General features: G+C 66.6%; 229 protein-coding genes, 3 tRNA genes and 2 pseudogenes (2 of these 234 running past the window's edge). 113 read left to right on the top strand and 121 right to left on the bottom strand.

Annotated features, from left to right (window positions below; translation table 11 throughout):
• A protein-coding gene (locus P9A17_RS15680) for an arylsulfatase (RefSeq protein WP_278039552.1) crosses the window boundary here: on the bottom strand, window positions 1–229 show its 5' end (the start). The gene continues 2132 nt to the left of window position 1, outside the view; only the first 229 of its 2361 coding nucleotides appear in the window; the start codon lies at window positions 227–229; the stop codon falls past the left edge of the window.
• A gap of 48 nt (window positions 230–277) precedes the next feature.
• Window positions 278–2623, bottom strand: coding sequence for a bifunctional diguanylate cyclase/phosphodiesterase (locus tag P9A17_RS15675; protein ID WP_278039551.1), 2346 nt, complete (start codon window positions 2621–2623; stop codon window positions 278–280).
• Window positions 2624–2777: 154 nt separating this feature from the next.
• Between P9A17_RS15675 and P9A17_RS15670 the strand changes: the two genes are divergently transcribed.
• Complete coding sequence (locus tag P9A17_RS15670) at window positions 2778–3224, top strand: dihydrofolate reductase family protein (RefSeq protein WP_278039550.1); 447 nt, start codon at window positions 2778–2780, stop codon at window positions 3222–3224.
• Window positions 3225–3238: 14 nt separating this feature from the next.
• On the opposite strand, the gene P9A17_RS15665 is transcribed toward P9A17_RS15670, so the two are convergent.
• Window positions 3239–3703 (bottom strand): SRPBCC family protein, encoded by a 465-nt coding sequence (locus tag P9A17_RS15665; RefSeq protein WP_278039549.1) that lies wholly within the window; start codon window positions 3701–3703, stop codon window positions 3239–3241.
• An 89-nt stretch (window positions 3704–3792) separates the two neighbouring features.
• On the opposite strand from P9A17_RS15665, the gene P9A17_RS15660 reads away from it, so the two are divergent.
• Genes P9A17_RS15660 through P9A17_RS15650 form a run of 3 tightly spaced genes read left to right on the top strand, consistent with a single transcriptional unit; the run spans window position 3793 to window position 6625 of the window.
• Window positions 3793–4563 (top strand): SDR family oxidoreductase, encoded by a 771-nt coding sequence (locus P9A17_RS15660; RefSeq protein ID WP_278039548.1) that lies wholly within the window; start codon window positions 3793–3795, stop codon window positions 4561–4563.
• Window positions 4560–5375 carry an SDR family NAD(P)-dependent oxidoreductase gene (locus tag P9A17_RS15655; RefSeq protein ID WP_278039547.1) on the top strand — a complete coding sequence of 272 codons (816 nt, stop codon included), beginning with the start codon at window positions 4560–4562 and terminating at the stop codon, window positions 5373–5375. The genes P9A17_RS15660 and P9A17_RS15655 overlap by 4 nt, the downstream gene beginning before the upstream one ends.
• A 29-nt stretch (window positions 5376–5404) precedes the next feature.
• Complete coding sequence (locus tag P9A17_RS15650) at window positions 5405–6625, top strand: AI-2E family transporter (protein ID WP_278039546.1); 1221 nt, start codon at window positions 5405–5407, stop codon at window positions 6623–6625.
• On the opposite strand, the gene P9A17_RS15645 is transcribed toward P9A17_RS15650, so the two are convergent.
• Entirely contained in the window at window positions 6626–7453 is an 828-nt protein-coding gene (locus P9A17_RS15645) for a dienelactone hydrolase family protein (RefSeq protein WP_278039545.1), read from the bottom strand. It lies immediately after the preceding gene.
• Between the two features lie 9 nt (window positions 7454–7462).
• Window positions 7463–8200 (bottom strand): DUF4245 domain-containing protein, encoded by a 738-nt coding sequence (locus P9A17_RS15640; RefSeq protein WP_278039544.1) that lies wholly within the window; start codon window positions 8198–8200, stop codon window positions 7463–7465.
• Window positions 8201–8255: 55 nt separating this feature from the next.
• Here P9A17_RS15640 and glpX point away from each other — a divergent pair, with 55 nt between their 5' ends.
• The 3 genes from glpX (at window position 8256) to P9A17_RS15625 (ending at window position 11054) form a co-directional block, all read left to right on the top strand.
• Window positions 8256–9284, top strand: a complete 1029-nt coding sequence (gene glpX, locus P9A17_RS15635) for a class II fructose-bisphosphatase (RefSeq protein ID WP_278039543.1) — start codon at window positions 8256–8258, stop codon at window positions 9282–9284.
• A gap of 31 nt (window positions 9285–9315) precedes the next feature.
• A complete protein-coding gene (locus P9A17_RS15630; protein ID WP_278039542.1) occupies window positions 9316–10725 on the top strand; it encodes a class II fumarate hydratase in 1410 nt (469 codons plus the stop codon).
• A 116-nt stretch (window positions 10726–10841) separates the two neighbouring features.
• Window positions 10842–11054 (top strand): hypothetical protein, encoded by a 213-nt coding sequence (locus P9A17_RS15625; RefSeq protein ID WP_278039541.1) that lies wholly within the window; start codon window positions 10842–10844, stop codon window positions 11052–11054.
• 4 nt (window positions 11055–11058) lie between these two features.
• Here the strand turns inward: P9A17_RS15625 and P9A17_RS15620 are convergent, their stop codons facing one another.
• The 5 genes from P9A17_RS15620 to P9A17_RS15600 form a co-directional block, all read right to left on the bottom strand.
• On the bottom strand, window positions 11059–11793 hold the full coding sequence (locus P9A17_RS15620; protein ID WP_278039540.1) for a polysaccharide deacetylase family protein: 735 nt from the start codon (window positions 11791–11793) through the stop codon (window positions 11059–11061).
• Entirely contained in the window at window positions 11790–13100 is a 1311-nt protein-coding gene (locus tag P9A17_RS15615; RefSeq protein WP_278039539.1) for a PhoH family protein, read from the bottom strand. Before P9A17_RS15615 ends, P9A17_RS15620 begins: the two co-directional genes overlap by 4 nt.
• A gap of 203 nt (window positions 13101–13303) precedes the next feature.
• On the bottom strand, window positions 13304–14131 hold the full coding sequence (locus P9A17_RS15610) for an acyl-ACP desaturase (protein ID WP_278039538.1): 828 nt from the start codon (window positions 14129–14131) through the stop codon (window positions 13304–13306).
• 65 nt (window positions 14132–14196) lie between these two features.
• Window positions 14197–15660, bottom strand: a complete 1464-nt coding sequence (locus tag P9A17_RS15605) for a glycine hydroxymethyltransferase (protein WP_278039537.1) — start codon at window positions 15658–15660, stop codon at window positions 14197–14199.
• Between the two features lie 18 nt (window positions 15661–15678).
• Entirely contained in the window at window positions 15679–16875 is a 1197-nt protein-coding gene (locus P9A17_RS15600) for a DUF885 domain-containing protein (protein WP_278039536.1), read from the bottom strand.
• Window positions 16876–16905: 30 nt separating this feature from the next.
• Between P9A17_RS15600 and coaA the strand changes: the two genes are divergently transcribed.
• On the top strand, window positions 16906–17856 hold the full coding sequence (coaA, locus tag P9A17_RS15595) for a type I pantothenate kinase (RefSeq protein ID WP_278039535.1): 951 nt from the start codon (window positions 16906–16908) through the stop codon (window positions 17854–17856).
• A 66-nt stretch (window positions 17857–17922) separates the two neighbouring features.
• On the opposite strand, the gene P9A17_RS15590 is transcribed toward coaA, so the two are convergent.
• The 4 genes from P9A17_RS15590 to P9A17_RS15575 all read right to left on the bottom strand — a co-directional run bounded on the left by P9A17_RS15590 (window position 17923) and on the right by P9A17_RS15575 (window position 21043).
• Window positions 17923–18324 carry a hypothetical protein gene (locus P9A17_RS15590; RefSeq protein ID WP_278039534.1) on the bottom strand — a complete coding sequence of 134 codons (402 nt, stop codon included), beginning with the start codon at window positions 18322–18324 and terminating at the stop codon, window positions 17923–17925.
• 84 nt (window positions 18325–18408) lie between these two features.
• The gene (locus tag P9A17_RS15585) at window positions 18409–18825 is read right to left on the bottom strand and encodes a hypothetical protein (RefSeq protein ID WP_278039533.1); all 417 of its coding nucleotides are present in this window, start codon (window positions 18823–18825) and stop codon (window positions 18409–18411) included.
• A gap of 69 nt (window positions 18826–18894) precedes the next feature.
• Window positions 18895–20244 (bottom strand): hypothetical protein, encoded by a 1350-nt coding sequence (locus P9A17_RS15580; protein WP_278039532.1) that lies wholly within the window; start codon window positions 20242–20244, stop codon window positions 18895–18897.
• Between the two features lies 1 nt (window position 20245).
• The gene (locus P9A17_RS15575; protein ID WP_278039531.1) at window positions 20246–21043 is read right to left on the bottom strand and encodes a (2Z,6E)-farnesyl diphosphate synthase; all 798 of its coding nucleotides are present in this window, start codon (window positions 21041–21043) and stop codon (window positions 20246–20248) included.
• Window positions 21044–21099: 56 nt separating this feature from the next.
• On the opposite strand from P9A17_RS15575, the gene P9A17_RS15570 reads away from it, so the two are divergent.
• Window positions 21100–21840 (top strand): hemolysin III family protein, encoded by a 741-nt coding sequence (locus P9A17_RS15570; RefSeq protein ID WP_278039530.1) that lies wholly within the window; start codon window positions 21100–21102, stop codon window positions 21838–21840.
• A gap of 51 nt (window positions 21841–21891) precedes the next feature.
• Here P9A17_RS15570 and P9A17_RS15565 read toward each other — a convergent pair whose 3' ends face one another.
• Genes P9A17_RS15565 through mca form a run of 4 tightly spaced genes read right to left on the bottom strand, consistent with a single transcriptional unit; the run spans window position 21892 to window position 25411 of the window.
• Window positions 21892–22260, bottom strand: coding sequence for a nuclear transport factor 2 family protein (locus P9A17_RS15565; RefSeq protein ID WP_278039529.1), 369 nt, complete (start codon window positions 22258–22260; stop codon window positions 21892–21894).
• 10 nt (window positions 22261–22270) lie between these two features.
• Complete coding sequence (locus tag P9A17_RS15560) at window positions 22271–24268, bottom strand: thioredoxin domain-containing protein (protein ID WP_278039528.1); 1998 nt, start codon at window positions 24266–24268, stop codon at window positions 22271–22273.
• Window positions 24255–24542 (bottom strand): hypothetical protein, encoded by a 288-nt coding sequence (locus P9A17_RS15555; protein WP_278039527.1) that lies wholly within the window; start codon window positions 24540–24542, stop codon window positions 24255–24257. Before P9A17_RS15555 ends, P9A17_RS15560 begins: the two co-directional genes overlap by 14 nt.
• Window positions 24539–25411 carry a mycothiol conjugate amidase Mca gene (gene mca / locus P9A17_RS15550; protein ID WP_278039526.1) on the bottom strand — a complete coding sequence of 291 codons (873 nt, stop codon included), beginning with the start codon at window positions 25409–25411 and terminating at the stop codon, window positions 24539–24541. The genes P9A17_RS15555 and mca overlap by 4 nt, the downstream gene beginning before the upstream one ends.
• A gap of 117 nt (window positions 25412–25528) precedes the next feature.
• Between mca and P9A17_RS15545 the strand changes: the two genes are divergently transcribed.
• The 3 genes from P9A17_RS15545 (at window position 25529) to P9A17_RS15535 (ending at window position 27383) form a co-directional block, all read left to right on the top strand.
• Window positions 25529–25951, top strand: coding sequence for a DUF4307 domain-containing protein (locus P9A17_RS15545; RefSeq protein WP_278039525.1), 423 nt, complete (start codon window positions 25529–25531; stop codon window positions 25949–25951).
• Window positions 25952–26178: 227 nt separating this feature from the next.
• Window positions 26179–26673, top strand: coding sequence for a transcription elongation factor GreA (gene greA, locus P9A17_RS15540; protein ID WP_278039524.1), 495 nt, complete (start codon window positions 26179–26181; stop codon window positions 26671–26673).
• Window positions 26674–26711: 38 nt separating this feature from the next.
• Window positions 26712–27383 carry a GPP34 family phosphoprotein gene (locus tag P9A17_RS15535; RefSeq protein WP_278039523.1) on the top strand — a complete coding sequence of 224 codons (672 nt, stop codon included), beginning with the start codon at window positions 26712–26714 and terminating at the stop codon, window positions 27381–27383.
• On the opposite strand, the gene P9A17_RS15530 is transcribed toward P9A17_RS15535, so the two are convergent.
• A complete protein-coding gene (locus P9A17_RS15530; protein ID WP_278039522.1) occupies window positions 27380–28558 on the bottom strand; it encodes a cystathionine gamma-synthase in 1179 nt (392 codons plus the stop codon). The genes P9A17_RS15535 and P9A17_RS15530 overlap by 4 nt on opposite strands.
• A 31-nt stretch (window positions 28559–28589) precedes the next feature.
• Between P9A17_RS15530 and P9A17_RS15525 the strand changes: the two genes are divergently transcribed.
• On the top strand, window positions 28590–29768 hold the full coding sequence (locus P9A17_RS15525; RefSeq protein ID WP_278039521.1) for an acyl-CoA dehydrogenase family protein: 1179 nt from the start codon (window positions 28590–28592) through the stop codon (window positions 29766–29768).
• On the opposite strand, the gene P9A17_RS15520 is transcribed toward P9A17_RS15525, so the two are convergent.
• The 5 genes from P9A17_RS15520 to P9A17_RS15500 form a co-directional block, all read right to left on the bottom strand.
• Window positions 29765–30208 (bottom strand): RDD family protein, encoded by a 444-nt coding sequence (locus P9A17_RS15520; RefSeq protein ID WP_278039520.1) that lies wholly within the window; start codon window positions 30206–30208, stop codon window positions 29765–29767. The two genes, P9A17_RS15525 and P9A17_RS15520, sit on opposite strands and share 4 nt — an antisense overlap.
• Before the next feature lie 105 nt (window positions 30209–30313).
• Window positions 30314–31285, bottom strand: coding sequence for a hypothetical protein (locus P9A17_RS15515; protein WP_278039519.1), 972 nt, complete (start codon window positions 31283–31285; stop codon window positions 30314–30316).
• A gap of 25 nt (window positions 31286–31310) precedes the next feature.
• Window positions 31311–31886, bottom strand: a complete 576-nt coding sequence (locus tag P9A17_RS15510) for an RDD family protein (protein ID WP_278039518.1) — start codon at window positions 31884–31886, stop codon at window positions 31311–31313.
• 110 nt (window positions 31887–31996) lie between these two features.
• Window positions 31997–33391 (bottom strand): cystathionine beta-synthase, encoded by a 1395-nt coding sequence (locus tag P9A17_RS15505; protein ID WP_278039517.1) that lies wholly within the window; start codon window positions 33389–33391, stop codon window positions 31997–31999.
• Between the two features lie 29 nt (window positions 33392–33420).
• Entirely contained in the window at window positions 33421–34491 is a 1071-nt protein-coding gene (locus tag P9A17_RS15500) for an alpha/beta hydrolase (protein WP_278039516.1), read from the bottom strand.
• A 194-nt stretch (window positions 34492–34685) separates the two neighbouring features.
• Here P9A17_RS15500 and P9A17_RS15495 point away from each other — a divergent pair, with 194 nt between their 5' ends.
• Genes P9A17_RS15495 through purT form a run of 3 tightly spaced genes read left to right on the top strand, consistent with a single transcriptional unit; the run spans window position 34686 to window position 38135 of the window.
• Entirely contained in the window at window positions 34686–35648 is a 963-nt protein-coding gene (locus tag P9A17_RS15495; protein ID WP_278039515.1) for an SGNH/GDSL hydrolase family protein, read from the top strand.
• 51 nt (window positions 35649–35699) lie between these two features.
• Window positions 35700–36917, top strand: coding sequence for an acetyl-CoA C-acetyltransferase (locus P9A17_RS15490; protein WP_278039514.1), 1218 nt, complete (start codon window positions 35700–35702; stop codon window positions 36915–36917).
• A gap of 18 nt (window positions 36918–36935) precedes the next feature.
• Window positions 36936–38135, top strand: a complete 1200-nt coding sequence (purT, locus tag P9A17_RS15485; protein ID WP_278039513.1) for a formate-dependent phosphoribosylglycinamide formyltransferase — start codon at window positions 36936–36938, stop codon at window positions 38133–38135.
• Here purT and P9A17_RS15480 read toward each other — a convergent pair.
• Together P9A17_RS15480 and P9A17_RS15475 are read right to left on the bottom strand one after the other, a co-directional pair.
• Window positions 38116–39027 carry a hypothetical protein gene (locus P9A17_RS15480; protein ID WP_278039512.1) on the bottom strand — a complete coding sequence of 304 codons (912 nt, stop codon included), beginning with the start codon at window positions 39025–39027 and terminating at the stop codon, window positions 38116–38118. The genes purT and P9A17_RS15480 overlap by 20 nt on opposite strands.
• Before the next feature lie 188 nt (window positions 39028–39215).
• Complete coding sequence (locus P9A17_RS15475; RefSeq protein WP_278039511.1) at window positions 39216–40058, bottom strand: Bax inhibitor-1/YccA family protein; 843 nt, start codon at window positions 40056–40058, stop codon at window positions 39216–39218.
• A gap of 173 nt (window positions 40059–40231) precedes the next feature.
• On the opposite strand from P9A17_RS15475, the gene P9A17_RS15470 reads away from it, so the two are divergent.
• From P9A17_RS15470 to P9A17_RS15460, 3 genes are read left to right on the top strand one after another with little or no spacing between them, the layout of a single operon-like run.
• Complete coding sequence (locus P9A17_RS15470) at window positions 40232–41278, top strand: enoyl-CoA hydratase/isomerase family protein (RefSeq protein WP_278039510.1); 1047 nt, start codon at window positions 40232–40234, stop codon at window positions 41276–41278.
• Entirely contained in the window at window positions 41275–42048 is a 774-nt protein-coding gene (locus P9A17_RS15465) for an enoyl-CoA hydratase (RefSeq protein WP_278039509.1), read from the top strand. The genes P9A17_RS15470 and P9A17_RS15465 overlap by 4 nt, the downstream gene beginning before the upstream one ends.
• A 9-nt stretch (window positions 42049–42057) precedes the next feature.
• Entirely contained in the window at window positions 42058–43776 is a 1719-nt protein-coding gene (locus P9A17_RS15460) for an alpha/beta-hydrolase family protein (RefSeq protein ID WP_278039508.1), read from the top strand.
• Here P9A17_RS15460 and P9A17_RS15455 read toward each other — a convergent pair.
• Together P9A17_RS15455 and P9A17_RS15450 are read right to left on the bottom strand one after the other, a co-directional pair.
• Complete coding sequence (locus P9A17_RS15455; protein WP_278039507.1) at window positions 43773–44141, bottom strand: rhodanese-like domain-containing protein; 369 nt, start codon at window positions 44139–44141, stop codon at window positions 43773–43775. The genes P9A17_RS15460 and P9A17_RS15455 overlap by 4 nt on opposite strands.
• The gene (locus P9A17_RS15450) at window positions 44141–44665 is read right to left on the bottom strand and encodes a cysteine dioxygenase family protein (RefSeq protein ID WP_278039506.1); all 525 of its coding nucleotides are present in this window, start codon (window positions 44663–44665) and stop codon (window positions 44141–44143) included. Before P9A17_RS15450 ends, P9A17_RS15455 begins: the two co-directional genes overlap by 1 nt.
• 304 nt (window positions 44666–44969) lie before the next feature.
• Between P9A17_RS15450 and P9A17_RS15445 the strand changes: the two genes are divergently transcribed.
• Window positions 44970–45401 (top strand): lipoprotein LpqV, encoded by a 432-nt coding sequence (locus tag P9A17_RS15445; protein ID WP_278039505.1) that lies wholly within the window; start codon window positions 44970–44972, stop codon window positions 45399–45401.
• A 6-nt stretch (window positions 45402–45407) separates the two neighbouring features.
• Here the strand turns inward: P9A17_RS15445 and P9A17_RS15440 are convergent, their stop codons facing one another.
• On the bottom strand, window positions 45408–45776 hold the full coding sequence (locus P9A17_RS15440) for a VOC family protein (RefSeq protein ID WP_278039504.1): 369 nt from the start codon (window positions 45774–45776) through the stop codon (window positions 45408–45410).
• 51 nt (window positions 45777–45827) lie between these two features.
• Here P9A17_RS15440 and P9A17_RS15435 point away from each other — a divergent pair, with 51 nt between their 5' ends.
• Window positions 45828–46811: a patatin-like phospholipase family protein gene (locus P9A17_RS15435; protein WP_278039503.1), complete on the top strand. Its 984-nt coding sequence runs from the start codon at window positions 45828–45830 to the stop codon at window positions 46809–46811.
• Here the strand turns inward: P9A17_RS15435 and P9A17_RS15430 are convergent.
• From P9A17_RS15430 to P9A17_RS15420, 3 genes are read right to left on the bottom strand one after another with little or no spacing between them, the layout of a single operon-like run.
• The gene (locus P9A17_RS15430) at window positions 46800–47660 is read right to left on the bottom strand and encodes a patatin-like phospholipase family protein (protein WP_278039502.1); all 861 of its coding nucleotides are present in this window, start codon (window positions 47658–47660) and stop codon (window positions 46800–46802) included. The genes P9A17_RS15435 and P9A17_RS15430 overlap by 12 nt on opposite strands.
• 15 nt (window positions 47661–47675) lie before the next feature.
• Window positions 47676–48533 (bottom strand): class II glutamine amidotransferase, encoded by an 858-nt coding sequence (locus P9A17_RS15425; RefSeq protein ID WP_278039501.1) that lies wholly within the window; start codon window positions 48531–48533, stop codon window positions 47676–47678.
• A gap of 13 nt (window positions 48534–48546) precedes the next feature.
• Window positions 48547–49596: a dihydrodipicolinate reductase gene (locus P9A17_RS15420; RefSeq protein ID WP_278039500.1), complete on the bottom strand. Its 1050-nt coding sequence runs from the start codon at window positions 49594–49596 to the stop codon at window positions 48547–48549.
• Between the two features lie 166 nt (window positions 49597–49762).
• Here P9A17_RS15420 and P9A17_RS15415 point away from each other — a divergent pair, with 166 nt between their 5' ends.
• The 4 genes from P9A17_RS15415 to P9A17_RS15400 all read left to right on the top strand — a co-directional run bounded on the left by P9A17_RS15415 (window position 49763) and on the right by P9A17_RS15400 (window position 53540).
• Window positions 49763–51553 carry a serine/threonine-protein kinase gene (locus P9A17_RS15415; protein WP_278039499.1) on the top strand — a complete coding sequence of 597 codons (1791 nt, stop codon included), beginning with the start codon at window positions 49763–49765 and terminating at the stop codon, window positions 51551–51553.
• A gap of 76 nt (window positions 51554–51629) precedes the next feature.
• Complete coding sequence (locus P9A17_RS15410) at window positions 51630–52817, top strand: lipid-transfer protein (RefSeq protein WP_278039498.1); 1188 nt, start codon at window positions 51630–51632, stop codon at window positions 52815–52817.
• 10 nt (window positions 52818–52827) lie between these two features.
• A complete protein-coding gene (locus P9A17_RS15405) occupies window positions 52828–53139 on the top strand; it encodes a hypothetical protein (protein ID WP_278039497.1) in 312 nt (103 codons plus the stop codon).
• 86 nt (window positions 53140–53225) lie between these two features.
• Entirely contained in the window at window positions 53226–53540 is a 315-nt protein-coding gene (locus P9A17_RS15400) for a hypothetical protein (RefSeq protein WP_278039872.1), read from the top strand.
• A 69-nt stretch (window positions 53541–53609) separates the two neighbouring features.
• Here P9A17_RS15400 and P9A17_RS15395 read toward each other — a convergent pair whose 3' ends face one another.
• A complete protein-coding gene (locus P9A17_RS15395) occupies window positions 53610–55001 on the bottom strand; it encodes a cation:dicarboxylase symporter family transporter (RefSeq protein ID WP_278039496.1) in 1392 nt (463 codons plus the stop codon).
• 112 nt (window positions 55002–55113) lie between these two features.
• Between P9A17_RS15395 and P9A17_RS15390 the strand changes: the two genes are divergently transcribed.
• Together P9A17_RS15390 and P9A17_RS15385 are read left to right on the top strand one after the other, a co-directional pair.
• Window positions 55114–56670: a sensor histidine kinase gene (locus tag P9A17_RS15390; RefSeq protein ID WP_278039495.1), complete on the top strand. Its 1557-nt coding sequence runs from the start codon at window positions 55114–55116 to the stop codon at window positions 56668–56670.
• Complete coding sequence (locus P9A17_RS15385) at window positions 56667–57356, top strand: response regulator (RefSeq protein WP_278039494.1); 690 nt, start codon at window positions 56667–56669, stop codon at window positions 57354–57356. The genes P9A17_RS15390 and P9A17_RS15385 overlap by 4 nt, the downstream gene beginning before the upstream one ends.
• A gap of 29 nt (window positions 57357–57385) precedes the next feature.
• On the opposite strand, the gene P9A17_RS15380 is transcribed toward P9A17_RS15385, so the two are convergent.
• From P9A17_RS15380 to P9A17_RS15370, 3 genes are all read right to left on the bottom strand, one after another.
• Window positions 57386–58408, bottom strand: coding sequence for a YncE family protein (locus P9A17_RS15380; protein ID WP_347403843.1), 1023 nt, complete (start codon window positions 58406–58408; stop codon window positions 57386–57388).
• A gap of 509 nt (window positions 58409–58917) precedes the next feature.
• Window positions 58918–59325, bottom strand: a complete 408-nt coding sequence (locus P9A17_RS15375) for an STAS domain-containing protein (protein WP_278039492.1) — start codon at window positions 59323–59325, stop codon at window positions 58918–58920.
• 85 nt (window positions 59326–59410) lie between these two features.
• A complete protein-coding gene (locus P9A17_RS15370) occupies window positions 59411–59749 on the bottom strand; it encodes an STAS domain-containing protein (RefSeq protein WP_278039491.1) in 339 nt (112 codons plus the stop codon).
• 300 nt (window positions 59750–60049) lie between these two features.
• Between P9A17_RS15370 and P9A17_RS15365 the strand changes: the two genes are divergently transcribed.
• The 5 genes from P9A17_RS15365 (at window position 60050) to P9A17_RS15345 (ending at window position 63125) form a co-directional block, all read left to right on the top strand.
• Window positions 60050–60394, top strand: a complete 345-nt coding sequence (locus P9A17_RS15365) for a DUF732 domain-containing protein (protein ID WP_278039490.1) — start codon at window positions 60050–60052, stop codon at window positions 60392–60394.
• A 194-nt stretch (window positions 60395–60588) separates the two neighbouring features.
• Window positions 60589–60879, top strand: coding sequence for a hypothetical protein (locus P9A17_RS15360; RefSeq protein ID WP_278039489.1), 291 nt, complete (start codon window positions 60589–60591; stop codon window positions 60877–60879).
• Between the two features lie 82 nt (window positions 60880–60961).
• Complete coding sequence (locus P9A17_RS15355) at window positions 60962–62293, top strand: MFS transporter (protein ID WP_278039871.1); 1332 nt, start codon at window positions 60962–60964, stop codon at window positions 62291–62293.
• Between the two features lie 165 nt (window positions 62294–62458).
• On the top strand, window positions 62459–62761 hold the full coding sequence (locus P9A17_RS15350) for a hypothetical protein (RefSeq protein ID WP_278039488.1): 303 nt from the start codon (window positions 62459–62461) through the stop codon (window positions 62759–62761).
• Between the two features lie 124 nt (window positions 62762–62885).
• Entirely contained in the window at window positions 62886–63125 is a 240-nt protein-coding gene (locus tag P9A17_RS15345) for a hypothetical protein (RefSeq protein WP_278039870.1), read from the top strand.
• 6 nt (window positions 63126–63131) lie between these two features.
• Here the strand turns inward: P9A17_RS15345 and P9A17_RS15340 are convergent, their stop codons facing one another.
• Window positions 63132–63902, bottom strand: coding sequence for a TMEM165/GDT1 family protein (locus P9A17_RS15340; protein WP_278039487.1), 771 nt, complete (start codon window positions 63900–63902; stop codon window positions 63132–63134).
• Between the two features lie 395 nt (window positions 63903–64297).
• Here P9A17_RS15340 and P9A17_RS15335 point away from each other — a divergent pair.
• Window positions 64298–64787, top strand: a pseudogene (locus P9A17_RS15335) (ATPase).
• A 3-nt stretch (window positions 64788–64790) separates the two neighbouring features.
• Here P9A17_RS15335 and P9A17_RS15330 read toward each other — a convergent pair.
• A complete protein-coding gene (locus P9A17_RS15330; protein ID WP_278039869.1) occupies window positions 64791–65147 on the bottom strand; it encodes a DoxX family protein in 357 nt (118 codons plus the stop codon).
• Window positions 65148–65261: 114 nt separating this feature from the next.
• Here P9A17_RS15330 and P9A17_RS15325 point away from each other — a divergent pair, with 114 nt between their 5' ends.
• Complete coding sequence (locus P9A17_RS15325; RefSeq protein WP_278039486.1) at window positions 65262–66143, top strand: sigma-70 family RNA polymerase sigma factor; 882 nt, start codon at window positions 65262–65264, stop codon at window positions 66141–66143.
• Here the strand turns inward: P9A17_RS15325 and P9A17_RS15320 are convergent.
• Window positions 66116–67480: an acetamidase/formamidase family protein gene (locus P9A17_RS15320; RefSeq protein ID WP_278039485.1), complete on the bottom strand. Its 1365-nt coding sequence runs from the start codon at window positions 67478–67480 to the stop codon at window positions 66116–66118. The two genes, P9A17_RS15325 and P9A17_RS15320, sit on opposite strands and share 28 nt — an antisense overlap.
• A gap of 241 nt (window positions 67481–67721) precedes the next feature.
• Here P9A17_RS15320 and P9A17_RS15315 point away from each other — a divergent pair, with 241 nt between their 5' ends.
• Window positions 67722–68135: a hypothetical protein gene (locus P9A17_RS15315; RefSeq protein ID WP_278039484.1), complete on the top strand. Its 414-nt coding sequence runs from the start codon at window positions 67722–67724 to the stop codon at window positions 68133–68135.
• A 15-nt stretch (window positions 68136–68150) separates the two neighbouring features.
• On the opposite strand, the gene P9A17_RS15310 is transcribed toward P9A17_RS15315, so the two are convergent.
• Window positions 68151–68990: a GNAT family N-acetyltransferase gene (locus P9A17_RS15310; protein ID WP_278039483.1), complete on the bottom strand. Its 840-nt coding sequence runs from the start codon at window positions 68988–68990 to the stop codon at window positions 68151–68153.
• An 80-nt stretch (window positions 68991–69070) separates the two neighbouring features.
• On the opposite strand from P9A17_RS15310, the gene P9A17_RS15305 reads away from it, so the two are divergent.
• Together P9A17_RS15305 and P9A17_RS15300 are read left to right on the top strand one after the other, a co-directional pair.
• Window positions 69071–69226 carry a hypothetical protein gene (locus tag P9A17_RS15305; protein WP_278039482.1) on the top strand — a complete coding sequence of 52 codons (156 nt, stop codon included), beginning with the start codon at window positions 69071–69073 and terminating at the stop codon, window positions 69224–69226.
• 550 nt (window positions 69227–69776) lie between these two features.
• The gene (locus tag P9A17_RS15300) at window positions 69777–70073 is read left to right on the top strand and encodes a DUF732 domain-containing protein (protein ID WP_278039481.1); all 297 of its coding nucleotides are present in this window, start codon (window positions 69777–69779) and stop codon (window positions 70071–70073) included.
• A gap of 122 nt (window positions 70074–70195) precedes the next feature.
• Here P9A17_RS15300 and P9A17_RS15295 read toward each other — a convergent pair whose 3' ends face one another.
• From P9A17_RS15295 to P9A17_RS15285, 3 genes are all read right to left on the bottom strand, one after another.
• Window positions 70196–70618 carry a DUF2752 domain-containing protein gene (locus P9A17_RS15295; protein WP_278039480.1) on the bottom strand — a complete coding sequence of 141 codons (423 nt, stop codon included), beginning with the start codon at window positions 70616–70618 and terminating at the stop codon, window positions 70196–70198.
• Between the two features lie 6 nt (window positions 70619–70624).
• A complete protein-coding gene (locus tag P9A17_RS15290) occupies window positions 70625–70972 on the bottom strand; it encodes a CD225/dispanin family protein (RefSeq protein WP_278039479.1) in 348 nt (115 codons plus the stop codon).
• A 196-nt stretch (window positions 70973–71168) separates the two neighbouring features.
• Entirely contained in the window at window positions 71169–72485 is a 1317-nt protein-coding gene (locus P9A17_RS15285) for a ClC family H(+)/Cl(-) exchange transporter (protein WP_278039478.1), read from the bottom strand.
• Between the two features lie 130 nt (window positions 72486–72615).
• On the opposite strand from P9A17_RS15285, the gene P9A17_RS15280 reads away from it, so the two are divergent.
• The gene (locus P9A17_RS15280; RefSeq protein WP_278039868.1) at window positions 72616–73359 is read left to right on the top strand and encodes a DUF427 domain-containing protein; all 744 of its coding nucleotides are present in this window, start codon (window positions 72616–72618) and stop codon (window positions 73357–73359) included.
• Here the strand turns inward: P9A17_RS15280 and P9A17_RS15275 are convergent.
• The 9 genes from P9A17_RS15275 to P9A17_RS15235 all read right to left on the bottom strand — a co-directional run bounded on the left by P9A17_RS15275 (window position 73356) and on the right by P9A17_RS15235 (window position 79811).
• Window positions 73356–73667, bottom strand: coding sequence for a GNAT family N-acetyltransferase (locus P9A17_RS15275; protein ID WP_278039477.1), 312 nt, complete (start codon window positions 73665–73667; stop codon window positions 73356–73358). The genes P9A17_RS15280 and P9A17_RS15275 overlap by 4 nt on opposite strands.
• Window positions 73664–74137: a GNAT family N-acetyltransferase gene (locus P9A17_RS15270; protein ID WP_278039476.1), complete on the bottom strand. Its 474-nt coding sequence runs from the start codon at window positions 74135–74137 to the stop codon at window positions 73664–73666. Before P9A17_RS15270 ends, P9A17_RS15275 begins: the two co-directional genes overlap by 4 nt.
• A gap of 103 nt (window positions 74138–74240) precedes the next feature.
• Entirely contained in the window at window positions 74241–75098 is an 858-nt protein-coding gene (locus tag P9A17_RS15265) for a DUF4436 domain-containing protein (protein WP_278039475.1), read from the bottom strand.
• Window positions 75099–75159: 61 nt separating this feature from the next.
• Complete coding sequence (locus P9A17_RS15260; RefSeq protein WP_278039474.1) at window positions 75160–76020, bottom strand: hypothetical protein; 861 nt, start codon at window positions 76018–76020, stop codon at window positions 75160–75162.
• Window positions 76021–76131: 111 nt separating this feature from the next.
• Entirely contained in the window at window positions 76132–76515 is a 384-nt protein-coding gene (locus P9A17_RS15255; protein ID WP_278039473.1) for a hypothetical protein, read from the bottom strand.
• The gene (locus P9A17_RS15250) at window positions 76512–77231 is read right to left on the bottom strand and encodes a hypothetical protein (RefSeq protein ID WP_278039472.1); all 720 of its coding nucleotides are present in this window, start codon (window positions 77229–77231) and stop codon (window positions 76512–76514) included. The genes P9A17_RS15255 and P9A17_RS15250 overlap by 4 nt, the downstream gene beginning before the upstream one ends.
• Window positions 77232–77414: 183 nt before the next feature.
• Window positions 77415–78290, bottom strand: a complete 876-nt coding sequence (locus tag P9A17_RS15245) for an HTTM domain-containing protein (RefSeq protein WP_278039471.1) — start codon at window positions 78288–78290, stop codon at window positions 77415–77417.
• Between the two features lie 28 nt (window positions 78291–78318).
• Window positions 78319–78858, bottom strand: a complete 540-nt coding sequence (locus P9A17_RS15240; protein ID WP_278039470.1) for a hypothetical protein — start codon at window positions 78856–78858, stop codon at window positions 78319–78321.
• Window positions 78855–79811, bottom strand: a complete 957-nt coding sequence (locus P9A17_RS15235) for a hypothetical protein (RefSeq protein WP_278039469.1) — start codon at window positions 79809–79811, stop codon at window positions 78855–78857. The genes P9A17_RS15240 and P9A17_RS15235 overlap by 4 nt, the downstream gene beginning before the upstream one ends.
• Before the next feature lie 249 nt (window positions 79812–80060).
• Between P9A17_RS15235 and P9A17_RS15230 the strand changes: the two genes are divergently transcribed.
• The 3 genes from P9A17_RS15230 to cynS all read left to right on the top strand — a co-directional run bounded on the left by P9A17_RS15230 (window position 80061) and on the right by cynS (window position 83133).
• Window positions 80061–81701, top strand: a complete 1641-nt coding sequence (locus P9A17_RS15230) for an acyl-CoA synthetase (protein ID WP_278039468.1) — start codon at window positions 80061–80063, stop codon at window positions 81699–81701.
• A gap of 122 nt (window positions 81702–81823) precedes the next feature.
• Window positions 81824–82687: a formate/nitrite transporter family protein gene (locus P9A17_RS15225; RefSeq protein ID WP_278039467.1), complete on the top strand. Its 864-nt coding sequence runs from the start codon at window positions 81824–81826 to the stop codon at window positions 82685–82687.
• Entirely contained in the window at window positions 82684–83133 is a 450-nt protein-coding gene (gene cynS, locus P9A17_RS15220) for a cyanase (RefSeq protein WP_278039466.1), read from the top strand. The genes P9A17_RS15225 and cynS overlap by 4 nt, the downstream gene beginning before the upstream one ends.
• A 12-nt stretch (window positions 83134–83145) precedes the next feature.
• On the opposite strand, the gene P9A17_RS15215 is transcribed toward cynS, so the two are convergent.
• Both P9A17_RS15215 and P9A17_RS15210 read right to left on the bottom strand, forming a co-directional pair.
• Window positions 83146–84135, bottom strand: a complete 990-nt coding sequence (locus P9A17_RS15215; protein WP_278039465.1) for an MOSC N-terminal beta barrel domain-containing protein — start codon at window positions 84133–84135, stop codon at window positions 83146–83148.
• A gap of 56 nt (window positions 84136–84191) precedes the next feature.
• The gene (locus P9A17_RS15210) at window positions 84192–84614 is read right to left on the bottom strand and encodes a nitroreductase family deazaflavin-dependent oxidoreductase (RefSeq protein ID WP_278039464.1); all 423 of its coding nucleotides are present in this window, start codon (window positions 84612–84614) and stop codon (window positions 84192–84194) included.
• Window positions 84615–84747: 133 nt separating this feature from the next.
• Between P9A17_RS15210 and P9A17_RS15205 the strand changes: the two genes are divergently transcribed.
• From P9A17_RS15205 to P9A17_RS15175, 7 genes are all read left to right on the top strand, one after another.
• Entirely contained in the window at window positions 84748–85380 is a 633-nt protein-coding gene (locus tag P9A17_RS15205) for an SDR family NAD(P)-dependent oxidoreductase (protein ID WP_278039463.1), read from the top strand.
• 57 nt (window positions 85381–85437) lie between these two features.
• Window positions 85438–86664, top strand: coding sequence for an RtcB family protein (locus P9A17_RS15200; RefSeq protein ID WP_278039462.1), 1227 nt, complete (start codon window positions 85438–85440; stop codon window positions 86662–86664).
• A 65-nt stretch (window positions 86665–86729) separates the two neighbouring features.
• The gene (locus P9A17_RS15195) at window positions 86730–87095 is read left to right on the top strand and encodes a hypothetical protein (protein WP_278039461.1); all 366 of its coding nucleotides are present in this window, start codon (window positions 86730–86732) and stop codon (window positions 87093–87095) included.
• A 445-nt stretch (window positions 87096–87540) separates the two neighbouring features.
• Window positions 87541–89136: a PecA family PE domain-processing aspartic protease gene (locus P9A17_RS15190; RefSeq protein ID WP_278039459.1), complete on the top strand. Its 1596-nt coding sequence runs from the start codon at window positions 87541–87543 to the stop codon at window positions 89134–89136.
• A 552-nt stretch (window positions 89137–89688) separates the two neighbouring features.
• Entirely contained in the window at window positions 89689–91056 is a 1368-nt protein-coding gene (locus tag P9A17_RS15185; protein ID WP_278039867.1) for an amino acid ABC transporter substrate-binding protein/permease, read from the top strand.
• Window positions 91053–91826 (top strand): amino acid ABC transporter ATP-binding protein, encoded by a 774-nt coding sequence (locus P9A17_RS15180; protein WP_278039458.1) that lies wholly within the window; start codon window positions 91053–91055, stop codon window positions 91824–91826. Before P9A17_RS15185 ends, P9A17_RS15180 begins: the two co-directional genes overlap by 4 nt.
• 3 nt (window positions 91827–91829) lie before the next feature.
• Window positions 91830–92756, top strand: a complete 927-nt coding sequence (locus tag P9A17_RS15175; RefSeq protein ID WP_278039457.1) for an FAD-dependent oxidoreductase — start codon at window positions 91830–91832, stop codon at window positions 92754–92756.
• Window position 92757: 1 nt separating this feature from the next.
• Here P9A17_RS15175 and P9A17_RS15170 read toward each other — a convergent pair whose 3' ends face one another.
• Window positions 92758–93615, bottom strand: coding sequence for an oxygenase MpaB family protein (locus P9A17_RS15170; RefSeq protein ID WP_278039456.1), 858 nt, complete (start codon window positions 93613–93615; stop codon window positions 92758–92760).
• A 243-nt stretch (window positions 93616–93858) separates the two neighbouring features.
• Here P9A17_RS15170 and P9A17_RS15165 point away from each other — a divergent pair, with 243 nt between their 5' ends.
• Complete coding sequence (locus P9A17_RS15165; RefSeq protein WP_278039454.1) at window positions 93859–94653, top strand: SDR family oxidoreductase; 795 nt, start codon at window positions 93859–93861, stop codon at window positions 94651–94653.
• Window positions 94654–94809: 156 nt separating this feature from the next.
• On the opposite strand, the gene P9A17_RS15160 is transcribed toward P9A17_RS15165, so the two are convergent.
• The gene (locus tag P9A17_RS15160) at window positions 94810–94941 is read right to left on the bottom strand and encodes a hypothetical protein (protein ID WP_278039453.1); all 132 of its coding nucleotides are present in this window, start codon (window positions 94939–94941) and stop codon (window positions 94810–94812) included.
• A gap of 158 nt (window positions 94942–95099) precedes the next feature.
• Here P9A17_RS15160 and P9A17_RS15155 point away from each other — a divergent pair, with 158 nt between their 5' ends.
• Entirely contained in the window at window positions 95100–95804 is a 705-nt protein-coding gene (locus tag P9A17_RS15155; protein ID WP_278039452.1) for an alpha/beta fold hydrolase, read from the top strand.
• Between the two features lie 40 nt (window positions 95805–95844).
• Here the strand turns inward: P9A17_RS15155 and P9A17_RS15150 are convergent.
• The 3 genes from P9A17_RS15150 to P9A17_RS15140 all read right to left on the bottom strand — a co-directional run bounded on the left by P9A17_RS15150 (window position 95845) and on the right by P9A17_RS15140 (window position 96917).
• Window positions 95845–95918 (bottom strand) — tRNA-Leu (locus tag P9A17_RS15150).
• Window positions 95919–95970: 52 nt separating this feature from the next.
• Window positions 95971–96282, bottom strand: a complete 312-nt coding sequence (locus tag P9A17_RS15145; RefSeq protein WP_278039451.1) for a hypothetical protein — start codon at window positions 96280–96282, stop codon at window positions 95971–95973.
• 26 nt (window positions 96283–96308) lie between these two features.
• Window positions 96309–96917: an NAD(P)H-dependent oxidoreductase gene (locus P9A17_RS15140; protein WP_278039450.1), complete on the bottom strand. Its 609-nt coding sequence runs from the start codon at window positions 96915–96917 to the stop codon at window positions 96309–96311.
• A 90-nt stretch (window positions 96918–97007) separates the two neighbouring features.
• Here P9A17_RS15140 and P9A17_RS15135 point away from each other — a divergent pair, with 90 nt between their 5' ends.
• The gene (locus tag P9A17_RS15135) at window positions 97008–97190 is read left to right on the top strand and encodes a hypothetical protein (RefSeq protein WP_278039449.1); all 183 of its coding nucleotides are present in this window, start codon (window positions 97008–97010) and stop codon (window positions 97188–97190) included.
• On the opposite strand, the gene P9A17_RS15130 is transcribed toward P9A17_RS15135, so the two are convergent.
• The 5 genes from P9A17_RS15130 to P9A17_RS15110 form a co-directional block, all read right to left on the bottom strand.
• Window positions 97191–97562 (bottom strand): hypothetical protein, encoded by a 372-nt coding sequence (locus P9A17_RS15130; protein WP_278039448.1) that lies wholly within the window; start codon window positions 97560–97562, stop codon window positions 97191–97193.
• A gap of 5 nt (window positions 97563–97567) precedes the next feature.
• The gene (locus P9A17_RS15125) at window positions 97568–97825 is read right to left on the bottom strand and encodes a Rho termination factor N-terminal domain-containing protein (RefSeq protein ID WP_278039447.1); all 258 of its coding nucleotides are present in this window, start codon (window positions 97823–97825) and stop codon (window positions 97568–97570) included.
• A 63-nt stretch (window positions 97826–97888) separates the two neighbouring features.
• A complete protein-coding gene (locus P9A17_RS15120) occupies window positions 97889–98911 on the bottom strand; it encodes a DNA topoisomerase IB (RefSeq protein ID WP_278039446.1) in 1023 nt (340 codons plus the stop codon).
• Window positions 98912–98959: 48 nt separating this feature from the next.
• On the bottom strand, window positions 98960–100141 hold the full coding sequence (locus tag P9A17_RS15115; RefSeq protein ID WP_278039445.1) for a zinc-dependent alcohol dehydrogenase: 1182 nt from the start codon (window positions 100139–100141) through the stop codon (window positions 98960–98962).
• 57 nt (window positions 100142–100198) lie between these two features.
• Window positions 100199–100714 (bottom strand): DUF6328 family protein, encoded by a 516-nt coding sequence (locus P9A17_RS15110; protein ID WP_278039444.1) that lies wholly within the window; start codon window positions 100712–100714, stop codon window positions 100199–100201.
• A 96-nt stretch (window positions 100715–100810) separates the two neighbouring features.
• On the opposite strand from P9A17_RS15110, the gene P9A17_RS15105 reads away from it, so the two are divergent.
• Window positions 100811–101086, top strand: a complete 276-nt coding sequence (locus P9A17_RS15105; protein ID WP_278039443.1) for a DUF4235 domain-containing protein — start codon at window positions 100811–100813, stop codon at window positions 101084–101086.
• Between the two features lie 78 nt (window positions 101087–101164).
• Complete coding sequence (locus P9A17_RS15100) at window positions 101165–101425, top strand: hypothetical protein (protein ID WP_278039442.1); 261 nt, start codon at window positions 101165–101167, stop codon at window positions 101423–101425.
• 73 nt (window positions 101426–101498) lie between these two features.
• Here the strand turns inward: P9A17_RS15100 and P9A17_RS15095 are convergent, their stop codons facing one another.
• Window positions 101499–102170 (bottom strand): hypothetical protein, encoded by a 672-nt coding sequence (locus tag P9A17_RS15095; protein ID WP_278039440.1) that lies wholly within the window; start codon window positions 102168–102170, stop codon window positions 101499–101501.
• A 405-nt stretch (window positions 102171–102575) separates the two neighbouring features.
• On the opposite strand from P9A17_RS15095, the gene kdpA reads away from it, so the two are divergent.
• The 5 genes from kdpA to P9A17_RS15070 are packed head-to-tail and all read left to right on the top strand — an operon-like array spanning window position 102576 to window position 110454.
• Window positions 102576–104249: a potassium-transporting ATPase subunit KdpA gene (gene kdpA, locus P9A17_RS15090; protein ID WP_278039439.1), complete on the top strand. Its 1674-nt coding sequence runs from the start codon at window positions 102576–102578 to the stop codon at window positions 104247–104249.
• The gene (gene kdpB / locus P9A17_RS15085; RefSeq protein WP_278039438.1) at window positions 104246–106375 is read left to right on the top strand and encodes a potassium-transporting ATPase subunit KdpB; all 2130 of its coding nucleotides are present in this window, start codon (window positions 104246–104248) and stop codon (window positions 106373–106375) included. Before kdpA ends, kdpB begins: the two co-directional genes overlap by 4 nt.
• Window position 106376: 1 nt before the next feature.
• Window positions 106377–107237, top strand: a complete 861-nt coding sequence (locus P9A17_RS15080) for a potassium-transporting ATPase subunit C (RefSeq protein ID WP_278039437.1) — start codon at window positions 106377–106379, stop codon at window positions 107235–107237.
• A complete protein-coding gene (locus tag P9A17_RS15075) occupies window positions 107234–109762 on the top strand; it encodes a sensor histidine kinase KdpD (RefSeq protein ID WP_278039866.1) in 2529 nt (842 codons plus the stop codon). Before P9A17_RS15080 ends, P9A17_RS15075 begins: the two co-directional genes overlap by 4 nt.
• The gene (locus tag P9A17_RS15070) at window positions 109759–110454 is read left to right on the top strand and encodes a response regulator (RefSeq protein ID WP_278039436.1); all 696 of its coding nucleotides are present in this window, start codon (window positions 109759–109761) and stop codon (window positions 110452–110454) included. The genes P9A17_RS15075 and P9A17_RS15070 overlap by 4 nt, the downstream gene beginning before the upstream one ends.
• Before the next feature lie 7 nt (window positions 110455–110461).
• Here P9A17_RS15070 and P9A17_RS15065 read toward each other — a convergent pair whose 3' ends face one another.
• Window positions 110462–111334, bottom strand: a complete 873-nt coding sequence (locus tag P9A17_RS15065) for an alpha/beta hydrolase (RefSeq protein WP_278039435.1) — start codon at window positions 111332–111334, stop codon at window positions 110462–110464.
• A gap of 37 nt (window positions 111335–111371) precedes the next feature.
• On the opposite strand from P9A17_RS15065, the gene P9A17_RS15060 reads away from it, so the two are divergent.
• Both P9A17_RS15060 and P9A17_RS15055 read left to right on the top strand, forming a co-directional pair.
• Complete coding sequence (locus P9A17_RS15060; RefSeq protein WP_278039434.1) at window positions 111372–113243, top strand: propionyl-CoA synthetase; 1872 nt, start codon at window positions 111372–111374, stop codon at window positions 113241–113243.
• An 82-nt stretch (window positions 113244–113325) separates the two neighbouring features.
• Window positions 113326–113793, top strand: coding sequence for a DUF4383 domain-containing protein (locus P9A17_RS15055; RefSeq protein ID WP_278039433.1), 468 nt, complete (start codon window positions 113326–113328; stop codon window positions 113791–113793).
• A gap of 9 nt (window positions 113794–113802) precedes the next feature.
• Here P9A17_RS15055 and P9A17_RS15050 read toward each other — a convergent pair whose 3' ends face one another.
• The 5 genes from P9A17_RS15050 to P9A17_RS15030 all read right to left on the bottom strand — a co-directional run bounded on the left by P9A17_RS15050 (window position 113803) and on the right by P9A17_RS15030 (window position 118056).
• Window positions 113803–114738, bottom strand: a complete 936-nt coding sequence (locus P9A17_RS15050; protein ID WP_278039432.1) for a Ppx/GppA phosphatase family protein — start codon at window positions 114736–114738, stop codon at window positions 113803–113805.
• The gene (locus P9A17_RS15045; RefSeq protein WP_278039431.1) at window positions 114735–115226 is read right to left on the bottom strand and encodes a DUF501 domain-containing protein; all 492 of its coding nucleotides are present in this window, start codon (window positions 115224–115226) and stop codon (window positions 114735–114737) included. The genes P9A17_RS15050 and P9A17_RS15045 overlap by 4 nt, the downstream gene beginning before the upstream one ends.
• Window positions 115219–115941 carry a septum formation initiator family protein gene (locus tag P9A17_RS15040; RefSeq protein WP_278039430.1) on the bottom strand — a complete coding sequence of 241 codons (723 nt, stop codon included), beginning with the start codon at window positions 115939–115941 and terminating at the stop codon, window positions 115219–115221. Before P9A17_RS15040 ends, P9A17_RS15045 begins: the two co-directional genes overlap by 8 nt.
• 3 nt (window positions 115942–115944) lie before the next feature.
• Complete coding sequence (eno, locus tag P9A17_RS15035) at window positions 115945–117234, bottom strand: phosphopyruvate hydratase (protein WP_278039429.1); 1290 nt, start codon at window positions 117232–117234, stop codon at window positions 115945–115947.
• 72 nt (window positions 117235–117306) lie between these two features.
• The gene (locus P9A17_RS15030) at window positions 117307–118056 is read right to left on the bottom strand and encodes a lytic murein transglycosylase (RefSeq protein ID WP_278039428.1); all 750 of its coding nucleotides are present in this window, start codon (window positions 118054–118056) and stop codon (window positions 117307–117309) included.
• 179 nt (window positions 118057–118235) lie between these two features.
• On the opposite strand from P9A17_RS15030, the gene efeU reads away from it, so the two are divergent.
• From efeU to efeB, 3 genes are read left to right on the top strand one after another with little or no spacing between them, the layout of a single operon-like run.
• Entirely contained in the window at window positions 118236–119159 is a 924-nt protein-coding gene (gene efeU / locus P9A17_RS15025) for an iron uptake transporter permease EfeU (protein WP_278039427.1), read from the top strand.
• Window positions 119156–120316: an iron uptake system protein EfeO gene (gene efeO, locus P9A17_RS15020; RefSeq protein ID WP_278039426.1), complete on the top strand. Its 1161-nt coding sequence runs from the start codon at window positions 119156–119158 to the stop codon at window positions 120314–120316. The genes efeU and efeO overlap by 4 nt, the downstream gene beginning before the upstream one ends.
• Window positions 120297–121613, top strand: coding sequence for an iron uptake transporter deferrochelatase/peroxidase subunit (gene efeB / locus P9A17_RS15015; RefSeq protein ID WP_278039425.1), 1317 nt, complete (start codon window positions 120297–120299; stop codon window positions 121611–121613). Before efeO ends, efeB begins: the two co-directional genes overlap by 20 nt.
• 42 nt (window positions 121614–121655) lie before the next feature.
• On the opposite strand, the gene P9A17_RS15010 is transcribed toward efeB, so the two are convergent.
• Window positions 121656–122624 carry a nucleoside triphosphate pyrophosphohydrolase gene (locus tag P9A17_RS15010; RefSeq protein WP_278039424.1) on the bottom strand — a complete coding sequence of 323 codons (969 nt, stop codon included), beginning with the start codon at window positions 122622–122624 and terminating at the stop codon, window positions 121656–121658.
• A 54-nt stretch (window positions 122625–122678) separates the two neighbouring features.
• Window positions 122679–126287, bottom strand: a complete 3609-nt coding sequence (gene mfd / locus P9A17_RS15005; RefSeq protein ID WP_278039423.1) for a transcription-repair coupling factor — start codon at window positions 126285–126287, stop codon at window positions 122679–122681.
• Between the two features lie 174 nt (window positions 126288–126461).
• On the opposite strand from mfd, the gene P9A17_RS15000 reads away from it, so the two are divergent.
• Window positions 126462–127700 (top strand): C2 family cysteine protease, encoded by a 1239-nt coding sequence (locus P9A17_RS15000; protein ID WP_278039422.1) that lies wholly within the window; start codon window positions 126462–126464, stop codon window positions 127698–127700.
• A complete protein-coding gene (locus tag P9A17_RS14995) occupies window positions 127701–128219 on the top strand; it encodes a hypothetical protein (RefSeq protein WP_278039421.1) in 519 nt (172 codons plus the stop codon). It abuts the gene before it with no gap.
• Between the two features lie 4 nt (window positions 128220–128223).
• Here the strand turns inward: P9A17_RS14995 and P9A17_RS14990 are convergent, their stop codons facing one another.
• Entirely contained in the window at window positions 128224–128817 is a 594-nt protein-coding gene (locus P9A17_RS14990; protein ID WP_278039865.1) for a TetR/AcrR family transcriptional regulator, read from the bottom strand.
• Window positions 128818–128912: 95 nt separating this feature from the next.
• On the opposite strand from P9A17_RS14990, the gene P9A17_RS14985 reads away from it, so the two are divergent.
• The 8 genes from P9A17_RS14985 (at window position 128913) to pth (ending at window position 134996) form a co-directional block, all read left to right on the top strand.
• Window positions 128913–128984 (top strand) — tRNA-Gln (locus tag P9A17_RS14985).
• A gap of 96 nt (window positions 128985–129080) precedes the next feature.
• Window positions 129081–130535, top strand: a complete 1455-nt coding sequence (gene glmU, locus P9A17_RS14980; protein ID WP_278039420.1) for a bifunctional UDP-N-acetylglucosamine diphosphorylase/glucosamine-1-phosphate N-acetyltransferase GlmU — start codon at window positions 129081–129083, stop codon at window positions 130533–130535.
• A 113-nt stretch (window positions 130536–130648) separates the two neighbouring features.
• Entirely contained in the window at window positions 130649–131629 is a 981-nt protein-coding gene (locus P9A17_RS14975; protein WP_278039419.1) for a ribose-phosphate diphosphokinase, read from the top strand.
• Window position 131630: 1 nt separating this feature from the next.
• The gene (gene arsC, locus P9A17_RS14970; protein WP_278039418.1) at window positions 131631–131969 is read left to right on the top strand and encodes an arsenate reductase (glutaredoxin); all 339 of its coding nucleotides are present in this window, start codon (window positions 131631–131633) and stop codon (window positions 131967–131969) included.
• Entirely contained in the window at window positions 131966–132619 is a 654-nt protein-coding gene (locus P9A17_RS14965) for an LpqN/LpqT family lipoprotein (protein ID WP_278039417.1), read from the top strand. The genes arsC and P9A17_RS14965 overlap by 4 nt, the downstream gene beginning before the upstream one ends.
• Before the next feature lie 67 nt (window positions 132620–132686).
• Window positions 132687–133568: an oxidoreductase gene (locus P9A17_RS14960; protein WP_278039416.1), complete on the top strand. Its 882-nt coding sequence runs from the start codon at window positions 132687–132689 to the stop codon at window positions 133566–133568.
• 159 nt (window positions 133569–133727) lie between these two features.
• A complete protein-coding gene (locus tag P9A17_RS14955) occupies window positions 133728–134405 on the top strand; it encodes a 50S ribosomal protein L25/general stress protein Ctc (RefSeq protein WP_278039415.1) in 678 nt (225 codons plus the stop codon).
• A gap of 12 nt (window positions 134406–134417) precedes the next feature.
• Window positions 134418–134996, top strand: coding sequence for an aminoacyl-tRNA hydrolase (gene pth, locus P9A17_RS14950; RefSeq protein WP_278039414.1), 579 nt, complete (start codon window positions 134418–134420; stop codon window positions 134994–134996).
• 18 nt (window positions 134997–135014) lie between these two features.
• Here pth and P9A17_RS14945 read toward each other — a convergent pair whose 3' ends face one another.
• The 5 genes and pseudogenes from P9A17_RS14945 to P9A17_RS14925 form a co-directional block, all read right to left on the bottom strand.
• Window positions 135015–136043 carry a 4Fe-4S binding protein gene (locus P9A17_RS14945; protein WP_278039413.1) on the bottom strand — a complete coding sequence of 343 codons (1029 nt, stop codon included), beginning with the start codon at window positions 136041–136043 and terminating at the stop codon, window positions 135015–135017.
• Window positions 136044–136108: 65 nt separating this feature from the next.
• On the bottom strand, window positions 136109–136963 hold the full coding sequence (locus P9A17_RS14940) for an ABC transporter permease (RefSeq protein ID WP_278039412.1): 855 nt from the start codon (window positions 136961–136963) through the stop codon (window positions 136109–136111).
• Window positions 136960–137923 (bottom strand): annotated as a pseudogene (locus tag P9A17_RS14935) (ATP-binding cassette domain-containing protein). Before P9A17_RS14935 ends, P9A17_RS14940 begins: the two are co-directional and overlap by 4 nt.
• 130 nt (window positions 137924–138053) lie before the next feature.
• Window positions 138054–139688, bottom strand: a complete 1635-nt coding sequence (locus P9A17_RS14930) for a fatty acyl-AMP ligase (protein ID WP_278039411.1) — start codon at window positions 139686–139688, stop codon at window positions 138054–138056.
• 317 nt (window positions 139689–140005) lie between these two features.
• Window positions 140006–140974, bottom strand: coding sequence for a 4-(cytidine 5'-diphospho)-2-C-methyl-D-erythritol kinase (locus P9A17_RS14925; RefSeq protein ID WP_278039410.1), 969 nt, complete (start codon window positions 140972–140974; stop codon window positions 140006–140008).
• 51 nt (window positions 140975–141025) lie between these two features.
• Here P9A17_RS14925 and P9A17_RS14920 point away from each other — a divergent pair, with 51 nt between their 5' ends.
• Both P9A17_RS14920 and P9A17_RS14915 read left to right on the top strand, forming a co-directional pair.
• Entirely contained in the window at window positions 141026–141817 is a 792-nt protein-coding gene (locus tag P9A17_RS14920) for a serine/threonine-protein kinase (RefSeq protein WP_278039409.1), read from the top strand.
• Window positions 141818–141904: 87 nt separating this feature from the next.
• Window positions 141905–143395, top strand: coding sequence for an amino acid permease (locus tag P9A17_RS14915; RefSeq protein WP_278039408.1), 1491 nt, complete (start codon window positions 141905–141907; stop codon window positions 143393–143395).
• 91 nt (window positions 143396–143486) lie between these two features.
• Here P9A17_RS14915 and rsmA read toward each other — a convergent pair whose 3' ends face one another.
• The 3 genes from rsmA to P9A17_RS14900 all read right to left on the bottom strand — a co-directional run bounded on the left by rsmA (window position 143487) and on the right by P9A17_RS14900 (window position 146478).
• Window positions 143487–144416 (bottom strand): 16S rRNA (adenine(1518)-N(6)/adenine(1519)-N(6))-dimethyltransferase RsmA, encoded by a 930-nt coding sequence (gene rsmA / locus P9A17_RS14910; protein ID WP_278039407.1) that lies wholly within the window; start codon window positions 144414–144416, stop codon window positions 143487–143489.
• Window positions 144413–145540, bottom strand: a complete 1128-nt coding sequence (locus P9A17_RS14905; protein WP_278039405.1) for a resuscitation-promoting factor — start codon at window positions 145538–145540, stop codon at window positions 144413–144415. The genes rsmA and P9A17_RS14905 overlap by 4 nt, the downstream gene beginning before the upstream one ends.
• A 95-nt stretch (window positions 145541–145635) precedes the next feature.
• Window positions 145636–146478, bottom strand: coding sequence for a TatD family hydrolase (locus P9A17_RS14900; protein WP_278039404.1), 843 nt, complete (start codon window positions 146476–146478; stop codon window positions 145636–145638).
• A gap of 37 nt (window positions 146479–146515) precedes the next feature.
• On the opposite strand from P9A17_RS14900, the gene metG reads away from it, so the two are divergent.
• From metG to P9A17_RS14880, 4 genes are all read left to right on the top strand, one after another.
• Entirely contained in the window at window positions 146516–148051 is a 1536-nt protein-coding gene (gene metG, locus P9A17_RS14895; RefSeq protein WP_278039402.1) for a methionine--tRNA ligase, read from the top strand.
• A 116-nt stretch (window positions 148052–148167) separates the two neighbouring features.
• Window positions 148168–149340, top strand: coding sequence for an FAD-dependent oxidoreductase (locus P9A17_RS14890; protein WP_278039401.1), 1173 nt, complete (start codon window positions 148168–148170; stop codon window positions 149338–149340).
• Window positions 149337–150233, top strand: a complete 897-nt coding sequence (locus tag P9A17_RS14885) for an RNA polymerase sigma-70 factor (protein ID WP_278039400.1) — start codon at window positions 149337–149339, stop codon at window positions 150231–150233. The genes P9A17_RS14890 and P9A17_RS14885 overlap by 4 nt, the downstream gene beginning before the upstream one ends.
• Before the next feature lie 7 nt (window positions 150234–150240).
• Window positions 150241–151497, top strand: coding sequence for an aminodeoxychorismate synthase component I (locus P9A17_RS14880; RefSeq protein ID WP_278039399.1), 1257 nt, complete (start codon window positions 150241–150243; stop codon window positions 151495–151497).
• A 96-nt stretch (window positions 151498–151593) separates the two neighbouring features.
• Here the strand turns inward: P9A17_RS14880 and P9A17_RS14875 are convergent, their stop codons facing one another.
• On the bottom strand, window positions 151594–152331 hold the full coding sequence (locus P9A17_RS14875) for an alpha/beta hydrolase (protein ID WP_278039398.1): 738 nt from the start codon (window positions 152329–152331) through the stop codon (window positions 151594–151596).
• Window positions 152332–152342: 11 nt separating this feature from the next.
• A complete protein-coding gene (gene rsmI / locus P9A17_RS14870) occupies window positions 152343–153182 on the bottom strand; it encodes a 16S rRNA (cytidine(1402)-2'-O)-methyltransferase (RefSeq protein WP_278039397.1) in 840 nt (279 codons plus the stop codon).
• A 24-nt stretch (window positions 153183–153206) separates the two neighbouring features.
• Here rsmI and P9A17_RS14865 point away from each other — a divergent pair, with 24 nt between their 5' ends.
• The gene (locus P9A17_RS14865) at window positions 153207–154757 is read left to right on the top strand and encodes a phospholipid carrier-dependent glycosyltransferase (RefSeq protein ID WP_278039396.1); all 1551 of its coding nucleotides are present in this window, start codon (window positions 153207–153209) and stop codon (window positions 154755–154757) included.
• Between the two features lie 741 nt (window positions 154758–155498).
• Window positions 155499–155894, top strand: a complete 396-nt coding sequence (locus P9A17_RS14860; protein ID WP_278039395.1) for a hypothetical protein — start codon at window positions 155499–155501, stop codon at window positions 155892–155894.
• Here P9A17_RS14860 and arcA read toward each other — a convergent pair.
• Window positions 155891–157099 carry an arginine deiminase gene (arcA, locus tag P9A17_RS14855; protein ID WP_278039394.1) on the bottom strand — a complete coding sequence of 403 codons (1209 nt, stop codon included), beginning with the start codon at window positions 157097–157099 and terminating at the stop codon, window positions 155891–155893. The two genes, P9A17_RS14860 and arcA, sit on opposite strands and share 4 nt — an antisense overlap.
• A gap of 46 nt (window positions 157100–157145) precedes the next feature.
• On the opposite strand from arcA, the gene soxR reads away from it, so the two are divergent.
• A complete protein-coding gene (soxR, locus tag P9A17_RS14850; protein ID WP_278039393.1) occupies window positions 157146–157580 on the top strand; it encodes a redox-sensitive transcriptional activator SoxR in 435 nt (144 codons plus the stop codon).
• 60 nt (window positions 157581–157640) lie between these two features.
• On the top strand, window positions 157641–158252 hold the full coding sequence (locus P9A17_RS14845) for an alpha-ketoglutarate-dependent dioxygenase AlkB (RefSeq protein ID WP_278039392.1): 612 nt from the start codon (window positions 157641–157643) through the stop codon (window positions 158250–158252).
• On the opposite strand, the gene P9A17_RS14840 is transcribed toward P9A17_RS14845, so the two are convergent.
• Genes P9A17_RS14840 through P9A17_RS14830 form a run of 3 tightly spaced genes read right to left on the bottom strand, consistent with a single transcriptional unit; the run spans window position 158249 to window position 161068 of the window.
• Window positions 158249–158923, bottom strand: a complete 675-nt coding sequence (locus P9A17_RS14840; protein ID WP_278039391.1) for a DUF5642 family protein — start codon at window positions 158921–158923, stop codon at window positions 158249–158251. The genes P9A17_RS14845 and P9A17_RS14840 overlap by 4 nt on opposite strands.
• Before the next feature lie 28 nt (window positions 158924–158951).
• Window positions 158952–159608 carry a DUF5642 family protein gene (locus P9A17_RS14835; protein WP_278039390.1) on the bottom strand — a complete coding sequence of 219 codons (657 nt, stop codon included), beginning with the start codon at window positions 159606–159608 and terminating at the stop codon, window positions 158952–158954.
• A 35-nt stretch (window positions 159609–159643) separates the two neighbouring features.
• Window positions 159644–161068, bottom strand: a complete 1425-nt coding sequence (locus P9A17_RS14830) for a PE-PPE domain-containing protein (RefSeq protein WP_278039389.1) — start codon at window positions 161066–161068, stop codon at window positions 159644–159646.
• Between the two features lie 159 nt (window positions 161069–161227).
• On the opposite strand from P9A17_RS14830, the gene P9A17_RS14825 reads away from it, so the two are divergent.
• Window positions 161228–161941, top strand: coding sequence for an LpqN/LpqT family lipoprotein (locus P9A17_RS14825; protein ID WP_278039388.1), 714 nt, complete (start codon window positions 161228–161230; stop codon window positions 161939–161941).
• Window positions 161942–161943: 2 nt separating this feature from the next.
• Here the strand turns inward: P9A17_RS14825 and P9A17_RS14820 are convergent, their stop codons facing one another.
• Window positions 161944–162762 (bottom strand): shikimate 5-dehydrogenase, encoded by an 819-nt coding sequence (locus tag P9A17_RS14820; protein WP_278039387.1) that lies wholly within the window; start codon window positions 162760–162762, stop codon window positions 161944–161946.
• The gene (locus P9A17_RS14815; RefSeq protein ID WP_278039386.1) at window positions 162762–163760 is read right to left on the bottom strand and encodes a GNAT family N-acetyltransferase; all 999 of its coding nucleotides are present in this window, start codon (window positions 163758–163760) and stop codon (window positions 162762–162764) included. The genes P9A17_RS14820 and P9A17_RS14815 overlap by 1 nt, the downstream gene beginning before the upstream one ends.
• A gap of 129 nt (window positions 163761–163889) precedes the next feature.
• On the opposite strand from P9A17_RS14815, the gene P9A17_RS14810 reads away from it, so the two are divergent.
• Genes P9A17_RS14810 through P9A17_RS14775 form a run of 8 tightly spaced genes read left to right on the top strand, consistent with a single transcriptional unit; the run spans window position 163890 to window position 169288 of the window.
• Window positions 163890–164969, top strand: coding sequence for a GGDEF domain-containing protein (locus P9A17_RS14810; RefSeq protein WP_278039385.1), 1080 nt, complete (start codon window positions 163890–163892; stop codon window positions 164967–164969).
• A gap of 28 nt (window positions 164970–164997) precedes the next feature.
• Window positions 164998–165423, top strand: a complete 426-nt coding sequence (locus P9A17_RS14805) for an AraC family ligand binding domain-containing protein (RefSeq protein WP_278039384.1) — start codon at window positions 164998–165000, stop codon at window positions 165421–165423.
• Window positions 165420–165800, top strand: a complete 381-nt coding sequence (locus P9A17_RS14800; protein ID WP_278039383.1) for a carboxymuconolactone decarboxylase family protein — start codon at window positions 165420–165422, stop codon at window positions 165798–165800. Before P9A17_RS14805 ends, P9A17_RS14800 begins: the two co-directional genes overlap by 4 nt.
• 3 nt (window positions 165801–165803) lie before the next feature.
• Window positions 165804–166688, top strand: a complete 885-nt coding sequence (locus P9A17_RS14795; protein ID WP_278039382.1) for an NAD(P)-dependent oxidoreductase — start codon at window positions 165804–165806, stop codon at window positions 166686–166688.
• A 47-nt stretch (window positions 166689–166735) separates the two neighbouring features.
• The gene (locus P9A17_RS14790) at window positions 166736–167251 is read left to right on the top strand and encodes a MarR family transcriptional regulator (RefSeq protein ID WP_278039381.1); all 516 of its coding nucleotides are present in this window, start codon (window positions 166736–166738) and stop codon (window positions 167249–167251) included.
• Window positions 167248–167682 (top strand): DUF5313 domain-containing protein, encoded by a 435-nt coding sequence (locus P9A17_RS14785; RefSeq protein ID WP_278039380.1) that lies wholly within the window; start codon window positions 167248–167250, stop codon window positions 167680–167682. The genes P9A17_RS14790 and P9A17_RS14785 overlap by 4 nt, the downstream gene beginning before the upstream one ends.
• A gap of 35 nt (window positions 167683–167717) precedes the next feature.
• On the top strand, window positions 167718–168968 hold the full coding sequence (locus P9A17_RS14780) for a cytochrome P450 (RefSeq protein ID WP_278039379.1): 1251 nt from the start codon (window positions 167718–167720) through the stop codon (window positions 168966–168968).
• Window positions 168965–169288, top strand: a complete 324-nt coding sequence (locus P9A17_RS14775; RefSeq protein WP_278039378.1) for a nuclear transport factor 2 family protein — start codon at window positions 168965–168967, stop codon at window positions 169286–169288. Before P9A17_RS14780 ends, P9A17_RS14775 begins: the two co-directional genes overlap by 4 nt.
• Window positions 169289–169326: 38 nt before the next feature.
• On the opposite strand, the gene P9A17_RS14770 is transcribed toward P9A17_RS14775, so the two are convergent.
• From P9A17_RS14770 to P9A17_RS14745, 6 genes are all read right to left on the bottom strand, one after another.
• On the bottom strand, window positions 169327–171270 hold the full coding sequence (locus P9A17_RS14770; protein ID WP_278039376.1) for an Ig-like domain-containing protein: 1944 nt from the start codon (window positions 171268–171270) through the stop codon (window positions 169327–169329).
• Window positions 171271–171677: 407 nt separating this feature from the next.
• A tRNA-Ala gene (locus P9A17_RS14765) sits at window positions 171678–171750 on the bottom strand.
• Between the two features lie 53 nt (window positions 171751–171803).
• On the bottom strand, window positions 171804–172826 hold the full coding sequence (gene glpR / locus P9A17_RS14760) for a gephyrin-like molybdotransferase receptor GlpR (protein WP_278039375.1): 1023 nt from the start codon (window positions 172824–172826) through the stop codon (window positions 171804–171806).
• Window positions 172827–172978: 152 nt separating this feature from the next.
• A complete protein-coding gene (locus P9A17_RS14755) occupies window positions 172979–173632 on the bottom strand; it encodes a GNAT family protein (RefSeq protein ID WP_278039374.1) in 654 nt (217 codons plus the stop codon).
• A gap of 20 nt (window positions 173633–173652) precedes the next feature.
• The gene (glp, locus tag P9A17_RS14750; RefSeq protein WP_278039373.1) at window positions 173653–174942 is read right to left on the bottom strand and encodes a gephyrin-like molybdotransferase Glp; all 1290 of its coding nucleotides are present in this window, start codon (window positions 174940–174942) and stop codon (window positions 173653–173655) included.
• A gap of 63 nt (window positions 174943–175005) precedes the next feature.
• Window positions 175006–175929, bottom strand: coding sequence for a UTP--glucose-1-phosphate uridylyltransferase (locus tag P9A17_RS14745; RefSeq protein WP_278039372.1), 924 nt, complete (start codon window positions 175927–175929; stop codon window positions 175006–175008).
• A gap of 65 nt (window positions 175930–175994) precedes the next feature.
• Here P9A17_RS14745 and P9A17_RS14740 point away from each other — a divergent pair, with 65 nt between their 5' ends.
• The 3 genes from P9A17_RS14740 (at window position 175995) to P9A17_RS14730 (ending at window position 177876) form a co-directional block, all read left to right on the top strand.
• A complete protein-coding gene (locus P9A17_RS14740; RefSeq protein ID WP_278039371.1) occupies window positions 175995–176594 on the top strand; it encodes a 5-formyltetrahydrofolate cyclo-ligase in 600 nt (199 codons plus the stop codon).
• A 204-nt stretch (window positions 176595–176798) separates the two neighbouring features.
• Window positions 176799–177152 carry an FmdB family zinc ribbon protein gene (locus tag P9A17_RS14735; protein ID WP_278039370.1) on the top strand — a complete coding sequence of 118 codons (354 nt, stop codon included), beginning with the start codon at window positions 176799–176801 and terminating at the stop codon, window positions 177150–177152.
• Between the two features lie 70 nt (window positions 177153–177222).
• Window positions 177223–177876: an SAF domain-containing protein gene (locus P9A17_RS14730; RefSeq protein ID WP_278039369.1), complete on the top strand. Its 654-nt coding sequence runs from the start codon at window positions 177223–177225 to the stop codon at window positions 177874–177876.
• Between the two features lie 57 nt (window positions 177877–177933).
• On the opposite strand, the gene P9A17_RS14725 is transcribed toward P9A17_RS14730, so the two are convergent.
• Window positions 177934–178299 carry a hypothetical protein gene (locus P9A17_RS14725; protein ID WP_278039368.1) on the bottom strand — a complete coding sequence of 122 codons (366 nt, stop codon included), beginning with the start codon at window positions 178297–178299 and terminating at the stop codon, window positions 177934–177936.
• A gap of 308 nt (window positions 178300–178607) precedes the next feature.
• Here P9A17_RS14725 and mscL point away from each other — a divergent pair, with 308 nt between their 5' ends.
• On the top strand, window positions 178608–179042 hold the full coding sequence (mscL, locus tag P9A17_RS14720; protein ID WP_278039367.1) for a large-conductance mechanosensitive channel protein MscL: 435 nt from the start codon (window positions 178608–178610) through the stop codon (window positions 179040–179042).
• A 63-nt stretch (window positions 179043–179105) separates the two neighbouring features.
• On the opposite strand, the gene P9A17_RS14715 is transcribed toward mscL, so the two are convergent.
• The 8 genes from P9A17_RS14715 to rpmF form a co-directional block, all read right to left on the bottom strand.
• Window positions 179106–179756 (bottom strand): MspA family porin, encoded by a 651-nt coding sequence (locus P9A17_RS14715; RefSeq protein ID WP_278039366.1) that lies wholly within the window; start codon window positions 179754–179756, stop codon window positions 179106–179108.
• Between the two features lie 695 nt (window positions 179757–180451).
• Entirely contained in the window at window positions 180452–181102 is a 651-nt protein-coding gene (locus P9A17_RS14710; RefSeq protein WP_278039365.1) for an MspA family porin, read from the bottom strand.
• A gap of 389 nt (window positions 181103–181491) precedes the next feature.
• On the bottom strand, window positions 181492–181650 hold the full coding sequence (locus tag P9A17_RS14705; RefSeq protein ID WP_278039900.1) for a hypothetical protein: 159 nt from the start codon (window positions 181648–181650) through the stop codon (window positions 181492–181494).
• A 172-nt stretch (window positions 181651–181822) separates the two neighbouring features.
• The gene (locus P9A17_RS14700; protein ID WP_278039364.1) at window positions 181823–182401 is read right to left on the bottom strand and encodes a MogA/MoaB family molybdenum cofactor biosynthesis protein; all 579 of its coding nucleotides are present in this window, start codon (window positions 182399–182401) and stop codon (window positions 181823–181825) included.
• Window positions 182398–183783, bottom strand: a complete 1386-nt coding sequence (locus tag P9A17_RS14695) for a trypsin-like peptidase domain-containing protein (RefSeq protein ID WP_278039363.1) — start codon at window positions 183781–183783, stop codon at window positions 182398–182400. The genes P9A17_RS14700 and P9A17_RS14695 overlap by 4 nt, the downstream gene beginning before the upstream one ends.
• A 204-nt stretch (window positions 183784–183987) precedes the next feature.
• Window positions 183988–185430 (bottom strand): HAMP domain-containing sensor histidine kinase, encoded by a 1443-nt coding sequence (locus P9A17_RS14690; RefSeq protein WP_278039362.1) that lies wholly within the window; start codon window positions 185428–185430, stop codon window positions 183988–183990.
• The gene (locus tag P9A17_RS14685) at window positions 185430–186119 is read right to left on the bottom strand and encodes a response regulator transcription factor (protein WP_278039361.1); all 690 of its coding nucleotides are present in this window, start codon (window positions 186117–186119) and stop codon (window positions 185430–185432) included. Before P9A17_RS14685 ends, P9A17_RS14690 begins: the two co-directional genes overlap by 1 nt.
• A gap of 73 nt (window positions 186120–186192) precedes the next feature.
• Window positions 186193–186366 carry a 50S ribosomal protein L32 gene (gene rpmF / locus P9A17_RS14680; protein ID WP_115328210.1) on the bottom strand — a complete coding sequence of 58 codons (174 nt, stop codon included), beginning with the start codon at window positions 186364–186366 and terminating at the stop codon, window positions 186193–186195.
• A gap of 336 nt (window positions 186367–186702) precedes the next feature.
• Here rpmF and P9A17_RS14675 point away from each other — a divergent pair, with 336 nt between their 5' ends.
• The 7 genes from P9A17_RS14675 (at window position 186703) to P9A17_RS14645 (ending at window position 195730) form a co-directional block, all read left to right on the top strand.
• Window positions 186703–188400, top strand: a complete 1698-nt coding sequence (locus tag P9A17_RS14675; protein WP_278039864.1) for an acyclic terpene utilization AtuA family protein — start codon at window positions 186703–186705, stop codon at window positions 188398–188400.
• On the top strand, window positions 188397–189545 hold the full coding sequence (locus tag P9A17_RS14670) for an acyl-CoA dehydrogenase family protein (RefSeq protein WP_278039360.1): 1149 nt from the start codon (window positions 188397–188399) through the stop codon (window positions 189543–189545). The genes P9A17_RS14675 and P9A17_RS14670 overlap by 4 nt, the downstream gene beginning before the upstream one ends.
• On the top strand, window positions 189542–191134 hold the full coding sequence (locus tag P9A17_RS14665) for a carboxyl transferase domain-containing protein (RefSeq protein WP_278039359.1): 1593 nt from the start codon (window positions 189542–189544) through the stop codon (window positions 191132–191134). The genes P9A17_RS14670 and P9A17_RS14665 overlap by 4 nt, the downstream gene beginning before the upstream one ends.
• A gap of 17 nt (window positions 191135–191151) precedes the next feature.
• A complete protein-coding gene (locus P9A17_RS14660; RefSeq protein ID WP_278039358.1) occupies window positions 191152–193107 on the top strand; it encodes a biotin carboxylase N-terminal domain-containing protein in 1956 nt (651 codons plus the stop codon).
• Window positions 193108–194277, top strand: coding sequence for an acyl-CoA dehydrogenase family protein (locus P9A17_RS14655; protein WP_278039356.1), 1170 nt, complete (start codon window positions 193108–193110; stop codon window positions 194275–194277). It begins immediately after the preceding gene.
• Window positions 194277–195056, top strand: coding sequence for an enoyl-CoA hydratase family protein (locus P9A17_RS14650; RefSeq protein ID WP_278039355.1), 780 nt, complete (start codon window positions 194277–194279; stop codon window positions 195054–195056). Before P9A17_RS14655 ends, P9A17_RS14650 begins: the two co-directional genes overlap by 1 nt.
• A gap of 92 nt (window positions 195057–195148) precedes the next feature.
• Complete coding sequence (locus P9A17_RS14645; protein WP_278039354.1) at window positions 195149–195730, top strand: DUF1707 domain-containing protein; 582 nt, start codon at window positions 195149–195151, stop codon at window positions 195728–195730.
• 20 nt (window positions 195731–195750) lie between these two features.
• Here the strand turns inward: P9A17_RS14645 and P9A17_RS14640 are convergent, their stop codons facing one another.
• The 10 genes from P9A17_RS14640 to P9A17_RS14595 form a co-directional block, all read right to left on the bottom strand.
• The gene (locus P9A17_RS14640) at window positions 195751–197724 is read right to left on the bottom strand and encodes a VWA domain-containing protein (RefSeq protein WP_278039353.1); all 1974 of its coding nucleotides are present in this window, start codon (window positions 197722–197724) and stop codon (window positions 195751–195753) included.
• Entirely contained in the window at window positions 197717–199108 is a 1392-nt protein-coding gene (locus P9A17_RS14635; RefSeq protein ID WP_278039352.1) for an ATP-binding protein, read from the bottom strand. Before P9A17_RS14635 ends, P9A17_RS14640 begins: the two co-directional genes overlap by 8 nt.
• Window positions 199109–199165: 57 nt before the next feature.
• On the bottom strand, window positions 199166–199831 hold the full coding sequence (locus P9A17_RS14630; protein WP_278039351.1) for an LpqN/LpqT family lipoprotein: 666 nt from the start codon (window positions 199829–199831) through the stop codon (window positions 199166–199168).
• A 15-nt stretch (window positions 199832–199846) separates the two neighbouring features.
• Window positions 199847–201424: a bifunctional phosphoribosylaminoimidazolecarboxamide formyltransferase/IMP cyclohydrolase gene (purH, locus tag P9A17_RS14625; protein WP_278039350.1), complete on the bottom strand. Its 1578-nt coding sequence runs from the start codon at window positions 201422–201424 to the stop codon at window positions 199847–199849.
• Window positions 201421–202050 (bottom strand): phosphoribosylglycinamide formyltransferase, encoded by a 630-nt coding sequence (gene purN / locus P9A17_RS14620; protein ID WP_278039349.1) that lies wholly within the window; start codon window positions 202048–202050, stop codon window positions 201421–201423. The genes purH and purN overlap by 4 nt, the downstream gene beginning before the upstream one ends.
• Before the next feature lie 9 nt (window positions 202051–202059).
• Window positions 202060–203502: a DUF6350 family protein gene (locus P9A17_RS14615; protein WP_278039348.1), complete on the bottom strand. Its 1443-nt coding sequence runs from the start codon at window positions 203500–203502 to the stop codon at window positions 202060–202062.
• Between the two features lie 60 nt (window positions 203503–203562).
• Complete coding sequence (locus P9A17_RS14610; RefSeq protein ID WP_278039347.1) at window positions 203563–204396, bottom strand: DUF5336 domain-containing protein; 834 nt, start codon at window positions 204394–204396, stop codon at window positions 203563–203565.
• A 220-nt stretch (window positions 204397–204616) separates the two neighbouring features.
• Window positions 204617–205747 carry a dimethylsulfone monooxygenase SfnG gene (gene sfnG, locus P9A17_RS14605; protein ID WP_278039345.1) on the bottom strand — a complete coding sequence of 377 codons (1131 nt, stop codon included), beginning with the start codon at window positions 205745–205747 and terminating at the stop codon, window positions 204617–204619.
• Window positions 205748–205823: 76 nt separating this feature from the next.
• Window positions 205824–206978, bottom strand: a complete 1155-nt coding sequence (locus P9A17_RS14600) for a type III PLP-dependent enzyme (RefSeq protein WP_278039344.1) — start codon at window positions 206976–206978, stop codon at window positions 205824–205826.
• Window positions 206947–207495, bottom strand: coding sequence for a hypothetical protein (locus P9A17_RS14595; RefSeq protein ID WP_278039343.1), 549 nt, complete (start codon window positions 207493–207495; stop codon window positions 206947–206949). Before P9A17_RS14595 ends, P9A17_RS14600 begins: the two co-directional genes overlap by 32 nt.
• Window positions 207496–207628: 133 nt before the next feature.
• Between P9A17_RS14595 and P9A17_RS14590 the strand changes: the two genes are divergently transcribed.
• The 4 genes from P9A17_RS14590 (at window position 207629) to P9A17_RS14575 (ending at window position 211136) form a co-directional block, all read left to right on the top strand.
• A complete protein-coding gene (locus P9A17_RS14590) occupies window positions 207629–208477 on the top strand; it encodes an LLM class F420-dependent oxidoreductase (RefSeq protein WP_278039342.1) in 849 nt (282 codons plus the stop codon).
• Window positions 208478–208547: 70 nt separating this feature from the next.
• Window positions 208548–210059: a DUF4185 domain-containing protein gene (locus P9A17_RS14585; RefSeq protein WP_278039341.1), complete on the top strand. Its 1512-nt coding sequence runs from the start codon at window positions 208548–208550 to the stop codon at window positions 210057–210059.
• Window positions 210060–210127: 68 nt separating this feature from the next.
• Window positions 210128–210592, top strand: a complete 465-nt coding sequence (locus P9A17_RS14580; protein WP_278039340.1) for a hypothetical protein — start codon at window positions 210128–210130, stop codon at window positions 210590–210592.
• 229 nt (window positions 210593–210821) lie between these two features.
• On the top strand, window positions 210822–211136 hold the full coding sequence (locus P9A17_RS14575) for a hypothetical protein (RefSeq protein WP_278039339.1): 315 nt from the start codon (window positions 210822–210824) through the stop codon (window positions 211134–211136).
• Here P9A17_RS14575 and P9A17_RS14570 read toward each other — a convergent pair.
• Window positions 211133–212659, bottom strand: coding sequence for an acetyl-CoA acetyltransferase (locus P9A17_RS14570; RefSeq protein ID WP_278039338.1), 1527 nt, complete (start codon window positions 212657–212659; stop codon window positions 211133–211135). The two genes, P9A17_RS14575 and P9A17_RS14570, sit on opposite strands and share 4 nt — an antisense overlap.
• A 151-nt stretch (window positions 212660–212810) precedes the next feature.
• On the opposite strand from P9A17_RS14570, the gene P9A17_RS14565 reads away from it, so the two are divergent.
• The 3 genes from P9A17_RS14565 to P9A17_RS14555 all read left to right on the top strand — a co-directional run bounded on the left by P9A17_RS14565 (window position 212811) and on the right by P9A17_RS14555 (window position 216974).
• The gene (locus P9A17_RS14565; protein ID WP_278039863.1) at window positions 212811–213941 is read left to right on the top strand and encodes an ATP-binding protein; all 1131 of its coding nucleotides are present in this window, start codon (window positions 212811–212813) and stop codon (window positions 213939–213941) included.
• Window positions 213938–215029, top strand: a complete 1092-nt coding sequence (locus P9A17_RS14560) for a MarR family transcriptional regulator (protein WP_278039337.1) — start codon at window positions 213938–213940, stop codon at window positions 215027–215029. Before P9A17_RS14565 ends, P9A17_RS14560 begins: the two co-directional genes overlap by 4 nt.
• Before the next feature lie 79 nt (window positions 215030–215108).
• On the top strand, window positions 215109–216974 hold the full coding sequence (locus P9A17_RS14555) for a S9 family peptidase (RefSeq protein ID WP_278039336.1): 1866 nt from the start codon (window positions 215109–215111) through the stop codon (window positions 216972–216974).
• 60 nt (window positions 216975–217034) lie between these two features.
• On the opposite strand, the gene sucD is transcribed toward P9A17_RS14555, so the two are convergent.
• Both sucD and sucC read right to left on the bottom strand, forming a co-directional pair.
• Window positions 217035–217937, bottom strand: coding sequence for a succinate--CoA ligase subunit alpha (gene sucD, locus P9A17_RS14550; protein WP_278039335.1), 903 nt, complete (start codon window positions 217935–217937; stop codon window positions 217035–217037).
• 14 nt (window positions 217938–217951) lie between these two features.
• Window positions 217952–219115, bottom strand: a complete 1164-nt coding sequence (sucC, locus tag P9A17_RS14545; RefSeq protein WP_278039334.1) for an ADP-forming succinate--CoA ligase subunit beta — start codon at window positions 219113–219115, stop codon at window positions 217952–217954.
• A gap of 255 nt (window positions 219116–219370) precedes the next feature.
• Between sucC and P9A17_RS14540 the strand changes: the two genes are divergently transcribed.
• Both P9A17_RS14540 and P9A17_RS14535 read left to right on the top strand, forming a co-directional pair.
• Window positions 219371–220417, top strand: coding sequence for a M23 family metallopeptidase (locus tag P9A17_RS14540; protein WP_278039332.1), 1047 nt, complete (start codon window positions 219371–219373; stop codon window positions 220415–220417).
• Window positions 220418–220495: 78 nt separating this feature from the next.
• On the top strand, window positions 220496–221050 hold the full coding sequence (locus P9A17_RS14535) for a hypothetical protein (protein WP_278039862.1): 555 nt from the start codon (window positions 220496–220498) through the stop codon (window positions 221048–221050).
• A gap of 1 nt (window position 221051) precedes the next feature.
• On the opposite strand, the gene pcrA is transcribed toward P9A17_RS14535, so the two are convergent.
• Together pcrA and P9A17_RS14525 are read right to left on the bottom strand one after the other, a co-directional pair.
• Window positions 221052–223403, bottom strand: a complete 2352-nt coding sequence (pcrA, locus tag P9A17_RS14530; RefSeq protein ID WP_278039331.1) for a DNA helicase PcrA — start codon at window positions 223401–223403, stop codon at window positions 221052–221054.
• 125 nt (window positions 223404–223528) lie between these two features.
• Window positions 223529–225004, bottom strand: coding sequence for a hypothetical protein (locus tag P9A17_RS14525; RefSeq protein WP_278039330.1), 1476 nt, complete (start codon window positions 225002–225004; stop codon window positions 223529–223531).
• Window positions 225005–225856: 852 nt separating this feature from the next.
• On the opposite strand from P9A17_RS14525, the gene P9A17_RS14520 reads away from it, so the two are divergent.
• Entirely contained in the window at window positions 225857–226201 is a 345-nt protein-coding gene (locus P9A17_RS14520) for a chorismate mutase (RefSeq protein WP_278039329.1), read from the top strand.
• 15 nt (window positions 226202–226216) lie between these two features.
• On the opposite strand, the gene P9A17_RS14515 is transcribed toward P9A17_RS14520, so the two are convergent.
• Window positions 226217–227128, bottom strand: partial view of an acyltransferase family protein gene (locus P9A17_RS14515; protein ID WP_278039328.1) — the end only. It continues 1107 nt past the right edge of the window; only the last 912 of its 2019 coding nucleotides appear in the window; the start codon falls outside the window, past its right edge; its stop codon occupies window positions 226217–226219.

The following is a 227128-nucleotide window of genomic DNA, read 5'->3' as shown; positions in this document are numbered from 1 at the left end:
GCATGCGCACCAACCCGCCGTTGACGCTGGGCCAACCGAATCCGACGTCGTCCAGAAGCACCAGGAGGATATTCGGTGAACCTGCGGGCGTCTCCCGCACCGGTGGAAAATCAGGCCGGGAATCCTGTGCATACAGGTTGATCTCGGCACCCGGGAATGTCCATTCGGGCTGAGGTAGGTGATAGCGGTCCAGGTGCAATGGGAACTCGGGGCTCGCGTCTGTGGCCATCACCGAAGTCTTCTCCGCCGAAACGCAATTGACCAGAGGCGAGGCGATTCAGGAGCGGCCCATCGGCTCGGTCAGTGTGGTGGACTTCTGCACCAAGGCTGGCACGCCGGACGCTTCCATGGGCCTGCCGAAGAAGTATCCCTGGCCGATATCGCATCCCTTGTCGCGCAACCAGGTTGCCGTCGCTTCTTCCTCGACACCCTCGGCGACGACGGTGATCTGCAGTTCGTGCGCCAGGTCGATGACGGCCCGCACCACTGCTGCGGCGCGATGGTCACGGTGCACGGGTGCGATGAAGAAGCGGTCCAACTTGATCTCGTCGATCGGCAGGTCCCGCAGGTACGACAGCGCCGAGAAGCCGGTGCCGAAATCGTCGATTGCCACCCGCATTCCGCGCTCCCGCAACTCGCGAAGCACCTCCGTCACCGCACCGAGGTCGTTGAGAACAAGATCCTCGGTGATCTCCACGGTCAGGATGTCGGCCGGAAGGCCGCGCCGAGCCAGCGCCCGATCCAGGTTGTCGGGCAGTTGCGTCTCTCGGAAGAACGGCGCGAAAAGGTTGACCGCGACGGGGACTCGCACTCCGGAGCCGATCCACGTCACAGCATCTGCGAGCACCTTGTCGAGCACCACGTTGGTGACGGGACGCATCAGCCCGTGCTGGCGCACCAGCGACATGAACGAGTCCGGCGACAGCAGTCCGAGCCGCGGATGCGGCCATCGCAGAAGGGCTTCGACGCCGACGATGCGCCCCGTCGCCAGAGACACCTTCGGCTGGTAGGCCATCGTCAGGTCGGCTTTGTCGATGGCGTGGCGCAATTCGCCGAGCAGTTGCACCTTGGCCGCGCCCACGGCCCGATTCGATTGGTCCGCGTCGCCGGTGAGCTCGGCGGTGCCGTGCGCACCCGTCGCCATATCGGCGTCGTAGGTGTGTACGCGCGACGAGCGCGACCTCTTCGCGGTCAGCATCGCGAGGTCGGCACGATTGATCAACGTCTGCGGCCCGATGTCGGGCTCATCGGAAGGAGCCACTGCTACACCGATACTCGGCCGCATCAGGATCTCGTGGCCGTCGACGACGAACGGTTCGTTGAATGCGTCGACCACGCGTTGGGCGATGAGATTCGAATCGTCGACCTCGAGGTCGAGCAGCAGTGCGAACTCGTCACCGCCGAAACGGGCTACCGTGTCGCCGGCCCGGACACAGTCGAGGATCCGGCGTCCCGCCTCCACCAGGAGGCTGTCAGCGGCCGGATGCCCCAGGCTGTCGTTGACCAGTTTGAAATCGTCGAGGTCGAGCGACACCACGGCGACGCAACGATCGTCGCGCGATCGCAGCATCAAGGCGCGAGCCAACCGGTCCCGGAAGAGCGTCTGATTTGCCAAGCCGGTCAACGGATCCCGTAGCGCCTGATTGGCCGCACGCGACAGCAGGCGACGGTTCTCCCAAGCAGCCACCGACTGCCGAAGACACACGGCGATCACGATGAACGGCACCACGACGCGCTCGAACCCGGTCATTACCACCAGCGGTCCCACCGTGCCCGCCAACAGCAGCGGTAGGTAGGGCATCCACAGCGACGCGTTGGTCGGCATCATGACAGACCAATGGCGCGACAGTGGATCCGAGCGGCTCAACTGGGCCGCGACCCCGAAAGCGACGAGTGAGACCGCATAACCGATATCGATGAAGTTGCCGCTGGTGGCGGCTCCGGTCGCCGCCGCATGCGCGAAGGCGGTGTCGGCGATCAGCGCCAGGCCGAACGCGAGAACCAACACGGAGAGGACCGGACGCTGCCTGATCCCCGACCGCGCGAGGACCGCCACCGACACCGCGAGTGCCACGATGTCGGCAATCGGATACACCATCGTCGGCACCATGGCGGATGGGTCGCTGCGGTGCGCCTCGTAGACGTCGCGCAACGCGAACATCCACGCTAATAGGAACGAGCACAGCGCGATCGTCACGCCGTCGAGTGCGGTGCGCAGTCGCGAATGTCGCGAAGTCCCGACGCCATGATGAGCCATCGTCATCACGGCCGAAACGGCGAGCACGGTGAACAGCAGGTAGAACACGTCGGCCGGCGACGGGAACCGCGGTGCGCGCAGCACGAACTCACGCACCAGTCCGACGATGTCGCCGAGGACCCATGCGGCTAAGGCCGCCGCCATGACGGCCCACGCGGTGCGGACCCGGCCCCCGTTCGCACGGGCAGCCGATACCGCGCCGCCGGTCGCAAAGGCACCGACGAGAACGATGATCACGGTCGACACGAGCCGTACCACCGGACCACCGCTGCGGTCGACGGCGAGGATCACCGCCAGCGCGACCGTCAGCCCCGTCGGCACCGCGATCGACGGCCTCGCCAGAATTCGAATACCGCCATTACCCACGGTGCTCCCATGCCCCGCCTCTGCGTGTGCACCATGACGCTACGGCAATAGCCCAGCCGTGACCTCGTGTTTGCTCATCCCGCAGGATCGCGGCGATGAGTTTTCGTTGCGGGCATGGTCGATACGGCGAATGCACCCACGGTAAGGAGCCCGGATGAAGAAGATCACCGCCAGTCTGTTCACATCGCTGGACGGCGTTGTCGGGGACCCGGAATGGCACCTGCCGTACTTCAGCGAGGAGATGGGTGACGCTGTGGGCGCGCTTCTGGCCTTCGCGGACACGTTGCTGCTCGGCCGCTTCACCTATGACAGTTTCGCCGGGGCCTGGCCCGGCCGCGAAGCCGAGGGTGGTGAGGACGCCGAGTTCGCCAAGACCATCGGCGATGCCCGCAAGATCGTGGTCTCCAACCAGGATCTGCAGTTCTCGTGGCGCAATTCCGAGCAGCTCGCGGGCGACCTCGTCGACGCCGTCACTGCGCTCAAGAGTGAGCCCGGCGACCGGGACATCGCGATCAACGGCTCCGTGTCGATCATCCGGCAGTTGCTCGCCGCCGGGCTGATCGACGAACTGCATCTCGAGCACGGCGCTCGGGAGCGCTGATCGAGCTGTGGCGGTCAGGCGGCTTCGGCCGCTTTCTTGATCGCGGCCAGCGTGGCCGGGATGCCGGTGCGCGCCAGCTCACTGCGCTTGGCGATCTCGTCTTCCGCGGCGTCTCCGAAGCGCTCGTGGAATCCCTCGATGCCCTTGGGGAGGTGCTCCCACGACTCCGTGAGCAGGGTGCCGTCCCCGTCGGGCTGCAACGAGTACCCCCAGCGGACCCAGCCGTTGTTGACCTCCCAGGCGAACTCACGTCCGGACTCGGCAGCGACGACCTGGCTGCGTGTCTCCCAGGTGCGCTCCGGGAGCTCGTTGCGGCCGGTGAACCATGCGCCCACCTCGGGCCCGGCGCCCTCGTCCCACCAGCACGCTTTGCAGACCGGACTCCATTCGCCCGTCCGCGTCACGTCCGACACCATGGCGTACAGCTGGTCCGGAGGCACCGCCACGAAAATGGACTCGGATCTCTTGCGTTCGGTCACCGGGCCGAGTCTGCCACCAGCTATTGCACTTTCGGCCGTCGGGTGTGACTTTAGAACGCGTTCTACTTCACCGTCGAAGGGCCAACTGGATGAGCAACAGTAGCGAGCGCGTCGCCGTCATCATCGGCGGTGCGTCCGGCATCGGTTGGGCGACCGCCCAGGCGCTGTCGGCCGAAGGCTGCCGCGTCACGATCGCCGACATGAACGGCGACGGTGCGCGCGACCGCGCGTCGGAGCTGGGTGCCGCACACGCGGTCGTCGACGTCACCGACGAAGACTCGGTCGAGCGGCTGTTCGACGGCGTGGGCCCGCTCGACATCGCGGTCAACTGCGCGGGATTCAGCAATGTCGGCCTCATCACCGACATGCCCGCCGCGGACTTCCGCGCCGTCATCGACGTCTGCCTCAACGGTGCGTTCATCGTCGCCAAGCATGCCGGCAGGCATCTGCGCGAAGGGGGTTCACTGATCCAGATCAGCTCGCTCAACGGCAGGCAGCCCGCCGCGGGCATGAGCGCGTACTGCGCCGCCAAGGCGGGACTGTCGATGCTGACACAGGTCGCCGCACTCGAGCTGGGCCCGCGCGGTATCCGGGTCAACGCCGTCGCGCCCGGCTTCGTCCACACGCCGCTGACGGCCGCCGCCGCATCGGTGCCCGGCGTTGTCGAGGACTACGTCGACAACACCGCGCTCGGCCGCGCCGGCACCCCGGAGGACATCGCCAATGCCGTTGTCTACCTGAGCTCTCCGGGGTCCTCGTGGCTGACGGGAGAGGTACTCGACATCAACGGCGGCGCGCATCTCAAGCGCTACCCCGACGTGATGGGTCACGTCATGCGCCTGGCGGAGCAGTACTCGTGAGCTTCGCGGGTAGACAAGCACTCATAACGGGCGGCGGCTCCGGGATCGGCGCCGCGCTGTGCCGGGCCCTCGACCTCGCCGGCGCCGACGTCGTCTGCACCGACGTCGATGCGGCCGCAGCGGAAGCCGTCGTGTCGACGCTGAGTTCTCGCGCCAGGGCAGCCCGCCTCGACGTCACCGACGCGGCGGCGGTGCAGGCCGTGGTCGACGACGTCGTCGACCGCGCCGGACATCTCGACCTGATGTTCAACAACGCCGGGATCGTCTGGGGTGGTGAAACCGAGCTTCTGACGCTCGATCAGTGGAACGCGATCATCGACATCAACCTCCGCGGCGTCGTCCACGGCGTTGCGGCGGCCTACCCGCAGATGCTGCGTCAGGGCCGCGGCCACATCATCAACACCGCGTCGATGGCGGGGCTCGCCGCGGCAGGCCACCTCACCAGCTATGTGGCGACCAAGCATGCGGTCGTCGGGTTGTCGATGGCACTGCGGTCCGAAGCGGTACCTCGCGGTGTCGGCGTCCTCGTGGTGTGTCCCGCAGCGGTCGAGACCCCGATCCTGGACAAGGGTGCCGTCGGATCCTTCGGTGGTCGCGACTTCTTCCTGAAAGCCCAGGGCGGCAAGGCCTACGACGCGGACCGGCTCGCCAGGGACGTCTTGGCGGCGATCGAAGACAACAAGGCCATCCTCGTCAAACCCCGTGTGGCGCAAGTGCAGTGGCTGCTCACCCGAATCGCCCCCGTCATGTTGAACCGGCTGTCGATGAAGTTCTTGGCCGCACAGCAGCCTAGGACCCTCAGCTCGGGATAGTGTTGCGGCGGCCGTGACAGGAGGGCGCCATGAAGGACGACTTCAGTCCCACACAGAAGCGTGCCCTTGCCGTACTGACGGTGATCGCCCTCGGATTCGGCGCCTATTTCCTGCGCGGCTACATCCTGCTGATCGCCGTCGCCGCGGTGCTGGCCTATCTGTTCAGGCCGCTCTACCAACGGCTGCGGACGAAGATGGGTGTCGGCCTCTCCGCGACGCTGACGTTGCTGGCCGCGACCGCGACGGTGGCGCTGCCCTTGGCCGGCGTGATCTTCCTGGCCTTCCTGCAGGTGACCGAGGCGGTCTCCAGCGTCAGCCACTGGGTCGAGCAGACCGACTTCACCGCACTGGCGCAACAGTTGCTCGACTCGGCGAATCAACTGCTCTCCCGCATTCCGTTCATGAACATCACACTGACGCAGGATTCGGTGCGCGAGGCCGCCACCAAGCTCGGGCAGAACGCCGGCGAGATCGCCCTCGATGTCGCTCGCGATTCCGTCGGCGGCCTCGCCGCGACCGTCACGGCTCTGGTGATCTTCCTCTACGTCTTCATCGCGCTGATCACCAACGGCGACAAGGTCGTCGAGCTCTTTCGCGACCTGAATCCGTTGGGAGAAAAGGTTTCCGACATCTACCTCGCCAAGGTGGGGGCGATGGTGTCGGCAACCGTCAAGGGCCAATTCATCATCGCCGTCTGCCAGGGCACCCTCGGTGCGATCTCGATCTACATCGCCGGCTTCCACGACGGCTTCTTCATGTTCCTGATCTTCCTGACCGCGCTGTCGTTCATCCCGCTGGGCAGCGGCATCATCACCATCCCCGTCGGCATCGCGATGGCGATCTTCGGCAACGTCGCGGGCGGCATCTTCGTCGTGGCGTTCCACGTCATCGTCGTCACGAGCGTCGACAATCTCCTTCGCCCGTTCCTGGTGCCCAAGAGCGCGCACCTGCACCCCGCACTGATGCTGCTGGCGGTGTTTGCGGGCCTTCAGATGTTCGGGTTCTGGGGCATCGTGCTCGGCCCCGTCCTGATGATCGTCATCGTGACGACCATCAGCGTGTATCTCGTGGTCTACAAGGACGCATCGACGGATTCACTGACCGGGACCAGCGCCGACCCGGCCGACGACGAAGCGGACCGTCAGACGCCGTGGTGGCGCCGAATTCTGCCGGGAAAGCCGAAAACCCAATCCAAGCCGGAACCTGAGGCCGACGACAAGGAAGGCAGCGCGGAGCCCGCGCCGGCGTGATCAGACCAGACGCTTCTTGAGGAATTCGACGACGCGCTTGCGGGCCTCGTAGGCGGGGTGCCCGTCGACCTCGCGGACCTCCAGGGTCAGCACCGAGTGCGCCATCTTGCCGAACCCGTGCTCGTTGCCTTTCTTCGAGTTGATCTCGATCACCTCGAAGGCATCGCCGAGCCGGTTCTTCAGCGTCTTGAACCTCGCGCCCGGTGACAGCGGGTCTTCACTGAAGCGCAGACCGAGTGCGCACAATCCCTCCTCGGCGGCGCGGCGCTCGACGATCTTCAACTCCGCCTCCGACAGGCCCGGGTCGGCGCGCTGCTTGGCGGTCAGGCCGATCGGCAGCGACGGCTGGCTCAGCACAGGGGCGAGCACACTGTCGTCCACCGCTGCCGCCAACGCGAAGCCGCCGCTCCAGCATTCACCGATCACCCCGACACCCTTGCCGGGTGTGCGCTCGTTCAGGTCACGCGCCAGCGCGCGCAGATAGTGCGCGATCGGCCGGTCGGCGTTGGTGGCGAACGCTGCGAATTCCTTTGCGACACAGCCACGTACCATCACCGGAACCGCGCCGGGACGCACTCCCGGCGCGCCCGGAGTGCCGTACAGCGACGGCGAGGCCACCGTGAAACCGTTGTCCACCAGATGGTTTCCGAGCGCAAGCACGCCGGGATGCAGGCCTGGCATCTCCGGAATGAGGACGACGCCGGGGCCCTCACCCTTGCGGTAGACGTCGTAGGTGAATCCGGCCGCGGTGAACGGTTCGGCGGTCCACCCCGTGAGGTCGGCTTTCGGAGCCGCTCCGGCGGCGACATCAGATGGGCCAGAGGTCATCGCGCGCTCCTAGCTGATGGTCAGCGGCGGCTGCGATTGCGTCGCCGCCGCCAGCGTACGGTACTCGTCCGTACCCCCGGCGCCTGTCACGGCAAGTTGCGCCGATCCCGTCGGGCCGCGGACCTCCGCCGTCCACACCGGCTCATTGGGTTTGTCGTCGGTCTCGCCGCCCTCGTAGACCACCCAGCTGACACCGTCGACGTCCTGCGTGCCCGTCGGGACCAGGTCCGGACTGAACGACGCGATCAGCTTGTCCTCGTCGGCATTGCTCTGCGTGATGCTCAGGTACATCCCGCTCGGCGTCAGGTAGCCGACGACCGCCCCGACCGCCCGCGCCGGCTGACCGGTCACCGGGTCGCGTCGGCCGCCCTCGATTCCCTTGCGGCTCCCCGAATTGGCCGCCCAGCCCTGCGGCAGCTGCGGCACCCGGATCGGGATCTTCAGAGCATTGGCATCGGCCTGCAGCGCGGCGGGCGCGTCGTAATCCGGCGCAGGCCCGGGGCCCGGTCCCGTCGGCGCGAACGAACACATCCCGAGCACCCCGGCCAGCACCACGCACGCCACAATCAGCGGCGCCATCGACCAGAACATGTCGCGCCCGTCCTGCAGCAGCCGCGATTTCGCCTGCCTGGCAGCGGGCACCGCATACCCCCCGACAGGGGCCTCCGAACCGGGGTGATCTGCGGTGTCAGCGTCACGGCCCGGGTCACCGGCGGCCTTGGGGCCCGGCTCGGGCGGCGTCGTCATGCCAGCCAGTATCCCAGCTCCCGATTGCGGAACCGCTAATGGGAGAATCTGGCGCATGAGCGCCTCGCGACGTGAAGCCCCGGACCGAAATCTCGCCCTCGAGCTTGTGCGGGTGACCGAGGCGGGAGCCATGGCGGCGGGGCGTTGGGTCGGCCGCGGCGACAAAGAGGGCGGCGACGGCGCGGCTGTCGACGCGATGCGCGAGCTCGTGAACTCCGTGTCGATGCGCGGCGTCGTCGTCATCGGCGAGGGTGAGAAGGACAACGCGCCGATGCTCTACAACGGCGAAGAGGTCGGCAACGGAGACGGGCCGGACTGCGACTTCGCCGTCGACCCCGTCGATGGAACCACGCTGATGAGCAAGGGCATGCCGAACGCCATCTCGGTGCTCGCAGTGGCCGAGCGCGGAGCGATGTTCGACCCGTCAGCGGTGTTCTACATGCACAAGATCGCCGTCGGCCCGGACGCCGCCGACGTCATCGACATCGAGGCGCCGATCGCGGAGAACATCAAGGCCGTCGCCGCCGTGAAGAAGTCCAGCGTCCGCGACCTCACCGTCTGCATCCTTGACCGCCCGCGCCACACGCAGCTGATGGCCGAGGTCCGCGAGGCCGGCGCCCGCATCCGGCTGATCTCCGACGGCGACGTCGCGGGCGCCATCGCCGCGTGCCGTCCCGGTTCCGGAACCGACATGCTCGTCGGAATCGGCGGCACCCCCGAGGGCATCATCGCCGCCGCGGCGATCCGCTGTATGGGCGGCGCCATCCAGGCCAAGCTCGCCCCCACCGACGACGACGAACGCCAGAAGGCCATCGACCGCGGCTACGACCTGGACCGGGTGCTCACCACCGAAGACCTGGTCTCCGGCGAGAACGTCTTCTTCTCGGCCACCGGCGTCACCGACGGCGACCTGCTCAAGGGCGTCCAGTACTCGGGCGGCGGGGCCACCACCCAGTCGATCGTCATGCGGTCGAAGTCGGGCACGGTCCGCATGATCGAGGCCTACCACCGGCTCGCCAAGCTCAACGAGTACTCCGCCGTCGATTTCACCGGCGACTCCAGCGCTGCGTACCCCTTGCCGTAAAAAACACCCGCCATCTAAGACAGGGAGCCAAGTGGCCGACAAAGAGGTCGAATACCGCATCGAGCACGACACCATGGGCGAGGTCCGGGTGCCGAAGGACGCACTCTGGCGCGCCCAGACACAACGTGCGGTGGAGAACTTCCCCATCTCGTTCCGCCCGCTGGAGCGCACCCAGATCCGCGCGATGGGTCTACTCAAGGGTGCCTGCGCTCAGGTGAACAAGGATCTCGGCCTGCTGGCGCCGGAGAAGGCGGACGCCATCATCGCCGCCGCCGCCGAGATCGCCGACGGCCTGCACGACGACCAGTTCCCGATCGACGTCTTCCAGACCGGGTCGGGCACCAGCTCCAACATGAACGCCAACGAGGTCATCGCGTCGATCGCCGCGGCCAACGGCGTCACGATCCACCCCAACGACGACGTGAACATGTCGCAGAGCTCCAACGACACGTTCCCGACGGCCACCCACATCGCCGCCACCGAAGCAGCTGTGCGCCACCTGATCCCGGCGCTCGAGGTGCTCCACGAATCTCTCGCGGGCAAGGCCCGCCAGTGGCGGACCACGGTGAAGTCCGGCCGCACACACCTGATGGACGCCGTGCCGGTCACCCTCGGCCAGGAGTTCGGCGGCTACGCCCGCCAGGTCCAGGCCGGCATCGAACGCGTGAAGGCGACGCTCCCCCGCCTCGGTGAGCTCGCGATCGGCGGTACCGCCGTCGGCACCGGGCTCAATGCGCCGGACGGGTTCGGTGCGAAGGTCGTCGACGTCCTCGTCGACCAGACCGGCATCGCCGAATTGCGCACCGCCACGGATTCTTTCGAAGCTCAGGCCGCTCGCGACGGATTGGTCGAGGCATCGGGCGCGCTGAAGACGATCGCGGTATCGCTGACGAAGATCGCCAACGATATCCGTTGGATGGGTTCGGGCCCGCTGACCGGTCTGGGCGAGCTTCAGCTGCCCGACCTGCAGCCAGGCAGCTCGATCATGCCGGGCAAGGTCAACCCCGTCCTTCCCGAGGCGGTCACGCAGGTCGCCGCGCAGGTCATCGGCAACGACGCGGCCGTCACCGTCGGTGGCCTGTCGGGCGCGTTCGAGCTCAACGTCTACATCCCGATGATGGCGCGCAACGTGCTGGAGTCGTTCACGCTGCTGTCCAACGTGTCGAAGCTGTTCGCCGCCAAGTGCATCGACGGCCTGGTCGCCAACGAAGAGCATCTGCGTGAGCTGGCCGAGTCGTCCCCGTCGATCGTGACGCCGCTGAACTCGGCGATCGGCTACGAGGAAGCGGCCAAGGTCGCCAAGCAGGCCCTCAAGGAGAAGAAGACGATCCGGCAGACGGTCATCGACCGTGGTCTGATCGGCGACAAGCTCTCCGAGGAGGAACTCGACAAGCGCCTCGACGTGCTGGCGATGGCGAAGGTGAAGCCGGGCGACCAATAGCCGCGCACTGAGTCCGATTTCGTATCGGGAGATCTGCCAATCGCCTGACGAATCGTCAAGACAGGCAGAAGATTAGGGCAACCTTCTAATTCTCAGGTACAAAAACAGGAGTTGCGGTGACCGCTACCCTTGAGCCTTCGTCGGCTGCTGCCCTCGTCACGACAGCCACCAGTGCGCCGGCCCTGAAAACCGGTTTTGTCATGCTGGGACTGGCGTCCTTGGTGGACCTTTCGAAAGCGAGACATGGCTGGGGCGCCGACCGGGTGCTCGCGGCTTCGGGCGCGGCGGCCGCGGGGTGGTTCTTCGTCGAGGGCTGCCGCCGCCACTAGCCCGTCACGCCCGTTCGCGGCTGCCGTAGAGGCTGCCGGGAGCGCGCGGGCCGAGGAGTTGCGAGACGGTCACCAGGTGGTAGCCGTCCGCCTCGAGTTCGGGGACGACGCGGCTCATCAGGTCGACGGTCGACGCGAAGATGTCGTGCAGCAGCACCACGGTGTGCGGCCGGATCTGCGTCATCAGGGCGTCCCGGGTGGCGGCGGTGTTCGTCTCGTTCCGGTAGTCGAACGGGTTGATGTCCCAACTGATCCCCGCGAGACCCTGTCGGTCGGCCTCGGCCAGGATCGCGTCGTCGATCGCCCCGAACGGGGCACGCATCAGCGTCGGCCGCCGACCCGTCGCCGCCTGGATCGCGTCGGTCGCCCGACTCCATTGCGTCGCGACCTCGGACGGAGGCAGCGTCGTCAGGTCGGGGTGCGACCACGTGTGGTTGCCGATCTCCATGCCCGCCTGGGCAATCCGCCGCGCGGCCGCCGGATCGGCCGCCACCTTGTCGCCGCGCAGGAAGAACGTGGCGGCTGCGCCGTTGGCCTGCAGTATCTGCAGCAGCCGGTCGGTGTCGGGTGCGGGCCCGTCGTCGAACGTCAACGCCACGCACTTGACCCGCGAGCAGTCGACGAGGTCAGCGCCGGCAACCGGCACCGGCACACCCAACACCAACGCAAGGACCACGAGCGATTTCGGCGTGCGCAGTCGCGCTGACCGCGACCGAGCACGCCGAAATCGCTTCGTCATGGCAGGGCGTTCGGGCTGATCTCCTCGAGCATCTCGGTGACCAGAGCCGCGATCGGCGACCGCTCACTGCGCAGCAGCGTGATGTGCGCGAACAGCGGATGGCCCTTCAGCTTCTCGATCACCGCGGCAACACCGTCATGGCGACCGACACGGAGGTTGTCCCGTTGCGCCACATCGTGGGTCAGCACGACACGCGAGCCGGCGCCGAGCCGCGACAACACCGTCAGCAGCACGTTGCGCTCCAGCGACTGGGCCTCGTCGACGATCACGAACGAGTCGTGCAGGGACCGGCCGCGGATGTGGGTCAGCGGCAGCACTTCGAGCATGCCGCGCGAGAGCACCTCTTCCAGGACGGCCGGGCTGGCCAGACCTTCCAGGGTGTCGAACACGGCCTGAGCCCACGGGCCCATCTTCTCGCTCTCGCTGCCGGGCAGGTAGCCGAGATCCTGGCCGCCGACGGCGTAGAGCGGACGGAAGACGACGACCTTGCGCTGCGTGCGACGCTCCAGAACGGCTTCCAGACCGGCGCACAGGGCGAGCGCCGATTTGCCGGTGCCCGCCTTGCCGCCGAGCGACACGATGCCGACCGATTCGTCGAGCAGCAGATCGAGGGCGACGCGTTGTTCGGCTGACCTTCCCCGGAGGCCGAACACTTCGCGGTCACCGCGGACCAGCTGCACCTTCTTGTCGGGGTTGACGCGGCCCAGAGCGTGAGAGTTGCTGCCCAGCAAGCGAACTCCGGTGTGGCACGGGAGATCGCGGGCGGACTCGAGGTCGATCTCGCCTTCGGCGAACAGCGTGTCGATGTCCTCGCTGGGCACCTCGACCTCGGCCATGCCGGTCCAGCCGGACGTCACGACATCCTGGGCGTGGTACTCGTCGGCATGCAAGCCGACGGCACCGGCCTTGACGCGCAGCGGGATGTCCTTGGAAACCAGCGTGACGTGTTTGCCCTCTGCGGCGAGGTTGGCAGCGACGGTGAGGATGCGGGCGTCGTTGCTGTCGTTGCGGAACCCGGCGGGCAGCACCGTGGGGTCGCTGTGGTTGAGCTCGACGGTAAGCGTGCCGCCTTGTGTCCCAACAGGAATCGGCTGATCCAGTCGTCCGTGTTCCAGGCGTAGATCATCGAACATCCGCAGAGACTGGCGGGCGAACCAACCCAACTCATGGTGGTGGCGTTTAGCCTCCAGTTCGCTGATGACCACCAGTGGAACCACGACTTCGTGTTCGGCGAACCGCGTGATCGCCCAGGGATCGGACAACAACACGGAGGTATCGAGCACGTAGGTCCGAAGCGAATCAGTCACGTAGCGCTCCTTGAGGCTGCGCGTGTTCGTGCGGCCCCACACGAGCTACTCGGTGGACACACAAGCGGTCTCAGGACCGGGGCCGGTCCTTTCGAAACTGGACCGCCCGGACAGCAGAGCATGTCGCTAGCCATCGGGAATGACGCTACTCCCGGTGCAGCAATCGCGCCTTCTCGGCGCGCCGTGTCCGAAAGACGCGTGCGTTACGAGCCGGTGAACTGTGCCAGACGGGGCTCGTCCGCGAGACCCCACGCGGCGATCCGGTCGGCGATGACTTTGCTCAGCTGATCGCGGTCGAAGATGCCCGCGGCGGCGACGTTGGCCACCCTGTCCTGGTAGGCGTCGATGTCCCCGCCGACGACGTCGAGACCGGCGGCACGGCTCGCGATGGCGTCGATGGTCTCGTCGCGCGCATAGGTCAGGCAGTGGCCGACGAGGTTGGCGAAGAACTCCTCGTGACGCTCCTCGTCGTTGGCGATCCGTCCGATCAGGCCCTTGAGCACCGGCTCGGAGATCTGCGCTTCGAGGTTGCGGCAGAAGACCGCGTGCGCCCGCTCCCACATCGCCATGAAGGCCAGCGTCTCGATCTGGCTGTAACTGTCGGCGCGGTAGCCCTTCATCACGTGTTCGACGCGGACGTCCTCGTTCGCGGACGGGTCGACCTCACGAGTGACCACGAGGTAGTTGCGCAACGCGACCGCGTGCAGATGCTCTTCGGCGGTCCAGCGTCCCATCCAACGGCCCCACTTGGCTTCGAGGAGGAAGTGCTCGACGAACTCGCGGTGGAATCCGGCGAGGTTGTCCTTCGTGATCAGCAAGATCTCGAGCGCGTCGGTGACGTGCCTGGGCAGGGTCACCTGCGATGCGTCCCAGTCGCGGCCCCCGAGGAACGCGAAGTTCTCACCCTGGTCGAACGGCACGTAGTCGTGGGCGAACCAGATCTCCTCGGTGTCGAGGTGGCGCCGGAGTTCCTCCTGCACGACGGGCTCGAGTTCGAGGGTCAACGCATTAGCGACAGGTTTCTGTGCCATGCGGTTACAGTAACCCAATTCTGTGGGAATCGTAAAATTCCGATTCCGACACGCCGCGGCCTCGGCTAGAGCGTCAGCCCTGGATACAGCGGGTTCGCGTCGAGCAACTCCGAAGCCGCCGCATGCACCCGAGCAGCCACCCCGTCGGCGATCGCGTACTTGGCCTTCGACGGCCCGTTCGGCCCCGCCGTCGGCTGCGTGTTCGACAGCACCTCGACGACCAGCTCGGCGACGCGGTCGAAATCGTCGGCGCCGAAGCCGCGGGTGGTCAGCGCGGGCGAGCCGAAACGGATGCCGCTGGTGTACCAGGCGCCGTTGGGGTCGGCGGGGATCGCGTTGCGGTTGGTGACGATGCCGGCGTCCAGCAGCGCCGATTCGGCCTGACGGCCGGTCAGCCCGAACGACGTCACATCCAGAAGCACGAGATGGTTGTCGGTGCCACCGGTGACCAGCCCGGCATCACGCTTGACGAAGCCGTCCGCCAACGATTGCGCATTGTCGGCGACCGCCTGGGCGTACTGCTGGAACGCGGGCTGGCGGGCCTCGGCCAGCGCGACGGCCTTGGCGGCCATCACGTGCGACAGCGGACCGCCGAGCACCATCGGGCACCCCTTGTCGACCGCGGGTGCGTACTCCTCGGTGGCCAGGATCAGGCCACCGCGCGGGCCTCGCAGCGACTTGTGGGTCGTCGTCGTCGTGACGTGCGCGTGCGGCACCGGATCCTCGTCGCCGGTGAACACCTTGCCGGCCACCAGACCGGCGAAGTGCGCCATGTCGACCATCAGCGTCGCGCCGACCTCATCGGCGATCTCGCGCATCTTCGCGAAGTTCACCCGCCGCGGATACGCCGAGTAGCCCGCGACGAGCACCAGCGGCTTGAACTCGCGCGCCGCGGCGGCGACGGCGTCGTAGTCGATGAAGCCCGTGGTCGGGTCCGTTCCGTACTGGCGCTGGTGGAACATCTTGCCCGAGATGTTGGGCCGGAAGCCGTGCGTCAGGTGCCCGCCGGTGTCCAGCGACATGCCCAGCAGGCGCTGGTTGCCGAGCTTGGCGCGCAGGCTCTCCCAGTCGGCTTCGGAGAGGTCGTTGACGTGCTTAGCGCCCAGTTCGGCCAGGCCCGGAGCCTCCACCTTGGTGGCCAGGATCGCCCAGTACGCGACCAGGTTCGCGTCGATTCCCGAGTGCGGCTGTGCGTAGGCGTAGGGCGCCCCGAACAGTTCCCGGGCATGCTCGGCGGCGAGCGCTTCGACGGTGTCGACGTTCTGGCAGGCCGCGTAGAACCGGTGCCCGACGGTGCCTTCGGCGTACTTGTCGGAGAACCAGGTGCCCATCGTCAGCAGGACGGCAGGTGACGCGTAATTCTCGCTGGCGATCAGCTTCAGCGAATCCCGTTGATCGGCAAGCTCTTTGCGCGTGGCGTCGGCGATGCGTGGCTCGACGGACTCGATCACCCGCAGCGCGGCCTGGTAGGCCTCGCTCGCGGTGGCGGCGTACTCGGCACCGTGGCCGGAGGCAGACGTTGCAGTCATGCCTGCGAGCCTAAACGTTCAGGCGGCACGCAGTGACGACGGGATCAGCGGCTCGTCGAGGAGCGTCCCGAACCGTTGCGTCAATGTCACACCGTCGGGCCGGGCGTCCAGCCAGCCGCGCAGCAGGCGGTACCCCTCCACATAGGTGCTCGTGTAGGCCCGCCACAACGGCGACGACAAGAACCGCAGCGATTGGCGCGCCCGCTCGTCGCTGGTGAGCAGCCACGTCTTCAGGAAGTCGGCGACGTCGTCGGCGCTGCGGTGCTCATCGTGCAGCATCAGCGCCGCATCCTGGCGGACGTCGGCCAACGCTGCCGTCGCCTCCGAGATCGCCTCGGCGCGTTCGCCGTCGAAGCGCAGCCCGAGGTCGGCGTAGATGTCGGAGGCCCAACTCCCCCACCCCGGACCCACCGCCGCATACAGCGCCAGATCGGCCAGCCCCTCGGCCATCAGGCACTGCGGGGTGTTGACGAGGAAGATCGTCTGCTCGCCGTGGCCCTTGCCCTCGACGAGACCGGCCTCTTTCCGGCAGTGCTCGGTGTGGTGGCCGGGATAGGACTCGTGGGCGACCAGCCGGGGCAGGTTCGACATCTGCTGCTTGAGATCGGCGTTGACGGCGACCGTCGACTGGTAGTCGCCCTTGTAGTAGTTGAAGCCCGACCACGGCTTGTCGGTGACGACCTCGTAGGTGATGGTCTCGCGCTCGGGCAGCGGAAACGTGGCACGTACCTTGTCGCGCAGCGCGCTGGAGAACGCGTGGATGGCCTCTTCCAGCCGGGCGGGCGGGATTTCCTCGGCGGTGCGGTGGGCTTGGATCCGCTCGGCCAGCGGACCCGTCCCGCCGAGCGCAGCGTCGAGCTTGGCGTGCGCCTCCCGGTAACGCTCCGGGTCGCCCTTGCTGATCCGGACGTCGAAGTAGGCCTCGACCTCGTCGACGAAACCCACCTCCTCGCCGGCGAACTTGCGGCCCGCGCAGGCGAGCGCGCGCAGGTGGGAGCCGACGAACGCCGCGCGCGGCTCCTCCAGCCCGGCGGGCAGCTCGGAGAGCAGACGCTCGGCCTGACGCACCAGATCGGCGGGGTCGGGCTGAGGTTCGGCGGCCACCTCGCGCTTGAGTGCAGGGTCACCGGTGAACGAATCGACGTAGCCTTCCTCGACCCTGTCGAAGCGCAAGCCGAGCAACAGGTATTCACGGATCAGGGTGCCGGGCTCCATATGTAACAAGCTAACTGCAAGACTGTGCCCATGGCGCGGCTGAGCGAACCCAGCCCCTACGTGGAGTTCGACCGGGCTCAGTGGCGGGCTCTGCGGATGTCGACGCCGCTGAAACTCACCGAGGACGAGCTCGTCCGGCTGCGGGGCCTCGGCGAGAAGATCGATCTTCTCGAGGTCGAAGAGGTCTACCTGCCGCTGGCGCGGCTGATCCACCTCCAGGTGGCGGCGCGTCAGGCGCTGTTCGCGACGACCGCGCACTTCCTGGGCGACTCCAGCGGCGAACCGAGCCAGAACCCTGATCGCCCTGTGCCGTTCGTCATCGGCGTGGCGGGCAGCGTGGCCGTGGGCAAGTCGACGACGGCCCGCGTGCTGCAGGCGCTGCTGGCCCGCTGGGAACACCACCCGCGCGTCGACCTCGTCACCACCGACGGCTTCCTGTATTCGAACTCGGAGCTGAGCCGTCGGAACTTGATGCACCGCAAGGGTTTTCCCGAGAGTTATGACCGCAGGGGGTTGATGCGGTTCGTCACGGCGGTGAAGTCGGGTGCCGACGTGGCGTGCGCGCCGGTGTACTCACATCTGCTCTACGACATCGTTCCGGGCGAGAAGCAGATCATCGAGCACCCCGACATCCTGATCCTCGAAGGCCTCAACGTGCTGCAGACGGGTCCGGCGCTGATGGTGTCGGACCTGTTCGACTTCTCCGTCTACGTCGACGCGCGCATCGAGGACATCGAGAACTGGTACATCTCCCGCTTCCTGTCGATGCGCGCGGGCGCGTTCGCCGATCCGGCGTCGCACTTCCACCACTACTCGACGCTGACCGACGAGCAGGCGGTCTTCGCCGCACGCGACATCTGGCATTCGATCAACCGGCCCAACCTGATCGACAACATCCTGCCGACCCGGCCGCGCGCAACGCTGGTGCTGCGCAAGGACTCCGACCACTCCATCAACCGGCTGCGCCTGCGCAAGCTCTGACGACGACCGTCGACTTGTTGCGCGGATTTCGGTGAAATCGCGACAACAAGTCGACGGTGTCGGGCGCTAGATGCGGCGCAGCCCGATGTACTGCACGGTGCCGATCACCGCGGTGTAGAGCGCCCCTCCGAGGAACAGGGCGATGCCCCACGTCGTCAGCGGCCAGATGCCCGACGCTTCGGCAGCCACGAAGCCGACGGTGAACAGCGCGTTCATGGCAATGGTGGCGATACCGCCGGGCTTGACGTGGTCGCGGCCGGCGAGCCAGTAGACGACGACGCCGTAGACGAGGAAGAACACGCCGAGCCCGTATTCGACAGCCACCGGAGCACCGGTCACCGACGACAGCCAGTCGGCGGCGGCGACGAACGGGATGCCGGTGATGCCGACGAGCACGGCGTCGAGGCGCATCGCGTAACGAAGCAATCCACTCCTGGCATCGGTGGCGGGTGCGGTAATTGCGGTCATCGTGCGTTCCTTTCGGGGGGTGATGGGTTTCGACCGGTGCCGGAGTCGGCGCCCCGGCCTCTCAGGACGACGACTCCGGACCAGTCATGCGGGGGTGCGGCGCACCCCGAGGTACTGCAGGTAGGCGAAGCCCACCGTGACGGCGGTGAACGCGACGGTCGCCGCGACACCGAAGGGGGTCAGAGGAAGCCAACCTGCCGCGAGGACACCAGCGACGGCCGCGGTGAAGGCCACATTCCCGGCGAGCACGGCCAACCCGACGCGACGGATGTCACGAAGCCGGGCGGCGCAGTAGAGCAGCGCACCGTAGGCGACGAGCGCGGCACCGGCGATCCACTCGGCCGTCGCGGTCAGGCCGGACAACCGTGCCAGAGGGTCGGCAGCCATTGCGACGAACAACCCGAGACCTGCGCACAGCGTGGCGTCGGCGCGCATCGCGAAGCGCAGCAGCTGCGTGTCGCTGTGTGTTGCCGGTCGGTGCCGGGTGGTGATGGCGGTCATGTCACCTACGGTCCGCAGCGGGCACTGCCAGATCCACACCGGACACTGCCAGTTACTGCCAGGCGCAGGTCAGAGCACTGTGACGAGGTTGCTTCGAAGGTCGATGGCGATGACGCGTGCAGCGGCGTTCTGCCAGTTGTGCAAGGACCGCTGCGGCACCTCGGTGACGAACCACTGCCACGCCTGCCGGGCCAGCGGGTCGAGTCCGGCGGCCGTCGCGTTCTGCGCGTAGGCGCGCACGCCGACGACGTACGGGAAGTACAGCGAGTTGTAGTGACGCCACTGCTCGGTGGTCCCGAAGTCGGCACCGTCGCGGGGCTTGAGACCGGCGATGCGTTCGGCCAGCAGCGCACGCAGCTCGTTGGCGCGTTCTGTCGGCTGGTCCGGAGCGCCACGCAGCGCCAGACGGTCGTCGATGACAGGCAGCGCGGTCAGCGGGCTCGCGACGAGCTTGGACAGATCGCCGTAGTGGCCGAGTGCCCGGCGGGTGACCCGCACGAACGTGTCTTCGTCCATCCCGTCGAGCGGGCTCGCCGAACGCAGAGGCAGTGCTGCCTCCGTGCTGCGCAGCGCGGCGCGGTCGGCGCGCAGATCAGGCGACCGCGAGAACGCGAGGCGGTCGAGCAGCCCGGCCAGCGGATCGGCGAGCACGTTGATCGCGATCGCGATGCCCAGGCTGGTGAACAGCAGGACGGCCAGGGTGGTGGTCTGCCCGGCCACGGCGAGCGCGATGAGCAGCTGCCCGCCGAACAGGACGGCGACGACCGACGTGCCGATGAACGAGCGCAGCATGTCGTTGCGCAGCGCCTGGCCTTCGTCGAACGCGTCACCGATCGCGACTGCGATACCGAGCAGCGCGACGTCGAAGCCGGTCGACGCCAGCGCCAGCCAGCTGGGCACCAGGCCGAGCGGGATGATGAGGATGGCGTTGCCGAGTGCGAAGAACAGCGTGGCGATCACGATGAAACGCACCACCGGACGCGGCTGGGATCGCCGGACCGCCGCGTGGATCATCGCCCCGAGCGACGGCACCGACACCGCCGCGAGCATCACCCAGTGCCCGAGCCGCAACGGACCCTCGACATCACCGGCCATCGCCGCGCCGAGGAACGCGACGACCGCCACGCACGCCACCAGGCCGGCTTCGCCGGCGCGGCTGCGCCACGTGTCGCGGGGCCGGGACAACTCCAACAGCACCGCGAACCACGCGATACCCGGCACGGCGACCAGGTAGATCTCGAACTGGCTCAGCATTTCCGACCCACTGATCAGCCGCACCGCGTCCAGTGCGACGACCATCGCGAAGCTCGTCAGCCCGGTCGCCGCGAAGACGAGGACGAGCTTGCGGGGATCGCGGGCGAGCAGATACAGCCCCAGCCACCAGCTCAGTGCGAACACCAGCGCGGACAGGGCGACCATGTCAGCGACCGTAGCGTCGGTGCCTGGCGCTGTAGTCGCGAAGCGCTCGCAGGAAGTCCACACGCCGGAACTCCGGCCAGTAGGCCTCGGTGAACCACATCTCCGAATACGCGCTCTGCCACAGCAGGAAGCCCGAGAGCCGCTGCTCCCCCGACGTGCGGATCACCAGATCCGGGTCGGGCTGGCCGGAGGTGTACAGGTTCTCCGAGATCGCCTCGGCGGTGACGGCTTCGATCAGCTTGTCGCCGCTGACACCGTTGGCGAGCTCCTTGCCGAGCAGGGCGCGGACCGCGTCGACGATCTCCTGGCGTCCGCCGTATCCGACGGCGACGTTGACATGAAACGCACCTGCAGGAGCCACGGAACCCGTCGAGCTCACCGCGTTGCGCAGTCGGCGGGCGGGTTCCTCGCCGATCAGCTCCAGGTCGCCGACGGTGCGCACACTCCACTGGTTGGCCGGTGCGCAGATCTCCTCGACGACGTCGGTGATGATGTCGATCAGTGAGCTGAGTTCGTCCGGATCGCGCTGGAGGTTCTCGGTGGACAGCAGGTACACCGTCGCCATCTCGATGCCGGCTTCCTGGCACCAGCGCAGCATCTCGGCGATCTTGCTGGCACCGACGCGGTACCCGTAGGCGACGTCGTCGTGGCCTGTCTCCCGAGCCCAGCGCCGGTTGCCGTCACACAGCACGGCGATGTGTCGCGGGAGGTCGGAGCGTGCAGGAATGAGCCCCTGGCGCAGCCGCATCTCGTAGAGCCGGTACATCGGCTCCTTGAGTCGCCGCGGAATGAGGTCCACGATATTCAAGACTACTGTGGCGCGAGGAAGCCCAAAGGCCAGTCAGCGGAGGTGAAATGCCGACATCGCTCGAACCTTGGTACACAGCCGATTCGCCGGGGAAGCCTCGGCCGGCGGAAGACCTTCCCGAGGCGGTCGCCGAAGGTGTTGCCCAGTTCCTGGGTAAGCCGCGATTGCGCGGCTGGATCCACGTGTATTCGGCGGTCATCGCCGTCATCGCGGGGGCTGCGCTGGTTGCCGTGTCGTGGTCGGTGGAGTCGCTGCGGGCCGGCATCGCCACGTTGATCTACACGTTCACGATTGTGGCGATGTTCACCGTGAGCGGGGTCTATCACCGGGTGAACTGGACATCGGTGAACGCGCGCAAATGGATGAAACGCGCCGACCACTCGATGATCTTCGTGTTCATCGCGGGCAGCTATACGCCGTTCGCGCTGCTGGCGGTGCCCGGCGATGACGGCATGATGCTGTTCTGGATCGTCTGGGGCGGAGCGCTCGCAGGTGTGGCGCTCAAGATGCTGTGGCCGTCATCGCCCCGCTGGCTCGGCGTCCCGCTCTACATCCTGCTGGGCTGGGTGGCGGTGTGGTTCATCGGCCCGATCATGCAGGGCGCCGGCGTGGCGGCCGTGGTTCTGCTGGTCGTCGGCGGTGCCCTGTATTCGATCGGCGGCGTGCTGTACGCGCTGAAGTGGCCGAACCCGTGGCCGACGACGTTCGGGCATCACGAGTTCTTCCACGCGTGCACCGCGGTCGCGGCGATCTGCCACTACATCGCGATGTGGTTCGCCGTCTTCTAGGGATTTCGGCGTGGCTGGTCGCGCTGAGCGCAACTGCGCACGCCGAAACCGCTACAGCTGGGTGATGTTCTGCGGGCCCCAGTAGGCCTTCATCGACGTGATCTGGCTGTCGGCGTTGAACGTCATGACCTCGATCGGCTCGATGCGCATCGCGCCACCGACGGTGATGGCAAAGACGAACGCCGCCTCGGTGCCGCCCGCCCGGAAGTTCAGCAGCTCGGTCTTGATCTCGCCGCCCTCCATCACCTTGTAGAAGCCGGCAATGGCTTGGCGGCCGATGTGCACCTCGCCACCACCGACCGGATCCTCGAGGGTGGCGTCCTCGGCGTAGAGCGCGGCGACGGCTTCGGCGCTGCCGCCGGCAACCGTGTCGAGATAGCGCTGGACGAAACCTTGCAGGACGTCGGGCTCGAAGCTCATGCGCCGCACGCTACACGGATGGCCCCAGGGCGTCAGCGAGTTCCTCGGCCGTCGTGACGGGCAGGTCGCACACCCGCCCGCGGCAGACGTAGGCGGCGTCGAGACCCCGCACCCGAGGCCGGTCGCGAAGGAGTTCCGACGAGTCCATCGCCCCGCCCACGACGACGGCTCCTCCCGGAGCCATCGCGCGGGCGGCGGCCAGCAGTGGGGAATCCGGGCCCTCGCACGCGACGGCGATCTGGATGGGTCCGCGCACAGCCGCCTCGGCGACCGCCAGCCAATGCCCCGCCGAGCGGGGCGCCCGCGCGAGAAGCATTGTGACGCTTGAGAGCGTCGCGTCGGCGCCGGTCGCGTACCGGTTCGCTTCGGGGGCGAGATGAGCCGCCAGCTGCAACGCCTCGGCGATCAGCGATGCGCCGGACGGCGTCGCGCCGTCGGTCGGGTCGGCCGGTCGCAGCACCAGCTGCTCGGCGTCGTCGGCGACGTCAAACCATCGGCCGGGCTCGGCGGGATCGGTGAAATGGTCGAGCGCCAGATCCAGCAATGGGATGGCCGCGTCGAGCCAGCCCGGCGCACCCGTGGCCTGATGCAGAGTCAGCAGCGCCGTCGCCACCGCGGCATGGTCTTCGAGGATCGCCACGCTGTCGCCCACCACGCCGCCGAGGCTGGACCGCCGCAGCCTCCCGTCGACCATGTGCAGGTCGAGCAGAGAATGTGCGCATTCTGTTGCCGCACTGAGATATTCGGGGCGATTCAGAGTGAAGGCCGCTTCGGTCAGCGCGGTGATCGCAAGCCCGTTCCACGCCGCGATCACCTTGTCGTCGCGCGGGGGCTGCGGCCGGTCCCGGCGGGCGGCCCGCAACCCCGACCGCACCCGCTCGTACCGATCCGCGTCGCCCGGGTCGGCCCGCAGCTGGAGCACCGACATCCCGTGCTCGAACGTCCCGCCTGCGGTGACACCCAAAACTGTTGCTGCCCAACGCCCGTCGTCCTTACCGAGCACGTCGACAAGCTGCGCCGGCGTCCAGACGTAGGTCAGCCCTTCGACACCTGTGGTGTCGGCGTCCAGCGATGAGACGAACATCCCGTCGCGGCGAAGATCGTCGAGGAGGAACCGCGCCGTTTCATCGGCGATCCGCAGCGCCAACGGATCTCCGGTGCGACGCGCCCAATGCGCGTAGACCCGCAGCAGCTGCGCGTTGTCGTACAGCATCTTCTCGAAATGCGGTACCACCCACGAGGAGTCGACACTGTAGCGGGCGAAGCCGCCGGCCAGCTGATCGTAGATGCCGCCGCGGGCCATCGCGTCGAGGGCGCGGGCCGCGGTCGCCAGGGACGCCGGCGACCCGGTCCGTTCGTGATGGCGCAGCAACGCCTCGAGAAGAGCGGACGGCGGAAACTTGGGCGCACCGCCAAAGCCGCCGTTGGCGGTGTCCTCATCGCGTAACACGGCTGCCACGGCGTCGTCGCACAGCTCGGGCTGCACCGGGGGGCCGCCGCCGGGCAGACCCGATGCCATCGAGCGCAACTCGCCGGCGATGTTGTCCGACGTCTCCTCCACTTCGGCACGGCGCGTTCGCCACGTCTCGGTGACCGCGGCCAGAAGCTGGAGGAAGCGCGGTTTGGGGTAGTACGTACCGCAGAAGAACGGGCGGCCGTCCGGAGTCAGGAAGCACGTCATCGGCCAGCCACCCTGGCCGGTCATCGCCACGGTGGCGTTCATGTAGACCGCGTCGAGGTCGGGACGCTCCTCGCGGTCGACCTTGATGCACACGAAGTTCTCGTTCGCGACGGCGGCGACTTCGGCATCCTCGAACGACTCGTGGGCCATCACGTGACACCAGTGGCAGGCCGCATACCCGATCGACAACAGGATCGGCACGTCGCGTTGCGCGGCGTGCGCCAGCGCGTCGGAAGACCACTGCTGCCAGTGCACCGGGTTGTCGGCGTGCTGCCTCAGATACGGGCTGGTGGCATCGGCCAGCGCATTGCCGTCAGGGCGACTCACGTTTCGTCCCGTCGGCCGGGTTCTCGGTGGTCACCTCGGGATCGACGTCCGGAGCGCCGTCGGCGGTCGCCTCATCCTTCGCGAACGACTTGGGCAACCGCTTGAGGTGCTTGTTCATCGACCACACCAGCAGGAAGACGGCGATCAGCAGCAGCACGATGATGATGAGCCCGACCGGGCTGGCCTTGCCGAAGTCGGGACCGGTCTGGCGTGGCTCGTCCTGCGCCAGCAGACCCGTCATGAACTCCAGGCCCAGCATCATCGTTTCGTTCACTCGCGTCCTTCTATCCCGGCGAAAAGGTCGGTCTCGGGCAGCTCCACCGGCACGCGCGACCGGGCCAGTTCGAACTCTTCGGTCGGCCAGAGCCGTTGCTGCCATTCCATCGGTGTCGTGAAGAAGAAGCTCTTCGGATCGATCTGTGTGGCGTGTGCCAGCAGAGCCTCGTCACGCTGAGCGAAGTACTTGGAGCACTCGATCCGCGTCGTCACCCGCTTGTCGAGGACGTCGTCCTCGGGGTCCCACTTCTCCAGCCACTTCGCGAACGGTCCCTCTTCGCCGTGCTTGGCGAACTCGTCCTGCAGCACCTGCATCCGCTGCCGCAGGAAGCCGTGGTTGTAGTACAGCTTGTGCACACTCCACGGCTGCCCCGCATCGGGATAGAGAAAATGATCGGCCGCGGCCTCGTAGGCGGCGACCGACACCTGATGACACTTGATGTGGTCGGGGTGCGGATAACCGCCGTTTTCGTCGTAGGTCGTCATGACGTGCGGTTTGAAGTCGCGAATCACCTTGACGAGCGCCTCGGTCGGCTTCTCCAGCGGTTCCAGCGCAAAACAGCCCTCGGGCAGCGGCGGCAGCGGATCACCTTCGGGCAGTCCGGAATCGACGAACCCGAGCCAGTGGTGCTCGACGCCGAGGATCTCGGCGGCGCGGGCCATCTCGTCGATCCGGATCTCGTGGATCCGGCCGTGCACCTCGGGCAGATCCATGGCGGGGTTGAGGATGTCCCCGCGCTCCCCGCCCGTCAGCGTCACGACCATCACCCGAACGCCCTCGTCGACGTAGCGCGCCATCGCCGCGGCACCCTTGCTGGACTCGTCGTCCGGGTGCGCGTGTACGGCCATCAACCGCAGTTCGCTCAAGCTGGTCCTTCTTAGCTGGTCATCTGCTTCGGCACTCACGCATCAGTTCAACCACGTGGGTGGCTTTATAGTTCCAGGTCTAGTAGACCCATCCGACCGACGGGCATGCAAAACGAGATGATCGAGCGTCCCACCGCCCGCTACGGGCGCCAGCGAATGAGCCGGCGCACCGGCCGCCGGATTGCGATCGGGCTGACCGCACTGGTGGTCGTGCTCGGCGTCGTCATCGCCGCCGTCGCATTCAGCCGTCTGGGCTCCAACCCCGTCGAGGGCGAGATGGCCGGCTACAAGCTCATCGACACGAACACCGTCGACGTCACCATCAGCGTGACGCGCGACGATCCGTCGCTGCCGGTGGTGTGCATCGTGCGGGCGAAGTCTCTCGACGGCGACGAATCCGGGCGGCGCGAGGTTCTGGTGCCCCCGTCGGACGCCGTGACGGTGCAGGTCACGACCACCGTGAAGTCGAGTAAACCCGCGGTGATGGGCGACGTCTACGGATGCGGAACCGACGTGCCCGGCTATCTCGTGGAGTCCTAGCGGGCGTCAGCGCAACAAACGCTTGCCTGCGAAATCGTGAAGTTCCGGTGGCCCGCCGGTGGTATGGTGGACCGATACACGGTTCCTGCTGGGGCCGTGTATTGCTGCATTTTGGAGCTCAGAAACGAAGCTCGAGTGCGGCAATACACGCTTGGCAGCGCCCGGCGCCGTGTTTACCGAAACTTCCACACCGTAATGCGCGGAAGCAACGACGACAGGAGCGCGACATGACCGACACCCAGGTCACCTGGCTTACCGAAGATTCCTACGACAGGCTGAATGCCGAACTCGGCCAGCTGATCGCCAACCGCCCCGTCATCGCCGCCGAGATCAACGATCGACGCGAAGAGGGCGACCTGCGCGAGAACGGCGGCTACCACGCCGCCCGCGAGCAGCAGGGCCAGGAAGAAGCCCGCATCCGCCAGCTGCAGGAGCTGCTGAACAACGCCAAGGTCGGCGAGGCCCCCAAGCAGTCGGGTATCGCACTGCCCGGATCGGTCGTCAAGGTCTACTACGACGACGACGAGAAGGACAGCGAGACGTTCCTGATCGGCACCCGTGAGCAGGGCGTCAGCGACGGCAAGCTCGAGGTCTACTCCCCCAATTCACCGCTCGGTGGCGCCCTGATCGACGCCAAGGTCGGCGAGTCGCGGTCCTACACCGTGCCCAGCGGCAGCACCGTCAAGGTGACGCTGGTCAGCGCCGAGCCCTACCACAACTGATTCGGCAGGCCCGGTGACGCCGGGCTAGTCTCTGCCGCATGGCCCAGATCGCAGAGGACCTGTTTCTGCTGCTCCTGGACAACGCTTCTGCCGAGCCTGCTCTCGACAGCGCGCGCCGCGACCACGTGCTGGCCGCAGCATCGCTGCTCGATCTGGCGCTGGCATGCCGCGTCCGTCCCGCCGTCGACGGTGAGCCGGTCCAGCCCGGCCGCCTGGTCGCGCTCGACGCGGCAGGACCCGTCGATCCGGTGGTGGCTCCGGCGTTCGAGCTGCTGCAGACCAAGCCGCTGCGTCCGGACGCCGCGATCAAGAGACTGGCCAGGGACACCCAGGACCGGCTCGTCGCACACCTGGAACAGTCCGGTGAGATCCGCTCGACCACCAAGCGGGCCAAGCTGTTGCGCCGGACCCGCGCGTTTCCGCTGACCGATCGTGAGCGCGTCGCCTCGGCCCGTGCCGCGTTGATGGCGGCGCTGTTCGACCGCAAGCCGCCCGCACCGGCGACGGCCGCGATCATCACCGTGCTGCACGCCGTCGACGGTCTCGGTGCGCTACTGAGCCTCAACGACCGCGGCTGGCGCTGGGTCCATGCTCGTGCCGGCGAAATCGCCAGTGGCAGTTGGGTTGACGAATCACCGACAGCACTGCCAGAGGTGAATCTAGCGGTCACCGCGTCCGCGGTCCGGCAGGCGCTGACGCAGCTGTCCTAGCGGGCGCCGAGCGCCTGTTCGACGTCGCCGAGAAGGTCCGCGACGTCCTCGATGCCGACAGACAGCCGCACCAGGTCGTCGGGCACCTCCAGCTGCGAACCCGCCGTCGACGCGTGCGTCATCGCACCGGGGTACTCGATCAGCGACTCGACCCCGCCGAGTGACTCCGCGAGGATGAAAATGTCTGTGCGGGCACAGAAGTCACGGGCCGCCTGAGGCCCACCCTTGAGCCGCACCGACACCATCCCGCCGAAACCACTCATCTGTTTGGCGGCGACCTCGTGCCCCGGATGCGACGGCAGCCCGGGGTACAGCACGGAGGCGACGGCGGGATGGCCATCGAGGAATTGCGCTATCGCGGCGGCATTTTCACTGTGTCGCTGCATCCGCAGCGGCAACGTCTTGAGGCCGCGGATCGTCAGGTAGGCATCGAAGGGCCCCGGCACCGCGCCCGCGCCGTTCTGCAGGAACGCGAAGGCCTCGTCGAGGGCCTCGTCGTTGGTGAGCAGAGCTCCCCCGACGACGTCGGAGTGCCCGCCGATGTACTTCGTCGTCGAATGCAGCACGATGTCGGCACCCAGCGACAGCGGCTGCTGCAGTGCCGGCGAGGCAAACGTGTTGTCCACCAACACCTTCGCGTTCTTTTCGACACCGATGGCGGAGATCTCCGCGATGTCGGCGATGGACAGCAGCGGGTTGGTCGGCGTCTCGATCCAGATGAGTTTGGTGAGATGGGTGACGGCCGCGCGCACATGATCGAGGTTCGACAGCGCGACGGCCGTGTAGCTGATTCCCCACTGGCTGAAGACCTTGTCGATGAGCCGGAATGTGCCGCCGTAGGCGTCGTCGGGGATCACGACATGGTCGCCGGGACGCAGCACCGCCCGCAGTACGCAGTCGGTGGCCGCCATGCCGGAGCTGAACGCACGGCCGTAAGACGCTCCCTCGACCGCGGCGAGCGACGATTCCAGGACTGCCCGCGTGGGGTTTCCGGTGCGTGCGTACTCGAATCCTCCGCGCAGCCCGCCGACACCGTCCTGGGCGAACGTCGAGCTCGCATAGATGGGGGCGTTGACGGCGCCGGTGGCAGGGTCAGGCCGGAAGCCTGCATGAATGGCCTTGGTGGCGTGACCGTAGGCGCGGTAGTGGTCGGCTGCGCTGCGCTTCTCACTCATACAACCAAGGCTAGCGGTGTAGAACTTGGTCATGTCTACCGCTGCGACCACATCGATCGAAACCCTTCTCGACCTCGACTCCCTGCTGAGTGAGGAGGACCGCGACCTGCGCACGATGGTCCGCGAGTTCGGCGAGCAGCGGCTGCGTCCGCACATCGCCGAGTGGTTCGAGTCCGGGGAGGTCCCTGTCCGCGAGCTCGCCGTCGAGATCGGCAAGCTCGGGTTGCTCGGCATGCACCTGACGGGCTACGGCTGCGGCGGGTCGACAGCGACGGCCTACGGCCTGGTGTGCCAGGAGCTGGAGGCCGTCGACAGCGGGCTGCGCAGCCTGGTGTCGGTGCAGGGCTCGCTGGCCATGTTCGCCATCCACCACTGGGGCAGCGAGGAGCAGCGGGAGCAGTGGCTACCCGGCATGGCGGCGGGTGAACTGATCGGCTGCTTCGGCCTGACCGAACCCGACTTCGGATCGAATCCGGGCGGGATGCGGACCACGGCGCGCCGCGACGGCTCGGACTGGATCCTCAACGGCTCCAAGATGTGGATCACGAACGCGTCGGTCGCCGATGTCGCGATCGTGTGGGCGCGCGCCGACGAGGGTGTCGTTGGGTTCGCGGTACCGACGTCGACGCCGGGATTCTCGGCCAGGGCGATGACCCACAAGATGTCGTTGCGGGCATCGGTGACATCGGAGTTCAGCCTTGACGACGTGCGGTTGCCCGACGACGCGAAACTTCCCGGCGCGCGCGGTCTTTCCGGCCCGCTGGCCTGTCTGTCGGAGGCGCGGTTCGGGATCGTGTTCGGGGCCGTCGGCGCGGCGCGAGACTGCCTGGAGGCGACGCTGGACTACGTCGGCACCCGCGAAGTGTTCGACAAGCCGCTGGCGGGATACCAACTCACACAGGCGAAGATCGCCGACATGGCGGTCGAACTGGGCAAAGCGCAGCTGCTCGCACTACATCTGGGCCGGCTCAAGGACGGCGGACGTATCCGCCCCGAGCAGGTCAGCGTCGGCAAGCTCAACAATGTCCGCGAGGCCATCAAGATCGCCCGCCAGTGCCGAACCCTGTTGGGCGCCAACGGGATCACCCTCGAGTATCCGGTGCTGCGGCACGCCAACAATCTGGAGTCGGTGCTCACGTACGAGGGCACGTCCGAGGTACATCAGTTGGTGATCGGCGAGGCCTTGACCGGGGTGAGCGCGTTCCGCTAGCGCACCGGCACGCACACCGTGCCCATCAACTTGTCCGCCAGCGTCTGTCGTTTCGCGTCCCACAGCGGGAAGAGGAAGCCGATGCCGCAGCACACCGCGTCGACGAGGTGAACGACCTGACGCAGCACCGACGCCCCGAATCCGACGGGTTGCCAGGTCCTTTCGCTGACCACCCGGAAACCCATCACCGACTTGCCGAAGCTTGAGCCGGTGCGCCCCTGGCGGTAGCCGAAGTTCCACGCGACATAGGACACGGTGAACAGGACCACCAGGACCGCTGCGACCGCACCCGCCGAGGAATGGGTCGCCGTGCAGGACACTCCGCCGTTGTCGTAGGTCACACACTCGGTGGGTGCACTACCGATGGCGACCACATCCCAGACGATCCAGGCGACGAACACCGGGGTCGCATCGATCACCGATGCCCCGAGTCGCGTCAACCATCGCGTGTACCTCAACGCTGCGCAGGCGTCGGAAATGGCGGCCGCACAACACAATGTCGGCGTGCCCGAAGGATCGAGCACGCCGACATCAGTGTCAAAACGCTACGGGGTCGCAGGTGCGACAAATCCGCCGTTGAGTTTCCGGTAGGCGAACACCAGCATCAGCGCCGCGACCGGTCCCGCGACCAGAATGCCGATGCCGCACAGCAGCAAGCCGACGATGACGATCGCCGCCACCGCCAGCGCTGTCAGCAAGGCGGGGCCGATGTTGTTCTTCGTCGTCTCGAAGCTCGACTTGATGGCGTCGATCGGCGACAGGTTGCGGTCGAGAACCGCGATCGTCGTGAACAGGAACAGGAAGCTGGCGATGATTCCGGGCACGAAGCACAAGAAGTAGCCGATGGTCGTGACGACACCGGTGATCAAGCTGGCGATGACGACGTTGCCGACGTTGCGGGGCTTGAAGAACGACCCGATGCTCACCTGTTGCCCGTTGGCGATGTCGAAGATGCCGCCGTAGTAGGCCGATTGGATCGCGCCCATCACGAGCAGTGTGAGGAACCAGCCGACGATCGACACGAGGATCCCGGCGAAGCCGGTGGCCGCGTACGAGAACGACAGACCGCTGTCGTCGGCGACATAGCTGGTGTCGCCGGGCGAGACCAGCATCTGGACGACGTTGACGATGCCCTGCAGCGCGGCCACGACCACGGCGAAGACCAACGTCGCGACGATGAGCGGAACTGCGTTCTTGCTGAACTTGTTCCAGGCCCAGCCGAACGCCTCACCGACGTTGTAGGCGGGCGGGCCCATCGGAGGGTAGCCACCGCCGGGAGGCGGGAAGCCGCCCTGTGGGCCGCCGAAACCCTGCGGAGGCGGCGGTGGGGCGTAGCCTCCACCTGGAGGCGGGAAACCACCGGGATCCTGAGGCGGGAAGCCACCACCGGGCGGTGGCGGCGGAGGCTGGTAACCACCACCGGGCGGCGGCTGGAAACCACCGCCGGGAGGCGGCGGAGGCGGGTAGCCCCCAGGCGGGGGAGGCGGATAGCCGCCGGGCGGTGGATTCTCTGTCATCGATATCTCCTGATCTCGATCGCGGTCACAGCGGTACGCAGACCGTCCCCATTATCTTGTCTGCAAAGGTCTGACGCTTGGTGTCCCACAGCGGGAACAGGTATCCGACGTAGCAGATCGCACTGTCGACGGCGTGGACCACCTGGCGGACTGTCGAAAGCCCGAAACCAATTGGCCCCCAAGTCTTCCCGCTCACTACTTGAAATTTCATGACCGACTTGCCGATGCTGGACCCCGTAGTGCCCTGCCGGTAGCCGTAGTTCCAGATCTGGAAGGTAATCGACAGTGCCACACAGATCAACAGCACCACCCAGCCGGCAACGGTCGCGCCTTGATTCCCGGTGACGCAAACGTCGCCGAAATCGAACTCGGAGGTGTCCGCCATACACACCGTTGCTTCCTTGGACGCTTCGGCGAAGAAGAACACGGCTCCGATGGCCGCGACGAGTCCCGGTGCGAGACTGTCGATCAGCCACGCGATCGCCCGGGTGGGCCACGGCGTGTACGAATCCGCAGAGGGGGCGCCCGTTTGCGGGGGCACGCCCAGTGTCGGTGTCGGCCACGACGAATACCCGATCGGCGGGGTCGGCTGATCTGTCATTGACGCCCCTCCGATCGCACAGAGCTGGGAACAAGCGAGCTAACCCTACCTGAGAGAGGGCTGCGCACAGGGTTTTCGGTGCGCGTTTGCCAGATCTGCGTGGGAGTGTGTCAGCGGCGCGGATTGCCGTCCGACAGATAGCCGAGAAGGTCGTGGCGGGTCAGCACACCGACGGGTTTGCCCTCCTCGACCACCATCACCGCATCGCCTTCGCGCAGTGTTTTGGCGGCAGCGCTGACGAGCTCGCCCGCACCGATCAGCGGCAGCGGCGGACTCATGTGCTGGGACACCGCGTCGGCGAGTTTGGCCCGTCCCTCGAACACCGCGGACACCAACTCGCGCTCGGACACACTGCCTGCCACCTCGCCCGCCATCACCGGCGGCTCAGCTCCGACGACGGGCATCTGGGACACGCCGTATTCACGCAGGATGCCGATCGCGTCGCGCACCGTCTCCGACGGGTGGGTGTGCACGAGGTCGGGCAGCGCGCCCGACTTGCCGCGCAGGATGTCCCCGACGGTGGATTCCTCGACGGAGCCGTCGAGCCTGCTGCGCAGGAACCCGTAGGACGACATCCATCCGTCGTTGAAAATCTTCGACAGGTAACCGCGTCCACCATCCGGCAAGAGCACGACGACGAGCGCATCGGGTCCTTCACGTTCGGCGACCTTGATCGCCCCGACGGCCGCCATCCCACAGGAACCGCCGACCAGCAGCGCCTCCTCGCGCGCGAGCCGACGCGTCATGTCGAACGAGTCCGCGTCGGAGACGGCGATGATCTCGTCCGGAACCGTGGGGTCGTACGCCGACGGCCAGAAGTCTTCGCCGACGCCTTCCACGAGGTAGGGGCGGCCGGTTCCGCCCGAGTACACGGATCCTTCAGGGTCGACGCCGATGATCTTCACCCGGCCACCGGACACCTCCTTGAGGTACCGGCCGGTGCCGGTGATCGTGCCTCCGGTGCCCACACCGGCCACGAAATGGGTGACCTTGCCCTCGGTGTCGGCCCAGATCTCGGGTCCGGTGGTCTCGTAGTGGCTTTCCGGGCCCATCGGGTTCGAGTACTGATCCGGCTTCCACGCGCCGTCGATCTCCTGGACCAGCCGGTTGGACACGCTGTAATAGCTGTCCGGGTCGTCCGGGGCGACGGCAGTCGGGCAGACGACGACGTCCGCGCCGTAGGCACGCAGCACGTTCCGCTTGTCTTCGCTCACCTTGTCGGGGCACACGAAGATGCATTTGTAGCCGCGCTGCTGGGCGACGAGAGCGAGGCCGACGCCGGTGTTTCCCGATGTGGGCTCGACGATGGTGCCGCCCGGCTTGAGCGCCCCGCTGGCCTCGGCGGCGTCGATCATCTTGATCGCGATGCGGTCTTTGGCGCTGCCGCCGGGGTTGAGGTACTCGATTTTGGCAGCCACCGTGCCCGAGCCCGGAGGGACAACCGAGTTCAGTTGCACCAGAGGGGTGTTGCCGATGAGCTCACTGATGTGCCGGGCGATGCGCATGGGTCCATCGTGTCAGGCCCGGCGGACGGCTACCAGGTGGCCTCACGGATGTACTCGCCGATCTGCTTGATGGACCGGCTGGCTTCTGAGACCGCAGGCGCGCCGAGCTGGAAAACATGCATCTGACCAGGCCAGATGCGCACCTCGACGGGGATCCCCGACGCGGCGAGCAACCGGGCGGCCTTCCGCGCATCGCTGAGCAGAACCTCGGACCCCGAGACGTGGATGAGCGTGCGCGGCAGGCCGGGCTCGATGTGGTCGAGCGGCTCGTACACCTCTTCCGGGGCGCCGTCGACGATGCGCCGGGAGGCGGCGTCCTCGATGAGCTCGACGAGGGCGTGGAATGCCTTGGGCGGGAACATCGCATCGGTGCGGGTGTTGGGGTGGTCCGCGCGGGCCTCGTTGTCGATCTCGAACAGCGGGGACATCGTGACCATGGCCGCCGGGGTCTCCGGGATGAGCCCGTTGATGCCACCGGCCTGGAGCCGCTCGGCGAGCGCCAGCGCGAGGTAGCCACCTGCCGAGTCGCCGGCGAGCACGATTTGCTCGGGTTGGTAGCCCGTCTCCCGCAGCCACTTGTAGGCGTCGAAGCAGTCGTCGAGGGCTGTGCCGACGGAGTGCTTCGGGATCATCCGGTAGTTGACGACGAGCGCGGGCGCGTCGGCACACTTGGACAGGGCGGTCACGAGACGGCCGTGCGTGTTCACACCGCACGTCAGGAACGCCCCGCCGTGCAGGTAGAGGATCACGGTGCGCTTACCGTCGGCGGGCAGCACACCGGCGGCACGGACCAGCTGCGCAGTGCAGTGCGGCAGTGCGATGGTGGCGCGAACCGTGCCTGGCGCCGGCTTGAGAACGCGGGCGGCAAAGTCAACCAAACCCCACGGCCAGGGAAGTTTCGGTGCGTAGCTGCCGACGCTCAGAAACGGCTTGATGGTCGCCATGGCGGCCAGCCCCATCAGGCGGCCCGCGACGCTCGGCCCGTCCTCGACCACCTCTACCGGCGCGCCGTCGGAGACCGGGAACTTCCGGGATTTACGGCCTCTAGCTGCAGTCATAGCAGCGTGAGCTGTTGCTGGGACCTTGCTGGGTGCCGTCATCGCCACCACTTCCTACGCCGATGTAGAGCCGGGATAAGCCGAGTTACTCAGACAACCTCGTAACTTAGCTTCGCACTAGTAACCATTATCACAATTGGTTAAACGCTTTTGGTACCGCAGTTGATACCGCACTGTGATCGCAGATCTGCGTTCCGACACCGACCGGAGCCCGAATCGGCTCTAAACTCGCAGGCGTGCGCATACCGCGTCGTCGGTCAACGGTCGCTCTCGCGGCCGCAGCCACCCTTGCCTCGACGGGTACTGCCTACGTCGGGGCCCGTAACCTGCTGAGCGGGCAGGCCGACCAGGCCCGCCGCGTCATCCCGAAATCCTGGGACGTGCCGCCGCGCGCCGACGGCGTCTACACGCGAGGCTGCGCGGCGCCCGAGCGGTGGCACCGCGGCGTCCCCTTCGACCTGCACCTGATGATCTTCGGCGACTCCACGGCCACCGGCTACGGCTGCGTCGTCCCCGACGAGGTTCCCGGGGTGCTGCTGGCCCGCGGTCTCGCCGAAGAGTCGGGCAAACGGATCAGATTGAGCACCAAAGCAATCGTCGGCGCCACATCGAAGGGTCTGGCGGGCCAGATCGACGCGATGTTCGTCGCGGGCACTCCCCCGGGCGCCGCGGTCATCATGATCGGCGCCAACGACATCACGAAACCCAACGGCACCGGCCCTTCGGCGCGACGCGTCGGCCGGGCCGTCCGTCGGCTGCGGGCCGCCGGCGCCGTCGTCGTCGTCGGCACGTGTCCTGACTTCGGCGTCATCAAGGCGATCCCGCAGCCACTGCGATGGGTCGCGCGCAGCCAGGGGCTTCGGCTGGCGCGGGCGCAGGCGGCGTCGGTGCGAGCGGCGGGTGGCATCCCGGTGCCGTTTTCGGATCTGCTGTCCCCGCACTTCTACAAGACGCCCGAGTTGTTGTTCTCGCCGGACATGTTCCATCCGTCGGCGGCGGGCTATGAACTGGCCGCCAAACAGCTGTTGCCCGCGCTCTGCGATGCCCTCGGCGAGTTCATCACTGGCGAGCCACCCGAAGAGGCGCTGGAATCGCGGACCGGAGAGGGGACGACGCTGCTGTCCCGGGTCAGCGGAATCAGCCGGCTGTGGCGCCGCTCGACCGGGGTGCCCGCGCCCATCGTGGTGGCCGCGGGCTAGGTTCGCTAGTAACCGTCGTTTTTAGAACACGTTGTACATCGAGGAGCCGTCATGCCTGAAGCCGTCATCGTTGCTGCCACACGCTCTCCCATCGGCCGGGCCGCCAAAGGCTCGCTGGTCTCCATGCGCCCCGACGACCTCGCCGCCCAGATGGTCCGTGCCGCGCTGGACAAGGTGCCGTCGTTGGATCCCCGCGACATCGACGATCTGATGATGGGCTGCGCGCAGCCCGCCGGTGAGGCCGGCTACAACATCGCCCGCGCCGTCGCGGTCGAACTCGGATACGACTTCCTGCCCGGCACCACGGTCAACCGGTACTGCTCGTCGTCACTGCAGACCACGCGAATGGCATTCCACGCGATCAAGGCCGGCGAGGGTTCGGCGTTCATTTCCGCGGGCGTCGAGACGGTGTCGCGCTTCGGTGTCGGTGCGGCCGACGGAGCCCCGAACAGCAAGAACCCGATCTTCGAAGAGGCTCAGGCGCGCACCGCGAAGCAGGCCGAGGGTGCCACCGAATGGCACGACCCGCGCGACAACGGCAACATCCCCGATGTCTACATCGCGATGGGGCAGACCGCCGAGAACGTCGCCGCGTTCACCGGCATCAGCCGCGAGGACCAGGACCACTGGGGTGTGCGCTCACAGAACCGCGCCGAGGAAGCCATCAAGAGCGGCTTCTTCGCCCGCGAGATCTCCCCGGTCACGCTGCCCGACGGCACCGTCGTCTCCACCGACGACGGGCCGCGCGCCGGCACCACCTACGAGAAGATCAGCCAGCTCAAGCCCGTCTTCCGGCCCAACGGCACGATCACCGCCGGCAACGCGTGCCCGCTGAACGACGGTGCCGCCGCCGTCGTCATCATGAGCGACACCAAGGCCAAGGAGCTGGGCCTGACCCCGCTGGCGCGCATCGTGTCCACCGGCGTCTCGGGCCTCTCGCCGGAGATCATGGGCCTCGGCCCGATCGAGGCGATCAAGAAGGCGCTGGCCAACGCCGGCAAGACGATCTCCGACATCGACCTGGTCGAGATCAACGAGGCGTTCGCAGTGCAGGTGCTCGGTTCGGCGCGTGAGCTCGGCATCGACGAGGACAAGCTGAACGTCTCCGGCGGTGCGATCGCGCTCGGCCACCCGTTCGGCATGACCGGCGCGCGCATCACCGCCACGCTGCTGAACAACCTTGCGACCCACGACAAGACGTTCGGCATCGAGTCGATGTGCGTCGGCGGCGGGCAGGGCATGGCAATGGTCGTGGAGCGTCTGAGCTAGCTCTAGACTCCCGTTCCGATGACGACCATCGGAACGCCGCTGTCACCGCGCGCCACCAAAGTCATGCTGCTGGGCTCGGGTGAGCTGGGCCGCGAAGTGCTCATCGCGCTGCAGCGCCTCGGCGTCGAGACCATCGCCGTCGACCGCTACGAGAACGCACCCGGTCAGCAGGTCGCCCACCACGCGCGGACGATCACGATGACAGACCCCGGTCAGCTGCGCGCATTGATCGAGGCCGAACGCCCGGATCTGGTGGTGCCCGAGATCGAGGCCATCGCCACGCCTGCTCTGGAAGCGATGGAAGCCGAGGGCGTGGCGACCGTGATCCCGACGGCCCGTGCAGCGCGGCTGACGATGGACCGCGAAGGGATTCGCCGGCTCGCCGCCGAGACGCTCGGTCTTCCGACGAGCCCGTACCGGTTCTGCGATTCGCTCTCCGAGTTGGAGGACGCTGTCGATGAGATCGGCTTCCCGTGCGTCGTCAAACCGGTGATGAGCAGCTCCGGCAAGGGCCAGTCGAAGATCGACGGGCCCGACGGTGTGACGGCGGCGTGGGAGTACGCGATGTCGGGCAGCCGGGTGAGCAACACCCGGATCATCGTCGAGGGTTTCGTCGATTTCGACTACGAGATCACGCTGCTGACCGTGCGGGCCCGCGGCGCCTCCGGCGACGTCGAGACGCAGTTCTGCGAACCCATCGGGCACCGTCAGGTCAGCGGTGACTACGTCGAGAGCTGGCAGCCGCACCCGATGCCGTCGACCGCGCTCGCGCGGGCGCGGGAGATCGCGGCGGCGGTGACCGGCGATCTCGGCGGGCAGGGCATCTTCGGTGTGGAGCTGTTCGTCAAGGGCGATGAGGTGTGGTTCAGCGAGGTCAGTCCCCGCCCCCACGACACCGGCATGGTGACGATGGTGACGCAGTGGCAGAACGAGTTCGAGCTGCACGCACGGGCGATCCTCGGTCTGCCCGTCGACACCACGCTGAAGTCCCCGGGCGCCAGCGCGGTGATCTACGGCGGCGTCGACGCCGAGGGCATCGTGTTCGACGGGGTGGATGCGGCATTGCAGGTGCCGCACACCGACATCCGGTTGTTCGGCAAGCCCGAGAGCTTCGTCAAGCGCCGCATGGGTGTGGCGCTGGCATTCGACGACGACGTCGAGACCGCGCGGCGCAATGCCGTCGAGGCGGCCGGCCGGGTCACCCCGCGCGTCCCCTGACTGCCGACAGTGCGCTCAGATCGCCTCTTCGCGGAAATTGCGGCGCTGAGCGCACTCTCGCGTCGTAGGCACGGCGAACGCGCCGCAAGACTTCATCGGCGCTGTTGGATTTGACCACGCGAATCCGGGTCCATTCCATCTCGTCGAGGTCCTCTGAGCGCAGGATGTCGTGGGCGAACTGCAGCGGGTCTACGCGATGCTGGTCGCCGTCGTACTCAACGGCCAGCTTCAGTTCCTCCCACCCCATATCGAGGTAGTAGCGCCGCAACCCGTCGGCGCTGGCCACCGGAATCTGAGTCTGCGGACGTGGGAAACCGGCGCGCATCAGCAGCAGACGCAGCCAGGTCTCTCGCGGAGACTGCGCACCCGGATCGTGAAGGTCCAGCGCTGTCGCCAGCTGCTTCATCCCCCGTTTGCCGGAATGACGTTCGGCTGCCCACAGCTGGACTGCACCGGCGTCGAAACCCGTTGCGTTCCCGACAGCGTCGAGCCGGGCGACTGCCGCACCTAGTGGTCCTCTGCGGCCCAGATCGAAAGCAGTCCGGTGCACGGTCGTCACAGGCAATCCGCGACGTCGGGTGATCTCGTCGGGGTGCAGATCTTGCTTGTGGGCTTTGATGCCGCGGGGCGCTCGGCCATTCGACCAGACCAATTCGATGGGTTCCGAGTCGTCGACATATCGCGCGCCGTGCAGGGCCGCTGCCGTGAGACCGGCGAGGACACCACCGCGACGCGACCAGAGCCAGGCCGCCTCCGCCCGGTGCAGCACAGTCAACTCGATGCCCGGCAGGGTGTACACATCGGGGTACAGCGCCACGAACCTGGTGCGCAGCAGATGCTTTCCGACCAGGCCAGCCGACACCGCTTCGCTTCCTATGAACGGAACCCGCACGCGTCGAGATTCGCGTGCCGATGCCGCGATGGGTATCCCCGGCGACGCGGTCTGTGGATAACCCGCCACGAGAGTGCACTCAGAGCGCCTGTTTGCGTGTTCAGACGACCTGGGCGCCCTCTCGCGACCTGAAGTGCGCACGAAAAAGGGCGCCCACGCAAGTGGACGCCCTTTCTCTGGCGGTACTACTAGTCGTTGTTGAAGTAGCTCAGCAGGCGCAGGATCTCGAGGTACAGCCAGACCAGCGTGACGGTCAGGCCGAGCGCGATGCCCCAGGCCGCCTTCTCCGGCGCGCCGGCGCGGATCATCTGGTCGGCGGCGTCGAAGTCGATCAGGAAGCTGAACGCCGCGAGCGCGATGCACAGAATCGAGAAGCCGATCGCCAGCGGGCCGCCGTTGGTCAGTGGCGCATTGCCGGTGAAGATCGCGAACAGAATGTTCACCAGGGCCAGCGCCATCACACCGAACAGGCCGGCGACGATCATGCGGGTCAGTTTGGGCGTCACGCGGATCGCACCCGTGCGGTAGACGACGAGCATGCCGAAGAACACGCCGAGCGTGCCGACGACAGCCTGGAAGATCATCGCCGGGCCACCGGTGGAGACCAGGTTCGCGAACAGGTACGACGCCGCGCCGAGGAACAGGCCCTCGAGCGCCGCGTAGGTCATGACGATCGCCGGGTTGTCCTGCTTGCGCCCGAACATCGCGACGAGCAGGACGCCGAGGCCGCCGAGGCTGCCGATCAGGAACAGCGGGAACATCAGCGCCTGGTTGGCGTCGACGAAGAAGTAGGAGACAGCCGCGACCGCGGTGACCACGGCCAGCGTGATGCCGGTCCGGGTGACGACGTCGTCGATGGTCAGCGGGCGCGATACACCTGCCTGCTGCTGATCCGGGTACTGCTGCGTCGCGTACGGATCGGCGTGGACCGCCTGTGCACCGTAGCCGGCGGCTCCGGTACCGAACTGCGCGTAGCCGCCCTGCTGCTCTTTAGGCAGTGAGCGGAATACCGGGTTGCTGCTTTCGCGCACCGTCGGATCCTTTCTGTCTATGTCGTAAGTGCTTCGACCTGTGACGATCACATGGTCAACGTTCGAGATTCCTGGGCAGTTCCCGTCGAAGCCGACGTTCCCTTTCCCAGGCCCTTCACAGGAAACCTTACCCGGGCAGGCCCCAACCCGGGAGACGATCTAGATTGCATTCCGTGGACGAAAACGAGGATGTCCTAGTAACAGTCGGCAACGGAATCGGCCGCATCACCCTGAACCGCCCCAAGGCGATCAATTCCCTGACCCACCACATGGTCGGTGAGATCTCGACGGCGTTGAAGTCCTGGGAGGACGACGATGCCGTGAAGGCCGTCGTGGTGACCGGGGCGGGTGATCGCGGGCTGTGCGCGGGCGGCGACGTCGTCGCGATCTATCACGACGCCAAGAAGGGCGGCGCCGCGACGCGTCAGTTCTGGCACGACGAATATCTGCTCAACTCCTACATCGGCCGGTACCCGAAGCCCTATGTGGCCGTCATGAACGGCATCACGATGGGCGGCGGCGTCGGGATCAGCGCGCACGGCAGCGTCCGCGTCGTCACCGAGACCACCAAGATGGCGATGCCCGAGGTCGGCATCGGCTTCATCCCCGATGTCGGCGGGACCCACATCCTGTCCAGGTCGCCGGGACTGCTCGGGGTGCACGCCGCCATCACCGGCGCTCCCTTCTCCGGGGCCGATGCGATTGCCATGGGCTTCGCGGATCACTTCGTGCCGCAGGCCGATCTGCCGGCATTCTCCGAAACCCTCGATGCCGAGGGCGTCGACGCCGCGATCGCCAAGCACGCGCAGGAGCCGCCGTCGAGTCCGCTTCTGGCCCAACGGGAGTGGATCGACGACTGCTATTCCGGCCAGACAGCGGCCGACATCGTCGCCGCACTCAAAGCCCACGGTTCTGCCGACGCCGCGGCGGCCGCGCAGCTGATCGAGTCCCGCTCCCCCGTCGCCGTGTCGGTCACGCTGGAAGCGGTCCGCCGAGCCAAAGATCTCGCCACACTGGAAGACGTGCTGCGCCAGGAGTTTCGGACATCCTGCGCAGCGCTGCGTTCGCACGATCTCGTCGAGGGCATCCGTGCGCTGCTCATCGACAAGGACAAGAACCCCCAATGGCAACCGGGGTCGCTGAATGAGGTGACCACCGACGACGTCGAGGCGTATTTCGTCTCGGCCGACCCCGACATCACTTTCGAGGAGCAGTCATGACGTACGAGACGATTCTGGTCGACCGCGACGAGCGCGTTGCGACGATCACGCTGAACCGGCCGAAGGCACTCAATGCCCTCAACAGCCAGGTGATGGCCGAAGTGACCACGGCGGCAGCCGAACTGGACGCCAACCCTGGAGTCGGTGCAATCATCATCACCGGCAGCGCGAAAGCATTCGCGGCAGGAGCCGACATCAAGGAGATGGCCGAACTGTCGTTCGCCGACGTCTTCTCCTCCGACTTCTTCGCCGCCTGGGGCAAATTCGCCGCCACTCGCACACCGACCATCGCCGCAGTCGCCGGCTACGCCCTCGGCGGCGGCTGCGAGCTCGCCATGATGTGCGACATCCTGATCGCCGCCGACACCGCGAAGTTCGGGCAGCCCGAGATCAAGCTGGGTGTGCTGCCCGGCATGGGCGGGTCGCAACGGTTGACCCGCGCGATCGGCAAGGCCAAAGCCATGGACCTGATCCTGACCGGCCGCAACATGGGCGCCGAGGAAGCCGAACGCGCGGGCCTGGTGTCACGGGTCGTACCGGCCGACGACCTGCTCCAAGAAGCCAAGTCGGTCGCCGACACCATTGCGGGCATGTCGCTGTCGGCGTCGCGGATGGCCAAGGAAGCGGTCAACCGCGCGTTCGAGACGACGCTGTCGGAGGGTCTGCTCTACGAGCGGCGGCTGTTCCATTCGGCGTTCGCCACCGACGATCAGACCGAGGGCATGAACGCGTTCACCGAGAAGCGTTCGCCGAACTTCACGCATCGCTAAAGTTCATGCGTGACCGAGACCGCGTCTTCAGACAAGAGGGCGTCCGCCGATGAAGTACCGCCTTCCCGGGTAAGGGACGCGCCGGCTTTCCGGCGGTGGTGGATCCGCCGGTACACGTTCACCGGTACCGCCGTCGGCCTGCTGTTCCTGTTCCTGTCGCTGACGCCGTCGCTGCTGCCGCGCGGCCCGCTGTTCCAGGGTCTGGTCAGCGGTGCGGCCGGCGCGATCGGCTACGGGTTCGGCGTCTTCGCCGTGTGGTTGGTGCGTTTCATGCGGTCCAAGGAGACCAGCCCGCCCGCACCGCGCTGGGCATGGCCGACGCTGGCTGTGCTCGGCCTGATCGGGCTCGTGTACATGGTGTTCCGGTTCCACACCTGGCAGGACGATGTCCGCGACCTGATGGGTGTGCCCCGGCTGACGTTCTGGGATTACCCACTCGCCGCGGTCATCTCGGTGGTGACGCTGTTCCTGTTCGTCGAGATCGGGCAATTGGTCGGCAAACTCGTGCGTTTCCTGGTGCGGCAGGTGGACCGCGTCCTGCCGCCCCGGATCGGGGCCGTCGTTGTCGTGGCGCTGCTGCTCGCACTGACCGTCGCGCTGCTCAACGGCGTCGTCGTGCGGTTCGCGATGAGCACCATCAACAAGACCTTCGCCGCGGTCAACGACGAGACCGATCCCGACAACCCTGCACCGGAGTCGGATGTGCGCTCCGGTGGGCCAGAATCGCTGGTCAGTTGGGAGTCCCTCGGGCATCAGGGCCGCATGTTCGTCTCCAGTGGCCCGTCGGTCGAGGAGCTCACCGAGTTCAACGGCGCACCCGCCGTCGAGCCGATCCGCGCGTATGCCGGACTGCATTCCGCGGACGGGATCAAGGCGACGGCAGCCCTTGCGGCACGGGAGTTGCAGCGCGCGGGCGGCCTGGATCGTGCCGTCGTGGCGGTGGCGACGACGACCGGCACCGGATGGATCAACGCGGCGGAAGCGACTGCGCTGGAGTACATGTACAACGGCGACACCGCGATCGTGTCGATGCAGTATTCGTTCCTGCCCAGCTGGCTGTCGTTCCTCGTCGACAAGGAGAACGCCCGTCAGGCCGGTCAGTACCTGTTCGAGGCGGTCGACGAGCTGATCCGCGAGATGCCGGAGGCGCAGCGGCCGAAGCTGGTGGTCTTTGGTGAGAGCCTCGGCTCTTTCGGCGGTGAGGCGCCGTTCCTGGCGCTGAACAACCTCATCGCCCGCACAGATGGTGCACTGTTCAGCGGCCCGACGTTCCAGAACACTATCTGGACAGACCTGACCCGCAACCGCGACGAGGGATCACCCGAATGGCTGCCGATCTACGACAAGGGCGCCAACGTCCGCTTCGTCGCCGAAACGCGTGACCTGCAGCGCCCGCCCGACCAGTGGTCGCAGCCGCGCGTGGTCTATCTGCAGCACGCCTCGGACCCGATCGCGTGGTTCAACACCGATCTGTTGTTCTCCAGACCGGACTGGCTGCACGAGCCGCGCGGCTACGACGTCTCCCCGGAGATGGAGTGGATTCCGGTCGTCACGTTCCTTCAGGTGTCGGCCGACATGGCGGTGGCGGTGAACGTTCCCGACGGGCACGGTCACGTCTACGTGCGCAACGTCGCCGACGCGTGGGCCGCGATCATGGAACCGCCGGGATGGACGCAGGAGAAGACGGAGAAGCTGCGACCCCTGCTGCGCAGCGACGAAAGTTCTTAGACCAGAACCTCTTTGAGGGCGTGGTAACCGCCGATGACGTCGGTGGAGCGGTGCAGCCCAAGGTCTTTCAGCGACGCCGCAGCCAGGCTGGAGGTGTATCCCTCCGAGCACAGGACCACCCATTCGACGTCGTCACCGACGGCTTCCGGGATTCGCGCATCGCTGGTCGGGTCGCAGCGCCATTCCAGCACGTTGCGTTCGATGATCAGCGCGGCGGCGATCTCGCCTTCGGCGGCGCGCTGCGCGGCGGGACGGATGTCAACCAGGACAGCGCCTCTGGCCAGCGCGGCGGGTACCTCGTCGGCGGGAAGTCGGCTCAGTTTCGCCCGGGCATCGTCGAGAATGCGGTCGATACGGCTGGCCATCAATCGCCTTCCGGTTTGTCGGTCAGCTCGGTGCGTTTGCGGCGCAACGTGTTGCGGTCGGTGACATCGTAATAGGACATCGCGGTCAGCGGCGGCGAGTAGGCGTGCACACTCAGCGTCGGCGTCGCAGGCACAGCCATGCCGCCGGTCGTGACGGATTCGCGTGCCCAGACCACGTCGTGCACCCACCCGAGCGGGAATGCCGCCTGATCGCCGGCCACGAGCCGGCGGTCACGCAGTGCTCCTCCGTCCCAACGGGTTTCGCGCAGCGCTCCGGATACGACGGTCAGCGCGCCGAGCGAACCGCCGTGGTCGTGGAGTTCGGTGGAGCGGTTCGGCACCCAGCTGATCAACCAGACGTCGAGTTCCTCGGTGCCGTGCAGTCGGGTGAACCAGCGTTCGGTCGCCGATGGCCCACCGGCCGGGAGGAGGTGGTCGTAGTCGCCACCGAGGACGTCGTCGGCGAAGCGGTCGGTGACGTGCAGCAGGTCGGCTGGGCGCAGGCGGGTCGGAGCCAAAGACATTGGGAGGTACTCCAGAGGACGGACAGACGAACAGGTCAGGGGTCGGCGATTAGGCCTGACAACACTCCTGAGCGCGGGTCACGTCGGTCACGCGGCAAGTGTGCCACGCTGTGCGCCTGCGTCGCTACCAGCGGGCTTTAACCTCACCGTGAATCTAGAGATCCCCTGGTCACGCCCCGAGTGCCGGTCAGTCTTCCCGTAGGTCTCGGTCCAGCCGCCGTCCATCGTGACGACTTTCCAGGCGGCGGGGCGTTTTCACGCGCCCGTCGCAGACCCGCGCCGCGGCGGTGCATACATTGGCAGGATGCGCAGGACAACACTCCGCGCCGTCGGCGTCGCCTCGCTGGCAGCGATCGCGACCGCATGTTCATCGGGAACGGACGCACCGCCGGCGACACCACCCCTGACTGCGACGACGTCCTCGGCATCCGAGGCGGCGCCTGCGCCGGCTCCGGGCGAGGTCGGGGTCTCCCCCGGCGGAGTGACGACCGCGGTGGGCGCACCGGCCGATTCCACCGAGGACGACTACTTCCAGGCGTGCCGGGCCGCCAAGACGTGGATGGACCAGCAGGGCGGCGATCCGCGGTCGCAGATCGAGCCTTATTTGAAGACCGTGCAGGACGCCGAGTCGGTGGGCCCGGGGACGTTCGACAGACGGTGGTCTGATCTGACGCCAAACCAGCAGTCAGCGGTCATCGTCGCCGTCGAGGCGGCCGCCGACGCGCTCTGCGGCTAGAGGGCGTCACTCGGACACGTCGAAGACCAGGCAGAACGTGTGCCCGGCGGGATCTCGGAACACCCGGAAATCGCCGCCCTCCGGCGTATCGGCGACCTTGGTGCCGCCGAGGGCGAGCACAGCCTCCTCGGCCGCGTCGACGTCGTCGACATCGATGTCGAGGTGGATCTGCTGGGAACCTTGCGGGTCCGGAAATTGCGGCGGGTGATGTTCGGGCGAAAGTTGGAACGCCAGCCGACTGCCTGACGGTTCGGCGACCACGACCCAGTCGTCGTCGTCCTTGACGATCGAGCCGCCGAGGAGTGCTGCCCAAAAGCGGGCGAGGCCGCGCGGATCACGAGCGTCGAAGACGACGGAGCGAAGGTTTCCGATCATGCAATCCAGGGTTGCCGATGACGGGCGGCTTTAACAAGCGAGAATGTAGCCATGAGGGTCGCATTGGCTCTGGGCAGCGGCGGTGCACGTGGTTATGCCCACATCGGTGTCATCAACGAGCTCCGTGAGCGCGGCCACGAGGTGGTCGGTATCGCAGGCTCGTCGATGGGCGCCTTGGTCGGAGGCCTGGAGGCCGCGGACAAGCTCGACGAATTCGCGGTGTGGGCAAGCTCTTTGACGCAGCGGGCGGTGCTGCGTCTGCTCGATCCGTCGATCACGTCGGCGGGCGTGCTGCGGGCGGAGAAGATCCTCGACGCGGTGCGCGAAATTCTCGGCGAGATCACCATCGAGGAACTCCCGATTCCCTACACCTCGGTGGCGACCGACCTGATCACCGGGAAGTCGGTGTGGATGCAGCGCGGGCCGGTGGACGATGCCATCCGCGCGTCGATTGCGATCCCGGGCGTCATCACACCGCACGTCCTCGACGGCCGCCTGCTCGCCGACGGCGGCATCCTGGATCCGCTCCCGATGGCGCCGATCGCGGCGGTCAACGCCGACGTCACCATCGCGGTCAGCATCTCGGGCGAGGACCCCGAAGCCCAACGGCGCGAGCGTGAATCACGCCCTCCGACCGCGGATTGGCTGAATCGGATGTGGCGCAGTTCGTCGTCCCTGCTCGATACGAAGGCGGCGCGCTCGCTGCTCGAGACTCCGACGGGACGCGCGGTGCTCGGCAGGTTCGTCGCGGGTGACGACGAACCGCTCGCGGTGCCCGAGGATGAGCCGAATCTCCCCGACATCCCCAAGCTCGGTGGCTTCGAGGTCATGTACCGCGTCATCGACATCGCGCAGGCCGCGCTGGCCCGCCACACCCTGGCGGCTTATCCCCCGGACCTGCTGATCGAGGTGCCTCGAACGGTGTGTCGCAGCCTGGACTTCCACCGCGCCAACGAGATCATCGAGATCGGCCAGGAGCTCGCCAGCGTCGCACTCGACGCGCTCGACGAGCCGTTGACCGCGTCAGAGGTCTGACAGGAACCGGGCCACCCGTTTGGCCTCGCGCCGGCCCTGCGCCCGGCCCGCCCGCGCCGCGGGCGCCCTGCATGCCGGGTCGAGCGGGTTAGGGCCGAACGCTGCCAGTGCGTCGTCATCGGCGAAGACGGAGAGCGTCGGACCGGAGAACGCGTCGATCTCGGCGGCCGTGCCCGCGCCCCACGGTGAGGGACTGTTCGCCGCCGACGGCACCAGGACGATCGCGGCGTCGCAATCCCGGGCCGCCGACATGTTGACGGTGCTGCCGACACCACCGTCCATGTAGCGGCGGCCTCCGATGGCGACCGGCGGCCATACTCCGGGGACGGCGCAACTCGCCGCGACGGCGTCGACCAGCGCGACGCCCGATGCGGCGTCGAGGACGACGAGTTCGCCTGTCTCGACATCGATCGCCGTGACCCTCAGCGTCCGCGCGGGCCAGTAGTGCGACGGCAGCCGGTGCTCGATCACCTTGCGGCGAACGGTTTCCGACACGGTGTCGGTGTCGATGGCGACGGCGCCGATCTTCTGCAGTTTCTGTTCCTTCGTTGCGCCGGGCGTCATCATGGCGTTGAGGAACAGGTCGGTGATCGCGTCGATCGAGACGCCGGGGTGAAGCTCCTTGGCGCCATGCGCTTCCGACAACTGGTGGGCGAACAGGTCCTCGAGCGGCAGCCCGCTGCTGATCTGCGCGGCGACGGTTGAGCCCGCCGACGTCCCGAGCAGAACGTCGGGGTCGAGAAGCTGCTTACCGGCATCGGGCTCCTCGTCACAGATTCCGAGGAGAACGCCAGTTTCCCAGGCGATTCCGGCCAGTCCGCCTCCGGCGAGCACCAACGCGCGACTCATCGTCTTTCCTTTCGTCTACTGAACACTCTGGCTGGCCGCCGCCGTCGAGCTCAAATCGGCGAGCGTGAGCCGGCGCCGCGGCGGTGCGATGGCGTCGACGGTGCTGGTGATGTCGAGGTCCGGCCCGACGTGGACGAGTTCGCCGTCACCGAGGTGGTGCCATGCCGGGTCGGCGTCCATGCGTTCGGTTGCGAACACCACCGACGGCGCATTGGCGAGATGTTGTGATCGTGCGTGAATCCTGTTGCTGTGCAGGGCGAAAACGTCATGTTGGGCCGGTTGCCGCCGATCGAGCATGAACAGGCCGTGGGTGCCGGGATAGCGCAGTGCCCACATGTCGGTCGCCGTGCACAGCAGGATGTTCAGCGCGTAGATCGGCACGGTGTCGGCGAGCCAGTTCACGGCGTCGAGCACGCCGGCCGTCACATCGCCGTCTCGCGCGCGGATGGAGGCGGTGATGAGGGCGAAGACGCGTTCGGAATCCGTCTGTCCCGACACCAGATCAGAGGCCGACAACTCGATCAGCCGAGCATCCAGCAGGTCGAGGCCTTCGACGACACCGTTGTGCGCGAACAGCCGAGCGTCCTGCAGGAACGGATGGGTGTTGGACACATCGGGCGCCCCGGTCGAGGCATAGCGGACGTGCGCGAGGAACGTCGTCGCCGTGAGTTCGACAGCGCTGCGGGCAAATTCGGCGTCCTCCCACGCGGCTATCGGCTGCTTGGAGACGACCGGGCCGTCGGGGCCGAACACGCCGAGGCCGGTGCCGTCGGGATTGCGATGGCTCTGCGCGGTCAGGCTGTCGGGCGCGTCGAGCAGCCAGAAGGTCGCCGAGACCGGTGTTCCGGCGTGGACGCCCAGCAAGCGGCACATACCGCGATGCTAGCTATCGCAACCCTGGCGCCGCCTTGGCACTGATGAACGGGAGGTCGAGGTAGGTGCTGATTCCGGGGGGTGCGGCGCAGACGGCGGGCACCGAGTTCACGCAGTGGGCGGCGGTCGCGACGACGCCGTACTCGGGGCCTTCGCCACCGATCTCGGACTGGAAGCCCTTCACGACGACGGTGAAATCGGGGTTGCCCTTGATCTCCATCTCGTAGCGCTGCCCCGCGGGACCGAAATCCCATGCGGGGTCCAGGTTTTCCTCACCCATCAGCCAGTTCACGGTCACCTCGACGACGACGTCGTCACCCACGAGGGCTTCCCAGTGGAATTTGCGGGCAGCGACCTGCCCCGGCTCGATGATCCCGATCGGGGAGTCGATGGGCGCGGTGGCGACCGCGATCTCCTGAGTCGACCGCACCCGCGGCTCGGCGGCGAAACCCATCGCGTCGACGATCATCCGCACGGATTGGATGAAGCCGCCGTCGAGCAGTTTCTGCATCGGCCCGGACAGCGCCTTGTCCGGGGTGTCGCCGAAGCCCATCACATACCGGACGACGTCGGGTGCCTCGTAGCTGCGCAGGTCGGAGAACTCTTCGGCGCGAACGAATGTCACTCCGGTCGACATCGTCGACATCAGCAGCGGGAACTTCTCGCTGATGCCACCGGGCGCGATGCCGGTGCCGTGCAGCGTGACCCCGCCCCCCTCGGCGGCGGCCCGCAGGGGGCCGGCTTCCTTGTCGGACGGATAGAACCAGCCGACGGGGCTGACGACGTTCTTCCCCGAGCGCAGCAGGGCGGTTACCTCGTCGGGGTTGGGCAGCAACGGGGTGTAGATGACGGCATCGGCGTCGAGCGCGAGGATCTCGTCGATGCTGTTGGTGGCGGTGATTCCCAGGGGTCCGGTGCCGATGATGTCGCCGACGTCGCAACCGTTCTTGGCCTCGGAATGCACCCAGCAGCCGGCGAGTTCGAGGTCGGGATGTTCCAGGACCCCTTTGATCGCGGCGACGCCCACTCCGCCGGTTGCCCACTGCACGACGCGCAGCGCCATCTCGTCTCCTCCCAGGAGCCCCCGAACTAGAACACGTTCTATTTAGGTGTACACCACATGTCCTTGCCGACGGTGCGAAACCCGAAACCCGCCGGTTGAGCCTGTGCGGGCCCACCTGCCGCATTAGGGTGTGTTCGCCGGACGAACCACATCCCGAGGAGCCACGATGACCGATCCCCAGCAGGGTTCCCGCGTCGGCTCCCAAGTCGGCCCGTACCGGTTGCAACGCCTCCTCGGCAAGGGCGGCATGGGTGAGGTGTACGAGGCCCACGACACCGTCAAGGACCGGGTCGTCGCGCTGAAACTCTTGCCGGAGGGGGTTTCCCACGATCCGGTGTTCCGCAAGCGGTTGCAGCGCGAGGCGCACGCGGCGGGCCGGCTCCAGGAGCCCCACGTTGTCCCGATCCACGATTACGGTGAGGTCGACGGAATGCTCTTCGTCGACATGCGGATGATCGACGGCACCGACCTGCGCAAGGTGCTCAAGGAGCAGGGCGCGATGGTCCCGGCGCGAGCGGCGGCGATCGTCCGCCAGATCGCATCGGCGCTGGACGCCGCGCACGCCGCAGGAATCAAGCACCGGGACGTCAAACCCGAGAACATCCTGATCACGCGTGACGACTTCGCCTATCTGGTGGATTTCGGCATCGCCAACGCGGCCACCGACGAGACGCTCACCGAACTGGGCACCGCGGTCGGCACCTACGCCTATATGGCCCCGGAACGCTTCACCAACGGTGAGGTCACCCACCAGGCCGACGTCTACGCGCTGGCCTGCGTGCTTCACGAATGCCTCACGGGAGCGCAGCCGTTCCAGGGTGACAGCGTCAGCGTGGTCATCACCGCGCATCTCAACCAGCCGGTGCCTCGGCCCAGCCAGGTGCGGCAGGGAATTCCGACAGCCTTCGACGAGGTCATCGCCAGGGGCATGGCCAAACAGGCCACCGATCGGTACAACTCCGCAGGCGAGCTGGCCACTGCGGCCACCGAAGCGCTGACCCGTGCCGAACAGGATCAGGCCGCCGCGATCCTTCAGCGCAGCCAGGCCGCGACCATGACGGCCCCGCTGCCACCACCACCTCCGCCACCGCCCTCCGGTCCTCCGACGCCGGGCTCGTTCCCGGCGTATCCGGCGACGCCGAGTTCGTTCGCGGCGACGCCACCTCCGCCCCCGCCCCCGCCTCCGTCGGGCGCGATGCCGAGCTACGGCGGGCCAACTCCCCCGCTGGGCGCCCCGGCATACGCGGGCGGATATCAGGCCCCGCCACCGCCGGTGGGACCCCCGCCCGGCTGGACCACGCCGTCACCGTCGGGCGGCGGCTCGGGAGGTTCGAAGGGGCCGATCTTCGCGCTGCTGGCGATCGGGGCGGTCGTCGTGCTCGGACTCGCTGCTGTCGGGATCTGGCTCGTCACCAAAGACGACGACTCGACGTCGACCTCCGCCTCGTCGAGCTCTTCATCGGCCGCTCCGACCTCGTCGTCGCGCGAACCCACGCGCCGAACCAGGACCACCACGTCGGAGCCCGCGCCCACGCAGTCCTACGACGAACAACTGATGGGACTGCTCGCTCCCGGGCACGACAGCTCGAACTGCCAGCCGGTCACCCCGCCCGCCGCGACCGCGCTCGCGACAGTCGACTGCGAACAGAACACCAACCCGTCCGGTCCGGCGTTCACCCGCTATTCGCTGTTCACCGATCAGGGCGCCCTCGACGCCGCATTCGGTGAGGCGATCCGGGTGAACTCCGAACTGCTGCAGTGCCCCGGCAGCGGCATCGATTCCCCGACGACGTGGCACTACACCGACACCCCCGACGATGTTGCGGGCCAGATCGCCTGCGGCACATACAACACCAATCCCGACGTCGTCTGGACCAAGGACGACAGCCTGTTGCTGGCCGATGCGCAGGGGCCCAGCCTCGACGATCTGCACAACTGGTGGTTGGAGTTCGGATAGCCCGGGCTACCGTGATGAGCGCTTGCGCGAAGAACCGGTAGTCGCGTGAGTACCGCAACGTAGCGAAGGGACTCAAATGAAGCGTGTGTTTGTCATCGGCGTCGGCATGACGAAGTTCGAGAAGCCGGGCCGTCGGGAGGGCTGGGACTACCCGGACATGGCGCGCGAGTCCGGCACCAACGCACTCGCCGACGCCGGCGTCGATTACACCGAGATCCAGCAGGGCTACGTCGGCTACTGCTCGGGCGACTCGACGTCGGGTCAGCGCGCGCTCTACGAACTCGGGATGACCGGCATCCCGATCGTCAACGTCAACAACAACTGCTCCACCGGATCGACCGCGCTTTACCTTGCCGCACAGTCGATTCGCGGCGGTCTGGCCGACTGCGTGCTGGCGCTCGGATTCGAGAAGATGCAGCCCGGCTCATTGCAGGCCGGTGCGCAGGACCGGGAATCGCCGATGATGCGCCACATCACCGCGCTGACCAAGATCGAGGACTTCGCGATGCCCGCGGCGCCGTGGATGTTCGGCGCGGCAGGGCGCGAGCACATGAAGAAATACGGCACCACCGCCGAGCATTTCGCAAAGATCGGCTACAAGAACCACAAGCACTCGGTGAACAACCCGTACGCCCAGTTCCAGGACGAGTACACCCTCGACGACATCCTGGGCGCGAAGATGATCTCCGATCCGCTGACCAAGCTGCAGTGCTCGCCGACCTCGGACGGGTCGGCGGCGGTGGTGCTGGCCAGCGAGGACTATGTGGCCAAGCGCGGACTGGCGGAGCAGGCCGTCGAGATCGTCGGGCAGTCGATGACCACCGACTTTGCGTCGACCTTTGACGGCAGTGCCGCCAACATCATCGGCTACGACATGAATGTTCAAGCCGCCCAACAGGTTTACGCACAGTCCGGGCTGGGCCCCGAGGACTTCCAGGTGATCGAGCTGCACGACTGCTTCTCGGCCAACGAGCTGCTGCTCTACGAAGCGCTGGGCCTGTGCGCCGAGGGCGAGGCGCCCGCGCTGATCGACAAGAACGACACCACCTACGGCGGCCGGTGGGTCGTCAACCCGTCGGGCGGCCTGATCTCGAAGGGCCACCCGCTGGGCGCGACCGGTCTCGCACAGTGCAGCGAGCTGACGTGGCAGTTGCGGGGCACCGCGGACAAGCGTCAGGTCGACGGCGTGACTGCCGCCCTGCAGCACAACATCGGTCTGGGCGGGGCCGCCGTCGTCACCGCCTACCAGCGCGCCGAGCGGTAGCCTGACAACCATGCGGGCTGGTCTGGCGGTGGTGGTGTCGGCGCTCGGTGTCCTGTGCACACCGGTGGGTCAGGCGGCCGCGCAGGACTCGAATGCGCTGGAGGTCATCGCGGGGCTGGAGTCGCAGGGCTACACCGTGCACATCGACCGGATTGGCAGCGCTCCCGTCAAGGACTGCATCGTCACCGACGTTCGCAATCCGCAACAGGTCGTCCAAAACAATGTCGTGATCGGCGGAACCCGCAGTGGCGGTGTCATCATCGGCAGCGAGGCCGTCGTGATACGCCAGCCGATCTCGGTGTCCCTGGACTGCCGCGGCTGAACCTTTCCCGCTGCCGAAACGTGTCACTGGATGTAGGCGATACATCAGTGGGTCGGGCAGTACCCAGGAGGTTCGACGTGCCTGTGATGTGGATGCGTTGGCTGTGGATGGTAGGAGCGGTGACGCTGGGCGCGGCACTGGGCCCGGCGGGCCAGGCGGCCGCCGAGGACCAGAACCCGTGGCTCGTCATCGAACAACTCGAGTTGTCGGGTTACACCGTCAACATCGACCGGATCGGCAGCGCGCCGATCGAGGACTGCGTCGTCACCGAGGTGCGTAACCCGCAGCAGGTGACCCAACCGGTGACCGTCGTTGACAAGGACAGGCACGGCCTCGACGTGGACACCATTGATGTGGTTGTCCGCCAATCCATTTCGGTGACACTGGACTGCACGGGCTGAGTTCTCGCCGCGAGCGCGCGGAAAGGCCCGGCCGGTAAGGGGACCGACCGGGCCTTTCCTACCCGTGCCCTACACCGCCGCAGGGGTCCTCTCCTGCGCCGGCTCTTCGGCACGCGAGCCGTGATCCGAGTCCAGCATGGTCAGCTCGTCGAACGGATCCTTGCCTGCCAGAACGTTGTTCACCTTGTCCTTGTCGATCGTGTGGGTCCACGATCCGACCAGCAGCGTGGCGACGGCGTTGCCCGAGAAGTTGGTCAGCGCCCGCGCTTCGGACATGAACCGGTCGATGCCGACGATCAGGCCGACGCCGTCGAGCAGGTCGGGGCGGTGGGCCTGCAGCCCGCCCGCCAGTGTGGCCAGGCCTGCGCCGGTGACTCCGGCCGCGCCCTTGGAGGCGACGATCATGAACACCAGCAGGCCGATCTGCTCGGGAATCGACAGCGGGTCGCCCAGCGCCCCGGCGATGAACAGCGACGCCATCGTCAGGTAGATCGCGGTGCCGTCCAGGTTGAAGGAGTAACCGGTCGGGACGACGACGCCGACAGTCGAGCGGTCGACGCCGAGGTGCTCCATCTTGGCGATCAGGCGGGGCAGTGCCGACTCGGACGATGAGGTCGACACGATCAGCAGGTACTCGCGGGCCAGGTAGCGGACCAGCTTGAAGATCGAGACCCCCGACACCACACGCAGCAGCGAACCAAGCACGCCGAAGACGAAGATCGCGCAGGTGATGTAGAAGCCGAGCATCAGCGCCATCAGCTGGCCGACGGCCGCCCAGCCGGTCTGCCCGACGACGTTGGCGATCGCGCCGAAGGCGCCGATCGGGGCGAGCCACAGGATCATCACGAGCACCTTGAACACGAGCTTCTGCAGGTGCTCGATGCCGCGCAGGATGGGCTGCCCGGCCGAGCCGAGGCCCTGCAGCGCGAAGCCGACGAGCAGGGCGATGAACAGCGCCTGCAACACGCTGCCCTCGGTGAGCGCGGAGAACAGCGACGTCGGGATGATGCCCTGGACGAAGTCCATCAGGCCACCGGCCTCGTGGGCTTTGTCGGCGAGCTCGGCGCCCTTGCCCGCGGTGTCGGTGACGTTCAGACCGGTGCCGGGATGCAGGATGTTGCCGACGAGGAGGCCGATCGCGAGCGCGAACGTGGACATCACGAGGAAATACAGGAACGCCAGGCCGCCGACCTTGCCGACGGTCGCGGCTTTGCGGACTGATCCGATGCCCAACACGATCGTGCAGAAGATCACCGGCGCGATCATCATCTTGATCAGCGCGACGAACATCGTCCCGAGCACGCCGACGCTCTTGCCCACGTCGGGCGCGAGGATGCCGACGGCGACGCCGCCGATCACCGCAATGATCACGGCGATGTAGAGCCAGTGGGTGCGGTCGCGTTTCTTCTTCGGCTCTTGCGGAGCCGGCTCGTTGGCCGGCCTGTCCATCGTGGTGGTCATCTGGCGCTCCTTCGGACACAGGGTCGAAATCGGGTCTGAAAGGATGCTCGTGGAGCACGTGAGCCAGGTCACGTTTTAGTGCATTACGTTCAGAACGAAAGGTGTTGCACGAATGCGAACGCAGCGACGGGCCTGGTCACTGGCGACCCAGGCGATCGCGCTGCAGGTCCTGGTCATCGCGCTGATCGTCATCGGCGGCAGCGCGCTGGCCCTGCTCGACGCCAGGCAGGACGCAGACGCCGCGGCCGAGGAGCAGGTGCTCGGTATCGCGACGTCGCTGGCCGATTCGCCGTCGACGGCCCAGGCGATCGAGACCGGGCAGGCGACCGAGATCCTGCAGCCGGTGACCGAACTGGTGCGCAGGAACACCGACATCGCGTTCATCACGATCATGGCGCCCGACCGCACACGGTTCACCCACACCGATCCGACCCAGATCGGCGGCGACTATCTGGGCACCATCGAGCCGGCGTTGCGCGGCGAGTCGTTCACCGAGGTGTACACCGGGACCCTGGGACCGTCGATCCGTGCGGTGGCACCGGTGCGCGACTCCGACGGCCGTGTGATCGGCTTGGTCGCGGCGGGCATCCTGCAGCAGAGTCTGGCCGATCGGTGGCGCGCACAGTGGCCGGTCATAGCCGCGGTCGGCGTTGGCGCCCTTGCAGTTTCGCTCGTCGGTGTGTGGGGAATCCGGCGGCGGCTGCTGCGCCAGACGCACGGCCTCCGCCCCGACGAACTCCGCGTCATGTACGACCACCACGACGCGATCCTGCATTCGGTGTCCGAGGGGCTGATCGTGCTCGATAACAGTGGGGTGGCGCTGGCCAACGACGAGGCACGCCGGCTGCTGTCGTTGTCTGCCGGCCGTATCGACCGCTCGCACCTGCCGGAGTTCCTGCGTGCGTTCAACCCCGGCGCCCGCGACGAAATCCATGTGACCGACGACCGCGTGCTGGTGGTCAATCGCTCCCGGGTTCAGAACGGCACCGATGGTTCCGAGGTGGTGACCGTCCGCGACCGCACCGAATTGCAGGGCGCGCTAGGTGAACTCAACTCACTGAAAGTCCTCACCGACTCACTGCGTTCGCAGGCGCACGAGGCCGCCAACAAGCTGCACACGATCGTGACGATGGTCGAGATGGGTCGCGCCGACGAAGCGGTCAGGTTCGCGACGGCGGAACTCGAACTGTCCCAACAACTCGTCGACCGGTTGTCGTCCGCGTTGCGCGAACCGGCTCTCGTGGCACTCTTGCTCGGCAAGTCCGCACAAGCCGACGAACGCGGCATCGAGTTGACGGTGACCGAGGACACCGAGTTGCCTGCCGAGGCCGACGCTGTGTTGACTGGGCAGGAATTGGTCACTGTGACAGGCAATCTCATCGACAACGCGATGGACGCCTGCGATCCGGACAATCCGTGGGTCGAGGTGACCATCAGTCAGGACGAGCATCGTTTGATGATTCGTGTCGCGGACAGCGGAGAGGGCATGGACAGCACCACCTTCGAGAAGGCGATGCGACTGGGGTACTCGACGAAATCGGGCGAGGACACCGAACATCACGGGTTGGGCCTGGCGTTGGTGGCTCAGGTGGTCAAGCGCCACGACGGTCTGCTCACCGCCGATGTGACCTATGGTTCGGTCGTGACCGTCACGGTGGCCAAGCCGTGATCACCGTGTTGATCGTCGAGGACGAGCTGCTGATCGCCGAGGCCCATCAGGCGTATCTCGGTCGGTTGCAAGGATTCTCGGTGGCCGCGGTGGTGCATACCGCGCGTGACGCGATGCGGGTGGCGTCCGAGGCGGCGGCCGGCGAAGCACCCATCGATCTTGTCCTTCTCGACATCGGCCTGCCGGACGCCAGCGGCATCACCCTCGCGTCCGCACTGTCGGGGTTACGGCCCGCTCCGGACATCATCACGATCACGTCGGAGCGCGACCTCGAGATGGTTCGCGCCGCTGTCGGGCACGGGGCGCTCGCATATCTGTTGAAGCCCTTCACCTTTGCCGCATTCCGCGAGCGTCTGGAGCGCTATCAGCGCTACCGTGAGGCCCTGCCCGCCGGCACCGATGCCGCCAGCCAGGCCGAAGTCGACCGCGCGCTGGCGGAACTGCGGATCGGGTCGGACCGGTCAGCGGCCCCGAAAGGCGCAGCGGCAGGCACCAACGACGAAATCGCTCGTGCGGTCCGCGATTCCGACGACGGGGTGACGGCTGACGAGGTGGCCAAGCAGGTCGGAGTGTCCCGGGTGACGGCGTGGCGTTATCTCGAGCGGCTCGCCGATGAGGGCACCGTCAGCCGCCACACCGATTACGGCAAGGCCGGGCGTCCGAAGACCCGATATCAGTGGCGTTGACCTCGCAGCTCGTGGCGCAAGGCCGAGGGTCAGACGGTGACGGGCTGGCGCTGGATGCGGGGGGCGCTCAGCGCGATCGGGTCGGTCGCCATGAACTGCGAGTACAGCGACTCGATCGGCGACTCGACCGAGAACGCGCTCACACCGCCGGCGTAGTCGGCGATGTAGAGCCGCGATGCGTCCTCGCCCTGGGTGACGCACGCAGGACGCGCGTCGACTTTGAGCGAATCGATGACGTCGAGGGTCAGCGTGCACAGCACGGCGACGCGGTCGTAGTCGACGATGTAGGCGCTTGCCTGGTCTGCGCTCAACACCAGTTGTGTGGGCGCGCCGCCGAGGTTCACCTTGTCGGTGACCCGCATGGTGGCCAGGTCGATCACCTGCACTGCACCTCCGACCGCGCGGTCGGACGTCAGCGCATAGATCGCACCGCCGGCGTTGGCGATATCGCGAATCGGCGAGCCGACCGGCACCACGCGGCTGATCAGTGACGTCTCGGCGTCGACGACGATCAGCCTGCTGCCGCTGGTATCGGTGACGGCCAGGTACAGCCGCTTGCCGTTGGGGTCCACACGCAGCGCGTCGATGTTGGCGGCGGGGCCATGGCCGATCTCGATGGTGCCGACCCGCTCCGCGGTCACGTCGATGACGGCGACGTCGACCCGGTCCTGCGTGGTCCGCCCGGCGTAGACGCGCTTGCCGTCCGGGCTGACCGCAAGTGCGGTGATCCCGTACGCCACGGGATAGGTCTTGATGACGGTCCTGGTGCCGAGGTCGATCACGGCAACCGCGTCGAAGCTCGGGCCTGCGACGCCGACATAGGCGCGGTCGTCGGATACAGCGACGGCAACGGCCTCGCCGTCGACAGCGATGGTCTCGCGCACTGCCAGCGTCGCGGGATCAAGGATCGACACGCTGTCGTCGCCGCCGTTCGCGACGACGACGTCGCTGCCACCTGCCGCGATGTCGCCTATCGGGCTCGCAGAAACGAGGGCGCGACGCTCCAGCACGACGTCACCCTTGGCAGTGGTCGCCAGGGTCCCATCGACCACAGAAGCATCATCTTTACGGTTGCGCATCACATGCCCCTTGGGCATCAAAAAGTTAGCCATATCGTCTGGTACCTCCGCCGGTAAGAGCACAATGAGCTCTAGGTTCGGTCTCTCTCCGCCCATCGAGGGCGTGGTCTGAACCGAGTGTAGCGACGCGAAATCACGGTCAGAACCGATAAATAGGCGTGCCGGCCAATAGGGGCCGCATACTCTCAGGCCGCGCTTAGACAATTCCTAGTTATCAATTTGTTATCCTCGGCTAGCAATAGATGAAGATCTCTTGAACAGCATCTATACGGACTGCGGCAAGTTTTTCGGGTATTTGTGACAAACACCGCTTCCGCGAAATTCTTAGCTTTTACCGCTCAGATTGAGGCGCACATCACACAGCGACACGACAGCAATAGACACTGAGACCTCGAACTCCGGACCGCGCGACCGCCGCTGGCCGCCGACGATGAGGGCCACGACTGCCAGTGATTCGCTGAAACCGACGAAATCGGAGACGGTCAGGCCCGCTTGACACCGAAAACAGCCGGGGTCTCTTCGAGCGGGATCAGCCCCTCGGGATCACACAGCTTGACGACGCGAGATACGGCCGGACTCGGAACCACACACCAGGCGACATCCTCGCGCGCCAGGTGGGCACTGATCGCATAGAGCGCTGACGCGCCGTCGAACGCCATGAACTCGACGGCTGTGAGATCGAGGATGACGGTCGCCGCGCCCACCGCCGCCTCACGAACGGTGTGCGCGAAATGCTTCGCGTTGGCCGAGTCCACCTCGCCGGAAGCCGAGACCGTGACGCGCTTGCTGGCGCCCCGACCGTCGACGCGGCGCACAACCGCCAGCGACCTCGACGCGATCGAGAAGCGCCGCGAGTCCGCTGACCTGCTGCGAATAGACGTTACGGTCATTTGCAGGTCAATTTACCCGCTCAACCGCCAGATATGCCTGGCTTTCCGCCTGCCGCGGCCGTTCGCCGCAAAGAGGCGGACCAGCTCACTCCCCGAAGCTCTGCAGGGCGACGTCGAGCGTGGAGAACAACTCGATGTGGTCCGTGAGGCCGGTGATCTTCAGCGGACGACTGGTCGCCGGTCCGTCGGCGACCACCGCGAACCTCGTCACGCCGTCGAGGCGCCGTTGTGTCATGACGAGAACACGCATCCCGGCCGAGCCGAGGAAGTCGACCTCGGTCATGTCGAGGATGAGCCCGGCGGGCTTGCGCTCGGCCGCCGCGTCGATGACCTCTTGCAACTGCGGCGCCGTCAGCATGTCCACCGCACCCACGGCCGACACGACGACGACGCCATCGATCTGGCGTTCGGAGAATTGCTGCACGTCCTGGCCTCGTCTCACTTGGCGCGTCCGGCAGACCGGTCGCGGAGATGTAGCGCAGGCTGCAGTTTGAACCCGATTTCCATCAAGTGGTAACAGGTTATCGAAGTTCGCGGCAGAGCGGGACACCGACCACCGGACGCGGCAAGCCGCAGGCCCCCCGCGAATCCGTAGAGACCGCCACCGAATGTCGAAACCCCACTTCGCAGCCCTCCCGGACACCGAGGCGCACATGCCGCGCAAATCCCGGGTTCGACGCCGCACCGCCGCTACCATCCGCACAGACAGTCCACAGGAGGCTCCATGCGCGTCCACATCGCCCGTTCGACGATCCTGGCGGCCGGCGCCGCCGCCGCTCTGGTACTGGCCCCTGCCGCCCAGGCCACCGACGCCGACGCGCAGTTCCTGGCCGTCGTGACGGAGCTCGGTCTGCAGTTCGACACCCCCGAGGACGCTGTCGAGGCCGGCAACAACGTGTGCGACATCGTGGCCGAAGGCGCCGCCAACAACGCCGACCCCGCCCGGATCCGCGGCGACATCATGAACTCGTTGCTCGGCGAGGGCGTCAACCACGATCAGGCGACACGGCTGATGGTCGGGGCGGTCGGCGCCTACTGCCCCGTCTACAACGGCATCGTCACGGGCTGACTGCCGCCGAGAGCTTTCTCCCCGCACGACTTCTGGTAACCCACGCTTCATCTCCTGGCACCTCCGTGGGCCGCCGAAGTTCTCCATGGAATCTCCACGCAAGCTCCAAGCGTTGTCATTTCATAGTCGCGACGCTGGTGTCACTCATAAAGTTGGGATCACTGCGGTGAAGCGCCAGATCTAGGAGACACACCATGAAGAAGTTTCTCGCCGCGAGCCTCCTGCCGCTCGGCGCCGCCATCGCCCTCTCCGCCCCTGCCCAAGCAGAACCCGCGTCGACGACGATCAACCAGTTGCGGTCGCAGGGCTACGACGTGAGGGTCAGCCGTGTCGGTAATGCCCCGTTGAGCGAGTGCACCGTCATCGGCGTGCAGAACCTGCCCGGCGCACAGGTGCCCTTCACTCTCAACGACGATGACGACTACAACGTCTTCACCAAGGTGCCGAAGCCCAAGGTCGCCGTCTCCCTGAACTGCTCGCAGTAACAGCCGGACGGCCGACACAGTCGGAGGCCGTCTAGGTTTGGATCCCATGCCGGCAGCGCCCCAGTCCTCTTTCCCGCGAGGCATGGCTCTGCTGGTGGCGGGGGCGTTGTTCATGGAGATCCTCGACGCCACCATCATCGCGCCGGCCATTCCCGCCATCGCACGCGATTTCGGCGTCTCCGCCGTCGACGTCAACGTCGCCATCTCCGCCTACCTGCTCACCGTGGCCGTCCTGATCCCGGCGAGCGGTTGGGTCGCCGACAGGTTCGGCATCCGGCCGGTGTTCCTCACCGCGATCGCCGTGTTCACCGTGGCGTCGGTGGGATGCGCACTGAGCGCGTCACTTTCGATGCTGGTGGCCATGCGGGTCCTCCAGGGGATCGGGGGCGCGATGATGGTGCCGGTCGGCAGGCTCGCCGTGTTGCGCTACAGCGCGAAGACGGACCTGGTCCGCGCGATCGCGTTGCTCACCTGGCCTGCACTCACCGCACCGGTCGTGGCACCGGTCCTCGGAGGCGCCATCGCGACCCTCGGCTCGTGGCGATGGATCTTCTTCGTCAACATTCCGATCGGGATCATCGGACTGTTGTTCGCGTTCAAGCTCATTCGCGGTGGCCCCGCCGCCACCCCCCGACCGTTCGACTGGCGCGGTCTGCTGCTGCTCGGCGCCGGAATCGCCTCGGCCCTGATCGCACTCGAGCACATCCGGGTCAGTGGCACCAACTGGACGATGGTCGGGATCGGCGCTGGCGCCGCGGTCGTCCTGCTGGGCGGTGCGGTGTGGCATCTGCGGCGCACGCCCACGCCGTTGGTGAGGCTGTCGGTGCTGCGGGTGCGGACCCTGCGGATCACGGTGTCCGGTGGCTCGATGTACCGACTGGTGATCACCACGGTGCCGTTCCTCTTGCCACTGCTCTTCCAGCTCGAGTTCGGGTGGTCGGCGTTCACCGCGGGATTGATGGTCGCAGCGCTCTTTGTCGGCAACCTGACGATCAAGCCGTTCACGACACCCTTGATGCGCCGCTTCGGCATCAAGCGTGTCCTGCTGGTGAACGGGGTGGTGTCGATCGCGTGGTTCGGGGTGCTGGCGGCGATTCAGCCGGGCACCCCCATCGCGGTGATCGCTATTGCGCTCTATGTCAGCGGCGCGCTGAGGTCCATTGGTTTCACCGCGTACAACAGCCTCGCGTTCGCCGATGTCGACGGTGACGAGTTGACCCACGCCAACACGCTGAACGCGACGGTGCAGGAGTTGGCTGCTGGGCTCGGCATCGCCGTCGCTGCGCTGCTGCTGACGGTGCTGGCGTCGTACTCGTGGACGTTCCTTGTACTCGGCGCCCTGCTTGCGGTCACCTTGGTCGAGACCTTGCGCCTTCCGGGTGATGCGGCAGCCCACGTCAGCGGTGCCCGGTAATGCGGACCGTTGATAGTGCTGTGAGCCAATCGAATTCGATTCGTGACCGCCTGCACAGCTGGCGCCTAAATTCTGCACAGTAGCCGCCAACACCCCGCTCCTAACGTCATCGTCTGTGCGGCACAGAGCTGCACGACGCATTCACGATGACGATCGGAGAAATTCATGGCACTCACCCGCGCACTCGGCCTCTCGGCTGTCGCCGGCGGAATTGCCCTGGCGGGCCTGGTTTCTGCGGGCGCAGGCTCCGCGGCCGCGGCACCCGGCCAGCCCTGCGGTCAGCCGGGCGCCCCCGCGTGCCAGCCCGCCCCCTCGCCGCAGAACGGCGATTGGCAGCGCCGCGACATCAACAATGCCCGCCAGGACCATCAGCCGTTCATGTACGAAGGCCAGCACGTGCAGCCGCTGCGAGCCGGCAACGGCGACGGTTGGGGCTTCTGGTTCCTGGGCCGCTGGATTCGGTTGTAGTCCGGCCGGCCCTTAACTTCTGTGCGGACTCGCGAAGACCCCTTCGTGAGTCCGCACAGTTCGTTCGCGCGCGCCTCACGCAAAAGTCTCGACCCTGACTTTAGCCTTGGGGGCCGTGACCACCATGTACGAGCCGTCGCTGGCGGAGCTGGACTTCGAGCCCGAAATCCAGTGCACCTGCCGCAAATTCTGCGGCCCGCTGGCGCATCCTGCGCAGTGGTGGGTCACGTTGTCGTGCGGGTGCCCGTACCCGATGTGCCAGCGCGCGTTGCGAATCGCCAACGTCCGACTCAAGGTCCGTCCGCTGACCTGTCGTCACTGCGAGACGGATCAGATATCGATCCGTTCCGTCGTCGCCATCTGACGGGCCCTACCGCGACGGGCGGGAACCCGTCTCGATCCCGGTATCCGGTGACGAGTCAGCGGCTACCGGAGCATTGGCGGATTCATCGGCCACCGGCTGCGCGCGCAGGACAGCGGGCCGCAGCCGTTCGGGCAGCGATCGCAGGATCGCACCGAACACCAGCACGATGCCGACCGAGATCGCCCCGATAACCAGGAGCGGCAGCGACGGGAAGATGTTCTCCAGCAGCATGTAGGCGCCGAAGAGCAGGAAGAGTGCACCCGCGGCGATCTGGATGAACCGCTCGGGTAGACGTTTGCCCAGGACGGCGCCGACGAGGATGGCGAGACCGTCGGCGACCACCATGCCCAGTGTCGAGCCGATCCACACACCCAGCCAGTTGTTGTCCGACGCCAGTGTGACGGTGGCGAGCATCGTCTTGTCGCCGAGCTCGGCGAGGATGAACGCGGAGGTGACGACGAAGAACGCCGGAGCGGTGGCCTTCTCGGCGCGTGATGCCTCGTCGTCGGAAAGGCTGTCGCCGCGCAAGGTCCACAACCCGAAGAAGATGAACATCGCGCCTGCGATGAGGCCGAGAAGATGTGTGGGCAGTGCCGCGCCGAGATAGTGGCCGATGGCGACGGACAGCACATGGACGGCGGTCGTTGCGACGGTGATCGCCGACAGCACCACCCACCAGCGGTACCGCAGCGCGAACATCATGGCGACGAGCTGGGTCTTGTCTCCCAGCTCCGCCACGAAGATGACGGCGAAGCTCAACAACAGGGCGGCGAACACCAGATACTCCTCGGTGTCGGTGACTGCCGTTCGGAGAGTGGGGACACACCTCCGGCCGGCAATCCAAACGGACTGTACGGCCGAAGGTCTCGCCCACCGGTCCATTGACCGGTTCGGACAACCGGGCCCCGTAGAGCCAGTATGTCGATTGCCGATTGGGGGCTACTCCCCTTCGCTGAAGCCACCCTACACGCGCCCGCGCCGCACTTGCAACTCGTGGCGATCCAAATCCCGTCTGTCGCAATAAGTTTGGGGAATCAACCAGGAAAGTTCGGGCGTCCCAAACTCTACAATGGAAGGTCCGCAACACCCCGACGAGTCCCCGACGGCCAACGAATGTTCCGGGTCGGACAGACTGGGCTCGCAACGTTGCGCACCGACCGAAGGAGCCCCACGTGACCACCGCCGCAGACCGCTTTGTCGCCACCCGCACCGTGGCCGCTTCCGCCGCCGACATCTTCGCCGTGCTGTCCAACCCGGGCCGGCACAAGGACACCGAACCGACAGATTGGGTGCGCGATGCCGTGACCACCGAGGTCATCACCGGCACAGGTCAGATCTTCGTGGTCAACATGTACCTCGACCACATCGGCGGCCACTACGTCATGCACAACCTGGTCACGGTGTTCGAACCGGACCGCAGCATCGCGTGGCTGCCGGGCAATGTCGACGGCGCGGGTGAACACGAGGCGCCGGGATGGTGGTGGCGGTACGACCTCTCGTCGGCCGAGGGGGGGCACCGACGTAACCCTGACCTACGACTGGAGCGCGACCCCGCAGTCCGTGCGCGACCAACTCGGCGGCCTGCCACCTTTCGGCAGGAAATTCATCGACGAGTCACTGGCGACGTTGGCTCGTACGGTCGAGGACAGCGGCCCGGCCTGACGATCACGACACGGCGATGGTGAAGTACCCCAACGCCCCCAGTGCCAGCACCAGGTACGCCCCCGGAAAGGCGATGTTGTGCAGGACCCGGGTGTGGACGTGTACGGCCACGGCGCCGATGAAGAACGCCACGAGGCCGGCCGCCGCGGCGAGCCCGAGCCAGGGTGCGACGGCGTAGCCCAGCAGCAATCCCACAGCTCCGGACATCTTCAGTGACGCCAGATAGGGAATCCACCGCTGAGCCACCCCGACCTCGGCAGAGTTCGCCAACACGAACGGCGCCCTGACCAGATCGGCGACCGCGACGCCGGCGTTGGCGACCGCGCACACCACGGTCACGGCGGCCAATGCCGTTGTCACATGGCCGGTCACGGCTGTCGTCCGATCGGTATGCTCGCCACGTTGCCTCCTATGTCAGCGGTTGTCGGCTGTCTCACCCATCTGACGTTCCGCAGATTCGAAAGGTGACCACCGGTGTCCGAAGTGACCGAGCGCTTCTTGGCAGACCGTCCGCGACTGCTGTCGCTGGCGCACCGCATTCTCGGATCGATCCACGACGCCGAGGACGCCGTCCAGACGGCGTGGTTGCGTGCGCATCCCTGCCCCGCCGCCGACATCGAGAATGTTTCGGCGTGGCTGACGACGGTGGTCACCCGCGTGTGTCTCGACCAACTGCGCGCCAGGAGTCGGCGGGACGCCCTCACCGCGCGCGTCGATCCGATCTCTGACGTCGAGCTGGCCGCCGACGAAGCGTTCCTGCAGCGCGACGACGTGTCACGCGCGTTGATGGTGCTGCTCGCCACACTCACGCCTCCGCAGCGGGTGGCCTTCGTCCTTCACGACTTGTTCGCGGTCCCGTTCGACCGGATTGCCGACATCCTGGACACGACACCGACCAATGCGAAAAAGCATGCCAGCAGGGCACGTTCACGCATTCGGCCGCCCGCCGCCCCGTCAGGCCCGGCACCTGACGAGGAGGACCACGCCGCCGTCGTCACGGCGTTCCTGCAGGCGGCCGGGGGTGGAGACATGCACCGCATGCTGTCCTTGATGGCGCCTGAGTGCGTGCGGATCGCCGACGCGGCGTTGATGCCGGTGGGGGCGGCACTCTCGATCTCAAGCGCCGCCGCGATCGCCGAGGAGACCCGTCATTTCGTCGGCCGTATCCGCTCCAGCATCCCGATGCGTGTCAACGGACGCGCACTGCACGTCATCGCGCCGGGCGGTCACGCCATCGCGACGATCGACATCGCCGTTCGGGCAGGACTTGTCACGGCCATCACGATCGCTCCTCTTGCCGCGACCGATGTCGTCGAGGCGGTGGCCTATCAGGCCTCCGGAAAGTGCGACTTGTAGACCTGGCCGTGCACACCCACCGTCTTGTCGACCACCTGGGACACCGAAAAGTCGGCGGCGGCAGACAGATACGCATAGGCGGTGGCCCGGTCCATGCCCTGATCGGTTTCGAGAAAGTCCAGCGCGTTGACCACGGCCCGCCGCATCGCGATGTTCAGGTCGCTGCTCTGACCACCAACGGAACCGTCCGGATCGGACAGGCCGATGGGCACCCACGCGTCGGCCGTTTCGGCGAACGGATACCGGTATGCCACCGATGGCGCATCACCGGATCCGGGTTTGCACACCGAGAGCCGGTACGTTCCGCGCAGCGATCCTTCCATCGCGGTCAGCGCGACCTCACCGTCGCCCATGGCCATGTGGGGGTCGCCGACATAGAACAGGGCGCCCTCGGCGAACACGGGCAGATAGAACGTGGCCCCCTCGCCGAGCAGCCTGATGTCGATATTGCCGCCACCCACCGTCGGCGGAACCGAGTTGGCGGTGGCCGAGGTCGGATCGGTGTCCTGGGAGTAGGCCACGCCCATCATGCCCATGAAGGGCCGCAGCGGAAACCGCACTTGAGCAGTGCCATAACGCATCACGCCGTGACCGTCCTCGACGCTGGTGAATGTCGAGATGTTGCCGTACTTGGCAGGGTCGGGGTTCGGGCGCGCATCGGTATCGGCGGGCGGCATCACCTCGGCGAGGGTGATACCGGCGGGCGGTGCGCCATCGGCCGTGCGGGCGAGCGCCCCCTTGCCGTGCCTGCTCGACACGACTCCGTACGGAACGCGCGGAATCGCCTCCAATATCTCGATTTTCAGAACATCGCCCGGCGCGGCGCCTTCCACGAACACCGGCCCGGTCACGACATGGGGGCCGTCCTTGTCGAAGTTCCGTGGTGTCCTGCGGTACTCGGCGGCGATGGCTATCGCGTCCTGAAGCACTTCGGATTCGGACACCCCCTGGGACCCGAAGTACTCGACCGGGTTTCGGCCCTGGTCTTCGAGTATGCCTTCGTGGCTGACGGCATCGATGGTCACCGTCTGCCCCGAGCTGATCTGCAGGGACGGAGCTGCGTGGACGGTGGGAACGTAGCCCCACAGCACGTCATCGGGGCTGGACTGCAGATAGTGGTCCCCGCTCGGGTTGCCCTGGCCGGGCTGCAGGATGGTGAAGTTCGCCGCTGTCGACGACGGCGTCTCAGGCGACGTACTCGTCGAACCCGACGAGCAGGCGGACGCCACGCCGACCACACCGACGCCCGCCCCCATAGCTGCGACTGCACGCACGAAATCCCTTCTGCCGAGCCCCGACCAGAGGGTTTCTGCGGCGTGCCGGGCAAGGTCAGTCATGAGGTCACCTTTCGATAGGACGATTACCGAAGGGTGTTCCCACGAGGCATTTCCTGGCCAAAACGAGTGTGCTACGTCTTCGTTGCGGAGTTCTCACCAGCCAGGCGGCACCTGGAGCACCCACTCTCGGAGATGCTGTCCAGAGCTGCTGCAGAACAACGGTTTTCGCCGATCCCACCTATCAGGCGATCGGCGGTGCCATAGTCACACCGTGTGACGTGTCGCCCACGAGAGGACTGCCATGCCGTCGCCCGATCAGAAGTCGACCCGGTCGTTCCTGCTCACCGCCCGGCTTTTCGCTCTCGCCACAGTCGTCGTGATCGTCGCGCTGTTCGGCACGGCAGGGGCACTCGTGCAGGCCGGTGAGCTCAAGGACGTGCACGGCGGTGCGGCGATCGTGCTCCATGTCGTCACCGGTGGACTCATGGTCGCGCTGGCGGGCCTCGCCTATGACCGCAAGCGCGCGTGGTGGACGGTGGCGCTCGCGTTCGTGATCTTTGCGTACTCGTTCGTACAAGCGGCGCTCGGCGAGGGTGCGACGCTCGGAATCCATGTTCCCGGCTCACTGCTGATCGTGGTGGGGACCATCTGGCTCACCGTCTGGCTGTTCTCCTCGGCCTCCGCCGGGAACCGCGCCGCACCGACGAAGACCTAGCCGAATTCCAAAGACCTAGCCGAATTCCTTGACCAACACCGCTCGCGTGTAGAGCAGGTGAAAACCTCGGCGCTGCACGTTCTTCTGTGAGGTCGAGCCCGGCGCGGTGGTGACGACGGCCATGTCGCATCCTGCTGCCGCCGCATCGCGGAGACGAGCCGCCAGCAGCGCGCCCTGCACTCCGCGCCGTCGCGCGTCCGGCACCGTGGCCGCGCCGGTGAGTTGCGCGATTCCGTCGGTGATCCGCATCCCGCCGCCTCCGGCCACAGCACCGTCGCAGACGGCCAGGTAGGCCACCGCCCCGGCGTTCTCGAAATCCCGTTCCGCCTGGGCGACGATCTCGCGCGGAAATTCTTCATGGCTGGGCACTCCCACGTCGTCGGGATGGGCGAAGCCTTCGACCACGGCGTCGACCCACACGTCGACCTCGTCGGGATCACATCTGCGGACCTGGACGCCGTCGACCGTCGCCGGCGAAACCGGCCCGGACAGAGCCTGCCCGAGAACATTCTCGAATCCGCGCAACCGGTACCCGCGCCGGGTCAGTTCGTCGCCCAGGCCGGGTTCGGCGAGGCTGCCCAGTTCCACCTGGACCGGCACGCCGAGTTCGGCGAATGTCCGTTCGACCGCGTCGAGATCCGCAGGGGCGACTGCCGTCCCGAACCCGGCGCCGACGACCTTGTTCATGGGCGACCCCGCCTCCGCGGCGCAGGCGAACCCGCCGCCGATCGGCAGCGCCAATCCCCACGCACCACGGGCCTTGGCCGCCTCGGTGGCGGCGACGATCAGCGTGGCTTCGGCGGCTTCGATCCGGCGTGCGAGCGCGGTACTGCAGAACAACGTCGATCCGGTCACGACGATCATTGTGTTTCACGGGGACCGGATCGGAGAACTCATTTTGCGTCCACCCATCGACGACGCTTGGAGGCTCAGCAGTGGATCAGGAAGACGTGACGTCGGACACACCGAAGGACGCGACCAAGGCGACCCCGGAGCAGCGCGAAGTTCAGGAGAAGCTCGACCACAAGGATGACGATCCGGATGCGCCGGCACGCACTCAGACCCACCATCAGATCCCGGACGAGAACTGACCGGCTTCAACTTTCAGCAAACCAAAAACATCGACAGCCGACGCTTCAGCGCCACACCGGCCAGATATTTCCCCTCAATAACGGTTTGCTCCGACATTCAAGTACTTAATGAATTCGCTGGACGGATAACTCTGATGCTACGAATTCCGTTGGCGCAGATCGTCGACACACACGAGGTCACCCCCGCGCCCGGGCACCGTAGGCGCCGCCACAGGCCCTTCCGATGCGGAACCCGTTGCCCTATCTATTGACATTGCTGTTAATAGGTGGTCGTGAAGCTTGAACCTACGGGAAAGTCGTGCAGCCACCAGCACCGGATGTAAACCATCGGCCGCGTGTCCGAGACCCCTCCGGATCTTTCGGCGTGAAGCCTTCGCGCCGCTGCAGGCACTGGCGGCATGCATTCAACAATGAATTACATCAATGATATTTGTCGGTCTCGATTTTCACTCTGCACACATTTGTCACGCAGATTTCAGCAAAATAACACTACCGTTCGTCTGCACGGCGTACGGTATCGCCGACAGCAGACCAATCAGGAGGGACGCGCATGCGCGGCAAATTCATTTTCACAGCGGCCGTCGCCGCTGCCGGTCTCGCCACGGCGCTGGCGGCACCGGCTCTGGCACAGGACGCCAACGAGATCTTCATCTCTGCACTGGACAGCGAGGGCATCCCGTACTCCAGCGCCGACAACGCCATCCAGCTCGCGGGCGCGGTGTGCGAATACGCCGCGGCAGGGCAGGACAAGACGCAGATCGCTCTCGAGATCATGGGACCCGCCGGGTGGTCTCCGGAGCAGAGCGGCTTCTTCGTGGGCGCCGCGACGCAGTCGTACTGCCCCTAGGCGCTCTCGACGCACGATTCGGTCACGACCCCGAGGACACCCGCACAAGTGTGTCGTCGGGGTCGTGTCATGTTCAAGCTCGATGACGATCGCGCAAGCGGGAGAGGCGATTTCGGCGCAGCTCACACACGCAGCGCGGTGAAAGGTTCAAAAGGCAGAATTCGCAACACAAACCAGACCACGACAACGCCGAGGGTCACCTGCGCAGCCCAGCGATGGTGTTGCCAGGAATCGATCTTCCGATCGACGATACGGCTGTACGTCCAGATGGCGAATGCGACGATCAGCAGTCCCAGCGCGACCAGCGCCAGGGCGTTGAAACGCAGTGCGGACGCGAAGTCGCCATGGAGCACCGAGTAGATCATCCGCAACGTGCCGCACCCTGGACAGTCAATTCCCAGAAAGGCTTTCGTCGGGCATTCCGGCAGAATCCCACCCGGGGTGGTCGGATCGCCGATCAATACGGCCACGCACGCGCAAGCCGCCACGGCGCCCACCAACAGTGGGCCGCCGAGGCGGACAGGCGCGAATTGCGGTACTGCCAAAAGAGATCAGTACGACGACGAAGTATCGAAGTCCATGCTGACGGCGCCCAGTGCGATCAGGATGCCGTAGATGACGACGAAGATGACCCAGGCGACGACGCTCCAGATCGCCCACTTCTTGGCGGCGGCCGAGGAAGCCTGCGCCTCGGCGTAACGGCCTTGTGCCCACAGGCCGTTGACCTGTGCTGCCTTGACGATCGACACGACGCCGAACGGCAGACAGCAGAAGATCGTCGTCAGGATTCCGAGCACCAGGTTCGAACTCGGTGCTGCGCCCGCCGGCTGCTGCGGGGGGAAGCCGCCACCGCCGGCGGGCGGCGGAGGCGGATAGTTACCGGGCGGCGGTTGTGTCATGTCGACTCCCTCAAAGGCCATGTGATAGCTCAGAAAAGCGAGCTAAGGGTACCCGACAAGATCAACGCAGAAGTGGCAAATTCACGCTGTTCAGAGATTTTTACCGCGCGGTTCCGCGGTCGTTGGGCCGACCTGGGAGATCCGTGGCCTCCGACACCCGCTCACGTGGCCGGAAATGCGCGAACCAGCAACGCGTTCAACGCTCCTCGCGTCCCTCGATGGGCATTCGCTTGCGCAGACTGTCGTAGATGGGCTCCGAGCGCAGAACCCGGGCGGCCAGCACCGCGGACGCCGTGGCCGCCAGCGTCGGCAGCACCAGAGACACCGTCGCCGTCATCTCCATGACGATCACGATCCCCGTCAGCGGGGCGCGGACGGTCGCGCCGAAAAAGGCTGTCATCCCGACGATCGCCAGCGGAATCGCCAGGAACGTCGTGTCTTCCGGCCACACCGAGGAGAAGCATCCCGCGACCACGAAGCCCCACAGTGCGCCGACTGCCAGTAGCGGTGCGAACAATCCGCCGGGTACCGCCGCCGAGTAACTCAGCGGTCCGGTAAAGAACCGCGCGGCAAGCAATCCCGCGGCGGTGAGCAGAACGAACTGGTGCCCGCCGAGCACCATCTGCGTCAGGCTGTCGCCGTCGCCCACCGTCAGCGGCGCAAAGCACAGTGCGGCTCCGACGAGAGCTCCGATCACCGTTGCCTTGACCGGATTTGAGATCTTCGGGACCGCGGCAACGCGGTCGGTCAGCCAGAGGATCACGACGTTGTAGCCGGCGCCGAGAACTCCGGTGAGCAGTCCGAACACCACGAACAGCGGTAGCCAGGCCAATGGTGGTCCGGGGACGGGGCCCACCTCGAAATCGGGATGGTTGCCGAGGACGAGTCGCGAGGCCAGCACCGCGGCGACGGCGGCGAAAATCGTCGCCAGCACGGTTCGCACCCGCAGGGACTTCGTGACTTCTTCGAGCGTGAACAGCACGCCGGCGATGGGCGCGTTGAAGGCGACGGCCAGCCCGGCCCCTCCGAGAGCTGCCTGCATCGCACGGGCGTCCCGATCCGGCAAACGGGTCCGCTTCGCGGCTTCGGCGCCGACAGTGGCGCCCATGTGGACGGTCGGTCCTTCGCGGCCGAGGACCATGCCAGAACCGATCGCGAGCACGCCACCGAAGAACCTCGCCGGAATCACGTTGAGCCGCGGCGCGCGGGCCTCACCGAGGAAGACCGCCTCGAGGTGCGGTATGCCGCTGCCGACGGCGAGGGGTTCCCACCGAACCAGCAGACCGGCGACAGTGGCGCAGACGGCGACGACGACGATCGGGATCAACCATCCCGGCCCCGGCAACCCATGCGACCAGCCGACAAGGTCGGCGCGGAGGTCTTCGGCGGCACCGAGACACCACCGAAAGACCGCGCCGATGAGGCCGATCAGGACGCCCGCTGCGGCGGCGGTCGCGCAGACCAGCACGGTGGCGCGGACCGACTCTCCGCGATTCCCGCCACGAACAGGCACGAGTGTCGTTCTCCTTCACCACTGGATGGCCGGGCCTACAGTTTCGCGCATACACCACCGCCGCGTTCGCATCACAGGAGGCCGATCAGTGAACACCGCCGCCCCGGGCCCGGCGCCGGACTATCCGCAGATGGCCGCCGCCCGCGGACGCGTCGAGCCGGCCCCGCGCCGGGTGCGCGGCTTCCTGGGGCACCAGCTGGTTTTCGACACCACGTCGGCACGCTACGTGTGGGAGGTGCCGTATTACCCGCAGTACTACATTCCGCGCTCCGACGTGGTCGACGGGGTGCTGCGTGACGACGAGCACCCGCTGCGTGTGCAGTTCGGCGCGGCGCGCAGGTTCTCGCTGGCCGGTGACGGCGGGGTGGTGGTCCCGTCGGCGGCTCGTGTGTTCGATGACGACGCCGGCGCGGTGGCGGGCTTGGTGCGCTTCGAGTGGAACTCGCTCAGCTGGTTCGAGGAGGACGAGCCGATATTCGGGCATCCGCGGAATCCGTACGCCCGGGTCGACGCGCTGCGGTCGCACCGCCACGTCACGGTCACCCTGGACGGTGTCACGCTGGCCGACACCCGAAGCCCTGTATTGCTGTTCGAAACAGGTTTGCCGACAAGGTATTACATCGACCGCACCGACGTCGCGTTCGAACACCTGGTGCCGACGGATACGGAAACGCTCTGCCCGTACAAGGGAGTGACGTCGGGCTACTGGTCGGTGCGCGTCGGCGACACCGAGTATGCCGACCTCGCCTGGACGTACGAGACTCCGCTACCTGCCGTCGGGCCGATCACAAACCTGGTCGCGTTCTACAACGAGAAAGTCGACATCAGGGTCGACGGCGTGGAGGTGCCCAGGCCCCGGACCCACTTCAGCTAACGACGATCGGTGATGTCGGCGTACTCCGGATGCTTGTCGATGTATTCGGCGACCATCCAGCAGGTCGGCACGATGCGGAGCCCGTCGGCGCGGGTGGCCTGCAGTGCGGCGGCGACGAGAATCGTTGCGAGCCCACGGCCCTGGAACTCGGGCAGCACCTCCGTGTGCGGGAAGGTCCGCTTGCCGTCACCGTCGTGGAAGTCGGCCAGCCCGACAGCGCGGCCTTCGACCTCGATGACGAATCGTCCGGGTTCTCGAGTGACCGTGGTCGGGGCGCCAGAGCGGTCGGGAGGTGTCTCGATGGTCATGGCTCCACGATAATTGCGGATTCGACCGTCTTCTCGAAGTAGACCCGGTGGAAGCCCTCGTCGATGCGCCGGTCCACTTCGCGGTAGCCCAGATGCGGATACAAGGACAGATTCTCGGTCATCGCGGCGTTCGTGTAGAGGCGGACGTGCCGCAGCCCGGCATCGCGTGCCTGCTGCTCGGCGTAGCCCAGCAGCAGCTTGCCCAATCCGCGCCCCTTCTGCCCTTCGGCCACCGCGACGCTGTCGACGAAGACGTGGTCGGCAGTGATGGCGATGACCAGCACGCCGACGGTCTCACCGGAGTCGATGAGGACGTGGACGTGATCGGTCTGGTTCACCGCGTTGCGGTAGTCGACGGTCATCGGGGCGGGCTCACGGCCGATGCGGGCGACGTACGGCGCGTAGGCCGCCGCGACGATGCGCTCGATGTCGTCCACATCGTCGATGGTTGCCGCGCGGACACCGTCCACGAACGCCAACCTACGTCACGCCGGCAACAGCCCGCACCTGAGGTTGGAGCGCTTACGCAAAGTTGTTGTGGTCGGGAGATTTTGGGCGGCACCGACGCGTGCACTACTGCTTGTGAAAGCGATACCAGGCCACGATGTAGATGCCCATCGCCGAAACGAGCGCGATGAGGACCCACAGCACGATCGCCTGGTCGATCCACGCACCGGGCGGCGGGGCGCCCGGCAGGATGTTGCGCAGCGGTACGACCGCGAACAGCATCGCGGCAAACCAGGTGCACAGCGGCGGCAGGAATTGCCTTTTGCCCCTGATCGTTTCGATGGCCACGATCATGGCCATCGCGGGCAGCGCGATGAGCACGAGACAGACACCCAGATCGAACGCCAGCGTTCCGCGGTGCCGGCTCAGTGTGATGACGGAAGCCTGCGGATCGGAATCGGTCTGCTGTACATCGATATTCCAGCCCTCGACCTGTCCGCTGAACCGGATCTCGGCGGGTTGTACGGTGCGATCGTCCCCCGAGCCGATCAGGACATCGGCGGTCAACGGTTTGGTGGTGTAGGTGTCGAACGGCCAGCGGTCGGCGTCACCGTCAGCCTCGATCGTCGCGTCGATGCTGGCCGGAGTCTGGCCTTTGGGGAACTTCAGCTCACCCTGATCGACCCACGGGTACAGCCGCACGGCGATGTCGGTGTTGAGCACTTTGAGCGTCGGGTCGAGGAACTTCTCGGGCGCGATGAGCAACACCGAGATCTCGAGTTCGTTGTTCATCGTGTGAATCGCATCCATGTCGATCGAGACGACAGGCTCAGCCGCAGGGGTCGGATCGAACTCCGGCAGTGCCGGATACGAGTTGCTCACGAAGTAGTACCCGACGAGCGAGGCGATGTAGATCAGCCCGACAATGGCAAGGCTTGAGGTTATTCGGAGACGTGAACGAAGGCGACGGCGATCATCAGGCACCGTGGGGATGTTAGCTGCACACATCAGTTCGAGCGATCGTTCCGCGCGATCCCCTCACGTGTCAGGCCGGAAGGAAGCGGCGCGCCGCACCCGCGAGGGGCGACGGAGTGATTCGCCAGAACTCGTCATCGGCGACATGCCACGCGTATCGAGGCGTGTCGCCGACGACGAGATTGCACAGCGCGGGAAGGCCCAGTTGGTCGGCTGACCACCGGTAGAGCGATCGCAGCCTCGGCTGGATGACGCCGATGTCGAGGGCGTGCCCGAATCCGTGCTCGATCGCGATGTAGTTGCCGACGTCGTCGCCGAGCGGATACCGATCCGGAAGAATCCGGGCCAGCGACAGGAAGATCCCGGTGAATCCGACACGCGGGTCGCCGACCGGGCGACCCAGCGGCGCAAGCCATCCCAGGGCCAGTGCGGGTGCTGACACCATCGCGTGCGCAAACAGCACCCGCATGAGCACGACGTTCAAAAAGAACCGTTCGACGCGTCGTTCGGCCACCGCAAGGGATTCGTTCGCAAGATAACCCGCGACGACGCTGGTGTTGTGCGCGAGGTACCAACTCCGGGCGTTCGGCCGCTGGATGAACTCGAGGTGCGCGGCCGCGCCGGCGTTGGTCGGCGACCCCGAGTACCCGAACGCGAGTGCACGCGCTTCCGCGGTGTCACGCAGGAGGCTTTCGTTCACGGCGCGCCACCACTGGCTTCCGGGGTGCGGATCGTCCGGCGGGTTCAGCAGGCCCCGCTGCAATTGCCAGCCCATGAACGCCGACGCCGCCCTCCGGTAAGGCAGGTAACCGCGATCTACATTTCGGGGTACCTGGTACATCTGTCGCAGCAGCGCAAGCCGACCCTCGGGATCGTCGCGGACCCGGGCTACCGCATCCGCCGCGCGCTCGGCGGCACTAGCGGAGGGCACTGGCCGATTTCCGGTGCATGCCCGAATTCTGCCAGTGGCTGGCCGAGACGCAACGTCTGTCACCGTGTTGTCGTCGTCGCGAAGGCGTCCGTCGCTGAGAAGTGCCGGGCACTAACCGATTTCGCGATCCATCCGACGAGCGTTCGGCCGTACGCTGACGAGATGCACCGCGTCGCCCACATCGATGGTGACGACTTCTGCGTGCGGCCGCGAGTCGAACGGAACCGCGAGCAGACCGTGGAAATCGGCGGTATCGACGAATGTGTGCGCCCGGGCGAACAACGATTGCACGTCGAAAACGCGCACCCGCAGCTTCTCACGGCTGAGCCTGCCGAGCTCCCTCCCGGATTCGGGATCAGTGATCAGCCGGCCTGCGCCTGAATACACGGCGAACACCATCCCGGGTACCACTCCGGCTTCTGCGCCCCTGTTGATGACGAGCGTGTAGTCGTCCTCGATCAGTGCGACCTGTCCGGAGATCGTCGGCTCACTCACGAAGCCGCCAGGGAATTGCTCTCTGGCGGCGGCGAAGTCGACGCCGGACCCGCCTGGATGCGCGGGCGCAGACCGTAGTCGTCGACCGATACCGGCTCATCGATGTGGGTCGCATAGTCCTGTTCGGTGCCCAGGGTGAGCTCCACGGCAGTCTTCGCCTGGAACAGCGCGATCACAGCCTGCTGGTGACGCTCCGAGCCGAAGGTGTTCAGCGCCAGGGTCAGCTTCCTGTCGACGTACCCCATCGACCGTGCGAGCTCGGAAGAGTCGATGTGCGGGGTCGCATCGCCGCTCTGCCTGCTGTACCAACGATGTCCGAGTGCGCCGATGGTGATGGACGAGACGGGCACAACCACGATGGCGCAGATCAGACCGGCGGTGCCCGACAGCGCGATCGAACCGACAACTCCCGAAAGCATCACGACGGCGACCACGAACAGCAGCCGAACATGGGCAGGCACGCGCTCGATGGCGCGCCACCCGTGTGCGGCGGCGCGGCCGCAGAAACGGGCCAGTGCCGCGACAGATCTGGCGAACGACTTGGTGGCAGCGGCGGCTGCCGTGGCGGCGACTCGCCCGAGGTCGTCAACCTGCTGGCGGCTGACCGGGGACTTCGGCATCGACCACGCGCGTTTGGACGTCGGAGCAGCGGTTTGCTCCCCCGGCGGCGGCTCAGGTAGCGAGTTCCCGTCGATCACATCAGTATCAGCAACCACATCCGTATCATCCCCCGCGCGGCTCTCGATCCCGCCGAGGGCGCGCCGAGCCTCTACGACCGGAGCACGGATATCGAGTTGTCCGCGACGTTCACCGCCCACACGGTGCCGATAGACGGATCCGCGGCGACGGTTTCCGGGCTGCCGCCGACGGGCACGGTCGGCACTGGCGTCGACTGGCGGCTACATGACCGGGCCGGCACGTCGGCACACCCATCGCTGCACCGCCTCCGACGGGATGAACGCCAGGTAGAGCAGCACCATCGCGGGCGAGAAGAACCCCACCGCGACGGTGACCATGATCGCAACGTGGAGCGTCACGCCGAGCACGATCACCGTCGGCCGGCATCGTCTTACCCAGATGAGGATCCCCAGCAGGAGTTCACCGAACAACACCGCCCAGGTGCTGACGTTCATCAACAGCGGACTGTCCACGATCACAGTCGGCACACGCAGGATGAGCATGTCGTCGAGACGCAACGCGTACGACACCGCCGTGCCGTCCGGCCACTTCTCCCCCGTCATGCGTGCGGCGAAGGTCGCCACGTAGACCACGGTGAGCTGAATCTGCAACAGTCGCAACGGCCATGGCGCACGGGTCTGGGCTGACCAGAACGACCCGGTGCGGCGCCGTTCGTCGAAGGAGAGCGCAGCGCCGGACGGCGCGAGGGCGAGGATCAGGGCCTCCACCCGCAACAGCACGTCTCCTGCGTTGAAGATCAACGGGTTTCGGTACTGGAACGACAGGATGAGGACGAAGACGATCACCGCCGCTGCCCGGCTGTGCCAGCCGGCCGCGAGTGCGATCGCGGACACCACCAGCACCATCCAGCCGGTCAGGACCGCACGGTCGTCGGCTCCGTGACTGAACACGCCCCACTCGAACGGATCGGCTCTCGGGCGGACGAGCACTCCGGCCGGGGGGAAGAAGTCGTCGAGATCGGGGTGAAGCGTCAGCGCCCAGACGACGATCGTGGCGCCGAAGGCGACGCGAACCGCACCGAGGACGTACAGCGGCTCGGGCTGAAACCAGAAGGCGCGCCATGCTTTTGCAGCCATGCCGCCCGCGAGGTTCATCGCCGCGCCATCACGAGGTGCGCAGATCGCTGCGGTACAGCGTTCGAACCGAAACGTCTGTGGGGCGATCGTCACCGGGTGCGCGTAAAGGTCGGCTGCGCACCACGACCTCGACGTGCACGGGGCGATCGCCCGGAGCGGTCACTTCGCCTACCGCCCAGCGCGCGAAATCCGGCACGGCATCCTCGTCGCGGATGAGCTGTTCTTTCAGCTTCTGCCAGCGGTACCACTGGAACGACGCGATCGCCGGATCGTCGCGGTCGGAGGTCCAGGTGCGCTCGGTGTCGTCAGCCAGCGTGACCCGGACTTCCAGCGTTTCGAGCACGGAGATCGGATCGGGACCGTACATCGTCCATTTCTGTTGCAGTCCAGTCGATTCGGCGATCGGACGCAATACTTCGACGAGACCCCGCCTGACGGGAGAATCCGGCAGATTCCAGGCGACGCCGATCAACACCACCACACTGGCCACGACGCTGATCAGGCATTCGCCAGACGCCGAGCGCTCGAAACGAACTCCGAGCGCGGTCAGCGCGGCCCGCACCGTCATCCGAGCCGGTTACGTCGCCAGCCCAGGAAACACACGAACCCCATCAGCAGCGCGCCGACGAACGTGGTCGTGAGCATCAGTTGGTCGTTTCGTCCCGAGCCGTTCGGGGATGCATTTGATCGAATCTCCGGAGCGACGAATGGATTGACTTTTGGCACGGTGTTCCGGTCGCCGTGGATCCGCGCGACGGGAACGCCGCCGGCCAACGTTTCCAGCGCCGTCGGTGGCACCAGGCGCGGGACGGGAGGCGCTGCCGTCCATGGTCCCGCCGACGGCGTCAACGCCGCCCAGACCGTCGTCGGTGCCACAGTGGCGAGCGCAGGCGGCCACGTCGTTACGGGAGCCACGGTGACTTCGGGCGGTGCAGGCGTCGCGATCATCACGCTCGGATCCACCGAGGTCGCGGCCGAACCCGGTCCACCCGACGACCCTCCGGAGCCGTCGCCGCCGGTCGCACCCGTGCCACCGGTCGTGCTCGTATCACCGGTGGTACTCGTATCGCCCGTCGTGCTCGTGTCACCGGTCGTACTCGCATTTCCGGTCGTACTCGTGTCACCCGTGGTACTCGTGTCACCGGTCGTACTCGTATCACCGGTCGTGCTCGTATCGCCCGTCGTGCTCGTGTCACCCGTGGTACTCGTATCGCCGGTCGTGCTCGTATCACCGGTGGTACTCGTATCGCCCGTCGTACTCGTGTCACCGGTCGTGCTCGTGTCGCCGGTCGTGCTCGAATCCCCCGAGGTCGTGTCCCCGGAGGTACTCGAGTCCCCCGACGTACTCGAATCCCCCGACGAACTGGAATCGCCCGATCCGTCGTCACCCGGCTGGTTCGTCAGCACGATCCGCGGCCGGACCTCCTCGGTCACGTCGAGCAGGTTGGCGCACACGGCGAGCCCGGCCACCATCAGTACCGCACTGCCCACCCGACCGGACAGTTCCCATGATCGACGCATTGCTCCGCCCCCGGCTTATTGCGTATTCCCCACGACAAGCGACTTCGAGCAGCTCTTGGGAGAGTTGCCGCATTCGCTCGTTCTTACCCGACAGCCTACTGCCAGAGCGCCCGCAGGGACCAGACCGCAGAGCGCCGCGATCACCGCCTACCGCCCAGCTCGCGGCTCCGCTCGCGTGACAACGCATGATGTCGACGGCCGTCAACACTTGCTACGTTGCTTCCAAGCGACCGGCGAGGAGGCCTTCAGATGAACGCGGTGCGACAGAAGCTGCAGCAGGTGTCCGAATCGGCGCGGGCGGTCAAGCGCCTCATCGACACCGGCATCGTCGACCTGACCGATCTCAGGTCATCGGTCAACACGGCGAAGCTCTCCCGGATCTACGGCCCGCAGGCCACGATGACGATCCAGGGTGGACGTAAGTACGCCAGCCTGCCCGCCGTCGTCGACGAACGCGGGACCTTGACCTACAAGCAGGTCGACGACCAGTCGTGGGCGTTGGCCAACGGTCTGCATCAACTCGGCGTCGTGGCAGGGTCGGTGGTCGGCGTGCTGTGCCGCGATCACCGCGGTCTGGTGATCACGATGGCCGCGTGCGGCAAGCTCGGCGCGCGGATGGTGCTGATGAACACCGGCTTCGCCAAGCCTCAGTTCGCGGAGGTGTGCCAGCGCGAGAACGTCGCCGTCGTGCTGCACGACAGTGAGTTCCTCGGACTTCTGGACGCGCTGCCTGCCGACATGCCGCGTGTGCTGACGTGGGTGGACGAGGGCGCCGACGTGCCGGCCGGAGTCCCGGCGCTCGACGACATCGTCGCCGCGAACTCGACGCAACCCCTGCCGCCGCCCGAGAAGCCGGGCGGCTCGGTGATCCTGACCAGCGGCACGACCGGGCTGCCCAAGGGTGCGCCGCGCGACAGCGTCTCGCCGCTCGCGACAGCGCAGATCATTGACCGAATTCCGTTCCCGCACAAGGGAACAATGGTCATCGTGTCCCCGATCTTCCACAGCACCGGGTGGGCCACCTACACCGTGGGCGCCGCGTTCGGCAACAAGGTGGTGACCTCGCGGCGGTTCAACGCCGAGAAGACACTGGACCTCATCGCCACGCACAAGGCCGACATGCTGGTTGCCGTCCCGACGATGTTGCACAGGATGGTCGAGCTCGGTCCCGACGTGCTCGCCAAGTACGACACGTCCTCGCTGAAGGTCATCCTGATCGCCGGTTCGGCTCTGAGCCCTGAGCTGTCGAACCGGGTGCAGGACGCTTTCGGCGATGTCCTCTACAACATGTACGGCTCCACCGAATGCGCAATCGCCAGCGTCGCAACGCCTTCCGAGTTGCGCGCCGCTCCAGGCACGGCGGGGCGCGCACCCATCACCTGCGAGGTGGTCCTCTACGACGAGAACGACCAGCGCGTCGAGGGCCGCAACAAGCGGGGGCGCATCTTCGTCCGTAACGGCGCGCCGTTCAAGGGTTACACCGACGGCCGCCACAAGCAGATCATCGACGGTTACATGTCCAGCGGTGACATGGGCCACTTCACCGACGACGGGCTGCTGTTCGTCGACGGACGCGACGACGACATGATCGTCTCCGGCGGAGAGAACGTTTTCCCGCAGGAAGTCGAGAACCTGATCGAAGCCCGGCCCGATGTCGCCGAGGTCGCGGTGGTCGGCGTCGACGACGTGGAATACGGAAAGCGGTTGCGCGCCTTCATCGTTTCCGAACCTGGCGCCACCAAGGACGCCGCGGAGATCAAACTTCATGTGAAGGAGAACCTGGCGCGCCACAAGGTTCCCCGCGACGTCGTGTTCGTCGACGAATTGCCGCGCAACGCGACTGGGAAACTGCTGCGGCGGGTACTGGTCGAGATGGACGTCGACAGCTGAGCCCTCACAGGCAGTCCGGACATGTGTGAGCGGGAAGCAACACGAATGTCCACGTGATGTTTCGAATCGGCAATACAAACTGGGAAACCTGCCGGGGACAACCCTTCCCCGAAAGGTTCCCCATGTCTTATGTGAGTCCGACCGAGTTCGTCGGCAAGATGATCGATGCCGGCGAGTCGAAAGCTCTCATGTCCACCCGCGACATTCTGATCCGCGCCTTCATGGCCGGCGCCATCCTCGCGCTGGCGGCGGCGTTCGCGGTGACCATCACCGTGCAGACGGGCAACGCCCTGCTCGGGGCGGTGCTGTTCCCGGTCGGCTTCTGCTTGCTGTACCTGCTCGGATTCGACCTGCTGACGGGCGTTTTCACGTTGGTTCCGCTGGCGATGCTGGACAAGCGACGAGGTGTCACGTTCGGCTCGATGATGCGCAACTGGGGCCTGGTGTTCGTCGGCAACTTCGCGGGCGCGATCGTCGTGGCGTTGATGATGGCGATCGTGTTCACGTTCGGCTTCAGCGTGGACCCCAACGAGGTGGGCCAGCGACTGGGCGAGATCGGCCACAGCCGCACCGTCGGATACGCCGAGCACGGCGCGGCCGGCATGTTGACGTTGTTCATCCGCGGCGTGCTGTGCAACTGGATGGTGTCGACCGGCGTGGTGGCGGCGATGATGTCGACCAGCGTCTCGGGCAAGGTCATCGCGATGTGGATGCCCATCATGCTGTTCTTCTACATGGGTTTCGAGCACTCGATCGTCAACATGTTCCTGTTCCCGTCGGGCCTGATGATGGGCGGCGACTTCTCCATCGGTGACTACCTGGTCTGGAACGAGATCCCCACTGTCGTCGGCAACCTCGTCGGCGGTCTGACGTTTGTCGGCCTGACGCTGTTCGCCACGCACGCCCGGACCGGCGACAAGCGCCTCGTCGAGTTGCCCACCGAAGACCGCTCGCTGGTCAGCGCCACCAACGGGAGCGCCCGATGACCCCGATCATGCCGAAAAACGAAGCCGCAGCTCTGGTTACGGCAGCACGCATCCGAAAGAAGCTGAGCTGGAAGGATATTGCCGACGAGATCGACGCACCGCCGGTGTGGTGCGTGGCCGCGCTGCTCGGCCAGCATCCGATGGAAGCGGCTCAGGCCGATCGCGTCTGCGCCCTCCTCGATCTCGACGCCTCAGTGGCCGAAAGCCTGCAGCAGCAGCCGAGTCGCGGGCTCGATCCGGCGCTGGCATCCGATCCGACGATCTACCGGTTTCAGGAGGCGCTCGCCGTGTACGGCCCTGCGCTCAAGGAGCTGATTCACGAAGAGTTCGGCGACGGCATCATGAGTGCCATCAATTTCAAGGTCGACATCGCCCGCCGCGAACACCCCGACGGGGACCGGGTGGTCGTCACGTTCGACGGAAAGTTCCTCGACTACCGGTGGTGACGGAACGTGCGGTCACCCTTTGTTCCGCAGAACTGTCGCCTCCATCAAGCGCTGCAAGCCGCGGGTGGCCGATTTGCCGAGGGCGGCAGCTGTCCGTTCGACGGCACCGGGGGGTGCCGGCGGACGCGCGCTGACGTCATCACCGACGGTGACCGTTCCGGGCGTCGCGACGTCGGCGTAGACGCCGAGGAATCGGTTCGTCCGCTCGGCCAGTCGGCGTGTGAGTGCCTTGTCGAGGTCGATCTCGGGCTGCGGGCGGGTCGGGACCACGCACCGGATCGTCGGGTTGGTCACGGACAAAACGGCAGTCCCGAAACGAATCTCGCCGCCGACCCAGGCAGACTCGGGAAATGCGTCGCCGTCGTTGTCGATGTCGATGTCGATCAGCACATTCGGCCGGAACCGGCGAACGTCGTAGGGCGCCCCGTCGGCGGACAGGTTGCGCAGGCTCGCCGTGCTCAGAACGTGCACGGGGCTGAGGTCGACGAACGTCCCGGGCGGCGTGGAATACCTTGCCAGCGTGACCATTTGGCGCGTCGTGAACACCGACGTGTCGGGCAGGTCCTCGCTGTCACCCAGGCCGAAATCGCTGCGAACCTGCGGGGCGGCGAAGTTGGCCAGCGATGCCTGCAGAGACATGCGGTGCTCAGTGGTGTCTTTCACCGGCGGCAGCGACACCAACCGCATCTCCCGGCCCACCAGTTCGCTGAGCGCCGCATTGACGCCGGGATCGCCGCCGTCGAATTCCCGGCCGTCGGGCATGGTGATGACGACCGCGGCCGCGTTGCCGGGCCCGGCGTCTTCGCCCGGTTCGACGGCGTACCGAGCCGAGCACTGCAGCAGCGCTGGGACTCTGCGCGCCGAGGCCGTCACGCCCTTCTCCACGTCGCGCACCGCCCACAGCCGGTCTGCGTGCACCCCGCGACGATCAATGCGCAGGCGTTCGACACGGGTGCCGCCCATCGACTTGACCGGATAGCGCCACAGTTCGACGACCTTCATGCGGCCATTGCACCACCAGTCGGCGGCCGAGCGCTATGGTCCGCTACTCGACCTGGCTACTCGACGATGAAGACCGGGATCAGGCGATCGGTCTTGGTCTGATACTCCGCGTACGGCGGATAGGCCTCGACCGCGAGCTTCCACCAGTGCTCACGCTCGTCACCCTCGATCTCGCGGGCCGTCATGGTCGCGACCTTGTCGCCGTCCTGCACCGTGACCACAGGGTTGGCCTTGACGTTGTGGTACCAGAGCGGATGCTTGGGGTCTCCGCCCTTGGAGGCGACCATGGCGTAGCGCCCGTTCTCTTCGACGCGCATCAGCGGAACGTAGCGCTTCGCGCCGGACTTGGCGCCGGTGGTGGTGAACAGGACGACAGGGCGGTCCAGGACCTCGACGCCGTCGGTGGTGCCCTGTTCGAGGATGCGTTCGGTCTGGTCACGGACCCAGTCAGTCGGGCTCAGGTGCGGTTGCTCAGTCACGGTCTGATCAATGGCGCGGGGTGGCGATGTATTCCCGCCGACGATTAGCTATCTTATCGTTACCTTATTTTTCCCTTACCTTTCTTAGGAACGCGTGTACCGTCTGGGAAAGCAGTCGAGCAAAGGAGCCACGATGCGATCCACGAACGCCACCCCCGTCGTCCTCGTCAACGGCGCTTCCGGAGCCATCGGAGCCGAGATCGCGCGACAGTTCGCCCGGTCGGGAGCGCACGTCGTGGTGAACTGCGCCGACTCCGACCGCGCAGCCGAGGTCGCCGATGCGATCCGTGCCGCCGGCGGCCTGGCGACACCGCTCGCCGCGGACACGTACGAGGAATTGGACACGGCAGCCTTGATCGCCTCGATCGGCGCACGCTTCGGCCGGCTGGACGCTGCGATCCTCACCGCATCGGAGGCCCCCGGCCGCAGCGCCAGGGCTCTGCGGCGGTTCGCCGAGCTGGCGTTGCCGCTGATGCCGGCGGGTGGCTACTTCGCCTTCGTGACCAACCATCAGGCGCACTTCTATCCGAACAAAGCGGTGCCGATGGGCTACACGACGGTGGCGGCAACCATGCGTGCCGGCGAGACCGCTCTGTATGCGATGCGGCCCCAATTCGCCGGTGCCGGTGTGCGATTCAGTGTTGTCACGGGCGATATGTACGGTGACACGACGGCAGTCGCGACCGCCGTCGTCATGGCGGCCACGACGGTCAACCCGGCGGGTGTCGTGTGCGTCGGCAGCGCCGACTATCTGATGACGGCGTAGTCGCGTCTGCGCGCAGGTCGGATTTATCCAGTGGACACCCACTGGACAATCAAATCCATGACCGGGCACCGCATCGAAGGCTTCAAGCTGTTGAACTTCGCGTCGCAGATCGCCGACAACGCGATCGAACAGGCGAAGCAGACAGCAGCGATGCCGTTTGTGCACCCTCACGTCGCGTTGATGCCAGATGCTCACAGCGGCAAGGGCTCAGCGGTCGGGACCGTGATTCCCACAATCGACGCGGTGATCCCTGCTGCCGTTGGTGTCGACATCGGCTGCGGGATGATCGCTGCCCGAACGGTATTCACCGCCTCCGACATCGCGGGACGCGACCGAGCGGCTCTGCGCAAGGCGATCGAGGACGTCATCCCGCTCTCGCCCGGCAACTACAACAGCGATGTTCGCGGGGGCGCCTGGGGGAAGCACACCGACGAGCGCATCGCCGCGCTGGAAGCTCTGGCCTCGCCGGGTGATGACGGTGGGGATGGGACGCACCGCAACGTCGACCTGTCACATTCCCCGAAGTGGCGCGAGCAGCTCGGATCCCTCGGCGGCGGAAACCATTTCATCGAACTGTGTCTCGATGAAGCCGATCGGGTGTGGATGTTTCTGCATTCCGGTTCGCGGGGCGTGGGCAACAAGATCGCGCAGAATCACATCAGGTCGGCCCAGCAGTTGTGCCGGCGTTGGTGGATCGACCTGCCGAACGCCGACCTCGCCTATCTGCCGCAGGGCACGCGCGAGTTTTCGACGTACCTGCGGGAGCTGAACTGGGCGCAGCGATTCGCCCTTGAGAACCGCGCCGAGATGACGGACCGGTTCCGGTGGGTGCTGGCCGAGTGGATGGGCGTCGGCGGCGATGCCGCCATCGAGGTAGAGCGGATCAACACGCACCACAACTACACGCGCAAGGAGACTCACGCGGGTAAGTCCGTGTGGTTGACGCGCAAGGGTGCGATCGACGCTCACGAAGGCGTGCGAGGAATCATTCCCGGCTCGATGGGGACCCGCTCCTACATTGTTCGAGGGAAGGGCAACGCCGCCGGCCTGTGCTCGGCTCCGCACGGGGCGGGACGCCGCTTCTCGCGCACCCAGGCCCGAAAGCGGTTCACCGCCGACGATCTGGCTGCGCGCATGGCCGGTATCGAGTACCGCCACGGCGACGAATGGGTCGACGAGATCCCGGACGCGTACAAGGACATCGACCAGGTGATGGCCGATGCCTCCGAGTTGGTCGAGATCGAGCACACGCTACGGCAGGTGCTCAACGTCAAGGGCACGTAGCGCCGACCGCGCCCGGCTCCGGCGAACCTGTTCGCCGGAGCCGGGCCGCGGTCTAGCCTTGATTGATGGCCCGCATCCGCCGATCCGCCGCGGTGCTGGGACTGTGCCTGGCCGCGTTGACAATCGGACCTGCTGTGGCCACGGCCGATCCAGCTACGGTGGATCCATCGAAGGCCGATCCGGCTCCGTTCTTCCCTGCCCCGTCATTCCCGGCGCTGCCGTTACCGAACCTGCCGATCCCGGCAGGCCTGCCTCCATTCCCCTACCCCGCAGACGTCCCGATGGTTCAACTGCCGGCCGACATCCCGGCCGTCGCGTTCCCTTCTGCGGTGCCCCCGGTCACGATGCCCGCGGACATTCCGACGGTGCCGTTGCCCGCCGACATTCCACCGATCCAGCTGCCGGCACCGATTCCGCCGGGCCTGATGTAGCAGCAAGAGGCCTGAGCTTCCGAGCGGACTCACACGCTTCTGGATTTGCTCAATGCGCCCGGCATTAATGGCACAAACTTGCAAATGGCACATTGCTGCCAAATATGTAACAACCCTCGAACGCGGCGCTCAGGCTCGTGATGCTTATGCCGTCGTCACCCACATTTCGTGCCGCGCTCACCGTGTCTACCGCAAATTCGCTTCCCATTCTTTTTCGCAATATGGACATTTGCTGTAACGCCAGGGAAACATCTGGGTTCCCACACTGAGCGACGATCGGCACCGCGTGCGCCTGGTGGATGTATCATCGTTTGTACTGTCTGAGCCGATTTATTTGCGAAAGTTGCTTGCGCAACTAAATCTTTGTGCTGTACTTACGCCCGTGAAAATAAGTAGCTGGGCAGCAACAGCCCTTGCAACCCCCGCAATCGCGACGGGTGTCTGCATGTGGACGGCCACCACCGCACAGGCAGCACCGGACGACACGAACGCCAGCACCAGTGCCGGCCCGTCCACCAGCAGCGACGACTCCGAGTCCAAGGCCTCGGCGTCATCGGACAGCGAATCCCGGTCGACGACGAAGTCAACCCGCGCCGCCAAGAACTCGAAAGAGTCCGACGACAGCGATGATTCCGACGCCGCCGATCGCGACAAAGACTCCGAGTCGGTCGCCGATTCCGAGGTGGACGACACCGACGTCGACGACACCGAGGTGGACGACGATGGCGACGAGGCCGGGCCCGGCACCGTTCCGGCCAGCACCCGCGCCAACTCCGCGGAGACTCTCGTGACCCTCGATGTCGACGACGACGAAGAGGACGACGTCGACGCGCCCGCCGACACCGACACCGTCGACCTCGCGCTCGAGCAGATCACCGACGCGCGCGAGGATCTGAAGGAAGCGACCTGGGACAGCGGCAACTTCCTGGCCGGACTGGCCTCGCTGCTTCCGCAGATGTGGCTGGGCGGTGCCCACGCTTCGCTGGAGCGCTGGCAGCTCAATCACTCTCTGCTGCAACAGCAGTACGCCGACACCGCGGAGAACACGTTCGCGCACTGGATCGCGGGGCAGCGCATCGAGGCCAGCATCCAGCGGACGATCCGCGTCCAGGATCAGCTCGAAGCGGCCGAGAAGTTCCTGCCTGTGGTCGGACTCTTCGGCCCGCGCGCAGAAATGGCTGCGATCGCCGAGCTCATCAACCAGGCATCCGACAACGGTCTCGTCTACCAGATCCTCGATGTCTACATGGAGGACTCGAACGGGATCCCCAGGGTCAACCCGATCATCAAGCTGTCGATCAACGGCGGAGACTACGTCAACGTCCTTCTCGACACCGGTTCGTACGGCCTCATCATCAACCCGCAGGTGATCGGGCTCGAGAATCTCGGCCCGATCGTCGGCCACGGGGAAGGCTGCTACGCGGACTGCTCAACCCCGTACGAGTACGACGTCTACAAGATCCCGGTCTCCGTGGATGAAGACGTGGACAGCACGCCGACTCGCATCCAGGTGGTGACCCTCAACACCTGGTACGCGCTGTCCGAGACCAACTCCGACTACGAGGGCATCCTCGGCATCGGGCCGAACTCCGGAGGTCCCGGAACGAGCAACCCGCTGGCGGGGCTGCCCGGACTCCTCGGCAACGGCATCCTGATGGACCCGCGCCGCAACCGCGCGATCCTCGGCCCGAACCCGTACGCCGCCCGCGTCACGCTCGACGGCGCACCGATCAACACACTGCGGGTGAAGATCGGGGACTACGACGAGCAGGTCATCGAAACCTGGATCGATTCGGGCGGCCTCAACGGAACTATCGCGGGCTCGCTCGTCGATGGCGCCACGAGCCTTCCCAACGGCACGTTGATCACGGTGTACACCGAGGACGGCGACAAGCTGTTCTCCTACCGCACGTCAGGCAAGGACACGCCGGCCATCGACCAGGACGCCGAGAACGCGATCCTGGGGTCCACACCCTTCGCCGTGACGCCGATCTACACCGATTTCACCAACGGCGGACGGCTCGTTTTCAACTACGCGTAAACCGCAACGCGGCGCCGGACTTCATGTCCGGCGCCGCGTCTGTTTTAAATACTCTGGGCTGCAACGGAATTGCGTCCCATCTCTTGTGTCCAACCACCTCAGGGTTCCTGCGACAACGATCTGGCCCATATTCGGCAGCGTATTGCTTTGCCGTAGACCATCATTCAGGAAGGAGCGTTCATCATGACTCGCCTCATCGCCGCGGTCGGGGTGAAGGTGAGCAGACTCCGATCAAAGCGCTGGACCGCCCCGACATAGGACACAAGACGCCAAGCGTTTGCCGAAACGGCCTTCCGCCGGGGAAATTTACTATTCGGCCAATTCCTCAAGCGCTCACAGCGTTCTCGAAGGTGTCGGCGCGTACCCCCAAATCTTCACGTCGACGCCGCCGACCGGGCTAGCGTTGGTCTGCCCACCCGGGCCGAGAGGGGAGACACACTCATGGGTATCGGTTGGCCGCGGCGCGACGCCGCGGTAGTACGGCGACATCCCGCCCGCGGTCTCGCTGTGGCCATCACGGCGATCCTGTTGGGTCTGGTCGGTGTGGCATCGATGGCAGCACCGCACGCCCACGCGCAAGGCGAAAACTATGTCATCGCCACGGACACCACGTTCGCACCGTTCGAGTTCCAGGACGAGAAGGGTGACTTCGTCGGTATCGACATGGACCTGATCCGGGCCATCGCCGAAGACCAGAGCTTCACCGTCGACATCAAACCGCTGGGGTTCGACGCGGCCCTGCAAGCTGTGCAGGCCGACCAGGTGGACGGTGTCATCGCCGGGATGTCGATCACCGACGAACGCAAGAAGGTCTTCGACTTCTCCGAGCCCTACTTCGAATCCGGCATCCAGATGGCGGTTCTGAAGGACAACGAGGACATCAAGTCCTACGAAGATCTGCGCGGCCAACGCGTTTCGGTCAAGAACGGTACCCAGGGCGCCGATTTCGCCAACTCGATCAAGGACCAGTACGGCTTCGAGGTCGTCTCCTTTGCCGACTCGTCGACGATGTTCGACGAGGTGAAGACCGGCAACTCGGTTGCGGTCTTCGAGGATTACCCGGTGCTGCTCTACGGCATCGCCCAGGGCAACGGCTTCAAGACGGTTACGCCGAAGGAAGATCCGACCGGCTACGGCTTCGCGGTCAACAAGGGACAGAACCCGGAACTGTTGCAGAAGTTCAACACCGGACTGAACAACCTCAAAGAGTCCGGCCGCTACGACGAGATCATCAACACCTACCTCGGCGAGAACGCAACGGCAGACAACGACTCGTTCTTCGGGTTGATCAAGAGCACGTTCCCACTGCTGCTCGAAGGCCTGAAGATGACGGTGATCCTCACCGTCGTCTCCATCGCGATCGCCCTGGTTCTCGGCATCGTCTTCGGTTTGATGCGGGTGTCCAGGGCCATCTGGCTGCGCGCCATCGGGACCACGTTCGTCGACATATTCCGTGGCACACCGCTTCTGGTGCAGGCCTTCTTCATCTACTTCGGCATCCCGTCAGCCCTCGGGTTCCAGATGTCGGCCTTGACCGCCGGCATCATCACGCTGTCCCTCAACGCCGGCGCGTACATGACCGAGATCGTTCGCGGCGGCATCCTGTCGGTTGACAAGGGACAGATGGAGGCCGCGCGCAGCCTCGGTATCGGCTACCTGCCCACCATGCGCAAAGTGATTCTCCCGCAGGCGATCCGAACGATGATCCCGTCCTACATCAACCAGTTCGTCATCACTCTGAAGGACACGTCGATCCTGTCGGTCATCGGCATCGCCGAGCTCACGCAGACGGGCCGGATCATCATCGCCGGCAACTACAAGTCGTTCGAGATGTGGCTGATCATCGGCATCGTCTACTTCATCGTCATCATGGCACTGACGAAACTGTCCGACCAGGTGGAAAAGAGGATCGTCAAATGAGCCAATTGATCCCGGAAGCCGCAGCCGCCGAACCGCAGGGCACGGTCAAGATCCGCATCGAGGGTCTGAAGAAGTCGTTCGGTGATCTCGTCGTCCTCGACGGCATCGACACCACGATCAAGCACGGTGAGGTCGTCTGCGTCATCGGACCGTCGGGGTCGGGCAAGTCGACCTTCCTGCGATGCCTGAACAAGCTCGAGGACATCACCGGCGGCACGGTGGTCGTCGACGAATTCGACCTGTCCGACCCCAAGGTGAATCTCGACCAGGTGCGTCAGCACATCGGGATGGTGTTCCAGCACTTCAACCTCTTCCCGCACATGACGGTGATCGAGAACGTCACGCTCGCACCACTTCTGACCAAGAAGATGGACAAGGCCGCGGCAGAGAAGCGGGCTCGTGAACTGCTGGACCAGGTGGGTCTCGGCGAGAAGGCGGACGTGAAACCGGCCACGCTGTCGGGCGGTCAGAAGCAGCGTGTAGCCATCGCCCGTGCGCTGGCGATGAATCCGTCGATCATGCTGTTCGACGAGGCGACCAGCGCGCTGGATCCGGAGATGGTGGGCGACGTGCTCGAGGTGCTGCGTGAACTCGCCTCCGGCGGAATGACGATGGTGGTGGTCACCCACGAGATGGGGTTCGCACGCGAAGTCGCGTCCCGGGTGCTGTTCATGGCGGACGGCAAGATCGTGGAGGACGACACCCCGGCCGAGGTGTTCGACAACCCCAAACACCCGCGGCTGCAAGAGTTCCTGTCGAAGGTCCTGTAGCCGGTGACAGCCAGACGCGTCGCCGTCGTCGGGGCCGGCGTATCCGGCGCCGCCTGCGCTCAAGCTCTGCGTGAGCGCGGGATCGCCGTCGAGATCCTCGAACGTGGCCGCACGGGTGGTGGCCGGATGGCCTCGCCGACGGTGCACGACCGACGCGTCGATCTGGGTGCGGCATATCTGACGGCCAAGGACGAGTCTTTCTCCGCCGTGGTCGACGACTGGGTCCGACGCGGGCTCGCCCGCCCGTGGACGGACACGTTCGATGTCGTGTCGCCCGACGGGCGCGACGTCGCCTCCGGGCCCGTGCGCTACGCGGCGGCACACGGATTGCGTTCTCTCGTCCTTGATCTCCTGCCCGGCGACGTCCGGCTCGAACGTCGGATCGACTCGGTCGACGACCTCGACCACGACGCCGTGATGCTCGCGATGCCCGATCCGCAAGCCGCCCGGCTGATTCCGGATGCGTTCGAGTGGGTGGACTACGAACCCGTGATCGCCGTCGCCGTCGGGTGGCCCGAGAGGTGCTGGGATGTACGCGATGCGGCGTTCGTCAACGACGACCCCGACATCTCGTTCATCGCGGACGACGGAGCACGGCGCGGCGACGGTGCGCCTGTGCTCGTCGTCCACACCACGGCGGGACGGGCGGGCCGCCATCTCGAGGATCCGGACGGTGCCACCGAGCCGGTGCTGAGCGCGGTGCGCCGACTGCTCGGCGTGGCGGCGGAGCCGTCGTGGACGCACGTGCACCGGTGGACGTTCGCCAAACCGGCCGGCACCCACGGAGACGAGGCCTACGGACTGCTCCCCGGTGGCCGCCCGCTGGGCGTGTGCGGCGATGCGTGGTGCCCGTCCGGTGCCCCGCGTGTGGAATCGGCGTGGCTGTCAGGCCAGCGGCTGGCCGGTGCGATCGCCGACGCGTTGTCGTGAACTAGCGGGCTGTCATCGCCCACCGGATCCCGCCGACGAGCGCCCGTCCGGACCACCGCACGGCGGTGGCTTCCAGCGGAGGCAGGTAGGGCAGCCGAAGCGGCAGTCGGGCCCACGCCGGCAGCATCGCCACCGACGTCGCGGCGACCGCGCCGTAGGGGGCGCGGGCGGCCAATGGCAGCGGCGGGGTGAGCAGCAGGAAGCGCGCGGCGTCGCGGGCGGCTGGCGTCCCCTGCAGCTCGGGCCGGTAGGCCTCGATCCGGTCCCGTAACTCGGCTTCGGTGCGCGGCGGATCGGGGACACCGAGCGCGGTGGCGACGCGGGCGGTGTCGGCGACGTAGGCGTCGCGGCCCGGCTGGTCGAGGGGGTTCGCTCCGTAGAGCTGGTGGGCAAGCAGGAAGCTGTCGATCTCAGCGATGTGCACCCACTCGAGCAGATGCGGGTCGGAGGCTTCGTAGGCTCTGCCGTCGGGCGCGACACCGTGGACGCGGCGATGAATACCGCGCACCTTGTCCACGGCGCGCTGCGCGTCGGCGGCCGGGCCGAAGGTCGTCTCGGCGAGAAACGTGCTGGTGCGCTGTAGACGCCCCCAGGGATCGCCGCGATAGTCGGAATGCTCGGCGACGCCGGCCATCGCGAGCGGATGCAGCGACTGGAGCAGCAGCGCGCGCAGACCGCCGACGAACATCGACGCGTCGCCGTGCACGCGGCGGATCGGGCGGTCTTCGGCGAACCAACGCGGACCGGGCGTGTCGTGAATTCGGGCGCGGTTATTCGGCCCGTCAGGCCCGGCCACCAAGCCGAACAGCGCGCGGCCCACACCGCTTCTGATCGCCTGCATTTCGCGCTCCAACAGCATGATTACGACGATACGTGCGCGACGCGATGGCGCCCGCAGCAAGCTCGAACCCGCTGATCAAGAGCTATCCATTCTGGTCCTTCGTTGATCAGTTCCCACGCGGAGTGGTTCGAGATCAAACACGCAGTCGGGCAACACGACCCGATCCGGGATTTCCGCGCTGTTCGCGACCTTTCCTGCGGCGTAAGGCATAGCCTGGCGGAGGGCGGTGAGTACGCCGTCTGCGATCGACAGGTGGGCGTGATGACCCGACATCGTCTGGCGGACAAGCGAGTCGTGATCACGGGCGCGGCGAGCGGCATCGGACTCAAAGCGGCGCAGCTGATGGTGGGCGAGGGCGCGCGGGTGCTCATCGCCGATCTGCACGCCGACGCGGCCGCCTCGGCCGCCGCCGACATCGGACCGGGCGCAATAGGGATCATGGCCGATGTGCTCGACGAGTTGTCGATCGAGGCGATGATCGCACGCGCCGTCGCCGAATTCGGCGGCATCGACGTGCTGTGCAACCACGTCGGGGGGAGCAACCCCCGCAAGGATCTGGATCTCCTCCGCCTGGACATGGCCGAATGGGACCGGGCCATGGCGCTCAACGCACGCAGCACCGTGGTGACCACTCGACTGGCACTGCCCCACATGATTGCCGAGGGCGGTGGTTCAATCATCAACACCGTCTCGGTCGCCGGTCTTGCCGGGGACACCCTCCAGTGCGCCTACGGTGCAGCCAAGGCCGCGGTCATCCGCCTCACCCAGTACATCGCCACGCAGTACGGCCGAAAAGGAGTGCGCTGCAACGCAGTCGCGCCGGGCGCGGTCCTGACCCCGGCGCTGGCCGACAACCTGTCCGAGTCCCTGATCGACGGTCTCCGTCAGCAGAACGCACTCGACCGCATCGGCACTCCGGAGGACATCGCATGGGCGATGGTCTATCTCGCGTCCGACGAATCGGCCTACATGACCGGGCAGACGCTGGTGCTCGACGGTGGGCTGACCGCTCAGAGTCCGCTTGCGGCCACCCGCCGGTCGATGCTCGATGACTGAGATCGTCCGGCGCTGGGCGCTGGCGGCGGTGGTGCTGGGAACGCTGATGTCCTGTACACCGGCGACGGAAACGGGTTTGCGTGCCGGCGAGGTGCTCACCGCACAACCACTGACGACGGCGGCGGCGCTGCCCAGCGCGGACACCCGGCTGATCACCTACGTCTCCGACGACTCGGCCGGGCAGCCGATCGTCGTGTCGGGCACCGTGTCGGTGCCGAAATCGGCGCCGCCCGAGGGGGGCTGGCCGGTGATCAGCTGGGCCCACGGCACCACCGGGTACGCCGACACGTGTGCCCCGTCGGCGAACACCGGCGACGGACTGGTCCACGATTACGTCGACATCGTCCGCCCGATGCTCGACAGCTGGGTCGCGCGGGGCTTCGCGGTCGTCCAGACCGACTACCAGGGCCTCGGCACCCCCGGGTGGTCACCCGTATGTGGACGGCGTGAGCGAGGCCAACACCGTCACCGACATCGTCCGGGCTGCACGGGATCTCGACGAAGGTATCGGCGACAGATGGGTGACCGTCGGCCACAGTCAGGGCGGACAGGCCGCGCTGTTCACCGCGCAGGATGCCGCCGCCCGCGACCCGGATCTCGACCTCCGCGGCGCGGTGGCGATCGCACCCGGAGGAGTCGACATGGGCGCGGCGATCGATCTTCTGCGGTCCGGCGATCCGGTGGTCGACGTGAGCCAGCGATATCTGCCGCTGCTGGTGCTCGGTGCAGCCGTGGTCGACCCGTCGATCCGGCCTGACCAGATCTTCAGCATCCAGGCACGTCCGCTGTTGACCACCGCCCGCACCGAATGCCTCGCACAGCTCAACGTCGCCCCCACCGTGCCCGCCGCACAGGTGCTGGCGCCCGATGCACAGGTCGACGGTCTGCACGCATATCTGGACCGCCAGGATCCGGTGCGGCTGACCCCGAAGGTTCCCGTGATGATCGCCCAGGGCACCGCCGACACGTCGGTCAACCCAGCCGGCGTCGACAGATTGGCGGCGGCGCTGTGCGACAACGGCGTGGCCACCGATTACCGCGTGTACCCCGGTCAGGACCACCGCGGCGTCATCGCCGCGTCGCTGCGCGACATCCAGGGTTTCGTGGACGGTGTCCTGGGCGGACAGTCACCCAGCACGTGCCCGGGATGACGCGCCCCGACCACGCGCGCCAGCAGTAGTCGATTCTCAGTGCCCCCAGTGAGACTCGAACTCACACTTGGCGGATTTTAAGTCCGCTGCCTCTGCCGATTGGGCTATGGGGGCCATGCCGTCGCTGATCCTACGACGGCCCCCATCGGTCACAGCGGACGACGCCCTAACTCGTCGGCGGCTCGTAATGCGCATCCGGATTGTCACGATGCCAATCCTGTTGTTTGCGTTGCACTTTGCGGTGCGTACGTGCCAGCCAGGCCAGCCCGCCGCCCATCAACAACAGCGCGACGACCACTCCGACAACTCCGGTAGCGGTGCTCCCGTTGGCGAACGAGAACAATCCGACCACCATGGCCACGATGCCGATCCCGATCGCGATCAGACCAGGCGCGTTCACCCCGGCCTTCATCGTTTCGCCGGCATGCTGGCGCGTCGTCCGCGCGTGGTCGACGGGATCTTTCGATGTGTCAGGCATGAGGTCTCCTTTCGCCGTTCAAGTCGTCAGTTGTAGGGCGGGTAGTGCGATTTCTTCAGCACGTCTGCGAGATGCGCGGCGTTGCGCGCGGCAGCGGCCGTCGCCGACGCCACCGCCTCTGGCACCTCGTCGAGGTCGTTGTAGTCGGTGGATTCCATTGCGGCACCGTTCCAGTAGGTGCACCCCTGGGCCGGGATGCTGAAGCCGACGTCGTTGACGGCCTGGAAGACGTCGGCCACCGTCTTGTGTGCGCCGTCCTCGTTGCCGACCACGCTGACGATCGCCACCTTGCCCGCCATCGCGGGCCGGCCCTCGTCATCATTAGATGACAACTCCGCGTCGAGGCGTTCCAGCACTCGCTGCGTCACCGACGACGGATGTCCGAGCCACACCGGTGTGCTGATCAGCAGGATGTCCGCCGCCTGAATCTTTTCCCGGATCTGCGGCCACTGATCCCCGTCGCCCATGTCGGTCTCGACACCAGGGGCGATGTCGAAGTCGACGCAGCGCAGCGCTTCACACTCGACCCCGCTGTCACGCAGCGTCTCGAAAACGTGCTCGGCGATGAGCGCGCTGCTCGATGGCGCGGGGCTTGGCTTCAGGCTGCAGACCAGTGCAAGAGCACGCAACGACATGTGTTCGACATACCCGAGGCAAATATGACCAAACGGTATGCACCGTCACGTAATACGTTTGAAAGGCTTGCCCAGGGGCATGCCGTGCCCATGACGAATCCGCAGGAAGAAAAGGCCGAGGCCGACGTCGAGGCTGACCCGAAGGTGGCCGGATCCCGCGCATCGAAGGGCGACGACGACCAAGCTGACGGGCCCTACGTCGGACGGTCCAGTTCCGATGACGATTTCGACGCCGGTGAGTCCGGCGCCGAGGCGCGCAGCGACGACACCTGACTAGTCGTCACGATCCCACGGCGCCGTGTCGCCCATCTTCTTGTAGTACTTCGCCAGGTGGCTTTTCACGCGGTCGATGTCTTTCTCCGGGAGGTCGACTCCGCCGCGCCCGCCCTGCATGATCGCCCCCGCCGCCATCACGCCACGCGGCACAGCCCGAAGCTTGCCGTCGATGACGTCGGCGACGAGCAGTTTGTACCCCGTGAAATTGTCCTTGTTTTCCTGGTCGTACCAGACGTGCGCGTCGCGATACTTCTGGTTCGGCTCATCGGTGGCATCCGCCCACTTTCGGACGCGTTTCTCAGCGGCCGAACCATCCCACTCACGATCGCGGTCGGCCAGCGGGAAATCCTGAAAGGCTGTGACCGACATGGGTTTCAGTGATTTCGAAGCTTGTAGATCAGCTTGTCCTTGGTGAGGTGCGAATAACCCGTCAGGCCAAGCTGCTTGGCCTTCTGTTTCAGATCGTCCACGGTCCAGTCGTCATAGGAACCGGACTGCCCGCCCTTGCGGCCGACCGACGACTTGCCGCGGGCGGCAGCCGCATTGGAAATACGCGCAGACTTCTCTTTGGAGTTGCCCTCGCGGCGAAGATCTTCGTACATCTTCTCGTTTTTGATCGATGCGTTTGGCATGGAATCAAACCTCCTACCCCGTTGGATCCCTATCGAATTGCCCGGCGGGCCAGCTACCAAACGTCAGCCTCGTGCCACGCGGCGGATCAATGTCCGGGTGGCCTTCTCCAGAATCGCCTGGGAAGCGTCGGGGTCTTTTGCCTTCTCCGCCCGTCGCACTGCTGCCTTTATCGTCATGCCCTGCGCATATCCGTCGACCAGCCGCGGGTCGACGTACGAACTCCTCGCGACGGCCGGTGTGTTGCCCAGTTCTTCGGAGACCTCTTTCATCACCGCCGAGGTCTCCTTCTTGACCCGGGTTTTCGACGTCGGTTCCTTTGCATCCGCAAACGCGGCAGCCGCGAGTACCGTGCCGTGCCAGGTCCGGAGATCCTTCACGGTGTACTCGTCACCCACGAGCTCCTTGAAGCGCGCGTTGAGGTCGTTGGCGTGCACGTCGACCCAAGCGCCGTTGGTGGCGCCGCGGCACACCAGTAGCCGGTCGGAGCGGCCCTCGCGTCGCATCAGGGATCGGACGGCGCGGACAACCTCGGGATCCTCGATCTCGAGGCTGCGCTGCACCCCGCTCTTGGCCGGATACTCGAACATCACCGCACCTTTGCGGACCGTCACGTGCTCGCAGAGCAGCGTCGCCAAGCCGTAGTGCTCGAACTCTTCTGCGGACTGTTCGCCGCCCGCCCGGAAGTAGCCACGGTCGAGCAGTTGCAGAGCCAGCGCGAGGACGCGCTCACGTTCCAGCCCCCGCTTGGACAGATCCTTCGCGATCTGCGCGCGCCACTCCGGTAGCCGCACAGACATTTCCAGGACGCGGTCGAACTTCTCCTCGGCCCGCTCCTGCTGCCACTTCTCGTGATAGAGGTACTGTCGGCGACCCGCGACATCAGTGCCGACGGCCTGGATGTGGCCGCTGGGCTTCGTGCTGATCCACACGTTCTTCCACGCCGGCGGGATGACGAGATCCTTGATGCGCTGCGCGGTCTCGTCGTCGGCCAGCAACTCTCCATCGGGGCCGTAATAGGAGAAACCCTTTCCGCGCCGCTTGCGAACAATGCCGGGTCCGCTGACCTTGCTCCGCGAAAGTCTCACGGGCGGCTATTACCCGCGCGCGCCGTTCTCCACACCTGTTCGTGCAGTTCAGGGCTGCAAAATCACCTTCACGGCACCGTCCTGCTTCTTCTGGAAGATCTCGTACGCGTGCGGCGCCTCGGCGAGCGGCAGCACGTGCGTGGCGAAGGTATCGACCCCCAGCGGGTCGGAATCGGTCAGCAACGGCATGATGTCGTCGACCCACCTTTTCACGTTGGCCTGACCCATTCTGAGTTGTATCTGCTTGTCGAACAGCGTCAGCATCGGCATCGGGTCGGCCATGCCGCCGTACACACCGATCAACGACAGCGTTCCGCCGCGCCGCACACAGTCGATCGCGGTGTACAGAGCGTCGAGGCGGTCGACGCCCGCCTTCTGCATCATCGGTTTCGCGATGGCGTCCGGCAGCAGCGCTGTGGCCCGCTGGGCGGCCTTGGCCACCGGGGATCCGTGTGCCTCCATTCCGACCGCGTCGATCACCGAGTCACTGCCGCGCCCCTGCGTCAGCCGGCGCACCTCGTCGCCGACCGAGCCGTCGATGTTGGCGGCATCGATGGTCTGGATGCCGCGTGCAGTGGCCCGGTCCAGCCGCTCCGGGACGAGATCGACTGCGAACACCTGATAGCCGAGGTGCTGGGCGATTCGCGCGGCCATGTCACCGATGGGACCCAGTCCGATGACGGTGACGGTGCCGCCGTCGGGGACGTCGGCGTACGCCACCGCCTGCCATGCGGTGGGCAACACGTCCGACAGGTAGACGAAACGCGAATCTGGCGGCCCCTCAGGCACTTTGATATGGGTGAACTGCGCCTGCGGCACGCGGAGATACTCTGCCTGCCCGCCGGGGACCGAGCCGTAGAGCTCGGAATAGCCGAACAACGCGGCGCCCATCCCCTGATCGCGCACCTGTGTCGTCTCACACTGGGTGTAGAGGTGCCGGTCGCACATGAAGCAGTGGCCGCACGAAATCTGGAACGGAATGACCACACGGTCGCCGACCGCGAGATTGCTCACCGCGGAGCCGACTTCGCGGACGATGCCCATCGGCTCATGCCCGAGGACATCGCCCTCGTTCATGAATGCGCCGAGAACCTCGTAGAGGTGCAGATCGGACCCGCAGATATTGGTCGACGTGACCTCGATGATCGCGTCGGTCGGTTCTGTGATTTCGGGATCGGCGACGGAGTCGACGCGCACGTCTCGTCGGCCATGCCAGGTGACTGCCTTCATGCGGCCGAACTACCCTGTGTTAACCCGACCAAACGTCAAAGGATCCACCGAGATCCGCTACGGCGCGGGCGGTTGCTGCTCCCCGGCCCGCATCGAATACGGCAGCACCCACCAGAACGTCGCGAAAACCACGAGCGCGATCCCACCGGCGATGAGCGCCGGATACAACCCTACGACCGCATCGAAGATGATGACGGTCATGCCGGACACCGCGATCGCGAGCAGCAGCAGACCTGCATATGCACATCGGTGCGCCGCGTTGACGAGCGCTGCCAGGCGATGCCGACGGAACAGGAACCTGTGCATGGCGACGGGCGCGATCAGCAGCGCCGTGGACGCCACCGCCGCGCACACCGTCGCAAGATACACGCCCTGCATGTGGTCATCGAGGATGTCGAAGCGCTGCTGGAACGGCAAGGTCAACAAGAACCCGGTGAGCAGCTGCACCCCGGTCTGCACCACCCGGAGCTCCTGCAACAGGCTGGCCCAATTACGGTCTAGCCGTTCGGTTTCGGTCTCATTGCGCTGCGCCCGGTCCCAGTTCTCGTCGTCGTACTGCCGACCGGCGCCCATCCACTGATCCTCCCACCCGCGCGCGGGGTTTGACCAGCAGACACCGGGGTAGACGGTCCCCAACGCAACCTGCGCCGCACACGGATTGGAGCGACGATGAGCAAGATCGCACGATCGCTGTACACACCTCTGTCGGTTGCCACCGGAGTCGGAGGCGGCTTGCTCGCCGGAGCGATCTTCGGCCAGGTGTGGAAGCGCGTCGGTGCCAACGACCCGGAGCCCCCTGACGCCAAAGACCTGACCCAGTCGGCCAAGACGGTATTCGTCGCGGCTGCCATCCAGGGCCTCATCGTCGGGATTGTCCGCGCCGCGCTACAACGTGCAGGCGCCCGCGGCTATCACGCCATGACGCACGAGCTACCTCCGGCTTAGCAACCTCACGCTCACTTCAAAGCATTTCCACAGCTATCGATGAGGCGGCTCTTACGCCAGGGCCCCACTCTGAACGTCATGGCTGCAACAGCGGAGTTTCCCAGAGCACGCAACACGCTCGCTCGCGAGACGCAGCGAACGTGGCTGACCGCCCTCCTCGCCGTCCTCGCGAGCTTCGGCATGATGCTGATGGCAACGCCCGCGACGGTGTCGCCCGTCGCCTACTGGATCGTGTCGTCGATCGCCCTCGTAACCGTGTTGACCGTGTTCGTCGCCGGCCAGCACGCCTGGGGCGAGATGGTGACGAAGGCCCAGGCCGCCGGAGTGGTCGAGAGCTGACCCAGCGTCGTCGAGTCTGAACTTGTTGGTGCGATCCCCCGACGAAAGCACCAACAAGTTCAGATTCGGCGATTCACTCGGCCAGGGGCGCTAGCACCACTGCGGGCCGCGGCAACCGCCAGCGCGCGCACCCGGCATCGAGCGCGTCGTCGACGGCCGTCGAGATCGCCTTCAGCTCCCGGGTGTCGCCCGCCAGCCACGTCGCCGCCGAACCTCCCGACAGGCTGATCCGCGTCAGCGTCATACCCCACGTCTGTATCAGCGCCATCCGGCTCAGCAGCCGTTCCGCCGCGACGCCCCATTCCGGGTATCCCCGCGAAGCGTCGACATCGCAATGCATTCCGACCACATCCAGCCGACGCTCGCCGAGCACCGCAGGACCCCGGTCGTCGAGATAGACGTGCTTCGTGGGCTGTGCGCAGCCGGCGAGGACATCGACGTGCCTGTCGGACGACACCACGAATCGCACCACGCCGAGTGCGGCCGCGCGCCGCACCGTCCCCGTCGCGAGACCGCACCGCATCACCACGTGGATGGGGCGAATTCCGCTGGCCTGCACCAGATCCAGCTCCTCCTCGCCACACACGGTCACCGCGAGGCCGTGGTTGCGCACCCACGCCGCCACCCCCGGATCGCGCAGCATCCCGGCAGGCAGCGCACACCCGGCCATCGGCAGGATCCGCCGCACCGAATGCACCGAGGCCGACAACCGATGCGGCGCCAGGGGGACGTCCAAAATAGTCATCAACTCGGTCTACGCGACAGATCTGAGACGGTGCTGAATCTTCGCAGTTTCTTGACGGTGCATCGGCTGACTTTTGACGCCGCACCGACCCCCCGCATGGAGTCCGTAAAAACTGCTGCCGCAGGCATCAAGAAACCGTCAACGCCCAGCTCACGGGCCGCAGATCAGGCATACGTTGGCGACCGCAACCCGTCACCACCGGCGGGTGTGTAAACAAGCGCAGGAGTCTGATAGCCGTGATGTCCGTCATCATCTACACGCTGCTGACCGTGGCGGTCTTCGCCCTGTTCGGCCTGGTTCAGAAGTGGGTCGAAAACCTGTGACCCAGAACCTGATCGGCTTGGGCCTCGCCGCCGTGATCGCCGTGTTTCTGTTCGCCTCCCTGCTGTTCCCCGAGAGGTTTTAGTGAGCACCTCTACGGCAGGGATTCTGTTTCTGCTCTCCCTCATCGTTGCCTTGGCGGCTGTTCACGTGCTGCTCGGCGACTACATGTACCGCGTGTACTCCTCGACCAAGGATTTGCGCGCCGAGAGTGTCGTCTACCGCCTGATCGGCGCCGACCCCGAGGCCGAGCAGACCTGGGGCGCCTACGCGCGCAGCGTCCTGGCTTTCTCGGCGGTGAGCGTCCTGTTCCTGTTCATCTTCCAATTGGTCCAGGGCAAGCTTCCGCTGGCGCTGACCGATCCCGGTACCGAGATGACGCCGGAGCTGGCGTGGAACACCGCCATCAGCTTCGTGACCAACACCAACTGGCAGGCGTACTCCGGTGAATCCACGCAGGGGCACCTGGTTCAGATGGCGGGCCTTTCTGTGCAGAACTTCGTGTCCGCTGCTGTCGGTATGGCCGTCGCCGCCGCATTCGTGCGGGGCCTGGCCCGCCGCAGCACCGGTGAACTGGGCAACTTCTGGGTCGACCTCGTACGCGGATCGTTCCGAATTCTGTTGCCGATCTCCATCATTGGGGCTGTCATCCTGGTCGCCGGCGGCGTCATCCAGAACTTCGCCCTGCACGACCAGGTCGTCAACACCATCGCGGGTGGGACGCAGACCATCCCCGGCGGTCCCGTGGCCAGCCAGGAAGTCATCAAGGAACTCGGCACCAACGGCGGCGGATTCTTCAACGCCAACTCGGCACACCCGTTCGAGAATCCGACGGCGTGGACGAACTGGATCGAGAACTTCCTGCTGCTGGTGATCGCCTTCTCGATGCCGCGGATGTTCGGCCGAACGGTCGGCAGCCCTAAGCAGGGGTACGCGATCGTCGCCGTGATGTCGGTCATCGCCGTGATCAGCGTCAGCCTCACCATGCTGTTCCAGTTGCAGGCCCACGGAACTGTCCCGACGGCCGTCGGCGGATCGATGGAAGGCGTGGAACAGCGCTTCGGCGTTGCCGATTCGGCGATCTTTGCCGCCTCGACGACCCTGACGTCCACCGGTGCGGTGAACTCGTTCCACGACTCGTACACCAGCCTCGGCGGAATGATGACGATGTTCAACATGATGCTCGGCGAGGTCGCCCCCGGCGGTGTCGGTTCGGGCCTCTACGGCATGCTCATCCTCGCGGTCATCACCGTGTTCGTCGCGGGTCTCATGGTGGGCAGGACACCGGAATACCTCGGCAAGAAGATCACACCGCGCGAAATCAAGCTGGCCGCAACGTACTTCCTGATCACACCGCTGATCGTGCTGACCGGAACCGCCACGGCAATGGCGATGCCCGAGCAACGTGCCAGCATGCTCAACACCGGCCCCCACGGATTGTCCGAAGTGCTCTACGCCTTCACCTCGGCCGGTAACAACAACGGCTCGGCGTTCGCCGGCATCAGCGTCAACACCCCCTGGTACAACACGGCGCTCGGGATCGCCATGCTTCTCGGACGGTTCCTGCCGATCATCGTCGCCCTGGCGCTCGCCGGTGCGTTGGCCAGACAAGGCAGGACACCGGAATCCGTCGGCACGCTTCCCACCCACCGACCACAGTTCGTCGGCATGGTCGCGGGCGTCACTCTGATCCTGGTCGCCCTCACCTTCCTTCCCATGCTCGCGCTGGGACCCCTCGCTGAAGGAATCCATTCATGACCGTCACCACCATCGAAACCGCGCGTCGATTGCACTCGGCGGCTGAACAATCCGGAAAATTCTCCGGCGGTCTGCTCGACCCGAAGATGCTGTGGAAGGCAACCCCGGAGGCCGTCCGCAAGCTCGACCCGCGCACGCTGTGGCGAAACCCCGTCATGTTCATCGTCGAGCTCGGCGCCGTATGGAGCACCATCCTGGCGTTCGTCGACCCGTCGTTGTTCGCGTGGTTGATCGTCGTGTGGCTCTGGCTCACCGTTGTTTTCGCCAACCTCGCCGAGGCCGTCGCCGAAGGACGCGGCAAGGCGCAGGCAGCGAGCCTGCGCAAGGCCAAGACCGACACCATGGCCCGCCGCCTCACCGCAAGCGGCGCCGAAGAGGATGTTGCGGCCCCGCTGCTGCAACAGGGCGACATCGTCGTCGTCGAAGCCGGCCAGACCATCCCCGGCGACGGTGACGTGGTCGAAGGCATTGCGTCGGTGGACGAATCGGCGATCACGGGTGAATCCGCGCCTGTCATCCGCGAGTCGGGTGGCGACCGCTCGGCCGTGACCGGCGGCACCACGGTGCTGTCCGACCGCATCGTCGTCAAGATCACGCAGAAGCCCGGCGACAGCTTCATCGACCGGATGATCGCGCTCGTCGAAGGGGCCAATCGTCAGAAGACGCCCAACGAGATCGCCCTCAACATCCTGCTGGCGTCGCTGACGATCATCTTCGTGTTCGCCGTCGCGACCCTGCAACCGCTGGCGATCTACTCGAAGATGAACAATCCCGGCGTCGCCGACAGCCTCGCGCTGGACAGCAATGGTGTCACCGGCATCGTCATGGTCGCGCTGCTGGTCTGCCTCATCCCGACGACCATCGGCGCGCTGCTCAGCGCGATCGGTATTGCGGGCATGGACCGGCTCGTGCAGCGCAACGTGCTGGCCATGTCGGGTCGGGCCGTCGAAGCGGCAGGAGACGTGAACACGCTGCTGCTCGACAAGACCGGCACCATCACGCTCGGCAACCGGCAGGCTTCGGAGTTCGTGCCTCTCTCCGGTGTGACGCCTGAGGCGCTCGCCGACGCAGCCCAGCTGTCCAGCCTGGCCGACGAGACGCCTGAGGGCCGGTCGATCGTCGTGTTCGCCAAACAGCAGTTCGGGCTTCGGGAGCGCACCCCCGGCGAGCTGACCAACGCCACCTGGATCGAATTCACCGCCACCACAAGGATGTCCGGTGTCGACATCGACAGCCACCTTCTCCGCAAGGGGGCGACAAGCGCGGTCGCCGAATGGGTGCGCTCGCAGGGCGGCACGGTACCCACTGAGCTCGGCCAGATCGTGGACGGCATCTCCGCGGCGGGCGGTACGCCGCTCGCCGTCGGCGAGGTGCGCGACGGGCGCGCCACGGTGCTGGGTGTCATCCACCTCAAGGACGTCGTCAAGCAGGGCATGCGGGAGCGTTTCGACGAGATGCGCCGCATGGGTATCCGCACCGTGATGATCACCGGCGACAATCCGTTGACCGCCAAGGCGATTGCCGACGAAGCCGGTGTCGACGACTTCCTCGCCGAAGCGACGCCGGAAGACAAGATGGCGTTGATCAAGAAGGAGCAGGCCGGTGGCCGGCTGGTCGCGATGACCGGCGACGGCACCAACGACGCGCCCGCGCTGGCCCAGGCCGACGTCGGCGTCGCGATGAACACCGGCACGTCGGCAGCCAAAGAGGCTGGCAACATGGTCGACCTCGACTCCGACCCGACCAAGCTCATCGAGATCGTGGAGATCGGCAAGCAACTGCTGATCACCCGCGGTGCGCTGACGACCTTCTCCATCGCCAACGACATCGCGAAATACTTCGCGATCATTCCGGCCCTGTTCGTCGGCCTCTTCCCCGGGCTGGATCTGCTGAACATCATGCGGCTGCACAGCCCGCAGTCGGCGATCCTGTCCGCGGTGATCTTCAACGCGATCGTCATCATCGCGCTGATCCCGTTGGCTCTCAAAGGTGTTCGCTACACCCCGAGCAGCGCATCGAAGCTATTGAGCCGCAACCTCTACATCTTCGGACTCGGCGGGATCATCGCTCCGTTCCTCGGCATCAAAGCCATCGACCTCGTCATCCAACTCTTCCCAGGAATGTGACATGTTGATCTCCAGCATCATTCGCCAGCATTGGGCGGCGCTGCGCGCGCTGCTCGTCTTCACCGTCGTGCTTGGACTCGGCTATCCGCTGCTCGTCTGGCTGATCGCCCAGGCACCCTTGCTGTCCGACAAGGCCGACGGCTCGATCGTCGAGGTCAACGGAGCGCCCGTGGGCAGCAGCCTCATCGGCCAGCTCTACACCGACGCCGACGGCAACCCGCTGCCGCAGTACTTCCAGGGCAGGCCATCCGCTGCCGGGGACGGCTACGACCCGATGGCCACCAGCGCGTCCAACCTGGGGCCGGAGAGCATCGTCGATACTCCCGACAAGGCCAGCCTGCTGACGCTGGTGTGTTCACGAAGCCTCGCCGTCGGCGAGCTCGACGGCGTCAACGGAACCCGGCCTTACTGCACCGGCGGCGGCGTCGGCGCGGTGCTGTCGGTGATCGGTCCTCGTCACGCGACCGGCACCGTCGTCCACCCGACCAGGGTCGTCAGCGTCAATGAACCGTGCGCTACCACCGCGGCCCCGTTCCTGGACACCTATGAGGGAGTCCGGGTGCAGTGCAACGACGGCAGCGACTTCTCGCACGGCCAGATCGTCCCGATCCATGGTGCGGCATCCGATCCGGCAGTGCCCGCCGACGCCGTCACGGCCAGCGGCAGCGGGCTGGATCCCGACATCTCCCCCGCCTACGCCGACCTGCAGGTCGACCGCGTCGCCGCTGCCCGCGGTGAGAGCCCCGAGCAAGTCCGCGCCCTGGTGGCCGAGCACACCGACGGACGCGCACTGGGCTTCCTCGGTGAACCGACCGTGAACGTGCTCGAGCTCAACCTGGCACTGGACAGTTCACATCGCTGAGAGGCAGTGCCGTGGATGATGGATCTGTGGCATCACCACCGCACCGCGCCAAACGCGGGGAGCTGCGCATCTACCTGGGCGCAGCTCCCGGCGTCGGCAAGACCTACGCGATGCTCGGTGAGGCCCACCGCCGGCTCGAACGTGGCACCGACCTGGTGGCCGCGGTCGTCGAAACCCACGGCCGCAAGAAGACCGCCGAACTGTTCGACGGCATCGAGACCGTAGCCCCGAAGATGATCGAGTACCGCGGCCGCAGCTTCGGAGAACTCGACGTCGACGGCGTCCTGGCCCGCAACCCGCAGGTGGTGCTCGTCGATGAACTCGCGCACACCAACACACCGGGAAGCAGAAACCCGAAGCGCTGGCAGGACATCGAGGAACTGCGCGACGCCGGCATCACCGTGGTCACCACCGTCAACGTCCAACACCTGGAGAGCCTCAACGACGTCGTCACCCAGATCACCGGCATCGAGCAGCAGGAGAAGGTTCCCGACGAAGTGGTCCGGTCCGCCGACCAGATCGAGCTGGTCGACATCACCCCGGAAGCACTGCGGCGCAGGCTCGCCCACGGAAACGTGTACGCGCCCGAACGCATCGATGCCGCGCTGTCGAACTACTTCCGGCGCGGCAACCTCACCGCGCTGCGAGAACTGGCACTGCTGTGGCTCGCTGATCAGGTCGACGCCGCTCTGGAGAAGTACCGGGCCGACAACAAGATCACCGCGACGTGGGAGGCGCGTGAACGCGTCGTCGTCGCCGTCACCGGCGGCCGGGAATCAGAGACGTTGGTACGCAGGGCATCGCGTATCGCGTCGAAGTCGAGCGCCGAACTGATGGTGGTCCATGTCGTCCGCGGCGACGGACTGTCCGGGGTATCCGCTCCGGAGATGGGCCGGGTGCGCGCGCTGGCGACTGACCTCGGGGGCACCCTGCACACCGTCATCGGCGATGACGTCCCCGCTGCGCTCTTGGATTTCGCGCGTGAGATGAACGCCACCCAGCTGGTGGTCGGGACTTCCCGGCGATCGCGGTGGGCGCGCATCTTCGACGAAGGCATCGGCGCGTCGGTGGTGCAGAACTCCGGCAAGATCGACGTGCACATGGTCACCCATGACGAGGCACGCGGAACCTCGCTGTGGGCCAGGATCACCCCGCGCGAACGGCACGCGACGTCCTGGCTCGCGGCGATCGTGGTGCCGTCGGCCATCTGTGCCGCCGCGGCGACGGTGCTGGACCGTTTCCTCGGTATCGGTGGGGAGAGTGCGATCTTCTTCATCGGCGTACTCGTCGTCGCGCTCCTCGGAGGTGTTGCACCGGCGGCCCTTTCGGCCGTCCTGTCCGGATTCCTGCTCAACTACTTCCTGGCCGAGCCGCGCTACACGTTCACGATCTCCGAACCCGACAGCGCGGTCACCATCGTCGTGCTGCTGGCCGTCGCGGTCGCAGTCGCCGTGCTTGTCGACGGTGCCGCCAACCGCGCCCGCGAATCACGCCTCGCTGCACGGGAAGCCGAGCTGTTGGCGCTGTTCGCCGGATCGGTGCTGCGCGGTGCCGACCTCGACACCCTGTTGGAGCGTGTCCGCGAGGCATACTCGCAACGGTCCGTCAGCCTGGTCCGGCGCGACGGCAGCGTTGCAGGCTGTGCAGGAACAGATCCCTGCGTGACGGTCGACGGAGCCGACACCGCCATCGAGGTCGGGACAGACGAAGCGCCGGAAGAGTTCTGGATGCTGATGTCGGGACGTCAGCTCGCCGCCCGCGACCGGCGGGTGCTCGGCGCGGTGGCCAACCAGGCCGCCGGACTGGTCCGCCAGCGCGAACTCACCGAGGAGGCCGGCCAGGCCGAAGCCATCGCGCAGGCCGACGAACTGCGCCGATCACTGCTGTCGGCCGTCAGCCACGACCTCCGTACGCCGCTGGCCGGCGCCAAGGCCGCGGTGTCGAGCCTGCGCAGCGACGACATCGGCTTCTCTCCCGAGGACACCGCGGAACTGCTTGCGACCGTGGAGGAATCCGTCGACCAGCTCGCCGCGCTCGTCGGCAATCTGCTCGACTCGTCGCGGTTGGCGGCCGGCGTGGTTCGCCCCGAACTACGCCCGGTCTACCTCGAGGAGGCGGTACCCCGCGCACTGCTCGGAATCAGCCGCGCGGGCCTCGACCGCGTCAAGGTCGAGGTGGGCGCCACCGTCGTGCTGGCCGACAGCGGCCTGTTGGAAAGGGTGCTGGCCAACGTGATCGACAACGCGTTGCGGTACGCCGACGACGGTCCGATCCGGGTGACGGCGGGCACCATCGCCGACCGGGTGCTGATCGCCGTCGCCGACGAAGGCCCCGGCATCGCGCGCGGCGCCGAAACCGAACTGTTCGCACCGTTCCAGCGCCTCGGCGACCACGACAACACCACCGGTGTCGGCCTCGGTTTATCGGTCGCACGCGGCTTCGTCGAAGCAATGGGCGGCACCATCTCCGCCGGCGACACCCCCGGCGGCGGGCTCACCGTCGAAATAGACTTGGCGCCAGCATGACCACACCTCCCAAGACCCGCGTGCTCGTCATCGACGACGAGCCACAGATCCTGCGCGCCTTGCGGATCAACCTGTCGGTGCGCGGCTACGAGGTGCACACCGCGGCCACCGGCACCGACGCGCTGCGGATCGCCGCTGACCACAAACCGGATGTCGTGGTCCTCGACCTCGGCCTGCCCGACATGTCGGGCATCGACGTGCTCGGCGGCCTGCGTGGATGGCTGACCGCCCCCGTCATCGTGCTGTCGGCACGCAGCGATTCCTCGGACAAAGTCGAGGCACTCGACGCCGGCGCCGACGACTACGTCACCAAACCCTTTGGCATGGACGAATTCCTGGCTCGCCTCCGCGCCGCCGTGCGTCGTGGTGCGGCGGCCGCCGAGACCGACGAACCGGTGATCGAGACGTCGTCGTTCACCGTCGACCTGTCCGCCAAGAAGGTCACCAAGAGCGGCGCCGAAGTTCATCTGACCCCGACCGAGTGGGGCATGCTCGAGATGCTGGTGCGCAACCGCGGCAAATTGGTGGGTCGCGAAGAACTGCTCAAAGAGGTGTGGGGACCCGCCTACGCCAAGGAAACGCACTATCTGCGAGTCTATTTGGCGCAGCTGCGCCGCAAGCTCGAAGACGACCCGGCCCACCCGGTGCATCTGCTCACCGAGGCGGGCATGGGCTACCGCTTCCAGCAGTGAGCGCAAGCTAGCGGGCCGGGAACTCCTCGGCCAGCGCAATCAACTTGGCGCGCACCAGATGTGGCTGCTCGTCAGCGATGAAGTGCCCGCCCTCGACGACCTCGATCTGGTAGTCGTCGGCGCGCGCGGTCTCGGCCGCGGCCAGATCCGGGTGGATGGCCGTGTCGGCACCGCCGAACAGCACCCGCGTCGGCACCGTCGACCACCGTCGCTCGCCGTTGCGCACCGACGCCGGAACCTCTTTCAGCAGGAAGGTCCGATAGGTGTCGCGCGCCGTGCGGGCCACGACGGGATCACGGAATCGGTCGGCGTAGATCCGCGCCGTCACCGGGTCCAGGTTCGGGGCCGCCGCCCGGAACACCACCTTCTCCAAATACTTGGTGCGCTGCTGCAGCGGAACACCGAAGGCCGCCACCACCGGTTGATACAGCAGGAACCGCCACAGGTGCGGCGCCAACGCCTTCGGCGTCACCCACGGGTGGGCGATGTTGAGCGACAGATACGCGTCGATGCGCTCGGGGATCCGCAGCGTCAGCAGGTGTCCGATGTAACCGCCCCAGTCGTGGCCGACGAGCAGAAACTTCCCGAGTCCGAGCGCATCCACCAAGGCCACCAGATCACTGGCGACATCCTCCTTCGCCCAGCGGTGCGGCGGCGGCCCGGACCATCCATAGCCGGGCAGGTCGGGAGCGATCATGCGCAGGCCAGCGGGAGGGTCGGCCAGCAGGTCCCGGTACACCCAATGGTGCTGGGGCCAGCCGTGCAGCGCCAGGACGGGCCTGCCGTCCTCCGGACCCGCCTCTGTCACGTGGAAATTGACCCCGTTGGCAGTGACGTGGCGCCTGCGCACCCCTCCGATTGGCGGGGGTTGGTTCGTCATGGCCCAGAGACTAGCCCGAAGGGTCTACGGTGCTGCTATGCCCGGGTACCGCGACCTCTTCGATGCCAGCATCACCGACCCTGAAAGCTTCTGGGCCGACGCGGCCACCGCCGTGACCTGGACCCGAGCCCCGCAGCGCATCCTCGACGACAGCCAGGCGCCGTTCTACCGCTGGTTCCCGGACGCCGAGCTGAACACGTGTGCCAACGCCCTGGACCGCCACGTCGAAAACGGCCGCGCCGAGCAGCCAGCACTCATCTACGACTCGGCCGTCACCGACACCAAGCGCACCTACACCTATGCCGAACTGCTCGACCAGACCGCGCGCTTCGCCGGAGCGTTGCGCGCCCTCGGCGTCGGCAAGGGCGACCGCGTCGTCATCTACATGCCGATGATCCCCGAGGCCGTCATCGCGATGCTGGCCTGCGCCCGTCTCGGCGCCGTGCACTCCGTGGTGTTCGGCGGCTTCGCCCCCCACGAACTCGCGGTCCGCATCGACGACGTTCGGCCGACGGTGATCGTGTCCGCGTCCTGCGGCATCGAGCCCACCCGCACCGTCGAATACAAGCCGATGCTCGACGCCGCGATCGGCATGACCAAGCATCCACCGAAGCATTGCGTTGTGGTGCAACGCGATCGGCTGCAGTGCGACCTCGTCGACGGCCGGGATCTGTCGTGGGACGACGCCATGGCGGGCGCGGAGCCCGTCGACCCGGTGCCCGTCGCCGCCACCGATCCGCTCTACGTGCTCTACACGTCGGGCACCACCGGCAAGCCGAAGGGCATCGTCCGCGACAACGGCGGCCACGCCGTCGCGCTGCTGTGGAGCATGCGGCACATCTACGACACCGCACCCGGCGACGTGTTCTGGGCGGCCTCCGACGTGGGCTGGGTGGTCGGTCACTCCTACATCGTCTATGCCCCACTGCTTTTGGGTGCCACCACGGTGCTCTACGAAGGCAAGCCCGTCGGGACGCCGGACCCGGGCGCGTTCTGGCGGGTCGCGTCCGAACACGGCGTCAAAGCGTTGTTCACAGCGCCGACGGCGATCCGCGCGATCCGCAAGGAAGACCCGGAGGGCAAGTACGTCGAGGGCTATGACCTGTCCAGCCTGAAGTATCTGTTCCTGGCCGGCGAACGCCTCGACCCCGACACCTACCACTGGGCGTCGGAGAAGCTCGGCATCCCCGTCATCGACCACTGGTGGCAGACCGAGACCGGATGGCCGATTGCCGCCAATCCGATGGGCGCCGAACAACTTCCGGTCAAAGCGGGCTCCCCCACCGTCCCGATGCCCGGCTTCGACGTCCGCATCCTCGACGAGCAGGGCCACGACTGCGCCCCCGGCAAGGAAGGGGCGATCTGCATCCGGCTGCCGCTGCCGCCCGGCACCCTGCCGACGCTGTGGAACGCCCAAGACCGCTATCAGGCGTCCTACCTGACCGAATACCCCGGCTATTACCTGACCGGTGACGGCGGCCACTTCGACGACGACAGCTACCTGTTCGTCATGGGCCGCATCGACGACGTCATCAACGTCGCGGGCCACCGCCTCTCCACCGGCGCCATCGAGGAGGTGCTGGCGACCCACCCGGCCGTCGCCGAATGCGCCGTGATCGGTGTCGCCGACGACATCAAGGGGCAAGCGCCACGCGGGCTCGTCGTCGTCAAGTCCGGTGCGTCCACCGAGGGTCTCACCGACGAACTCGTCAAGCTGGTCCGCGACGAGATCGGCGCGGTGGCGGCGTTCAAGCTCGTCGACGTCGTCCCGGCGCTGCCGAAGACCCGCTCCGGCAAGATCCTGCGCAAGACGATGCGGGGGCTCGCGGCAGGACGTGACGAACCGGTGCCGTCGACGATCGAAGATCCCGCCGTTCTCGACGCCCTGGGGCCGATCCTGCGGTCCTGATCCAGGGTGTTATGCCCGCCCCAAGTTGGGTATGTCCTCCATCACGCACGTCAATAACAGGGCGACGTGAAGGGAGGTGCCGATGTCCACACCACCGAAATACATGGCGGTGCAAGGCGCGGCGATGATCATCGGCGGGGTACTCGTGCTGATCGGCGTGCTCGGATTCATCCCGGGCATCACCGCTGACCTGGACCGGCTCTCGTGGATCGGAGCGCATTCCGGCGCCAGCCTTTTCGGCACATTCGCGGTATCCGCGGTGCTGAACATCGTGCATATCGTCGTCGGCGCGGCGGGCTTCTACTTCGCGCGGACGTATGCGGGTGCGCGGGCCTACCTTCTCGGCGGCGCGCTGGTCTATCTGGGGCTCTGGCTCTACGGCATCCTCGTGGAGTTCGGCAGCAACGCCCACGTCATCCCGCTCAACACCGCCACCAACTGGCTGCACCTGGGACTGGGCGCCGTGATGGCGCTGTTGGCGGTCACCCTCGGCGGCCAACATGATCCGACGAAGCGGCGGCCCCGGCTACGCAGGGTGGCGTCGCACTAGCGCCGAGAACTAGGCAATCGACAGCGCGATGCCGTCGAGGATGTCGTGCTCGCTGACCACCAATTCAGTGATGCCGGCCTTCTCGCCCAGCACCGCGGCCAGTTCCTGCACGATCAGCGCACCGCCGCCGATGACGTCGACGCGGCCCTCGTGCATCGGACCGAGCGCCGCGCGCTGTTCACGCGGCATCGCCAACAGGTCGGCACACACGCGGAGCAGGTCGTCGAAACCCACACGGGACAGGTGGATGGCGTCCGCATCGTAGGTGTCCATCTTGTGGGCGAGCGCGGCCAGCGTGGTCATCGTGCCCGCAACACCCACCCAGGTGCGGGCCTTCTCGACAGGCACCTCACGCAGCACATTCGCCAGCGCCTCGCGAACCACCGACCGGGCCGCCTCGATTTCGTCCCCGGTGGGCGGATCCGAGCGCAGACACCGCTCGGTCAGACGCACGCACCCGATGTTGGCCGAATACCCGGCGTCCGCATCCTCGCGGCCGAGCACCACCTCCGTCGACCCACCACCGAGGTCGACGACCACGAAAGGTGCAGCGGCAGAGTCGAGATCGCCAACCGCCCCGTAGAACGACAGACCGGCTTCCTCGGTGCCGGTGATGACCTCCGCGACCGCGCCCGGCAGGACGGAACCGAGCACCTCCGAGGTCATCGCGAAGAACTCGGCACGGTTCGAGACGTCGCGCGCCGCCGACGTCGCCACCATCCGAACCGCGCCGACATCGTGTCGGCGCATCAACTCCGCGTACGCCTCCAGCGCAGTTCGGGTGCGCGCCAACGCCTCCGGCGCGAACTCGCCCGTCGCATCCACACCTTGACCCAGCCGCACGATGCGCATCTCCCGGTGCACATCACGCAGCCGGCCATCGTCGACGTCGGCGATCAGCAACCTGATCGAGTTCGTCCCGCAATCGACCGCCGCGACCCTCACGCCCACACCTTCCTGTCCAAGATTCCAGCCATCTCGGGCTCTGACGCCAGCACCGCCAGCGCCTCGTCACCGAACGGGTTGACCCCCGGCCCTTTAGCGAGCGAATGGGCGATCACCACGTGCAGGCACTTCACCCGATCGGGCATGCCGCCACCGGAGAAAGTCGTCCCCAACGATTCGATCGCATCACGCTCGGCAAGAAACGATTCGTGAGCTCGACGGTACGCAGCAGCCAACTCCGGATCCTCGGCCAGCCGATCAGTCATATCGCGCATCATCCCCGACGACTCCAGCCGGCTCGCCGCCGCGGTCAGCGTCGGATGCGTCAGGTAGTACAGCGTCGGAAAGGGCGTTCCGTCAGGGAGTTTCGGCGCCGTCTTCACCACGGCGGGCTCCCCGTTGGGACAGCGGTAGGCGATCTCGAGCACTCCGCGGGGCTCCCGGCCGAGTTGCCGCGCCACCGCGTCGAGATCTGACTGCTCAACCACCGGGCGGGGGTGCGCCGGGCGCAACGGGTGGGGGTGCGACGGGGGCACCGGGCGGGGGCGGTGGGGGCTGCGTCGGCGAAATGCCATGTGGTTCATCGGCGATGGTGTGCCACAGCGACGTGTACCACGGGTCGTTGCTCTTCGTCACGGCCAGATCACCCGTCTCCACGCTCGGCTGCGTGGCGCCAGGAGGCAGCTGCACCTGATAGGGGGTCTCACCGGGCATCACGAAACCGAGGCGCTCGCGGGCCTGCGCGGCGATGAACACCGGGTCGGCGAGCTTGGCCCTCTGCTCCTCCAACTCGGAGATCTGTTCTCGCAGTTGAGCTTCGCTGGCCTGCAACTGTTTCATCTCGGTGCGCTGCCCGAAATACGTCCGCACCGGACCGGCGATCGTCAACGTCAGCACGCAGATCACCGCGGCCAGGATCGCCGCCCGCCGCGCCGCCGAGCCGAACCGCTGCTCGGCCGCCGCCTCGGCCGACGCGATGATCGATTCCCGGATCGACGGCGACCCGTCGTCGGTATCGAGGTCGACGAACTCGGCGTCCTCGGGCGCGTTCTGCGGCGGCTCGGTAGCGCGGCTCTCCCGACGCGGCGCGATCGCGCGGGGTTTGGCCCGCCCGGCGTCACTGGACTTCCCGGGCCTCGATGCGGGGGCCTTCTTCGCCGAAGAAGACCTCCGCCGAGGATCAGGCCGTTTCGCTTCGGGCACGGGCTATTTGGTCTCCAGCGACAGTCGAGGGAAGGCCAGGTCGCCTGCATAGCGGGCGGCGTCGCCGAGTTCCTCTTCGATACGCAGCAACTGGTTGTACTTCGCGACGCGCTCGCTGCGGGCCGGTGCGCCCGTCTTGATCTGGCCGCTGCCGACGGCGACCGCGAGGTCCGCAATCGTCGTGTCCTCTGTCTCGCCGCTGCGGTGGCTCATCATCGTCTTGTACCCGGCGTTGTGGGCCAGCGACACCGCGTCGAGAGTCTCTGTCAGCGTGCCGATCTGGTTCACCTTCACCAGAAGCGCGTTCGCAGCACCCCTCTCGATGCCATCCTCGAGCCGCTCGGGGTTGGTGACGAACAGGTCGTCACCGACGAGCTGCACCCTGTCGCCGATCGCGGTGGTCAGCGCGACCCAGCCCTCCCAGTCGTCTTCCGACAGCGGATCTTCGATCGACACCAGCGGGTAGGCACCCAGCAGGTCGGCGTAGAACGCCGCCATCTGCTCGGCGGTGCGGTTCTCCTTCTCGAAGGCGTAGCCGGTGCCGTCGGTGTAGAACTCCGTCGCGGCGACGTCGAGCGCCAGAGCCACATCGGTGCCGACCTTGTAGCCGGCCGCCTCGATCGCGGTCCCGATCAGGTCCAGCGCCGCCTTCGTGCCGGGCAGGTCGGGGGCGAAGCCGCCCTCGTCACCGAGCCCGGTGGCCAGACCCTGCTTCTTGAGCACCGACTTCAGTGAGTGGTACACCTCGGCGCCCCACCGCAGCGCCTCCTTGAAGCTGGGCGCGCCGATCGGGGCGATCATGAACTCCTGGACATCGACGCCGGTGTCGGCGTGGGCGCCACCGTTGATGATGTTCATCATCGGCACGGGAAGGATGTGGGCGTTCGGGCCGCCGATGTAGCGGAACAGCGGCAGCTCCGCCGACTGTGCGGCGGCCTTGGCCACCGCGAGCGACACCCCGAGGATCGCGTTGGCGCCCAGGCGCGACTTGTCCGGCGTGCCGTCGAGATCGACCAGCGCCTGATCGACGAGGCGCTGCTCGTCGGCCCCGAGACCGATCACCGCGGGCGCGATCTCGTCGAGCACAGCCTCGACGGCCTTCTCGACACCCTTGCCGAGGTAGCGCGACCCACCGTCACGCAGTTCGACCGCCTCGTGCTCGCCCGTCGAGGCGCCCGACGGCACAGCGGCGCGGGCCACCGTCCCGTCCAGCAGTCCCACCTCGACCTCGACGGTCGGGTTGCCCCGTGAATCGAGAATCTCGCGGGCTCCGACCTGCTCGATGATGGGCACTTTCGCCTCCTGGGTCTTTCGATCAGACGTTTTCGGTGTTGAGCCTAGAGCGTGCGTGATCGGCGGGTGTGGTCAGAGCGGATGTCCCTGGGCGTACGACGTCGCCCAGTCCCGCACGCTGCGGGCGTACGCATCGGAATGGTTGTAGGCCCGCAGCGCCTCCATCCACCCGCGCGGCTTCGACAGATCCTTCCCGCGCCAGCACAGATATCCCGCCGCCGACAGCGCCGCGTCGTCGATGTTGTCGGCGCTGATGTCACCGTCGTTGTTGGCGTCGACGCCGTACAGCCGCCACGTCTCCGGGATGAACTGCATCGGCCCCATCGCGCGGGCGTACGGCTCCTCGCCCGGGCTCTCGACGGCCGGATCGTGGCTGACCGAGTCGTTGTCGAGGATCTCGAGGTTGCCGTTGGACCCGTCGAGCAGGACACCGCGGATCGGCGGCGTCACCTCGCCGTCCGCAGCGATCGTCGCGCCGCGGTAGGTGCCGTGGTGGCTCTCCACCTGGCCGATGCCGGCCAGCGTCGTCCACGACAGGTGACAGTCCGGGTTCTCCACCTCCGCGACACGCGCGGCGTAGGCATACGCCTCCAACGCCGTCACCGGGATGCCGAGCCCGGGCGCGCGTTCGGCCGCCCAGTCGTGCAACTGGTCGGCCGGCCGACCCTTGGCATAGGTATCGATTTGCGGGACCGGGTCACCAGGTGGCGGCGGAACACCGTCGGGAACAGGGATCCCGAGCTGCCACGAGCAGCTCGAAGCCATGAGCAGCGCTGTCGCACCGATCACGGCTATCGCCTGTAGCCAACGCACCCGCGTCACCGGACTCCCTCAACCGACTCTGGTTGTCACCCATGCTGCCACGCACCGAGGGACTAAAGACTGACCCCGGGCCGTGGGGCACGGGTGTACATTCACTGTGCGCTTCGGGGATGAGGTGAGCCACACCTTGCTTTGGTAAGCCAAAGCAAGGCAGCGCGCGGCATAGCGAGGACAATTTGATGGTTGCTGGCACGGACCTGGCGGTCACCTCCTACTACGCGGCCCCGAACATCTCTTCACAGCTTTTCGGCAGCGGACTCATAGGTTTGCGTGAAGGCCTCGAAGCCGCGATCGTCGTGTCGATCCTGGTCGCGTTCCTGGTGAAATCCGACCGCCGCGACGCCCTGAAATGGGTCTGGCTCGGCGTCGGAGCCGCGATCGCGATGACGCTGACCGTGTTCCTCGTCATCCAGTTCGGCTCCCACACGATCACCGGGCTGGGCGCCGAGGCCATCGCAGGCGTGGCGTCGCTGATCGCCGTCGTCATCGTCACGACGATGGTGCTGTGGATGAAGAAGGCGTCCGCGTCGATGTCGGGTCAGCTCCGCACCGAGATGGCCCGCGCGCTGGAGACCGGCCCGCTGGCCATCACCGCGCTGGCCTTCCTGGCCGTCGGCCGCGAAGGCGTCGAGACTGCGCTGTTCATGGTCGGTTACGCCGAAGCCCAGTCGAACTGGCCGCTGGTCGGGCTGATCGTCGGCGTCGCGATCGCCGGCCTGATCGCCTACGGGATGTACCGCGGCGCTCTGAGCATCAACCTCGCCAAATTCTTCAAGTACACGGGCATCTTCCTGATCGTCGTCGCCGCAGGGATCCTGTCCTACGGAATCGGTGCCCTGCAGACCGTCGGCTGGCTTCCGGGCCTGGCCAGCAAGGCATTCGACATCAGCGAGTCCTTCAACTGGTCGGCCTGGTACGGCGAAGTCGTCCAGGGCATTTTCAACGTCACGCCGACGCCGACCGTGCTCCAACTGGTGCTCTACCTGACCTACCTCGTCGTCGTGCTGGCCCTGTTCCTGCGTCCGGCGACATCGACAAAAGCTGATTCGACAAACGGCAAGACCCCTACTCCTAACCCATCACCCGAAAGGTCCACCACGTGAAGGTTCAATCCTCTGCCGCAGTGATCGCTGCAGCGTTGGCGGCGTTCGCGCTGACCAGCTGCCAGGCCAAGGAAGAGGCGCCCGCCGCCTCCGAGGACGGCGGCTCCGCGCCCGCCGAGGTCACCGTCGAGGCGTCGGACTCGGAGTGCACGTTGTCGGGCACCGAAGGCAAGACCGGCGCCAACACGTTCGTCATCACCAACAACGGCACCAAGGTCACCGAGTTCTACGTCTACGACGAGGGCGAGCGGGTGATGGGCGAGGTGGAGAACATCTCCCCCGGACTGCAGCGCAAGCTCATCGTGCAGCTCACGCAGCCCGGCACCTACCAGACCGCCTGCAAGCCCGGCATGATCGGCGACGGCATCCGCGGCGACTACACCGTCACCGGTGAAGAGGTCACCGTCGACACCGAAGGCAAGTTCAAGGAAGCCGCCGACAACTACAAGCGCTACGTCAACAGCCAGGTCGAAGCCCTCGTCCCGGCCGTCGAATCGTTCGCCGCGGCCGTCAAGGCCGGCGACGTCGAAGGCGCCAAGGCCCAGTTCCCGACCTCGCGCACCTACTACGAGCGCATCGAGCCCGTCGCCGAGTCGTTCCCCGACGACCTCGACCCCCGCATCGACCTGCGCGAGGCCGACCTCGAGCCCGGCATGAAGTGGACCGGCTTCCACGCCCTGGAGAAGCAGCTGTGGGTCACCGGGCTGCAGCCCGACGCCAACGCACTCGCAGACCAGCTCGTCGCCGACGTGAAGGAACTGCAGGCCGGCGTCAGCGCCCCCGACTTCACGGTCGACTCCACTCAGATCGCGGGCGGCGCCCAGGGTCTGCTCGACGAGATCGCCACCAGCAAGATCAGCGGCGAAGAGGACATCTTCAGCCACACCGACCTGTGGGACTTCAACGCCAACCTGCAGGGATCGCAGACCGCTGTCGCGTCGGTTCGCCCGATCCTCGACGAGCGCAACCCCGATCTCGGCAAGCGCGTGGATCAGCGCTTCGAAGAGGTTGAGGCACTGTTGGAGAAGTACCGTGAAGGCGACGGCTTCGTCCTGTACGACAAGGTGACCGAGCCGGAACGCCAAGAGCTCTCGCGCGCGATCGACGCGCTGAGCAAGGAGGTCAGCCAGGTGCAAGGTGTCATCGCACCCCAGTAACGCCGAGTCGGCGGCTGAGCCCGAACCGCAACGGTCCGGGCTCAGCCGTCGCAAGCTGTTCGGCGCCGCCGGAGTGACGGTGGCCGTGGCGGGAGCCGCGGGTGCCGGAGCGCTGGCCGGGCGAGCCTCGGCAGCCAAGGCGCCCGACCATCTGCACACCGCGGTGCCGTTCCGCGGCGAGCACCAGGCGGGCATCATCACCGAAGCCCAGGACCGTATGCATTTCGCGACGTTCGACGTGACGACGAAGAGTCGCGACGACGTCATCAAGATGCTGGCCGACTGGACCGAGATGGCTGAGCGGATGACGCAGGGCAAGGAGGCGTTCCCCGCCGGCGCCACCGGTCAGAACCCTTACGCTCCCCCGTCGGACACCGGCGAGGCCCTCGGGCTGCCCGCGTCGCAGTTGACGCTGACCATCGGATTCGGGCCGTCGTTCTTCCTCAAGGACGGTGTCGACCGGTTCGGCATCGCCGACAAGAAACCCGACGAGCTCGTCGATCTGCCCAAGTTCATGAACGAGCAGATCGATCCCGCCAAGAGCGGAGGCGACATCGTCGTGCAGGCCTGCTCCAACGACCCGCAGGTGGCCGTCCACGCGATCCGCAACCTCGCGCGGATCGGGTTCGGCACCGTCGCGGTGCGATACTCGCAGCTGGGCTTCGGCCGCACCTCGTCCACCACGCGCGACCAGTCGACCCCGCGAAACCTGTTCGGGTTCAAGGACGGAACGGCGAATCTGCGCTCCGACGAGACCCAGAAACTGAACAACTTCGTCTGGGTCGCCGACGGTGACGGCCCGGCCTGGCTGACCGGCGGCTCCTACCTCGTCGCGCGCCGCATCCGGATGCGCATCGAGCAGTGGGACCGCACGACGCTGCTCGAGCAGGAGCGGGTGGTCGGCAGGCAGAAGGGCAGCGGCGCCCCGATGGGCCTCAAAGACGAGTTCGAGGAACTCAACTTCGACCTGACCAACGACAAGGACGAGCCGCTGATCGACACGCTCGCCCACGTCCGGCTCGCGTCGCCCGAACACCTCGGTGGCATCGAGATCCTGCGCCGCGGTTACAACTTCACCGACGGATCGGACGGCTTCGGCCACCTCGACGCAGGACTGTTCTTCATCGCGTTCGTCCGGAATCCGATCACGCAGTTCGTGCCCATGCAGAACGCGATCTCGCGCGATGACGCGATGAACGAGTACGTCACGCCGACCAGCTCAGCCGTGTTCGCCTGTCCCCCAGGAATTCCGGAAGGTGACACGTCGACGTTCTGGGGTTCGACGATCTTCGAATGACGTTGCGCTACGTGGCTGTTGAGACTGCACTGACGGCGGGGCTTAGTCGACTTCTTCCGCCGTGACCGCAGTCTCAGCATCGGTTGGCCAGGCCGCCCGCCACTCGTCGGCGGAGATCGCACCGCGCGGGGCATCGTCGAGCTCCTCGGCGACATCTTGGCTGCGGCGGGCCGCGGCTGCGGCCTTCTCGGCCACCCGGACGTCGTCCATGAACTCCAGAACCGCTGAGCGCAAAGCATTCTCGGCATCGATGTCTGCGGACACCGACACCGTCGTGATCGACGACGGGATCAGATCCTCGGGAAGCCCCGCGGTGTCGGCGCGAGCGAGAACCTTCTGCGCCAGCGCCAACGCGGGCTGTGCGGTGGGGATGTCGTCCACGCAGGATTCACGGGTCGACCGCTCCAGAGCCTTGCGCTGCTCCCACTGCGCCAACTGATCCTCGAGCGAAATCGCTTCTCCGGCAAGCACTGCGGGCACCCGGTTGCCGAGCTTGCGGACCAGGGCGTCGGCGACGTCGTCGATCGTGAAGGGCGACTCGGGATGCTCCTGGGCGATGCGGGCATGGAACAGCACCTGCAGCAGTACGTCGCCGAGCTCGTCGCGCAGCTCCGTCAGATCACCGCCGTGCACGGCGTCGAACAGCTCGTAGGTCTCCTCAAGCAGATAGCGGCGCAGCGAGTCGTGGGTCTGCTGGCTCTCCCACGGACCCGCGCTGCGCAGCTTGTCCATCATCGTCACCGCGTCGACCAGACGCTCGCCGGGCTGCGCGGCCGGGGCCGAGATCACCCGCTCCCCCGCCGCGACACGCTCTGACACCGACGGGTGCTCGGGATCCGACGAAAGCAGGACTTCGGCCGGCTCACCGGTGTAGGAGGGGCGTGCCGACGGCGACGACCACGGCACCTTGATCGGCATTTCCTCGGTGTACTGGACGTCGCCGGTCAGCAGTTCGATCGCCTCCACGGGCACCAGCGACGGGCGGCGTGGATCGACGAGGACGACGGTCATCGCACCGGTTATATCAGCTTTGCCGGGACGCCATCCAATGTTGGCCGAGGCACCCTAATCACACAGCACCTTGATCAGCCCGGCCACGAACTCGACGAGTTCCTGGTCACGGATGCGCGGCGCACCGACACCGCTTCCGGCCCGCGGAATCGGCACCTGAACCGTCGACGTCGTCGCGCGGTAGTTCGCGCCCGCGTAGAGCCGCTTGAGGCGCAACTGCGCCGAGTCGGGCAGCGTCAGCGGAGAGATCCGCAGCGTCGATGCCGCCGACGACACCGCGCCGATCTCGGTGACGCCGTTCGTCCGCGCCAGCAGCCGCAGGCGGGCGACGGACACGAGCAGCTCGGCCGGTTCGGGCAGCGGGCCGTACCGGTCGACGAGCTCCTCGATGACCGAGTCGACAGCCTTGTCGTCGGCCGCCGCGGCGAGCCTGCGATAGGCCTCCAGGCGCAGCCGGTCGCTGCCGATGTAGTCCGGCGGGAAGTGCGCGTCGACCGGCAGGTCGATCCGTACATCCTTCGGTTCCTCAGGTGTGGCAACGGTTTTCCCGTCTGCCGCCGCGCGATAGGCCTCGACGGCTTCGCCCACCAGCCGCACGTACAGGTCGAAGCCGACGCCGGCGACGTGCCCGGACTGCTCGGCGCCCAACACGTTTCCGGCGCCGCGGATCTCCAGGTCTTTCATCGCGACGGCCATGCCCGCACCCAACTCGTTGTTCTGCGCGATGGTCGCCAGCCGGTCATAGGCCGTCTCCGTCAGCGGCACCTCGGGCGGGTACAGGAAGTACGCATAGCCGCGCTCGCGGGACCGGCCCACGCGACCACGGAGCTGGTGCAGCTGAGACAGGCCGAAGGTGTCGGCGCGCTCCACGATCAACGTGTTCGCGTTCGAGATGTCCAGGCCCGTCTCGACGATCGTCGTACAGACGAGGATGTCGAACTCCCGGTTCCAGAAGCCCTCGACCGTCTTCTCCAGTTGGTCCTCGGGCATCTGGCCGTGGGCGACCACGACCCGCGCCTCCGGCACGAGTTGCCTGACGCGTGCGGCGGCCTGGTCGATCGAGCGGACCCGGTTGTGGATGTAGAACGCCTGCCCGTCGCGCAGCATCTCGCGCCGCAGCGCCGCCGCGACCTGCTTGTCGTCGTGCGGGCCGACATAGGTGAGCACCGGGTAGCGCTCCTCGGGCGGCGTCAGGATCGTCGACATCTCGCGGATCCCGGCCAGGCTCATCTCCAGCGTGCGCGGAATCGGCGTGGCGCTCATCGTCAGAACGTCGACATGGGTGCGCATCGACTTGATGTGCTCCTTGTGCTCCACACCGAAACGCTGCTCCTCATCGACGATGACGAGGCCGAGATCCTTCCACGTCACACCGGTCTGCAACAGCCGGTGCGTGCCGATCACGATGTCGACCGAACCGTCCTTCATCCCCTCCATCGTCGCGCGCGAATCGGCGGGATCGGTGAAGCGGGACAAGCCTTTCACCGTGACGGGGAATCCGGTCACGCGGTTGGTGAACGTCTGCAGATGCTGGTCGGCCAGCAGCGTCGTCGGCACCAGCACGGCGACCTGCTTGCCGTCCTGCACTGCCTTGAACGCCGCGCGCACCGCGATCTCCGTCTTGCCGTAGCCGACGTCACCGCAGATGACCCGGTCCATCGGAACCGGCTTCTCCATATCGGATTTCACCTCGGTGATGGCGGTCAGCTGGTCGACCGTCTCGGTGAACCCGAACGCGTCCTCCATCTCGATCTGCCACGGGGTGTCGGGCGCGAACGCGTGCCCCGGGGAGGCCTGACGCTTGGCATACAGCGTGACGAGCTCGGCCGCGATCTCCCGAACCGCCCGGCGGGCTTTGGTTTTCGTGTTCGCCCAGTCGGAACCGCCGAGCCTGCTCAGCGTCGGCGCTTCACCGCCGACGTAACGCGACAGCTGATCCAGGGAGTCCATCGGCACGTACAGCCGGTCGGAACCGCCGCCCCGCTTCGCGGAGGCGTACTCCAGCACCAGGTATTCGCGACGGGCACCGCCGACCACCCGCTCGGTCATCTCGACGAAGCGGCCGATGCCGTGCTGGTCGTGCACGACCATGTCGCCCGCAGTCAGCGCCAGCGGATCGACGACGTTGCGGCGCTTGGCCGCAAGCTTTTTGCCTTCGGTGGCAGCGGCGCGGTTGCCCGTCAGATCCGTCTCGGTGATCACCACCAGGTTGGCGCCCGGGATCACGACGCCGTCGTGCAGCGGACCCTTGATCACGCCGACGACGCCCGCCTTCGGCGCCGCGCCCGGTTCCAGAATCGTTGCGGGCGTGTCTGATTCGGAGAGCTGTTCGACGACACGCATCGCGGTACCGGTGCCTGGTGTGACGACGGCGCCGAAACCGCCGGTGGCGACATGCGCGCGCAGCATCGCGAAGATCTCGTCGAGGTTGTGCTGTTGGCCGCGCGCCGACGGTGCGGGACGGACGTCGAGGGCGCTCGATTCACCCGAGCCGCTGTCGAGCTGGCTCAGCGTCCACCACGCGTGCCCACCGGCCCGCGCCGCGTCGCGGGCGTCGTCGTAACCCACGTATCCCGACGCTCCGAGCGCCTCGATGTCGATCGGCACCTGGCCGCCCACCGCGGCCGTCGACCACGACGCCTCAAGAAACTCACGCCCGGTCTTGATCAGGTCCGCGGCGCGGGTCCGGATCTTCTCCGGATCGCACACCAGCAGCGGCGTGCCCTCGGGCAGATGGTCGGGCAGCGTCGCAAAGTCGGTGGGCCGCAACAGCGGAAGCAACGCTTCCATACCCTCGACAGGGATGCCCTCGGCCAGCCGGGCCAGCATGTCGGGGACGCTGCCCGGCACGCTGTTCTCCAGCACCGGATGCTCGGCCGACAGTGCCGCTGCACGTTCGCGGACATCAGCGGTCAGCAGGAGCTCCCGGCACGGCACCGCGATCATCGTGTCGATGTCGATCTCGGGGATGGAGCGCTGGTCGGCGACCGAGAACATCCGCATCTCGGAAACCTCGTCGCCCCAGAACTCGACACGAACCGGATGTTCGGCGGTCGGCGGGAAGACATCGAGAATGCCTCCGCGCACGGCGAATTCACCGCGCTTGCCCACCATGTCGACCCGGGTGTAGGCCCGCTCCACCAGCTTGACGACCGTGTCGTCGAAGTCGGCATCGGCACCGACTGTCAACGTCACCGGCTCCGTCTCTTCGGCCTGACCCGGCCGTTGCGCCATCGGCTGCAGCAGCGACCGCGCCGTCGTGACGACGACGCGCAACGGCATGCCGAGCCGGGCGTCGTCGGGATTGGCGAGGCGGCGCAGCACCATCATCCGCGCGCCCACGGTGTCGACGCCGGGAGACAGCCGCTCGTGCGGCAACGTCTCCCACGACGGGAACAGCGCGACCGCGTCGCCGAAGACACCGCGCAACTCCGCGGTCAGATCGTCGGCTTCCCGCCCGGTCGCGGTGACGACCAACAGCGGACCGGCCTCGGCGAGTGCGGACGCGACGAACAGGCGGGCGCTGGCAGGCCCGACGAGACTGAGATCGGCAGGCCGGTCGGCCGCGCGGCGGGCGATCTCCTGCAAGGAGGGGTCGCGCAGAGCGAGTTCGACGAGGCCCGCGATCGGGGTTTGGACATGGTGGGGCCCCGATACGGTCATGATGCCTCCATCGTAATCACTGGCCCCGACATCGCCGACAGCACGAGCGGGCAGAGGTGCGGCATCGGCGGGACGGCGTAATTCGATACCGCCGGATGCCCGGAATTTGGTGCGCCGACCCCCCAAGGCACGGTGTTAGCGTCGGAGCGGGTTTGCGGGGAACGGGAGATCTCGATGGTTGCGACGCTTTCGATTGTCGAAGGCACCCAGCCGTCTGGCCTGCTCGACGCCGCCACTGCGCTCGACGGGAAGGTGTCGGCGCTGGCCGCGCAGACCGCCACGCTGCAGCGTGACCTCGACGGTCTGCGAGCCACGTGGAAAGGCACCACCTCCGACACCGCGATCGCCAAAGCCGAAGGCGACCTCGCGGGCCAGCGGGCCCTGCACGCCAGGCTGGTCAGCCACGCCGCGGCCCTGCGCTACGGCGGAGCCAACCTCGACCCGCTGCGCAGCCAGATCCTGGCGATGGCGTCGCAGGCCCGCGCCCTCGGCGGCATGGTCGCCGACGACGGCACCGTGACCGGCCACGACACGATGGGCTTCATGTCGCCGACGTTGGCCGCGGCCTACACGTCGTCGCTGAAGAGCATGCTGACCTGGTTCACCCGCATCGACGAGACGGTCGCCGAGGCGTTGCGCACCGGAGGACCCGTCCCGCAGACACCGCCGCCGACCCTCAAATGGGGCGAAGACGACCTGTATGCCGGAGACCCGTTGGGCTCCGACGTCAACCAGGACGGCATCGGCGACTGCTACCTCGTCGCCACCATGAGCGCCATCGCGAACGCCAACCCGCAGTGGATCAGGGACCGCATCTCCTACGACCCGCAGACCGGGATGTTCGACGTGACGATGTGGGACGGAAACGAGTGGCGCCACATCTCCGTCACGCAGGCCGACATCGACGCCAACATCGCCCAGCACGGCGCCAGCGGTGTGGACAACAACGTGCCCGGCGCGCCGTTGTGGCCCGCAGTGTTGGAATCCGCCTACGCCAAGATGAAGACCTCCGGCACCGACCTGACGAAGATCCAGAACGGGGTCACACCACCGGCGCTGGAGGCACTAACAGGCAACAACGGCGACTGGATCTTCCCCGCCACCGAATGGATGACCCCGAGCCAGAACATCGACGGCCAGATCGCCGACGCGTTGGCGGGCAATCAGCCGGTGATGCTGTCGACCAGCTTCTTCACCAACGACGCGTTGGCGCCGATGCACGTCTATTCGATCGAGGGCATCACCGGCACCGGCAGCGACGCCACGGTGACGTTGCGCAATCCATGGGGCCCCGGCAGCGACCTGCCCCCGGTGTTCGACGTCCGGCTCGGCGATCTCATCGGCACCAACCCGCTCAGCGGCATCGGCTTGGGCCCGACCGCGATGATCAACATCGGCCGGATGGGGTCCTGAGTGCTCAAGCGCATCCTCATCGTCGCCGTGACGATCGCACTCGTCGCCACACTGGGCGTCACCGCCTATACGAGGCTGTACCTGCCGACGACCCGCCCGATCCTCAACGGGGCCCCGCTCGTGCTGCCCGGCAAACTCGAGAAGCTGTCCGCAGACCCGCTGAGCGGCCAGCCGCAGGCCGACCAGGAACGGTTCACGGTCGCCCTGCATGACGCCGTGACCGCCATCGCACCGGACTACCGGATCGACACCGAAGAGCTCTACATCCGTCGCACCGGATATGACTGGGTCGCGCTCCGAAAGATGGCAAGCCCGTATCTCGATCAATTCGGGCTCTCACTCGCGGACGAAGGTCAGGAAGACGTCGGCGGCGAGACCGTCGACTATCTGATGTGGCGCCCGGAATGGCTGCGCAGCATCGTCGACGACCGGATCGTCCTCGCGGTCGCCCTCCGCACGCTGCTCGAACCCGACTACGGGACAATGGTTTTCGGCTACTTCGTGCTGCGGCCGCGCTAGCGTCCTACTCCTCGTGCAGAACCGGATCGGACTCCAGGTGCGTCAGGCCGTTCCAGCACAGGTTGACCAGGTGCGCCGCGACGACCTCTTTCTTGGGCTCCCGCACGTCGAGCCACCACTGCGCCGCCATCGACACCGAGCCCACCAACCCCTGCGCATAGAGCGGGGCGAGGTCGGGGTCCAGTCCGCGGCGGGAGAAATCGCCCGCAAGGATCGACGCGACCTGGCTGACGGCGTCGTTGAGCAGAGTCGAGTAGGTGCCCTGCGTGATGCTCGCCGGGGAATCGCGGATGAGAATCCGGAACCCGTCGGTGCGCTCCTCGACGTAGGTCAGCAGCGCGAGCGCGACACGCTCGACCCGCACCCGCGACCGGTTGTCGGCCAGCGATGACGTGATGCCGTCGAGCAACGCCGACATCTCGCGGTCGACGACGACGGCGTAAAGCCCTTCCTTGCCGCCGAAATGCTCGTAGACGACCGGCTTGGACACGTTGGCGCGCAGCGCGATCTCCTCGATCGACGTGCCGTCGAAACCGCGCTCGGCGAACAGCGACTTGGCGATCTCGATCAGCTGCTGGCGACGTTCGCTACCCGTCATCCTGGCGCGGGGCGCACGCGGATGACTGTCGGGCTTATCGGGGCCTGCCACGCGTTTCAGCGTAGTTCCTTCGACTAGAGTCTCTGGGTGTTCGGTCCGTCGTGGTGTAATCGGCAGCACCTCTGATTTTGGTTCAGATAGTTCAGGTTCGAGTCCTGGCGACGGAGCTTCAGTATTGATGAGCGCGCGCGAAATGCCAGATTTCGCGGCGCGGCGGCGTGCAGACACGCGCGCTCGCGGAGTAACCGACGGGGAGGACGTCTATGCGTGAGACCGCGGTCGTGATCCTGGCGGCGGGCGCAGGCACCCGGATGAAATCCCGAACGCCGAAGATGCTCCACACGCTGGGCGGACGAAGCATGCTTGCGCACAGCCTGCATGCCGTGACCGGACTAGCCCCGCAACACCTCGTCGTCGTCGTCGGCAGCGACCGCGAACGCGTGGCGCCCGCCGCCCAGCAGATCGGCGAAAGCCTGGGCCAGTCGGTGCTGATCGCGGTGCAGGAACAGCAGCACGGCACCGGCCACGCCGTCGAATGCGGCCTGACCGCGCTGCCGGAGGATTTCGACGGGATCGTCGTCGTCGCCGCCGGCGACGTGCCGCTGCTCGACACCGACACCCTGGCCGGACTCGTTGCCAGCCACACCGCGGAGTCGGCGTCGGCGACGCTGCTCACCACCACGCTCGCCGACCCGACCGGCTACGGGCGGATCCTGCGCACCCAGGACGGCGAAGTCATCGGCATCGTCGAACAGGCCGACGCCAGCGACTCCCAACGATCCATCACCGAGGTCAACGCCGCGGTCTACGCGTTCAACATCGCCGCGTTGCGCTCGGCCCTGACCCGGTTGCACTCCGACAACGCCCAGAAGGAGCTGTACCTCACCGACGCGATCGCGCTGGTTCGCTCCGACGGCGGCACCGTGCGGGCCAAGCACATCGACGACGCCGCGCTGGTCGCCGGCATCAACGACAGGGTGCAGCTCGCCGAACTGGGCGCCGAGCTCAACCGGCGCATCGTCGTCGCACACCAGCGCAACGGCGTGACGATCATCGACCCCGCGACCACCTGGATCGACGTCGACGTCACGATCGGTCGTGACACCGTCGTGCGGCCCGGCACCCAGCTGCTCGGCGTCACCGCCGTCGGCAGCGGCTGCGAGATCGGCCCCGACACCACGCTGACCTCGATGGAGGTCGGCGACGGCGCCTCGGTGATCCGCACCCATGCCGAGCTCTCGGTGATCGGCGACAAGGCCGTCGTCGGCCCCTTCACCTACCTGCGCCCGGGCACCATCCTCGGCGCGTCCGGCAAGCTCGGCGCCTTCGTCGAGACCAAGAACGCCACCATCGGCACCGGCACCAAGGTGCCGCACCTGACCTACGTCGGCGACGCCGACATCGGCGACCACAGCAACATCGGCGCGTCCAGCGTCTTCGTCAACTACGACGGAGAAACCAAGAGCCGCACCACGATCGGGTCCCACGTCCGCACCGGGTCCGACACGATGTTCGTCGCGCCGGTGACCGTCGGCGACGGCGCCTACACCGGGGCAGGCACCGTCATCCGCGACGACGTCCCGCCCGGTGCGCTTGCCGTTTCCGCGGGTCCGCAGCGCAACATCGAGGGGTGGGTGGCGCGCAAACGCCCCGACAGCGCCGCGGCGAAAGCAGCCGCGGCCGCCGACGCGGACCACCCCGAAGCTACCGGCGAGTAGCATTCAGTCGCCATTTGTTGGCATTCTGGTAACCCGCCATCGTGCGCAGTCGTGCGCTACGTACGATGGCCCCGAGATTCGACCCCATCGATCTGAGTAGACGAGGGCAACCCGTGAGCCACGACTGGACCGACAACCGCAAGAACCTGATGCTCTTCTCGGGTCGGGCGCACCCCGAACTCGCCGAGCAGGTCGCCAAGGAACTCGACGTCGCGGTCACCGCGCAGACCGCCCGAGACTTCGCGAACGGCGAGATCTTCGTCCGATTCGACGAGTCCGTCCGCGGCAGCGACGCCTTCGTCCTGCAGAGCCACCCTGCGCCGCTGAACACCTGGCTGATGGAACAGTTGCTGATGATCGACGCGCTCAAGCGCGGCAGCGCCAAGCGGATCACCGCGATCCTCCCGTTCTATCCGTATGCCCGGCAGGACAAGAAGCACCGCGGCCGCGAACCGATCTCCGCACGCCTGGTCGCCGACCTCTACAAGACCGCAGGCGCGGACCGCATCGTCACCGTCGACCTGCACACCGATCAGATCCAGGGCTTCTTCGACGGCCCCGTCGACCACATGCGCGCCCAGAAACTGCTGTGCGGCTACATCGGTGAGAACTACGCCGACCACGACATGGTCGTCGTCTCCCCGGACTCCGGCCGTGTGCGCGTTGCCGAGAAATGGGCCGACTCGCTCGGGGGTGTGCCGCTGGCCTTCATCCACAAGACGCGCGACCCCCTGGTGCCCAACCAGGTGAAGTCCAACCGCGTGGTCGGCGACGTCAAGGGCAAGACCTGCATCCTCACCGACGACATGATCGACACCGGTGGCACCATCGCCGGTGCGGTCCGGCTGCTCAAGGAAGACGGCGCCGGAGACGTCATCATCGCCGCGACGCACGGCGTGCTGTCCGATCCGGCCCGTGAGCGTCTCGCCGAATCCGGCGCCCGCGAAGTCATCGTCACCAACACGCTGCCGATCGGCGAGGACAAGCAGTTCCCCCAGCTGACGGTGCTCTCGATCGCACCGCTGCTGGCCAACACCATTCGCGCGGTGTTCGAGAACGGCTCCGTGACAGGACTTTTCGACGGGTCCGCGTAACGTGGCCCGCATTTTCCACAACCCCAAATGCTCGACGTCACGCAAGACGCTGGAGTTGCTGCGCGACAACGGTATTGAGCCCGAGATCGTGCTGTACCTCAAGACGCCGCCGTCGCGCGCGGAACTGGCGACGATGATCAACGACGCCGGGATCGACGTGCGCACCGCCGTGCGCAAGCGCGAGTCGCTCTACGCCGAGCTGGGGCTGGCCTCGGCGTCGGACGACGAGTTGCTCGACGCCATGGCCGAGCACCCGATCCTGATCGAGCGGCCCTTCGTCGTCACCGGCAAGGGCACCCGGCTGGCCCGCCCCATCGACAACGTCCGCGAGATTCTGTGACGGTTCGCCTCCGGCTCGCCGTCGCCGCAGCCGCGGCACTGGCCGTGACGGGGTGCGCCACCGAAACCGTTGACTACCAATCGGTCTGGTCGTCGACCACCGCCCCACCTCCGACGTCGACCACCGATCCGTCGGCGGCGAAGTCGATCGCCGCGTTCCTGGAAGAGGCGGGGGTCGCCGGAGCGCCAGTCGCCCCCGACAAGCTGACCGATCTCACGGTGTCGATGCCCACGCCCGACGGCTGGCATCCGTACCAGAACAGCAATCTCGCGCCGGGCACCCGGGTGATCGCCGAGGGCGACACCTACCCGATGGCGATGCTGATGGTCTTCGAACTCAACGGCGAATTCGACGTCGCCGAAGCTCTCAGTCACGCCAACGTCGACGCCCAGATGTCGGAGAACTTCACCGAACTCAACACATCCACCGACGACTTCAACAAATTCCCGTCGTCGATGATCGAAGGCAGCTACGACCTCAACGGCACCCGGATGCACAGCTTCAACCGCATCGTCATCGCCACCGGCGCGCCGCCGAAATCCCAGCGCTACCTCGTTCAGTTCACCGTGACCGGATACGCCGACAAAGCCGCCGAGGAAGCACCCGACATCGAGACGATCATCAAAGGTTTCACCGTCAAGCTGCCGTGACCGCTGTTCACCAGAGCTTCGCACCGGACCGGTGGACGCAGTCCCACATCCCGTTACTGTGTTGCCCATGAGCGACTGGACCGCCGCGGACCTGCCCTCGTTCGCCGGGCGCACCGTCATCGTGACCGGCGCCAACAGCGGACTCGGACTGGTGACCGCCCGCGAACTCGCCCGGGCAGGAGCCACGACCATCCTGGCGGTGCGCAATCTCGACAAAGGCAACGCCGCAGCCGCCCAGATGACCGGCGACGTCCAGGTACGTCAGCTCGACCTGCAGAACCTCGAATCGGTCCACGCATTCGCCGAGGGGATCGACCACGTCGACGTGCTGGTCAACAATGCCGGCATCATGGCGGTGCCGTTCGCGCTGACCGCCGACGGCTTCGAAAGCCAGATCGGCACCAACCATCTCGGGCACTTCGCGCTGACCAACCTGCTGCTGCCCAAGATCACCGACCGGGTGGTCACCGTCTCGTCGATGATGCACCTGCTGGGCTACGTCAGCCTCAAAGACCTCAACTGGAAGTCGCGGCCCTACCTGGCCTGGCCGGCCTACGGTCAGTCGAAACTGGCCAACCTGCTGTTCACCAGCGAGCTGCACCGCCGCCTCAGCCTGGCCGGTTCCCCGGTTCGGGCACTCGCGGCGCATCCCGGCTACTCGGCGACCAACCTCCAAGGGCACACGGGCAGCCGGTTCGGCACCAGGATCTGGGACACCGGCAACCGACTGCTCGCCACCGACGCCGACTTCGGCGCCCGCCAGAGCCTTTACGCGATCTCGGCCGACGTGCCCGGCGACAGCTTCATCGGGCCCCGATATGCGATGCGCGGGCCCACCGGCACGAGCCCACGCACGCCGCTGGCGCGCAACCGCGCGAAAGCGACCGCACTGTGGACGCTGTCCGAGCAGCTCACAGGCACCGAGTTCCCGCTGCCGATTTCTCGCTGAGCAGGGCTCTGCGCTACCCTTGCGGACGCGTCACGGCGAGGGTGGCCCGCATTGCGGGGGCACCGTTATCGACGGGAACCGACACTTCATGGTCGACAAACCTGGTGTGCACCCCCTGGCCGTGCCCGAGAACTGATCACCGGCACAGGAGCACAAACCATGGCGAAGAACGCCCCCAACAATCTGAAGGCAGCCGTCCGCGGCACCACCGGCAAGGGTGCCTCGCGCCGTGCCCGCCGCGAAGGCCGCGTCCCCGTGGTTCTGTACGGCCACGGCACCGACCCGCAGCACCTCGAGCTCAGCGGACACGACTTCGCCGCCGTCCTGCGCCACGCGGGCACCAACGCGGTGCTGACCCTCGACATCGACGGCACGGAGCAGCTCGCCCTGACCAAGGCAATCGAGATCCACCCGATCCGCCGCAACATCCAGCACGCCGACCTGCTCGTCGTGCGCCGCGGCGAGAAGGTGACTGTCGAGGTCACCGTCTCCGTCGAAGGTGACGCCGCACCCGGCACCCTCGTCACGCAGGACACCAACGCCATCGAGATCGAGGCCGACGTCCAGTCCATCCCCGAAGGCTTCACCGTGTCGGTCGAGGGCGCCACGGAAGGCACCCAGATCCTGGCCGGCCAGATCGAGCTGCCCTCGGGCGTCACGCTGATCTCGGATCCCGAGCTGCTCGTCGTCAATGTCGTCACCGCGCCGACCGAAGCCGACCTCGAAGCCGAGGGCGCAGGCGAGGAAGGCGAAGCCGAGGCCGGCGAGGAAGCTGCCGACGGCGAGGGCGAAGGCGGCGAGGAAGCCGACGCCGGGTCCGACTCCGACTCCGAGTAGACCGGCCCGTTCATGGCCGAACCCATGCTTGTGGTCGGCCTGGGCAACCCCGGACCGCAGTACGCCACCACCCGACACAATCTCGGATTCCTGGTGGCCGACGTTCTCGCCGACCGTATGGGCGAAACGTTCAAGGTGCACAAGCGCTCCGGCGCTGAAGTGGCCACCGGACGGCTTGCGGGCCGTCCGGTGGTCCTCGCCAAACCGCGGGTGTACATGAACGAATCCGGCCGCCAGGTCGGCCCGCTGGCGAAGTTCTATTCGGTGGCAGCGCCCGATGTCGTGATCATCCACGACGAACTCGACATCGACTTCGGCCGGATCAGGTTGAAGTCCGGGGGCGGCGTCGCAGGCCACAACGGGCTGCGATCAGTCGCTTCAGCGTTGAGCGGCAACGACTTTCAGCGAGTGCGGGTCGGCATCGGCCGTCCGCCCGGGCAGAAGTCGGGAGCCAACTTCGTGCTGGAGAATTTCAACTCGAGGGAACGGCCGGAACTCGGCACCATCGTCGAGCTGGCCGCCGACGCCACCGAGTTGCTCGTCGAGCTGGGCATCGAACCCGCCCAGAACACCGTGCACGCCTGGAGCTGACGCCTTTCGTCGGGCCTTTCAACGGCCGCGGATGCCGCTGTCGACAGTTTTGACCGGCTTGTGCGGATAGCGCTTCTTCGCGTGCTCTTCGGCGTCTGAACCCGGTAGCACGTAAAGGGTTTCGCGTTTTGCCTGCAATGGCTTCAGCACCAGATCCATGAAGCCCTTGCGGTCGTCGAGATAGGGCTCGATGACCTCCTCCCCCGCCGGGCACACCGCCAGACAGTAGGCCGCCTTGTAGTTCGGCTTGAAGGACAGGCTCTGCCACATCGATGCGTTCTCCGAATCGGTGACGCGGGAACGGAAGTCCTCGGCGTCGGTGCTGTCGGCGACGGTCTGCGCCCAGTCGGTGAACCCGCCCATGAACTCGCGGTAGTTGTGCACCGAGCACGCGACGAAGTCGAAGTCGCCGTTCTTCTTGATCGCCCCGACCGGGCACGCCGCCACACACAGCTTGCATTCCAGACACGGCGAATAGTCCAGTGGCGCACCGTAACCACTGATCTCGGAGCCAACCACAATGGTGCCGAGCAGAATGAAGTTGCCGAACTTCGGGTGGATGACGTTGCGGTGGATGCCCATTGCCCCCAGGCCCGCGGCCACCGCGACGGGTTTGTGCGCGACGACCCAGATGCGGCCCGGATACCGGTCCATCTCCATCGGGAAGGTCGCCGACGGATTGACCACCCGGTGGCCGGCGTCCTGCAGCAGCCTGGTGATCCGGTACGCGGCCTCGTTCATCAGCTCGCCGCTCCGGTGGAACTCCTGGTTGGCGACGCTGCGGGCCGTCGACCGGACGTTGTCACGATTCATCTTGACGACCAGCGAGATGTAGCTGACAGCACCCGGCAGCGCCTCATCGACGTGGGGCACTTCGGAACTCAACTCGGGGTTGTCGACCCTGGCGAAGCCGACGTCGTCGGCACCCGCCTCCAGACAGACTTTTCGCAGCCAGTCGGCGTCGATGACTCCGGGAGTCGGCGCGGGCCGGGAGCGCACCGCCCGCACGGTCGGGTGCTCGGCCAATCGGTTCGGCAATCTCTCCATCTTGCTGAGTATAGTCATATATACCTAGCTGGCGATGAACAAGTTAGGAGCCGCGCAGGCCGCACCTACCCCGCGGTGCGGCGCCTGTAGGCATACAGCGCGAACGGTGCGAACACAGCCGTCAGCGCCAGCGACCACAGGATGGTCGAGAGCACCGGATAGTGCAGCGGCAGTTGCGCGCTCGCGGGTGCCGGACCGCCGTTGCCCCACAACTCGCGCATCGCCTGAGCCAGCGACGACACCGGGTTCCACTCGGCGATCACCCGCAGCCAGTGCGGCATCGGTTCCGTCGGCACAAACGTGTTGGCCAGGAACGTGATCGGGAACAGCACGGTGAACATCACACCGTTGACCGCCTCGACCGTGCGCATCAGCGACCCGATCAGAATGCCGAACCAGATCATCCCGAAGCCGAACACCAGCAGTAGGACGAACGCGAGAACCGCTTCGCCGACCCCGTTGCGGATCCGCCACCCGATGGCCAGGCCCGTCAGCGCCATCACGACCACCCCCAGCGACGAATGGATGACGCTGGCGATGCTGCGCCCGATGAGGACGGAGGACCGCGAGATCGGCAGCGACCGAAAGCGATCGATGATGCCCTTCTCGACGTCGGCGGTGATTCCCGCCGCGACCACGAACGCCGAGAACACGATCGTCTGCGCCTGGATGCCGGGCAGCAGGAACTCCCGGTACGACGCACCTCCGGTGTTCGTGATCGACGCCCCGAAGACGAACGCGAACAACAGCACGAACATGATCGGCTGGGCCGTCACGTCGCTGAGCATCTCCGGCATCCGCTTGGTGTGGATCATGTTGCGTTTCACCATGATCCACGATTGCTGCACCAGGTTGGTCGGATGCGTCGGCACCGGGTCCGGGCGCACAGCCGTCCTGGCGCGGTCTTCGAGAGCCGTCATGCGTCGACCTCCTCGCTGTCTTCGGTTCGGTGCCCGGTGAGCGTCAGGAACACATCGTCGAGGCTGGGCCTGGTCAGGCCGATGTCATCGACGGTGATGCCGCCGTCGCGCAGCCACCCCGCCACCTGGATCATGTCGTCGAGACCGTCGGCCGAGGCCGTCAACCTCCTGGCACCCACGTCGACGAACACCTCGGCGCCGGTCCGGGTCAGCAGGACCCGGGCCGCATCGAGGTCTCCAGTGTCGGCGACGGTCACGACCAGACTGGCCTGGCCTGCCTGCTCTTTTGAGCTCCAGCGGCGACCCCTCGGCGATGATACGGCCGCGGTCGATCACGACGATGTTGTCGGCGAGCTGATCAGCCTCCTCCAGATACTGCGTGGTCAGCAGCAGCGTGGTGCCGTGGGCCACCAGATCACGCAGCACGTCCCACAGCTCGCTGCGGCTGCGTGGATCCAGCCCGGTGGTCGGCTCGTCGAGGAACAGCACCGGCGGCGACGCGATCAGGCTCACCGCGAGATCCAACCGGCGCCGCATCCCTCCCGAATACGACCTGACCACCCGGTCAGCCGCATCGGCCAGCGAGAACTGCTGCAGCAGTTGATCGCTCAGCTTCCTGAGATCCTTGCGGCGGACGCCGAGGAGGCCGCCGATCATCCGGATGTTCTCTCGACCGGTCAGAAGCTCGTCGACGGTGGCGACCTGTCCGGTCAGCCCCATGTGGCGGCGCACCTCATCAGGCTGGGTGCGCACGTCGAACCCGGCCACCCGCGCGGTACCGCTGGTCGGCTCCGTAAGCGTCGTCATCATCCGCACCGTTGTGGTCTTGCCGGCTCCGTTCGGGCCGAGCAGACCGAGAACGGTCCCGGGCGGTACGGCGAAGCTGACACTGCCGACGGCGGTCTCGTCACCGAACCTCTTCACCAGCTCGATCGCCTCGATGGCGGGAGGGGTTGGCATGGTTCGACGCTATCGGCGACCTCCGACATGAGCCAGTCGATTTCCGGCTCGTCACCACTCGCGAGCGAGCGCACAATGCCAGTTTTCACGGCGTGTCGGCGTGCAGACCCGCGCGCTCGCGGTGCAGAAGTTACGTGACCAGCGAGACCGATGTGGAGCGGCGTAGCTTGCCCGACGACGTCTTCGGGATGCTCCCCGGGCCCAGCACCACGACATTGCGCGGCCGGACGTCGACCTCGGCCACGACCTCGTGGGCGACCTGGTGCTCGATGCGGCGCACCTCGGCCGGATCCTCATGGGAGTTGGACTCCACGGCGACGGCGAACGTCTCACGCGAGTGGCCGGCATCCAGGCGCACCGCCACGGCGCAGCCGGGACGCACACCCTCCACGCGGCCGGCGGCCCGCTCGATGTCGGTCGGGTAGATGTTGCGGCCCGCCATGATGATGACGTCCTTGACGCGACCACAGACGACGACGTTGCCCTCTTCGGTGATGTAGCCGAGGTCACCGGTGTCGTACCAGCCGTGCTCGTCCTGAGCGGGGATGAAGCCACCCATGGTCATGTATCCCGGCGTCACGCATTCGCCGCGCAGCTCGATGACACCTACTCCGCGGGGCGGCATCAGGTTGCCGTGGTCGTCGATGACGCGAGCCTCAAGATCCGTCAGTAGGGGCCCGAGCTCGGCGAGACGCTTCGTGTGGCCCTTCGTGGCGGGCACCGCGCGACGCAGCGCCGCGAGCAGGTCGGCGTCGACCTCGTCGACGGTCAGACCCGCACCGCACGGCGAGAACGACACCGCCAGCGTCGTCTCGGCCATGCCGTAGGCGGGCAGGATCGCGCCGGGATCCAGGCCGAACGGCTTGCCCGCATCGAGCAGGTCCTCGACGTCGGCGGGCTCGACCGGCTCCGCGCCGGACAGCGCGAAGCGCAGCGTGGACAGGTCGAACTCGCCGGGCTTGGCCTGACGGCGCAGACGCTTGGCGAACAGCGCGTACGCGAAGTTCGGCGCCGCCGTCATCGTGCCCTTGTACTTGTCGATGAGCTTGGCCCACAGCAGGGTGTCGCGGAGGAAGTCCATCGGCGTGACCTTGACCAGCTCGGCGCCGAAATACATCGGGATGGTCAGGAAGCCGACCATGCCCATGTCGTGGAAGCAGGGCAGCCAGCTGATCATGACGTCTTTGTCGACGTCGTATTGGGCGCCGATGAACATCGCCTCGGCGTTCGAGTGGATGTTGCGGTGCGTGATCTGGACGGCCTTGGGCGACCCTGTCGAACCGGACGTCAGCTGCATGAGCGCCAGATCGTCCTCGTCGACCTCGATCGGGTCGATCGGCTCGGAGGCCAGCAGGTCGGTGACGGTCAGGACTTTGATGCCCTTTTCCTCGAGCACCGGGATCGCGACGAGGAAGGGCTCGGACACGATGACGGCCTTGGCCTCGATCATGCCGATGACGTTCATGGTGTCCTCGGCCCAGACCACTAGGTCGGTGCGAGGCGTGGGCTGGTGCAGCATCGTCAGGCTGGCGCCGCGCATCCACAGCCCCTGGGCCGTCGGCGCGATCTCGACGGGGTATCCGGCCAGCACGCCGACGGCGTCGCCGTGGCCGACTCCGGCCGCTGCCAGTCCGCCCGCGATGCACCTCGCCCGCTCGTGCACCTCACCCCAGGTGTGACGGACGGGCTCATGCGGCTCGCCAGTCACCATGCCCCGGTTGGTGGTGCGGGCATTGAAGTACATCTTCTCGGTGAATCTGCTCACGACGACCTCCTCGCCGACATCTGCCCCGGTGCACATGCCCGTCTGCCATGCTCCGCCCGTGACGTGGCCTTTTCGTGGAGGCGCGCACACTTTTGGGGAGCGGTTGTGTCTCGAATCGGTGATGTTTCGTAAACGTGGCCTGATCCGGACCGCGCGTTCTCCGGCCTACCCACCGAGATGGCGGGAAAGCTCGTTGCGTCCTTTACTCGACCGCTAGCTGTCACCGTCGATCATCTTAAGCAACTCTTAAGTAGCTGCCAAACGCCCGCGATAATTGAGGCATGTGTCACATCTATTTGTGATCGCGAATTTATCTGTCAGCCGGCAGCTGACGGGCTGGGCACGACGCGCGCGCCCTGGACCGGACCGCTGGCGACGCGCACCGTCCGGCAGACGCCCGCCCCGGCCAATTCCGTTCCGACATCGATCGCAGCACCGGCCGACGTGCACAGAAAAGCGCAGGTGGGGCCAGATCCGGACACCACACCGGCCAGCGCGCCCGCATCGACACCGGCACGCAGCGTGCGTCGCAGCGTCGGGTCCAGACTCAGCGCCGCGGGCGCCAGATCGTTGCCGAGCAACGGGGCGAGCTGCGCCGGATCCCCTGATGCCAGCGCCGCCAGCACCGGCTCGGGTGACTCCAGACGCGGCGGCAGCGTGCGGTCCTCTTCGGCGCGCAGCCGGTCGATCTCTGCGAAGACCTTGGCGGTCGACAGGCCGCCGGGAGAAAACGCGAGCACCCAGTGGAACGTGTTGCGCGCCAACACGGTCGCCAACTCCTCGCCGCGCCCCGTCCCCAGAGCGGTGCCGCCGTGCAGCGCGAAGGGCACATCGCTGCCGAGCTCAGACGCCAGCGCGTGCAGATCGCGGCGCGGCACACCGAGCTCCCACAGATGGTTCATCGCCACCAGGACAGCCGCGGCGTCGGCGCTGCCGCCCGCCATGCCCCCGGCCACCGGGATGGTCTTCTCGATCGAGATCGCGACGTCCGGCGCCCGCCCCACGTGGTCGGCCAGCAACTCGGCCGCCTTCCACGCAAGGTTGCGGTCGTCGGTGGGCAGCGAGTCGGCCCCCTCGCCGACGTGCTCCAGGGACAGGACGTCGGCGTTGCGGACGGTGACCTCGTCGAGCAGCGACACCGCGTGGAAGACGGTGGTCAGTTCGTGATAGCCGTCGTCGCGGCGGTCGCCGACATCGAGGTAGAGGTTGACCTTGCCGGGCACCCTGACCGTCACCGAGCCCGTCGGGACCCAATCGGATGCGGTATTACCGTCGCGCGCGGACACCTGACCGAGGTTAACGGCGCGACGGGAGTCCGGGAACTTTAGGCTGAGTTCGTGCTGTCGCCGGGCGATCGCTTCGAGGGCTATGTCATCGACGAGACGGTCGGCCGCGGCGGCTCGGCGATCGTGTACCGCGCCCACGACGTCGCGGCTCCCGAGCGGCAGGTCGCGCTCAAGATCGCTCGCGGCGAGGCCGTCGAGCAGCAACGGTTGCGCCGCGAATTCGACTACGCCCGCCGATTCAGCCACCCGCACATCGTCGAGGTTTTCGACAGCGGCTCGGGCTGGTTGGCGATGACGCTGGCCGGCGGCGGCTCGGTCAAGAACCTCGCCACCCTCCCGAACCGGATGGTTGCGTTGAGCCAGATCGCGGACGCGCTCGACCACATCCACTCGCTCGGCGTCGTTCATTGCGATGTCAAACCCGCCAATATCCTTGTCACACAGAACTTCTACGAAACCGGAGCGTTACTGGTCGACTTCGGTAACGCCCGATCCATCGGAGAGACCTCACCATCGCGTGCGACGCGCGTCACAGCGTCCCTGCCCTACGCCCCACCGGAGTTGCTGACGGGACGGGCTGTTTCCGCCGCCACCGACAGCTATGCCCTGGCGTGCACCATCGTCGAAATGGTCACCGGCCGAACGCCATTCACAGCCAACACACAGGCCGCACTCACCGACGCCCAGTTGCACAGCGCACCGCCCCGTCCGTCGCGCCATATCGACTGGCTACCAACGGCTTTCGATTCGATGCTGGCGAAGGCCATGGCTAAGAACCCTGACGACAGATACCAGTCCTGCACGGAATTGACGGCGCTGATTACCCGCGTTGTCCGCGACTGAAACATCAATTATCAACCGGCGCTATGTAACCCAAGTTTTACCGATCTCGGTTTTCCAACCTGCAGGAACGCCGCTAGCGTCCCGCTCATGGGATCTGCTCTGCAGTACGACAACTCAGCGCTCGCTCACGAAGAGGAGGGCTACCACAAGGGCCTCAAACCCCGGCAACTTCAGATGATCGCGATCGGCGGTGCGATCGGTACGGGGCTCTTCATGGGAGCAGGAGGCCGGTTGAGCAGCGCCGGCCCCGGTCTGTTCATCGTCTACGCCGTCTGCGGTGTATTCGTGTTCTTCATCCTGCGCGCCCTCGGTGAGCTCGTCCTACACCGCCCGTCGTCAGGGTCTTTCGTGTCCTACGCCCGCGAATTCCTCGGCGAGAAGGCGGCTTACGTCGCAGGCTGGACCTACTTCTTCAACTGGGCGTGCACGGCGATCGTCGATGTGACGGCGATCGCGCTCTACATGCACTACTGGGGCGCGTTCGAAGCGATACCCCAGTGGACGATCGCCCTCATCGCCCTCGTGATCGTGCTCACCGTGAACATGATCTCGGTGAAGCTGTTCGGCGAGATGGAGTTCTGGGCCGCGCTGATCAAAGTCATTGCGCTGGTGAGCTTTCTCGTCATCGGCATCGTCTTCCTGGCCGGCCGCTTCGACGTCAACGGCCAGAACACCGGCGTCTCGGTCATCGCCGAGAACGGCGGCCTCCTGCCGACCGGCCTCCTCGAGCTCGTGATCGTCACCTCCGGCGTCATCTTCGCCTACGCCGCAGTCGAATTGGTCGGCACGGCGGCCGGCGAGACGGAGAATCCCGACAAGGTGATGCCGAAGGCGATCAACTCGGTGGTGTTCCGCATCGCGGTCTTCTATGTGGGCTCACTGGTGCTGCTCGCCCTGCTGCTCCCCTACACCGCCTACAAACAGGGCGAGAGCCCGTTCGTCACCTTCTTCTCCAGCATCGGCGTGCCCGTGGCGGGCGACATCATGAACTTCGTCGTCCTGACCGCCGCGATGTCGAGCCTCAACGCCGGCCTGTATTCGACGGGCCGGATCCTGCGGTCGATGGCGATGAACGGCAGCGCACCCGAATTCACGGGCAAGATGACCCGCAACGGCGTGCCGTTCGCCGGCATCGCGCTGACCGCCGCCTTCACCGTCGTCGGAGTGTTCCTCAACCTCGTCGTGCCGGAAGAGGCCTTCAACATCGCGCTCGACCTGTCCGCGTTGGGCATCATCGCGTCCTGGGCGACAATCGTCATCTGCCAGATCCAGCTGTACCGGTGGTCGAAGAAGGGAATCCTGAACCGGCCGTCGTTCCGGCTCTGGGGGACGCCGTACACGAGCTACGCGACGCTGATCTTCCTCGGCGCCGTCACCGCCCTGATGTGCTACGAGAACTACTGGAACCTGATCGCGATCGTGGTCATCATCCCCGCGCTGATCATCGGCTGGTACGCCGTCCGCGGCCGGGTGATGGCCATGGCCGCCGAACGAATTGGCATCACCGGGGACTATCCGATCAAGGCCGATACCCCGCTGATGGAGGAGTACCGCGAGAAGGACAACAAGCCGGAGTAGGACCCCGAAACGCGAAACTGCGTCCCATGCGGCCGGTCGTGACGATCGGACCGCGTGGAACGCAGCGTCGGGGCTGAGGTAAAGAGGCGCTCTAGAGCGTGGGGACCTGCTCGTCTTCCTGCGCGTCAATGGCCTCGGGCGCAACCTTGGGCACTTCGTGCCAGTCGGCGTTGCGCTGCAGCAGGCGGACGAAGTCTTCGATCTTCAACGTCTCACCACGCAGGGCCGGGTTGATACTGGCGGCGAGCAGTCGGCTGGCCGACTCGTTGCCCGACCCCGCCCACTCGGCGAAGGCGTTGCGCACGGTCTTGCGACGCTGGGCGAACGCGATGTCGATGAGCTGGAAAACGTTCTCGCGGAAATCTTCGTCGGTCGGCCACGGCGACGTCTCGAACCGGTCGATGCGCACCAGGCCGGAGTAGACCCGCGGGATCGGCCAGAACACCGTCGGCGACACCATGCCGTAGCGGCGCACATTGCCGAAGAATCGGATCTTGGCGCTCGGCACCCCGTAGTCCTTGCCACCCGGTTCGGCGGCGAGGCGCTCGGCGACCTCGGCCTGCACCATCACCATCACGGTGCGGATGGAGGGGAACTCCGCCAGCAGATGCAGCAGCGCCGGAACCGCGATGTTGTACGGCAGGTTGGCCACCAACGCCGTCGGCATCTCGGTCATGTCCGATTGCTTGAACGTCAGGATGTCCCTGTTCAGGACGGTCAGACGGTTGGCCTCGCTGTGCGAATGCGCAGCAATCGTCGTCGGCAACTGGTTGGCCAGCACCGGATCGATCTCCACCGCGGTGACCTTGGCGCCGCGGTCAAGCAGCGCGAGCGTCAACGAGCCCAGCCCCGGCCCGACCTCGAGCACATGGTCCGAACGGTTCACGCTGGACGCGGAGACGATGCGGCGCACCGTGTTGGCGTCATGCACGAAATTCTGACCGAAAGACTTCCTTGGCCTGAAGTCAATCGACTTGGCCAAATGACGAATTTCAGTTCGCCCCAGCAGTCGTATTGTCACGACGCACCGATCCTCCCACTACAGGTCGGCCACGCCCCCCAACCTTGGCGCGCCCGAGTTACCTCAGCAATCGCGATCTGCTCTTCCCTCGTTGCCAGATCCGCTCGCTGAGCATACCTCAGACCACCGTTGCGTTCCCAGGTGTTTTGATCAAATTGAACCCCGCCAAAATAGCCATTGCCGGTGTTGATGGCCCAATTACCTCCGGCTTCGCACCGCGACAGGGCATCCCAGGCGCCTCCATTGGTTACCGGAGGCACCTCCGTGCCCGGTTTTGCCCCTACTCTCAGCACACCATCGCGCGCCGGAGCGATGACGACATTGGCTACTGGCAGCCTTCCCGTTTCCACGCCGTTTACTGACGACACCGCAAAAATCACGTCCTGGACACCGGGATTTCCGGGATCTTCCACTATTTGACGGCTCATGTTGAGAGTCGCGTCCTCGATGCGCTGATTGTTCGGATTCAGCGGCAATCGCTCGGTGACTTTTGCGATGCGAACACGGGTCACCTTTATGTACATACCGTTCACAATTGGCGTCGACGGCGCCGGGATCACGCTGTCGCTTTGCTGTAACGGCACACCGGCGGCATCTAACAGCGCCGCGACATTCGGGGCCGCCAGCCGCACCGAGCGGACCACGCCGGCGTCCTCAATTTGCACGTTTTGCGCGCTGACCACCGGAAGTGCCATGCCGTCGAGCGGGAGCCGGCTGCCGCGCGAGGCCGCGACGGGAGCCTTGTCGGTCATCTGGAGCTGGGCGAGCGCCTCGTCCACGGTCGACGCAGTCGTCCACACCTGCTCGGTGCCACCACCGTCGGTCGAGATCTCCAGCGGCCTGCTGCGGCGCAACACGATCGTGTCGGACTGGTGCACGGGGGTATCCGCCGCGGGAAACAGGTCGTCGCGCTCCCCGACGTCGAAGCCGTTTTCGGTCACGACGTCGATGACACGCGACTTCATCGTCGACACCTCGATCGACGCACCGTCGATGGTGAGCGTCACCGTCTTGTGTGCAGCGACCGCGGTGATGCCCGCGAAGACCAGCGCCAGCAAAGTCGCCGCGACCAAAAGTCGCAGGAGGGGCGAGCGCGTCTGATGAAGTTTTGTCAATGCATTCAAGATGTCGTCTATCCCGACTATGCCTGGCGCGGGTGGCAGGAGGTGTGGGGGTCGCCACGCCGCGATTTATCACAAGACGGTAACGAAAAGGCCTACTACCAGCAACCCGCCAGACCGTAAGCCCGTACCGCCGTCGCAGAACTCTCCTCGGCGAGCGCTTCTGCGGGCCGGCCGAGGAGCTCGGCCAGCGCTCGAACAGTGTAGGGGAGGCAGTAGGGCTCGTTCGGCGCCCCGCGGAACGGGTGCGGTGTCAGAAACGGTGCGTCGGTCTCGACGAGCAGCTGATCCGGCGGGATCAGCGGGGCCGCTTCACGCAGGTCGCGGGCATTCTTGAAGCTCACTGTTCCCGACAGGCTCAACAACCAGCCCTCGTCGATACACGTGCGGGCCATCGCCGCATCGGACGAAAAGCAGTGGAAGATCACACTCTCGGGAGCGCCCTCGGCCCGCAGCACGTCCAGAACCGCGGCGTCGGCGTCCCGGTTGTGAATCATCAGCGGCTTATTGGTGCGCTTGGCCAGATCGATGTGCCACGCGAAGGCCTCCCGCTGCTCGTCCGGGTCGGCACAGCCCTCCAGCCGTCCCGGCCAGTACAGATCCATCCCGGTCTCGCCGATCGCCACCACCCGGGGATGTGCCGCGAGGTTCGCGATGACCGTCCGCGCCTCATCCGTCAGCGCGTTCGCCCGGGTGGGGTGCAGTGCGACCGCCGCATACACCCGGGAATCCCAGTCGGCCGCGTCGGCCGCCCAGCGAGCCGACCCCAGATCGTCGGCGATCGTCACCACGGCCTGAACTCCGGCCGTACCTGCGCGGTCGAGGATCGCGCGCACGTCGTCGGCGTCTTTCGCACCGCACGCGTCGAGGTGGGTGTGAGCGTCGATCAGCGGGGCGAGGGGCTCGGGAATCGGCGGCGGCTCACGGTGCTTGGAACTCACGCCCACACTCTAGGGTTGACGTCGAAATGAGTGAGAAATGAGCGAGCCTTACTACATCACGACGGCGATCGCGTACCCCAACGGCGATCCCCACGTCGGACACGCCTACGAATACATCGCGACCGATGCGATCGCGCGGTTCAAGCGGCTGGACGGATTCGACGTCCGCTTCCTCACCGGAACCGACGTGCATGGGCTGAAGATGGCCGAGACGGCGGCCAAGGTCGGCATGGCCACCGCGGACCTGGCGCGGCAGAACTCGGATGTGTTCCAGCGTCTGCAGGAGAAGCTGAACATCTCGTTCGACCGCTTCATCCGCACCAGCGACGCCGACCACTACGAGGCGTCGAAGGCGATCTGGGCGCGGATGGTCGACGCCGGCGACGTGTACCTCGACAAGTACTCGGGCTGGTACTCAGTGCGCGACGAACGATTCTTCACCGAAGGCGAGACGACGGTCGGTGCCGACGGGGTGCGCGTCGCCACCGAAACCGGCACCCCGGTGACCTGGACCGAGGAAGAGACGTACTTCTTCAAACTGTCGGAGTACACCGACCGACTGCTCGCGCTCTACGCCGAACGCCCGGACTTCATCGAACCCGAGGTTCGCCGCAACGAGATCGTCAGCTTCGTCTCGGGCGGACTGCGCGATCTTTCGATCTCGCGCACCACCTTCGACTGGGGCGTCCCCGTGCCCGACCACCCCGACCACGTCATGTACGTCTGGGTGGACGCGCTGACCAACTACCTCACCGGCGTAGGCTTCCCCGACACCGAATCCGAGGCATTCCAGCGGTACTGGCCGGCGAATCTGCACATGATCGGCAAGGACATCATCCGGTTCCACACCGTCTACTGGCCGGCGTTCCTGATGTCGGCGGGTATCGAGTTGCCGGACAAGGTGTTCGCGCACGGCTTCCTGTTCAACCGCGGCGAGAAGATGAGCAAGTCGATCGGCAACACCGTCGACCCCGTCAACCTCGTCGACACGTTCGGACTCGACCAGCTGCGCTACTTCCTGCTCCGCGAGGTCCCGTTCGGACAGGACGGCAGCTACAGCGAGGAAGGCATCATCGGCCGGATCAATGCCGACCTGGCCAACGAGTTCGGAAACCTGGCCCAGCGCTCACTGTCGATGGTCGCCAAGAACCTCGATGGGGTGACGCCGACGCCGGGCGAATTCACCGCCGAGGACTCGGAGATGCTCGCTGCTGCCGACGCATTGCTGGACAAGGTGCGCGGTCACTACGCCGCGACGGCGATGCACCTCGCGCTGGAATCGATCTGGTCCGTCCTGGGTGCGGCGAATCGGTACTTCTCGGCGCAGGAGCCGTGGGTGCTGCGCAAGAGCGACCCCGACCGGTTCGCGACGGTGCTCTACACGACACTCGAAGTGGTGCGCATCGCCGCGATGCTCAGCCAGCCGGTGATGCCCGAGTCGATGGCCAAACTTCTCGACCTGCTCGGCCAGCCCGCCGATCGACGCGATTTCACCGCGATCGGGACACGGCTCGCCCCCGGGTCGCCTCTCCCTGCGCCGTCCGGGGTCTTCCCGCGCTATCAGGCGGAGTGACACCGGCTCCTCTATATATGTGACGTGTGTCACGACCTGTCACAGATTGGCGGCCACCGGTGTCTTGAGGTCAGACCGGCTCGACGCGGAGCCGACAACCTCGAAGGAGACAAGGAATGACCACGACCCAGACCACTGTCCTGGTGATCGGCGGCGGATACGCCGGTGTCATGGCAGCCAACCGCCTCATGTCACGTGACGATGTGCGGGTGAAGGTGATCAACCCGCGACCGGAGTTCGTGGAACGGATCCGGCTGCATCAACTCGCGGCCGACAACGACGACGCCGTCGCAGATTTCGGCGCGGTGCTCAACGCGGGAGTGCAGCTCGTCGTCGACCGCGCCGAGCGCATCGACGCAGCCGCGCGCCAGGTCACCCTGGCCTCCGGCGAGACCCTGGGCTACGACTACCTCGTCTACGCGGCGGGAAGCACCGGCGCAGTGCCGGACTCGGTGCCTGGTGCAGCCGAATTCGCTTATCCTCTCAGCGAATTGGAGCAGGCGCATCGGCTTCGTGCGCGCCTGGCTGACGTGCCGACGCAGGCCCCGATCGTCGTCGTCGGCGGCGGACTGACCGGCATCGAGGCAGCGTCGGAGTTCGCCGAAGCCGGCCGTCACGTGACGCTGGTCAGCACCCTCATCGGTCCGTCGCTGGGCCGGTCGGGACGCCGCTCGGTGACCAAGCGCCTCACCAAGCTGGGGGTGACCTTGGTGTCGGCCACGGTGGCTTCCGTCGCCGCCGACCACATCGCCCTCTCCGACGGACGCGTCCTGCCGAGTGCGGTCACCGTGTGGACGGCCGGGTTCGGGGTGCCAGGGCTGGCCGCCCAGAGCGGGCTGACGACCGACGCGCTGGGCCGCCTCATCACCGACGAGAGCCTGACCAGCGTCGATGACGGCCGCATCGTCGCCGCGGGCGACTCGGCGGCGCCGTCAGGTCTTCCCTACCGGATGAGCTGCCAGGCCGGCCTGCCGCTCGGCGCGCAGGCGGGCAACACGGTGCTGGCCCGCATCGCCGGCACCGAAGCTGCCGACGCCACGGTCGTGATGACCGGGCAGTGCATCAGCGTGGGCCGTGGCGCAGGCACGATCCAGTTGGCGCGCAAGGACGACACCCCACGCAGCCTCTACATCGGCGGCCGTGCCGGCGCGTTCGTCAAGGAGCAGGTGTGCCGCTACACGGTGAAGTGGCTGGCCGGCGAGGCAGCGAAGCCGGGGTCCTACAAGTTCTTCCAGGGCCCTGACCGCACCGAGCAGATAACCGCGGCGAAGGCGATCCCGGTCCGATGACCACGACGCAGGGAGACGAGCACGCCGAGCGATTCACGCATCTGCGACCGCTGCTGTTCACGATTGCCTACGAGATCCTGGGCAGTGCAACAGAATCCGACGACGTGCTGCAGGAGAGCTACCTGCGCTGGGCCGAGGTGGACCTCGCCTCGGTGACCGACACCAAGGCCTACCTCGCCCAGCTCGTCACCCGCCAGGCACTCAATGCGCTCCGGGCACAGTCACGCCGCCGCGAAGACTACGTCGGCCCGTGGCTACCCGAACCACTTCTGACAGAAGCAGATCCGTCGGCAGACGTGGTGCTCGCCGAGTCGGTGTCGATGGCGATGCTGGTGGTGCTGGAAACGCTGAGCCCTGACGAGCGGGCGGTGTTCGTGCTGCGGGAGGTTTTCGGCTTCGGGCATGACGAGATCGCGTCGACACTCGGCAAATCCTCGGCGTCGGTGCGCCAGATGGCGCACCGCGCAAGGGAACACGTGCACTCGCGACGCAAGAGGTTCGAGCCCATCGACGCCAAGGTCTCCGCGGAGATCACCATGCAGTTCTTCGCCGCAGCGGCGACCGGGGATCTCGACGGCCTAATGTCGATGCTGGCTCCCGACGTCGTCTGGACCGCCGACAGCGACGGCAAGGTCAGCGCGGCCCGCAGGCCGGTCGCGGGCGCTGAGCGCGTGGCCAAACTGATCCTCGGGCTGATCCGGCTGGGCGGCCCGGACGGCCGGGCCGAACCGGGGGTCTACAACAGCGCGCCCGCGCTGGTGCTCTACACCGGGGACCGCCTCGAGGGGATCGTGTCCGTCGAGATCATCGACGGGAAGATCACCAACTTCTACGCGATGCGCAACCCCGAGAAGCTATCCACGGTGATGCTGCCCAGACGCATCGGCAGATAATGGCCCGGTGCGCATCGACCGGCTCGGCGATCTGGGGCCCGCCCCGTCGGTGCTGCGCGCACTGGCAGCCGGCGCAACGCGACAGGGGTTGGCGCCTCCGGCGGCGCTGATCGGGGACTGGTTCGGGTCGCGGGCGGTCATCGCGCCGTCGCTGACGGCTGCACCGGTGCCGCCGTCGGACGTCTTCGACCTGACACCCGGCGACCGGCGCGACGGCCCCGTCGGTGGCGGCTGGTTCGGGTATCTGTCGTATCCCGACGCCGGCGCCGACGGCCTGGGGCCACGAATCCCCGAGGCCGCGGGCGGCTGGTCGGACTCCGTGCTGCGCTGCGACAGCGAGGGCGTCTGGTGGTACGAAAGCCTCAGCGACACAGCACTTTCGGACTGGATCCGCGATGCGCTGCAGTCGCAGACGGCGCCCAGCACCGCCGCCGTCGACTGGGGTGACGCGGACCGCGACGCACACCGGCACGGCGTCCTCGCGTGCCTGGAGGCCATCTCCGCCGGCGAGGTCTATCAAGCCTGCGTGTGCACCCAGTTCACCGGCCGCCTCGACGGCACGCCGCTCGACTTCTTCGCCGAGGCCGTCTCCAGAACCTCCCCTGCCCGCGCCGCCTACCTCGCGGGTGACTGGGGTGCGGTGGCGTCGCTGTCACCGGAACTCTTCCTGCGGCGCTGTGGCGAGGCCGTCACCTCAAGCCCCATCAAGGGAACGCTGCCGCGCGATGCCGACCCTGCCGCGCTCCGCGCATCGGTCAAGGACGTGGCCGAGAACATCATGATCGTCGATCTCGTCCGCAACGACCTCAGCCGGGTCGCCCGCACCGGCTCGGTGTCCGTCGCCGAACTGCTGGCGGTCCGGCCGGCGCCCGGCGTCTGGCATCTGGTCTCCACGGTCTCGGCGCAGGTGCCCGCCGACCTGCCGATGGGGGTGCTACTGGAGGCGACGTTTCCTCCCGCATCAGTCACCGGAACCCCCAAGGGCCGCGCCCGCGAGCTGCTCCGTGACTGGGAGCCGCACCGACGTGGAATTTATTGCGGCACAGCGGGTCTGGCTTCTCCGGTGGCCGGCTGTGAATTAAACGTCGCGATCCGCACCGTCGAGTTCTCCGCCGACGGCACGGCCGTGCTCGGGGTCGGCGGCGGCATCACCGCAGACTCCGACCCGGGCCGCGAATGGGACGAATGCCTACACAAGGCGGCACCGATCGTCGGCGACGACGCCGTCCGGCAGCCGCGCCACGCAGCGCTCAGCGAGTATTGAAGAAGCCGTCGACGATCGCCCGTCCCGCGCCCTTGGCGAGCTTGGCGCGCCAACTCCGCCGAGACGGTTCCGCATCAGGCGTCGCGAAGTCGTGCGTCACGGGCGATGGCTCCTGCACCGCTCGGCGAGAATCTCAGCCAGGCGCGTCGGCTCGCTGATCATCATATTGTGGCAGGTGTCCATCTCGATGACGGTCTGAACGCCGCCGAGTGCGGCGATACTCGCGCGCTGCGATCTGGGCGTCGTGGCGCGATCGCGCAGCGTCAGGATCCATGTGCGCGGGATCTCGGCGGGCATGTCGCGGCGGTCCACGTTCTCCAGCGGCACCGACGCCGTCTCCGGGTACCAGCGCGCCGCGGTGAATCTGCGCTGCTCGGGCGTCATGCCGTTGCAGAACGCGAACTTCGCGATCGCCGCGGGCAGTGCACCCGCGGGCCGCTTGTTCTTGTTGCGCCTGCCGTACCAGCCGATCACGCCGGGCACCAGATCGATCACGCACTGCCCGTCCGGCGGCACGAACGCCGCCGCGAAGACCAACTCCTTCACCCGCCTCGCCCCGAGCCTGCTCGCGACACGCGGCAACGTCACCCCGGCCATCGAGTGGCCGACAAGAACGATGTCGTCGAACCCGGCGCCGTTGACGTCGGCCACCACCGAGTCGGCGAAGTCGTCGATCCGCGCGCCCGCCAGCTCACCCGGCTTCCCGCGGCGCCCCGGTAGGTCGACCGCGAGCACCTTCACGTCGGGCGCCAGACGTGACAGCGCGTCGATCGTCGGCTCCCAGCAGTCCGCGCCGTGACAGGCGCCATGGACCAGCACCAGGCCTGGATGCAAGGTCGAGCCCCCTAGTCACGCGCGCGTAGAACCGCATCGTAGAGCTCGCGCCGCGACGGAGACCCGGGATTGGCCGCGATCACCTGCGCACACGCGTCCTTGACCCGCATGCCGTCGTCGACGAGGGTCAGCACCTCCGCCACGAGCGCCTCCGGGTCCACGACAGCCGGCGTCGCACCGGCGAGCACCACGGTGATCTCCCCGAGCACGCCGTCAGCGGCCCAGTCGGCGAGCTCTCCCAGCGATCCGCGCCGGATCTCCTCGTGCGTCTTCGTCAGCTCCCGGCACACCACGGCCCTGCGGCCGGGGCCGAGCACGTCGGCGGCGTCGCGCAAGGTTTCTCCGAGCCTGCGCGGCGACTCGAAGAACACGCACGTGCGGGGCTCGGCGGCCAGCGTCTGCAGCCACGACGTCCGCGCGGACTGTTTGCGCGGCGCGAACCCTTCGAAGCAGAACCGCTCCGACGGCAGCCCGGCGACGGCCAGCGCCGTCGTGACCGCGGAGGGGCCGGGCAGGCACTGCACTGGCAGCCCGGCGTCGACACAAGCGGCGACCAGGCGGTATCCGGGATCGCTGATCAGTGGCATTCCGGCATCGCTGACCAACAGGACTGTCGCTCCGCCGCGGATGTCGTCGAGCAACGACGGGATGCGCGACGCCTCGTTCTGGTCGTAGAGGCTGACGATCCTGCCTGTGGGTTTGACCTCAAGTGCGGTGGCCAGCGTGCGGATCCTGCGGGTGTCCTCGGCGGCGATCACGTCGGCGCTGCCCAGTGCCCGCACGAGGCGTGCCGACGCGTCCGACGGCTGACCCAGCGGCGTGGCGCCTACAAGCAGTCGTCCGGCCGTCATGCGAGACAGCCTACGATCGCAGGCGTGACTGCCCCGACCGACGAGCTTTCGAGGAGCGGGCGAGCGGTCCCTGTCATCAGCCCCGGCCCCGTGGTGCCCGTCGCCGACTTCGGTCCGCTCGACCGCCTGCAGGGGTGGGCGATGACGGCCGTGATCACCGCGTTGGCCGCGATCACCCGCTTTCTGAACCTCGGCTCCCCCACCGACGCGGGCACGCCGATCTTCGACGAGAAGCACTATGCGCCGCAGGCGTGGCAGATGGTGCACAACAACGGGCTCGAGGACAACCCCGGTTACGGCCTGGTGGTACACCCGCCCGTCGGCAAGCAGTTGATCGCGATCGGCGAGGCGATCTTCGGTTACAACGGCTTGGGCTGGCGGTTCTCCGGCGCGGTGTGCGGCGTGGTGCTCGTGCTGCTGGTGGTCCGGATCGCGCGCCGGATCAGCCGGTCCACGCTTGTCGGCGGCGTCGCAGGCCTGCTGCTGATCGCCGACGGGGTCAGTTTCGTGACGTCGCGCACCGCGCTGCTCGACGGGTTCCTGACCGTTTTCGTCGTCGCGGCGTTCGGATGCCTGATCGTCGACCGCGACCAGATCCGCGAGCGCATGCACATCGCGTTCCTCGACGGCAGGATCGCCGAGACCGCGTGGGGTCCGCGACTCGGCGTGCGCTGGTGGCGGTTCGGTGCCGGCGTGCTGCTCGGGCTGGCGTGCGCGACGAAGTGGTCGGGCCTGTACTTCGTGATGTTCTTCGGCGTCATGACGGTGGCGTTCGACATCGCCGCGCGCAAGCAGTACCGGGTGCCGAGGCCGTGGCTGGGGACGTTCCGCCGCGATGTCGGGCCGTCGCTGTATGCGTTGGTGCTCATACCTTTCGGGGTGTATCTGGCGTCGTACACGCCGTGGTTCGCGTCCGAGACGGGGGTGGACCGCCACGAGGTGGGCCGCTCGATCGGCCCGGACAGCGTGCTGCCGATTCCCGATGCGCTGCGGTCACTGTGGCATTACACGTATGCGGCGTACCGGTTCCACTCCGGGCTGACCAACGCCGACGGCAACCACCATCCTTGGGAATCGAAGCCGTGGACGTGGCCGATGTCGCTGCGGCCGGTGCTGTACGCGATCGACACCGAGAACGTGTCGGGCTGCGGGGCTCAGTCGTGTGTCAAGGCGGTGATGCTGGTCGGGACGCCTGCGATGTGGTTCATCGCGGTGCCGGTGCTGGCGTGGGCGGTGTGGCGGGCATTCGTCAAGCGGGACTGGCGATACGCGGTTCTGCTGGTCGGCTACAGCGCGGGCTTTCTGCCGTGGTTCGCCGACATCGACCGGCAGATGTACTTCTTCTATGCGTCGACGATGGCGCCGTTCTTGGTCATGATCATCGCAATGATCCTCGGCGACATCCTCTACAAGCCGGGGCAGAATGCCGAGCGCCGAACGTTGGGGCTGTTGGTCGTCTGCATCTACGTGGCGGTGGTCATCACGAACTTCGCGTGGTTGTACCCGATCCTGACGGGCTTGCCGATCTCGCAGACGACGTGGGACATGCAGATCTGGCTGCCCTCCTGGCGCTAGCAGTCTGTTGCGGGACCCTCTCCGCGATGCTCGACACCAAAACTGCTATACGGCTGCAATATCCGCGAAGTTCCCACGACACACTGCCGTGGCGTCCAACTCGGCGAGTCGGACGCCACGGTTGGCGCGTCGACGTATTGAGCAGCATTCAACGACCGTGACGACATACTCGGCTCGAGCTTCCCGGTCACCACATCAGGCCTCAAGAGCTCGGTCGCGACCTGTCCCCATAACCGATTTCATCCACAAGTGCGTCGTCGAACTCCACATGGCGGCATCAACGAGTCGGTGTGGGCGACGAAGCTGCCGGTGTGGACTGGCCGATAATCGGAAGTGAAGCTATCGCTGAGGGTTTGGTGACCCGGGGTGCACTCCGCTGGAATTACCGCCGCCTGTTGCCCGATGTGTATTTTCCCGTCGACGCGCGGTTGGATGTCGGCCAGCGCGCCTACGCGGCATGGTTGTGGACTGGACGCGCAGGTGTCATCACCGGGCAGGCTGCCGCTGCCTTGTACGGCGTCAGATGCGTGGACGACTCCGTCCCGATAGAAATGATCGCTAAGTCCAGAAGGCCACGGCCAGGCGTCGTGATCCGCAACGAGAGGCTCGCAGCAGACGAAGTTGAGATCTACGGCGAGCAGCTTCCGGTCACGACTCCCCCGCGCACCGCACTCGAACTCGCGCGGCCTCTCGCGCGACCAGGCCGTCAAGCATCTGGACATGCTCGCAGCAGCCACTGATATGACGAGAGCCGAAGTCGCACCGCTGGAGGCGCGATACCCATCGGCCCGCTGGTCGCGTAAAGCGTTTGACGCGCTGACGCTGATGGACGGCGGCTCCCGTTCACCCGAGGAGACAATGGTGCGCCTGTGGCTCATCGACGCCGGGTTGCCGCGTCCTCAGACGGGCATCTCCGTCGGCGACCGGATCTGGGAGGCAAAGGTCGGCATCGGATGGCCGGAGTTCCGGATCGGAGTCCAGTGGGCCGAGCATCGCTACAACCTGGTCAGCGACATACATTTCCGCGATCTACTGCGACGGCTTCGATGGCAGCTGATCGAGGTTGGTCGGCATCATTCGCGGGCCAACGTGATTAAACGACGCCGAGATGCGCTCCTGTGCAGGCCACTTTGCTAGAGCGGGTCGCGGCCTGCCGGACACGACATGCAGCGTGGGCCGCCGCGACCGGTACCCAGCTCCGAGGCCGAGATCGGCAGCACCTCGATACCCGAATCCATCAGGCGCGCATTGGTTTCGGTGTTGCGTTCGTAGGCCACCACCACGCCGGGCGCGAGCGCCAGCGTGTTGTTGCCGTCATCCCACTGCTCCCGCTCGGCGGTGACGGGATCGAGCCCGGTGTCGATGACTCGCAGCTTGCCGATGCCCATCGCATCGGCTGCCGCGTCGACGAACGGCGCCGCACGGTCGATCGTCACACCGTCGGACTTGCGCCGAATCGTGAACGCCGTCAACGAATCCTGAATGTTCGGGTACATGACCACCGCATCGGTGTCGACCATCGTGCACACCGTGTCCAGGTGCATCTGCGCCCGCTCCTGGGCGATCGGGACCGCCAGCACCGTATGCGCGAGGTCATCATCGAACAGGCTGCGCGCCAGAGCTTCCGCCCCCGCCGGCGTCGTCCGCTCCCCGACTCCGACGGCCACCACTCCAGGCGCCAGCAGCAGCACGTCGCCACCCTCGATCGGTGCCGACCGCGACTCGTAGGCCCGCCGCACCCCGAGGAACCGGGGATGGTGGGCATAGATCAGATCGGTCAATGACGTCTCGCGAACCCGGGCCCGCATCGACAGCGACGTGATCGCCACCCGCGGCCCGATCCAGAACGACGAATCCCGCGTGAACAGCAGATTCGGCAGCGGATCGATGACGAAATCCCCGCCGTGGTGCATGCGCCGCACCAGCGACAACTCATTCTCCCCGAACGGCAGCTCGTCGAACGTCATGCCCGCCATCAGGATCCTGGCCAGCGGGGCAGCGTCGAGCGTGCGCAGATACGCCGAAAGCTCCTGCGCCAGCGGAGCTCCGAGACGCCGCGAATCGACCGCGGCGGAGATTCCGTGCATGCGGGCCGCTCCGCTCTTCGCGAGCGCCTCGGTCAGGAGATCGCCGAGCACCAACACCTCCACGCCACGCGACCGCAACAACTCGGCGAACGCGTCGTGTTCCTCCTGCGCCCTGGCCACCCACGGCAACCCGTCGAACAGCAGGGTGTCGTTGTTGCGGGGGGTCAGCCGCTGCAGTTCCGGCCCGGGGCGGTGCAGGATGACCACCCGAAGCCTGCCGACCTCCGAATTGCATCCCAGCGCAGCTTCCGTCACATCTAGCACCGTAACGCCAACTTCCACCTCAACTATGGTTTAGGTCATGGAGTGGCCCCACGAGTTGGCACCGGGCGACATGGCAGCGCGCAGCGGGGTCGCCGTATCCGCACTGCATTTCTACGAACGCGAAGGTCTCATCGCCAGCAGACGCACCGGCGGCAACCAGCGCCGCTACTCGCGGGAGACATTGCGCCGGGTCGCATTCATCCGGATGTCGCAGCGCCTCGGGATTCCGCTGGCCCGGATCCGTGACGCGCTGGCGACGCTGCCGACCGATCGCGTGCCCACCAGCAAGGACTGGGCGCGGCTCTCGGCGGGCTGGCGGGAAGACCTCGACCAGCGGATCCTGCACCTGCAGCGCCTGCGCGACAACCTCACCGGCTGCATCGGCTGCGGCTGCCTGAGCTTGAAGGTGTGTGCGCTGGCCAACCCGGGTGACGTTCTCGCCGACGAAGGACCCGGCGCGGTTCGGCTCTGAGGTTTGTCTTTCCTCCTCGCGTGCGGGTAATTCGAACGGGTGTGCGATAGACTGCACGCCATGGAGCAGGCTCTGCAAAGCTCGCTTTTCGACCAGTCCGACCGGCGCGACCTCGGCAACGGCGCCTGGCTCGAGGTGCGTTCCGGGTGGTTGTCCCAAGACAATTCACCCGATGACACGCTGTTCGGGGAGCTCCGCGACCAGATCCCGTGGCGCTCCGAACGGCGTCAGATGTACGACCGGGTGCTCGACGTTCCTCGGCTGGTCAGCTTCCACAACCTCGTCGACGCGGCTGACGTACCGCACCCGCGGCTCAAGCAACTCCGCCGCCGCCTCAACGACACCTACGCCGGGGAACTCGGCGAACCGTTCGTCACCGCCGGCCTGTGTCTCTACCGCGACGGTGACGACAGCGTCGCCTGGCACGGCGACAACATCGGCCGCAGCAGCACCGAGGACACCATGGTGGCCATCGTCGGACTCGGCGCGACAAGGGTTTTCGCGCTGCGACCCCGCGGTGGCGGTCCGTCGCTGCGGCTGCGCCACTGCCACGGCGATCTCCTGGTGATGGGCGGCTCCTGCCAGCGCACCTGGGAACACTCGATCCCGAAGACCGCCAGGCCGACCGGGCCGCGGATCAGCATCCAGTTCCGGCCGCACGACGTCCGCTAGGAGCCCTTCACCGATTCGACCGCCTGCGTGACGAGGTCGCGGGCCCGTCCCGTGTCGATGTTGGCCAGCGGCCTGTCGGCGACGACGAGCGGGTTCGCGGTGACGATCACGATGAAGTTGCCGAAATGGGCGACGTAGTTGTACAGCTCGCCGGTGCGCGGACCTTCTGCGGTGACGGTCTGCAGAACCCGGTGTGTGCCGACGATGTCGACGCCCTTGATCTGCGGCGTCTCGACGACTTCGACGACGCCACCCATCCCCGGCCCGCGGAACGTCACCTTCTTGCACTGGTCGGTGGGAGTGTTGGCCGGAACGGCTTCGGATGTCTCCACGGCGATCACGATGTACCGCGTCCCGTCCCCTTCGGCGGTCACCGCGGCCATGTTGCCTTTGACACCGTCCGGAATCGTCTGCTCGCCGGCGGTTTTCCCACAGTCAGCCGGATCGAACGTCAGCCCCGGCGGCAGCTTCTGCGCCGTCAGGAATTTCGGGTCGATGGCTGCGGGGCCGACGGTCTTCACCGTGAACGGCGGGGCGAAACTGGCCTGCACATCCGCCACCCTGGCGATATCGGCCTTCGAGAAGTCCTCGGGCTGAGGCGCGCCGCATGCCGCCAGCAGCCCGACGATCGCCACCGCCGTGATCGTCAGATGTTTCGGGGGGTTCGACATCGCCGCCAATGTACCTGCGCGGCAGCGCTCAGCCTCGCAGCGTCGACACCGTTTCGGCGAGCAGATCCGACGCGAATCCCGCCCCGAGCGCGGGCTGCGGCGAGCCCGGATCGGTGACGACCGCGACAAAGCAGACGTATTGGCCGAGGTAGGCGACGAATGTCTCGGCATGCGAACGGGTCTCGGTGCCACCCTCGACGACGGTGGTTGCGGCCGTGCTCATTCCGAACGTCTCCGCGGCGACGATGTCGGGGCCAGGCAGTCCTGTGACGGTGCCCGAGGTGTGACCCGACGTCACCGCCCACTGCCCACAGGCCGCGATCAGCGCCGGCTCCGGTGATGGCGCGGCGGCGGTCGCGACGACGGCATAGACGATGCCGCCGGATCCTGACGCCGACCAGCCCAGCGTCGTCGCCTGGTCGACTTCGGGCGCGCCCAGCACCGCACATTGCGTCGGCTCGGACACCGCCGAATCCCGGAAACCCCATGCGGCGAACGGCGCGGGCGCGCCTGTGTAGCGGGTGACTTCGTAGCCGTCTGGCAGGAGGTCGCGCGCTCGGTCGATTCGAGCTGGGTTGACGGTGAGGTTGACCGGAGATTCAACGGTCGTGGCCGGCGGCGATTCGGAGTGCGGCGCGCAGGCAACACACGCGAGCGCGAGCATGCACGCGGCGGTGAGCCTCACGCGCTGTTGATATCACGCGTTGCGGCCGCGGCCAGTCAGGCGGCGTCGGCCGCGTCGTCGTCGGACGGACCGTCCTCGGCGGCGGGTTCGTCCGCCACCGGCGCCTGTTCGTCGTCGTCCCCGGCCTCGGCCGGTTCGGGCTCCGGCTCGGTCGCCGGGGTCTCGTCGACGGAGTCCGGCTCCACGTCGTCCCATTTCTGCCGCCGCCCCGTGACGTCGGGTTCGTCGTCGGATAGGTCGTCGGTGATTTCGGCGCGGTTCGAGGATTCCGGAATCGACTCTGACACAACGGCTTCGGTCGCGATGTCCTCGTCCGGTTCGGTCGACACGTCTTCGGTCGACACGTCGGGTCCGCCGACGCCGAACGCGCCGGGCGCAGAGGTGCCGAGGACGCGCCCGAAGCCGAATCCCTCGGTCAGGTTGTCCACCGCGACCGGCACGGACGCGATGAGGCGGGCGGCCATGCCTGCGAGATCTTTGATCGGCCGCCAACTCGCGAGGGTCGGCACGCCGGGTCCGATGTCCCGGTCGTAGGCGTCCTCGATGATGACGCGCAGCGGGGCGTCGATCGCCTTCAGAATTGGTTTCGGGACGAACAGTTGGAACGGCTGAAGCAGTGGCACGATGTCGGTTTCGATGAGGTAGTAGCTGGTGTCCCCCTCGCGCCCCTGGAACCGCGCCTGCGACAGCGGGACGTTGATCGTCTCGCCGTGGAGCATGCCGTAGCCCAGCAGCGCGTTGAGGGTGGCGATCAGATTCAGCGGCCGCACCGGGAAGTCGCCGCCCAATCCGTCGTACTGCCTGGCGATGTCGACGGTCCGGTAGAGGTTGTTGACGCTGTCGGTCGGCGACGCGCCGGGGAACGGGATGTTCAGGATCGGGATGGTCTGCCAGTCGTCGAAGCGCATGAGGACGCCGCCGTTGGGCCGCATCGAATTGGCCACCAGCAGGAACGACACCGGCGCAGCGCCCGGTTCCGCACGCTCGATGAGATCGCGCTTCAACAGCGAGGCGATCACGGCGCTCTGCGAATATCCCAGCACCATCAACGAGTCGTCGGCCTGCGGGGCGGTCGCGCCCACGGCGGGGTCCTCGTTGAAGACGCATCCCGATTGGGCGGACACGCATCGGTCCAGGTTCGCGAGCCCCTCGGTGATCGACTTTCCGAACGTGAGACGCCCGAGCGGGAAGAAGTCCTCGGGCGTGTAGACCGCGACCGCATTGTCGACGGGTCCGAACGCCGGGTCGAGCAGACCGGTGACGGCGTTCTCGAGATAGTCGGAGACGAAGTCTGCAGAGTCCTTCGGAGCCGTCAGCGGGTGCAGTGTGCCGCCCATGATGAGCGCGGTCGTCTGCGCTGACAGTGAGATGACCGTCGGCAGCGTCCATGGCATCGACAGCGCGATCGCGCTAGCGACCGCGGAAACGACCGCAATCAACGAGCGAACAATATTGTTCATGTCCCGACCCCCCTACTTTTGCGTCGGTACAGGCAACATGTACACCCGCTGAAGGGCCGGCGGAGGCTTTCGGCAAACGACGTCACAGAAAGGACAGCAACTTCGCTAGCCTCGAGCCTGATATTGCCCCCGGCCCTTGGCCGGCGAACAGGAGAAGAGATGACCATCGCCACGCGTGCCGGTGTCGCCGCGACCGCTATCGCCCTCGCAATCGGACTGTCTGCCTGCGGGTCCGACACCGAGGGCGAGGCGACGAAAGCCGGCGAATCGTCGGCGACGTCCGAGACGTCGGAAGCGGCGGCCCCCACCACCACGGAGGCGCCGCCGACGTCGCAGACGCCCGCTGCAAGTCCCGGCATGACGCTCGACCAGTACATCCTGGACAACAACATCGACTCGAAGGCTGTCGTCCAGGGCGATTCCGGCGCGCCGACGATCACGCTGCCGTTCGCACCCGGTTGGGGGCCCGCGGGGCCCGACACACCCCAGGGCGCCTTTGACGCCATGACCCTCACCGGTACGCCACCACCCCCGAACCCGCCGACGATCGTCACGTTCGTCTCCAAGCTCACCGGTGATGTGGACCCGGCCAAGATCCTCGCGTACGCCCCCAACGACACGCTCGCGCTACCGGATTTCCAGGGCGCGAATGCGGGTAAGCAGAGCACCCTTGCCGGCTTCGAGGCGACGCAGATCGGCGGCTTCTACAAGAAGGACGGCGTCAGCTATTTGATCGCCCAGAAGACGGTCGTCGTCCCGGCGGACGACGGTGTGTTCGTTGTCAAGATCACTGCCGAAGGCACCGAGGATCACGCCATGCAACTGATGGATGCCACGGCGGCGATCGACGAGCAGGCGACGATCGTCCCCTGACGTCAGGCCCGCGACAAACGGGAAGCCTCGGCGATCTGCTCGGCGCTGGGGCGCACGCCCGTGTAGCGCTCGAACTGTTCGGCGGCCTGCAGCGCGATCACCTCTGCTCCGGTGATCACCTGCGCACCAATTGCCCTGGCCGCCTTGATCAGTGGCGTCTCCGACGGAAGTGCCACCACGTCGAACACCGTGCTGGCGGCGGCGATCGTGTCGTCGCCGAAGGCGGCTTCCGCCTCTTCGGGACCGCCGGCCATGCCGATGGGCGTGACGTTGACGATGATCGGAGCCACAGCCGAACCGACCTCGGGCAGATAGTCGTAGCCCAACCGATCAGCCAGTGCCGCACCGCTTTCGGCGTTGCGGGCCACGACGAAACCGGAGCCGAATCCGGCGTCGGCGAACGCGACGGCGACAGCCTTGGCCATGCCGCCACTGCCGCGGATCAACACGGAATCCTCCGGGTTCAACCCGTGCTCGCGGATAAGGTGTTGCACGGCAAGATAATCGGTGTTCGACGCGGTGAGCTTGCCGCCGTCGTTGACGATCGTGTTGACCGAGCGGATCGCCTCCGCCGACGATTCGATCTCGTCGACGAGGCTCAGCACATCCTCCTTGAAGGGCATCGACACCGAACACCCTCTGATGTCGAGCGCTCGCACTCCGCCGATGGCCGCGGCGATGTCGGTCGTGGTGAAGGCCTTGTAGATGAAGTCGAGGCCGAGCACGTCGTACAGGTGGTTGTGGAATCGGGTGCCGATGTTGCTCGGCCGTCCCGACAGCGAGATGCACAGCCGGGTGTCTTTACTCAGTACGGGCTTCATCAGCCGACCGCCCGAATCGCTTGGCGCGCAACGCCGCGGATCTGCGCGACCATGTCCCGGCTCAGAGGAAGGTCGTCAACCGACGGGACGTCGATCTCCGTCACCACCACGCCGAGATCGTCTCGACGCCAGATCGCGCCGAAGTGGTCGAGGATGGCTCGCATCGGGAAATTGTCGCTGAGCACCCTGGCGGTGAACCGTCGCACTCCGTCGTACCCCGCCGCCACGGAGATCGCCGCCATCAGGAATGTACCGATACCCCTGTGCTGGTAGGCATCTCCGACGATGAACGCGATCTCGGCCTCGGTGGGGTCGTTCTCGTCGCGGACGAACCGCACATCGGCCACCACCGGACCGTCGGGTCCCTCGGTCAGGACGAACACGAAATGGTCGAGATAGTCGACCTCGAACAAGTAGGCCATCAACGTCTTCGACGGTGACCGCACCGACTGGAAGCGCCGGTAGAGCGTTTCGCCGGAGAACTCCACCGGCCCGTTGGTGGTCCGTTCGTTGTCCCCCGGCAGCACCGGCCGCAGGTAGAGAACGGTGCCGTCGCGCACCTCGACCGGGATCGGCGTGATGAACGCGGCCAGGCGCTGCCGCGCGGTCCGCACGAGGCGGTCCACCATCCCTGGTACCTCGAGCATCGTCGCGAACGCCTCCCGTCCGCCGACCCACCCGGTCAACGGTTCGGAGGCGACGATGGTCGCGGTCCGGGGGGCGTCGCGAAGAAGCGCGATCTCGCCGACGATCAGACCCGGCTCAAGCGGTACGACGGTGTCGTGCCCGTCCTCACCGGTGTGGGTGACCTCGGCGCGGCCGGAACCGATCAGCAGGAACGACACAGCCAGCTCGCCCTGCTGCATGAGGACCTGGCCGGGTGCGGCGCTCAACGGCCGCAGATGCGCAGCGAGCGGAACGAGGGCCTCGGTGCTGATGCCGTCGAACACGGCCAGCGCGGCGAGGTCATCGGCGCGAACAGCAGTCAGGCCGGACACAGTTCGAGGCTACGGGCGCACGGGAAGCTCGGGCAAGGATGCGACGCGTCCGTCAGCAAACGCTTCGTGTGAATTTCATCCCGCTAGGGTCGATGGCGATATCGGTCACCGACGACGAGATGATGCGGGATGCAGCGGGATCACGGACGCGCTGACCATTACGAGTGGTTCAGCAACTTCCTCGATGGACGTGGCGTGACGCTGTCGGTGCGCCTGTTCGTCGCGGCGATCACGCTGTCGATGGCGGCTGCTGTGCTCGTCCTTCTGATCGGCGCCGGCGGTCCCACCGACAATCCGCAGCGCGCGATGATGTGGACCGCTGTGGCCGGCGGCCTGGTCGGCTCTGCGCTGTGGCTGTGGAGATGGCCCACGAAGACGCAGTCGGCTGCGTTTCTGATCGTCACGACCATCTCGATCGCGATCGCGTGTCTGGCCTATCCTGATCCGCTGGCCGCACTGCTCGGGTGCATCGCGTTCACCACCAACGGCGCGATCAGCGCGTTCTTCCACACGATGCGACTGGTGGTGGCCAATATCGTCGTCGCGGCGGGCGTGGGCGCCTACCAGGCGCTCCAGTTGGCCGCCGAGGGGCGCACCGCGCTCGCCGCGGTCGACTTCTTCCTGATCCTGCAGGTCAATCTTGGAGTGCCACTGGCGATCCGCATGCTGCTGAAAGCGATGGAAGGCGATCTGCTCTACGCGGACCTCGACCCGCTGACCGGGCTGCTCAACCGGCGCGCGTTCCGCAGGCAGACGATGCGGCTGCTCGCCCGCCGCTACGACACCGACCGTTTTCTGTTGGTGGCGCTGCTCGATCTCGACGATTTCAAGAGCCTCAACGACGCCTACGGCCACCTCGCCGGCGACCGGGCGCTGGTGGCTGTCGCCGATGCGCTGCGGGCGACCGCGACACCGACGGCGGTGATCACCCGCAGCGGCGGGGAGGAGTTCCTGATCGCCGACGTCGCGTCGTCCCCCCGGGCGGTGGCGTTCTTCCAGGATGTGTGCGACGCGATCGCGGCACTGCCGGTGAAGGTCAGGGCGAGTGTCGGCACGGCGTTCGCCGAACTCGGCACCGACCCGGTTCCCGATACCACCGTCGACCACCTGATCGCCGCGGCCGACATGGCGATGTACCGTGCAAAACGTAACGGAGGCAACCAATGTCACCATCACGGCGTCTGGCCGGGGCCGGGCTCCACGTCTTGACTCCGTGATGCCAAGGGAGCGAGGGAAAGTGCGGACTTTGATCACCGGAGTCGACGCGGACGGCAAGTCCTGCGTCCTGAGCCAGGACGAGTTGACGCTCGACCAGTTGGCGCCCGGCTTCGCGATGGGCATCCCCTTCGCCACGTCGGACACCCCGCCCCCGGCCCGGCCGGCCGGCGCCGCGCCGCTGATCGACCAGGGCATCGCACCCGGGCTGGTGCGGTGGATGTTCGTCGAACTCGGACCTGACTCCGAGACGCCCATGCACCACACCGACACGCTCGACCTGCAGACGGTGCTCTCGGGCACCGTCGACCTCGTCCTCGACGACGGCTCACATCACCTCGAGCAGGGCGACCTGGTGGTGCTCACCGGGGTCGACCATGCGTGGCGCGGTGGACCGGACGGCTGCCGGCTCAGCGCCGTGCTCATCGGCACCCCGCCTCCGGCATGAACCGCGAGACGTACGAGAAGGGCAGGGAGATCCGGACGGCGGTGCTCGGAGCCGAGTATGTCGAACGGGCGGCGGCCAACGCCGACGAGTTCTCACAACCCCTGCAGGACCTGGTGACCGAATACTGTTGGGGTGCGGTGTGGGGGCGCGAGGGCCTGCCGCTGAAGACGCGCAGCATGCTCAACCTCGCGATGATCGCGACGCTCAACCGGCCCCACGAACTCGCCACGCACATTCGCGGGGCATTGACCAATGGGGTCACGCGGGACGAGATCCGGGAGATCTTCCTTCAGGTCGGTATCTACGCGGGCATTCCCGCGGCCGTCGACAGTTTCCGGATCGCCAGGGCCGCGTTCGCCGAGCTGGACGGCGAGTAGCCGATGAGCACGAAACTCGGCTTTGTCGGGCTGGGCAACATGGGGTTCCCGATGATGGGCCGCCTCGTCGCGGCCGGGTATCGGGTGACGGTGTTCGACACCTCCGCTGACGCCGTCGAGCGGGCGGCACAGCTGGGCGCCGAGGTAGCCTCGTCGGCCCGGGGTGTCGGCGGCAGCGCCGAGACCGTGTTGGCCAGCCTGCCGACCCCGCAGGTGTCGAACGCGGTTGCGGCCGAGGTCGCCGAGGGGTCTCAAGTCCGGCGGTTCGTCGATCTGTCGACCGTGGGTCAACTTGCGGCGCAACGTAATCAGGAAGTGTTCGCGGCGCGCGACATCGCGGCACTGGACGCGCCGGTCAGTGGTGGCGTACACGGGGCGCAGGCAGGTGCGCTCACGCTGATGGTGTCAGGCCCCCGACGTGAATTCGACAGCCTAGCGCCGGTGTTCGCGGAATTGGGACGCGCGCACTTCGTCTCCGAGCAGCCAGGCGCGGCGCAGACGATGAAGCTGATCAACAATCTGGTGGCCGCGACGACACTCGCGGTGACGGCCGAGGTGATGGTGATGGGCACCAAGGCCGGGCTCGACGCACCGGTGATGATCGACGTGCTCAACTCGGGGTCGGGCGGTACACACGCCAGCCGGGACAAGTTTCCGCGGGCGGTGCTACCCCGCACCTTCGACTACGGTTTCGCCACGGGCCTGATGACCAAGGACGTGCTACTGTATCTCGCCGAGGCCGAGGCGCTGGGATCGCCGGTGGCCCTCGCCGAGTCGGTGGCGCAACTGTGGCGCGAAACCCAGGCCGAGGAAGGGCCGGGCTCGGACTTCACGTCCGTGGTCAAACCGATGGAACGGGCAGCCGGGGTGACCATCGGCACGGAGTGACCGAGGCGATATTGCTAGCGCCCTAATTGTTAGGGCACTATCTAAGTATGGCCGTCACCGCCCTCCCCGATGTCGATCCTCTCGCCTTGGAGCGTCAGGTCTGCTTCGCGCTGGCCACCACGAACCGGGCGGTCCTCGCGGTCTACCGGCCGCTGCTGGAACCATTGGGACTGACACATCCGCAGTACCTGGTGATGCTGGCCCTGTGGGATCACCACAAGCGGCTCACCACCCCCTCCCCACTCTCGGTGAAAGCGATTGCCGCTGCACTGCAATTGGATTCGGCCACGCTGTCGCCGATGCTCAAACGCCTCGAAGCGATCGGCCTGATCTCGCGGGCCCGCAATGCCACCGACGAACGCTCCACCGACGTCCAACTCACCGCAGCAGGGGCCGCGCTGCGTGAGAAAGCGCTCGAGATTCCCCCGGCCGTCGTCGCGCGCCTGGGCGTCGAGATGGCCGAACTGGAGCATCTGCACGAAGTACTCACCCGCATCAACACCGCCGCCGTCGCGGCGGGCGCACTGCGGCCGGAACCAGCCCACGCAAAGGAGCGTCGATGACCATCCAAGAGCCCGAGCACGGCGACAAACCGAACTTCTGGCAGTACCTGCTGTACTGCTACGGCAAGCGCCTCCCCCAGTCGATGAACCGCTGGGTCGCAGAGGATCTCGCCGGCCAAGGCGCGATCCGGCGGCACATGATCCGGTACGCGATTCCGCCGCTGATCATTCTCGCGCCGCTGTGGTTGCTACCCGCGCCGATCTACATGCGCCTGGAGATGACGGCGCCGATATACGTCTGGGCGCTGCTGATGGCGTTGGCGCTCAACAAGGTTTGGCGCAGGCACCGGCTCGCGCGCCAAGGGCTGGACCCGAACCTCGTCGACGTCATCCAGCGCAAGAAGGACGCGAAGATGCACGACGACTATGTCCGTAAGTACGGACCGCGCCCCGAGGACGCGAAGACGCAGTCGAATAGCAGCCCGTTCTGACAAGACATCCTCGCGGACTACGTATGGTCTAGGTCATGTCGACCGTGGCCGATTTCGACCTGACCGACCTGAACCGCTTCACCAACGGTTTCCCGTTCGAGTTCTTCGACGGGTTACGCCGCGACGCCCCCGTCTGGTGGCATCCGCCGACGGAGCATACGCCCGGCGGCGAGGGGTTTTGGGTGCTCAGCCGACACGCCGACATCGTCGCGGTCGCCGCCGACAGCGAGACGTTCTCGTCGGAGACGGGCGGTGACCGCGCGGGCGGCGGCACCACACTCGAGGACATGCCGATGGAATTCGCCGTCGGCGCGCTGCTCAACATGATGGACGACCCGCGTCACGCGAAGATCCGCCGCCTGCTGACACCGAGTACGACGCCGCGCGCACTGCGCGCCATCGAGAGTGGCCTGCGCGACCGGGCGGTCGGGATCGTCGACGCCGCCCTGGCCAAAGGTGAGTGCGACTTCCTCGTCGACGTGGCAGCCGAACTGCCGTTGCAGGCAGTGGCCGAACTGGCAGGCGTGCCTCAGGAAGACCGCCACGAACTGATGAACTGGGCGAACGTCACCCTCGACTACGAGGAACGCGAGATCGGCGAGACCAGCGATCGCGTGGCACAGGCGCAAGCGCAGATGTTCACCTACGGCACAAAGCTGTTGGAGCGCAAGCGCAGTGAACCGCCGACGGCGGATCTGCTGTCGATCGTCACCCACGCCCTCATCGATGATGCGCCACTCACCGAAAACGAGCAGCGTCTGTTCTTGAGCCTGATCATCGCTGCGGGAAGCGAGACCACGCGCAATTCGATCGCCATCGGAATGTCTGCCCTGAGCGAGAGACCGCAAGTCTGGCAACGACTTCGAGACGACCGCAGCCTCTTGCCCACAGCGGTCGAGGAGATGCTCCGGTGGGCGTCGTCCACTCCATACAACAGGCGCACGGCGACCCGTGATGTCGAGATGCGCGGACAACACATCAGGGCGGGCGACAAGGTGAGCCTGTGGTGGGCGTCAGCCAACCGCGACGACGCCGTCTTCACCGACCCATACGTCTTCGATGTGGACCGTAATCCCAACCCGCACTTGGCATTCGGCCGGGGCGTGCATTTCTGCCTGGGCGCGTCACTGGCGCGGATGGAGATGCAGGTGATGTTCGATGCGCTACTCGATCGGGTCGGCAGCGTGACGATGACCGCACCGATCGAGTACGTCCGGAGCAACAAGCACAGCGGAGTCCGGCACATGCGGGTCGCCCTCGAACCTCACGGAGGCGATCAACCATGAGCGTGGCCGAGCAGTACATCGACGCGGTCAACCGTGCCGACATCCACGCATTGATGGGCTTGTTCGCGCCGACGGCGCGCCTGGCGCACCCGGCGGGGATCTTCGCCGACCCAGCCGCCCTGCGACAGTTCTACAAGACGGTGGTGTTCGCCGGCCAGGCGGTGACCGAGATCGAGGCGCAGTTCCGCGACGGCGACACCGAGATCGTCCAGATCAGGGCATCCAGCCCACTCGGGGAGCCGGGCCATTTCGTCTACGCCGCAGACATTTTCACGGTGCGCGACGGTTTGATCGAGCGGTTGGAGATCTACTACCGCTGACAAGGCCGAAACGAGTGGAACTACAGAGACGCTCTGAGCTAAACGATGGTGCGGGGGCGAACCGGGACGTCTACCTCTAGGTAGCGCACAGTACGGTCCTTGTCAGGCTGATCGAAGTACACGTCCCGCAGCGTCCACGTGGTGTTGCCGATCTTCACCGTGAAGTCTCCTGTGTACCGCTGCACCGGGGTTTCGACGTAGAGGATGAAGTGCGTGTACGGCTTCACAGTATTGCTGATGGTGCGGTTGACCTCGTAACCCTCGGTCCAGGTGTGTGAGTACTTGCTGGCGATCTCGGCGGAGACGATCGCTTTGATATTGACGCCGGCTTTGGCACTCACCTCGACGCTGTTGGAAGCGCTATTGGAGATCTTTATCGCTTCCGAGAGGTTGGCCGAGCCGCTTCCCGTCGTGTAGTCCCAGACCTGGCGGCGCGGCGCGTACGTTGCCACCTTGCTACGCACCTTGAATGAGCAGCTCGCGATTCCACCGCTGCACATCCGATTCAGCACATCCGCCTGCCGCTGGCCCTGACCCGCGGGGATCTCTATGTCCGGCGCGCCGGGCTGCTCCATCAACACGATCGTGTCACCGCCGGTGAAGCTGGTGGGATTGCACACGGCGTTGCTGGTCTTGCAGGTGATCCCTCGGCTGTTGAACAGGTCGGTGGACATGTAGGTTCTCCACGCCGAACCATCGGTCGAGGTATAGGTGACCTCGACTCCTGTGACATGGAACGCCCAGAAAGTCACCTGATATTCGTGGAACTCGCCCGGTTCCAAGGTGGCACCGAGGGCAGGAGCGTTCAACGTGTTGATTCCGGCGTCGTGGGTCTTGGTGAAAGCGGTCGTGGTCGTGATCTTGACCTGGTTGCGCGTGGCGTTGTAGACCCGGAAGGTCTGGGAAAGTGCGCCTGCGCCGACGTTGGTCTGCGGGACGTTCACGGACACCGACGTCGCCACGGAGGTCGGTGCGCCGATGAGGTAGCCAATGAGTTTGCGGAGGTTGAAGCCCTTGTCGGCGACGTCGACTTTGAACGAGTCGGTGTACGCGTCGAAGCAAGCGGTGGGGCCGCACTGACCACCCGCGGACAGCAACTCCTGCTTGGGAATATAGACGTAGGTGCCGTCCGGATTAACGACGACCGTGCCGTTCACGGGTTGCTCGGTCACCGTGTAGACCAATGGGTCGCCATCGCGGTCCGAAGCGTTCAGGGTGCCGTAAACCATTCCGGTGGCCCCGGATGCCACGACCTGGCGAGGATCGAATGATGGCCTGCTGTTGAAGAAGAACCGGTTGAAATCACGGATCACCCCCTGGACCACGGCGAGCAGCAGCGCTGGTCCTGAGGGTCCGCTGGGCAGGTCGTCACCTTCGACATTTGAGACGGTGAGTTCCGCCGAGCCGAGGGGCCGGGACACGACCGTGGGACCGCGGTCGTCGGCCAACGTCTCGGATCCCGCATCACCAGCACCGACCGTGGGGGTATCACTGCGCCCCGGAGCCGTGGTGGTCGGCTCTTCGACGACCGCACCCGTAGAGTTGTCGTCCGGCAAAACCGGGTCTCCGCCGTCTACAACCTCGGGCGATTCAATTGGCTGATCGTCTGCCGATGTCGCGGATGGCCCTGTGCGCGAATGCTTTTCCCTTATCTTGACACTCTCTGCGCCGGCCGCGCCGTCCTCGCCGCCCCCGGCACGCTCAGCGTCGGATTTCGAGTCCCCGAGGTCGTGGTCGGTATCGTCCGACGGGCCTTGAGCGGTGTCTGCGGTATCCGACGACCCGGCGGAGTTCTTGTTTAAAGGCTTCTTGTCTGCCGACTTCGTGGTTGACGGGTGCGACTCCGCGGACGATGAGGAACCGCCCGAGCCCTCCGAAGGGTCGTCCGGCGCAGCATAAGCGGTACCACTGGCCATCGCTGCGCCGAGACCGAGGGTGAACGCGACCGCACCAACGCGCGCTGCATGCTTTGCTGAACTCATTGCGGTTCCCCCCGACGATAGATTCACCGCAATCTATTACTTAGCTTACGCGCGAGTCAATAGTGTCTGGCCTGCCTCAACGTGCATGACCAAGTGCGATTTCAAGATCAACAGACACAGGGGGGCTATTGTTTGCCCCCAATTCGCGAAGCGGACCCGGAGGCGCACCGCCGCTCTTTGCCAGAGCGCCGCATCAAACTGACGCACCTACCGACTCGTCACGAACCAAAGCTGTACAAGTCGTCCCGCGGCGCGTCACGCATCGAGACCGTCAGGGCGACGCCGGTCGAACAGTGTGGCCCAGCAGACATGTCCAAGATCATCACGGATTTTCGCCGCTGCGGCCCGAGTGTTCGATCCTGAATTCAAGCTGGCCGAAGCGGGCGTCTTGAACTGCTGAAACGTTGTGGAGCTAAGGGGAATCGAACCCCTGACCTTCTCGATGCGAACGAGACGCGCTACCAACTGCGCTATAGCCCCTAGTGCCGGTACAGGTTATCAGCCGCCGGGCACCGCCAGAAATCGCGAGGTGACTACTGGCCAGAAGCGCGCGGCAGGTCGTAGTGACGAGCGAACGGCACGTAGTCGAGATGCTCGAATGCGGGGTCCTCGTCGTCGATTTCCAGCACCGCGGCACCGGGCCTGCGCAAGCGCGACGGGGTCACGTCGTACTCCCGATCGCTGGTGTTCTCGACCCCGAGCCGTGACCTGGCCATCCGCTGGGCGCGACGCCGGCGCACCTGCTCTTCGATACGGGTCTGGCGGCGCAGGTAGGCGAGGTAGAGCAGCGTCACCGACGCGGATACGGCCGTGGCGTACCACATCGTCGACGACCAGGTGAACGCCGCGACGGCGCTCGCCAGCATCAGCACCGCCATCACGGCGATGGTGCGGGCGCGGAAGCGGTACTTGCGCGCCGACACCGCAGCAGCCGTGGTCGACTCGCGGCGGCGGCGCCGCGCATCGCTGATCGAGTGCGCGACCGGGGTCTCCGGCCCCTCCGACTCCGCCGACTCCTCCTCCATCTCGGATGAGTCGTCGACGTACTCGTACTCGTCGTCGATCACCGAGTAGACGCCGGTGTCATCGGACGTATCGCGCTCGTCGTCCTCGACGGCCGCCTCGTGCCGCGCAGCAGCTCCGTCGAAATCCAACGTCAGCTCGTCGCTTTCGGCCGCGACGGGCTCCTCGGCGACGTCCGCGACCGGCAGCGCTCCGGAGTCCTCGACCACGTCGACGTCCAGGTAGTCGGGTTCGGCGCCCGCGCCGTCGGCTTCGGCGGCCACCATGACCACCGCGCGGCTGGGCGCCTCCTCGGCCTCGTCGACGTCGACGTCCTCGGCGGGCTGCCAGTCCGGATCGCTGCGGTGCCCGGACGCGGGACCGCGACGTCTGCGCAGCCGGGCGCCGGCGGTGCTGTTGAGCACGCGGGTGGCCAGCGCGACGTCACTGGTTCGGCGAACGGCGTCCCGCTTGCTGATCAGCATCGGGACAAGCACGAAGAGCCAAAGCACGACGAGCGAGATCCAGAGAAGAGATTGGGGGATGCTTGGCATGGCGCCTGCTCCTTTCCCCATCAGGCTAGGTCTGTGACCAGCGCATCCATGGGCGGCGCGCCGACACAATTACACACCTGTAATTCGCTGGATACAAGCACCAACCGTCACACGTGTCACATGAGTAACAGCCGGGGTGCGGCAAACCGCCCTCAGGCCCAGGAGGCGTGCCCGGAACGGACCAAAGCCGACGCCACCGACCCGTTCAGCTCCTCGACCGTGATCGCCACCAGCAAGTGGTCCCGCCACGCGCGATCGACATCCAGATAACGCTTCAGCAGGCCCTCTTCCCGGAATCCGGCCTTTGCCAGGACAGCCCGGCTTGCCGCGTTCTCCGGCCGCACCGTGGCTTCGACGCGGTGAAGCATGACGGGCCCGAAGCAATGGTCCAACCCCAGGGCCAACGCCGCGGTCGCGACACCACCACCTGTCGAACCGCTGGCCACCCAATAGCCGATCCACGCCGACCGCAGTGCACCGTGGGTGACGTTCCCTATCGTCAGCTGACCCGCAAACTGCCCGTCCAACTCGATCGCATACGGCAGCATCCGCCCCTTACGGGCCTCCGACCGGAGGCCCGAGCACACCGACGGCCATGCCGAAACAGAGTGCCGCAGTTCCCAATTCATGTCCGTGGACGGCTCCCACGGTTCCAGGTGCCCCCGGTCGGCCAGGCGGATCCGGCTCCACTGAGCCGCATCGCGCAACCTGATCGGGCGCAGCCGCACCGTCCCGGCCGACACCACCAGCGGGCCGACCGCCTGCGGCCAACCCGGATGCTGCGACCGGGAACTCAGCAGGTTCATATCGACAGCCGTCTCGTAGGTCAGCCGCGCTGCGCGAGGAACGCGACGTCGACGACCTCTCCGGTGCGGACCTGCTCGGCCTCACTCGGAACGATCACCAGACAGTTTGCTTCCGCCAACGTCGCGAGGAGATGCGACGACGCTCCCGGCGCACCCCCAAGTGCCTGCACCAGATACTCACCGGTGTCCTGATCGCGCATCAACTGCCCACGCAGGAAACCCTTACGGCCGGCGACCGAACTGATCGGCGACAGGGTGCGGGCCGGCACCACCCGCCGCATCGCTTGCCGCTTGCCGAGGGAAAGCCGGATCAGCGGCCGCACCATCACCTCGAACACCACCAGCGCACTGACCGGATTGGCCGGCAGCAGGAAGACGGGAACACCGTCGGGACCGAGTTGCCCGAACCCCTGGACCGAGCCCGGGTGCATGGCGATACGTGCGACCTCCATGTCGCCGAGCTGCGCCAGTACGGTCCTGACGCCCTCGGCCGCTGCCCCACCGACCGCACCCGCGATGACCACGATCTCGGCGCGGCTGAGCTGTCCTTCGACAACCTCACGTAACTGTTTCGGGTCTGTGGGCACGATGCCGACCCTGTTCACCTCGGCGCCGGCATCGCGTCCGGCTGCCGCCAGCGCGTAGGAGTTGACGTCATAGACCTGGCCGTTGCCCGGGGTCCGGGAGATGTCGACGAGCTCACCGCCCACACACAGCACCGACACCCGCGGCCGCGGGTGCACCAGCACCCGCTCGCGTCCGACGGCCGCCAGCAGGCCGACCTGCGCGGCGCCGATGATCGTGCCCGCGCGAACCGCGACGTCGCCCGGCTGGACGTCGTCACCTGTGCGGCGCACATAGGCGCCCGACCGCACGCCACGCAGCACGCGGACCCGCGAGTCACCACCATCGGTCCAGCGCAGCGGCAGCACCGCGTCGGCCAGGGTGGGCATCGGGGCACCGGTCTGCACACGCGCCGCCTGGCGGGGCTGCAGCCGACTGGGCGTGCGGCTGCCCGCTTCGATCAGACCCATCACCGGAAGGCTGATCTCCCGGGGCCGGCTCTCGTCGCGCTCGATGTCCGCGCCGCCGTCATCGTCGCCGTCGGATGCTCCGCCGATACCCAGGACATCGACACTGCGCACCGCATAACCGTCGATCGCGGCCTGATCGAATCCGGGCAGCGGGCGCTCGGTGACCACTTCCTCGGCGCACATCAAGCCTTGGGCTTCGGCGATCGCCACCCGCACCGGCCGCGGCGCGACCGCGGCAGCTGCCACCCGAGCCTGCTGCTCCTCCACCGAACGCACAGCGCGCCTTTCTTCCGTCCAACCGGCTGACGTCGAACGGCCCGCCCGGCTGTGCAGCCGCTGCTAGGTGTCGTTCGCCGCGGGAACGAGCCCAAGCCGTTCGGTCAACCACCGGCGCAGTTCGGGCCCGTAGTCGTCTCGCTCCAACGCAAAGTCAACCGCAGCCTTCAGGTAGCCCCCGGGATTTCCCAGATCGTGTCGAGATCCGCGGTGGACGACGACGTGGACCGGATGGCCTTCCTCGATCAGCAGCGCGATGGCGTCGGTGAGCTGAAGTTCGCCGCCCGCGCCGCGCGGGATGCGCTTCAGAGCGTCGAAGATCGCGCGGTCGAGCACATAACGGCCGGCGGCCGCGAACAGCGACGGCGCATCCTCGGGCTTGGGCTTTTCCACCATGCCCTTGACCTTGAGCACGTTCGGGTTGGCGGCGTCGGGGACGATCTCGACGTCGAAGACGCCGTACGCGCTGATCTCCTCGCGGTCGACCTCGATCGCGCACAACACGGACCCGCCGCGCTTGGCGCGCACCTTCGACATCGTCTCAAGCACACCGGTGGGCAGCACCAGATCGTCGGGCAGCAGCACCGCGATCGCGTCCTCGTCGGGCGTCAGGCTGTCTTCGACGCAGCCGACGGCGTGCCCGAGTCCGAGCGGTTCGGTCTGCACCACGGACTCGACCTTGATCAGCGCCGGCGCTCGGCGGACCTTCTCCAACATCGCGTTCTTACCGCGGGCTTCGAGTGTGCCCTCCAGCACGAGATCCTCGACGAAGTGCGCGACGACGCCGTCCTTGCCCTCGGAGGTGATGATGATCAGCCGCTCGGCGCCTGCCTCGGCAGCCTCGGCGGCGACCAACTCGATTCCCGGTGTGTCGACGACCGGCAGCAATTCCTTCGGCACCGTTTTGGTGGCAGGCAGGAAACGCGTTCCCAGTCCCGCAGCGGGAACCACTGCGGTATACGGAATAGGAACTTCAGGCCGGTTCATCGTTCACACCCTAACCTTTCCGCGTCGCATGTTCTCCTCTAACCCGAGCATCTAGGAACTACCCGATGACGTCGACCAAAACACAGGTCCGAGCAGCAATTCTGGCTGCCAGACGCTCGGTGAGTCAGCAAACACGAGAGGGTGAAGCAGCCGATCTGGCGCGCCACCTTGCCGCACTGATCGCGCCGCGGTCGACGGTCTGCGCGTACGTGCCTGTCGGTTCGGAGCCGGGCTCGGTGGCGCTGATCGACGACCTGGTGGCCCGCCACATCGAAGTGCTGCTGCCCGTGGCCCGCGAAAATGCCGACGGAACTCCCCTGCCCCTGCAATGGGGGCGGTACACCCCGGGCCACTTGGACGCAGCGCCGTTCGGGCTGCGCGAGCCTCCGCCACCGCGGCTCCCCGCCGAGACCGTGACTACCGCCGATGTGGTGTTGGTTCCCGCTCTGGCCGTCGACCGCGATGGAGCTCGACTGGGTCGCGGCGCCGGGTACTACGACCGGACGCTTGCGCTCGCCCGGCCAGGCGCTCTGCTGGTGGCCGTCGTCCGGGACGAGGAACTAGTCGACCACCTGCCGTCCGAAGCTCACGATGTCCGCATGACGCACGCGCTCACCCCCGAACAGGGGCTCGTCGCCCTCGGCGAACCGCCATCCACGCCATGACGGCGGCCAAGAGTCCGTAACACATTGCGAGAAGCCGCTTTTCGATGATACAGACGCGAGGTTCGGCGCGGCCGCAGCGGCTTTGTGCGCGTGTCGCACGCCATGAGAGGGGCGACAGCGGGCCGGGAATGCGACGAGCCCGCTGGCGGTTCTAGCACTTGAGCCGGTAGAGTGCTAAGTAGTTTGACCACCTCGGAGGTTTGTGTGCCAACCTATTCCTATGCGTGCACCGAATGCAGCAATAAGTTCGACGTGGTGCAGGCGTTTTCCGATGAATCGTTGACGGACTGCCCGCAGTGCGACGGACGGTTGCGCAAGGTGTTCGGCAAGGTCGGCGTGGTCTTCAAGGGCAGCGGCTTCTATCGCAATGACAGCCGGGAGTCCGGCAAGAAGTCGAGCTCCGGAAGCGCCGGCAGCAGCGAATCGTCCTCGTCGGATTCGTCCTCGTCGAGTTCATCCTCGGAGAAGGCCGGCTCGTCGGACAGCTCCAGTTCCTCGTCGAGCAGTTCGAGTTCATCGAGCAGTTCGTCGACGCCGGCTGCCGCCGCATCGAGCTGATCCGCACAGTTATCCACAGCTGCCGAACCGGCTGCTGACTTCGCCGTACCGCGCCTCATAGCGTGGGCGCATGGGCGAATCACTGGACCCGTCGCCGCTGGACCGTCTCGTCCGCGCATTGCGGCCCGACTGGTCGCGGTCGCCGGGGGCGCGCCGTGGGCTCGCAGCCGCTCTGGTGATTCTGGCAGCCGTCGCCGCGTGGCGCGGTGATCCGCGGACAGACCAGACCGACGTCGTCGTGACCGTCCGCGACCTGTCGCCGGGTGTCGAACTCACCGCAGCCGACATTCGGGTGGAGTCGCGGGCATCACCCGGGGTGCCCGAGGGCGCACTTCACGATGTCGCCTCGGTCGTCGGCGCGACGGTGGCGGGCCCCGCTCGCCGCGGCGAAGTCCTCACCGACGTCCGTCTACTGGGGCCCCGGCTGGCGGAATCGGCCGCCGGCCCCGACGCACGGATCGTTCCGATTCCGTTGGCCGATGCCGCACTGATGGATCTCGTGAGACCCGGCGACGTCGTCGACATCGTGGCCGCACCCGCTGACGACGCGGCGGAAGGCCGGCTGATTGCGACCGACGGGATCGTAGTTCTGGTGTCCGCCAAGGAGAATGGGGTCGGCGGGCGCAGTGGGGGGCGGGTGGTCTTGGTCGCACTCCCGGCAGCGGCGGCGAAGTCGGTGGCCGGTGCCGCGCTGGTACAGGCCGTCACGCTGACGTTGCACTAGGCCAGACACAACAAAGCGCCCCCGGGAGTACCCGGGGGCGCATCTGTTTGTGTCAGATCACCAGTCGCCGATGGCGGGACCGGTCGGGAACTCACCCTCGAAGGCCGACGCCGTGGTGCCGGAGACTGCCTTCACCGAGTCGCGAACCTCGGTCGAGCTGCTTCCACCGGCGTGAACCACGCCCGCATCCGCGAGGCGAGCCTCGGAGATGCCGCGGGCGACACCGAAGTCGTTGATGCGGATGACCGCGTTCTCCGAAGCCTGCCGGCTCGTGACCTGCGGCGCGGGAGCGATCTCCTCGACCTCGGCATTGGCGGTGCCAGCGCTCAGTCCGGAGAAAGCTGCGGCCATAAAGAACGAGCCCAAGCCCACGGCACCCAGTTTCTTCGCACTACGAGCGGGCGCCTTGGCGTGCTTAGCCATCAGCTTTCCCCTTTACTAGAGATGGACACACGTGTCCAGATTTACGTTTTCAGGCTCTCACAGCGTATCAGTCGGAACCTCCAAGCGCTTACCCAATTTCAGATTCATAAATTGTCCGTTTCGGGTGGTTTCCCGACCCCGCCGAGATCATCGAAAACGCTTTTGTCACTTCGATTTTGGCTCCCGATAACCCATCGGGGAATGGCGGCGTCCGACGCACGAATTGTTCACAGAAAAGCCCCGGCCACAGCGGCAGGGACTAAGTTCATGGACTTGGCAGCGCAACGCTGAAGGAAGGGGTCATCGTCATGCTGAAAGGCTTCAAGGAATTCATCTCGCGAGGCAACGTCATCGATCTGGCGGTCGCGGTGGTGGTGGGCGCCGCGTTCACCGGTTTGGTGACCGCATTCACCCAGAATGTGGTCCAACCGTTGGTCGACCGGATCGGGGCGGGCCCGGATACCGAGTACGGCATTCTCAAGATCCCGCTCGGGGCCGATCAATTCGTCGATCTCAACGCCGTGTTGTCGGCATTGATCAATTTCTTGATCGTCGCCGCGGTGATCTACTTCGTGATCGTCGTTCCGTTCAAGAAACTCAAAGAGCGTGACGCCAAGGTGGAATCGACCGAGACCGAGCTGACGCTGCTGACCGAGATTCGCGATCTGTTGCAAGCACAGTCGGCGAACAGCCCTGTCAGCAATGACCACACCGAGCAGGACCCGCCGACAACGGAGAAGTGATCGTCTCGCGAAACGAAATCAGCCCCCGGCCGAAAGCCGGGGGCTGATTCGTTCAAGCGGGTGTCAGTTCATGTTCCACGGTGCGCCGTAGGTGCTGACGCTGTCACCGGTCGAGGAGATCAACCGAGCGAACGGACGCAGCAGCACGCCACCGGCCGCACCGGTCACGGTGCCGTGAGCGTTGGACACGACGACCGAGCCACCGGGGCCGGCCACGTCGACCGAGAAGGTCGCGACTTCCTGGATGCCCGGGCCGTTACCGAGGTCGGCCGAGATCGACACACCGGGGAACAGCGGCGGGGTCACGATGGAGTTCAGGAGGCCCAGGTCGGGGTCGCTGCCGTCGTAGACCGCGCCGTAACCGTCGTAGGCGATGTTGGGGGTGGTGTAGCTGAAGTTGATGCCCACGCCCAGCGACCACGGGAAGCCGACCTGGTAGCCCAGCTCGAGGGTGCCCTCGAAGTCATCGGCGCCTTCGCCGGCCACGATGTAGGTGGCCTTGCCGGAGTGGAACCACTCACGGGTGAGGCGGTTGCGGTCGAGGGGGAACACACCGTTGAGGAACGTGTCCCACTGCTGAACGGTCAAGGTGCGGCCCTGGCCGTCGACAACGCTCAGCTCATTGTCCAGACCTGCGTGTGAGGTGCCAGTGCTCACGAACAAAGCCGCGATGGACGCCACCATCGCGATCAGCACCCGAGTGATTGCCTTCATGGTCTCCCTAGCTTTTCTGTCGAAACCCCGGGTGGAGCTCCGATATGTCCGTGCCTGGCCTCTGCCTTACACCACACACCTCGCGAGAACTTCATGTGAGCGGAATTAAAAACTCCACAGGTCGTTCTTACGATGCACTCATCGTTGACACGAGGAACATAACGGGGAGGCAACGACCCTGCAACGCGTAGCTCGGCGGCAGCCACCGGGACACGTCATCGCGAGTCATTTTGCTGAGCACTCCCGTCCGCTCCGACCCCCTTCGCGCGGCGGCGGGGAGCAGTCCGGAAACGCCGCAGTTGGTAACCCCGCATCGACGTATTCGTCCGTGCGAGTGGAACCGTTACCGTGGACCCGCTTGGCGGCGCCAGACGAAATCACAGGTCAGCCAGGGCGAACGTGAAATGGCTCCCGAGCACCGCGCGCGCTGAGCACCGGCATCCGGCGGGACGCGGACTGTCCCCACCTGGCCTGTCGCAGCCGCACATTGGTCGCTCCGTTAACTACGCTGCGGGCTCTGTGCGCAGATCAGGGACCGCGGCCGGGCCCCAGTGATCAAGATCACACAGTGCTCGCGAGGCGATCTCGGCGCCGTCGAACCGACGCAGCTCACGTCGCACCGAAAACAAACCAGCCCCCGGCCAGAGGCCGGGGGCTGGTTCGAGCAAATCAGGTGGAACTTGGAAGACCTTGTGTCAGTTCATGTTCCACGGTGCGCCGTAGGTGCTGACGCTGTCACCGGTCGAGGAGATCAACCGAGCGAACGGACGCAGCAGCACGCCACCGGCCGCACCGGTCACGGTGCCGTGAGCGTTGGACACGACGACCGAGCCACCGGGGCCGGCCACGTCGACCGAGAAGGTCGCGACTTCCTGGATGCCCGGGCCGTTACCGAGGTCGGCCGAGATCGACACACCGGGGAACAGCGGCGGGGTCACGATGGAGTCCAGGAGGCCCAGGTCGGGGTCGCTGCCGTCGTAGACCGCGCCGTAACCGTCGAAGGCGATGTTGGGGGTGGTGTAGCTGAAGTTGATGCCCACGCCCAGCGACCACGGGAAGCCGACCTGGTAGCCCAGCTCGAGGGTGCCCTCGAAGTCATCCGCGCCTTCGCCGGCCACGATGTAGGTGGCCTTGCCGGAGTGGAACCACTCACGGGTGAGGCGGTTGCGGTCGAGCGGGAACACACCGTTGAGGAACGTGTCCCACTGCTGAACGGTCAAGGTACGGCCCTGCCCGTCGACAACGCTCAGCTCATTGTCCAGACCTGCGTGTGAGGTGCCAGTGCTCACGAACAAAGCCGCGATGGACGCCACCATCGCGATCAGCACCCGAGTGATTGCCTTCATGATCTCCCTAGCTATTTCTGTCGAAACCCCGGGCGGGGCTTCGAGTGCTCGTGCCTGGCCGTACCGCTACACCACACACCGCGCAAGAACTTCATGTGAGCGGAATTAAAAACTCCACAGGCCGTTCTTACGATTCGCTCATCGTTGACTACGGGAGGAACATAACGGGGAGGCCACTGACCTGCAACGCGTAGCCCGGTGGTGTCGGCCGAGATACGCGGTTGCGTGCCCTTTGCTGAAGCTTCCCCCTGCAGCCCATGACCGCTTCCGCCCGAAGACGGAGTGGTCACGGCGAGCGCCGCAGTTCCTTGCCCTGCATCGACGTATTCGTCAATGGGAGTGAATGTGTTACCAGGAATCCGCTAGGGATGAGAAAGGGAAATCACAGGTCAGTCGTGGTGGGGTGGAACGTTGTCCCGCAGCCATTGGTCGTGGTCGTCTTCGGCGTCCGGCGCGATGGGTTCCCGCTCGGCACGCGATACCTCGGGGATCGCGTCGCCGAAGACTCTGTTAACTAGATCTCGCGACTTGTCAGAAGGTCCGGTCACCGGCATATCCTTGTGTGATTAACGTCACAGTTTGTCCACCCAGGCTGTTCACCTGTACTTAACATTGCAGGCTCCTCCCCTCCCGGGAAAAACGAAAATCCGCGCGGATGAGGCCTGCTGCGAGGCGCTCATTCCGGCGGATTTCGGAGTAATCCCTAACACGGGACGTCGCTTAGATCTCCAAACTGGATAGCTGTGCGATGACCTGCGCAGCCAGCGGACCCAAGGTGGCCATGCCATCGCGGACCGCCGCGCGCGAGCCCGCCAGGTTCACCACCAGCGTGCTCCCGGAGATGCCGGCGAGGCCACGCGAGACACCCGCGTCGATGATGCCGGCCGACAAGCCGGACGCCCGAAGCGCCTCGGAGATACCCAGCAGTTCCCGGTCGAGAAGGTCGAGAGTCGATTCGGGAGTGACGTCACGCGGTGTCACCCCGGTACCACCCACGGAGACCACGAGGTCGACGCCGCCGATGACGGCGGTGTTCAGTGCGTTGCGAATCTCCACCTCGTCGGACGAGACGACGACGACGCCGTCGACGACGAACCCGGCCTCACCGAGCAGCTCGGTGACCAACGGACCGCTGTGGTCCTCTTCGTCTCCATGGGCCGTCCTGTCGTCGATGACGACGACCAACGCCCGACCGACCAACGCGTGAGGCTGCTCCATGAGCTCAACCGTATATCTCGGTTCAGACATCGGTGCGGCCACTCTGAGTGCAACGCGACCGTCCCCGACGGACGACCTCATTGAGCAGCCTTGCCGAGCGTGACGTCCACCGTCTCCGGCTTGCCCGACTGACCCAGGTAGGTCAACGTCACCTTGTCTCCGGGTGCCTTGGAACGGACCGCGGCAACGAGCGCGTCGGCGCTGCTGATCACCCGGTCGTCGAGCTTCGTGACGATCACGCCGCTGGGCAGACCCGCGGCCGACGCTGCGCCGCCCGCGGTCACCTCGACGATCTTGGCGCCGTCGACACCGGCGTCGTTGCCGACCTGGACACCCAGAGAGGCCCTGGACGCGCTACCGGTCTGGATGATCTCGTCGGCGATGCGCTTGGCCTGATCGACCGGGATCGCGAACCCTAGACCGATCGATCCACCCTGCGCACCACCGGCGTCAGCGCCCAGAGTCGCAATGGCCGAGTTGATGCCGACCAGTTCGCCGTTCATGTTGACCAGCGCACCGCCCGAGTTACCCGGGTTGATGGCCGCATCGGTCTGGATTGCGTCGAGCACCGTGTTCTGGTTCTTGGCATCGCCGCCCGCGGCCACAGGCCGGTTCAGCGCGCTGATGATGCCCGTCGTCACGGTCCCTTCGAGGCCGAGGGGCGAACCGATCGCCACGACGTCCTGCCCGACCCGAAGGTCTGCCGACGAACCGACCTCGATGGGCGTCAGGCCCGACACGTTCTCGGCGCGAACGACCGCGATGTCGCTGCCGGGATCGGCACCGATCACCGTGAACGACGTCGACTTGCCGTTCGCGAACGTCACCTTCGTCTTCGCGGCAGCGCCGGGTACACCCGGGCCACCGGTTTCACCCGCGGCCGCGGCGACCACATGGTTGTTGGTCAGGATCAGCCCGTCCGTCGAAAGGATCACGCCGGAACCCTCTTCGGTGGCACGACCCTGATTGACTTCCAGCTTCACAACGCTCGGAACGACTTTGGTGGCGACGGCCTCGACGGAGCCGCCGGGCACACTGGCCGCGGGCACCGTCGGCGCGGCGCCCGACGCGCTGATCCCGCCGACGCTGTGATCGGGGTGAACCAACATCGCGACACCGCCGCCGACTCCGGCGGAGACGAGGGAGACAGCCACGGCCCCGACGATCAAAGCCGATGCGCGGGAACGCTTTCGGGGTTGCGGCTGCGGCAGGGGCGGGACACCCGGGCGCGGGTACTGGCCTTGCCCCGCCGGCATGGGGGCACCGGGATAGGAATCGTAGGGCGACCGAAAGCCTTGGCGCTGTTGTTCTGTCGCGTAGCGCCAGTCCCAGCTGCCCGATCCCGGCTGCTCATACGACCCTGACCGCTGCGGCCCGGTGGGAGGGGCCGGCGGGACCTGCCCGGGATAACCGGACTGACGACCCGGCTGCGGAGTCGGCGAGTACCTCGGGTGGTTGGTCATATCGCTGCGATGCTCTTCCTCGTGTCGGTCTTCACGCTTGGGATAACGATCAATGCCCTGTCAGCGTGCCCATACGTACTGAGAAACGCCTTAGAGATCCATTTCCTTTGAGACAACATTTGTGCGTTGCCCGGATACGTCCGTCTCAATCATTGTCTCCGGTGACCCAGGTCACCTTCGAGACCGATCGCCGCGTGTCGCGGACTACTCGTCGTCCTGATCCGCGCCGGTCGACAGGCGTCCGGGCAGCACCATGTGCATCGACGTCCCCGGAGGCTGGCCCCCTGGAACGGTGTCCTCGACGCGCAGGCTTCCACCGTGTTTGAGGACGACCTGCTTGACGATGGCGAGCCCCAGGCCTGATCCCGGCATCGCCCGCGCCGAGGTGGACCTGAAGAACCGTTCGAAGACGAGATCGCGTTCATGGGGCGGGATTCCGGGCCCGTGATCGGAGACCACCAATTCCGCGTGCAGTGAGTCGATCTGGGTGAGCCTGACACCGACGGAGCCGCCCGGGGGACTCCACTTGGACGCGTTGTCGAGAAGGTTGAGCACTGCACGGCCCAGTCCGGCCGCGTCGCCGTACACCTGCCACGGGGTGACCGACACCGTGAACTCGATGTCGTTGCGTCGCCGGCGAACCCGCTCGAGGGAACGTTCGATCACCTCGGTCATCTCGACCGAGTCGTGTACCGCACCACCTGCATCCTCGCGGGTGAGATCGACGAGATCGCCCACCAGCGTGGACAATTCCTCGATCTGACCGATGACGTCGGCGCGCAGCTCGACCATGTCCTCTTCGGGGAGGCGCGGCGCCCCCGGCTTCATAGACTCGATCAGGAGCTCGACGTTGGTACGCATCGACGTCAGCGGGGTGCGTAACTCGTGGCCGGCATCGGCGACCAGACGGGCCTGGCGCTCCCGGGATTCGGCGAGCGCGCGCAACATCATGTTGAAAGCCTCGGTGAGACGGGCGAGTTCGTCACTACCGACGACCGGGATCGGGTGGAGGTCGTCGGTCCGCGCCACCCGTTCTGCGGCCTGTGTGAGTCTGGCCACCGGTCTCAACCCCGCACTGGCCACCATGCCGCCGGCGATCGCCGCCACCGCGACGCCGAGCCCACCGACGATCAGCAGCACGGTGCCGAGCCGCTTGAGGACCTGCCCCGTGGGCGCCAGGCTCTTCGACAGAAGCAGCGAGTTGCCGCTCGCGAGGTGCACCGCCAGCACCCGCTGGCGATCGGCGGTCCGCAGCGACATCCACAGCGTGCCGTCCATGACGTCCTGCTCGGGTCCGCCCACCGGCAGTGTCTGCCCCTGGTGATTGGCGGTGTACTTGTTGCGCCTCGGAATGTAGAACATCGCGTTCATGTCGGAGTACGCGGTGCCCTCGATGGCCTTGCCGGGATCGGCGTCCAGTGAACCGCTCTCGATGAGCATCTGCGCCCTGGTGCGCAGTTGGTCGTCGATGTCGTCGTAGAGGGCGCGGGAGACCACCGCGTACACGGCGACGGCCATCAGCACCACGGAGATGACGACCATCGACATCGCGAGCAGCATCACCCGCCAACGCAACGACACCGAACTCGCGGGCTGCAGATTGAACGTCTGACCGGGCCACGGCCCCGTCCTGGGCTCCGACGCCATCAGGGCGGCGTCTCGCGGAGCACGTAACCCACACCGCGCACGGTGTGGATCAGCCGCGGTTCCCCTTCGGCTTCGGTTTTGCGCCGCAGATACCCGACATAGACCTCGAGCGCGTTACCCGAGGTCGGGAAGTCGAAGCCCCAGACTTCTTCGAGGATCCGGCTGCGCGTCAGCACCCGGCGCGGATTCGCGATCAGCATTTCGAGCAGCGAGAACTCGGTGCGGGTGAGACTGATCGCGCGGTGCCCCCTGGTGACCTCTCGCGTCACCGGGTCCAGCGACAGATCAGAGAACGTCATCGCCGCCGACTCGGCTTCCCCGTCGTCGGGGCCGGTGCGGCGCAGCAGTGCACGCATACGGGCGAGCAGCTCTTCAAGGGCGAACGGTTTCGGCAGGTAGTCATCGGCCCCGGCATCGAGGCCGGCGACCCGCTCGGAGACCGAATCGCGGGCCGTGAGCACGAGGATCGGCAGATCGTCGCCGGTACTGCGGAGCTGCCGGCAGACCTCGAGACCGTCGAGCCGCGGCATCATCACGTCGAGCACAACGGCGTCGGGGCGGCTGCTGGCGATCAGATCGAGTGCTTCACGGCCGTCCTGAGCCAACTCGACCGAATACCCGTTGAATGACAGCGACCGTCGGAGGGATTCGCGCACAGCGCGATCGTCATCTACGACAAGAATGCGCACTGCCACAGTCTCAACCCCGCGTCTGAGAGAGACCTGAGAGGCGCGCCGCCAATCTGACGATTTACCGCCAGAGTCAGCGGCGGTCGAGGTCGACGAGGCCGAGGCGAGCGGCCTTGAGGAGACGACGCGGCACCTTGCGGGGCTGACCTGCGACGGTCACGTTGACGAGACCGGTGGCCTCGGCTTTCCACTGCGCGCGCCGGCTACGGGTGTTCGCGCGCGACATCCTGCGCTTCGGCACAGCCATGATCGAGCTCCATCTCATCGGGGTGTTCTGCCTGCGAGCCTGGACAGACCGGGCGCTGGCAATTGGTGTTCAGGATAGCCGGTGGGCTGGGCGTGTTCCAAACTCCGGGCCCGGGGGCCACCTCGCCGAATCGGACCTTCAGCCGTCACCGCGTGGATATCGTGCCAGCAAGCCGGCGGTGACCGGCTGCTCGACGGGGCGCGGGCGCCGCGGGGACTTCGATTCCGGGCGGTTGGGGCTTGACTTGATACCGCCGGTACCGACTAACCTACCGGTTGGTTGGTCGAGCGTTCGACGCGAGGAGTGGGTGTGACGTCTGGGCAGGATCGCACCGCGGTGCGCATTGGTAACTGCTCAGGGTTCTACGGTGACCGGCTGTCCGCGATGCGCGAGATGCTCACCGGAGGCGACCTGGACTACCTCACCGGCGACTACCTGGCCGAGCTGACGATGCTCATCCTGGGCCGCGACCGGATGAAGAATCCCGACCGCGGCTACGCCAAGACCTTCCTGCGTCAACTCGAAGACTGCCTCGGGCTCGCGAAGGACCGCGGCGTTCGCATCGTCACCAATGCGGGCGGGCTGAACCCCGCCGGACTGGCCGACGCCATTCGCGCATTGGCCGACACGCTCGGCGTCGCGATCACCGTCGCCCACGTCGAGGGCGATGACCTGATCTCCCGCGCGGAGTCGCTCGGCCTCGGAAATCCGCTGACCGCCAACGCATATCTGGGCGCATGGGGCATCGTCGACTGTCTCGGCTCCGGCGCCGACGTCGTCGTCACCGGCCGGGTGACCGACGCGTCGGTCATCGTCGGACCCGCGGCCGCCCACTTCGATTGGCAGAGAACTGATTACGACCAGCTCGCGGGAGCCGTCGCCGCGGGGCACGTCATCGAGTGCGGCACGCAGGCCACCGGCGGCAACTTCTCGTTCTTCACACGCCTTTTCCCCGATCTGACGGCCTTAACACACCCCGGCTTCCCGATCGCCGAAATCCATGCCGACGGCTCCTCGGTGATCACGAAGCACGCAGGCACCGGCGGCGCCGTCACCATCGACACCGTCACCGCGCAGCTTCTCTACGAGATCGGTGGCGCCCGGTACGCGAACCCCGACGCCACCTTGCGGGTCGACGCGATCACGCTGACCGACGACGGACCCGACCGCGTACGGATCAGCGGGGTGACCGGTGAGCCGCCACCGCCGACCCTGAAGGTCTCCCTCAACAGTCTCGGCGGCTTCCGCAACGAGGTCACATTCGTGCTCACCGGGCTGGACATCGAGGCAAAATCCGAACTCGTCCGCCATCAACTGGAGACCAGCCTGACGACGAAGCCCGCCGAACTGGTCTGGACGCTGGCGCGTACCGACCACCCCGACGCCGACACCGAGCAGACGGCAAGTGCGCTGCTGAACTGTGTGGTCCGCGATCCCGACCCGAAGGTGGTCGGCAGGCAGTTCTCCTCGGCCGCAGTCGAACTCGCGCTGGCCAGCTATCCCGGGTTCACCAGCACCGCCCCTCCGGGTGACGGTCAGGTCTACGGCGTGTTCACCGCGGCCTACGTACCCGCGGACGTCGTGGCCCACGCCGCGGTGCATGCCGACGGATCACGCACCGACATCCCAGCCGCTGTCGACACGGCCGAACTCGCGGCGGTCCCCGAACCGCCGCTGCCGGCGCCGCAGGCGTGGGGAGCCACCCGGCGTGTTCCGTTGGGAACTATTGCCGGGGCACGCAGTGGCGACAAGGGCGGTAGCGCCAACGTGGGGGTCTGGGTGCCCACACCGGCCGCATGGCCGTGGCTCGTCCACACGCTGACCGTGGACAAACTGCGCGAACTTCTTCCCGAGGCGAAAGACCTCCCCGTCACCCGCCACGTCCTACCGAATCTGCGGGCCGTCAACTTCGTCATCGACGGAATCCTCGGCCAGGGCGTGGCCTATCAGGCACGGTTCGATCCACAGGCCAAAGGACTTGGCGAGTGGCTGCGAAGCCGGCATATCGACATCCCCGAGGAGCTGCTGCCATGAGCATCTGGACCACATCTGAACGCGAGGACCTGCGAAAGACCGTGCGCGCCTTCGCCGAACGCGAAGTACTCCCCCATGTCGACGAATGGGAACGCCTCGGAGAACTACCGCGCGATCTGCACCGCAGAGCCGCCGCAGCAGGCCTTCTCGGGGCGGGCTTCCCCGAATCGGTCGGCGGAGAGGGCGGCGACGGAGCCGACGCCGTCGTCATCTGTGAGGAGATGCATCAGTCCGGCGCTCCCGGCGGCGTGTTCGCGTCGCTGTTCACGTGCGGCATCGCGGTCCCGCACATGATCGCCACCGGCGACGAGCGGCTGATCGAGGAGTACGTGCGTCCGACGTTGCGAGGCGAGAAGATCGGCTCGCTCGCCATCACCGAGCCCGGCGGCGGCTCCGACGTCGGGCACCTGACCACCCGCGCGGTCCGCGATGGCGATTACTACATCCTCAACGGCGCCAAGACCTACATCACCTCCGGGGTGCGCGCCGACTATGTCATCACCGCCGCCCGCACCGGAGGTCCTGGCGCGGCAGGCGTTTCGCTGATCGTCGTGGACAAGGGCACGCCGGGTTTCGAGGTCAGCCGCAAGCTCGACAAGATGGGCTGGCGCTCGTCGGACACCGCAGAGTTGTCCTACACCGACGTGCGGGTGCCCGTCGCGAACCTCGTGGGTGTGGAGAACACCGGCTTCCTGCAGATCGCGGCCGCGTTCGTCTCCGAACGCGTCGGCCTTGCCGCACAGGCGTATTCGAGCGCCCAGCGATGCCTCGATCTGACCGTCGACTGGTGCCGCAACCGCGAGACGTTCGGCAAGCCACTCATCGCCCGCCAATCCGTCCAAAACACGCTGGCCGAGATGGCACGCCGCATCGACGTGGCCCGCGTCTACACCCGTGCCCTGGTGGAACGTCAGCTCGCGGGCGACCCGAACCTCATCACCGAGGTCTGCTTCGCCAAGAACACCGCGGTCGAAGCGGGCGAGTGGGTCGCCAACCAGGCCGTGCAACTGTTCGGCGGCATGGGCTATATGGTCGAGTCCGAAGTCGAGCGTCAGTACCGCGACATGCGCATCCTGGGCATCGGCGGCGGCACCACCGAGATCCTCACCTCGCTGGCCGCCAAGTCGCTCGGATTCCAGTCATGACGCTCAAGTCGGCGATCGATCCCCGGTCCCCCGGCTACCGCGAGGCCGCCGACGCAATGGCGGTCAAGCTGCTGGAGCTGGAGACCGAGCATGCCAAAGCCCTCGCCGGAGGCGGCGAGAAGTACGTCGCCCGCCACCATTCCCGAGGGAAGATGACAGCCCGCGAGCGGATCGAAGCACTGCTCGACCCCGACTCGCCGTTCCTGGAGCTGAGCCCGCTGGCGGCGTGGGGCACCGATTTCACGGTCGGGGCGAGTGTGGTCACCGGCATCGGCGCGGTCAGCGGCGTCGAATGCCTGATCGTCGCCAACGACCCCACCGTCAAGGGTGGCACCAGCAATCCGTGGACACTGCGAAAGATCCTGCGCGCCAACCAGATCGCGCTGCAGAACCGACTGCCGGTGGTTTCCCTGGTCGAGTCCGGCGGTGCCGATCTGCCGACGCAGAAGGAGATCTTCATCCCCGGCGGGCAGATGTTCCGGGACCTGACGCGGCTCTCGGCCGCCGGGATCCCGACCGTCGCGCTGGTCTTCGGCAACTCGACCGCGGGCGGCGCCTACATCCCCGGCATGTCCGACCACGTCGTCATGATCAAGGAACGCTCGAAGGTGTTCCTCGCCGGGCCACCGCTGGTCAAGATGGCCACCGGCGAGGAGTCCGACGACGAATCGCTCGGCGGCGCCGAGATGCACGCCCGCACATCCGGGCTCGGAGACTACTTCGCCGTCGACGAACTCGACGCGCTGCGCATCGGGCGGCGGATCGTCGCCAGGCTGAACTGGCGCAAGAAAGGTCCTGTCCCGCAACCGTTCAGCGCTCCGGTTTTCGACGAGAACGAATTGATCGGCGTCGTCCCGCCGGATCTGCGCATCCCGTTCGACCCCCGTGAGGTGATCGCGCGCATCGTCGACGGTTCGGAGTTCGACGAGTTCAAGCCGCTCTACGGGGGCTCGCTGGTGACCGGTTGGGCGACGCTGCACGGCTATCCGCTGGGCATCCTCGCCAACGCGCGCGGCGTGCTGTTCAGCGAGGAGTCCCAGAAGGCCACCCAGTTCATCCAGTTGGCCAACCGCTCCGACACCCCACTGTTGTTCCTGCACAACACCACCGGCTACATGGTGGGCAAGGACTACGAGGAGGGCGGGATGATCAAGCACGGCTCGATGATGATCAACGCCGTCTCGAACTCCACGGTGCCGCACATCTCGCTGTTGATCGGTGCGTCGTATGGCGCCGGCCACTACGGCATGTGCGGGCGCGCCTACGATCCCCGGTTCCTGTTCGCCTGGCCCAGCGCGAAGTCCGCGGTGATGGGCGGGACCCAACTCGCGGGCGTGCTTTCTATCGTCAACCGGGCCGCCACCGAGGCGCGCGGAGGACAGGTCGACGAGGCTGCCGACGCCGCCCTGCGCGCCGCCGTAGAGGCTCAGATCGAGGCCGAGTCACTGCCGATGTTCTTGTCCGGGCGCCTCTACGACGACGGTGTGATCGATCCGCGTGACACCCGCACCGTGCTCGGAATGTGCCTGTCCGCCATCGCCAACGGTCCGATCGAGGGGACGTCGAACTTCGGCGTCTTCAGGATGTGAGCGCCCAGATGCCTGTGATGATCACTCGAGTCCTGGTCGCCAACCGCGGTGAGATCGCCCGCCGGGTGTTCGCCACCTGCCGCCGGCTGGGCATCGGCACGGTCGCCGTCTACACCGACCCCGACGCGTACGCACCCCATGTCGCCGAGGCCGACGCTCGCGTTCGCCTGGAGGGCACCCGCGGCTACCTGGACTCCGCGCAACTCATCGCCGCGGCACAGGCCGCCGGCGCGGACGCCGTCCACCCCGGCTACGGGTTCCTCTCGGAGAACCCCGATTTCGCTGCCGCCGTGCAGGACGCGGGGCTGACGTGGATCGGCCCGCCGGTCGCCGCCGTCGCCGCGATGGGCTCGAAGATCGAGGCGAAGAAGATGATGGCCGCGGCGGGAGTGCCCGTTCTCGACGAGCTCGACCCCGACGCCGTCATTTCCGACATGTTGCCGGTGCTGATCAAGGCGTCCGCAGGTGGTGGCGGCCGCGGAATGCGCGTGGTCCGCGACGTCGCGGAGCTGGCAAGCCAGGTGGAAGCCGCACGCCGCGAAGCACAGTCGGCGTTCGGCGATCCGACGGTGTTCTGCGAGCGCTATCTCGACGCCGGCCATCACGTCGAGGTCCAGGTCATGGCCGACGCACACGGCACCGTCTGGGCCGTCGGTGAACGCGAGTGCTCCATTCAGCGCCGCCATCAGAAGATCATCGAGGAGGCACCGTCCCCGCTCGTCGAACGCACTCCGGGTATGCGGGACAAGTTGTTCGAGGCCGCCCAGCTGGCAGCGACCGCGATCGGCTACACCGGCGCAGGGACCGTCGAGTTCATGGCCGCCGAAGATGGTTCCTTCTTCTTCCTCGAGATGAACACCCGGCTGCAGGTCGAGCATCCGGTCACCGAGCTGACCTCCGGGCTCGATCTCGTCGAGCTGCAATTGGCGGTCGCCGAGGGTGACCACCTCGACCCCGTGCCACCGGCACCGCGGGGAGCCTCGATCGAGGCGCGGCTCTACGCCGAAGACCCGGCGAAGAACTGGCAGCCGCAGGCTGGCCGCGTGCATCGCTTCTCAGTTCCCAACGCGGACAACCAATTCGGGCCCATCGACCGGCTGGGTGTGCGACTCGACTCCGGAATCACCGACGGCTCGGTCATCTCGGTGTTCTACGACCCGATGATCGCCAAGGTGATCTCGTTCGCGCCGACCCGGGCCAAGGCCGCCGCCCTGCTGGCCGATACGCTCGCCCGCACCCGACTGCACGGTGTCCGCACGAATCGGGATTTGCTCGTCAACGTGTTGCGCCACCGGGCGTTCCTCGACGGCGCTACCGACACGGCCTTCTTCGAAACCCACGGGCTTGCCGACCTCGCGGCCCCCGCCGGAGACGGTGCGCTGTCGGCAGTGGCGGCCGCACTGGCCGACGCCTCCCACAACCGCAGCACCGCAGCGGTTTTCGCGGCAGCCCCGAGCGGTTGGCGCAACCTCGCGTCCGGCTATCAGACGAAGGGCTACGACGAGGCCGGCGGACAGAGCCACGACGTCCGGTACCGCTTCACGCGTGACGGCGTCATGTTCGACGGTCACGACGACGTGCACCTGGTCATGGCGACACCGGACCGGGTGGTGCTGAAGGTGGCGGGTGTAGACCACCCATTCGACGTCTTCCGCTACGGGGACGACGTCTACGTCGACTCACCCAATGGTTCAGTGCATCTCGTCGCAGCGTCGCGTTTCCCCGATCCCGATGCCGCACTCGCCCACGGTTCCCTGCTCGCGCCGATGCCCGGTTCGGTCCTGCGGGTCGGCGCGGCCACCGGTGACACGGTCCGGGCGGGGCAACCGCTGGTCTGGCTGGAAGCAATGAAGATGGAGCACACCATCACCGCACCCGCCGACGGTGTGCTCGTCGAACTCAATGTCACTGCAGGCCAACAGGTCGAGGTGGGCGCTGTACTGGCGCGCGTGGATTCAGGAGAGGGCAACTAGATGACCGGCTTCGTCGAGACCGAGGAGCAGCAGGCGCTGCGCAAGGCGGTGGCCGCGATGGTCGCCAACTATGGACAGGAGTACTACCTCGAGAAATCGCGGGCCGGCCAGCACACCGACGAACTGTGGTCAGAGGCAGGCAAACTCGGCTTCATCGGGGTGAACCTGCCCGAGGAGTACGGCGGCGGGGGCGCGGGCATGTACGAGCTCAGCCTGGTCATGGAAGAGATGGCGGCCGGCGGCGCTTCCCTGCTGATGATGGTCGTCTCACCGGCCATCAACGGCACGATCATCTCGAAGTTCGGCACCGAGGATCAGAAGAAGCGCTGGATCCCCGGCATCGCCGACGGATCGCTGACGATGGCCTTCGCGATCACCGAACCCGACGCAGGCTCGAACTCGCACAAGATCACAACCACGGCGCGTCGCGACGGCAGCGACTGGATCCTGACCGGCCAGAAGGTGTACATCTCCGGCGTGGATCAGGCGCAGGCGGTGCTCGTCGTCGGCCGCGCCTACAAAGAGGGAGCCCACAAGTCCGAATCTCTTCGCCCGGCTTTGTTCGTCGTTCCCACCGATACCCCGGGATTCACCTTCACGAAGATCCCGATGGAGATCGTCAGCCCCGACTTCCAGTTCCAGGTGTTCCTCGACGAGGTGCGACTGCCCGCGGACGCGCTCGTCGGCTCCGAGGACGCGGCGATCGCCCAGTTGTTCGCCGGCTTGAATCCCGAACGCATCATGGGCGCGGCCAACGCGATCGGCAACGGCCGGTTCGCGATCAGCCGGGCCGTCGAATACGTCAAGACCCGCCAAGTCTGGAAGACACCCATCGGGGCGCACCAGGGCCTGTCACATCCTTTGGCGCAGAACCACATCGAGATCGAACTGGCCAAGCTGATGATGCAGAAGGCAGCCGCCCTGTATGACTCCGGTGACGACTGGGGCGCCGCCGAGTCCGCCAACATGGCCAAGTACGCGGCGGGCGAAGCTGCCGTGCGCGCGGTCGACCAGGCCGTGCAATCACTGGGCGGTAACGGGTTGACCGTGGAATACGGTGTGGCGGCCATGCTGACGGCGTCGCGCCTGGCTCGAATCGCGCCGGTGAGCCGCGAAATGATCCTCAACTTCATCGCGCAGACGTCGCTCGGCCTGCCCCGGTCGTACTGATGAGCACCCTGGTCACCTACGAGCGTGACGGGGCGGTGGCGCGGCTGACGCTGGATTCACCGCACAACCGCAACGCCCTCTCGACCGCACTGGTCGAACAGCTCCACGACGGCTTCACCCGCGCATCCGCCGACCAGGGTGTTCGGATGGTGGTGCTCGGCCACACCGGCGGAACGTTCTGTGCGGGGGCGGATCTGAGCGAGGCTCCAAAGTCCGGACGAGACGCGTCCCCTGCCGAACTGGCAGTCGACCGGGCCCACGAGATGACGCGGCTGCTGCGCCGCATCCTCGAGCTTCGGCTGCCGGTGATCGCCGCGATCGACGGGCACGTCCGGGCCGGCGGATTGGGCCTGGTGGGCGCCTGTGACATCGCCGTGGCCGGCAACGCCAGTACGTTCGCCCTCACCGAGGCGCGTATCGGTGTTGCGCCGTCGATCATCTCGCTGACCTTGCTTCCGAAGATGGCGCCGCGCGCCGCGGGCCGCTACTTCGTCACCGGGGAGAAGTTCGGTGCGGCCGAGGCCGCCGCCATCGGGCTGATCACCATGGCCACCAACGACGTCCCGTCGACGGTCGCCGATCTCGCCGCGTCGATCGCGCAGGGTTCACCGCAGGGCCTGGCGGCGTCGAAGGCACTCACCACAGCGGCCGTCATCGACGACTTCGATCGGCACGCAGAGAAATTGACGCGAGAGTCGGCCGCGCTGTTCGTCTCGGAAGAGGCACGGGAGGGCATGCTGGCTTTCCTGGAGAAGCGAAAGCCACATTGGGTGAACTGACCCCTTACAGTTTGGTCAAGCTACTTGCATGTCCAGACGTTCGTCGTAGGCTCTGTGGCGATGTGCGTACGCACCAGAGGTAGAGAGCCACGATGAGCAGCCCCGCTTTCCGAAGCGGGTCGACACGTGCTGCTGACACAGACCGCATTCAGGTAGCCCAGCTACTGACCGATGCCGCGGCATCGGGTCTGCTCGACCTCAACGAGTACGAGAGCCGCCTGAACAGGGCCTACGCCGCGCAGACCCACGACGAACTGGACCGGCTGTCGTCCGACCTTCCCGGCGCGATCACCCGCGGACGCGGCGGCCCGTGCAGGCCCGCACCGTCGAGCCTGCTGCTGGCAATCCTGAGCGGATACGAACGTCGCGGCCGGTGGAATGTGCCGCGGCGGCTGACCACGTTCGCGTTCTGGGGCGGCGGCGTCGTCGACCTGCGCTACGCCGACTTCACCTCCCCCGAGGTCCACATCCGGACGTACTCGATCATGGGCGGGCAGACCATCCTCCTGCCGCCGGAGGTCAACGTCGATCTGCGGGGCGTCGGCGTGATGGGCACGTTCGACACCAGCGTCGACGGCGACGGCGCCCCCGGCGCGCCGCTGGTGCATATCAGCGGCTTCTCCGTGTGGGGCAGCGTCGCGGTCAAGCGCAAGAAGCGCAAGCCCGCCTCGTAAAAGTCAGCTCCTCGTGAAGGTCAGCGCCGCCGCTTGGCGCTGAGGTAGTCGCCCACCACGGCAGCTCCCAGGCCGTCAAGGTCGGGCACCACGACGCGTCCGCCGACCCGCCGCGCGACCTGATCGATGAACCGCGCCAGCCCGGCGTCACTGCCGAGCCGGAAGATCGTCACCTGGGCACCGAGGCGGGCCACCTCGTCGAACCCCTTCACCGTGTGCGCGATGGTCCGGGGATGCGGCGGGTAATCGAAGAACACCGCAGAACTTCCGTTCCCGTCGAAGTCCTCGAGATGCGCCGTCGGCTCACCGTCGGTGACGACGAGGATCACCGGTTGCGCGTTCGGGTGGCGGCGCAGATGCCGGGTGGCCAGAGCGAGTGCATGGTGCAGGTTGGTGCCCTGCTCGTAGACGCCCTCCAGGCCGGTCAGCTCGGCGGCGGTGACCGTGCGGGCGTACCGGCCGAACGCGACGATCTGCAGCGCATCCGAGCGGAACCGTGTGCTGATGAGGTGGCTGAGCGCCAGCGCGGTGCGCTTCATCGGCAGCCACCGGTTCTCCATCACCATGGAGAAGGACGTGTCGACCAGCAGCGCCACCGCAGCCTGCGTGCGGGTCTCGGTCTCGGAGATCTCGACGTCCTCCACCGTGAGGTGAATCGGACCCGACCGGTCGCCGGTGCCGGCCTCCCGCAACACCGCGTTGGTGAGGGTGCGGGTGACGTTCCACGGCTCGGTGTCGCCGAACTGCCACGGCCTGGTGGCGCCTGTCAGCTCACCGGCCGCGCCCGCGCGACGGGTGTCCCGTTCCCCGTGCCGCCCCGAAAGCTGTTGGGCCACATCACGTAACGCCGTCTGGCCGAGTTGACGCATGGCCTTTGGCGACAACCGCCACTGCCCGTCGGAGCCGCGGTCCAGGAACCCTTGATTCATCAGGGCCCGCTCCAGCTCGGCCAGCGTGCGGGCGTCGACGGCGGCGTCCTCGCCGAGCTGGCGGGCCAACATGTCGAGGTCGACGTCGTCCATCGTCGCCCCCGAATAGCTCTGCGACAGTTGCTCGGCGAGCTGCTCCAGTTCGGAGATGTCGGCGAGCGCCTGCGCACCCTCCCCCATGCCCAGCGGGTCATCTCCCGAGAATCGTTGTGAGCCGTCCCAATCCTCACCCGGGCGGGCTGCCTGAAGGTGCTCGTCGAGCCGATTCAACGCGTTCATCAACGACGGTGAACCGAAAGCCTGCTGTGCCAGGGAATCCAGCTCGGCGCGCTGCTGCTCGCTGAGGCTGTTGCGGAACCGCTGAGCGGCCGCCGACCGCTTCGCCAGCGCGTCGAGCAACTCGTCGATGTTCTGGGGATTCTCGGGAAAATACTGGCCGTGCTCGGCCATGAAGTCCTGAAAATCCTGTTGTGTGTCATCACCTTTGGCGTGCTTGTCGAGCAGTTCGTTGAGGTCGTCGAGCATCTCGTTGACCCTCTGACGGTCCTCGTCAGTCGCGTTTTCCAGCGCCTGCTTCATGCCGGCGAACCGCTGATCGAGCATCTCCCGGCCAAGGAGGTCCTTGATCTGCTCGTACTTTTCGCGGGCTTCCCGCGAGCGCCACTCGTACTCGGAGAGTTCCTGAACGGCCTTGGCCGGCGACGGCGACAACGATTCCAGTTGCAGCTCCCCGAACCGCGCGTCGTCGTCGAGGGCACGGGCCAGTTCTTTGCGCTCCTCGAGCACCGCTTCGTCGAGCAGCTTCTTGATGTCAGCCAAGGTGCCGTCAAGGTTGTTGCGCTGCAACAATTCCCGACGTCGACGGTTCGCCTCGGCGGCGAGCTTGTCGGCGCCGGGCATGTTCTTGGTGCCGCGCCGCAGCATCTCCGACAGCGCACGTCGCGGCGACGTGCCCTCCATGACGTCCTGGCCGATCGCCTCCAGCGCATCCCTCAGGTCGACCGGGGGCGCCAGCGGGTCGGGTCCGCCGGTGTATCGCGAGTACCGCGAAAGCCGTTTAGCCATAAACGGTTTCACCCTGATCCGACACCTTGTCGATGCGCTTGGCCAAGTAGAGCGCTTCCAGTGCCAGCTCGATCGCCGCGGCGCGCTGCCCCTCGGACACCGCGCCGAGGCGCTGCTGAATCTCGGCCACGGCCGGCACCTCGGGCAGTGCGCCCAGCACGTCGCGCGCCGACACCCGCTCTCCGGTGGTCACCGGCGAACCGCCCTCCACCGCGGCCACGATCGGACCGACGTCGATACCCCCGAGCAGCCGTTGAGCGGTCTCGGCGGTGGCGCGCCGCAGCAGATGTTCGAGCACGGCCTGCTCGCGACCTTCCTCGCCGGATTCGAACTCCAGCTTGCCGCGCAGCACGTCGATGATCGACGCGAGATCGACGACGCGGGCGACCGGTTCCTGCTCGCCGAGCACGGCGGCGCGGTGGCGGGCGGAGGCGCCCACCGTCTCGGCGGCCGCGATCGCGAACCTCGCGGACACACCGGAGCGCTGGTCGATCGACGTGGACTCGCGCAGGCTCCTGGCGAACCGCGCGAGGACCTGCAGCAGGTACTCGGGCACCTCGGCGGCCAGGTGGGCTTCCTGGACGATGACACCGACCTCGGCGTCGAGCTCGAGCGGATAGTGGGTGCGGATCTCGGCACCGAACCGGTCCTTGAGCGGGGTGATGATGCGCCCGCGGTTGGTGTAGTCCTCCGGGTTGGCGCTGGCCACCACAAGCACGTCGAGAGGCAGTCTCAGCGTGTAACCGCGCACCTGGATGTCGCGCTCCTCCATCACGTTGAGCATCGAGACCTGGATGCGTTCGGCCAGATCGGGAAGCTCGTTGATCGCGACGATGCCGCGGTGTGCGCGAGGAATCAGGCCGAAGGCGATGGTCTCCGGGTCGCCGAGGCTGCGGCCCTCGGCCACCTTGATCGGGTCGATGTCGCCGACGAGGTCGGCCACGCTGGTGTCGGGGGTGGCGAGCTTCTCCGTGTAGCGCTCGCTGCGGTGCCGCCATTCGATGGGTAGGTCGTCGCCCGAGTCGGCGGCCCGGCGGATCGACTCCGGGGTGATGGGGCTGTAGGGGTGCTCACCGAGCTCGGCGCCTGCGATCACGGGCGTCCACTCGTCGAGCAAACCGGTCAGGGCGCGCAGAAGCCGGGTCTTTCCCTGGCCTCGCTCACCGAGCAGGACGATGTCGTGCCCGGCGATCAGGGCCCGCTCGAGCTGCGGGATGACGGTGTCCTCGAAGCCGAGGATGCCGGGCCACACCTCGTCGGCAGGGGCTCCCGACGCCAGTGCCGCCAGCAGGTTCTCCCGGAGCTCGGCCTTGACGCTGCGCTCGCGGTGCCCCGAGGCACGCAACTCACCGACGGTGCGGGGGAGGTCGTTAGGTGCAGTCACCACTCCACGCTACGACTGCCGCCGACATTAGGCATCGCGCCCCCGGCGAATCGCGGATCAGCGGGTGCCCGGAGACAGCATCTGAAAGCCGTCGAGGATCTCCGAAGAGTCCCGCTGATATGCGGGGTCGTCCTCGTCGGCGCTCTGCAACGTGAGGGCGACACCGTACGTTGTGCCCTCGGTGAACATGACCGCACTGAGCAGTTCGGCACGTCGTGGACCCGCCGTGCCGAGCAGCGGCGACATGTAGGAACCACGCACCGCGGGCAGACCGCACAGGGTCGAGTCGGTGAGTTCGAGCTCGGTCACGCCGAGCTGCGACACCTGGTCGCGTTGCTCGTCGAAGAACGCCCGGGGCGAGAGCTCACCGCGGTGCGATTCGAGCGTGACGACCGCTGTGGGCGCGACGCCGTCGCGGGCGAGGTCGTCGTTGCGCATGACGAACCGGATCATCTGCGAATCGAGCGCGGTGATCCGCTTCCACCCGTCGGGCTGCGGGATCCGCAGCACCGGATCGAGATACGCCGATCTGTTGTCCGGCGCGGGCACGTCCACCAATTCGGTGTCGACCGGCGTGCAGTCGACGGCGGACGCGGACGAACCGAACAGCTGCCCGGGTTCGGCGGCCACGCCCCGTGCGTCGTCGATCACCCGTGTGCACGACGTCAGCAGCAGCGCGCCGCTCAGTGCGACGGCAGCCACGGTGCGTGAGCGCCACATCATCTGATGAATCACTCCCTAGTGCGCGAAATGCCTTGCACCGGTGAGGTACAACGTGATCCCGGCAGCTTCGGCGGCGGCGGTCACCTCCGCGTCGCGCACCGAACCACCCGGGTGGACGACAGCCTTGACACCCGCCGCGGTGAGGGTCTCCAGCCCGTCGGGGAATGGGAAGAACGCGTCGGAGGCGCCGACCGCGTCGCGGGTGCGGTCCCCGGCACGCTCCACGGCCAGACGCGCCGCGTCGACGCGGTTGACCTGGCCCATGCCGACGCCGACGGTGGCGCCGTCCTTGGCGATGACGATCGCGTTCGACTTGACGGCCCGGCACGTCCGCCATGCGAAGACCAGGTCGGCGAGGGTCTCCGGATCGGCGGGTGTCCCGGTGGCCAGCGTCCAGTTGTTGGAATCGTCTCCGGGCGCGTCGAGCGCGTCGCGCTGCTGCAACAGAAGCCCGCCGCTGACCTGACGGAATTCGGTGCCACCCGGCTGGGGCTCGGCAGCGACGAGCACGCGAATGTTCTTCTTGCCCTGCAGGATCTCGACGGCCCCGGGCTCATAGGCCGGCGCGATGATCACCTCGGTGAAGATGTCCGCGACGGTCTTCGCCATCTCGATGGTCACCTCGGTGTTGGCGGCGATCACACCACCGAAGGCCGAGAGCGGATCGCACTCGTGGGCTTTGCGGTGGGCGTCGGCGACGGACACCGACGACACCGCGATGCCGCACGGGTTGGCGTGCTTGATGATCGCCACGCAGATGTCCTCGTGGTCGAAGGCGGCGCGCCAGGCGGCATCGGCGTCGGTGTAGTTGTTGTACGACATCTCCTTGCCGTGCAACTGTTCAGCCTGCGCGAGGCCCGGCCACCCGCCGTCGTCGCAGAAGAGGGCCGCCTTCTGGTGCGGGTTCTCGCCGTACCGCAGGACGGCGGTGCGCCGGAATGTCGAGCCGAGCCACGGCGGCAACTCGGCCGAGTCCGCGCCGGTTTCGGGCGCGAGCACCGACTCCATCCAGGACGCGACAGCGACGTCGTACTCCGCGGTGTGCCGGAATGCCAGTGACGCCAGCTTCTTTCGCTCGTCATAGGTGAACCCGCCGGCACGCACCGCGGCCAGGACACCGTCGTATCCGAGGGGCTCGACGACGACGGCGACGCTGGGGTGATTCTTGGCGGCCGCCCGCACCATCGAGGGTCCGCCGATATCGATCTGCTCGACACACTCGTCGACACCCGCACCCGAGTTGACGGTCTGGGTGAACGGATAGAGGTTCACGACGACGAGCTCGAAGGGCGCGACACCGAGTTGGGCCAGTGCCGAAACATGCTCGGGCTTGCGCTGATCGGCGAGCAGACCGGCGTGGACGTGGGGGTGCAAGGTCTTGACGCGGCCGTCGAGGACTTCGGGGAACCCGGTGACGTCTTCCACCGGGGTGACGGGGATACCGGCTCCGGCAATGGTTTTGGCGGTCGATCCGGTCGAGACGATGTCGACGCCGGCCTCGTGCAGTCCCTGCGCGAGTGGCACCAGACCCGTCTTGTCGTAGACACTGATCAGGGCACGGCGGATGGGCCGCCGAAAGTCGTTGTCGCTCATCCTAAATTCGCCTTTCGTCCTGTCCAGGTGACGCCGCGAGTGGCCACCGACGCCACCACGTCCACCAGAAGCTCCCGTTCGATCGTCTTGATCCGCGCGTGCAACGTCGACTCGTCGTCGCCGTCGAGCACCTCCACCGCCCGCTGGGCCACGATCGGTCCGGTGTCGGTGCCCGCGTCCACCAGGTGCACGGTGCACCCCGTCACCCGTACGCCGTAGGCCAGCGAGTCCCGGACCGCATGGGCGCCGGGAAACGCGGGCAGCAGCGCCGGATGGGTGTTGAGCACCCGCCCTGGAAACCTCGAAAGAAATTTCGGGCCAAGTATTTTCATGAATCCGGCGGATACGACGATGTCGGGATCGTGGGCGGCGGTCGCCTCGGTGATCGCGGCGTCCCAGGCGTCGCGATCCGGATGGTCGGCCAGCGCGACGGTGAACCTCGGGACGGACGCGTCGGCGGCGATATCGAGGGCGGGGCACGGCCGGTCGGCGCCCACCGCGACAACCCGGGCCGGGTAGTCGCCGGCGGCGGCCTTCAGCAGTGAAGCGAGAATCGAACCGGCGCCCGAAGCGAGGACCACCAGGCGCGACGGCGCGCTCGGGGGTACCTGGACAGCGGGCTGCACGCTGAAAGCCTAGTGGTCGCGCCGACCGGCGTTGTCGCCGCCACCTTGCCCATCTGCCCCGATGTCGTCACCGTCGACAACGCTCAAGCGATTTTCTTCGTCTACGACGAAGTGATCCTCCGGGTCGAGGTCCTCCGCGGGCGCGGCATCCGCGACGACACGCTCGGGGGCAGGCTCGTCGTCGAAGACCGGTTCGAACACCGGCTCGGGGTCGTCCTGCGGGACTTCGGCGGAGAACTCCTCCGTCGCAGGTTCTGGGTCCTCGGCGACGGGCTCGTCAGGCTCGTCGGCCGGCTCGGCGACAGCGTCGGGTTTGGGCCTACGTACGCGGGGCGCGACGCCTCCCGACATCACCGATGTCAGACCGCCGATGCCGGCGAACCACAGGAACACGGCCGGGGCGAACGTCGCCTGGTCTACCCCGACGTCACCGAAGTTGCCCAGCGGTCCGCTGCCGGCGAACGCCAGCAGCGCCATCGCGCCTGCCGAGGCCGCCGCGGCGACCACCACCTTGGCCAGCGCGGCGAGAATGGGCAGCGGCCGGCGCGCGCACTGCTGTCCGAGCGCCACGGCGGACACCGCGGCGACGATCATCAAGGCCACCCACACCGGGCCCAGCGGAGGCGTCGGCACGGCGGCAAGCACGGGCAACGCGGGAATGTCGCCGCCGAGCACCGTGAAGGAACTGAACGTGGCCAGCCCCACGTGAGCGCTAGACCCGACCGCGACCGCGGCCGTTCCGACCATGACGTTGGGCAGATAGAGCACCGACAGCACGGTCAGGCTGAACTGTCCGAACATCGAGTCGGTGATCGAGAACAGGTCGTGCATCGTCGACCAGTGCACGATCAGCGACCCCGCGACGACGGCGCCGCAGAGCCCCATCAAGGCGAGCACACCCGCGGCGGCCGCCCGGAACGCGTCGTAGAGCCAGTTGGGCAGCGGTGAACCGACGAGCAGTCGGCGGGCCAGCCGTGAACCGACGCCGAGCACGGCGCCGATCGCGTGGACGACGAACACCCCGCCGAACGCGCGGAGCGCGTCCGGGGTCTGCAATTCCGTGAGCACCGACGCCGCGTCGTGGATCACCGCGAGACAGATCGCGGCAATGAGCAGCGGCCCGCCGAGGGCCGAGGCCACCACCCAGCGGGTGACGAACCACGACGCGCTGGTCGTGGCCGCCGCTGTCGTGCGGGCGGTGCCGTAGACCATCAGCAGGACCGGCATCAGCGGCATGGCGCCGAGGGCGCTGCCTGCGATCGACACGGGTACCTGATGGACCCCGAGCCACATGCTGGCGATGGCGCCGAGGGCGCCGGTCATGTCGCTGTTGGCGATCAGCAACTGCAGCAGCACCACCGCGGCGATGACGACCAGGGCGACCACGGAGGGCCCGAACGCGACCCGCAGCAGTTCACGCGCCTGGCGTGTACCGACCGGCCGGGTACTCACGGTGTGCGCCGCTCCTCGCAGATGCTCGGGCGCGCGACGTTCGCGCACGCGCGGCTCAGACTACGACGACTGACCCGGCTCCGAGGTTGACGGCGACTGGTGTTGCGTCGGAACCTGCGTCGTCGGCGCGTTGCTCGCCGGCGGCTGCCCGAAGGAGGGGAAGCCGGTCGGAGGCGTCGGCGACCCGGACTGCGGCGCCGCGGGGAAGCCGCCGGTGGTGGGGCCGGTGCTGGGATAAGCGCCGTAGGGGGTGGGATATCCGGGACGCGGCAGCGGCGCCTGCTGGTGCGCGGGACCCGCGGGCGGCTGCCCGTAGTAGGCGCCCGGGTACTGGCCGTATTGCGGCTGTTCGTACTTGGGCTTCGCCACCGGCGGGGTGATGATTCCGGCATCGAACAGCAGCACGACCACAGCGACGGCGGCCTGCAGCAGCGAGAAGAGGATGACGAGGTACAGACCCCAGTCGAGAGACACGCCGCTGGGGGTCGACAGCACGATGTAGATCACCAGCAGGAAGCTCAGCACGGCCGCGACGGCGGCGAACGCGCTGTAATTCTGCTGTTTGGGCAGCAGTCCCACACCGGCGAAGAGCGCGGACAGCAGTGCGGACACCACGACGAGAAGCCCCCACAGCGAGATGCCACCGAGGGCGGCAGCCGCGGCGATGTCGGCGGAACCGACGGCGAACTGCGGGCCGAAGCTGGACAGGAACACCAGCAGACCGAGGGCTGCCGTGGCCCCGCTCAGATAGGCCGGCAGCTTGCTCGGCTCCTGCACGCCGGGTTCGACGTCGGGGACCTTGTTGAACTGCTGTGTGGGCGCGGCGAATTGGGTGGTCGGCTGCTGGCCGGGCGGGAATCCTTGGCCTCCGGGCGCGCCTTGTGGGTACGACATTGACCTCTCCTGTGCTGTGCGGACATCGGAACCGACGGTTGCGCCGCTTGGTTGACGCCGCTCGGTGACGACATCGGTGACGACATCGGACGACACTGTCGGCGGCGACCGCGATGGATCCGCCTGAGCGATTCGATGACCCACGCTAGCGCACCTTCCGGCAGGGCTGTCACGCCCTCGGACCGGAGTTCACAGGACTCCTCCAGGCTCGCCCCCCGATCTACGCCGAGACGAGCACCGGAGATTCGGCGGTGTCGCGTTCCGATTCCTCGATCTGCCGGACGAGCGGCAGGACATGGGCGCCGAAGTACTCGATCTCCTCTTGGAAGTGCAGGAACCCGCCCAGAATCAGGTCGACACCGCGTTTGCGATAGGCGGCGATACGCTCGGCGATCTGCTCGGGTGTACCGATCAGCTGGGTGCGGAATCCGTCGTTGTACTGCACGAGGTCCTCGAAGGACGAGTCGGCCCACATGCCGCGCTTGTCCGCGGTGGAGTTGCCGGCCTGCTGGACCGCCGAGCGGAATCCTTCGACGGCGGGGCGGTTGGCCTTCGCGATGATCTCGCGCAGTGTCTCCTTCGCCTCCTTTTCGGTGTCGCGGGCGATGATGAAGCCGTTCAGCCCGAACTTCACTTCCCTGCCGGCGTCTCGGGCGTGGTCGCGGACCTCGACGACCTGCTCGGTGAGGCCGTCGAAATCCTTGCCGTTGGAGAAGTACCAGTCGGAGTACAGACCGCCGTTGCGGCGGGCGGCCGTCGAGTTGCCGCCCTGGAAGATCTCGGGGTTGGGTCGGTCGGGCGTGTTGAGGGGTTTCGGCTTCAGCGTGAAGTCGTGGATGCGGTAGAAGTCGCCGCGGAAGTCCACGTCGTCCTCGGTCCAGATCTTGCGCAGCACCTGGAGGAACTCGGCGCTGCGCCGGTAGCGCTCGTCGTGTTCGAGCCACGGCTCCCCGAGATGGGTGAACTCGTCTTTGAACCATCCCGACACCACATTGACGGCGAAGCGGCCGCCGGAAAGCTGATCGGCCGTCGCCCCGAGCTTGGCGAGCACGCCGGGCTGCCACAGGCCGGGATGGACGGCGGCGATCACCTTCAGCCGCTGGGTGGCCAGCAGCAGCGCGAGGCTGAAGCTGGTGGATTCGTGCTGGTATTCGGCGCCGTAGCTGGCTTCGTAGCGCACCTGCGACAGCGCGTATTCGAATCCGTTGTTCTCGGCGGTCTGCGCCAGCTTGGCGTTGTAGTCGTAGTTCCAGTCGGTGCGCTGCTCGATGTCGCTGGTCACGAGCCCGCCGCTGACGTTGGGCACCCAGTACGCGAACTTGACGTGGTCGGCGATGCGTTCGGTCGTCATGGGCACCCATGCAACCGTCGCGGCCCCGCGCGGTCATCGGTATGGATCGCGGTGAGGGAAAGGGCTCCTTGTTTTGTCAGGCCATCACGATGGGTGTCGCCGCGATGCCGTTGAACGGCGATGCGGTGACGCTGGTGTAGGCGCCCATCGCGGGACTGATCAGGACGTCTCCGACATTCAGCGAGGGCATCGGATAACCGCGGGCGATCACGTCGGCGCTGTCGCACGTCGGGCCTGCAAGTGTCACGTCTTCGACGGTGGGCTCGGCCTCGGCGAGTTCGCGTAGCGCCAGGATCGGCGGGTGCACGTCCTCGGTCATCACGTTCGAGTAGCTGCCGTACAGCCCGTCGTCCAGGTAGTGCCAGGCCTGCCCGTCGCGCACGGCCGTCCCCACCACGCTCGTCAGCAGCGTCATGCAGTCGGCCGCCAGGAACCGGCCGGGTTCGGCGAGCAGCGTGAACTCCGGGGAGTCGCCCAGCACTTCGGCGACGATCGCCCCCACCTCGTCGATCGGCGGCGCGGCGTCCCGATAGCTCACCGGGAAGCCACCGCCGATGTCGATCACCCTGACCGACACCCCCAGCGCGCTCGTGAGGTGCGCGATGAGTTCGAGGGTGCGCTCCAGCGCGCTGCGATAGGGCGCCGTCGACGTTCCCTGGCTCCCGACGTGGAAACTGAAGCCCGCGAACTGCACGCCGGCCGCGAGCACATGTTTGACCAGCAGCTCGGCCTCGGCAGGATCGGCCCCGAACTTCGCCGACAGATCCGACTTCGCGCTCGGATTGCGGAACGCCAACCGCACAAGCAGTTCGACATCGGCCGGGCGACCGGCGAATTTTTCTGCCTCACAAGCATTCTCGACGACGAATGTGCGCACCCCCGCCGCGTAGGCATGATCGATGTCCGCGGGCTTCTTGATCGGGTTGGTGTGGATGCACCGGTGCACGGGCAATCCGAGGCGCTGGATCAGCTCGATCTCACCTCGTGATGCGACGTCGAATCCCCCACCACAGATCGCGATGGTGGACAACACAATTGGATGTGGCTGGGCTTTGACGGCGTAGTGCAGACCGAATCCGGGAAGCGCCCGCTGAAGCTCACGGAACCGGCGGGCAACCAGATGTGGTTCCAGCACGAGCAGCGGGGTGCCGTGCCTGTCCGCCAGTTCGGCCCACCGCGGGCCGCGGTCGCGGAGTTCCTCACGCAGCCGAGACCGCCACTGTGGGTTCATGGCCGTCCTCCTCACCGATCGAAGCGTCGGGTTGACGGCGCGCGAGCAGCGAGGTGAAGCGCTCGTAGCTGAAGATCGCGCAGGCGTAGAAGGCCACATCGGAGACGAGCTTGCCGAAGATCCAGCCGCCCAGGACGTTCCCGAACATCAGCGGGCCCACGTAGAACGCGAGCGGACGCACGGCGATGCTGTCGATCAGTTCGGCGGGACCGAACTCGACCGCCACGCTGCGCAGCGCGAGAAGGTTGGCGACCGCCCATCGTTGCGCCCCACGTCGGTGCGCCTGGTCTCGATACGTCCACCGCAACGCGCTCACGTATGCGGCGGCGTAGTACCCGATGGACGCGCCGATCGTCGCCGCGACGGCCGCGACAGCCAGCGAGTCGGTGGTGACGTAGGCCAGCGCCGCAGCACCGAATTCGGCAGAGGTACCGGCGATCTCGCAGGGCAGATACCGTCGCGCCCATTCTTTGAACTTTGACCATTGTGAAGTTGTCTGTGTAGTTGTCTCCCCCATGGCCTGAACTGTCGTCGCCAGCGGTACGCGCGTCCTGAGTAGCGGGCTACGCGTATTCACTCCGGACCACCGTGCGAGGCCGTGCAGGTACCCCCCTTGCGGCCACGGATTGGAACACGTTCTAATTCTGGGTATGAACTTTGGGCTGGTGCTGTTCACCTCCGACCGCGGGATCGCGCCCGCGGCTGCCGCCAAGCTGGCCGACGAGCACGGATTCGAGACGTTCTACGTTCCCGAACACACCCACATCCCGATCAAGCGGCAGGCCGCCCACCCCACCACCGGTGACGAATCCCTGCCCGACGACCGCTACATGCGCACCCTGGATCCGTGGGTCTCCCTCGGTGGCGCCGCGGCCGTCACCAGCCGGGTCCGGTTGTCGACGGCCGTAGCGCTGCCCGTCGAGCACGACCCGATCACGCTGGCCAAGTCGATCGCCACGCTCGATCACCTCTCCGGCGGGCGCGTCTCACTCGGGGTGGGCTTCGGCTGGAACACCGACGAGCTGACCGACCACAATGTGCCGCCCGGCCGCCGCCGCACGATGCTGCGCGAGTACCTGGAGGCGATGCGCGCACTGTGGACGCAGGAAGAGGCGGAGTACGACGGCGAATTCGTGAAGTTCGGGCCGTCGTGGGCGTGGCCCAAGCCCGTGCAGTCGCACATCCCCGTGCTCGTCGGCGCCGCGGGCACCGAGAAGAACTTCAAGTGGATCGCGAAGTCGGCCGACGGCTGGATCACCACACCGCGTGATTTCAACATCGACGAGCCGGTGAAGTTGCTGCAGGACACGTGGGCCGCAGCGGATCGCGACGGAGCCCCGCAGATCGTGGCGCTGGACTTCAAGCCCGACCCGGAGAAGCTGGCGCACTGGCGCGAACTGGGCGTCACCGAGGTGCTGTTCGGCCTGCCGGACAAGTCCGAGGCCGAAGTCGCCGCGTACGTCGAGCGCCTGGCCGGAAAGCTCAGCGCGCTGGCGTAATTGGTGCGCCAGGGGTCACCGCGGACGGCTTAGGCTGGTGAGCACCACCGGCTAGGAGCCTGTCCGTCGCATGTCCATCTCGATGATCCGCGCGCAGAACCCACAAGGGGTCGTCTACGCGGGCCATGACCTCGACACCAAAGCAGTGTCGCTCGACGAACAGATCGGCGAGCAGGTCCGTGCGCTGAACCAGCTTAAAGAGAACTGGTCCGGTAGCGCGGCGAACGCGGCGGTCGCCACGGCGTACCGCAACATCCAGCAGCAGTACTGGCAGCACGAGAAGCTGGCAGCGCTTGCCAAGGCGATGCAGTCCGGCGGCGCATCACTGGTCGCTGTCCGCGATGTACTGCTGACGTGGGTCGACATCGCGTCGACGTTGTTCGACGTCTCCGATGCGGGTGTCGTCACCGCGAAGCCGCCGAACGACACCGCGCCGTGGGTGGCGATCGCCGCGTCGTACACGAAAATCATCCAGCAGCTCATCGAGTCGTTTCTCACCACGGACCAGACGGTGTCCAAAGGCATCGGCGCGATCAATGCCGGCTGGCTGCCGGGCAACAATCCGCTGCCGGGCGGTATCGACCCGGACAGCCTCAACAGCGAGCAGGTGCAGTGGCTCCAGAGTCTCGCGGGATCGGGTGCCCCCAAGACCGGCGAGGGGGGTGTCGGAGTCCCGAACACGGACCTCTCCATCATGGGGATGACACCAGACGGGCGCATGTTCACCATTCAGGGTGACACGGCAACGAACATGGGCACCGGCGGTGGACCCGGACCCCGTTCCACCGAGGGCGGTCACAACAACATCATCTTCTGGAAGATGGACGAGCACGGCAAGTGGGTGGTCGACGAGGTCGTCAACGACCCGTTCCCGAATACGCCGGGTGACGTTTCAACGATCCCCACCTCGACCTTCAACGTCGATGACACCATGTACACGTCGGTCATGAACGTCGATAAGTGGAATCCCAAAGCTCAAGGTGCCGAACCCGGTTGGGTCACCCGAAGTTCGGAGTTGTGGAAATCGGTCGACGGCGGCAGGACGTGGACGAAGGCAGGCCCGGTATGGGAGAACGCCGCCGGCTCCGACCCGTTTCAAGTGCAAAGCTTTGCTCCAGCAGACGACGGTTACGTGTACATGTACGGATCCGAGAATGGCCGCGCCAACGACGGTATGCATGTCGCCCGGGTACCGGTGGCCGACATCGGCACCGAGAGCAAATACGAGTATTGGAACGGGACCACGTTCCAGACCGGTCAAAGCTCAGGCGGAAGCCCACCTGTCCTGCAACCGCCAGCGGGCTTCAGCGGTGTCGGCGAACCCAACGTCCACTTCTACGACAACAAAGCGCTGCTGACATTCAACGACAACAAAGGCAATCTCTTTACCAGTTCATCGACCGATGGCGTCAATTGGACTGCGCCACAACTGGTCACCTCGCAGCCCGGTGCTTACGGGGTCTTCCAGTCGCCGCTGTCAGGCAACGATTCAGTCGACGCATCGGTGTCGCTGTGGAATCCGTACGGCACCGAACTGATCCGCATCGAAAACGCCGATACCAGGGGATTGGGACAATACTGATGAATTTTCGAATAGCCTTCATAACAACGCTTTCCATCGCACTCGCGGGATGTGGACCGAGCCCCGAGGTGTCGGGAACCCCGACAACGTCGGCGCCGGTTGCAGGCTTCCCGGATCTATCGCTGTTCACTCCCGTCGACACCGATACCTACGTGATCAGTTATCCGTACTTCAACGGCTTTGCATTCACGACCGCCGACGGCCAGGAGTGCAGCCACAACGGAATGAACTCACTCGACAATCCGTCTCAGCTGTCCTTGAACTGCGAAGGGCCTCGTCCCGACAAAGGGCCCGGGACATGGGAGATCGACGTTGCGACGAATGCCGCCGCAAGCATCGAACAGTCCCCACCTCCGCTGACCCTGAATCCGACGTACACCCCTGACCCGTCCATGACGCCGAAGCCGCTTCCCGCCATGCACAAGGTCGTGTTCAAAGACATCGAGTGCGGCACCGACGGGCAGGGCACGCTTGCGTGCGTCCTCGGGGAGCACGGCTTTGTTCTTACTCCGGCTTCGACAGAGTTATTCTGATGGGGCACAACGCTATTACCGCGCCAGTTGCCGTCACGGTAGCGGTCCTGCTCGCCGGCTGCTCACCCACCGGGGATGCCGGTTCTGCCGAAAGTAGCGGTTTACTGCAATCCGCCACCGCGAGTACTGCCGAGGCGCCACTGGTGGACGGTTTCCCGGACATGTCGTCGTACAGCAGGGTGGATCCGGCAGCGTTCGCGGTGAGCGGACCGCCCGCTTCGGAGCAAGCATGCTGACCCCTGACGGGATGACCTGCTGGCTCAGTGCTTACCCGATGCCCGAGTACGCGTCGATATCCTGCACCGGACCGCGGCCCGATAAGGGCCCGGGCTTCTGGAACGTCACTGTGGAGCGCAACGGCGAAAGTTCGGTCACGCCAACTGACGAGGAACCGACGGAACCTCCCGCTCCGCCGTTGCGCGCACTTCACGTGCTCTACTACGAACCCGACGTGTTCTGCGGCGTTGACGACGCCGCGACGACGGCCTGCCGTGTCGGTGAGCACGGCTTTGTGATCACCCCGACGTCGACAGAGTTGTTCTAGCCGAGGACGGCCCGGTTACCTTGGTCGGTCGGCGTGACAGAGATCTTGGCGCCCAACGGATCTCCGTCGGACATCAATGCCACCAGCTCGGCATCCTCAGTCGTCGCCATGAAACGGGCGCCGTCGTCGAGCCTGCCGACGATGATGCCGGTGCGCACCGGCCAGTCGTAGCGCACGGAGTAGGTCTCGATCGTTCCGATACCATCCGGTGCCTTGTCCACGGCGACCTTAGGCAGTTCGGCGACCTGCGCTGTCAGCTCAGCACTGCGTGAGGTTCGCCAGTCGACCGGCTCCGTTGAATAGATGCCGACCGAATACTTGCTCATGATGCCGCCGTTGGCTCCGACGAAGCCGAATTTTCCTGGGCTGTCCCGCATCTGGGCAACAGTCTCGGCGATCCCGTGCAACGAGTAGCTGTTGCCCGGCCCGCCGAAGTAGGGCAGGCCGCCGGTCAGGGTCAGGCCGCGCGGATCGTCGGTCGCCAGACCGAGTGCCTCGCAGACCACGAAGACGGGGAACGGGAAGCAGCTGTACAAGTCGAACGTGGCGATGTCGTCCACACCGACACCGGCCACCCGCAGCGCCTCCTGCGCGGCATACACCGCAGCAGGGCTTGCACCGAGGTCCACACGCGTCAGCAAAGCCTGCTCGATCAGGTCGGAGTGCCCGTGCAGGTACACCCACTTCTCTTCGGGCACACCGAGCCTGCGCGCAGCCTCGATCGACATCATCACAGCTGCCGCACCCTGGTTGACGGTGTCGCGCGCCACCAGCAGGCGCGGGTACGGATCGCAGATCATCCGGTTCTCGTCGGTGACCGTCTCCACTTCTTCCACCGAGCGTTCGACCGGGGACGACGAGAACGGGTTCTTGGCAGCGACTTTCGACATCGGGGCGAACAGTTCCGCCATCTGGTGGCGATACTCGTCGACACCGAGTTCGAGGCGCGACCGTCGGGCGTTGTCGAGCAGCCCGTACTGGACCGGCGCGCCGGTGAGTCCATGGGTGACGGTGTATTCGTCGATGTAGCTGTAGATCTGGTGGCCGCGATCCTCGAGTTGGCCCTCGACGTGCTCGGTGAAATCTGGTTTGTCGTCTCGGGACGCGAAGTACTTGGCCGTCGAGCCGGGTTCGGAGCCCATGATCATGACGACGTCGGCGTCGCCGCCGGAGATGAGCGTGCCGGCCTCGGCGACGAGTTTCTGCGGGCTCTGACCGCCGACCGGCTCCAGCACGACGCGGGCGGGATTGCCGCCCAGCCTGTTCATCACCGAGCGCGGGTAATTGTCGGACTTGCCCAGCGTCGCAGGCATCGGTCCGGAGATCTCGAACTGCCGTAAGCCGAACACCGTGTCGACCGCGGTCGCGACGGCGCCGACATCCGCCCCGGTGTCGCTCAACGCGGCCTGCGCGGCGGCCGTGGCGAGATCGACCGCCGACATCCCGCGGTATGCGGGATCGTCGATCCGCTCGGTGAACTGCCCGACGCCGACGATCACCGGCGTCCGTGGATCAACTGCCATGTTCACGCCCTTCCAGTTACTTCGGGAATCTAATAGAACACGTTCCAGCAAGACCAATCGGCACCATTAGGCGTCACCCCGGACGTACAACTACTCAGATGTACGTCTATTTTGGCGTACACTCTGAGGCGTGAATTGGCAGCCCCGCCCCATGTCGCTGGTCGTCGGCGGTGTCGTGCCGACCGAGGACGTCGTCGGCCGTGTTCGCGAGTCGAACGAAGTCCTCGCATCGCTGCCGAACTCGGGCGCAGTCCTCGTCGGCGACCGCAGACACGGCAAGACATCGTTGTCGCGGCTCGTCCAGCGGATGGCCGCGGACGCAGGCGCCGTGGTCGTCTCCGTCAGTGCGGAACGCGAAACGTACGCCGAGTTCGTGTCTGCACTGCTGGCAGAGCTCGGTCGGCTGGATCCCGCCTGGGCTCAGGAGCTGGCCAAGATCCGCCTCACGCTGACCGCCGGGCCCGTCCAACTGCAACGGGACAGCCGTGCCGCGGCGACCCTCGACGAGTTGCTCGACCGCGCCATCCGGCGTGCCGACGGGCGCATCCTGGCATTGTTCATCGACGAGGTCAGCGTCCTGGCCCGCAATCTGGAACGTGCCAGCCCAGGCGCAGGCGACACCTTTCTCCATCTCCTGCGTCGCGTCCGCCAGGAGAATCCCGGCAGGGTCGCCACAGTCCTCTCGGGCTCGATCGGCTTTCACCACGTGTCCACCGACGCGCCCAGCACCGTCAACGACATCCCGAAGGTGGCCGTGGGGCCCATCCGCTCCGACCACGCCACCTACCTCGCCGAGTGCCTGCTCCTCGGCAGCGGAACCCCGACCACCGACCAGCACCAGGTCGCCGCCGCGATCGCCGCGGCCGCCGAGAACGTGCCGTACTACATCCAGCATCTCGTGGCCGCGGCCCGAAAATCCTGGCACGACACACAGATTGCCGTCTACCCCGAGCTGATCGACCTCCTGGTACTCGATGCTGTGGAAAGTCCTTACGACCCTTGGGATCTGCGCCACTATCGGGACCGCCTTCCGCATTATTACGGCGACAACGCACACGCGATCGCCGGGGTCCTCGACATCTACGCGCATGCCGGCGGCCCGGTGGACGTCGACACCGCGCTGATGAGACTGCGCAGCGAGGGCAGTCCGATCACCGACCGGGCGCAGCTGGTGTCGTTCCTTGAGCGGCTCACGCTCGACCACTACCTGGTCCGCTCCGGCAATGCCGACAGATTTTCCTCGCCCCTGTTGCAGCGCGCCTGGAAGTCGATGCGGCGGTGAGTCGCCAGCCGCATTTCACCCCGACCGCCGCCGACGCGGAGGACCTCGAGGCGATGACCTTGGGGCGCACCGATCTGATCGACACACTGACCAGTCGGATCGCGTCGTCGGCGCGAGACGGATCCCGCCCGCACACCCTGCTGGTAGCGCCCCGAGGCGCAGGCAAGACCCACTCTCTGAAGCTCGCGCTGCACCACGCGCTCTCCGATCCCGCCACGGCGGCACGCGTGCTGCCCGTGGTCATTGCCGAGGATTCCCTGGCCGTCGGGTCGTACGCGGATCTCCTCGTCGAAATGGCGCGCACCGTCGGCGCCGAGAAGGCCGACGAGGCCAGGGCGCTGCGCCGCGCCCGTGACCCGGTCGGCATCGAGGCGGCGATCCTCGCCGCGGCGGCAGGACGAATGGTGCTGCTGGCCATCGAGAACCTCGACCGCGTCTTCGACACGTTGGGCGAGAAGGGGCAGGGCAGCCTGCGCGCGTGGGTCGAAACCTCCACGGATGTCCTGGTTCTCGGTACCGCGCCGGCATTGTTCCCGGGCGTCTCGTCCCGCGAATACCCGTGGTACGGGTCGTTCATCATCGAGACGCTGCCCGAGCTGACGGTCGAGGACGCCATAGAGCTGTTGCGCCGCAGCGCCCGACGCCGCGACCATCCGGACCTCGAAGAGTTCCTGGAGTCGGCGAGCGGGCCTGCGCGGGTCGGCGCCCTGCACGCGATCATCGGCGGCCGCCCGCGTCTGTGGCATCTGCTGGCCGACGACGTCGACGTCACATCGCTGGACGCCGTCTCCCCGGTGATCGACGCCCTGCTCGACCGACTCACTCCGCACTACCAGCAGATCGTCTGGCAGCTCCCCCCGGGGGAGCAACGCCTCGTGGTCGAGCTGGCCCGTGGTTCCGGTGCCCGGTCGGTGTCGGATCTCGCTGAGGCCGTGGGCGTTTCCAACCAGTCGGCGTCGACGGCGCTCGGACGGCTCGCTGCCGACCAGTGGGTGACGTCGGCAAAAGCTGACGGTGACCGCCGCACGTCGTGGTACGACCTCACCGACCCGCTCCTGCGCCGCTATCTGCAGTTTCGAGGCGCTTGACCTGCGCCGCTTGACGGCATTGTCACTTAGTGACACCGTGGGCATGTCACTTAGTGACACCCCACCGAGAGAGGAACTCGTGACCGACACGACCCGCGCGCCGCTCATCTCCGTCGAAGACTTCTTCAGCCCGCCGCAGAAGGCGGGCGCCTCGATCTCGCCCGATGGCACCCGCATCGCATTTCTGGCGCCCTGGAAGAACCGCCTGAACGTGTGGGTGCAAGACGTCGACGGGAACGACGAACCCCGGTGCGTCACCGCCGACGAGACGCGCACCGTCTATCACTACAGCTGGACCCACGACTCGCGGTGGCTGCTCTACCTGCAGGACAGCGGCGGCGACGAACACTGGCACGTCTACCGGGTGGATCCCGACGCGCAGACCCCAACCGCCGTCGACCTCACCCCGTTCCCCGGCGTCCGCGCCTCCTACGATCTGCTGAAAGCTCGTCCGGGTAAGGCCCTCGTCCAGCACAATGCCCGCAACGCCGAACTGTTCGATGCCTTCGAGCTCGACATCGCCACCGGTGAGCTCACGCTGCTCGCCGAAAACCCCGGCACCGTCGTCGCCTGGATCAGCGGACCCGGCGGTGACCTGTTCACCAATACGTTGAATGCCGACGGCGATGTCGAGATCTCGCAATGGGATTCGGACACCTCGTCGCTGCGCAGCATCAGGGTGTACGAAGGCAAGGACTACCCGCTGGGCATCCATCCCATCGCGATCTCCCCTGACGGCACCGGCATCTGGTTCGGCAGTTATCAGGGCAGCGACCGACTGCGGCTGGTCCGCCTCGACGTGGCCTCCGGTGAGGAGACCGAGGTCGACAGTCACCCGACGCTGGACCTCGCGTCCCAGTTGGTGCTCCCGTCACCGCTGATCATCAGCGAGCGGACCGGCGAGCTGATCGGGGCGCGCTATTACGGTGCGCGACAAGAGATTCACGCGCTCGATGACGACTTCGCACGAGTGCTCGAGAACCTCACGGCACTGTCCGACGGCGATCTTGCCGGGATGTCCTGCGACGACAGCGGGCAACGCTGGGTGGTCAACTTCAGCCACGACCGCGATCCGAACGCCACCTATCTCTACGATCACACGACAGGTGAAAGTCGTTTGCTTTTCCGGCCTTATCCACACCTGGATCCCGCTGCGCTGGCACCGATGACGCCGGTCACGATCACCGCGCGCGACGGCCTGGAGCTGCATTCATATCTGACGTTGCCCGTCGGGGTGCCGCCGGAGAACCTCCCTCTCGTGCTGCTGGTGCATGGCGGACCCTGGTCGCGGGACTGCTGGATGTATCAGCCCGACGTGCAACTGCTGGCCAATCGCGGATACGCCGTGCTACAGGTCAACTTCCGCGGATCCACCGGCTACGGAAAGGCCTTCACGCAGGCCGCCATCGGCGAGTTCGCGGGCAAGATGCACGACGACCTGATCGACGCAGTGGACTGGGCGGTCAAGCAGAGCTATGCCGATCGCGACCGGGTCGCGATTTTCGGTGGCTCGTACGGCGGTTACGCGACGCTGGTCGGTGTCACATTCACCCCTGATGTCTTCGCCGCAGCCATCGACTACGTCGGGATCTCCAGCCTGCCCAACTTCATGCGCACGCTGCCGACGGTCGGGCGTCGATTCCTCGCCAACAACTGGGAGCTCTACGTCGGCGACCCGGCGGATCCGGGGCAGGAGGCCGACATGCTGGCGCGTTCGCCGATCACAAGGGTCGATCAGATCCGCACTCCGCTGCTGGTTGTGCAGGGCGCCAACGACTCTCGCGTTGTTCAGGCCGAATCCGACAACATGGTCGCGGCGCTGCGGGCCCGCGGCGTCGAGGTCGAGTACATGGTCAAGGAGGACGAGGGGCACGGATTCCTCAACCCGGACAACAACATCGACATGTACCACGCCGTCGAGAAGTTTCTCGCCACGCACCTGTAGGCGAGCCCGCATACAGAAAGCCCCCGGAATCAGGCGATCCGGGGGCTTTTTGGTGACGATCTACAGGTTGTTGTACAGCTCGCGTGCCTTGGCGGCGGTCTCCGACGGGGTCTTGCCAACGGCGACACCCGCAGCCTCCAGCGCTTCCTGCTTGCCCGCGGCGGTTCCGGCACCGTCGGACACGATGGCGCCGGCATGGCCCATCGTCTTGCCCTCGGGAGCGGTGAAGCCTGCGACGTAGCCGACGACCGGCTTGGTGACGTTGGCCTGGATGAAGGCGGCGGCCTTCTCCTCGGCGTCGCCACCGATCTCGCCGATCATCACGATCAGCTTGGTCTCGGGATCCTTCTCGAACGCCTCGAGGGCGTCGATGTGGGTGGTGCCGATGACCGGGTCGCCGCCGATGCCGATGGCGGTCGAGAAGCCGAGATCGCGCAGCTCGTACATCATCTGGTAGGTCAGGGTGCCGGACTTCGAGACCAGACCGATCGGGCCTTTGCCGGTGATGTTGTTCGGCGTGATGCCGACCAGCGACTCGCCGGGGGTGATGATGCCGGGGCAGTTCGGCCCGATGATGCGAGTCTTCTCGCCCTTCTCGACGTTGTAGGCCCACGCGTAGGCGCTGTCCTGCACCGGGATGCCCTCGGTGATGACGACCAGCAGCGGGATCTCGGCGTCGATGGCCTCGATGATGGCGTCCTTCGAGAACGCCGGCGGCACGAAGGCGATCGACACGTCGGCGCCGGTCTCCTTCATGGCCTCGGCCACGCTGCCGAACACCGGCAGCTCGATCTCGTTGCCCTCTTTGTCTTCGTGCTTGACGGTCGTGCCGGCCTTGCGCGCGTTCACGCCGCCCACGATCTGGGTGCCGGCCTTGAGCATCAGCTTGGTGTGCTTGGTGCCCTCGCCGCCGGTGATGCCCTGGACGATGACCTTGCTGTCCTTGTTCAGGAAGATAGACATTTGAGTTGGCTCCCTTACTTGTTGGCCAGCTCGGCGGCCTTGTCGGCCCCGGAGTCCATGGTTTCGGCCTGTACGACCAGCGGATGGTTGGCTTCGGCCAGGATGCGGCGGCCTTCGTCGACGTTGTTGCCGTCGAGACGGACGACCAGCGGCTTGTTGGCCTCGTCGCCGAGGATCTCCAGCGCCTTGACGATGCCGTTGGCCACCGCGTCGCAGGAGGTGATGCCACCGAACACGTTGACGAACACGCTCTTTACCTGGCTGTCGCCGAGGATCACGTCGAGACCGTTGGCCATCACCTCGGCCGACGCGCCGCCACCGATGTCGAGGAAGTTGGCGGGCTTGACTCCGCCGTGCTTCTCGCCGGCGTAGGCGACCACGTCGAGCGTGGACATGACCAGGCCCGCGCCGTTGCCGATGATGCCGACCTCACCGTCGAGCTTGACGTAGTTGAGGTCGTTCTCCTTGGCCTTGAGCTCGAGAGGATCAGTGGCGTCCTTGTCCTCGAACTCCTCGTGGCCGGGCTGCCGGAAGTCGGCGTTGGCATCCAGGGTGACCTTGCCGTCCAGCGCCAGGATCTGATCGTCGGGCGTGCGCACCAGCGGGTTCACCTCGACCAGGGTGGCGTCTTCCTTCGTGAAGACCTCCCACAGCTTCTGGATGGTGACGGCCGCGGCGTCGAGGACCTCGGCGGGCAGGTGGCCCTTCTCGGCGATCTCGCGCGCGAAGGCCAGATCGACACCCTTGACGGCGTCCACCGGGACCTTGGCCAGGCGGTCGGGCTTGGTGGCGGCGACCTCTTCGATCTCCATGCCGCCCTCGACCGAGCACATGGCGAGGTAGGTGCGGTTGGAGCGATCGAGCAGGAAGGAGATGTAGTACTCCTCCGCGATGTCGCTGGCCTCGGCGACGAGCAGCTTCTTGACGATGTGGCCCTTGATGTCCAGGCCGAGGATGTTGCCGGCGTGCTCGAGGGCATCGGCGGGGGTGGCGGCGTACTTCACGCCACCGGCCTTGCCGCGGCCGCCGACCTTGACCTGTGCCTTGACCATGACGGGACGGCCGATTTCCTCGGCGATCGCCTTGGCGTCTTCGGCAGAGTCGGTGACCCGGCCGGGAGTGGTGGGAACGTTGTGCTTGGCGAACAGTTCCTTCGCCTGGTACTCGAAGAGGTCCATGGACTCCACTGTCTGTCTGCGGCTAGAAATACGGCCCGACGGGGCCCGGGGGTGACTGTATCGACACGAGTGCCGACCGTTGTCATCGCATCCCGGTCATGTGGTCGATCTCACCGCAGGTCGCGTCGTGATTCAAGTCACATTCACGGGCGGAATAGGCGCACGGGTTGCCACTCTCATTGGAATTTGGTTAACGTCCTCTGGTCTAGATAACGGACCGGTCACGACGACTCCGGACATTAAGGACGTTTCAGGTTGCTTCAGCATCGTTCGCCTCGTACCCGCGAGGCCTTGGCGGCGCCTGGCCATTCCGAAGTCACCGACATCATCCCGTTTGATGAATTCGGCGACCTCAGCGATCTAGATCTCCTGCCGCAGGCGGCTTTTGACCGCGACACGCAGATCATCGACGCCCCCGAACTCGACGATCTCCACGACACCGACGACCTCACGCCGTTGCGACTCGTCGTGCCGACCGAGTTCCGCGCCGAGCCGCGCGCCCCTCGCCGCTCGTCGCAGCGCGCCTACCGCGACAGCCACACCGACGTCAGCGACGGCACAGCAAAGACGGACATCATCGACATGCGTGGCCGAAAAGGCATGCATCGCAAGCAAGAGGTGCCGGTCAAGGGCCGCCTCGTCGTCGCCGCGATGGCCGTCGGAGCTACTGCTGCCGGCGCCTACACGATGACGAACAACGCTCCGAAGGCCCCGGCCGAGACCGTTCTCGCGTCCGACCAGAATGTGCTGGGTGACGGGGCCGTCATCACCGGTTCCGTGGACGGTATGCAGGTGGTCTCCGTCGCGCCGGCCTCCAACTCGACGGTCCACGCCGAAGAGATCACGAAGGCCGCCGCGTTCGCGCAGGAGCGCGCCGAGCGCGAAGCCCGCCTCACCAAGCCACAGTTCGTCATGCCGACGACGGGCGTCTGGACTTCCGGCTTCGGCTACCGCTGGGGTGTGCTGCACGCCGGCATCGACATCGCGAACGCGATCGGCACCCCGATCCTCGCCGCCGCCGACGGCATCGTCATCGCGGCAGGCGCCGAAGGTGGCTACGGCAACCTGGTGAAGCTTCGCCACGCGGACGGCACGGTCACGCTCTACGGGCACAACAGCTCCGTGCTGGTCAATGTCGGTGAGCGCGTCATGGCGGGCGACCAGATCGCCAAAATGGGCAACACCGGTAACTCGACCGGCCCGCACTGCCACTTCGAGGTACACCTCAACGGCACCGACCGTGTCGACCCTGTCGGCTGGCTGGCCAAGCGGGGGCTCTCCCCCGGCGGCTACGTTGGCTGAGTGGCCAGCGACACCCCTTTCGAACCCGATCCACCTCCCGACCCGGACTCGGCCTCAGACGACGCCAGTACCCGGATTCTGCGTCGCGCCCCGCTGACCACCGGATCGCAGCCCACATCTGTCCCTGACGCCTTTTCTGAGCCGCCCACGAGCATCCTGCGCCGCCACCCCACCGGAGCTATGCCCGTCGTCGTCTCCGATCCAGTTACCCAGATGGTGCCGCGGGCCAAACCCACCGCGGTGGGGCCACCCCGAGCTCTGCGGGTCGATGCGCGCTCCGCCATCGCCACCGCCGTCTTCAGCATCCTGTCCGGCTGGGCCAGCGGTGTGATCGCCACCGACCTGATCACCGGATGGTGGGCCACCGACCCGCTGTTCTGCGTGGCGGTCGGATTCCTCGCCGCGGTGTCGGCCGCGGCCTCGATCAGCGGGGTGATCGCTCTGCTGCTGCGCCGCAGGACCGCACGGCTTCTGGTCGTTGTCGGCGCTGTGATCGCGCTGCTGATTTTCGCAAGCCTGTTCGTCGCCGGCGCCAGCCTGCCGGCGCTGGTCTATACGTTGCCGCTGCTGCCGCTTGTGTCGATCGTGCTCGCGGCGCTTCCCGCGACGGCGCGATGGAGCCGCACCGACTGACCTACAGCTTGCTGATGGGTGCGTGGTTGTGCATCAGTTTCACGCGCCCCGCGCTGCCGAAGTCGATCAGCGACATCGCGGACTCGCCGGCACCGGAGACCTCCTCGACACGGCCGAGGCCGTACTTGTCGTGGGTGACGCGGTCTCCGGCCTCGAGCACGATCAGCGACCGCTTGCCCGCTGCCGGCCGCGACGGTGACGGACGCGGGGTGCCGTAGCGGCCGGCGTTGCCCACCGGCGCTGAGTACGGCGACGCCGGCGCCTCGGTGCGACGCCAGTCGATGAGTTCCTGCGGGATCTCCCGTAGGAAGCGGGATTCCGGGTTGAGCATCGGTTGGCCCCACGACGAACGGACCTTGGCCCGGCTCAGGTACAGCCGCTGGCGGGCGCGGGTGATGCCGACGTAGGCCAGCCGCCGCTCCTCGGAGAGCTCCACCGGGTCGCCGAGCGCTCGCATGTGCGGGAACATGCCGTCCTCCCAACCGGTCACGAAAACCAGCGGGAACTCCAGGCCTTTGGCGGTGTGCAGCGTCATCATCGTCACGACACCCGCGCCGTGTTCGGGGATGTCGTCGGCGTCGGCGACCAGGGAGACCCGTTCCAGGAAGGATGCCAGGACGCCGGTGTCGGGCACGTCCTCGTCCTGCGGCTCCTCGCCGCCCTCTTCTGCCAGAGCCCGGGCGTTGGCCAGATCGGTGCTGAATTCGTGTGCGACGCTGACCAATTCGTTGAGGTTGTCGAGCCGGGCCAGGTCCTGCGGATCGTTGGACGATTCCAGTTCGGCGCGGTAGCCCGTGCGGTCCAGGACTGTCTCGACCAGGTCGCCGAGCTCGCCGTCGAGGCCGCCACGGAGCTCGTCGAGCAACTCGACGAACGCGGCGATCTGCTTCTCGGAGCGGCTGTTGAGCATCGGGACATTGCCCTCGGCGGCAGCGTGCAGCGCCTCGTTGAAGTTCGAGCCGGTATTCTCCGCATACACCGCCACGCAGGCCTCGGCGCGGTCGCCGATACCGCGGCGCGGCGTGTTGAGGATGCGCCGCATGCTCACCGCGTCGCCCGGGTTGTCCAGCACACGGAGGTAGGCGACGATGTCGCGAATCTCTTTGCGCTCGTAAAAGCGCACTCCCCCAACCACTTTGTACGGAATGCCGGCACGGATGAAGACTTCTTCTATGGCACGCGAAGAGTTGTTGGTGCGATAGAAGACCGCGACGTCGTTGTAGGAGAAGTCGCCGACCGCGTCGGACAGCGCATCGATCTCCTGCGCGATGAAGCGCGCCTCGTCGTGCTCGTTGTCGGCGACGTACCCGACGATCAACTCGCCCTCGCCCGCGTCGGTCCACAGCCGCTTCTCGCGACGGCCGACGTTGCGGGCGATCACCGAGTTCGCGGCGTTGAGGATCGTCTGTGTCGAGCGGTAATTCTGTTCCAGCAGAATGGTTGTGGCGTTCGGGAAGTCGCGCTCGAAGTCCTCGATGTTGCGTATGGTGGCGCCGCGGAACGCATAGATCGACTGGTCGGCGTCACCGACGACACACAACTCGGCAGGCGCGACACCGTCGACCGTTTCCGTACCCACCAACTCACGCACCAGCACGTACTGGGCGTGGTTGGTGTCCTGGTACTCGTCGACGAGGATGTGCCGGAACCGGCGCCGGTAGTACTGGGCGATCTGCGGAAACGCTTGCAGCACAGCGACTGTCTCGCCGATGAGGTCGTCGAAGTCGAGCGCGTTGGCCGTCCGCAACCGGCGCTGGTATTCGGCGTACACCTCGGCGATGATGCGCGCCAGGTCGTCCTCGGCCTCGGAGGCTTCGGCCGCAGCCTGCTCGGGCCCGATCAACTCGTTCTTGAGGTTGGAGATGCCGTTGGCCAGCAACCGCGGCGAATGCCGCTTGGTGTCGAGGCCCATGTCCTTGCCGATCATCATCAGCAGCCGCCGCGAGTCGTCGGCATCGTAGATCGAGAAGTTGGAGTTCAGGCCGGGCAACAACGAGGCCTGATTGCGCAGGATCCGCACACACGTCGAGTGGAACGTCGACACCCACATGTTCCTGGCCCGCGGACCCACCAGAGACACCACCCGCTCGCGCATCTCGGCGGCCGCCTTGTTGGTGAACGTGATGGCGAGCACCTGGCCCACGCCCACGTCGCGGGCGGCCAGCAGATAGGCGATGCGCCGGGTCAACACCGCGGTCTTGCCTGACCCGGCGCCGGCCACGATCAGCAGCGGGGATCCTTCGTGCAGCACCGCTTGACGCTGCTGCGGGTTGAGGCCTTCGAGGAGGTCTGCGGGATTGTCACTGCCGGACATTGGCCTGGCTTCATCGTTCAGGGTCACGTGCACACTCATGTCGGAACCGAACTTACCGCTGAAGGCGGACACTTCTGGACCCCGCGCGGAAATCGCGCGCAAGAAGAAGGCCCTCCGGGACGGGGCCTCACACCCTGTCGCCCCGGAGAGCCTTCGTTCATCCTCTAGTCGTCGGAAGCGTCAGACCGGCTCGTCGTGCCGTCCGATCCCTCGCTGCCGTCGTTGCCGCCAGCACCGCCGGCACCGCCGAGGCCACCGACGCCCGCGGTCGCCTCACCCTTTCCGCCCGGCAGATTCGGCAGGGTCGCATCGCCGCCGTCACCGCCGTCTCCGCCGTCACTCATCACCGCGCCGCCACGGCCACCGTTGCCACCGGTGCCGCCGGTTGCGTCGCCGTCGGAGTCGGACAGCCCACCGGTGTACACGGTGCCGTTGCCGGCATTGCCGCCGTCGCCGCCGCGACCCAAGGTGCGCACGTCACCACCGTCGCCGCCGTCACCGCCGACGCCGTCGCCCTCGACGGACTGGCCGTCGCCACCGTTGCCGCCCGAACCGCCGCTGCCGATCGATGCGTTCCCGCCGTCGCCGCCGCGACCGCCGGCCGCCGTACCGTCGAGGCTCGTCGCGTCGCCGGCCGCGCCGCCACTGCCGCCGGTACCGGACCTGCTCGCGCCGCCGTCGCCACCGGTACCACCGACGGCTTCGGTGCCTTCGAGCAGTCCCGCGGCATGACCGCCGTCACCACCGGCGCCGCCGTTGCCCGTCGACGATTTGCCGCCGTCGCCACCCCAGCCGCCGTAGGCGTTCCCGCCGAGCGAGATCGCTTCGCCGCCGTTGCCACCCGCTCCGCCGTGGCGGCCGGTGGCGTCGCCACCATAACCACCGTCTCCGCCGGTGGCGTCACCGTTGTCGGACGTCGCCTTGCCGCCGTCGCCACCGGTGCCACCGCTGCCGGCGCGCAGGCCGCCGCGGCCACCATCGCCGCCCCAGCCCGCCTCGGCGTTGTTGTTCAGTGGATCGCTGGAGTCCAGCTGGTTGTCGTCATCGCCGCCCCTGCCGCCGTCGCCGCCCCTGCCGAACAGGCTGCCGCGCCCGCCGTTGCCACCGTCGGTGGCCGCCAGCTTCTCGCCTGTCTGCGGCCGGTACTCGGCGTCGAGGCCGTCGCCGCCGTTGCCGCCATCGCCGAAGAACAGCCCCGCGTTGCCGCCGTCCCATCCGTACCGGCCATCGCCGCCGTTACCCCAGAGCACTCCGCCGTTGCCACCGCGGCATGCGCTGCCTTCGCAGTCCTCGGCGGCGTCGATGCCATCGCCGATCAGCCAGCCGCCCGGGCCGATCATCGGGCGCAGCACCGGATTGGCCGATGCCAACGCGATCGGCGTCGGTGCACCACTGGAACCCACCAAGGTGTCGCACCCGGATGCGGCACCGGCGCCGGCCAGGCACTCGGGTGGCAGTGCCGAATCGGTCGACACCAGCTTCACCGTCATCGCCGCGGTCGACGGCGACTCGACGTCAGGAGCGATCGCCAGCGCCAGGCCTGTCCCCACCATTGCCGTCCCGAACACCCCGGCCGTGAGGTAGCGGAGCACGGAACCCTGTGCTGTCGTCGACTTTTGCTTAGCGCGGTGCCTCGCCATGAATGACTCCCCCATCCGGAGTTCGCTCGCCCCGTGTCGGCGATGAATTGTGACCCACATTACGTGCGCACCAGGAATCTAAGGTCGCTCACAGCAACGTGTCAAGGCGACATTCAGATTTGCTCCGAGCTTTTCGCCATCCGGGGCACTTTGCGCGGGAGCCGATTGCGACGAGGTATGGCCTGTCGGTCTAAATATGCTCATTCAGAAGGTATTTCATGATCACCAACACCCACTCCGACGCCACTGATCAATCGGCAGGGGCCACCGAAGAATGCACGTGAAGAGTAACTGTTCCGAGCATTCAGCAAATTGCTAACGCGAACTCTCCCATCGGAGCGTTCGACTCGCCACCACCCGCCTCCGTCGACCCAGACCAACTGGCGGACGACGGTCCGCAGCATTACCCAGCAACCTGCTCGCGGCACGAACCCGCGTTCCCCCTGCGCATTTTCGCCTTGACCGGACCGCGTCCCTTTGATGCGGATTCGTCGCACGTCTCGCCGTCACTGTATCTCGGCCTCGACCTCCATACCCGCTAGTTGAGAACGGAATTTTGGGGTGTCTCCCGCACCGCCGGGTGCGCGTCGGCGAGGCGCCGAGCCAGGTTGCCGCGCCGTTCGCGTGAGCGCCGCCGCGGACCGGCCAAGGCGCCTACGGCACGTGAGGGGCAAACTCATCTGCCACCGGCGCCGTCGACTCTTTGCGCTGCACCGGCGGCTAGTGGCACACTCACTACGTGCTCAATGCGCAGTGGCGATTTTTCTACGGGTACCGGCCAGCGGTGCCCGTGGTGTAGCTGCTTCCCAGAGCCCCGCGGTCCGCTTCGGCGATCCGGGGCTCGTCTCTTGTGTGAGGCCCGATACGGAGCGGCCTTCCGAACACGAGAATCCGGAGACCACCATGACGACGCACACGACAACGGCGCACACAGAAACCACTGAATCATTGACAGTGCCTGATATCGACGACCTTCGCCTCGAGATCGACCGCCTCGACGCCGCGATCCTCGAAGCGATCCAGCGCCGCACCGAGGTGTCTCAGATGATCGGCAAGGCCCGCATGGCCTCCGGTGGCACGCGCCTCGTCCACAGCCGCGAGATGAAGGTCATCGAGCGCTACAGCGTGCTCGGCGAAGAGGGCAAGAACCTCGCCATGCTGCTGCTCCGCCTCGGCCGCGGCCGCCTCGGCCACTGATCTCTCCGCAGGTCCTCACTCGGGCTTGAGCGCCTCGACCAGCCACGGGGTCATCCACTCGACGGCCTCCGGGGTCGGGTGCACGCCGTCGCTGCGCACCCTCATGCCGTTGACCCGCACCTGGTAGTACCCGTTGGGACTGAGCTTCTTGTTCAAGTCGAGCACCGTCGCGTTCGGGCGCTTCTCGACGACGCTGCGCAACAACGTGTTCCACGCTTCCACCCGCTTGGGCTGATCCTCCGGATAGAGGCTGCCGTCCGGCTTCTCCGACCGGCGGTTGTAGGGCTCGGTCGTGACGACGATCCGGGCGCCGGTGGAGCCGAGGATGTCGAGTGCGCGATTGAGCTCATCACGTAGATAGGCGTCGTAGCCGGGCTCGCCGATATGCGTCCACTGCCCCTCGCTCATGCGGTCGACGACCTCCCACCGGCCGACCATCAACAGCACGACGTCCGGTTTCTCGTGACCGATCCGCTGCGCCCAGCGCGCGGGCCACGCATCGCATTCGGGTTTCTGCTCGAGTTCCTGGCCGACATACTCGTACGGCCCGCCGCGGGCGATCCCGCATCCGACCGTGGTGAAGTTCGCGAAGTCCACGCCGGGTGTCTCGGGCAGGTAGCGCATCATCGTCCACGCGATCGAGTCGCCGAACACCGCGACGCGCAGGTCACCGGGCGCGGGCGGTTGCGGAGGCCTCGTCATGACCTCGACCGGAACCTCCGGCCCGATCAGCGCCGCAGTGTCGACGAGCGGACCGGGCTGCGGTGGCTCGGGGATCACGCGGACCGGCAGCACGGTCATCGTCACGACCGCCGCCGTCGCTGCCGTCGCCCCGGCCAGCGGCAGCATCGGGACGAACGTCGGGCGCCACTCGCGGATCGGCTGCTCGATGAGCCACCAGGACACCGCGGCGACCGCGATGGTCGC

The sequence above is a fragment of the Mycobacterium sp. 236(2023) genome (genome assembly GCF_029623955.1).
Classification (GTDB): domain Bacteria; phylum Actinomycetota; class Actinomycetes; order Mycobacteriales; family Mycobacteriaceae; genus Mycobacterium.
This window is presented reverse-complemented; position numbering and strand designations above follow the sequence as displayed.

Excerpts from the sequence above, each read along its gene's own strand:
- P9A17_RS15670 (WP_278039550.1), top strand. The coding sequence starts at position 2,778 with ATGAAGAAGATCACCGCCAGTCTGTTCACATCGCTGGACGGCGTTGTC.
- P9A17_RS15660 (WP_278039548.1), top strand. The coding sequence starts at position 3,793 with ATGAGCAACAGTAGCGAGCGCGTCGCCGTCATCATCGGCGGTGCGTCC.
- P9A17_RS15650 (WP_278039546.1), top strand. The coding sequence starts at position 5,405 with ATGAAGGACGACTTCAGTCCCACACAGAAGCGTGCCCTTGCCGTACTG.
- P9A17_RS15645 (WP_278039545.1), bottom strand. The coding sequence starts at position 7,453 with ATGACCTCTGGCCCATCTGATGTCGCCGCCGGAGCGGCTCCGAAAGCC.
- P9A17_RS15640 (WP_278039544.1), bottom strand. The coding sequence starts at position 8,200 with ATGACGACGCCGCCCGAGCCGGGCCCCAAGGCCGCCGGTGACCCGGGC.
- glpX (WP_278039543.1), top strand. The coding sequence starts at position 8,256 with ATGAGCGCCTCGCGACGTGAAGCCCCGGACCGAAATCTCGCCCTCGAG.
- P9A17_RS15620 (WP_278039540.1), bottom strand. The coding sequence starts at position 11,793 with ATGACGAAGCGATTTCGGCGTGCTCGGTCGCGGTCAGCGCGACTGCGC.
- P9A17_RS15610 (WP_278039538.1), bottom strand. The coding sequence starts at position 14,131 with ATGGCACAGAAACCTGTCGCTAATGCGTTGACCCTCGAACTCGAGCCC.
- P9A17_RS15605 (WP_278039537.1), bottom strand. The coding sequence starts at position 15,660 with ATGACTGCAACGTCTGCCTCCGGCCACGGTGCCGAGTACGCCGCCACC.
- P9A17_RS15600 (WP_278039536.1), bottom strand. The coding sequence starts at position 16,875 with ATGGAGCCCGGCACCCTGATCCGTGAATACCTGTTGCTCGGCTTGCGC.
- coaA (WP_278039535.1), top strand. The coding sequence starts at position 16,906 with ATGGCGCGGCTGAGCGAACCCAGCCCCTACGTGGAGTTCGACCGGGCT.
- P9A17_RS15590 (WP_278039534.1), bottom strand. The coding sequence starts at position 18,324 with ATGACCGCAATTACCGCACCCGCCACCGATGCCAGGAGTGGATTGCTT.
- P9A17_RS15585 (WP_278039533.1), bottom strand. The coding sequence starts at position 18,825 with ATGACCGCCATCACCACCCGGCACCGACCGGCAACACACAGCGACACG.
- P9A17_RS15580 (WP_278039532.1), bottom strand. The coding sequence starts at position 20,244 with ATGGTCGCCCTGTCCGCGCTGGTGTTCGCACTGAGCTGGTGGCTGGGG.
- P9A17_RS15570 (WP_278039530.1), top strand. The coding sequence starts at position 21,100 with ATGCCGACATCGCTCGAACCTTGGTACACAGCCGATTCGCCGGGGAAG.
- P9A17_RS15565 (WP_278039529.1), bottom strand. The coding sequence starts at position 22,260 with ATGAGCTTCGAGCCCGACGTCCTGCAAGGTTTCGTCCAGCGCTATCTC.
- P9A17_RS15545 (WP_278039525.1), top strand. The coding sequence starts at position 25,529 with ATGATCGAGCGTCCCACCGCCCGCTACGGGCGCCAGCGAATGAGCCGG.
- greA (WP_278039524.1), top strand. The coding sequence starts at position 26,179 with ATGACCGACACCCAGGTCACCTGGCTTACCGAAGATTCCTACGACAGG.
- P9A17_RS15535 (WP_278039523.1), top strand. The coding sequence starts at position 26,712 with ATGGCCCAGATCGCAGAGGACCTGTTTCTGCTGCTCCTGGACAACGCT.
- P9A17_RS15530 (WP_278039522.1), bottom strand. The coding sequence starts at position 28,558 with ATGAGTGAGAAGCGCAGCGCAGCCGACCACTACCGCGCCTACGGTCAC.
- P9A17_RS15525 (WP_278039521.1), top strand. The coding sequence starts at position 28,590 with ATGTCTACCGCTGCGACCACATCGATCGAAACCCTTCTCGACCTCGAC.
- P9A17_RS15515 (WP_278039519.1), bottom strand. The coding sequence starts at position 31,285 with ATGACAGAGAATCCACCGCCCGGCGGCTATCCGCCTCCCCCGCCTGGG.
- P9A17_RS15510 (WP_278039518.1), bottom strand. The coding sequence starts at position 31,886 with ATGACAGATCAGCCGACCCCGCCGATCGGGTATTCGTCGTGGCCGACA.
- P9A17_RS15505 (WP_278039517.1), bottom strand. The coding sequence starts at position 33,391 with ATGCGCATCGCCCGGCACATCAGTGAGCTCATCGGCAACACCCCTCTG.
- P9A17_RS15500 (WP_278039516.1), bottom strand. The coding sequence starts at position 34,491 with ATGACGGCACCCAGCAAGGTCCCAGCAACAGCTCACGCTGCTATGACT.
- P9A17_RS15490 (WP_278039514.1), top strand. The coding sequence starts at position 35,700 with ATGCCTGAAGCCGTCATCGTTGCTGCCACACGCTCTCCCATCGGCCGG.
- purT (WP_278039513.1), top strand. The coding sequence starts at position 36,936 with ATGACGACCATCGGAACGCCGCTGTCACCGCGCGCCACCAAAGTCATG.
- P9A17_RS15465 (WP_278039509.1), top strand. The coding sequence starts at position 41,275 with ATGACGTACGAGACGATTCTGGTCGACCGCGACGAGCGCGTTGCGACG.
- P9A17_RS15455 (WP_278039507.1), bottom strand. The coding sequence starts at position 44,141 with ATGGCCAGCCGTATCGACCGCATTCTCGACGATGCCCGGGCGAAACTG.
- P9A17_RS15450 (WP_278039506.1), bottom strand. The coding sequence starts at position 44,665 with ATGTCTTTGGCTCCGACCCGCCTGCGCCCAGCCGACCTGCTGCACGTC.
- P9A17_RS15445 (WP_278039505.1), top strand. The coding sequence starts at position 44,970 with ATGCGCAGGACAACACTCCGCGCCGTCGGCGTCGCCTCGCTGGCAGCG.
- P9A17_RS15440 (WP_278039504.1), bottom strand. The coding sequence starts at position 45,776 with ATGATCGGAAACCTTCGCTCCGTCGTCTTCGACGCTCGTGATCCGCGC.
- P9A17_RS15435 (WP_278039503.1), top strand. The coding sequence starts at position 45,828 with ATGAGGGTCGCATTGGCTCTGGGCAGCGGCGGTGCACGTGGTTATGCC.
- P9A17_RS15430 (WP_278039502.1), bottom strand. The coding sequence starts at position 47,660 with ATGAGTCGCGCGTTGGTGCTCGCCGGAGGCGGACTGGCCGGAATCGCC.
- P9A17_RS15425 (WP_278039501.1), bottom strand. The coding sequence starts at position 48,533 with ATGTGCCGCTTGCTGGGCGTCCACGCCGGAACACCGGTCTCGGCGACC.
- P9A17_RS15420 (WP_278039500.1), bottom strand. The coding sequence starts at position 49,596 with ATGGCGCTGCGCGTCGTGCAGTGGGCAACCGGCGGAGTGGGCGTCGCC.
- P9A17_RS15415 (WP_278039499.1), top strand. The coding sequence starts at position 49,763 with ATGACCGATCCCCAGCAGGGTTCCCGCGTCGGCTCCCAAGTCGGCCCG.
- P9A17_RS15410 (WP_278039498.1), top strand. The coding sequence starts at position 51,630 with ATGAAGCGTGTGTTTGTCATCGGCGTCGGCATGACGAAGTTCGAGAAG.
- P9A17_RS15405 (WP_278039497.1), top strand. The coding sequence starts at position 52,828 with ATGCGGGCTGGTCTGGCGGTGGTGGTGTCGGCGCTCGGTGTCCTGTGC.
- P9A17_RS15400 (WP_278039872.1), top strand. The coding sequence starts at position 53,226 with ATGTGGATGCGTTGGCTGTGGATGGTAGGAGCGGTGACGCTGGGCGCG.
- P9A17_RS15395 (WP_278039496.1), bottom strand. The coding sequence starts at position 55,001 with ATGACCACCACGATGGACAGGCCGGCCAACGAGCCGGCTCCGCAAGAG.
- P9A17_RS15390 (WP_278039495.1), top strand. The coding sequence starts at position 55,114 with ATGCGAACGCAGCGACGGGCCTGGTCACTGGCGACCCAGGCGATCGCG.
- P9A17_RS15375 (WP_278039492.1), bottom strand. The coding sequence starts at position 59,325 with ATGACCGTAACGTCTATTCGCAGCAGGTCAGCGGACTCGCGGCGCTTC.
- P9A17_RS15365 (WP_278039490.1), top strand. The coding sequence starts at position 60,050 with ATGCGCGTCCACATCGCCCGTTCGACGATCCTGGCGGCCGGCGCCGCC.
- P9A17_RS15360 (WP_278039489.1), top strand. The coding sequence starts at position 60,589 with ATGAAGAAGTTTCTCGCCGCGAGCCTCCTGCCGCTCGGCGCCGCCATC.
- P9A17_RS15355 (WP_278039871.1), top strand. The coding sequence starts at position 60,962 with ATGGCTCTGCTGGTGGCGGGGGCGTTGTTCATGGAGATCCTCGACGCC.
- P9A17_RS15350 (WP_278039488.1), top strand. The coding sequence starts at position 62,459 with ATGGCACTCACCCGCGCACTCGGCCTCTCGGCTGTCGCCGGCGGAATT.
- P9A17_RS15345 (WP_278039870.1), top strand. The coding sequence starts at position 62,886 with ATGTACGAGCCGTCGCTGGCGGAGCTGGACTTCGAGCCCGAAATCCAG.
- P9A17_RS15320 (WP_278039485.1), bottom strand. The coding sequence starts at position 67,480 with ATGACTGACCTTGCCCGGCACGCCGCAGAAACCCTCTGGTCGGGGCTC.
- P9A17_RS15315 (WP_278039484.1), top strand. The coding sequence starts at position 67,722 with ATGCCGTCGCCCGATCAGAAGTCGACCCGGTCGTTCCTGCTCACCGCC.
- P9A17_RS15300 (WP_278039481.1), top strand. The coding sequence starts at position 69,777 with ATGCGCGGCAAATTCATTTTCACAGCGGCCGTCGCCGCTGCCGGTCTC.
- P9A17_RS15290 (WP_278039479.1), bottom strand. The coding sequence starts at position 70,972 with ATGACACAACCGCCGCCCGGTAACTATCCGCCTCCGCCGCCCGCCGGC.
- P9A17_RS15280 (WP_278039868.1), top strand. The coding sequence starts at position 72,616 with ATGGCCGCCGCCCGCGGACGCGTCGAGCCGGCCCCGCGCCGGGTGCGC.
- P9A17_RS15275 (WP_278039477.1), bottom strand. The coding sequence starts at position 73,667 with ATGACCATCGAGACACCTCCCGACCGCTCTGGCGCCCCGACCACGGTC.
- P9A17_RS15245 (WP_278039471.1), bottom strand. The coding sequence starts at position 78,290 with ATGGCTGCAAAAGCATGGCGCGCCTTCTGGTTTCAGCCCGAGCCGCTG.
- P9A17_RS15240 (WP_278039470.1), bottom strand. The coding sequence starts at position 78,858 with ATGACGGTGCGGGCCGCGCTGACCGCGCTCGGAGTTCGTTTCGAGCGC.
- P9A17_RS15235 (WP_278039469.1), bottom strand. The coding sequence starts at position 79,811 with ATGCGTCGATCATGGGAACTGTCCGGTCGGGTGGGCAGTGCGGTACTG.
- P9A17_RS15230 (WP_278039468.1), top strand. The coding sequence starts at position 80,061 with ATGAACGCGGTGCGACAGAAGCTGCAGCAGGTGTCCGAATCGGCGCGG.
- P9A17_RS15225 (WP_278039467.1), top strand. The coding sequence starts at position 81,824 with ATGTCTTATGTGAGTCCGACCGAGTTCGTCGGCAAGATGATCGATGCC.
- cynS (WP_278039466.1), top strand. The coding sequence starts at position 82,684 with ATGACCCCGATCATGCCGAAAAACGAAGCCGCAGCTCTGGTTACGGCA.
- P9A17_RS15215 (WP_278039465.1), bottom strand. The coding sequence starts at position 84,135 with ATGAAGGTCGTCGAACTGTGGCGCTATCCGGTCAAGTCGATGGGCGGC.
- P9A17_RS15205 (WP_278039463.1), top strand. The coding sequence starts at position 84,748 with ATGCGATCCACGAACGCCACCCCCGTCGTCCTCGTCAACGGCGCTTCC.
- P9A17_RS15200 (WP_278039462.1), top strand. The coding sequence starts at position 85,438 with ATGACCGGGCACCGCATCGAAGGCTTCAAGCTGTTGAACTTCGCGTCG.
- P9A17_RS15195 (WP_278039461.1), top strand. The coding sequence starts at position 86,730 with ATGGCCCGCATCCGCCGATCCGCCGCGGTGCTGGGACTGTGCCTGGCC.
- P9A17_RS15190 (WP_278039459.1), top strand. The coding sequence starts at position 87,541 with ATGTGGACGGCCACCACCGCACAGGCAGCACCGGACGACACGAACGCC.
- P9A17_RS15185 (WP_278039867.1), top strand. The coding sequence starts at position 89,689 with ATGGCAGCACCGCACGCCCACGCGCAAGGCGAAAACTATGTCATCGCC.
- P9A17_RS15180 (WP_278039458.1), top strand. The coding sequence starts at position 91,053 with ATGAGCCAATTGATCCCGGAAGCCGCAGCCGCCGAACCGCAGGGCACG.
- P9A17_RS15170 (WP_278039456.1), bottom strand. The coding sequence starts at position 93,615 with ATGCTGTTGGAGCGCGAAATGCAGGCGATCAGAAGCGGTGTGGGCCGC.
- P9A17_RS15165 (WP_278039454.1), top strand. The coding sequence starts at position 93,859 with ATGACCCGACATCGTCTGGCGGACAAGCGAGTCGTGATCACGGGCGCG.
- P9A17_RS15145 (WP_278039451.1), bottom strand. The coding sequence starts at position 96,282 with ATGCCTGACACATCGAAAGATCCCGTCGACCACGCGCGGACGACGCGC.
- P9A17_RS15140 (WP_278039450.1), bottom strand. The coding sequence starts at position 96,917 with ATGTCGTTGCGTGCTCTTGCACTGGTCTGCAGCCTGAAGCCAAGCCCC.
- P9A17_RS15135 (WP_278039449.1), top strand. The coding sequence starts at position 97,008 with ATGACGAATCCGCAGGAAGAAAAGGCCGAGGCCGACGTCGAGGCTGAC.
- P9A17_RS15130 (WP_278039448.1), bottom strand. The coding sequence starts at position 97,562 with ATGTCGGTCACAGCCTTTCAGGATTTCCCGCTGGCCGACCGCGATCGT.
- P9A17_RS15125 (WP_278039447.1), bottom strand. The coding sequence starts at position 97,825 with ATGCCAAACGCATCGATCAAAAACGAGAAGATGTACGAAGATCTTCGC.
- P9A17_RS15115 (WP_278039445.1), bottom strand. The coding sequence starts at position 100,141 with ATGAAGGCAGTCACCTGGCATGGCCGACGAGACGTGCGCGTCGACTCC.
- P9A17_RS15110 (WP_278039444.1), bottom strand. The coding sequence starts at position 100,714 with ATGGGCGCCGGTCGGCAGTACGACGACGAGAACTGGGACCGGGCGCAG.
- P9A17_RS15105 (WP_278039443.1), top strand. The coding sequence starts at position 100,811 with ATGAGCAAGATCGCACGATCGCTGTACACACCTCTGTCGGTTGCCACC.
- P9A17_RS15100 (WP_278039442.1), top strand. The coding sequence starts at position 101,165 with ATGGCTGCAACAGCGGAGTTTCCCAGAGCACGCAACACGCTCGCTCGC.
- P9A17_RS15095 (WP_278039440.1), bottom strand. The coding sequence starts at position 102,170 with ATGACTATTTTGGACGTCCCCCTGGCGCCGCATCGGTTGTCGGCCTCG.
- kdpB (WP_278039438.1), top strand. The coding sequence starts at position 104,246 with ATGACCGTCACCACCATCGAAACCGCGCGTCGATTGCACTCGGCGGCT.
- P9A17_RS15080 (WP_278039437.1), top strand. The coding sequence starts at position 106,377 with ATGTTGATCTCCAGCATCATTCGCCAGCATTGGGCGGCGCTGCGCGCG.
- P9A17_RS15070 (WP_278039436.1), top strand. The coding sequence starts at position 109,759 with ATGACCACACCTCCCAAGACCCGCGTGCTCGTCATCGACGACGAGCCA.
- P9A17_RS15065 (WP_278039435.1), bottom strand. The coding sequence starts at position 111,334 with ATGACGAACCAACCCCCGCCAATCGGAGGGGTGCGCAGGCGCCACGTC.
- P9A17_RS15060 (WP_278039434.1), top strand. The coding sequence starts at position 111,372 with ATGCCCGGGTACCGCGACCTCTTCGATGCCAGCATCACCGACCCTGAA.
- P9A17_RS15055 (WP_278039433.1), top strand. The coding sequence starts at position 113,326 with ATGTCCACACCACCGAAATACATGGCGGTGCAAGGCGCGGCGATGATC.
- efeU (WP_278039427.1), top strand. The coding sequence starts at position 118,236 with ATGGTTGCTGGCACGGACCTGGCGGTCACCTCCTACTACGCGGCCCCG.
- P9A17_RS15010 (WP_278039424.1), bottom strand. The coding sequence starts at position 122,624 with ATGACCGTCGTCCTCGTCGATCCACGCCGCCCGTCGCTGGTGCCCGTG.
- mfd (WP_278039423.1), bottom strand. The coding sequence starts at position 126,287 with ATGACCGTATCGGGGCCCCACCATGTCCAAACCCCGATCGCGGGCCTC.
- P9A17_RS15000 (WP_278039422.1), top strand. The coding sequence starts at position 126,462 with ATGGTTGCGACGCTTTCGATTGTCGAAGGCACCCAGCCGTCTGGCCTG.
- P9A17_RS14990 (WP_278039865.1), bottom strand. The coding sequence starts at position 128,817 with ATGACGGGTAGCGAACGTCGCCAGCAGCTGATCGAGATCGCCAAGTCG.
- glmU (WP_278039420.1), top strand. The coding sequence starts at position 129,081 with ATGCGTGAGACCGCGGTCGTGATCCTGGCGGCGGGCGCAGGCACCCGG.
- P9A17_RS14960 (WP_278039416.1), top strand. The coding sequence starts at position 132,687 with ATGAGCGACTGGACCGCCGCGGACCTGCCCTCGTTCGCCGGGCGCACC.
- P9A17_RS14955 (WP_278039415.1), top strand. The coding sequence starts at position 133,728 with ATGGCGAAGAACGCCCCCAACAATCTGAAGGCAGCCGTCCGCGGCACC.
- pth (WP_278039414.1), top strand. The coding sequence starts at position 134,418 with ATGGCCGAACCCATGCTTGTGGTCGGCCTGGGCAACCCCGGACCGCAG.
- P9A17_RS14945 (WP_278039413.1), bottom strand. The coding sequence starts at position 136,043 with ATGGAGAGATTGCCGAACCGATTGGCCGAGCACCCGACCGTGCGGGCG.
- P9A17_RS14940 (WP_278039412.1), bottom strand. The coding sequence starts at position 136,963 with ATGACGGCTCTCGAAGACCGCGCCAGGACGGCTGTGCGCCCGGACCCG.
- P9A17_RS14915 (WP_278039408.1), top strand. The coding sequence starts at position 141,905 with ATGGGATCTGCTCTGCAGTACGACAACTCAGCGCTCGCTCACGAAGAG.
- metG (WP_278039402.1), top strand. The coding sequence starts at position 146,516 with ATGAGCGAGCCTTACTACATCACGACGGCGATCGCGTACCCCAACGGC.
- P9A17_RS14890 (WP_278039401.1), top strand. The coding sequence starts at position 148,168 with ATGACCACGACCCAGACCACTGTCCTGGTGATCGGCGGCGGATACGCC.
- P9A17_RS14885 (WP_278039400.1), top strand. The coding sequence starts at position 149,337 with ATGACCACGACGCAGGGAGACGAGCACGCCGAGCGATTCACGCATCTG.
- rsmI (WP_278039397.1), bottom strand. The coding sequence starts at position 153,182 with ATGACGGCCGGACGACTGCTTGTAGGCGCCACGCCGCTGGGTCAGCCG.
- P9A17_RS14860 (WP_278039395.1), top strand. The coding sequence starts at position 155,499 with ATGACGAGAGCCGAAGTCGCACCGCTGGAGGCGCGATACCCATCGGCC.
- soxR (WP_278039393.1), top strand. The coding sequence starts at position 157,146 with ATGGAGTGGCCCCACGAGTTGGCACCGGGCGACATGGCAGCGCGCAGC.
- P9A17_RS14845 (WP_278039392.1), top strand. The coding sequence starts at position 157,641 with ATGGAGCAGGCTCTGCAAAGCTCGCTTTTCGACCAGTCCGACCGGCGC.
- P9A17_RS14840 (WP_278039391.1), bottom strand. The coding sequence starts at position 158,923 with ATGTCGAACCCCCCGAAACATCTGACGATCACGGCGGTGGCGATCGTC.
- P9A17_RS14830 (WP_278039389.1), bottom strand. The coding sequence starts at position 161,068 with ATGAACAATATTGTTCGCTCGTTGATTGCGGTCGTTTCCGCGGTCGCT.
- P9A17_RS14825 (WP_278039388.1), top strand. The coding sequence starts at position 161,228 with ATGACCATCGCCACGCGTGCCGGTGTCGCCGCGACCGCTATCGCCCTC.
- P9A17_RS14820 (WP_278039387.1), bottom strand. The coding sequence starts at position 162,762 with ATGAAGCCCGTACTGAGTAAAGACACCCGGCTGTGCATCTCGCTGTCG.
- P9A17_RS14810 (WP_278039385.1), top strand. The coding sequence starts at position 163,890 with ATGCAGCGGGATCACGGACGCGCTGACCATTACGAGTGGTTCAGCAAC.
- P9A17_RS14800 (WP_278039383.1), top strand. The coding sequence starts at position 165,420 with ATGAACCGCGAGACGTACGAGAAGGGCAGGGAGATCCGGACGGCGGTG.
- P9A17_RS14795 (WP_278039382.1), top strand. The coding sequence starts at position 165,804 with ATGAGCACGAAACTCGGCTTTGTCGGGCTGGGCAACATGGGGTTCCCG.
- P9A17_RS14790 (WP_278039381.1), top strand. The coding sequence starts at position 166,736 with ATGGCCGTCACCGCCCTCCCCGATGTCGATCCTCTCGCCTTGGAGCGT.
- P9A17_RS14785 (WP_278039380.1), top strand. The coding sequence starts at position 167,248 with ATGACCATCCAAGAGCCCGAGCACGGCGACAAACCGAACTTCTGGCAG.
- P9A17_RS14780 (WP_278039379.1), top strand. The coding sequence starts at position 167,718 with ATGTCGACCGTGGCCGATTTCGACCTGACCGACCTGAACCGCTTCACC.
- P9A17_RS14775 (WP_278039378.1), top strand. The coding sequence starts at position 168,965 with ATGAGCGTGGCCGAGCAGTACATCGACGCGGTCAACCGTGCCGACATC.
- P9A17_RS14770 (WP_278039376.1), bottom strand. The coding sequence starts at position 171,270 with ATGAGTTCAGCAAAGCATGCAGCGCGCGTTGGTGCGGTCGCGTTCACC.
- glpR (WP_278039375.1), bottom strand. The coding sequence starts at position 172,826 with ATGCCAAGCATCCCCCAATCTCTTCTCTGGATCTCGCTCGTCGTGCTT.
- P9A17_RS14755 (WP_278039374.1), bottom strand. The coding sequence starts at position 173,632 with ATGAACCTGCTGAGTTCCCGGTCGCAGCATCCGGGTTGGCCGCAGGCG.
- P9A17_RS14745 (WP_278039372.1), bottom strand. The coding sequence starts at position 175,929 with ATGAACCGGCCTGAAGTTCCTATTCCGTATACCGCAGTGGTTCCCGCT.
- P9A17_RS14740 (WP_278039371.1), top strand. The coding sequence starts at position 175,995 with ATGACGTCGACCAAAACACAGGTCCGAGCAGCAATTCTGGCTGCCAGA.
- P9A17_RS14730 (WP_278039369.1), top strand. The coding sequence starts at position 177,223 with ATGGGCGAATCACTGGACCCGTCGCCGCTGGACCGTCTCGTCCGCGCA.
- P9A17_RS14725 (WP_278039368.1), bottom strand. The coding sequence starts at position 178,299 with ATGGCTAAGCACGCCAAGGCGCCCGCTCGTAGTGCGAAGAAACTGGGT.
- mscL (WP_278039367.1), top strand. The coding sequence starts at position 178,608 with ATGCTGAAAGGCTTCAAGGAATTCATCTCGCGAGGCAACGTCATCGAT.
- P9A17_RS14715 (WP_278039366.1), bottom strand. The coding sequence starts at position 179,756 with ATGAAGGCAATCACTCGGGTGCTGATCGCGATGGTGGCGTCCATCGCG.
- P9A17_RS14710 (WP_278039365.1), bottom strand. The coding sequence starts at position 181,102 with ATGAAGGCAATCACTCGGGTGCTGATCGCGATGGTGGCGTCCATCGCG.
- P9A17_RS14700 (WP_278039364.1), bottom strand. The coding sequence starts at position 182,401 with ATGAGGTCGTCCGTCGGGGACGGTCGCGTTGCACTCAGAGTGGCCGCA.
- P9A17_RS14695 (WP_278039363.1), bottom strand. The coding sequence starts at position 183,783 with ATGACCAACCACCCGAGGTACTCGCCGACTCCGCAGCCGGGTCGTCAG.
- P9A17_RS14690 (WP_278039362.1), bottom strand. The coding sequence starts at position 185,430 with ATGGCGTCGGAGCCCAGGACGGGGCCGTGGCCCGGTCAGACGTTCAAT.
- rpmF (WP_115328210.1), bottom strand. The coding sequence starts at position 186,366 with ATGGCTGTGCCGAAGCGCAGGATGTCGCGCGCGAACACCCGTAGCCGG.
- P9A17_RS14670 (WP_278039360.1), top strand. The coding sequence starts at position 188,397 with ATGAGCATCTGGACCACATCTGAACGCGAGGACCTGCGAAAGACCGTG.
- P9A17_RS14665 (WP_278039359.1), top strand. The coding sequence starts at position 189,542 with ATGACGCTCAAGTCGGCGATCGATCCCCGGTCCCCCGGCTACCGCGAG.
- P9A17_RS14660 (WP_278039358.1), top strand. The coding sequence starts at position 191,152 with ATGATCACTCGAGTCCTGGTCGCCAACCGCGGTGAGATCGCCCGCCGG.
- P9A17_RS14655 (WP_278039356.1), top strand. The coding sequence starts at position 193,108 with ATGACCGGCTTCGTCGAGACCGAGGAGCAGCAGGCGCTGCGCAAGGCG.
- P9A17_RS14650 (WP_278039355.1), top strand. The coding sequence starts at position 194,277 with ATGAGCACCCTGGTCACCTACGAGCGTGACGGGGCGGTGGCGCGGCTG.
- P9A17_RS14645 (WP_278039354.1), top strand. The coding sequence starts at position 195,149 with ATGAGCAGCCCCGCTTTCCGAAGCGGGTCGACACGTGCTGCTGACACA.
- P9A17_RS14640 (WP_278039353.1), bottom strand. The coding sequence starts at position 197,724 with ATGGCTAAACGGCTTTCGCGGTACTCGCGATACACCGGCGGACCCGAC.
- P9A17_RS14630 (WP_278039351.1), bottom strand. The coding sequence starts at position 199,831 with ATGATGTGGCGCTCACGCACCGTGGCTGCCGTCGCACTGAGCGGCGCG.
- purH (WP_278039350.1), bottom strand. The coding sequence starts at position 201,424 with ATGAGCGACAACGACTTTCGGCGGCCCATCCGCCGTGCCCTGATCAGT.
- P9A17_RS14610 (WP_278039347.1), bottom strand. The coding sequence starts at position 204,396 with ATGTCGTACCCACAAGGCGCGCCCGGAGGCCAAGGATTCCCGCCCGGC.
- sfnG (WP_278039345.1), bottom strand. The coding sequence starts at position 205,747 with ATGACGACCGAACGCATCGCCGACCACGTCAAGTTCGCGTACTGGGTG.
- P9A17_RS14600 (WP_278039344.1), bottom strand. The coding sequence starts at position 206,978 with ATGAACCCACAGTGGCGGTCTCGGCTGCGTGAGGAACTCCGCGACCGC.
- P9A17_RS14595 (WP_278039343.1), bottom strand. The coding sequence starts at position 207,495 with ATGGGGGAGACAACTACACAGACAACTTCACAATGGTCAAAGTTCAAA.
- P9A17_RS14590 (WP_278039342.1), top strand. The coding sequence starts at position 207,629 with ATGAACTTTGGGCTGGTGCTGTTCACCTCCGACCGCGGGATCGCGCCC.
- P9A17_RS14585 (WP_278039341.1), top strand. The coding sequence starts at position 208,548 with ATGTCCATCTCGATGATCCGCGCGCAGAACCCACAAGGGGTCGTCTAC.
- P9A17_RS14575 (WP_278039339.1), top strand. The coding sequence starts at position 210,822 with ATGCTGACCCCTGACGGGATGACCTGCTGGCTCAGTGCTTACCCGATG.
- P9A17_RS14570 (WP_278039338.1), bottom strand. The coding sequence starts at position 212,659 with ATGGCAGTTGATCCACGGACGCCGGTGATCGTCGGCGTCGGGCAGTTC.
- P9A17_RS14565 (WP_278039863.1), top strand. The coding sequence starts at position 212,811 with ATGTCGCTGGTCGTCGGCGGTGTCGTGCCGACCGAGGACGTCGTCGGC.
- sucD (WP_278039335.1), bottom strand. The coding sequence starts at position 217,937 with ATGTCTATCTTCCTGAACAAGGACAGCAAGGTCATCGTCCAGGGCATC.
- sucC (WP_278039334.1), bottom strand. The coding sequence starts at position 219,115 with ATGGACCTCTTCGAGTACCAGGCGAAGGAACTGTTCGCCAAGCACAAC.
- pcrA (WP_278039331.1), bottom strand. The coding sequence starts at position 223,403 with ATGAGTGTGCACGTGACCCTGAACGATGAAGCCAGGCCAATGTCCGGC.
- P9A17_RS14525 (WP_278039330.1), bottom strand. The coding sequence starts at position 225,004 with ATGGCGAGGCACCGCGCTAAGCAAAAGTCGACGACAGCACAGGGTTCC.